The organism is Rhizobium pantanalense, assembly GCF_030182525.1.
Lineage (GTDB): Bacteria > Pseudomonadota > Alphaproteobacteria > Rhizobiales > Rhizobiaceae > Rhizobium.
The window spans coordinates 847419-1077385 of sequence record NZ_JAQJCH010000001.1; the positions used below are offsets into that span (position 1 = coordinate 847419).

Genomic DNA, 229967 nt, shown 5'->3' on the forward strand with positions numbered 1-229967 from the left:
CGGTTCCGCGGGCGATATCATCACCTGCCGTCCGTTCGACGCCTCGCTCGATCTCTTCAACAAGAAGCATCTTGCCGATCTGACCAAGCTGAAGGGCATGGAAAACTTCTCGGCTGTCGCCAAGGCTGCTTGGTCGACCGATGATGGCAAGTCGACCTTCTGCGTGCCGATGGCTTCGGTCATCCACGGCTTCATCTACAACAAGGACGCTTTCGACAAGCTCGGCCTGAAGGTGCCGACGACGCGGGACGAGTTCTTCGCTGTTCTTGACAAGATCAAGGCTGACGGCACCTACATTCCGATGGCGATGGGCACGAAGGACCTCTGGGAAGCCGCAACCATGGGCTACCAGAACATCGGCCCGAACTACTGGAAAGGTGAGGAAGGCCGCAAGGCTTTGATCGCTGGCAAAGAAAAGCTGACGGACGCTCCGTGGGTCGATCCCTACAAGGAACTGGCCAAATGGAAGCCCTACCTCGGTGATGGCTTCGAAGCGCAGGGCTATGCCGACAGCCAGAACCTCTTCACGCTCGGCAAGGCTGCGATTTATCCGGCCGGCTCCTGGGAAATTGCTCTCTTCAACACGCAGGCGCAATTCAAGATGGGCGCCTTCCCGCCGCCGGTCGCAAAGGCTGGCGACACCGCCTACATCTCCGACCATCCGGATATCGGTGTCGGCCTGAATACGAAGAGCAAGCACCAGGAAGAAGCCAAGAAGTTCCTCGACTGGGTCGCTTCCGACGAGTTTGCAACCATCTATGCCAACTCGCTGCCGGGCTTCTTCAGCCTGAACTCGCATCCGGTGAAGATGAGCGATGCGCTCGCCCAGGAATTCGTTTCCTGGCGTGACAATCACAAGTCGACCGTTCGTTCCACCTATCAGATCCTGTCGCGCGGCACGCCGAACCTGGAAAATGAGACATGGACCGAATCCGCAAACGTGATCAACGGCACGGATACTCCGGAACAGGCTGCCGCGAAACTCCAGAAGGGCCTCGACAGCTGGTACAAGCCGGGCAAGTAAGTATTGCATGACGCGGGCGAGGGGCCTTCCAGGCTCCTCGCCCTTTTCATTATCTTGAGTAATTGGATTGGCGATCATCTCGCCGTTACATTCGACACGCCTGATATCGCTTCCATCTGGCCGGAGAGCCGGGGCAACGGGCGGATTTGAACCTTTGCGCTGCCGTCTCATCAAGCAGCCAAGAAAAACAGGCAGAAAGCCATGAGCGACGCCGCGACATCAGACGCCCTTGAGGTTACGCCGATCAGACGCTCCAAGCGCTGGCACATCCTCGTTTTCCTTTTCCCGGCCTTCGTTGTCTATACCGCGGTCATGATCCTGCCGTTGATCGAGACCTTGCGGCTGTCGCTTTACAACGTCGTCGACAATCAATCTGTCTTCGTCGGCCTGAACAACTTCAAGATCCTGTTCGGTGACGACCGCTGGTCGCATGATTTCTGGAATGCGCTGCGCAACAACCTGATTTTCTTTGCCATCCATATGTGCGTGCAGAATCCGATCGGTGTCGCGCTGGCGGCGCTCCTGTCGCTGCCGAAGCTGCGCTTCGTCGCCTTTTATCGTACGGCCATCTTCCTGCCGACGCTGCTTTCCTTCGTCGTCGTCGGCTTCATATGGAAGCTGATCCTTTCGCCGCTTTGGGGTGTTGCGCCCGAACTTCTGAATGTCATTGGCCTGAAATCGTTCTTCGCCCCGTGGCTCGGCAGGCCGAGCACGGCGCTGATTACCGTCGCGCTTATTTCGGTCTGGCAATATGTCGGCATTCCGATGATGCTGATCTATGCCGCACTGCTGAATATTCCCGAAGAGGTTATCGAGGCGGCCGAATGCGACGGCGTCACTGGCTGGAGTCAGTTCTGGAAGATCAAGCTGCCGCTGGTGCTGCCGGCGATCGGCATCATCTCGATCCTCACCTTCGTCGGCAATTTCAATGCGTTCGACCTAGTTTATACCGTGCAAGGCGCATTGGCGGGGCCGGATGGCTCGACCGATATCCTGGGTACGCTGCTTTATCGCGTTTTCTTCGGCTTCCAGCTGCAGCTCGGCGACCGCTCGATGGGCGCGACGATCGCGACGGTGATGTTCCTCATCATCCTTGCCGGTGTGTCCTTTTATCTTTTCATCGTGCAGCGGCGCATCCGCCGTTACCAGTTCTGAGGAGCGCGACCCATGTCCAAGGCACGCACTTCCACTCTTCGTACCGGCTTCGTACATCTGGCGCTCATCGCCTATACGCTCGTCGCCATCTTTCCGGTGTTCCTGACGGTCATCAATTCGTTCAAGGATCGCGCCTCGATTTTCCGCGCACCCTTGAGCGTCCCGACGCCATCCTCCTTCAGCATGATCGGCTATGACACCGTTCTGAAGCAGGGGGATTTCCTCACCTATTTTCAGAACAGCTTTGTTGTCACGATCGTCTCGATCATCCTGACGCTGCTGTTCGGAGCGATGGCCGCCTTCGCGCTGTCGGAGTATCGCTTCCGTGGCAATACGGTCATGGGGCTTTATCTGGCGATCGGAATCATGATCCCGATCCGTCTCGGCACCGTTGCGATCCTGCAGGGCATGGTGGCCGCCGGCCTGGTCAACACGCTGACGGCGCTGATCCTCGTCTATACGGCACAGGGCCTGCCGCTGGCGATCTTCATCCTGTCCGAGTTCATGCGCACTGTTTCGGATGATTTGAAGAATGCCGGCCGTATCGACGGCCTCAGTGAGTACGCCATCTTCTTCCGCCTCGTCCTGCCGCTGGTTCGTCCGGCGATGGCGACGGTCGCGGTCTTCACCATGATCCCGATCTGGAACGATCTTTGGTTCCCCCTGATCCTGGCACCGAGCGAGGCGACCAAGACGGTGACGCTCGGATCGCAGATCTTCATCGGCCAGTTCGTCACCAACTGGAATGCGGTGTTGGCGGCGCTGACGCTTGCCATCCTGCCGATCCTCATCCTCTACGTTATCTTCTCGCGCCAACTCATTCGCGGCATTACATCTGGAGCAGTCAAGTGAGCCCATCTGAAAAGCCGATCCGCGTTCTCGTTGCCGGCCTTGGCAATATGGGTCGCAGCCATGCGCTGGCCTATCACAATAATCCGGGCTTCGAGATCGTCGGCCTCGTCAACCGCTCCAAGCGGGAGCTGCCCGAGGAGTTGCGGGGATATACGGTCCATCCGGATTTCGAGACCGCATTGAAGGAGCTGAAGCCGGACCTCTGCTCCATCAATACCTATTCCGACAGCCATGCCGATTTCGCCGTCATGGCCTTCGAAGCCGGTTGCCACGTTTTCGTCGAGAAGCCGCTGGCCACGACGGTCGAAGATGCCGAGCGTGTGGTTGCGGCTGCGAAGAAAGCCGGCAAGAAGCTGACGATCGGCTACATCCTGCGCCATCATCCCTCGTGGATGCGGTTGATTGCCGAAGCGCGCAAGCTCGGCGGTCCGTATGTATTCCGCATGAACCTCAATCAGCAATCGAGCGGCCCGACTTGGGCGACGCACAAGGCGCTGATGCAGATGACGTCGCCGATCGTGGATTGCGGCGTGCATTATGTCGACGTCATGTGCCAGATCACCGATGCCAAGCCCGTCGAGGTGCGCGGCATGGGCCTGCGGCTGACGCAGGAGATCAAGCCGGACATGTATAATTACGGCCATCTGCAAGTGATCTTCGAAGATGGTTCCGTCGGCTGGTACGAGGCCGCCTGGGGTCCAATGATCTCGGAGACGGCTTTCTTCGTGAAGGACGTGATGTCGCCCAACGGCTCGGTGTCGATCGCCATGGATCAGAATGCCAAATCCGACGATATCGACATGCACACGAAGACGTCCGTCATCCGGCTGCATAGCGCCGAGACGGGACCCAACGGTCAGTTCATCCGGCCGGATCAGGACCTGCGCATGGATGGCGAACCGGGTCACCAGGAGCTCTGCGACTTCGAGCAGGCTTTCATGCTCAAGGCCATCCGCGAGGATCTCGACCTCAATCGTCATATGACTGATGCCGTTCAATCTCTGCGCATATGCCTCGCTGCCGATGAGAGCGTGCGCACCGGCAAGCCCGTTTATCTATAAGGACAAAAGACTGTGGGATCGCTTCAACTGAAATCCATCCGCAAGGCCTATGGTACGCATGACGTGCTGAAGGGCATCGACCTCGAGGTGAAGGATGGTGAGTTCGTCATCTTCGTCGGTCCTTCCGGCTGCGGCAAGTCGACCCTGCTGCGCAGCATCGCTGGTCTCGAAGATGTGACCTCCGGTGCCGTGCTGATCAACGGCCAGGATGTGACCGTGACACCGCCTGCCAAGCGTGGCATCTCGATGGTCTTCCAGTCCTATGCGCTCTATCCGCATCTGACCGTCAAGGACAATATGGGCCTAGGCCTCAAGCAAGCCGGCACCGCGAAGGCCGAGATCGACAGCCGTGTCGAAAAGGCCTCCGGCATGCTCTCACTTGCGCCCTATCTCGCCCGCCGGCCATCGGAGCTTTCCGGCGGCCAGCGCCAGCGCGTCGCCATCGGCCGCGCCATCGTGCGCGAACCGGAGCTTTTCCTCTTCGACGAGCCGCTGTCGAATCTCGATGCGGCGCTACGTGTGCAGACACGTCTCGAAATCGCCCGGCTGCATCGCAGCCTGAAGGCAACCATGATCTACGTTACCCACGATCAGGTGGAGGCAATGACGCTTGCCGATAAGATCGTCGTGCTCAATGCCGGTGCGATCGAGCAGATCGGCTCGCCGATGGAGCTTTATAACCGTCCGGCCAACACCTTCGTTGCCGGCTTCATCGGCTCGCCGCAGATGAATTTCATCCCGGCCGAGCGCCTCGGCCAAAGTGGCGCCAAGACCATCGGCATACGCCCCGAGCACATCACGCTAGCACGCGATCAGGGTACATGGGCCGCCAAAGTCATCCACGTTGAGCATCTCGGTGCGGACACGATCATCTATCTGGAGTCGGAGACTACCGGTCTTCTCACCGTTCGTCTCTTCGGTGAACACAAATACGAGCCGGACGAGATGGTTTATGCGACGCCGAATGCGAACCAGATGCATCGTTTCGATGTGAATGACAAGGCGATCCGGGTGTAATTCATCTAGATCATTTGTAAAAAGGGCTCCGCTGCGGTGGAGCCCTTTTTATTTGGCTGATTTCATAAGTCCAGTCGTCCGGACGAATTCATGTGGCTGTCATGAAGCTGCGCTATCTCAAGCTCAGTCCACTCCAACAGCGAGAGCATCATGACAAACGCAGAAACGACTTACGCCACCTGGCACAAGGAACCGCAGGGTGACGCCGCAATGGCAGAATCGCATAGCCCTTATTGGCGCCACTTCATCGAGACGGTGCCGGAGCGGGATTTCTCCTCCAAGACTATTCTGGATTTCGGCTGCAATCGCGGTGGCTTTCTGCGGCTGCTTTATGCCATGCGGCCGTTCCGACGCGGTGTCGGCATCGATATCGCTTCGGAGTCGGTGGCTGCTGCCGTCGAAGCCGCAGGCAACATGCCGCTCCAGTTTCATGTCACGACCGACCTAGCGCCCTTTACCGACAGCTTCGACGTGGCCTTCAGCTATGAAGTGATCTATCTGCTGCCGGAGTTGAGAGAGCATGCCGAGGGGATGTTCCGGGCCATGCGCAATGGGGGCGTCTATTACGCTGTGACCGGTTGCCACAATGAAATGCCGCTTTGGCCGAAGTGGCTCGAGCTGATCGGCAACAACAGCAATGCGCCCATGCAGGATCGATCGCCACAGGACTATATAGAAGTCTTCACGGCGGCAGGCTTCGATGTTTCCGTCAGGCGCTTCGGCTATGATGGTTTTGTGCGCGCCACCAAGGATCGGAAATATTATCCGAGCATTCTCGATGCGTTGAGCTATCCCGCCGAATACAAGCTGCTGTTCCGGCTGGAGAAGCGTATCTGATATGGAGACGATCGATCGTAAGGGCGGCAGCGCCCTCTGGCATCAGATCGGCGAGATCCTGGCGGCCGATATTGCCGCCGGGACTTTCGTGCCCGGAGAGAAATTGCCGACCGAGCTTGAACTGATGCAGCGCTTCGGTGTCAGCCGCTTTACCGTGCGTCAGGCACTGGGGCATCTGGAGCAACGCGGACTGGTGCGCGCCGAGCAGGGACGGGGAACCTTCGTTCATAGGGGCGTGCTCGACTATACGCTGTCGAAGCGCACCCGTTTTCACAAGAACCTGATCGAGCAGGGTTTCGAGCCGGGTGGCGAGTTGCTCGTCCATGAGATCGTGCCGGCGACGGAACGCGTTGCCAGCTATCTGAAGCTGGCAGTTGGGGTAATGGTCATCCATCGTCGCGGCGTGATGACGGCCGACGACATTCCGGTCGAATTGGGTGATTCCTATTATCCAGCCGAACGTTTTCCCGATTTCGACAAGGCCAGATTGCAGCATCCGACAATCTCGGCGGCACTCGCCAGCTATGGCGTCACCGACTACGAACGCTTGTCGACGGAGATCGAGGCGCGCATGCCGACGGCCGACGAGGCCCGGATCCTGCGCCAGCCGAAATCAACACCGCTGTTGGTGACGCGCAAGGTGGATGCGGATACCGATGGAGTGCCGATCACCTATTCGGAATCGGTCTGGCCGGCCGAGCGCACCACATTCAATCTCGATCTGCGGTGAGGGTGTCGGAGAGCCCTTGAGGCTCTCGGCGAGCTTGAACTAGCGGTGGGAGAGGATATTGACCACCTTGCCGAAGGGGTCGCGGACATAGAAGCGGCGGACACCCCACGGCTCGTCCGTGAGATCATACAATATGCCGAAGCCCATGGAGGTGGCGCGCTGATAGAGCGTGTCGACATCGTCGACTTCGATGGAAAGATCGGGGACGATGGTGCCCGAACCGCCCTCGCTGGCGACGCTGATCTGCGGCACTGTTGCCGCTTCGGAGGCGAAGGTCAGGATCCAGCCGTGATCCATGACGATGTCGAGGCCGAGCAGGTCGTGGTAGAAAAGACGGGCCGTGGCGGGATCGGCGGCGGGCAGGTTCGGGATGATGCGTAGGACGGTCACTGACGTTTCTCCCTTGTGATGTGGAGGCGAGCTCTAGCCGCGCCTCCACGATGCTGGTTCAGACTGTGACGGCCGGCAGCAGCTTGGCGCGCTCCGCCAGGATGTGGCGGCAGGCGCTGGCGACTTCCCGGCCCTTGATGATGAAATGTTCCTTGAAGAACTGGATGTGCGCTTCCGATTCCTGGAAGTGATGCGGCGTCAGGACTGCCGACAGGATCGGCACGCCGGTATCGAGCTGGACGCGCATCATGGCATCGAGAACCGTATTGGCAACGAACTCATGGCGATAGATGCCGCCGTCGACAACGAAAGCGGTGGCAATGATCGCGGAATAACGGCCGTTACGGGCAAGCGTCTGAGCATGCAGCGGAATTTCAAGCGCCCCGGGTACGTCGAAGATATCGATCGGCGGTGCGCCTTCCGCCGTCTGCCATTCGGCAACGAAGGAATCGACCGAACGATCGACGATATCGGCGTGCCAGCGGGCCCGAATGATCGCAATGCGGCTCGGCTGGGTAGAAATCGAAATGGTCATGAATTTTGCCTTTCAAGGGTTGTTGTCAAATATCCCTTGGGCGAACACGCAACATCGCGGCATCCCTCGCGCGGAGGAGGTGCGATCCTGCTTGCTCTCTTCCATCCGGACTATACCGTCGGCTCCGGCATCTCACCGGATCTGCTGACCCTTCCGAAATCCGGAAGGCGCTCGCGGGCTCGAGGGAACTCCCCATACCGCCGGTGGGGAATTGCACCCCGCCCTGAGAACGTCCGGACTATAAATGCTTTCTCTTATGAAAATCAAAGAAAAACGCCGGGCTTCTGACCCGGCGTCCGCGAATAATTTTCCAAAATGACCCTGCGACGCAGGGCGCTTTCTCAATCCTGAATCACGAGCAGATCGGAGGAGGCGAAGCGCAGCGTCACCTTCTCGCCGACGCTCGGAGGCATCATCCCGGGGCTGTTGAACATGTCGAAGGAAATCGTGTTGCCAGCAACGTTCATGCGGGTGCGAATGACCGAACCCAGGAAGTGTGCCGAAGAGACTTCGCCCGTGAGAGCCGTATCGCCTTTAGCCGATTCCGCCAGCGAACCGGCTTCCGGGCGCAGGGCCAGCGATACGGTATCGCCCGGCTTGTAGGCCGTCACTGACTGCTTCAGGGTCACGCCCTGATCGCCGATCATGATGCGGTTGCTGTCGGGATCGACGACCTTGCCTTCGATGAGGTTCAGCGTGCCGACGAAGGAAGCGACGAAGCGGGTTGCCGGCGTGTTGTAAATCTCGAAAGGCGTGCCGATCTGATCGGCGCGACCGGCATTCATGACGACGATGCGATCCGAGATCGACAGGGCTTCTTCTTGGTCGTGGGTCACGAAAACGGTGGTGATGCCGAGCTGCTGCTGGATGGCGCGGATTTCTTCGCGCAGCGAGATGCGGATCTTCGCGTCGAGCGCCGAAAGCGGCTCATCGAGCAGGAGGACCTGCGGCTTGACGGCGATGGCGCGGGCGAGCGCCACGCGCTGCTGCTGGCCCCCGGACATCTGATAGGGATAGCGGCCGGCAAGATGATCGAGCTTGATGAGAGACAGCATCTCCTTGACGCGCTTGTCGATGTCGGGCTTCGCCATGCCGGCGACCTTGAGGCCGAAGGCGACATTGTCGTGCACCGTCATGTTCGGGAACAGTGCATAAGCCTGAAAGACCATGCCGATATTGCGTTGGTTCGGTTTTAACGCTCGCTGATCCTTGCCGTTGATCGACAGGGTGCCGGCGGTCGGCGTTTCGAAACCGGCGATCATGCGCAGCACGGTCGTCTTGCCGCAGCCCGACGGTCCAAGGAAGGAGATGAATTCTCCCTTCTCGATTTGCATATTGAAATCGTGAACGACCTGAACTTCGCCGAATGATTTCTTGATGTGGGTGAGTTCGAGAAAAGCCATGGTGAGAAGCCTTACGCCTTAATCGGAGCGGATTTTGAGAAACGGGAAACGAGCTGCAGCAAGCCCATGCTGAGCCAAGTAACGGCAAGCGCGATGATGGCCAGGGCAGAGGGCTCGTAAGCTCTATTGGCGCCCATGAGCTGCATGTAGGGCCCGAATGCCGGACGGTTGAGCAGCGATGCCATGGTGAATTCGCCCATGACGATCGCAAGGGTGATGAACGCTCCGGAAAGCACACCGCTCATGACATTTGGAAAGATGCATTTGAACATAATGGTTGTCCATTTTGCACCAAGGCTTTCGGCAGCCTCTGTCAGCGTGCCGACATCAATGGTACGCATCGCCGTATCGACCGAACGATACATATAGGGCAGCGACAATACAATGTAGGAGCAGACGAGCAGAATGTTCGTCGTCGAATTATAGCCGGTCAGCGGCAGGATCGACGACGAATTATAGAGCCGCAGATAGCCGAATACGATGACGATGGCCGGAATGACCAGCGGCATCAAGGTGATGAATTCTACGACAGGCCGAAGCTGCGGCAACCGCAACCGCACCCAATAGGCCGTGGGCACAACGAGCAACATGCCGAAGATGATGGTCAGAAGCGCCATCAACATGGAGAAGCCAAAGGCCGTAATGAAGCCGAAATCCGAAAAGACGGAGGCATAGGCGTCGAAGCTGTAAGCGTTGCGCCGCATGCGCAGCGAGAACTCCAGTGTACCGATGAGCGGCACCAGGAAGTAGATGAGGCCGATGGCAACGGCGATCCAGGCGAAGAATTTTTGCAGCTTCATTTCTGCCACCGTTCAGCGCGCATGCGCATCAAGATATAAATGACGTTCGAAATACCGGTGATGACGATCATGCCGAGCGCCAGCGCATAGCCCAGATTGGCATTGTGCAGCACATCGCCGCGGATCTGCGCATAGAGCACGATCGGAACGATATTCAGCGAGCTGCCGGTAAGCGCAATTGCCGTCGCGATGGCGCCGAACGAATTTGCAAACAGTAGCAGCGTCGTGCCAAGCAGGCTCGGCCAGAGGATCGGCAGAGCGACCATCCGCCAATATTGTCCATTGGTTGCGCCGAGAATGGAAGCCGCTTCGTGCCATTCCTTCTTCATGCCGTCGAGCGCAGGTGTAATGATCAGCACCATCAGCGGTATCTGGAAGTACATGTAGGTAATGGTCAGGCCGAAGAAGCTCAGCAGGTTGAAGCCCGTGCCGTAGAGGTTGAAGCCGAAATGAGCGAGCAATATCGTGACCAAACCCTGGCGGCCGAGCGTGGCGATGAACGAGAAGGCCAGCGGCACGCCGGCGAAATTCGATGCGACCCCCGAGAAAGTCAGGAAGGCATGACGGATCCAGGCGGGAAGTCCGCCCAGGACGAGCGCCCAAGCCAGGTAAAAGCCGATGATCGCGCCACCCAGCGCCGAAGCGACCGAGATTTTGATACTGATCCAATAGGCGCTCATGATTGTCGGCGTGAAGAGATCGCCGATATTCTTCAGCGTCAGGCTGCCGTCAGGCGTCAGAAACGCGCCTGCTATCAGATAGATCGTCGGCAAAATCAGAAACAGCAGCGCGAAGATCAGGAAGGGCGCTATGCCTAGCCAATCGACAACCACGCGCTTGTTGATCATCGGAGTGGAACTGACTGTCGATGTTGTGACGATGCTCATGATTGACCCAATCCGCGGCGTCAGAAAAATGGAAAACCTCCCCACCGAGGCGGGGAGGTCATGTCAGGCCGGATTACTGTACGTTCGAACCGACGACAGAATCCCACTTGGTGGTGATGGCGGTCTTGCCGGCATCCTGCTCTTCGAGCGTCGGGAAGACGGCCTTTTCGTAAGCGGCGGCCGGCGGCAGCTTGTCGAGAAGTTCCTGCGGAACCTTCTTGTTCTTCGCCAGGTCGTTGAAGCGGATCGGGTGGCAATAGCCCTTCAGCCAGCCGATCTGGCCTTCATCGGAATAGAGGAACTCCATCCAGAGCTTGGCAGCGTTCGGATGCGGAGCGAAGGCCGAGATCGCCTGGACGTAAACGCCAGCGATAACGCCTGAAGCCGGAACGGTGACGTCAACCGGCGGGTTGCCGTTCAGGCTGTCGCGCCAGGAAAGACCGTTGTAGTCCCATGCGACGACGATCGGCGTTGCGCCCTGCGCCAGCGAAGCGGACTTGCCGATCACCGGAACGAAGTTGCCTGCCTTATTGAGCTTCGCGAAGTAGTCGAGACCGGCGGCGCCGACCTTGGTGGCGTCCTTTTCGCCGGCAGCGAGACCGGCGGCGTAGACGGCCTGAACGGCCTGGTTCGACGTGCGCGGGTCACCGGCGAGCGAAACGGTGTTGGCATATTCCGGCTTCAGGAGGTCAGCCCAGTCCTTCGGCGGGTTCTTCACAACGTCCTTATTGGTGACGAAAGAGAGAACGCCGTAGTAGTCGCCGTACCAATAGCCTTCGGCATCCTTGGCGCTGTCCGGAATGGAATCCCAGGTGGACACCTTGTACGGCTGCAGCAGGCCTTCCTTCTTGGCCGTCGGGCCGAAGGAGAGGCCGACGTCAATCACATCAGGAGCCTGCGGGCCGGTGTTGCCCTTGTTGGCGCGGATTGCTTCGACTTCATCGCCCGAGCCGGCATCCGGATTCAGTTCGTTGACTTCGATGCCGTACTTCGCCTTGAACGCAGCGATCAGGTCGCCATAACCGCACCAATTGTGGGGCAGGGCAATGGTGGTCAGCGTGCCTTCCTTCTTGGCGGCAGCGATGAGATCGGCGCTCGGTTCTGCGGCGGCAATTGCCGTCGAAGCGACGAGCATCGCCGTAGAAATTGTCAGAAGACGATGAATTTTCGAGATCACTGCATTTCCTCCTTTTGGGTTTTCAGTGTCTGGCGTTGCTGTTAATGACGTTACATGAAGGTTGTGTGACGACTTCAAAGCGTTGCGTTTGCTGAAAACGCAGTCGATTTTTGCTTCTAATCGACAAGTATGACAGCCGCTGTATTTCACACTCTTCACGAACCGTTATTTTCTGTTTTCATTCCCCTTCAACTTAGCTTGCGAAACAGCTTGGTTTGTTCGAAAAGACCTTCCAGTGTCTTCATACGCTCGCTTGTCTCGTCCCATGTCGAGCTTTGTACGGCTTCGATCAGGGCTTCGACGATGAAGAGAGTGACAACCGACGAGTCCCATGCGGACGGCGCCTCAATCTGCACGCGAAACGTGTATTTCGCATGCTTGGCGGCGGGCGTTGCCCACTGGTCGGTGAAAACGATGATTTCCGCGCCACGCCGGCGGGCGGCGGCGGCCAGATTGACCATTTCCTGCTCGTAACGCCTGATATCGAATATGACGAGCAGATCACCCGGATTCATGTTCAGGACATATTGCGGCCAGGTGCTTGAATTGGAAGAAAGTAGCGTCGTGTTGGGCCGGATGACCTGCATATGGGTGAAGAAATACTCGGCAAGCGCCCCTGTAATGCGCCCGCCTACGAAATAGAGGCCGCGTTTTCTTTCCGACAGTAGCGCGGCAACGCCATCGAAGGTCGCCACATCGATATCCGACAAGGTCTGTCGCAGGTTGCCCATGATGGCGTCGGCGAAACGATTGAGGATGTGCGTGCCTGGCGCGTTGGACGCCCAGCGATCATGCTTTGTCAGGGGATTGGAGATCGTCGCCTCGACCTCCTGATGAAGATGGGCCTGGAAGTCCGGATAGCCTTTGTATCCGAGTTTCTGCACCATACGCGCGACCGTCGGCGTCGAAACCCGCGCATTCTCGGCGACGGTGGTAATGCTGCCCAACCCGGAAACGGGATAATTGTCGAGCAGGCTCTTGGCGAGCTGCTTTTCGGCGCGCGTCAGCGTATCAAAGCGCGCATTGATTACGTCCGAAACTGTCTTCGACGCATTGTTCACTCGATTTTAGCTCCCCGGGACGGTCTGATGCCGCTTTCCTTGCAGGATATAACAACGCTGTCACATTTCGAGTCAATGTCACAAATGAAGAAATAATTTCAGTTTCCAGTTGACACCGGCGAAAACCTGAAGAATTCTTTTCTTATAAACATTTTGTTAATCGGCAATGGGGCGTCTCCGATGCTCGCGCAGCAAGGTATTTTGACGAAGGCGGACGGCGATTGCGTTGCGGTCGAAAGACCGGACGGAAGCAGTGCGGTTTTGCTCGTCTGCGAGCATGCCTCCCGCGCGCTTCCGGAGCGGTTCGGCGACCTCGGCCTTTCCGTCGAGGCGCTTTCGAGCCATATCGCCTGGGATCCAGGCGCACTCGCAGTTGCAAGAGGAATTTCCGCCGGTTTGAATGCCACCTTGGTTTTTCAGCGCTTCTCCCGGCTGATTTATGATTGCAACAGGCCCCCCGAAAGTGCCGGTGCCATGCCGGAGACGAGCGAGATCTATACGATCCCTGGAAATCAGCACCTGGGCGAGGCGGATAGAAAAGCGCGTACGGAAGGGCTCTACATCCCGTTTCACGATCGCATTCGGGCGCTCTTGAAGGAGCGGGCGGCGCGCGGACAAAAAACCGTGATCGTGACAATCCATAGCTTCACGCCGGTCTATAATGGCAAGCCACGGGCAGTGGAGCTTGGCATTCTGCATGATGAAGACCGTTGGCTGGCCGATCGCATGCTGGATGCAGCAGCTGAGGCGCCGCTCTATCAGACAGAGCGCAATCAGCCTTACGGTCCTCAAGACGGTGTCACCCATACGCTGAAGCTGCATGGGCTCGCCAATGGTTTGCATAACGTAATGATCGAGGTCCGCAACGACCTCATTCGAGACGACGTCGGCCAAGGGGTCATGGCCGATTATCTGACGGGGCTTCTCCAGAGCAGTCTGGAAGCCTGAACATAAAAGAAAAAGATCCCGGGGAGCAGTTCAACTGCGATCGGACCGCATGGCGAAATGTCAGCGGTCAATGTGACACATGGTTCTCCGCAATCCCGCGGACGACCGGGCTTTAGGGGGAATGGCATGGCTGATTATACAGAGTCAGACAAGAAGCAGGATGTCCAGATCCTGCATTCCATGGGCTACGCTCAGGAGTTGGAACGGCGGATGAGTTCATTCTCGAATTTCGCCGTGTCCTTCTCGATCATCTGCATTCTATCCGGCGGCATCAATTCGCTGGCTCAAGCGACATCGGGTGCGGGCGGTGCCGCTATCGGCATCGGCTGGCCTGTCGGCTGCTTCATATCGCTCGTCTTCGCTGTGGCGATGGCGCAGATCAGTTCGGCCTATCCGACAGCCGGCGGCCTCTATCACTGGGGCTCGATCCTCGGCAATCGCTTCACCGGCTGGCTGACGGCCTGGTTCAACCTGCTTGGCCTCGTCACGGTCCTCGGCGCCATCAATGTCGGCACCTACTACTTCTTCGTCGGCGCCTTCGGCGGCTACTTCAACATGACCGACACCACTCTGGTGCGCATCGTGTTCCTGGTGGTCATCACGGGCCTGCAGGCGCTGGTCAATCACATGGGTATCGGCTTGACGGCGAAGCTGACCGACTTCTCCGGTTATCTGATCTTCGCAACCTCGATCCTTCTGGCGGCCGTGTGCCTGATCGCTGCGCCGTCCTATGATTTTGCGCGGCTTTTCACCTTCACCAACTATTCCGGTCTGGCGACGATTGCTGCCGACGGCTCGGCAACCGGCGCGCCGGTCTGGCCGCAGGTTTCGACCTTCTGGGTCTTCGCGCTCGGCCTTCTGCTGCCGATCTACACGATCACCGGCTACGATGCCTCGGCCCATACGTCGGAAGAGACTGTGAAGGCTGCTCATTCCGTTCCGCGCGGCATGGTGTCTTCGGTTCTGTGGTCGGCGCTCTTCGGCTACATCATGCTTTGCTCGTTCGTGCTGATGCTGCCGAATATGGACGATGCCGCCAAGCAGGGCTGGAACGTGTTCTTCTGGGCAATGGACGCACAGGTCAATCCCATCGTGAAGGACATTCTCTACCTGCTGATCTTCATCAGCCAGTGGCTGTGTGGTCTCGCAACGGTCACCTCGGTTTCGCGCATGATCTTCGCCTTCTCGCGTGACGGCGGTCTGCCGGGATCCAAGGCCCTGTCTCGGGTCAGCCCGAAATACCGCACGCCCGTTTCGGCGATCTGGACCGGGTCGGTCCTTTCCGTCCTGTTCGTCTGGGGTTCATCGCTGGTATCGATCGGCGATACGCCGGTTTACACCATCGTCGTCTCGTGCACCGTCATCTTCCTGTTCTTCTCCTTCGCGATCCCGATTACGCTCGGTCTTTTCGCATGGGGTACGGCGAAATGGGACAAGATGGGCCCTTGGAACCTCGGGGAAGGGCTGTTCAAGCTGTTTGCCGTGCTGACGATCGTCGCGATGATCATCATCTTCGTTCTCGGCATCCAGCCGCCGAACGACTGGGCGGGCATCATCACCGTCGGCTTTCTGGTTCTGACGGCTATTGTCTGGTTCGGCTTCGAGCGCCGTCGCTTCAAGGGCCCGCCGATCGGCGATGCCATTGCCAAGCGCAAGGCTGAGATCGCGGCAGCGGAAGCGGCCGTCGGCGAGAAGTAAGCGAAGTCCAATCTTTGCAAGCAATGGGGTCGCAGACCTGCGACCCTTTTCACCGGTAGCGACACGGCGGCACGCGCGCGGATTATCCGGCAAGGCGATATCGTTCGGCATGCCGACGTTTCAATTCATTGTTCAGGCGGACCAAATTATGAGCAGCAGCTATACGTTCGACGACCTCAAGCGAGATGTGGCCGAAGGGCACATCGATACGGTTCTGGCATGCCAGGTCGACATGCAGGGCCGGTTGATGGGCAAACGCTTCCAGGCGGAATTCTTCATAGAAAGCGCCTGGAAGGAAACGCATAGCTGCAACTATCTGCAAGCGACGGATATCGAGATGGAAACCGTCTCCGGCTATAAGTCGACGAGTTGGGAGAAGGGCTATGGCGACTATACCATGAAGCCGGACCTTGCCACGCTGCGCCGCATCCCGTGGCTGGAAGGCACGGCACTGGTGCTCTGCGATGTGCTCGACCATCATACGCATGAGGAAGTCGCGCATTCTCCGCGCGCCATCTTGAAGAAGCAGGTGAAACGGTTGGAGGCCATGGGCCTCAAGGCCTACATGGCTTCGGAGCTCGAATTTTTCCTTTTCGACCAGAGCTACGACAGCGCACGCGAAGCCGGCTATCGCAACATGAAGCTCGCCAGTGGCTACAACGAGGACTATCACATCTTCCAGACCACAAAGGAGGAAGAGGTGATGCGGGCGATCCGTATCGGCCTGCAGGGCGCGGGCATACCGGTGGAAAATTCCAAGGGCGAGGCATCCGCCGGTCAGGAGGAAATCAACGTCCGCTACGCCGATGCCCTTGATATGGCCGACCGCCATGCCATCATCAAGAACGGCTGCAAGGAAATTGCCTGGTCGAAGGGCAAGGCAATCACCTTCCTCGCGAAGTGGAATTATGGTGCCGCCGGAAGCTCCTCGCACATCCATCAGTCGCTTTGGAGCCTCGACGGAAAGAGCCCAAAGTTCTTCGAAGAAGGCGGCAAATACGGCATGTCGCCGATGATGAAGCACTATGTTGCCGGGCTTCTGACGCATGCCAGCGAGATCACCTATTTCCTGGCGCCCTATATCAATTCCTACAAGCGCTTCATGGCCGGCACCTTCGCGCCGACCAAGGCGATCTGGAGCAAGGACAATCGTACCGCCGGTTACCGCCTTTGCGGCGAGGATACGAAATCGATCCGCATCGAATGCCGCGTTGGCGGCTCGGACCTCAATCCCTATCTGGCTTTTGCTGCCCTGATCGCTGCTGGCATCGACGGCATCGAAAACAAGCTCGAACTCGAGGCCCCCTTTGTCGGCGATGCCTATGGCGCGCGCGAAGTTCGCGAGATACCGCGCACGCTGCGCGATGCGACGACTGCCTTGACGACGTCGAAGATGCTGCGTGCCGCCTTCGGCGACGATGTCATCGATCACTATATCCGCGCTGCCGAATGGGAGCAGGAGGAATACGATCGTCGGGTGACCGATTGGGAAGTGGCGCGCGGATTCGAAAGAGCGTAAGGCTTTTGCGATCTGCCTCCTGCCCGATTTTCATTTTATGATCGGGCAGGGGCGCTGGGATGTTTTGTCTGTCCGCCGTTTCTCTTTTGAATGCGGCCCTGCTTGCACAACGTCCGGGCAATCAATGGATGACCAAGAAAACAGGAATTCGATCATGACCATGATCACATGCGTCTCCCCGGTGAACGGAGAGGTTTATGCCGAGCGTCCGGCACTGTCGCTGGAAGCTGGCAAGGAAGTCGTCGCACGCGCCCGCAGGGCGCAAAAGGATTGGGCTCGCCGCCCGCTGGAAGATCGTGTTCATCTCGTGCTGAAGGGTGTGGCCCGGCTCAATGAGATGGCCGATGTGGTTGTGCCGGAGCTTGCCTGGCAGATGGGCCGCCCGATCAAGTATGGGGGCGAATATCGCGGCTTCAACGAGCGCTCCAACTATGTCGCGTCGATCGCCGCCGATGCACTGGCACCACTGGTCGTCGAGGACAGCGCCAATTTTGCCCGCCGGATCGAGCGTGAGCCGCATGGCGTGGTCTTTGTCATCGCTCCGTGGAATTATCCCTACATGACCGCGATCAATACGGTCGCGCCGGCGCTGATGGCCGGCAATACAGTCATCCTCAAGCATGCAAGTCAGACGCTGCTGGTTGGCGAGCGGCTCGTCCAAGCCTTCGTGGAGGCCGGCGTTCCCGCCGATGTCTTCCAGAATGTCTTCCTCGATCACGAAACAACCTCGGCGCTGATTGCCGCCGGCAGTTTCAACTTCGTCAATTTCACCGGCTCCGTCGACGGCGGCCGGTCGATCGAGCGTGCGGCCGCCGGCACCTTTACCAGCCTCGGCCTCGAGCTTGGCGGCAAGGATCCGGGCTATGTCATGGAAGACGCCGATCTCGACGCCGCCGTCGACACGCTAATGGATGGAGCGACTTACAATTCCGGCCAGTGCTGCTGTGGTATCGAGCGCATCTACGTGCATGAATCGCTCTACGACAGTTTTGTCGAGAAGTCGGTGGCCTGGGTTTCGAACTATAAGCTCGGCAATCCCCTTGATCCCGACACGTCGCTCGGGCCGATGGCCAACAAGCGCTTCGCCAAGGTCGTGCGCGAACAGATCGCTGATGCGGTTGCCAAGGGCGCCAAGGCGCTGGTCGATCCGAAGCTGTTCCCGGCCGATGATGGCGGCGCCTATCTCGCGCCGCAGATCCTCGTCAATGTCGATCATTCCATGGCGTTCATGCGCGAGGAAACCTTCGGCCCTGCCGTCGGCATCATGAAGGTTAAGAGCGATGCGGAAGCGCTGGAACTGATGAACGACAGCCCCTACGGTCTGACGGCTTCGCTCTGGACCAAGGATGTCGAGCGCGTCTCACGTATCGGCCGCGAAATCGAAACCGGCACGGTCTTCATGAACCGTGCCGATTATCTCGATCCGGCTCTGTGCTGGACCGGCGTCAAGGAAACCGGCCGCGGCGGCTCGCTGTCGATCATCGGTTTCCACAATCTGACGCGCCCGAAATCCTATCATCTGAAGAAAGTAACAGCATGAGCACTATCTCAGCCAATTGGAGCTATCCGAACGCCTTCAAGCTCGGCCGCGGCCGCATCAAGGAGCTCGCGGACGCCTGCAAGAGCCTGGGCATGAAGAAGCCGCTCCTGATCACCGACCGGGGACTTGCCTCGATGGCGATCACGGCGACGGCACTTGATATTCTGGAAGATGCGGGTCTTGGCCGCGCCATCTTCGCTGATGTCGATCCCAATCCGAACGAGAAGAACCTCGAAGCCGGCGTGAAAGCGTTCAAGGACGGCGGCCACGATGGCGTCGTCGCCTTCGGCGGCGGTTCCGGCCTCGATCTCGGCAAATGCGTCGCCTTCATGGTTGGCCAGACGCGCCCGGTCTGGGATTTCGAAGATATCGGTGACTGGTGGACCCGCGCCAACGTCGAAGGCATTGCCCCGATCGTCGCCGTGCCGACGACGGCCGGCACCGGTTCGGAAGTCGGCCGCGCCAGCGTCATCACCAATTCCGCGACGCATGTGAAGAAGATCATCTTCCATCCGAAATTCCTGCCCGGCGTCGTCATTGCCGATCCGGAGCTGACCGTCGGCATGCCCAAGATCATTACCGCCGGCACCGGCATGGACGCCTTTGCCCATTGCCTGGAAGCCTATTCCTCACCCTTCTATCATCCGATGTCGGCCGGTATCGCGCTGGAAGGCATGCGGCTGGTCAAGGAATTCCTGCCGCGCGCCTATCGTGAGGGAACGGATCTCGAAGCCCGGGCCAACATGATGAGTGCTGCCGCCATGGGCGCCGTCGCTTTCCAGAAGGGGCTTGGCGCCATTCACGCGCTCTCGCATCCGATCGGCGCCGTCTACAACACCCATCACGGCATGACCAATGCCGTCGTCATGCCGGCCGTTCTGCGCTTCAACCGCAAGGCCATCGAGGACAAGATTGCCCGAGCCGCCGCCTATCTCGGCATTTCGGGCGGGTTCGACGACTTCTACGACTATGTGCTGCAACTGCGCTCGGAACTCGGCGTGCCGGAAAATCTGTCTGCCATGGGCATCGCGCCCGACCGGATCGACGAGCTCTCCGCCATGGCGATCGAAGATCCGAGTGCAGGCGGCAATCCGGTGCCGATGACGCTCGAAAACACCAAGGCTTTGTTCCGCGACTGCTTCTGATACTGCGCTCAGCTCCCCGATATCTAGGATGAAATTGGCAGCTTATCAGGCCAAACAAAAAAGCCGCCGAGTGTCATCCGGCGGCTTTTTTCATTGAAGCTCTGTCTGGGAATCAATCCACGAATTCGACGACGACGCCAGGCTTGACCATCTTGGCCAGTTCGGTCGCATCCCAATTGGTAAGACGTACGCAGCCATGGCTCTGCGACTTGCCGATCCGCGAGGGATCCGGTGTGCCGTGGATGCCGTAGGTCGGCTTCGAAAGAGCCATCCAGACGGTACCGACCGGGCCGTTCGGGCCGGGCGGTATGTTCAGAACCTTGTCGTTGGCGCCCTGCTGGAAGTTGATTTTCGGATTGTAGGTATAGCCCGGATTGAAGGCGACACGTTCGACCGTGACCGTGCCTGACGGCGAGGGCGTGTCGGCGGAACCGATGCTAGCCGGGTAGGCTGCAATCAGCGTGCCGTTGGCGTCATAGGCGAAAACCTGCTTGCGGCCTTTGTCTGCCAAGATCTTGGCGACCGTTCCCGTCTTGCTGGGACCGGTATTGACGACCTTGATGGTGCTGCCCGGTACGGTGAAATCGACGCCGGGATTGAGTGCCTTCAGGTAGCCCTCATCCATATGAAAGCGTTCCGCTAGCATTTCGGTCGTCGACGTGTAGCCGAGGGAAGGCATCTGGGACTTGGCGGCATAGTCCTCGGGGATCGAGGCGACGTAAGGACCAGCGGCATCGGCAGCGGTGATCGTATAGTTGACGATCGGCATGCCGCCAGACATGCGCAGCTGCTCGAGGATCGCGTCGGTATTGTTCGGGTCAAGCGTCTGGCCGGTCATCTGTTGATAGGCATAGATTGCCTTTGTGACGTTTGCGCCCATTCGTCCGTCGATCGCACCAGGCGAAATACCCTGCCGCGCGAGGAAGACCTCCAGCGCGGTGATCTCCATCTTCGACTTGCCTTTGAGCGTGATGACGGGTTCAGCCGGTGCCGGCTTGTTGACGATGTCAGGCGCGCTCTGCTGCGGATCGATCGACGCATAGTCGCTGCCATTCGGGTTCGCCTGGCCTTGGTCCTTGCCTGGCAAGGGCTGATTGTCGAGCGGCTGGCGCTGGATATCGCTGTCACGCGGAATGCCGCCGGTGATCACGCCACGATCCTGCTGACCGTAACCATTATCGGGAGCGCCGTCGTAATTTCCGTAGCTATCGGTACGATACTGACGATAGTCCTGGTAGTTGCGGTTGTCGGAAAGCTGCGTGTCGCCATAGCGGCTGCCGTTATCAACGTAGCTGTCGCGAGCAGGGGCGCGGGGATAGTAGGTGCTGGCCTTCATCTCCGTGGCGACGACATTGCCATAGGCATCGATCAGAACCCGGCGGCCGCGTCCGTCGCGCGCCATGGAATATCCGCCACCATAAGGATACTGATCAAGGATCCGGCCGTCGGGAGTGACGAGAACCGTGTTGCCGTTGCCGCTGCGATAATATTGCGCCTGCGCGTCCGTGAGCGCGAGCATAGATAGAGCGGCAGTCGTTGCCAGAGCAAAACTCAATTTTACGAACCGGTTCACGTCTGTCGAATCCTCGGGATGGTCGTTCGGCTGACACACACATGGCAATTTTGACGCCAGTATGGAGATTTAGATTATCATGCTGAATAAAATATAAAAATTTATGTGATCAAGGGTTCAAGTTAAGATTTGGTAAGCCAAATAACCGTTTATTTCAGTCGCGCGCCACCTTGGGACAGCACCTGCGCTCGGCGCCGATCAGGGAGGATTTTGGGGATGATGGATTTTTCTGCGGCCAAGGGGCCGAAATTGACGCTAGACGAGGGCTCCGTGCTGGATATCGGCGTCTGCATCGTTGAGGGCAATAATCTCGCGCCCGGAAGTGCCGTTCCCGACGATGGCGATCCGCGTATCAGTCATTCCGTGGAAGGCTTCCTCTTTACCTGCGGGCCGGATCATATCCGCCATCCAGAGCCGATGTCCGACGCCTATGAAGGCAAGCGCTATCCGCTGCACGGTTCCTTCTCGTCTCATCCAGCCAAAATTCTCTGGACCAAATTCGAGAATGGCAACGCGGAATGCCGCGCCGATATCGATGTCATCACAGCCGAACGCCGCACCGCAAGGCTGGAACGTCTTTGGCGGATCGATGGCGCCACGGGCGAGGTTTCACTTGCCGATCGTGTCGTCAATACGAGTACCGAGGCTATGCCGGTCTTTTTGATGTACCATATGAACATCGGCGGCAAATGGTTCGATAGCGGCACGCGCCTTGCCGGACAGATGCTGGAGAACGGCGGCTTTCCCTGGACCTTCGGCGAAGAGGGCGGTGATATCTTCTGCGTGCCGGCGCAAGAAAAGGGCGAGGATTGGGCAGAGATCAGCCTCGGCCCCATCGCGGCCATTGGCGGGAAGACTCTGAGGGTGCGGTTCGGAACGGACACGCTGCCGTTCCTGCAGGTCTGGCGCAATCAGCGCGCGCCTGCGCACGTGCTTGGTATCGAGCCGGTTTCGCATCGCTGGGTCTCGCGGTCCGAACTTGAGGAAGCAGGCGAATTCAATATTCTCCAGCCCGGCGAAGCCCGCAATTTCATGCTCAATTTTGCCTTTGTTTGAGAGTGCGCCGCGGTTGACGCTTGCCCTGCCGCGGCGTAGATCAATGCCACGGTTTTAGAGAGGACATGAACCATGGATATCCGCCCGATCGACGATGAATACTCGGTGTCAGGCCAGATCACCGTAGAGGATCTCGACCAGATCAAGGCTCTGGGGTTCAAGTCCATCGTCTGCCATCGCCCCGATGGCGAAAGCCCGGATCAGACGCCGTTCGGAGTCATCGAAGCCCGCGCCAAGGAACTCGGCCTGGACATCACCCATGTGCCTGTTGGTCCGATGGGCGTGACCGAAGAGGCCGTGCAGGGCATGGTCGATGCGCTGGACGAGTTTCCGCGCCCGATGCTTGGCTATTGCCGCTCGGGCGCACGCTCGACGGCGATCTATCAGAAGACGCATCACATTCGCGGCTGAACGGGTCCTTCCCCGGCCTTTTGATTGAGGGCAGACCATGGGTCATGCCTTGTTTACCTGTCGAAGAACAACATCAGGAGAAAACCATGAGCATCAAGCGCATCGACGTTGGCGCCCGCATGAGCGGCGCTGTCATCCATGGCAACACCGTCTATCTCGCCGGCCAGGTTGGTGAAGGCGAAAGCGTCACCGACCAGTGCAAGTCGGCACTCGCCGAAGTCGACCGCCTGCTCGCTGCAGCCGGTTCCAACAAGTCGAAGATCCTGCAGACGCTCATCTACCTCTCCGACATCTCCTATTTCGCCGAAATGAACGCCGCCTGGGAAGCCTGGGTTGATCCGGCCAACACGCCGGCCCGTGCGACCAGCGAAGCCAAGCTCGCTGCACCGAAGTACAAGGTCGAATTCATCGTGACGGCAGCACTCGACTAAGTCCTGCCATCAGTGATTTTGAAAGGCCGGTGGGCTCGCGCTCATCGGCCTTTTGCTTGCGCGATTTCCGTCAAGGTACGGGAGGGTGTGATTGCTTCCGGATCGAGCGCGATTTCGATGATCGCCGGTTTGCCGCTCGCTCGCGCCCGCTCGAAGGCCGGGCCGAATTCTGCCGTCGCCTTCACGGTTTCGCCGTGGCCGCCATAGGCGCCGGCAAGGGCCGCGAAATCAGGATTGTCGAGTGCCGTGGCGCTGACACGACCTGGATATTCCCGCTCCTGATGCATGCGGATGGTGCCGTACATGCCGTTGTTGATGACCAAGGCGATCAGTGGCAGGCCGTATTGGACGGCGGTCGCGAATTCCTGGCCGTGCATCATGAAACAGCCGTCGCCGGCAAAGCAGATCACTTCGCGCTTGGGAAAGAGTTGTTTCGCGGCAACCGCAGCCGGCAGGCCATAGCCCATCGAGCCGGAGGTGGGTGCCGCCTGCGTGTTGAAACGGCGGAAGCGATGGAAGCGGTGCAGCCAGGTCGCGTAGTTACCGGCACCGTTGGTGAAGATCGCATCATCGGCTGTATTCGCTTCGATCCAATCCATGATGCGGCCCATATGGACGGCGCCGGGGCACTCTTGCGGTGTCTTCGACCAGGCAAGATAGGCAGCGTGCATGCGTTCGGTGCGCTCTGCCCAAGACGTTTCGTGCGGCGGGTCCAAATCCGCGAGAGCCGCAATGAAATCCGTCGGGCTGGCGCAAATTGCCAGAGCCGGGCGATAGACGCGGCCGAGTTCCGAGGGATCGGGATGGATGTGGACAAGCTGCTGGCGCGGGTAGGGGATATCGACAAGCGTGTAGCCGGACGAGGGCATTTCGGAGAGGCGGCCGCCGAGAAGGATCAGCAGATCCGCTTCCCTGATTTCCTTTGCCAGCGCCGGGTTGATGCCGATGCCGACATCACCGGCATAGTTTGGATGCAGATGGTCGAACAGCATCTGCCGGCGGAAGGAGCAGCCAACCGGGAGCTTGAAACGCTCGGCGAATTGTCTGATGCCGGCAACTGCTTCTTCGTTCCAGCGCGTGCCGCCGAGAATGACCATCGGCCGCTGCGCAGCCGCAAGACGCTGGTTAAGCTCTGCAAGCTGGCCGCGGCCCGGATGGGCAGCAACTGGGACGTAGGGCAGTGCTTGCGGCGCTTCGACTTCATCGCGCAGCATGTCTTCGGGGAGGGTCAGCACCACGGGACCGGGGCGACCAGATGTTGCCACAGCGAAGGCGCGGGTGACGAATTCCGGAATGCGGGCGGCATCGTCGATTTCGCCGACCCATTTGGCGAATTCGGTAAAGGCTCTCCGAAACTCCACTTCCTGAAAGGCTTCGCGTTCGCGGGCATCGCGCTGGACCTGACCGATGAACAGGATCATCGGGATCGAATCCTGCCGGGCTATATGAAGGCCGGCAGAAGCGTTTGTGGCGCCGGGGCCGCGGGTGACCATGCAAATGCCGGGTTCGCCGGTCAATCGACCCCAGGCATCCGCCATCATCGCCGCACCACCCTCCTGGCGGCAGACGAGCACTTTGATGTCGCTGTCATGCAGCGCATCGAGCACGGCGAGAAAGCTCTCCCCCGGCACGCAGGATATGCGCTGCACGCCATTGGCCTTCAACGCCTCGACGATGAGTTGCCCGCCCGTTCGCTTCATGTCCCCGCCTTTCCCTCCAGTTCGGCCAATTCAGCCAGAACTTCCTCCTGATGTTCGCCGAGGCGCGGGCTTGGCCGCGTATAGGTTAGCGGCGTTTCCGACAGCACGATTGGCGTGCGCACGCTCGGAATGACGGTGCCGGCGCTATCTTCGAGATCGATCCTCAGGCCCCTCGCCACAATCTGCGGATCGGCGAACATATCCTCGATCGTGTTGATGGCACCGGCCGGAACGGCGTTGGCCTCGCAAGCTTTCAGCAGCTCTGCCTTATTCCACTTCAGCGTCTCCGACGAGATGAAGGCGCGTACCTCGTTGCGGTTGGCGACGCGAGTCTTGTTGGTCGCATAGCGCTCGTCATCGGCATGGGTTTCCACCCCGAGAATGGCGCATAGGCGCCGGAACTGTCCATCATTGCCGACAGCAAGGATGAGATAGCCATCGGCGGTGGGCACGACTTCATAGGGTGAGATATTCGGATGAGAGTTGCCGAGCCGTACGGGCGGCTTGCCGGAGATCAGATAATTCATGTTCTGGTTGGCCAGTACGGCCGATTGCACATCGAGCAGCGCCATGTCGATGAGCTGTCCTGCTCCAGTCTTCAGAGCGTGGATCAGGGCGGCTTCGATCGCGGAAACGGCATAGATGCCGGTGAAGATATCGGCGATCGCAACGCCCGCTTTCATCGGCTGTCCGTCCGGTTCGCCTGTGATCGACATGAAGCCGGACATGCCCTGGACGATATAGTCATAGCCGGCGAGATTGGCATAGGGTCCGGTCTGGCCGAAGCCGGTGATCGAGCAATAGACGATGCGGGGATTGATCTTCTTCAGGCTTTCATAATCCAGCCCATACTTCATCAGGCCGCCGAGCTTGAAATTCTCGATCACCACGTCGGCTATCTTCACCAGGCGGCGCACCAGCTCTTGGCCTTCCTCGGTCTTGAGATCGGCGATTACCGAGCGCTTGCCGCGATTGGCGGCGTGATAATAGGCGGCAGAGAGATTTTCGCCGTCCTTGCCCTCGACGAAGGGTGGCCCCCATTGGCGGGTGTCGTCGCCGCCGTCGGGATTTTCCACCTTGATGACATCGGCGCCGAGATCGGCCAGCATCTGTCCGGCCCAGGGACCGGCCAGCACGCGGGCGAGTTCGATGACGCGAATACCGGACAGCGGAGGTTTCGTGGTCTTTTGTTCTGTCATGTCTGTCCGCTCTCCCGCTTAAGGCGTGAATGCCGTTTCAGATGTATCGGATACCGGTCTGGAAGCAAAGCGCCGCTCGCGCCAGAGAATGTAAAGCCCTGAGCCGATGATGATGAGGATGCCGAGCCACTTGATCGCATCCGGGAAATTGTCGAAGACGAGCCAGCCGAGGATCGTTGCCGAAACGATCTCGAAATACTGCAGCGGCGCAAGCGTCGAGGCTTGTACTGCGCGATAGGCATAGACCGTTAGGATGCCAGAGGCCGCCGCAGTTGCGCCGACGCCGAGCAAATAGAGCATTGCCGTGAGATCCGGAATAACCGGATAAAAGATTACAGATCCCGTCGCCTTGCCGATGCCAAGCAGGATCAGACTGAAGCCTATGCCCCATAGGCCCGTTTGGAACTGCAGAGGCCACGCATCTTCGCTATGTGAGACGACGCGCGTGATCATCACATAAACTGCAACGCAGAGTGCCGTGACAATGGGCAACAGGGCAACGAAACCGACTTCCTGAAAGCTCGGCTGGATGATTAGCATGGCACCAAGAAAGCCGACTGCGCAGGCCGTGTAACGACGCCAGCCAATGGTTTCCTTGAGGAATATACTGCTGAGGATGGTTAGCATCATCGGCTCGACGAAAAAGATGGCAATGGCATCGGCCACTTCCATGACCTGCAACGCGGTCACGAACGAGACCATGGACAGCGTCAAAAGGGCGGCGCGGATCGCGTGCACGCCGCTATGGCGCCACGACCATACGCCCCACTGCCCGCGCAACGCCATCATTGGCAGGGCAAAGAGCGACTGAAAGATGAAGCGTGCAGCGGTGACTTCAGCCGGCGGAATGGTGGTTGCCGCGAGTTTGGAGAAGATATCCATGACCGGCGAGAGGACGACGGATAGAAACATCATCGACAGGCCGAAGGTCAGCTCCGATTGCGGCAATCGGACCGAGGAGCCGCTGGAGGTGTTCATTGCAGGATTTCCTTGAGAATCAGGTACTTGCCGTTACGCTCTTGCACCATTTGGCGAAGTTGGAAATGGCTTCCTCGGCACCGATTTCGTTGATCGTCTCGTGCCGCATGTCGGGATAGATTTCGGTGGTGATACGAGAGAAGCCGGCTTTTTTCAAATGCTTTGCCAGCCAGGAGATCGCTCTCGCATTGTCGGTCGCCGGATCCTTGCCGCCGCCGACGAGATGGATCGGCATGTCGCGCCGGAGACGATTGAGGTGCGCCTTCCGTGGTGCGCGGAAAGTGAGTTCGAACAGGTCCAGCCAGAGTGAGACGGAGGCATCGAAGCCGCAAAGCGGATCGGCGATATATTTCTCCACCTGCTCGGGAATGCGCGAGAGCCAGTCGAAATCGGTGCGGCAGTTGGCGATCGATTTACCCCACGTGCTGAAGGTCAGTCTCGGCAGCGGTCCGCTCGGGACGTCCGATCCCTTGAACATGCGCTCCGTTTTCAGAATGAGTTGGGCGGCGCGGCCGGCAAGGCCCGGATTGAAATTGGAATTCCAGACGGTGACCGCATCGAACTTGCCCGGATGCGTGACGACGGTGTTCAGGCTGATCAATCCGCCCATGGAATGCCCGAACAGGATGATCGGCAGGCCGGGATGGGCACTTGCGGCTAGCTCGCGCACGGCGAGCACGTCGGCGATGACCAATCCCACTCCATCTCTTCGCGCAAAGCGGCCAATCGGCGCATCGTGAGCGATGGTCTCCCCGTGACCGCGATGATCGTGAGCGTAGACATGAAAACCTTGGCCTGCCATCGCATCGGCAAAGGCCTCATATCGGCGAGAATGCTCGGCAAGACCGTGCGATATCAGCAGGATGCCGCGAGCATCGGTTACCGCCGGCAAATGATGATAGGCAAGGGTTGCGCCCGTCGGACTTTTCAGGCGCTTCGTCTCGGCGAACATAGATCCGTTCCTCCCCAGTTGGACGAAAGGTTATCATCCGCCCGATTGCAATGGATAGGTGGTAAAGCTCACAGAAATAAATCTTTCCGCGCGCTGCGATTCAGGATTGCGCCCGCTCGCTCAAACTGCTTATTTGTTCCTATAATGTTCTAGTTGGAGGTACGAATGAAGCAGTGGCTTCGGGTATTTACGGTTGTGCTCGTTTCGGTCGGGGCGGCAGCTAGCGCTATGGCGCAGGAGCATAGCCGTGGACGGACGCGCTTTATCCTGGCGGCAAGCTGGGAGCCGGCATTTTGTCAGACGAACCAGAAGAAGGCGGAATGCCGCAACCAGTCGTCGGACAATCATGACGCGACGAATTTCTCCCTGCATGGTCTCTGGCCGATGCGGCAGGAATATTGCGATGTTTCCGAGGATCTGAAACAGGCGGATCGTGGCCGTGACTGGAAGGACCTGCCCGCGGTCCAGCTTTCGCAAGACGTGAAGGTGAAGCTCGATAAGGCAATGCCGGGCACCCAATCCGGCCTGGAACGGCATGAATGGATCAAGCACGGCACCTGCACGAAGCTGAGTGCGGACCAATATTTCTCCATCGCCGCTGGCTTGATTGCCGAACTCAATACGTCGGCCGTGCGCGATCTCTTCGCCCAGAATATCGGTAAGGAGCTGGATGCCGAGAGCATCAAGGCCGCTTTTGACCAGAGTTTTGGCGAGGGTGCCAACGCGCGCATCAAGATGAGCTGCCGCCGTGTCGGCGATGTCAGGATGATTTCGGAACTGACCATCGGCCTCTCGGAGGATGCAATCGATCCCCAACAGGGCAACGAGCCGCGGCTCGTCAAACTGATCCAAGGTGCCGGCAGCACCGCCTTCGGTTGCGATCGGGGTGTGGTGGACGCGGCCGGCTTCTGAGAAAATGCGGCTTTTCTGACGCGGATAATGCCCTCGGACGAGGTTTCGCCGTTGCCCGAGGGCGGGGTTTCCCCTACATAGCGGCACAAATCGCAACGCTATTCGTCCGTGGAGCAACCCAAGCTATGGCACGTCAGTTCATTTATCATATGGCCGGTCTGAATAAGTCCTATGGCGCCAAGAAAATTCTCGAGAATATCCATCTCTCCTTCTACCCCGACGCCAAGATCGGTATTCTCGGTCCGAACGGCGCAGGTAAATCGACCGTGCTGCGCATCATGGCCGGCCTCGACAAGGAATATACCGGCGAAGCCTGGCTGGCTGAAGGCGCCACCATCGGTTACCTGCCGCAGGAGCCGCAGCTCGATCCCAACAAGACGGTGTTCGAAAACGTCATGGAAGGCGTTGCCAAGAAAACCGAAATCCTCAATCGCTACAACGAATTGATGATGAACTATTCCGACGAGACGGCGGAAGAGGGCGCCAAGCTCCAGGATATCATCGACAGCCAGAACCTCTGGGATCTGGAAAGCCAGGTGGAAATGGCGATGGATGCATTGCGCTGCCCGCCGCGCGATGCCGAAGTCACCAGCCTTTCCGGTGGTGAGCGCCGCCGTATCGCGCTTTGCCGCCTGCTTCTCTCGCAGCCGGACCTGCTGCTGCTCGACGAACCAACCAACCATCTCGATGCCGAGACCATTGCCTGGCTGGAAAAGCACCTGCGCGACTATCCGGGTGCCGTGATGATGATCACCCACGACCGCTACTTCCTCGACAATGTTACCGGCTGGATTCTCGAACTCGACCGTGGCCGCGGCATTCCCTACGAAGGTAACTACTCGGCCTATCTGCAGGCCAAGGCCAAGCGCATGCTTCAGGAAGCCCGCGAAGAAGCTGGCCGCCAGAAGGCGATCAGCCGCGAACAGGAATGGATCGCCTCCAGCCCCAAGGCCCGTCAGGCCAAGTCCAAGGCGCGTATCAACGCTTACGAACAGCTGGTCGATGCTGCCGAAAATCAGCGTCCTGGCGATGCGCAGATCATCATTCCAGTCAGCGAGCGTCTCGGCCAGGTGGTGATCGAGATGGAGGGCATCACCAAGGGTTTCGAAGGTCGCACGCTGATCAACGATCTGTCGATCAAGCTGCCGCCCGGCGGCATCGTCGGCATTATCGGCCCGAACGGCGCCGGCAAGACGACCCTGTTCAAGATGATCACCGGGCAGGAAAAGCCGGATTCCGGCTCGATCCGCATCGGCGAGACCGTGCATCTCAGCTATGTCGACCAGAGCCGCGACGCGCTTGATGGCAACAAGACGGTATGGGAGGAAATCTCCGGTGGCGCCGAAATCATCAAGCTCGGCAAGTTCGACATGAACTCGCGCGCCTATTGCGGCGCCTTTAACTTCAAGGGCGGCGACCAGCAGCAGAAGGTCGGCAGTCTCTCCGGCGGTCAGCGCAATCGCGTGCACCTCGCCAAGATGCTGAAGTCCGGCGGCAACGTGCTTCTGCTCGACGAACCGACCAACGACCTCGATACGGAAACGCTGGGCGCGCTGGAAAGCGCACTCGAAAACTTCGCCGGTTGCGCCATCATCATCAGCCACGACCGCATGTTCCTCGACCGCCTGGCCACGCATATCCTGGCCTTTGAAGGCGAAGGTCATGTCGAATGGTTCGAAGGCAATTTCGAAGATTACGAACAGGACAAGGTCCGCCGCCTCGGCCCCGATGCTCTCAATCCGGGCAGCCAGGCGCACAAGCGCCTGACACGATAAAGTTTGCTGTCTTTCCGTCATGGAGAACCCCGGCAGGTCCGGGGTTTTTCTTTGCCTTAAGCAGGACGCATATATTCCCCCGCCGACAAAAACTAACAGATTTCCGACGCTCTACTGGTCTCTTCGGTGATTAGCTCTTGCGGAGTTCATTCAAATCACATAAAGATATCTTTATATCTTGATTGGGTGTGAAATGACGGATCTGGTTAAACTCGGTTTGGATGACGTAGTAGACGTGCTGAAGGCGGTCGGCGAGCCGACTAGGCTGCGCCTTCTGGCGCTACTGGCGGCCGGCGATCTCACAGTGACCGATCTTACCGAAATTCTCGGTCAGTCGCAGCCTCGCATTTCCCGGCATCTCAAGCTGCTCGGCGAAGCCGGGCTGATCGATCGATACCAGGAAGGTGCCTGGGCTTATTTCCGCCTGAAACAGGAAGGCAAGGCCGTCACGTTGGCGCGCAGCCTGCTGCGCCATACCGCCGAAAAGGATACGGTGCTGTTGCGTGACGGAGAGCGTCTCGCCTCCGTGAAGCGTATTCGCGCCGAGCGTGCCCAAGCCTATTTTAGCCGAAATGCCGCCGAGTGGGATGAGCTGCGGCGTCTCCATGTCGCGGATGAGGATGTCGACAAGGCGCTGATCGATCTCATTGGTCCGCAGCCGATCGACTCCTTCCTCGATCTCGGTACGGGCACGGGCAGGATGCTACAGCTTCTGGCTGGACACTATCGCCGCGCCGTCGGCATCGATGCCAGCCGTGACATGCTGGCGGTCGCCCGCGCCAATCTCGACCGGGCCAATATCACCGCTGCCTCGGTGCGGCATGGCGATATTTTCAACCTGCCGCTCGAGCAGCAGGATTTCGATCTCATTGCCATCCACCAGGTGCTGCACTTCCTTGATCAGCCTGAGGTTGCCATCAATGAAGCCGCGCGAATGCTGCGGCCCGGCGGCCGGCTTGTCATCATCGACCTCGCGCCGCACGGGCTGGAATATCTGCGTGACGAGCATGCGCATCTGCGCCTCGGCTTCTCGCATCAGACCATTTCGGATTGGCTGAAACTGGCGGGGCTGGATGTGGAGCGCGTGCAGGATCTTCATTCGGGGAGGGAAGGCGGCCAGGCGCTGACCGTCACCATCTGGCTGGCGCGCGACCCGCGGTTGCTGATCGCGTCCGACCAGGGCTACCAGTCATCCCCCATTCTTGCCGGGAGAGTTTGACATGTCTTCGAGATCAGAAAGCCGTAGCGACGGTATCCGCATCTCCTTCGAGTTCTTTCCGCCGAAGTCGGAGGAGGCCGAGCAGCAGCTGTGGAACACCGTTGAGGAGCTCAGCGATTGGGACACTGAGTTCGTTTCAGTCACGTATGGGGCAGGCGGTTCGACCAAAGCGCCGACGCTTTCCGCCGTGCGCAAGATGATCCATGAGACGCCGTTCACGACCGCATCGCATCTGACTTGCGTCGGTGCCACGCGTGAGGACACGCATCGGGTGATCGACGAGTTTCTGGCTGCCGGTGTTCGCCGTTTCGTTGCGCTGCGCGGCGATCCGCCGGGTGGTGTCGGCGCGGCCTATCAGCCTCATCCGGGCGGCTATGCCAATGCTGCGGAACTGGTGCAGGCTTTGCGCGAGCGCGGCGATTTCGATATTTCCGTCTCCGCCTATCCTGAAAAGCATCCGGAAAGCCGCGATACGGCAGCCGATATCGATATGCTGAAGCGCAAGGCGGACAATGGTGCCGACCGGGCCCTGACGCAGTTCTTCTTCGATAATGATGCTTTCGAGCGTTATCACGATCGCGTTCGCGCAGCCGGCATCAAGATTCCCGTCGTGCCGGGCATCATGCCGATTCAGAACCTGACGCAACTCAAGCGTTTCGCCGGCGCCTGCGGCACGAATATTCCGACCTGGCTCGACGAGCGTTTTGATGGTTTGGATGAGGATGTCGAGGAGCGCGCCAAGGTTGCCGCTGAAGTTGCCGCCGATCAGATCCAGGATCTGGTGCGCCGTGGTATTCACGAGTTTCATCTCTATACAATGAACCGTTCGGCACTGGTTTCCGCCGTGCTTGAACGGCTGGGCCTTGAGCGCAAGGTGGATGCACGGGCCGGCGCCGCCGCCTAAAGTATGATGTCGCGCGAGCTCATGAAAAAGCGCATGTCCGGCGGGGCATGCGCTTTTCTAATGAAACAGAGGTTTTGTTAGCTTTTCGGAGTTTGGTCGTTTGCGTATTTCGCCGAGCCGTCAGATGAAGAGCATCGTCACGACGAAAGCGAAGGCCGCACCGACCACTAGGACGTTGATGGATCGCGTTAATCCCATGTCTTCCTCCTCAGTCAGCCGTTAAATTTTATGTCGAAAATGTGTTGCTTGGAAAGAACATTCGATGCTGCGACGCGGTATCGAATTCGCGCTGTGATTCATGAGCTTTTGGCAACATTTTGATATTTAACTATAAATGTCGATTGCTGGCTTGATGACGGCCTGTGAATAAATATTAATATGTTGTGACTGTGGACCATCCGAATGGAGCAGGAGATCATGTTTCCCGCGTTCTGGCGTCGCGTTTCATCCATATGAAAAGCCGCCCATCGAGGACGAGCAGACCTGCGGCGATGAGCAGCATGCCGGCGATTTCGGCAGGCCCCATTCGCTCGCCGAGAAAGAGGAAGCCGAGCAATAACGCGCTCGGCGGCACGAGCAGAGTGACGAGGGAGGTGTTGGTGGCACCTGCAAGCTCGATGATGCGAAAATAGAGGATGTAGGCGAAAGCGGTCGATAGCAGCGCCAGGCCGAGAATGGCTGCGATTGCCGTCACAGGTGGAGCGGCGAGCGCCCAAGGCTGGTCGATCACCAGCGCAACTGGCAACATGATGAGCGAGGAGCCTGTCAACTGGCCCGCTGCCACAACCGGCGGCGCGATGCCCTTGAAGCGTTTGGCATAAATCGCCGCGAATCCATAGGAGATTGCCGCCAAGATCGGCAATGAGAGTGCCCAGAAGGGTACCGAGCCGCCGCTGGTAACGCTCGGTCCGAGCAACACGATCGTTCCGAGGAGGCCGGTGAGGCAGCCGATCAGCTTGGCCGATGTCAGGCGCTCATCCGTTGTCAGCTGATTGCCGATCAACACGGTCCACATCGGCGTCGTCGCGTTCAAGATGGATGCAAGTCCGGCGCCCATCTGCGTCTGACCGCAGAAGATCAGCGTGTGCGGTATCGCATTGTTGATTAAGCCCAGCAGCAGAAATTGCGGCCAATGACGGCGCAGGGACTGATAGATATTGAGGCGACCAGCCAGATAGAGATGCAATGCCACGGCCGCCAGCGACAGACGCAGAAAGACGAGCGTAAAGGGCGGCACATGATGAACGGCAATACGGGCGAAGAAGAACGAGCCGCCCCAGATCAATCCGAGCAACAGCAGCAGGCCCCAGGTCGAGGCGCTCATTCGATGTTCGCCAGTCATGGCATCTCTCCTCTTTCGATGCATCTAAACCGGAAGAGTGTAGGCTCTCCACCCGTTTCTTGCTGTTTTGCCCATGGGCCCAAGGAGAGCAGATGCAAAAAAGGCGGCATGGAGCCGCCTTTCGATCGACATATAGGAGAGAAATCAGAGCGCGTTGAGCAGTGCCGTCGTTGCCCAGCCGTCGGCCGGCATACCCAGGCGGAACTGTTCCTTCTGGATGGCGACACGCGTGCCGGAGCCGAGGATGCCATCAATCTTGCCGACATCGTAGCCGCGGGCCACGAGCTTGGTCTGAAGCGCCTTCATGTCGACATCGTTCAGGCCTGGCTCGGGATTGCCCTTGTTATAGGGCGGAGCGCCGGCAAATCGGGTGGCGAAATAGGCGGCCGAGGTCGTGTAGATGAACGACTGGTTCCAGCCGAGATAAGTATTGTAGTTCGGATAGGTCAGGAAGGCGGGCCCCTTGCGACCCTGCGGCAGGATGAGAGCGGCGGGTAGGGAGCCGAAGCTCGTATTGCCGTCGCGGGGGGTGACGCCCAGCTTGAACCAATCGCCCGCAGTCAGCGGGCCGCCGATGCCGGATTTTTCCCAGGGAAGATTGTCCGGAACCGTCACCTCCTGCAGCCAGGGCTGGCCGCGCTGGAAGCCGAGATGCTGGAGGAAACGTGCGGTCGTCAGAATGACGTCAGGTGCGCTGGTCTTCAGGTTGACATGGCCATCGCCGTCACCATCGGTGCCATAAGCGATGATGTCGGGCGGCAGCATCTGCGTCTGGCCGATTTCGCCGGCCCATGCGCCCGTCGTCGTTGCCGGGTCGACATCGCCGCGCTGGACGAGTTCGATCAGTGCGATCAGGCGCGGGCGGAAGAAGTCCGGCCGGCGGCAATCGTGCGAGAGGGTGACCAGCGCGTTGCGGGTGTTGAAATTGCCCTGAACGGCACCAAAATCGGTTTCCATCGCCCAGAAGGCGGTGATGACGCCGGGAGGCACGCCATAGTCCTGTTCGGCCTTGGCGAAGATTTCGGCATATTGCTTCATCTTCTGGCGGCCGATGTCGAGGCGCCCCTGGCTGACGGTGCGCTGAGAGAATTCGAGGAAGGTCTGACGGAAGACGCCCTGGCTGCGGTCCATGGCAAGGACCTTCTGGTCGATCTGGGCGCCGGCGAGCGTCTTGTCGGCGGCTGCAGCATCAGCGCCATCCGCAATCGCCTCGGCCTTTACACCAGCGAGGAATGCGTTGAGATCGCCGCCGCAGGCTACTTTTGGAGTGGCATCGCTGCTCGCGGGCGGCACTGTGGCCGGGGCTGCACTTTGTGCCAATGCCGTACCGGTCATGGCTGAGGCGAGGAGCAACGCAAGAGCGCCGCGTCGAATGGTGTGACGATCCATGAGCGATCCTTCCTAGTGATAGAATAGGGTCGCTTTCACAGAAGATTGTGACATAAGCAAGAGAGAAATGGGCCCAGTATTAAGAATTTCCCTGCTTCTCTACTGCAGCCACCCAGTTTTGCCAGTTCTGCTCGGAGCCGCCGAAAACATTGATGTCCGTCGGGCCTTTGATCCCCGGAATGACACCCGTAGATGTATATTGCCAGAAGGCCCAGTTGCGACCCGCATAAGTCTCTTTCGGGTGCTTGGCAACGGATCGGACCCAGAAGTGATAGTCCTGGAAATAGCCGACTAGATTTTCACGATGGAAGTCGACCGAAGTATAGATGATCGGGCGCTTGCCGTAATAAGCCTGCAGGCGATCCATAAAGCGTTTGATCTCGCTGCGTACCGTTTCAGGAGCCGGTCTGGTCTTGCAGGTCGGGGAGCCGGGGTTCCATTCGACGTCGACGACGGGCGGAAGCGCCATGGCATCCTTCGGCACGTTGCGGATGAACCAATCGGCCTGCTCGTCGGCCGTCGAGCAGAAATAGAAGAAATGATAGGGCGCATGCAGAAGCCCAGCAGCGCTCGCTTCATTCCAATACTCGGTGAAGCGCGGATCGATCCGGTCCTTGCCCTCCGTCGCCTTGATGAAGACGAAGGCGACACCCGAACCCTTGACGGCTTTCCAATCGATATCGCCCTGCCACTTGGAAATATCGATGCCATGGATGGGATGGCGCTGCGGATGATCGCGGCCGAAGTCCTGGGGCTTTGTATCGGCGAATCTGGTCTTGGGAAGGGCCGCCGTCGATAAGGCATCATAGCCCGTCGTGCAACCAGTCAAGGCAAGAGCGAGCGGCAGTAGGCATGCCAGAAGCCGGCGCATAGATATCCTGTTATGGCCCGAGTGATCTTGCTGCCCCAAGACTTGGCTTCCGTAATGTGGTCCCCGAGAATCCGAAAGAGCGGCAGACCATACCGTTGCCAGCTGGTCTTGCCACTTTATTCACCATATCAACGTAAAAAATGCGTTATCTTCAAGCAAATTCTTATGCTTGGCGTCTTCGGAACCGAATTCGCGCTGGAATCTGTCGCCGCTCAGGCGCCGTGCCGGGTCGCTACGGCCCGCCAGGCATAACCACGGCCGATCTTTTCGGTTTTCACCGACATGCCCCGCACTGCAGCCTTCTCTTCGAGCACTGTCAGAATATCGGCGCGGGGAGTGACGTGGAATTTCTTCAGCCAGCCTTTGAGTATGGCACGGAACCAGCCTGGCAACCCTTCCTGCTGGCCGAAATCGACGATGTGTAGCTCACCGCCCGGTGCGACAGCATCGAGCGACGCGTCGATGGCATTTTTCCAGTCGGGGATCATCGACAGCGCGTAGGAAATCATGACGCGGTCAAAGCCGTTGGTGCCGAAATCGGCAGCGGAAAAGGCTGTGGCATCGGCGACACGAAAATCCGGCATCTGTTTCAGGCCGCGGAAATTATTGCGGGCGGAAATCAGCATTTCCTGCGAGATATCGAGACCATAAAGGCGGGCAGAAGGGAAGCGCCGATAGGCGAGCAGCATATTGCGGCCTGTGCCGCAGCCCACTTCCAGGAGCGAGCCACCGACGGGAACATTCAGCTGTTCGATCGTTCGATCGCGGCCGAACAGGTAATATTTGCGGGTCAGGTCATAGATGTGGCGCTGATAGCGGTACATGCCGTCCATCAGCTTGGCGTGGTTGTTCGCGCTGTTTTCTATGCCCGTATCCGCCTGGCTCACGCTTTTTTTCCGTAGATGTGGAAGCCGCCATAGATGGCCGAACGGTCACGAGTGTTAAGTTCCTGTGAGCGCTCCTCGAAATAGACCCACTGATCACGGATCGCGGGAGAGAGGCGGCCCTCGATGATGCTCTTTTCGGCAGCCGTGCGGAAGATTACGCGGGCGCCTTCGCGCGCCGTACGGGTGATCTCCGCCCAAAGGCCGTTGAGCTGCTCGTCGGTCATCCAGTCCTGCGCATCGAGCAGGACATAGCGATCGCGCGAGGCAGCCGGCTTCGAAGCGAGAAGCTCGGTGAAATTGGCGTGATGGACGCTCACACGATCGGCATTGGCGCGGATCGCCGCATAGTGTTCCGGCTTGAGATAGGTGGGCAGAGGCCCCTGGTGCTGGGCAGCGTAGCGCCGAGAGAATGCCTGCCAGGCAAAGTAATTGTCGCGCATCGGGAAATGACAGGCGAGCTTTTCGAGCCGATGTTTCAGCACGGCGGAAATGGAATCGTCGCTCGCGAGACTCGCAAGTTCGTCATATTGCTGCGGCGGGATGCCGAGGCCGAAGAGCGAACTCTTGCGGCCAAGCAGCCAGCGGACCGCCGGCTTGTCGAAGATCGGAGCGATCTCCTCTTCAAAGAACTGACGCTGCTCGCGCATCGTGCGGGCTTCCGTCATCTTGTCGAGGCGGACGCCGTGCAGGCGTGCCAGTATATGGGCAGCGCCGATGAACCGACCGAGAAGGCCGGTCTTGTAGATGTTGCGGTTGAAGACCGTGATGCGGCGGCGGCCATAAAGATCGCGACCATCCCAGTAGTCAGCCGTTGCCGTGTCGAGGCGCGGCGCGATGAACTGGTCGTAGGCCTGGCTATTGGCCGCAATGTCGGGGGTCCCGAAGAAGCGCACCAGGTCGGCATGACCGGGAAGCAGGCGGAAGGCCGCGAGCTTCAGCTTGTTCAGTGCGATGTGGTGGCGATTGAGATCGACGACATCGATGGATGCCGGATTTTGCGAGAGGTAGGCGAGCATGTTGCAGCCGCCTGAACCGATGGTGACGATGCGATGATGCGCCTGCAGCTCCATCGCCTCCATATCGATATCCGGATCTTCCCAGATCTGCGGATAGACAAGGCCGGAAAACAACATGCCGAACAAGCGCTCGGAGAGACCCGCTTTGGACAATGCCTTGTGCTGCAGCAGAGCGTCCTTGAGTTTCCGGTTCTTTTGGAGACCGGCATCCGGGGCGAATTCCGTCATCTGAGTCTTGTCACCGATTTGTGAAGTTCAGGGCGTGTAACCCGGCAATGCTACAGTCTGATGACGCGGGCTGTTGGCAGATCCGGTGGAGAAGCATCCTTGCACATATTTAAGGAGCTCTAACCATCATAGGTCTTTCATCTTGCTGCGTTTCCTGATTGTCTCCGCCTACCTTTCTGGAGAATATGTGACATGCGTTTGATATCGAGAGTGATCGGGGCTCTTATTGTTCTGCTGCTGATCATTGTCGCCGGCGGGGCCGTCTGGCTCTCTCTTTATCCGCCGGAATTGCTGAAGGTCGGTGATGGCTACGCGGCAAAGATCGTCTGCTCCAATACGTTCGTGGCCAAACGGGACCCGGATAAGGTGATGGAGGAGGATGTGCAGGCTCCCGGCAATCCGGCATTGAAGCTCATTCGCGTCTATGTCGACCGGGACGAGGGGGTCGTCACGGCCCGCTTCCTTGGGCTGTTTGCGCCGAACCGTGCGCTCTATCGCGGGGCGCTCGGTTGCGCGCTGGTGCCGGACGGTGATCTGCAGGCGGCCCGCAGCGCTGTCTTCCTCAACAAGGTCAAGGCGCCGAAGAACGATGCTGTGTGGCCGGATGGGGATACGGTAAACCTCGGTCAGGACGGCGAGGGGACGAAACTTGCCAACATCGTATCGAATTCGGATCTCGCCGGGCCTGCCATGCGCGCGATCGTTGTCGTCAAAGACGGGCGCATCGTCGCTGAAACTTATGGCGATGGCTTCAGCAAGGCAACGCCGCTGATCGGCTGGTCGATGACCAAGACGGTCAATGCCGCCATCATCGGCCGACTCATGCTGGCCGGGCGCATGTCCTTTGACGATCAAAATCTTCTGCCGCAATGGAGCGCTGACTCACGCAAGGACATCAAGCTCAGCGATCTTCTTGCCATGGAAAGCGGGCTTGCGTTCAACGAATCCTATGGCACCGTATCGGATGTAACGCGCATGCTCTATCTCGACGCGGACGTGACCAGCATAGCAGCCAACGCGCATCAGTTGGCAGCGCCGGGTGAGCGTTTCAGCTATTCCAGCGGTACAGCAGCGCTGCTTTCGCGCCTCTGGATGAACCGGCTGCCCAATCTGAGCGCTGCCATCTCCTATCCGCGCGAGGCACTTTTCGGGCCGCTTGGCATGTATAGCGCCGTTTTCGAGGCCGATGAGCGCGGCACCTTCGTCGGCAGCTCCTATCTCTATGCCAATGCCCGGGACTGGGCGCGCTTTGGTCTCTTTCTGCTGCAGGATGGGGTATGGAATGGGCACCGCCTGCTGCCGGAAGGCTTTGTCGGCGCCATGCGCACGCCGACGAATGCTTCCGAGGGCGTTTATTCGCAGGTTCAGGCCTGGCTTGCAGGCCCCGGCGGCTCCAACGCGCAATTCGGCCTGCCTGCGGATACCTTCTGGATGACCGGCCACGACGGTCAAACGATCGCAATCGTCCCGTCGGCCAATCTCGTTGTCGTCCGGATGGGGTTGACGCCGACCTGGGCATATTATCGACCGCAAATCTTGGTGAAGCGGATCATGGATACAATAAAGCCGGCCACGAACTAGGCCGGCTTCTCATAAGGTTCTGGTAAAATCAATAATTGCCGTTAGCGACGTCCGTCAGGCCTTTGCGCTTGGCGTCGTAATAATAGCCGCGGGCATAAAGCTGGACGGCGTTGGCTTCTTTGTTCTGAGCCTTGCTGTCCGCCGTCATCCAGGCACCGCGTAGATATTTGGCGGCATATTTGATGTTGGTTTCGGCATCAAGGAGGCCGGATGCCGGGCCTTCGTAGCCCATGGACTTAGCCGTATTGTACTTGATCTGCATCAGGCCGAAGTATCCGGCGCGGTTATAGGCTTTCGGATTGTAGCGGCTTTCACGGTGAACGACGCGATGGATCAGGGATTCCGGAATTTCATAGATCTTGGCATATTTCTGAATGAGCTTCGTTACGTAGCTCTTTTCCGCAGCCGGGACGTCGGAATCGTAATTTGGAGTGTTGGTGGTGGTCATGACAGCGGGAACGACCGTCGGGCCGCTGCTGTCGAAATTGAAGTCATAATGCATGCGGTTGTCCGCATAGCGCGGAATGCCGATCTGGGCGGGCGTGGCGAAGGCGACCTCTGCCTGTGCCGTCGAATCCGGACGCGGCGTCGGGACGGCAACCTGAATGGCCGCTACATCCGATGTCATCGGAATGGTCGGCTCGCTCTGAGCCACGGAGGCGGAAACCGGCGTGAGGGCGGCATCGCCTGGACGTGCCGGATTGGGCATGGGGATCGCAACCACGGAAGGCACCAGGGGCACGTCGGATGCTGCATAAGCCGCTGCGGCTGACGTGCCGCCGGCGGGCGCGCCCGTTGCTGCAGCGATTGCGGCGGTTCCCTGATTGGCAGCATTCGCCACAGGCGCGCCGAAGCGTCCCTGTGCGGCATCCATCTGTTGCTGGCTTACCGTTGCTGCTGCCACGTTTGCAGTGCCCGGAGCAAGTCGGCCGGACTTTGCCATTGCCATTTGTTGCGGCTGCTGCGGGCCGATGAAGCCCGGTGCTGCTGCGACCATTGCGGCGCCTGCGGGTGCAGCTGCGCCAGTTGCGGTCAGGGTCGTATTCGGATGCGGCACGTTGGCGTGTGCCGACGGGAGTTCTGCCTGAGACGTCTGCTGCTGCTGAGTGCTTGCGCACCCGGCGAGAGCGCCGCACATCACTGCCGATAAGGCAACGCTGCGCTTCAGGCTGGGAAATCCGATCGTTACCATTCTGTCACTTTCGAAAAAACCAAACCTAATTTCGATGCAATTCGGCCACAGGACCGCCAAATTCGGTCACAGGATCGATAAAATTATGAATCCCCATTAACCTATCCGTGATCGCCTCGCAACCCTGCACCGGCTTAGGCGGCCATCCGGCGGTATCCGGCGGTCACCGCGCCAGCTGCAATCAACAGGGTTCCGCCCGTTCTGTTAACGGCGCGCTGCACGCTTGCCTTGCGAATGAAGCCGCGCGCTAGGTCGGCGACGAACACGTAAATGAGTGAGTTCAGCGCCGCCAAAGTGAGGAAAGTTGCCTCCAGAATAAGCGTTTGCTGAAGAAATGGCTTCGACATGTCGAGAAATTGTGGAACGAATGCAATGAAAAAGACGATGCTCTTCGGGTTGAGAGCTGTTACAACATATGCGTGTAAGAGAATTTTTAACGGTTTTTCCTCTGGGAGATTGTCATTGTCGCCCAGAGGACCCGTCACAATCGGGGCTCTCCAGAGCTTGATTCCGAGGAAAACGAGGTAGGCTGCGCCGATCAGCTTAAGAATCGTGAATAGTGTCGCTGATGTGGCGAGGAGAGCGCCGAGACCCGCTAGCGATGCGGTCATTGCGGTGAAATCGCCAAGCGTCACGCCCGTCACCGTTGCCAGGGCCGTCTTGCGGCCGTGGCCGAGCGCATAGGATATGACAAGGAGAATGGTCGGACCCGGTATGGCCAGCATGATGCAGGACGCGGCGGCGAAAGCGAGCCAGGTTTCGATGGACATAGAATCCTCCTCTATTCCTCTTCCGCCGTCAGCAAAGACATTGGATTTGCGATCCGTCAATCCGCCTGATTGTCAATCAGGCGGATTGACCACCGATTAAGCCGATTGATCGCAGATCGGTCAGGCTTGTGAGTATTTCTGCCCGATATGGTCCATGACTTCGGCGAACCAGGGAGCGGAGATATCGAAGGCTTTGCCGCCCTTGATGCGCGGGAATTCGATGACCCGCAGCTTACCGCCCTGACCTTCATCATGCCCCGTGACGCCGGACACCTTATTGAGGGCACTTTCCACCGCGAGGTCGACCATGCCCTGAATCAGGCGCAGATCCTCGCCGTTTGCGGGGGCGGAGCGTGCGAAATAGCCCGACTTCTGTACCATGGAGCGTTCGGCGCCGATGATCGCTGCGAACTGCTTCTGGAACCAGCCGCCGACATTGATCGTATCGATCTTTACGTGGCCGAAAGCGTCGCGCTTGACGGTTTCCCCGGAGGCTTCCCGTTCGGCAACGATGGCGTCGAGGCCGGCACCTTCCGATACGAAGAGCGTCACCTGGCCGGTCTTCTCCATGATATTGCGCAGGCGTTCGCCTTCCACTTCGATATCGAATGCCATTTCCGGCAGATACAGGCCGTCGATGCCCTTCATCTCGGCGTTCATCATGAAGCCTTCTACATATTCGTTCGTGCTGCTCTTCTGGATATAGGCGCGCGCGGTTGCCGCCGTCAGCCATCCACAGTGGCGGCCCATCACTTCATGAATGACGAGCGTTTTCGGTGCTGCGGTCTGTTCGTTGCTGACATTGTCGAAGAAGTGAGCGCCGACTTCGGCGGCCGTCCAGGCCCCGAGGGACTGGCGGATCGGCACGATGTCGTTATCAACAGTCTTCGGCAGGCCGACGACGGTCAGATCATAGCCGTTGGCGCCCAGATAGGCAGCAAGATCGGCAGCCGTCGTATTGGTGTCGTCGCCGCCGATCGTATGAAGGATGGTCACGCCGTCGGACGCCAGTCGCTCGGCTGCGACGCGCAGCGGGTTTTCGCCTTCCTTGACCAGGCCGCGCTTGACGCAGTCTGCGATGTTGGTGAGCTTGACGCGGCTGTTGCCGATCGGCGAGCCGCCATAGCGATGCAGCAGATAGGCGCGCTCGCGCATGGTCTCGGTCACCTCGATGCTGTCACCCAGCAGAACCCCCTGATAGCCGGAACGATAGGCGATGATGTCGAGATCGGGCGCCACATCGCTATAGCGCTGGATCAGCCCGCCAACGGCAGACGAAAGGCAGGGCGCCAATCCACCGGCAGTGAGCATTGCGACTTTCTGTTTGGCCATGGGGATCCTCCTTGCAGACAAGCTGCTTCATTTCAATGGTTGCGGTGGAATGGATGCGACAGGCAGGCAAGGGTGTAAAGTAAAGAATTTAAGAAAGCGGCGGTTTGTTTCGTCTTCAAAACCCGGGCGAGGCGATTGGATGATAGTTCGCATTTGCAGCATCATTACCAAATTGTGAAAAGTGTTTTCGGGCTTGCGACGAATGGACTGCTTGCAATGGCAACCATTATTTGATCAAGGTGTTCTACTGTTTCAGTAGGATATAGAGACCGGCATGTCGTTCTGGGAAAAATTGCTGAATGCTATCGGTAGCACTGCCGGCAATGCCCTGTCGGCGGTGGTCGAGGCTATTCGCACCGTCTTTGAAGGCGATCCGGAGACGCGCCGTAAGGTGGCATTTTCCGTCGCCATAATCGCTCTTTCCGCCAAAATGGCGAAAGCAGACGGTGTGGTGACGGAAAACGAGGTCAACGCGTTCCGCGAGATCTTTGAATTTCCTCCCGATCAGGCGAAAAACGTCGCCCGCCTTTATAATCTGGCGCGCCAGGACGTGGCCGGTTACGAAGCTTATGCGGAGCGGCTGTCCTCCCTTTGCGAGACCTGCACGAAGAATTGCCCGGTACTGGAAGACGTACTCGATGGTCTTTTCCATATCGCCAAGGCAGATGGCCTGATCCATGAGAAGGAAATGGATTTCCTTCAGCATGTGGCCGAAATCTTTCATATGAGTGAAGAGCGGTTCGAGCAGATCATGGCCCGCCATGTGAATGTTGGCGGCCGCGATCCCTACAAGGTGCTCGGCGTCTCGCGCCAGGACGATTTCCCGACGATCCGCCGTCGCTATCATGGCCTCGTCTACGAGAACCATCCGGATCGCCTCGTGTCGCGTGGGGTGCCGGAAGAGTTCCATGTCATCGCCAATGAGCGCATGGCGGCTCTGAATGCGGCTTATGCCGAGATCGAGAAAGAACGCCGCGCAGCATGAGTGCATTCAAGGCCGATTTCGCTCGCGCCCATGTGCAACCTTCGCCGAACCATGGCGAGAGGCGGGATGGGCGTCGGCCTGACATCGTCCTTTTGCATTATACCGGCATGGGGACCGCCGAAGGAGCTTTGGACTGGCTCTGTCGTCCGGAGAGTCAGGTGTCGAGCCACTATTTCGTCTTCGAGGACGGGCGGATCATGCAGCTTGTTCCCGAGGAGCGCCGAGCGTGGCATGCGGGTAAGAGCTCGTGGCATGGTGAGACCGATATCAATTCATCGTCGATCGGCATCGAGATCGCCAATGCCGGTCATCCGGGCGGACTTCCTGAATTCCCCGATGCGCAGATCGAAGCGGTGATCGAACTGTGTCGTGATTGCGGCCAACGCTGGGCAATCGCGCCTGAACGGGTGCTTGGACACTCCGATGTTGCCCCTGTGCGTAAGGTCGATCCGGGTGAGAAATTCCCCTGGGCGCGGCTGGCCGCGGCCGGTGTCGGGCATTGGGTTGAGCCGGCTTCGATCACCGGCGGTCGCTTCTTCCAGAAGGGCGATGTCGGTCAGCCGATAGAGGCCTTGCAGTCGATGCTTTCGCTCTATGGCTATAGCACTGAAATAAATGGCGAATTCTCGGAAAAACTGAAGGGCGATGTCGAAGCCTTCCAGCGCCATTTTCGGCAGGAGCGCGTGGACGGCATTGCCGACTTTTCGACGATCGATACGCTTCATCGTCTGCTAGCCGCGCTGCCGCGCTATTCCTGAATTCGTTCCATCCTGTCATCGGTGTTTATAGCCGGCTATAGATGCGAAAACGCGTAACACCCTGCTGCGCCACAGCTTTTCCCTATTATCTCCGCATTGCATTGGTCTAACGACGCTCGCTGAACGGCGGTCGCGCCGTCTAGGTTTGTGTGTCGCGCGACCGTAGACGACTAATGGGGACTGTGCATTCCGGCGGCTCTTTTTGCCTCCAGCCGGACGTGATGGCTTGCGCTATCCGCGGTCCCGCCCCTGGAGACAAAAGACTACATGAAAAATTTGATTGTTGCGGCTGTGGCATGCGTGGGCGTGCTGCTGGCGGGATATGATTCTGCCTCTGCAGGCGAGCGCCATGTGAAGCAGAAAACGGTTTCTCTCAAGATCGTCAGCCGCACCACCGGCTTTCCGGTTCCCAATGTTCCCGCCGAATTGCGCGACGCCGAGACCTCCTTCGCACGACAAAATCGCTATTCCGCGCTGATTGCCAAATATGCCAAGCAGAACGGCGTTGCAGTTGAACTCGCCACTGCCGTCATTCAGATCGAAAGCAATTTCAATCCGAAAACTCGTGGAAGTGCAGGCGAAATCGGCTTGATGCAGATCAAGCCGGCGACCGCCAAGCTGATGGGCTATACCGGCCGCAGCAAGGGTCTCTACGATCCCGAAACGAACATCAAGTTCGGCATGAAATATCTTGCCATGGCGCAGGATCTCGGCGGCGGACCGACCTGCAACACCATCCTCAAATACAATGCCGGCCACGGCGCCACGCGCATGAACCCGATCTCGAAGCGTTATTGCGGTAAGGTGCTTGCCCTTCTGGACTGACATTCACGCTGGGATTTCGGGTAGGGCGGAATCGTTTTCCGTGCTATCGAAATCGCGACTGTGGATGAGGGTTACAGTATGGCAGTGGATTTCAGGTTCATCGTCGTTGGCCGGGGCATGATGGGGGCAGCCGCTGCCCGTCACCTGGCGAACCAAACGGACGGCGTTGCCGTCATCGGGCCGGATGAACCTGAAGATCGCGCCAGCCATCAGGGCGTATTCGGCAGTCATTACGACGAAGGCCGCATCACCCGCACGATTGACCCGGACACGGACTGGGCCCGTCTCGCAAACCGTTCGATCGGCCGTTATGCGGATATCGAACGGGATAGCGGCATTCAATTCTATGCCCCCGTCGGCTGCCTTGTTGTCGGGCCGGAGCGGGGCGGTGAAATAGCTTATGTCGGTGATGTCGTAGAAGCGGCCAGGCGGCTCGGCGTGCGAACCGATATCCTCGATGATGCCGAACTCAAGGCGAAGTTTCCCTTCTTCTCCTTCGCATCGGGAAGCGAAGGGGTCTTCGAACCGCACGGGGCCGGCCATATCAGCCCGCGCCGGCTGGTCAAGGCACAATCCCTGCTGGCGGAAAAGGCAGGCGCGCGCGTGATCAAGCAGACGGCGCTGTCGATCCGCGACGAGGGCGGCCTAGCTGTTGTGACGACCGCCGAGGGCGAGACATTCCGCGCCGAAAAAATATTGCTCGCTGCCGGCGGTTTCTCCATTGCCGAGAATCTCTTGCCGCGACCTGTTGAGATGAAGGTTTATGGCCGCACGGTCACTTTCTTCGAGGTGAGCGAGGCGGAAGCCCAAGCCCTTTCCGGCATGCCATCGCTGATATCGAAGGCGGCTGATGATGTGGACAGCATCTATATGCTGCCGCCGATCCGCTATCCGGACGGCAAATATTACATGAAGATTGGTGGCGATCCCGATGATCTGCAATTCAAGACCGAAGCGGAACTGCGCGCCTGGTTCCGCACCGCCGGCCGCGACAAGGCTCGCGAGCATCTGGTGCGAATATTCCATGAGCTCGTTCCAGGAGTGAGGCTGCCACCGGCTTTCACCAATTCCTGTGCCGTCTCCTATTCGCCAACGGGCTATCCCATGATCGGCTATACCTCTTCGTCCCGTGTTGCTGTTCTGACAGGTGGCTGCGGTACAGCCGCCAAGAGTTCCGATGAAATCGGACGGCTCGGGGCGGAACTGCTGCTTACAGGCCGAATCAAGGACGAAGGCTACAGCACGGATTTCTCAGCGCATTTCCGCAACTGACATCCGCTCTTCACAAACCAGCATATTTCGGTGGCAATTGCGGACGGTCTCGGTTAATGAGCCTGTGCCAGTTGGCCGGGCAGCCGCGCTTCATCAATGCCGAAAGGCGATGGGGTGAGGAAAGTCCGGGCTCCACGGAAACACGGTGCCGGATAACGTCCGGCGGGGGCAACCTCAGGGAAAGTGCCACAGAAAGCAAACCGCCCGATCTCCGGATCGGGTAAGGGTGAAAGGGTGGGGTAAGAGCCCACCGCGTCTCTGGCAACAGCGACGGCACGGAAAACCCCACCGGGAGCAAAACCGAATAGGGATGACACGGAGTGCGCAAGCGCTCCAGCCTGTTTCCGGGCCGGTCATCCGGGTGGGTTGCACGAGGCGTCGCGCAAGCGGCGTCCCAGATGAATGGCTGCCACGTTCCGGCCTTGGCCGGAGCCATACAGAACCCGGCTTACAGGCCAACTGGCAAATCATCGCGCTACTTCGGGCGGCGCGTCCAAGGCAACCGCCAAATAATTTTTGAAGCTGCCGAATGCCCTGCATTTCAAGGTTTTCAGCCCTCGATAGGCGAGGGTTTTAGCTTGTTAAAACAATCTGTTTCGGGACGTATCCTGAAGCCGATCCTAACCTTTCGTTAAACTTAACGTCTTATGAATATTCAGGCTGCGGCCACGTCTGACGTGGCTTCATCCCATTGACGCCCATATGGTCCCATGGTATCCCAAAAGAACACTGCACAAGGGCAAATCAGAGCCCACTTATCGCAAAGCCATGATTGCTCCCGTTCTGGGAGTGTTGAAGGGGTGTCGGCTCTTTCGGCCTGCGAAGCTGTGTCCGATTTTGGCTGTGCCTGTAAGCGAGTAGCGGCTTGCGGGTCATGGGGGACGGGTGTTTCGCGTCATGAACCGCTTCCTGTCAAATGCGACCAACCGGATCGATTCCAAGGGGCGGGTTTCCGTGCCGGCGGCGTTTCGTTCTGTGTTGGCCGAACGCAATATCCAGGAGCTGTACTGCTTTCAGGATTTTGTGTTTCCGGCGATCAGCGTCGGCGGTCTCGATCTGCTCGATCGCTTCGAGCGGCAGATTGCTGCGGACGATCCATTTTCGCCGGCGGCGAACCAGATGTCGCTCCTCATTCACGGGGGCGGGGTCTTCATGAGGCTCGATGCGGAAGGGCGGCTGATGGTCACGGATTTCATTCGCGACTTCACCGGGATCGCAAGCGAGGTAACTTTCGTCGGTCGGGCGGATCATTTTCAATTGTGGCGACCGGAGGCCTTTCTGGCCTTGCAGTCGCAGGCACGAGAGGAGCGCAGGCTGGCGGGCAGGCGCTCGGAATAGAGCGGGGAAACGGAATGGCGGCGAATTCAGGCGGAGGTTCTTCTGATGCCGGTGGCGGACCGGTTCGTCACATTCCGGTTCTTCTTCCCGAGGTGTTGGAGGCGCTGGCTCCGGCGCCTGGCAAGGTCATCCTCGATGGAACGTTCGGGGCTGGCGGCTATACCTCAGCCATCCTCAATGCCGGCGCCAATGTGATCGCGCTCGATCGCGATCCGACAGCGATTGCTGCGGGGCAGGTGCTCGTTTCCGCCCACGCCGGCCACCTGAAACTTATTCAATCACAGTTTTCTCATCTAGCTGATCATGCGCCCGACGGCGGCCTTGATGGTGTCGTGCTCGATATCGGCGTTTCCTCCATGCAGCTCGACGAGGCCGGGCGCGGTTTCTCCTTCAACAAGAACGGCCCGCTCGACATGCGCATGTCGGCAAGTGGTGTCTCGGCCGCCGATGTCGTCAACCGTGCAAAGCTTGCCGATCTCATTCGTATCTTCGTGTTTCTGGGCGAGGAAAAGCAGGCGCCGCGCATCGCTCATGCGATCGAGAAGCGGCGCGCGGAAGCTCCTTTCGTGACCACTCGCGATCTGGCCGGGTTGATCGAGGTCGTGACGCCGCGAAAGGCGAAGGACAAGATTCATCCAGCGACGCGGGTCTTTCAGGCCCTGCGGATTTTCGTCAATGACGAGCTCGGTGAGCTGGCTCAGGCGTTGTTTGCCGCCGAGCGCGCCCTCAAGCCGGGCGGGCGCCTCGTCGTCGTGACCTTCCATTCGCTGGAGGATCGCATCGTCAAGAAGTTCTTTGCCGACCGCTCGGGTCGTGCCGCCGGATCGCGTCACATGCCGATCGTGAACGAACGGCCTGCCACCTTCGAGCCCGTCGGCAAGTCGATGATTTCTGCGAGCGATGCCGAGGCGGAAGCCAATCCACGCGCTCGTTCGGCCAAGTTGCGTGCGGGGGTTCGCACCTTGGCTCCGGCAGGGGCGGTAGATCTTTCGATCTTCGATCTGCCCAGTCTCGCCAGTCTTGGAAAGCTTGGGGGCTAAAATGCTGAAGACTTTTGACATCGTGCTGATCGGCGTCATGACGGCCATGGCCAGCGTGACCTATACGATCAAGCATCGTGCCGAGCTGAAGCTGGAAGAGGTTCATCGTCTCGAATCCGAAATCAAGCTTGAGAGGGATACGATCGATCTCCTCAAGGCGGATTGGGCGCTGGTTTCTCAGCCGAACCGGCTCGAACGCCTCGTCAACACCTATAACAGCGAACTTCAGCTCCAGCCGACGCTCTCGACGGCGATCGTTCAGCCGAGTGAATTGCCGATGTTGCGCTCGCAGCTTCCGCCGCCGAGTGTAACGGCCTCCAACGATCCGAAGAGCGGCAAGGCAGGCGGTGCCAAGAGCGGCGCGTCGATGGCTTCAAGCAATGGCGATACGACGGATGCGCAGATCAGGAAGGCCATCGCCGATGTTGCCGCGGCTCCGGCGCCGCGACCGAAACCGCCTGCTCTTGCCAAGCGCAAGAAGCAGGATGTTGACAACATGGCAACGGGATCGGTGAGGGATTAATGTCTTTTCTTTCGCGCATCATGGTCCTGAAGAGCAAGGCCCATTTCTCCACTGACGGCAATAATCGCCCGAGCGACGGCTTTTCTCGTTCGAGCTTTGAGGGTGCGCGCAAGCGCAAGTCCAATCAGGCAAAGAGCCGCGTCGTCCTTTTGGTCGCAAGCTTCGTCGCCGTCTATTGCGTGATCGGCGGCCGGCTTGTCCAATTCGCCATGACATTGCCTGAGATGACGTCAAGCATTCTGCCGCCGGATCGTCTGATGGCCTCGCGGCCTGATATCGTCGACCGCAATGGCGCCCTGCTGGCAACCGACATCCGCACGGTCTCACTGTTTGCCGAGCCGAACAAGATCATCGACGCGGACGAAGCCGTCGAGGAATTGCGCAAGGTTCTGCCGGACCTTGATACCAAATCCACCTACAAGAAGCTTTCGGCGAAATCCTCGCACTTTGCTTGGCTCCGTCGGCAGCTGACGCCGAAGCAGCAGAACCAGATTTTGGCGCTCGGCATTCCCGGCATCGGCTTCCGTCCGGAGAAGCGCCGCTTCTATCCGGGCGGCACGACCGCTCCCCACATTCTCGGCTATGTCAACATCGACAATCGCGGCGTTGCGGGCATGGAGAAATATATCGACGACCAGGGGCTCGCCGATCTGGCGGCCGCCGGCATGACCAACGATCAGCCGCTGCAGCCGGTGAAGCTTTCCATCGATCTGCGCGTACAGGGCATCGTTCGCGATGCGGTCGTCAACGCCGTCAAGAATTTCCAGGCCAAGGGTGCAGGTGCCGCAGTCCTCGACGTCCACACCGGCGAAGTTCTCGGTATGGCCTCGGCTCCGGACTTCGATCCGAACTATCCGAACGAGGGTGCCACGGAAGGCTGGCTCAACCGCATGACGAACGGCACGTTCGAAATGGGGTCGACCTTTAAGACCTTCACCATGGCAATGGCGCTGGATGATGGCAAGGTGACATTGCGTGATGCCTTCGATGCCACTAATCCGATCCGCATCGGTGGCTTTACCATCAAGGATTTCCACGGTCAGCGTCGCGTTTTGACGGTTCCCGAAATCTTCCAGTATTCCTCGAACATCGGCACGGCCAAGATCGCCGATCTTGTCGGCATCGAGGGCCATAAGGAGTTCCTCACCCGGATCGGCCTGCTCACGAAGATGCAGACCGAATTACCCGAGGTGAAGATGCCGTCGCAGCCACGCGTCTGGAAGAAGATCAATTCGATCACGATCTCCTTCGGTCACGGCGTCTCGACGACGCCCTTGCAGACAGCTGTCGCGGGAGCAGCACTCGTCAACGGCGGCAAGCTGATCGAGCCGACCTTCCTGCCGCGCACGCGCGACCAGGCCGACGCCATCGCCAAGATGGTCGTCAAGAAGAGCACCAGCGATGACGTGCGCTTCCTGCTCGAGTTCAACGGCACCCGGGGCTCGGGTCGTAATGCCCGCGTTCCTGGCTACAATGTCGGCAGCAAGACCGGCACGGCCGATAAGGTGGTCAACGGCCGGTATTCCAATACGCTGAACTTCAATACCTTCATGGCCGTGTTTCCGATCGACAATCCGCAATACATCGTCATGACATTCATCGATGAGCCCAAGAGCGGCGAGCGCGGCGGCGGGACGATTTCGGCCTTCACGGCCTTGCCGATCGCCCGCGACATCGTCGCTCGCGCGGCGCCAATTCTCGGGGTACAGCCCAGTTTTGGAAAAGATGACTCGGCCTTGCTGGCGTCTTATTAAGCGTGAAAGAATACACACGTCGATTCGCGAGGGGCGGACTGATCGAGAAGGCGAAAAGTATATTCGATGAACTTGCGGGATATTACCGGAAATGAGTTTCCGGAACTCAACACACATATTGGCGGAGCGCTTGGCGATCTCGAGATAAGCGGGATCTCCGCCGACAGCCGTAAGGTGGCGCCAGGCATGGCCTTTGTCGCCGTTGCCGGCACGAAGGCGGATGGAGCAAGTTTCATCGCCGATGCCGTTTCGCGCGGCGCTTCCGTTATAGTTGCGGGTCATGTGGCCGATGCCGGTAACGTGCCGCTGCTGCAGGTTGGGGAGCCGCGCCGGTTTCTCGCTGTCGCCGCTTCCCGTTTTTACGGACGCCAGCCGGAAACCATGGTGGCGGTGACGGGTACAGCCGGCAAGACTTCGGTTGCTTCCTTTACGCGCCAGAGCTGGGCCTATGCCGGCCATCCGGCCGCCATGATCGGCACGACGGGCGTCGTTTCGCCGACCCGCAACGAATATGGCGCGCTGACGACGCCCGATCCGGTGTCGCTACACAAGTTGCTGGCCGAACTGGCGAACGAGGGCGTTACGCATGCGGCCATGGAAGCATCCAGCCATGGCCTCGACCAATTCAGGCTTGATGGCGTGAAGCTTGCTGCCGCTGCCTTCACCAATCTCGGCCGTGATCACATGGATTACCATCCGACGGTGGAGGACTATATGGCCGCCAAGATGCGGCTGTTCCGCGATTTGCTGCCGAAGGGTTCACCGGCTGTCATCTTCGCAGACGATACCTGGTCTCCCCAGGCAATCGAAGCAGCGCGCGATGCCGGGCAGGATGTTCGTACCGTCGGCCGTAAAGGTGATTTCCTGACGCTGAAGCGCGTCGAGCACTTCCGCCATAAGCAAATTGCCGAAGTGCATGTCGGCGACGACATCTTCGAAGTTCACATTCCGCTTGCCGGAGATTTCCAGATCGCCAATGCACTTGTCGCTGCGGGTCTCGCGATTTCGACGGGCGTTACCGCACCGGTCGCCATCGCGGCACTCGAAAAGCTTGTCGGCGCATCGGGCCGCCTGGAGCTTGTCGGTCATACGCATGACGGCGCGCTCGCCTATGTCGACTATGCCCACAAGCCGGATGCCCTGGAAAACGTCCTGAATTCGGTGCGGCCGTTTACGACGGGCCGGGTCATTGTCGTCTTCGGCTGTGGCGGCGACCGCGATCGCGGCAAGCGTCCGATCATGGGCGAGATCGCCTGCCGCCTGGCCGATGTCGTCATTGTCACCGATGACAACCCGCGCTCTGAGGATCCGGCGACGATCCGCTCGGAGATCATGGCGGCTGCCGCTTGCGCGACGGAGATCGGCGATCGCGCCGAAGCGATCCGCAAGGCTGTCGGCCTGCTGAAATCCGGCGATACACTGATCGTTGCCGGCAAGGGGCATGAGGAAGGTCAGACGATCGGCAGTGTCACGCTGCCATTCTCCGATCATGCCGAATTGCGCAAAGCATTGGAGGATTTGAAGTCTTGAGCTGGCTATGGACAACTGAGGATCTGATCGCTGCAATCTCGGGCCGCTTTGTCGGATCGCTGCCTGAGGGCATTACGGGCATTTCCATAGACAGTCGTTCCATCCAGCCGGGCGAGGCCTTTTTTGCCATCAAAGGCGATCGCGTCGACGGCCATGACTATGCCAATATCGCTATGGCGAACGGCGCCGCTTTCATCGTGATCAGCGAGGCACGGCTGCCGGCGATGGGCAGCCTGACAGTACCGAAGGTGATCGTCGATGACGTCTTGGCGGCGCTTGCGCGGCTCGGTGTTGCCGCCCGCAAGCGCACGCAGGCGAAAATCATCGCCGTCACCGGTTCGGTCGGCAAGACGACGACCAAGGAGATGCTGCGCCGCGCGCTGACGCCTTCGGGTAAGGTGCATGCCTCCGTTGCTTCCTTCAACAATCATTGGGGCGTGCCGCTGACATTGGCCCGCATGCCGGAAGATACCGATTTCGGCGTTTTTGAGATTGGGATGAACCATCCCGAAGAAATCAGGCCGCTCGTCAAGATGGTGCAACCGCATGTCGCGATCATCACCACGATCGCGCCGGCCCATCTCGGGAATTTCAACAGCATCACCGAGATTGCGGCCGCAAAGGCGGAGATATTCGACGGTGTCGTGCCGGGCGGTCATGCCATCCTTAATCACGACAACGATCAGTTCGAGATGCTGGAGAAGGCTGCCATGGCGGCCGGCATCGAGCATATCCATAGCTTTGGCCAGCATGCGAAGGCCGATGTTCGCCTCGCCGAATTCAATGCTTCGGAAGAGAATTCGACGCTTTGGCTGACGATCGGCGGCGAGACTATGGAAGTGGCGCTTGGCGCACCGGGCCGTCATATCGCGGAAAACGCGCTTGCCGTGCTGGGCGCCGTCATGCTCGTGGAGGCCGATCTGGATCGGGCGGTCGATGCGCTGGCCGACCTGCAGCCAGAAAAGGGCAGGGGCCAACGCCATAAGCGTGCGATCGGCAACGGCTACTTCACGCTGATCGACGAAAGCTACAACGCCAATCCTGCCTCCATGCGCGCGGCTATCGCGCTGCTGGCGACGACATCGCCGCATGCGGGACCAGGCGGACGGCTGGGCAGGCGGATCGCCATGCTCGGCGACATGTTGGAAATGGGGGATTATGCCCAGCGCGTGCATGCCAACCTCGCGGGGCCGCTGCTTGCGGCTGGCATCGAGCATGTCTGGCTGGCTGGTCCGGAGATGGCTGCTTTGAGGGATGAGCTGCCGGAAAGTGTTCATGTCGAATATCACGAGACGACTGAGGAGCTCTCGGAATTCGCGCTCAATTCTGTCGCCCCCGGCGATGTCTTGATGGTGAAATCGTCGCTGGGAATGGGGTTCGGAAAGATCGTTGCGGGCTTGCTTGACAAATTTCCCGCATTTTCCGACACGAGCCCCCAAACCCATCAGGGGCTTTAGAAAGGGCTCTTATGCTGATCTGGCTTGCCGAACTGTCGGACCATATTCATTTTTTCAGTACACACTTCAGATTCCTCAATCTGTTCAGATACATCACGTTCCGTACCGGCGGTGCCCTGTTCACGTCAGCGTTGATCGTTTTTCTCTTCGGGCCGCGAATCATCTCCTCCCTGCGCGTGCGTCAGGGCAAAGGGCAGCCGATCCGCGCCGATGGTCCGCAGACCCATTTCAAGAAGGCCGGCACCCCGACCATGGGTGGCCTGATGATCCTGGCCGGCATCGTCGTCTCCTCGCTGCTGTGGGCTGATCTTGCCAATGTCTATGTCGTCGCTACCTTGCTCGTGACGCTCGGCTTCGGCGCGATCGGCTTCTATGACGATTATCTGAAGGTCACGAAGCAAAGCGACAAGGGCTTTTCCGGCCGCGCCCGCCTCGGCATCGAATTCGTGATTGCCGCGATTGCCGTCTATTTCATGATGACGACGGCGCTGTCCTCCGGCCCAGCCGGTTCCACTTTCGGCTCGTCGGTCGCCTTCCCCTTCTTCAAGAGCCTACTGCTCAATCTCGGCATGTTCTTTGTGCTGTTCGGCGCCTTCGTCATCGTTGCCGCCGGTAACGCCGTTAACCTGACGGACGGCCTGGATGGGCTGGCGATCGTGCCTGTGATGATTGCCGCGGCCTCCTTCGGCATCATCGCCTACCTCGCCGGCAACTTTGTCTTTGCCGACTATCTCGCGATCAATTTCGTGCCCGGAACGGGCGAACTGGCCGTGGTCCTCGGCGCGGTCATCGGCGCTGGTCTCGGCTTCCTCTGGTTCAACGCGCCGCCCGCGGCAATCTTCATGGGCGATACCGGTTCGCTGGCTCTCGGCGGCATGATCGGCTCCGTTGCCGTCGCCACCAAGCACGAGATCGTCATGGCGATCATCGGCGGTCTCTTCGTGCTCGAGGCGCTTTCCGTCATCATTCAGGTCGGCTTCTTCAAGATGACGAAGCGCCGCGTGTTCCTGATGGCGCCCATCCACCATCACTTTGAAAAGAAGGGCTGGACGGAGAGCCAGGTCGTCGTGCGTTTCTGGATCGTCGCCGTCATCCTGGCGATGATTGGCCTTTCCACCCTGAAGCTGCGGTGAGGCCTCGATGATATCAGTCTCCACGCTGAACGGAAGGAAGGTCGCTCTCTTCGGCCTTGGCGGCTCCGGCTTTGCCACGGCGCGCGCGCTCGTTGCCGGAGGCGCCGATGTGACGGCTTGGGACGACAATCCGGATAGCGTGGCGAAGGCTGCTGCGGAAGGGATCGCGGTCGCCGATCTGAGGACGATCGACTGGAACGGCCTATCGGTTTTCGTTTTGTCGCCCGGCGTGCCGCTGACGCACCCGAAGCCGCACTGGACCGTCGATCTTGCCCATGCCGCCGGTGTTGAGATTGTCGGTGATGTCGAGCTTTTCGTGAGGGAGCGGCGGGCGCATGCGCCGGATTGCCCGTTCATCGCCATTACCGGAACGAACGGCAAATCGACGACGACGGCGCTGATCGCCCATATCCTGCAATCGAGCGGGCGTGACACGCAGCTCGGCGGCAATATCGGTACGGCGGTGCTGACGCTCGATCCGCCGAAGTCCGGACGTTTCTACGTCGTCGAGTGCTCCTCCTATCAGATCGATCTGGCGCCGACGCTCAACCCGTCCGCCGGCATTCTGCTGAACCTGACGCCCGATCATCTCGATCGCCATGGCACGATGCAGCACTATGCTGACATCAAGGAGCGGCTTGTCGCGGGCAGTGATGTCGCAGTCGTCGGCGTCGACGACAGCTATTCCTCCCTGATCGCCGACCGTATCGAGCGAGCCGGCGGCAAGGTCACGCGAATTTCGCGCCGGCATGCGCTGGCGGATGGTCTCTATGCCGAGGGCAGCCGCATCCTGAATGCATCGAACGGTGCGGCAAGCGAGATTGCCGATCTTGACGGTATCCAGACCTTGCGCGGCGGCCATAACGCACAGAACGCAGCCGCAGCAATTGCCGCCTGCCTCGCCGTCGGCGTTTCCGCCGAGGAGATCCGGGCCGGACTAAAATCCTTCCCCGGCCTCAAGCATCGCATGCAGCCTGTGGGAAAGCGCGGCCGGGTTGTCTTCGTCAACGATTCCAAGGCGACCAATGCGGATGCGGCCGCGCCTGCGCTTTCGAGCTACGAAAATATCTACTGGATCGCGGGCGGTCTGCCGAAGGAGGGTGGCATCACCAGTCTGGCGCCGCTCTTTCCGCGTATCGCCAAGGCCTATCTGATCGGTGAGGCGGCACCCGCCTTTGCGGCGACGCTCGGCGATCAGGTTCCTTACGAGATTTCCGGCACGCTGGAACGCGCCGTGGCACATGCTGCCGCGGACGCGGATAGGGATGAACGGGAGTCCGCGGCGGTGATGCTGTCACCGGCTTGCGCAAGCTTCGATCAGTATAAGAATTTCGAGGTCAGAGGCGACGCCTTCGTCAGCTATGTCGCTGCGATCGATGGCGTCACCATGCTGATCGGTTCAGCAACTGGAGGCAAATGATATGGTAAGCCGCGTTGAACGTGGGGCCTTGGCCGAATGGTTCTGGACCATCGACCGCGTGTTTCTCGCCCTTTTCATCCTCTTGATCGGCATCGGCTTCATGCTGTCCTTCGCGGCTTCGCCAGCGGTGGCGGAGCGTATCGGGCTTGAGCCGTTCCACTTCGTCAAGCGCCACGCCCTGTTCCTCATTCCGGCGATCGCGGCGATGATCGGCATTTCCTTCATGACGCCCAGGCAGGTGCGAAGGACCGCCGTCATCCTGCTGATCGTGTCGCTGGCGATGATGCTTTTCGCGCTTTTCTTCGGCATCGAGGTCAAGGGCTCGCGGCGCTGGGTGAATATCGCGGCCTTGTCGATCCAGCCTTCGGAATTCATGAAGCCGGCTTTCGTCGTCGTATGCGCCTGGCTGTTTTCCGAACATGCGCGCCAGCCGGAGATTCCCGGCAATCTCTTCGCCATCATCCTCTTTGGCATCGTCGTCGCCTTGCTCGTTGCGCAACCTGACCTTGGCCAGACGATCCTGACGACCGCCGTCTGGGGCGGCATGTTCTTCATGGCCGGCATGCCCTGGCTGTGGATCATCGTGCTCGGTGGTCTCGGCGCGGGCGGTTTCGTCACCGCTTATTATGTCTTCGATCACGTGGCGCAACGCGTGAACAAGTTCCTGACGGGCGAGGGCGATACGTTCCAGGTCGACACCGCCAAGGAAGCGATCGTCCATGGCAACTGGTTCGGCGTCGGTCCTGGCGAGGGCATCGTCAAGCGTATCATTCCGGACGCCCATACCGACTTCATCTTCTCGGTGGCGGCCGAAGAGTTCGGCGCCATCTTCTGCATCGTGCTCGTGCTGATCTTCGCCTTCCTCGTGCTGCGTGGCCTGTCGCATGCCTACAAGGAGAAGAACGACTTCAACCGTTTTGCCGTCGCCGGTCTGGTGCTGCAGATCGGCATTCAGTCGATCATCAACATTGGCGTGAACCTGCAGCTACTGCCGGCCAAGGGCATGACGCTGCCGCTGATCTCCTACGGCGGTTCGTCGATGACCGCGATCTGCGTGACGGCGGGCTTCATTCTAGCGCTGACGCGTCACAGGCCGGAAAAGCGTGCGCAGGATCGGACCATGTTCCGCGTGACGCACGGTTTGCCGGCGGAGTGATCGTCTTGGGACTACCGGCCATCTGCTCCTCATATCTCCTGTCTGCTCTTCATTCTCCGGTCGCTTTTCCCGAAGCGCCGGTCTATGAGGGTGGCTTGGCCCGCGCCGATGACGCGGTCGGGGCGGCTTCCTATATTAGGGAGATGCCCCGAGTAGTGGGGTATTCGCGGGAGCGAAAATCATGAGTAAAGGCATTGTCCTTCTTGCCGCCGGCGGTACCGGCGGTCACGTATTTCCGGCCGAAGCATTGGCCTATAAGCTGAAGGAGCGCGGCTATTCCGTGCACCTCGTCACCGACAGCCGTGCCGAACGCTATGCCGGCAAATTCCCGGCCGACGAGATCCATGTCGTGCCCTCGGCAACCATCGGCTCGAAGAACCCATTAAAGGTTGCGCAGGCCCTCTGGACGCTATGGACCGGCATGCGTGCAGCGCGCAAGCTGATCCAGCGTATCAAGCCCGTCTGCGTCGTCGGCTTCGGCGGCTATCCCACGGTTCCGCCGCTTCTGGCGGCGACGCGCATGGGCGTGCCGTCCATGCTGCACGAGCAGAATGCCGTCATGGGTCGCGCCAACAAGATGCTGGCGACACGCGTGCGTGCGATTGCCGGCGGCTTCCTCACGGAAAACGGCGCGTTTGCCGAGAAGACGGTGACCACGGGCAATCCCGTGCGCCCGGCCGTCATCGAAGCAGCAAAACGCCCCTATGTGCCATCTGGTCCGGAAGATCCGTTCAACCTTGTCGTCTTCGGCGGCAGCCAGGGGGCGCAGTATTTCTCCAAGGCCGTTCCCACGGCGATCAGCTTGCTTGAGGAGCCGCTACGAAAGCGCCTGCGGATCACCCAGCAGGTGCGCCCCGAGGATATGGAGACGGTCAACAGCTGCACGAGAAAGCTTGATATGGGCGCCGATGTCGCGCCGTTCTTCAACGATATGGCGGAGCGCATCGGCGCTGCGCATCTGGTTCTCTGCCGCTCCGGTGCCTCCACGGTCTCCGAGCTTGCGGTTATCGGGCGGCCTGCGATCCTGGTTCCTTATCCGCATGCGCTCGATCACGATCAGGCGGCCAATGCGGCTGCACTGGCGGCAACCGGCGGCGTCAAGGTCATCGTGCAGTCGGAACTGACGCCGGAGAAACTTTCCACCATCCTGCGCGGCGCCATGACCATGCCGGAAAAGCTCGCAAAGATGGCTGCATCAGCCAAGCAGGCGGGCAAGCCGGATGCGGCAAATTTGCTTGCCGACATGGTTGAGGCTATTGCCGCGGGACGTTCAATTCAGCAATTCAAGGGGGCAGGCGCATGAAGCTGCCGAAGGCAATCGGCCTTGTGCATTTTATCGGTATAGGTGGCATCGGGATGAGCGGCATTGCCGAGGTTCTGCATAATCTCGGCCATCGCGTGCAGGGTTCCGATCAGTCGGAAAGCGCCAACGTGCAGCGGCTGCGCGATAAGGGTATTCCGGTCCATATCGGTCATAAGGCTGAAAACCTCGGCGATGCCGAAGTCGTCGTTGTCTCCACCGCCATCAAGAAGAGCAATCCCGAGCTCGTCGCCGCACGTGAAAAGCTGCTGCCGGTCGTGCGCCGTGCCGAAATGCTGGCCGAGTTGATGCGCTTCCGCAGCGCCATTGCGATCGGCGGCACGCATGGTAAGACCACAACGACATCGCTCGTGGCGACGCTGCTCGAAGCCGGCGGCCTTGATCCTACTGTCATCAACGGCGGCATCATCAATGCCTATGGCACCAATGCGCGCATGGGTGAGGGCGAGTGGATGGTGGTCGAGGCCGATGAATCGGACGGCACCTTCCTGAAGTTGCCGGCAGACGTCGCCGTTGTCACCAATATCGATCCCGAGCACCTCGATCATTACGGCAATTTCGATGCCGTGCGTGCCGCTTTCCGACAATTCGTGGAGAATGTGCCGTTCTATGGCTTCGGCGTCATGTGCATCGACCATCCGGAAGTGCAGTCGCTGGTCGGGCGCATCGAGGACCGCAAGGTCATCACCTATGGCGAGAATCCGCAAGCCGATGTGCGTTTCTCGAATGTGCGGATCGATGGTACGCGTTCGCTGTTCGATATCGAAATTCGCAGGCGGCGCACCGGTAAGGTGATCCAGATCAAGGATCTCGTCATGCCGATGCCCGGCCGCCACAATATTTCCAATGCGACGGCTGCCGTTGCCGTTGCCAACCGGCTCGGGATTTCCAGCGAAGCGATCGCCAAGGGGCTCGCATCCTTCGGTGGCGTCAAGCGCCGTTTCACGCTGACCGGCGAATGGAACGGGGTCAAGGTTTTCGACGATTACGGTCACCATCCCGTTGAAATCAAAGCTGTGCTGAAGGCCGCGCGCGAAGCCTGCAAGGGCCGCATCATTGCCGTTCATCAGCCGCACCGCTATACGCGCCTTTCGAGCCTCTTCGAGGAATTCGCAGCCTGCTTCAACGATGCCGACAGCATCTTCCTGGCGCCGGTCTATGCCGCTGGTGAAGAGCCGATCGAGGGCGTGGATTCGCAAACGCTGGTTTCCCGCATCAAAGCTGGTGGTCATCGTGATGCACGCTATCTGCCCTCACAGGAAGATCTTGCCGCAATGGTTGCAGAGATTGCGCAGCCTGGTGATTTTGTGGTTCTGTTGGGGGCTGGTAGCATCACATATTGGGCAGCATCATTGCCAAAGGAATTGGAAGGCCTCTCGGGTAAGTCCGCATGAAACAGGTAGATGGGGAAAAGCTTCTGGCGTCGCTTGGCGACGGTGTAAAGGACATCAGGGGACGGCTGACGCCGGACGCGCCGATGGATCGTGTGACGTGGTTCCGCGCTGGCGGGCTGGCGGAACTGATGTTCCAGCCGCATGACACGGACGATCTCATCGCCTTCCTGAAGATCCTGCCGGAAGATGTGCCGCTGACGGTCGTCGGCGTGGGTTCGAACATATTGGTGCGCGACGGCGGCATTCCGGGCGTCGTCCTTAGGCTTTCGGCCAAGGGCTTCGGTTCTGTCGAACTTGCCGGCGAGAACCGCATCCTGGCCGGTGCGATCTGCCCTGACAAGCACGTCGCAGCCATGGCAATGGATAACAGCATCGGCGGTTTCCATTTTTATTATGGCATTCCCGGGAGCATCGGTGGTGCTGCGCGGATGAATGCGGGCGCCAATGGTGCCGAAACCCGTGAGCGCGTCATCGAAGTGCATGCGGTCGACCGCAAGGGTGAGAAGCATGTCCTGACCAATGCCGAGATGGGGTACAGCTACCGCCATTCCGATGCATCTGAAGATCTGATCTTCACGCATGTCCTTTTCGAAGGTTATCCGGAGGATCGTGCCAAGATTCGCACCGAGATGGATGCAGTGCGCGCTCATCGTGAAACGGTGCAGCCGGTACGCGAGAAGACCGGTGGTTCAACCTTCAAGAATCCGGATGGTTTCTCCGCATGGAAGCTGATCGACGAGGCGGGTTGCCGTGGTCTGGTTATCGGTGGCGCCCAGATGTCGTCGCTGCATTGCAACTTCATGATCAACATGGAGCAGGCGACGGGCTACGATCTGGAATATCTCGGCGAGCAGGTGCGCCGCGAGGTTTTCGAAAAGTCCGGCATCAAGCTGGAGTGGGAAATCAAGCGCCTCGGGAACTTCATGCCGGGCCGGGAAGTCCGCCCGTTCCAGGGTGTGACCACGGAGTAGGTTCCCACTGCAATCGGTGTCATCTTCATAAAATGATTCAACAAAAAGGCCGGGTTTTCACCCGGCCTTTTCAATTGGTTATGCCTGTTCTCTCAGACTTCGTCGTTGCCCGAGAGCAGGATGCCGATTAGCGAGAGTACCGCTGCGCCGGCGAGGTAGTAGCCGACATAGACGAGGCCATAATTGGTCGCGAGCGATGTGGCGATGTAGGGTGCCAGGGACGCGCCGACGATGCCGCCGAGATTGAAGGTCATCGAAGCGCCGGTATAGCGCACCGTGGTCGGGAAGGGTGCAGCCAGAGCTGCGCCGATCGGGCCATAGGTAAAGCCCATGAGGGCAAGACCGATGATCGAGCAGGCGAAAGCGCCGGCAAGGCCGGCCGTCAGCAGCGACGAGTAGAACAGGCCGAAGACGAGGATGCCGATCGTCGTTAGGATAAGAACCAGACGGCGCGAATAGCGGTCCGACAACAGGCCCGAGACCGGGATCATCAGGCCGAAGAAGACGACGCCGACGAGCTGAACGACGAGGAACTGGCCCTGGGAGTAGCCGAGGCCGGCCGGAAGCGGACCATTGCCCGGGGGGCGGGTGCCCCAGCTCAGGGTGAATGCCGTCATCAGATAGAACAGCACGAACGTCGCCACCGCGATGATGGTGCCGAGAATCAGGCTGCGGAAGTGCGAGCGGAAGATGACGGCGATCGGAACGGAAACTCGCTCTTCCTTCTCGATGGCGCGCTGGAACTCCGGCGTTTCGGTGATCTTCAGGCGGACATACAGACCAACGGCGACCAGCACGATGCTGATCAGGAAGGGAACGCGCCAGCCGTAGTTGAGGAAATCCGCATCCGCCATGCTCTCGCGCAGAATGAGGAAAAGACCTGCCGAAAGGATGAAGCCGATGGGTGCGCCAAGCTGCGGGAACATGGCATACCAGCTGCGCTTGCCTTCCGGTGCATTTTCCGTCGCCAGCAAGACAGCGCCGCCCCATTCGCCGCCGAGGCCAAGACCCTGGCCGAGGCGGCAAAGCGCCAGCAGAATCGGTGCGAGGACGCCGATCGACTCATAGGTCGGCAGCATACCGATCACTACCGTCGAGAGCCCCATGGTCATCAGAGCCGCAACCAGTGTCGCCTTACGGCCGATCCTGTCCCCGAAATGACCGAAGATCATCGCGCCGATCGGGCGCGCGAAGAAGGCGATGGAGAAGGTCGCGAAGGACTGCAGGGTAGCGGACGTCGGATCGCTTGCCGGGAAGAACAGCTTCGGGAAGACGATCACCGCCGCCGTTGCATAAACATAGAAATCGAAAAATTCGATCGTTGTGCCGATGAGGCTCGCGATCAGAACACGTGCCGGGGAATTCGCAACAGCATTGTTCGATGACGAGGGGGTCGGCGATAAAGGAGATATCGCGTCAGTCATGTTCCCACCATTTCAGAGGATGCTAAGGCGCGCTTAGCGGATAAAAATTGTCCTTAGCGTAATTTTTGTTCAACGCAAACGTTAACTGCGCAAGAAATCAGCGGTTGCGTGCTATTATTTTGCCGTAATTGTTGATTCGTGAGCAATCAGGCGGGCGTTTGTTGTTGGAGAGGCGTGCTCCGGCGAGTCCTTACCGGAATCTTTTTCACCAATGGCCGATTCTCGCTTGGATTGCGGGCTGAGGAGAAGGGTTTCATGCAGAAAAAACTCATCGCTGAGTTTCTTGGGACGTTTTGGCTCGTATTCGGCGGCTGCGGCAGTGCGATCTTCGCAGCAGCCTTTCCGAGCCTCGGTATCGGTTTTCTAGGTGTTGCCTTTGCGTTCGGTCTGACTGTGCTGACCATGGCTTTTGCCGTCGGCGGCATATCAGGAGGGCACTTCAATCCGGCCGTCTCGGTCGGCCTGACGGTGGCTGGCCGCTTTCCCGGCGGGCAGCTCATTCCCTATATTATCGCGCAGGTCATCGGCGCCATTGTCGCCGCGGCCGTGCTCTATCTGATCGCAAGCGGCAAGGCTGATTTCCAGCTCGGTGGCTTTGCGGCGAACGGCTATGGGGAACATTCTCCCGGCGGCTATTCCACGGTGTCGGCATTGGTGGCCGAGATCGTGCTGACGCTGTTCTTCCTGGTCGTGATTCTGGGTTCGACGAGCAGCAAGGTGCCGGCCGGCTTCGCGCCGATCGCCATCGGCCTGGCGCTGACGCTGATCCATCTGATCTCGATTCCGATTACCAACACGTCGGTCAATCCGGCCCGTTCGACGGGGCAAGCCCTATTCGTCGGCGGTTGGGCTCTGCAACAGCTTTGGCTGTTCTGGGTCGCACCCATCGTCGGCGGAGCGTTGGGCGGACTCGTCTGGAAACTGGTCGACGACAGCGAATGATCTCGGCCTCAATTTAATGGCTACAGCCCCGCATCGAGCGCTCGATGCGGGGCTTATTGTTTAAAAAAATCTAAATGTAGTGATTTCAAAAGTAGCAACTCCATGATTCCAATGGCAGAATTCTTTAAGTCGGTTTGATTCGAAGCATTCGGCCATCACCAGGGCGGCGGAAAGTTAACGAAAGTAAACGCTTCATTAACCTTAATGTCGTTCTAATCGGCCTATTGAAAACGGGGCGAGAATCGCGGTTAGGCGAGGCCCTGCAAACGCAAAGTAGAGACCGTGAAGTCGGGGGTATTAATGGGTGGCAAGCATGTGGCTGTCCTTTTGGGCGGATTTTCCTCGGAGAGGCCTGTCAGCCTTTCCTCGGGAAAGGCATGTGCCGATGCCCTCGAAGCGGAAGGCTTCCAGGTTACCCGTGTCGATGTCGATCATGATGTCGCGAGCCGCTTGGCTGAGCTGAAGCCGGATGTCGTCTTCAATGCGCTGCATGGTCCCTTCGGCGAAGACGGCACCATTCAGGGCATTCTGGAATATCTGCAGATTCCCTATACACATTCCGGCGTGCTTGCCTCTGCTCTTGCGATGGACAAGTCGCGCGCGAAGACGGTGGCTGCCGCCGCAGGTATCCCGGTGGCCAGCTCGATCGTCATGGATCGTTTCGCCATTGTCGGCGAACACCCGATGAAGCCGCCCTATGTCGTCAAGCCGGTGCGCGAGGGATCGAGCTTCGGTGTCGTGATCGTCAAGGAGGATCAGGCGCATCCGCCGCAGATCGTTACTTCTGCCGAATGGCGCTATGGCGATGAGGTTCTGGTTGAGCGTTATATCTACGGGCGTGAGCTGACATGTGGTGTCATGGACGGCAAGGTTCTCGGCGTCACCGAGATCGTGCCGCTCGGTCACAGCTTCTATGATTACGACGCCAAGTACGCCAAGGGTGGTTCAAAACATGTCTTGCCAGCGGAAATTTCACCGAATCTTTACCAAAAGATACAAACATTATCGTTAAGGGCACATGAAGCTATCGGCTGCCGCGGCGTTAGTCGATCTGACTTCCGTTTTGACGATCGCTTTTCCAAAGAGGGCGAACTTGTCTGGTTGGAGATCAATACCCAGCCCGGCATGACTCCTACCTCCCTGGTGCCTGAAATGGCCGCTCATGCCGGCTACTCTTTTGGTGAATTTCTCCGGTGGATGGTGGAGGACGCGTCTTGTTTGCGCTGACGGTCAAAAATATGAGACGGTCCCGTCATCGCGTCCCGCTCGCCATCGACGACGTCGAGGACGCATTCGTCCTGCCGCGTCCGCTGCGTCGCGCCGTTCGCTTCCTGGTCAGTCTCGGTTCGGGTCGCATTAACATCCCCGCTCACACGGGAACTGTCTCGACCCTTGTTCTCCTTGCTGCGACCGGGCTTTATGGCATGTCGGTCGGCGGTCATACCCAGGCGGTCGCGGAAGCGACGACTTCTGCCGCTGGTTTTGCGATCGAGGATGTAAAGGTCTCCGGCAATGACGAGACCTCGGAAATCGAGATCCTGCAGCTGCTTGGCCTCGACGGTACGACGTCGCTTGTTGCCCTTAATGCCGATGCGGCCCGCCAGAAGATCGCCAACCTGCCCTGGGTTCAGAATGTCGAGGTTCGCAAGGTCTATCCGCGGACTGTCGAGGTGAAGCTCAAGGAACGCAAGGCCTATGCCATCTGGCAGCATGGTTCCGAGCTTTCTCTGATCCAGAAGGACGGCAGCGTGATTGCGCCGCTGCGCGACAACAAGTTTGCAAAACTACCGCTCTTCGTCGGGCGTGATGCCGAAACCGCAGCCGCCTCCATCGACGACCAATTTGCCAAGTGGCCCGATGTTCGCAGCCATGTGAAGGCTTTCGTACGTGTCGCCGGTCGCCGCTGGGATCTTTATCTGGATAACGGCGTGATCATCAAATTGCCGGAAGACAACATCGATGATGCGCTCGCGCGGCTGACCAAACTCGACAGGGATCAAAATCTTTTGCAGCGCGATATCGCTGCCGTCGATCTCCGTATCGATGATCGTACCGCCATCGAGTTAACCCCGGATGCCGCAGTTCGTCGCCAGGCCGCAGTCGATGCAAGAAACAAGGCTTTGAAGAAAGCAGGTCAGGATACATGAGCTTATTCGGTTCGTCCCATTTCGGCCTGCCTCGGTTGAAGCCGCTCTCTTCGAAGCGGTCTCATATCGTCTCGGTCCTCGACATCGGCTCGACGAAGGTCGTCTGCATGATCGGGCGGCTGACGCCGCGCGAGGAGAGTCAGGTTCTTCCGAACCGCACGCACAATATCGAGATCATCGGTATCGGCCATCAGCGCTCACGCGGAATCAAGACCGGTGTGATCGCCGATCTCGACGCCCTGGAAGGTGTCGTCCGGCTTGCCGTCGATGCCGCCGAGCGCATGGCCGGCCTGACGGTCGACAGCCTGATCGTCAATGTTTCCGCCGGCCGTCTCGGCAGCGATATTTACACCGCGACCATCGATCTCGGCGGTCAGGAAGTCGAAGCCAACGATCTCAAAAAGGTTCTGGCCGCAGCCTGCCAGCAGTCGATCCGTCAGGAGCGTGCCGTGCTGCACTCGCTGGCGACGGGCTACTCCCTTGATGGCGAGCGCGGCATTCGCGATCCGCTGGCCATGTTCGGTGACGCTCTCGGTGTCGACATGCATGTGGTTACGGCCGAGCGTGCGGCGCTTCGCAACTTGGAGCTCTGCATCAACCGTGCGCATCTCTCGGTCGAAGGCATGGTGGCGACGCCTTACGCCAGCGGTCTTGCAGCTCTAGTCGACGATGAAGTCGAGCTTGGCTGCGCTGCGATCGACATGGGTGGCGGCACGACGACGATTTCGGTCTTTGCCGAGGGCAAGCTCGTGCACACCGATGCCGTCAGCCTTGGCGGCCATCACGTCACCACAGACCTTGCCCGCGGTCTTTCGACCCGCATCGAGGATGCGGAGCGACTGAAGGTCGTTCATGCTTCCGCTCTCGCGAATTCTTCGGAAGAGCGTGAACTGATTTCCATCCCGCCGATCGGCGAAGACGAGCGTGACCAGCCGACACAGGTGCCGAAGGCGCTGGTGTCGCGCATCGTCAAGGCTCGCATCGAGGAAACCCTCGAGCTCATTCGCGATCGCATCCAGCGTTCGGGCTTCAGCCCGATCGTCGGCAAGCGCGTCGTCCTGACCGGCGGCGCCAGCCAGCTGACCGGTCTGCCCGATGTGGCGCGCTGGGTACTTGCGCGCAATGTCCGCATCGGTCGTCCGATGGGCGTCTCCGGTTTGCCGACGGCAGCCAAGGGGCCGGCTTTTTCGACGGCTGTGGGACTGATGATCTATCCGCAGGTCGCAGACATGGAAACACATGCGCCGAGCAGCGGTCTGCTCTCGTCGTTTGGAGGTAACAACAGCCGGATCGGCCGCGTCGGCCAATGGCTGAAAGAGAGTTTTTGAGTGCCTGATCCCGGAAATCCATTCCGGGGCAAGCGTCAGGCAAGTGAAATCGAGTGAATTGGCCGGCGTGGCGATGCGGCCATAAAGAGAAGGAACGGGTACAATGACTATCAAGCTGCATAAGCCAGATATCACCGAGCTTAAGCCGCGAATCACCGTGTTCGGTGTCGGTGGCGGTGGCGGCAATGCCGTCAACAACATGATCACGGCAGGCCTGCAGGGCGTCGATTTCGTCGTCGCCAACACGGATGCCCAGGCGCTGACCATGACGAAGGCGGAGCGGATCATCCAGCTCGGCGTCAACGTCACGGAAGGTCTCGGCGCCGGCTCGCAGCCGGAAGTCGGCCGTGCAGCTGCCGAAGAGTGCATCGATGAAATCATCGATCACCTGAACGGTACGCATATGTGCTTCGTCACCGCCGGCATGGGCGGCGGTACGGGTACGGGTGCCGCTCCGGTCGTCGCACAGGCCGCTCGCAACAAGGGCATCCTGACCGTCGGCGTCGTTACCAAGCCGTTCCACTTCGAAGGCGGCCGCCGTATGCGTCTCGCCGAGATGGGCATCCAGGAACTGCAGAAGTCGGTCGACACGCTGATCGTCATTCCGAACCAGAATCTGTTCCGCATCGCCAACGACAAGACGACTTTCGCCGACGCGTTCTCGATGGCCGACCAGGTTCTCTATTCGGGCGTTGCCTGCATCACCGACCTGATGGTGAAGGAAGGTCTCATCAACCTCGACTTCGCCGATGTCCGTTCGGTCATGCGTGAAATGGGCCGCGCCATGATGGGTACCGGCGAGGCTTCCGGCCAGGGCCGCGCAATGCAGGCTGCTGAAGCTGCCATTGCCAACCCGCTGCTCGACGAAACCTCGATGAAGGGCGCACAGGGCCTGCTGATCTCGATCACCGGCGGCCGTGACCTGACCCTATTCGAAGTCGACGAAGCTGCAACCCGCATCCGCGAAGAAGTCGATCCCGACGCCAATATCATCCTGGGTGCCACTTTCGACGAATCGCTTGAGGGCATCATCCGCGTTTCCGTCGTCGCAACCGGCATCGACCGCGCGATGAACGAGGCTTCTGACAGGGGCATGGAATTCCGCCCCGCCGCAAAGCCTGCTATGCGTCCTTCCGCGGCCGCCGCTCCGGCAGCGGCCGCAGTTCAGCCTGCCCACGTCTCGCAGGCCCAAACCGCACAGGCTGCCGCTCCGGCTCCTCGTACCGTGGATCCGGTTGCCCAGACCATTCGTGCAGCAGAGGCCGATCTGGAGCGCGAACTGGAATTCCAGATGAGCCGGCAGGCTCAGGTGCCGCAGCAGCCGGTTATGCAGCAGGCCGCTGCGCCGGAAGACAACTTCCGTCCGCAGAGCCGCATCTTCGCAGCAGCCCCGGAAGCCCAGCCGGTCCGTCAGGCTCCGGTTCAGCCGCAGCCTCAGCAGCAGGCGCCGGTCATGCATCAGCAGCCGGTCATCCGCCAGGCTCCCGAGCAGGTTCGCATGCCGAAGGTCGAGGATTTCCCACCGGTCGTTAAGGCCGAGATGGAACACCGCGCCCAACCGGCGGCCGCCCAGGCGACCGAAGAGCGTGGCCCGATGGGCCTGCTGAAGCGAATCACCAATTCGCTCGGCCGCCGCGAGGAAGATCCGGCTTTTGATGACATGATGGCTCCGACGAACAACGCCGCTCCGCAGCAGCGTCGTGCGCCGTCGCCGGAAGCAAGCCTCTATGCTCCGCGCCGTGGCAATCTCGACGATCATGGCCGCCAGGCTCCGCAGGCACGCATGGCAAGCCATGAGGACGATCAGCTCGAGATTCCGGCCTTCCTGCGCCGCCAGTCGAACTGACCCGCAACAGGTAGCCCTTTAATAGGTTGCTAACCATATTGGAGAAATCCGGGGCCGAAAGGCTCCGGATTTTCTCATTTTATAACGATTGTCTTATTTAAAATTATCCAACGAATTCAATTGGCTGCTTTCGTAACAAAACGAAAGAAACAGTGATTTGGAATGCGATGCCCTGGCGCGTATGTAGATATCAAGCAAGCCCGCTGAATCACATTCGGAGACGAATGTATGTGAGGTGCGTGGCATAGTTAACAGACTGAACCGGCGATAAGGGTAAGCGTCCGAAGATGACCGCCCGGCCTGGATCAGATAGACGAAGGCAGAATTAAATGGCAATTGGATTGCTTGGTTTTCAGACCACCATTGCAAACCCTGTGACACTTTCCGGTATTGGCGTTCATTCCGGTGCCAATGTGTCGATCACCTTCTACCCCGCCGAAGCCGGCACCGGCGTCGTTTTCCAGCGCCTGCATGACAATGGCGATGTGACCGAACTGCGCGCCGTTTCCTCGCAGGTCGGCAATACGGATCTCTGCACGGTTCTCGGTTTTTCTCCGGCGCGCTCCGTCGCGACGGTCGAGCACGTCATGGCGGCGATCTATGCGATCGGCCTCGATAACGTCGTCGTCGAGGTGTCCGGCGCGGAAATACCGATCATGGATGGCAGTTCTTATCCCTTCATCGAGGCGATCGAGCAGGCGGGTGTCGTTTCGCTCGGTGTCAAGCGTCGATACATCCGCGTCATCAAGCCGGTGCGGATCGAAGCCGGTGGTTCCTGGTGCGAGTTCCGCCCTTATGACGGCACGCGCTTCGAAGTCGAGATCGACTTCGAGTGCCCGCTAATCGGCCGCCAGAAGTGGGAAGGCGATCTGACCGCCGAGACCTTCAAGACGGAACTGTCGCGCGCGCGTACTTTCGGCTTCATGCGCGATGTCGAGCCCCTCTGGGCCTCGGGCCATGCGCTGGGTTCGTCGCTGGAAAATTCGGTCGTCATTTCGGACGACAATACCGTCATCAACGTCGAAGGCCTGCGTTATCCCAAGGACGAGTTCGTTCGCCACAAGACGCTCGATGCCGTTGGCGATCTGGCTCTCGCCGGCGCACAATTCATTGGTTGCTACCGCTCCTATCGCGGCGGCCATCGCATGAATGCGAATGCCCTGAAGGCATTGCTCAGCGACGCTTCTGCTTATGAGGTCGTTGAAACCTCGGCACCTCGCCAGCGCGGTCACGGCCGTGAGTTCATTGCGGTCAATGCGCCTGAATTCGCTCCTTGGTCGGCGTGATTTTTTCGGGATCGAAATGAGACAAAGCTGCCGCTCTGATGAAGGGCGGCTCTTTTTTTGACGGACGACTCATCAGGTTTGTCTTCGGTCGCGAAGCGGCGGCAGGATGGTGCGGGCCGATATGAGAAATCCCTGTCAAAACAGTGATTAAAGGCTGCGGATATGCGGTCTTTGCCACAAAAATGCGTTAATGCACCATCAATGCGTTGCCCTGATGGTGCTTTTGCGGCTAGAAACGCCAGCGAGAGAACGCCGTCTCCGCAACGACGGCTATGGGACAGTCATCCGATGGGTTTTGCAAGGTCTGAACGCATGAATATCACAGCACGGGCTTTGCTCGTATCGCTCCTTCTGGCCGGTACCGGTGCGGTGGTGACGGGGTGTAATACGAAAAAGGATATCGACATCACCAAGCTCGGTGTCGAGACCGATCCGCCGGAGATGCTCTACAATCAGGGCCTTGCCAACATCAAGGCCGGCAACATGACGGAGGCCGGCAGGAAGTTTGATGCCATCAACCAGCAGCAGCCCTTCTCCGAGTGGGCACGCAAGGCATTGGTGATGAGCACCTTCGTGAAGTATCGCACGGGTCGCTATGATGAGGCGGTACAGACCGGCAATACCTATCTCAAGCAATATCCCGGCTCGGAAGATGCCGACTATGTGCAGTATCTGGTCGGTTCGTCCTATGCCAAGCAGATCGTCGACGTGACGCAGGACCAGCGTGCGGCACAGCAGACGATCGAGGCAATGACCAAGCTCGTCAATACCTATCCAAAGTCGCAATATGTCAGCGACGCTCAGGAAAAGATCCGCTTTGCCCGCGACCAGCTCGCCGGCAAGGAAATGCAGATCGGCCGTTATTATCTGGAGCGCAAGGATTACCTGGCTGCCATCTCCCGCTTCCGCGTGGTGGTGGAGCAGTATCCGACGACGAACCAGATCGAAGAAGCCCTGGCGCGACTCGTCGAAGCTTATTATGCGATGGGCATCGTACCCGAAGCGCAAACGGCAGCTGCCGTTCTCGGCCACAACTATCCGGACAGCCGCTGGTATAAGGATTCCTATCAGCTGCTGCAGAAGGGCGGCGTGGAGCCCAGCGAAAATTCGGGTTCCTGGATTTCCAGAGCGGGCAAGAAACTTCTTCTTGGGACGTGAGATTGAGCGCAGATGCTGATCCAGCTTTCGATCCGCGATATCGTTTTGATCGAGCGGCTGGATCTTGCCTTCGAGTCCGGACTTTCGGTGTTGACCGGCGAGACGGGTGCGGGCAAATCCATCCTGCTTGACAGTCTGTCGCTGGCCCTTGGCGGGCGCGGCGATGGCGGGCTTGTGCGCCATGGCGAGGATCGCGGCCAGGTGACTGCGGTTTTCGACGTCGGTACACAGCATCCGGCCCGCAAGCTCCTGCGCGAAAATGGCATCAACGATGACGGCGATCTGATTTTCCGCCGTGTGCAGTCCGCTGATGGCCGGACCAAGGCCTTTGTCAACGACCAGGCGCTCAGCGTGCAGCTCATGCGCCAGATCGGCCAGCTTCTCGTCGAAATTCACGGTCAGCACGACGATCGAGCGCTCGTCGATACCGACGCGCACCGTACCTTGCTGGATGCCTTTGCCGGCCTCGCCGAAGAGGCGCAGGAGGTCGGCAGGCTGCACAAAATCTGGCGCGATACCGAGCGCACCTTGAAGAAGCATCGCGAGCAGGTCGAGAAGGCAGCGCGTGAAGCGGACTATCTCCGCGCCTCCGTCGAGGAGCTGGAGAAGCTCTCGCCACAGGATGGTGAGGAGGATGAGCTGGCTGAGAAGCGCTCGCGGATGATGAAGGCCGAGCGCATCGCCGGCGATATCGCTGAGGCTTCCGAATTCCTCAATGGCAACGCATCGCCCGTGCCGCATATCGCATCGCTGGTGCGCCGATTGGAGCGCAAGAGCCACGAAGCGCCGGGTTTGCTCGAAGATACCGTGGCGCTGCTCGATGCCGCTCTCGATCAGCTGTCCAACGCACAGATGGAAGTGGAGGCAGCACTCCGCAAAACGGAATATGATCCGCGCGAACTTGAGCGTGTCGAAGAGCGCCTCTTCGCGTTGCGGGGTGCCTCGCGTAAATATTCCGTACCGGTTACGGAACTGCCGGCCCTGGCCGCGCGCATGATTTCGGATCTCGCCGATCTCGACGCTGGCGAAGAGCGGCTGGCGCGCCTTGCTGCCGAGCTTTCCGCCGCCAAGGCGGATTACGACGTCGCCGCGCGCAGTCTGTCGGAGAAGCGCCGCCATGCGGGTGAAACGCTTGCAGCGGCCGTTATGACCGAGCTGCCGGCCCTGAAGCTCGAGCGTGCGCGTTTCATGGTGGAGATATCAAGCGATCCGGAGGCCGGGACGGCCGACGGTATCGACGTTGTCGAATTTCACGTGCAGACCAACCCTGGCACGCGGCCGGGACCGATCACGAAGGTCGCCTCCGGTGGCGAGCTGTCGCGCTTCCTTCTGGCATTGAAGGTTGCGCTTGCCGACCGCGGCTCGGCGCCGACCCTTGTCTTCGACGAGATCGACACTGGCGTGGGCGGCGCGGTGGCCGATGCGATCGGCCAGCGGCTGAAGCGCCTTTCCGATCGCGTGCAGGTGCTGTCGGTCACCCACGCGCCACAGGTTGCGGCGCGTGCTGCAACGCATCTGCTGATCTCCAAGGGACCGGTTGCGGACGGCTCGGAAAAGATTTCCACACGCGTCGCCACCATGGAAGCGAAGGATCGCACCGAGGAAATCGCCCGCATGCTCGCCGGTGCTTCGGTAACCGAAGAGGCGAGGGCGGCCGCCAAGCGCTTGCTGGCCGGTAACGGGTGATATCTCCTGCGATGTTGTCGGAGGCAGATGCCGGCAACGGCTTGCTCGTAGCGGACATCTTGCTTCGGTTTTTCGACGCTCTTGCGTCATACATCCTTCATCGTCCCCGGTTAGGCAGGCCCAGAATCCGGAGACTGTCAATGCACTCAACCGCACAGCCCAATCGCCCAAAAATCGCAGAAACCGTCATCCACCCGACGGCGAACGTAAGGGATTCGAGCATCGGCAGATGCTGTGAGATTTTGGCGGACACATCTCTGCACACTGCCGAACTCGGAGATTTCTCTTACCTGGGACCGCGCTGCATTGTCGGCGACGCAACGATTGGAAAGTTCTGCGCCATTGCGGCAGAGGTCAGAATTGGCGCTCCCAATCATCCGATGGACCGCCCGTCCATGCATCGCTTCACCTATTGTCCGGAATATTACGCGGAGGGCGCCGTGCGGGACCACGCCTTTTTCGATCGGCGAAAGGAAGATCGCGCTGTCATTGGCAACGATGTCTGGATTGGTCATGGCGTGATTGTTTTGCCAGGCGTAAAGGTTGGAGACGGCGCCGTGCTTGCAGCAGGCGCGGTCGTCAGCAAAGATGTCCAACCATATACTGTCGTCGGTGGTATTCCCGCCAAGTTCATTCGAGAGCGCTTCACGCGAATCATCGCAGAAAGACTGACGTCCATCGCCTGGTGGGATTGGCCTTTCGAAACCATCATGGAGCGGCTTGCCGATTTTCAGTCAAGCGACATCGAAGCCTTTTGCGAGCGCTGGTCCTGATCCAGGTCTGACGACTTGGGTGGTCGGCGTTGGCCGGCTCATCTTCAAAATCGGACGGTAGGCTGTGAATGAGTTCGGCCGCCGCCCGAACTTCTGAGCGACATGCATCAGAGCCGGCATTTGGGATCGATCATGTCCTCCGCGGAGCCACGGGATTTGTGGGCCTCGTTTATTCTCGCCAGAATATAGAAACCATGCTGCCCGTCGGGCAATGCAGCGCCAAAGACGCCGACCACGACGTTTTCCATATTTGAACGGGCACCATCGACACCATCTGCGACGAGCTGCAGCGGGTTCAAATTCGAAAGGTCATCGGCCGTATGGAAAGTTGCCCACCAACCAGCTCTGGTCTTCAAGTCCGTAAACCGGCCACTTTCAATTTCTGTCGCATGGCTTTTCAACAAAGCCCTAAAGCGAGGCGTCTCGCACCCCATGTGGATATGAAGTCGATCTTGTGTGCGCCAACTGGCGGCGTTTATCGCCAGGGCAAAATTCTGTCTCGAAACCTTCGTTGTGCGCGGATCGATTGCTGATAGCTCTTTCCACGCTTCCTCAAAATAGTTCGGCGCTCCCGTGGCCAGAAGGCGTGGGTCTTCGATGCCGGGGACGTCGGCGAGCGGTGCAAGAATGGTGCGCTCTTTGTCAGCCGGCTCGCGAAGAACAACATACGAAGACAATGGATCCTGCGACTGGACTATCTTGAGGCACGGATATGGCGACCCTGTCAGGGTGGAGTTGATCTCACAAGCTCTGACGACCAGCCCCAAAGCGGAGCGGCTGACGAATGAGCTCATGATCAAGACTGCAATAACGAGGAAAATAGAGAGAACGGTAAGACGGTGCTTCATGCGTGATTTCGAATTTCTGCCGATGATCCAATCATTTCCAGAGATGTGGTTCTCATAATATAGCCTACCTTAAATCCCCTGCGATAGACGCGGAAGAGCCGCTGCCCCAGGAATTGGATAGAGAATTCCACCGGGGCTATCTGGACGCCGATACCTCCCGCATCTGTAACACCAAGGACGACAGATCATGGCGTAAAGTTGTCGTGAGCAGCGCTGCCACCTTTATCGGCCCGGCAATTGAATTGCAGATTTTTCCTTTGTTTTTACGTGTTCCGAGCTGAAAACCGCTTCGCACTTTTCGGGGAAGTGCTCTAAAACATCTTCGAAATCGGGGAGTGTAGATTCATGAGCACCGAACAGAAGCCCGTCGAGGATTTGACCGAGGAGGAAGCGGCCGCGGCGCTTGCCTATCTGGCTGCAGAGATCGCGCGCAATGACGCGCTTTATCATGGCAAGGATGCGCCGGAGATTTCGGATGCCGAGTATGATGCGCTGAAGCGACGCAACGACGCGATCGAGGCGCGGTTTCCTGCATTGATTCGCGCCGACAGCCCGTCGCGGCGTGTCGGCGCCGCGCCATCTGAGACGTTTGCTCCCGTGGTCCATGCAAGGCCGATGCTCTCGCTCGACAACACGTTCTCACAGGAGGATGTCGAGGATTTCGTCGCCAGCGTCTATCGTTTCCTCGGTCGCCTGCCGGACAATTCGATTGCCTTTACAGCCGAGCCGAAGATCGACGGCCTTTCCATGTCGATCCGTTACGAGAATGGCCGCATGGTCAGCGCCGCGACGCGCGGCGACGGCACGACAGGTGAGAACGTCACCGCCAATATCAGGACCATCAAGGAAATCCCTCAGACTTTGCCGGCAGGCGCTCCCTCCGTCGTCGAAGTGCGCGGCGAGGTCTATATGGCCAAGAGCGACTTTCTGACGCTCAACGCGCAGATGGAGGCCGAGGGCAAGCAGACCTACGTCAATCCCCGTAATACGGCGGCAGGATCGCTGCGTCAGCTCGACGCGAAGGTGACGGCCAGCCGCAAGCTGAAATTCTTTGCCTATGCCTGGGGCGAGATGTCCGACATGCCGGCGGATACACAATACGGTATGGTGCAGACCTTCAAATCCTGGGGCTTTCCGGTCAATCCGCTGATGGAGCGGCTGAGCTCGGTCGCCGACATTCTCGGCCATTACGAGGAGATCGGCCTGCAGCGGCCGGATCTCGATTATGATATCGACGGTGTCGTCTACAAGGTCGACAGCCTGGAACTGCAGGCTCGTCTTGGTTTCCGCTCGCGCTCGCCGCGCTGGGCGACCGCGCATAAATTCCCGGCGGAGCAGGCCTTCACGCGTCTGGTCGGGATCGATATCCAGGTCGGCCGCACCGGCGCGCTGACGCCGGTCGCGCGATTGGAGCCGATCACGGTCGGCGGCGTCGTCGTGACCAATGCGACCCTTCATAATGCCGACTACATCAAGGGTATCGGCAACAAGGGCGAGCCGATCCGCGATGGCCGTGATATCCGCGTCGGCGATATTGTGATCGTGCAGCGGGCTGGCGACGTTATCCCGCAGATCGTCGATGTTGTCCTGGAGAAGCGGGAGGCGTCGAGCGCGCCCTACGAGTTCCCCAAAGTCTGCCCGGTCTGTGGCAGCCATGCTGTGCGCGATATCAATGAGAAGACCGGCAAGGTCGATGCGGTCACTCGCTGCACCGGCGGCTTTATCTGCCGCGCGCAGGCGACCGAGCATCTCAAGCATTTCGTCTCGCGCAATGCCTTCGACATCGAAGGGCTCGGCTCCAAGCAGATCGATTTCTTCTTCGAGAGCGAGGATCCCGCGCTTCAGATCAGGACCGCGCCTGATATTTTCACGCTGGAAAAGCGTCAGCAGGCGTCGCTTGCGAAGCTGGAGAATATCGATGGCTTCGGCAAGGTCAGCGTCGGCAAGCTTTATGCCGCGATCAACGAGCGACGACAGATCGCCTTGCATCGCTTCATCTTCGCGCTCGGTATTCGCCATGTCGGCGAGACGACGGCCAAGCTGCTTGCGCGCTCCTACGGCACCTACGAAGCTTTCGAAACGGCGATGAAGGAAGCCGCGCCGCTTATCGGCGATGCGTGGAACGACCTCAACAATATCGAGGGTATCGGCGAGGTGGTGGCGCGCGCCATTGTCGAATTCTACAAGGAGCCGCGCAATATCGAAGTTATCGCGAAGCTCCTGGAGGAGGTGCAGCCGCAGGAGGCCGAGCAGCCGGTGACCTCAGGCAGCCCCGTCGCCGGCAAGACGGTTGTCTTTACCGGTTCACTGGAAAAGTTCACCCGCGACGAGGCCAAGGCGAAGGCGGAGAGCCTGGGAGCCAAGGTTTCCGGCTCGGTCTCAAAGAAGACCGATATAGTCGTGGCGGGACCGGGCGCCGGCTCCAAGCTCGACAAGGCGCGAGAGTTCAATGTCCAGGTCATGACCGAGGACGAGTGGCTGGATTTGATCGGTTGATGATGTCCGGCGGCGGAATCATGTCCCGCCGCCGCGTGATTGCTTAGAATCTCAGCCGCGCCATCGTGAACGCATCCACGTATTCGCCATTGCGGAAACCGAAGGCGCGTAGACGCCCCTCGGTTTCGAACCCGAATTTCTCGTAGAGGCCGATCGCCCGCGCATTGTCGACATAGACGGTCAGTTCCAGACGCCTGATCGCCAACCAGTTGTCGGCGGTATCGATGAGGGCGCCCAATAGCGCGGAACCGATGCCGCAGCCGGTGAAATCGTCGTGCACGCCCATGCCAATGCCAGCGCTGTGAGCCCGCCGGCCGGCAAGGCGGTTCATGCCGGCATTGCCGACGACCTTTCCGTCCACCTCCGCGACGAGGCGGGTGGCGTTGGGATCGTGCTTGTCCAGCCATCGTTGCGTGTCTTCGACACTTTGAAACGGCAGTCGAAGCGTGCCGGCGCGGAAACCCGGGAGATTGGCGATGGTCGCTATTGCCTCGGCATCGGAGGGACGTGCTGCGCGAATTTCGACTGAGCCAGCCTTTTTGGGGCGTCGCTCGTCTGGTTCTTGCTGTTCGGAATTCATAGGCTCTCCTTGATATTGATGAGGAGAGCAAGGAGGCTTCAACCCTGCTCGCCTCGGCAGGGTTGAGATGGATCGCGGTCAGCTCAGCGCAACACGGCTTCCACTCGCCCTGCAAGGGGAGAGATGGTGTGAAGGTGCATCACTGTGGTGCGGTTTGCGATCATGGGCGCATGATCTGACGCGACGCGGACGTTGTCAATCGTTCCCTGCCTAAATCCCTAAACGAACCGCCGCCGCCCCACGGCGCGATGGGGTTGTTTCGCTTCACATATTACTTGACAGGCAACCATTTGGTTGCCTATAAATAAAGAAAGGCAACTAAATGGTTTCATGTCCGTGGATGATGATGCAGTCTTCAAGGCGTTGGCGGATCCCAGCCGGCGGCAATTGCTCGATAGGCTCCATGAGCGCAATGGACAGACCCTGAACGCGCTCTGCGAGGATCTGGACATGAGCCGCCAGGCGGTCGCCAAGCATCTTGCCATTCTGGAGGAGGCCAATCTGATCTCCACGGAAAAGCATGGACGCGAGAAGCTGCATTTCATCAACGCTGTTCCGATAAACGGCATCGCCGAACGCTGGATCAACAAGTTCGAACGCCGGCATCTGAATGCGCTTTCGGCCTTGAAGAAAGTGCTGGAGGACGGCGGTGGTTCGTGAGCGCAACAAGCGATAAAATTCAAACAAGGAGAAATGGCATGACTGGAAGCAAATTCGTCTACGTCACCTTCATCCGCACTACGCCGGAAAAGCTCTGGTCGGCGCTGACCACGCCGGAATTCATCAAGCAATACTGGTTCGATATGGTTCACGACACCGAGTGGAAGGTTGGGTCGCCATGGAAAATGCTCTTTCCGGATGGCCGGGTTGCCGATGCAGGAGAGATTGCCGAGTTCGATCCGCCACGGCGGCTCGCGATCAACTGGCGCAATGAGTGGCGCCCGGATCTGAAGGCCGAAGGCTGGTCGCGTTGCGTGATGGAACTGGAGCCGGCGGACGGTGTCGTGAAGCTAACCGTTGCCCACACGATCGAGGTTGAAAACTCCAAGCTTATCGAGGCGGTTTCCGGTGGCTGGCCAAAAATCCTGTCCAACCTCAAGTCGCTGCTGGAAACCGGAACGGTCGCAATCAGCCAGAAGTGAGATGACGTGCAGCCTGCGTGGGTTCGGGCGCCGTTGTTTCGGCGGCGTCCATTGTGTGGATCGCTGCCGGATCGACCGTGAAGCGTTACGCGCGGATATAAGGCGGCCCATCTTGCATCGCTCATGGACCATCTTACCTTAGCCAAGCCGCTCTTGCTCCCGGCGGCTGTTGTTGGAGGATGTTCGATGCGTTCACCCAAATTCTTCGCCGCCATTGCCGCGTCTTTTCTGGTCGCGGCGCCCGTTTCTGCGTCAGCCGAGGTCATCGGCAAGGTCGGTGTGGACTGGACAGGCAATGATATTCTGGTCGATGCCGTGCCGGACCCCGAAGTCTCAGGCATCACGTGCCATGTAACCTATTTCGATCGCAGCGTGATCGACCGGCTGCGCAAGGGCAACTGGTTCGAAGATCCTTCCAATAATTCCATCGCCTGCCGTCAAACCGGTCCGATCGAGATCGGCGATATCAACCTGTCTCAGAGCGGTGAGGAGGTATTTCGCGCCGGGCTGTCGCTCATCTGGAAGAAGCTGGTCGTCACCCGCATTTACGACAAGAAGAATGACACGCTCGTCTATCTTATCCATTCCCGGCAGCTGACGGATGGCTCCGCCAAGATGGCCATTTCGACGATCCCCTTGTTTGGCCAGCAGGTTACTTGGAAGAATGGCAAGCCGAAATGACGGTATTTGCATACCTCAGAAACAACCCGCAGAAGGATAATACCAAAAAAAGTCATACTCTTGGGTTGTCGAAGTCCTTCTAGTTGCTTTCGGTTTGCACCTTTTTGATGCAATTTCGAAGGTGAACAGGGAGGCGACTCTCGCCCCTGTTCACGGCCTGCAAGACCGTGTGATTGGCTACACCCCTGCCAAAACCGGTCGTATAAAAAGCGATCGCCCTGGAGCCGAGCTCCAGGGCGATCTTCTTTGGGTAAGCTAACTTATTGAAATCAGGCTGCCTGTGCCAACTGATCCGCAATGACCGTATCGAGGTTGAGGAAGCAGACCATGGTCTTTTCCAATGCCACGATGCCACGGCAGAAGGCGCGCTGTGCTTCGGGGATGATTTCCGGAGCCGGCTGCAGATCTTCACTTTTGATCGACATCATATCCGAGACCTGTTCGACCAGTAGGCCGACGAGCTTGCCGGCAATATCCGTAACGATGATTGCGGAACGCTCCGAAGGTTCCGTCATCTTCATGCCGAGGCGGCAGGCCATGTCGATGACCGGGATCACGGCGCCGCGCAGGTTGATGAGGCCGAGCACGTAGGGCGGCGTATGCGGCATCGGCGTCACTGGAGCCCAGCCGCGGATTTCGCGGATGGCCATGATGTCGATGCAGAATTCCTGATCGCCAAGGTGAAAGGAGACGATTTCCAGATAGGTGCCCGATTGCTTGATGGCGTTCGTCATATTCGAGAACTTCCCGTTTGGCATCGCCGCGCAAGCGACGCTCGCGATTGAAAAGAGAGATCGGCTGGAGCGGCTTGGGCAGCGGCAGCGTCCGGTGCTTCGGCGAAAGATACGCCTGGCGTTCCGGCGGGCGTCATGCCCTTCTGGAATAAAGAGGTTTGCCGCGCCTTCGGGCGGCGAGTGAGGCCGAATTCGACCTTTGCTGCAGATGTTGGCGCGGACTGGTTAGGATTGGTTTAACATAAACCCAGATTTTGCCTCACCCGCCCAAGAAGAGCGGCGAAATGGAGTGATCAAGGCTTGGAAAACCCTGGAACCGCATACTGCGACGATTTCGGTCTCCTCTGAACATCTTCTTGAATTGCGTCCTCTACTTCGAGCCGTTACATCGGCTAGGAGGTCGATTGCACCGCACATTCGGCGTGATCGTCCGTATTGGTGAGGAATAGTATTCATGAGAAGCGTGCGGATTGCAGTTTGGGTGGCCGTGTTGATCGTGGCCGGACTATTGGGCTGGTTTAGCTTTGGCGGCGGCAAATCGCCGGAAGTTGCGGCATCCGGACCTTATGGTGTGCCCTTTACCCTCGTTTCGCAGAGCGGCCAGCCGATCAGCGATCAGGCGTTTCGCGGCAAGCCGTCGGCCGTTTTCTTCGGCTATACCCATTGTCCCGATGTCTGCCCCACGACGCTGTTCGAGCTGAACGCCTGGCTGCAGAAGGTCGACCCTGATGGGAGCAAGCTCAATGCCTATTTCGTGACTGTTGATCCCGAGCGCGATACGCCCGCCATCATGGACCAATATGTCTCCAACGTATCGAAGCGCATCACCGGAATTTCCGGAGATCCCGCCAAGGTGATGGATATGGTCAAGGGCTTCCGTGTCTATGCCAAGAAAGTGCCGGTCGACGACAAGCAGCCGAACGGCGACTACACGATGGACCACACCGCTTCCGTCTTCCTGCTGGATTCGCAGGGCCGCTTTGCCGGAACCATTGCTTATGAAGAAGATCCGGAGGTGGCGGTGAAGAAGCTGGAGAACCTGGTCAAGAAGGGATAGGACCTGCATGGGCGAGGGGATTGGCGGACAGGGAAAATCCAGATCCATCCTGATCGCAGGAGCCGGGCCGGTCGGTCTTACCGCCGCTCTCGAGCTCGCCCGTCGCGGCTTCTCGCCGCGTATCGTCGATGACTGTATTGGTCCGACGCCGCTGCAGGAAAGCCGGGCGCTCGGCGTCAATGCCCGCACACTGACGCTGCTGTCTCCTTCCGGCGTTGCGGAGCGCATCGTCGCCGACGCGCAGCCGATAGAGCAGTTTCGGGCCCGCTCGGACAGAAAGATTCTGATCCATCTGGAAACGAACCAGGTCGAAGGCCGCTTCAGCGCCATTCGCGCCCTGCCGCAGGGCAGTACCGAACGCCTGTTGATGGAAGCGCTCTCGGCCTATGGCATCTCGCCCGAATGGCAGACGACAGTGATTGCGGAGGCCATATCGGACCCTCAAAGGCCGGAGCTCACGCTGCGTCGAGCTGATGGCGCGTCGGAAACGGTGCGGCCGGACATATTGATCGGTGCCGACGGCGCCCATTCGGCGGTGCGCAAGGCATTAGGTGCTGGCTTCCCGGGTGAGGCGCTGGAGGCTTACTTTTATCTTGCTGATTTTCGCTATGCGAAACCGGTCGATACGCATTTTGCCGAAATCTCGCTCTTCGATCCCGGCATGGTCGGGCGCTTGCCTGTCACGGCCGATATCATTCGCTACATTTCGACGCTGGAGAATTTCGAAAGCCGCATCGTTCATCCAGCCGCCATTGCCGAAAAGACCTGGGCTTCGCAGTTTCGTATTCACTTCCGGCATGTCGAACCCATGGCCAAGGGCAATGTCTTTCTTGCCGGCGATGCCGCCCATATTCATTCGCCGGCAGGCGCGCGCGGCATGAATCTCGGCATCGAAGATGCCTGCTGGCTCGCCTGGCTCATTGCGGAAGGCCGCGAACAGGAGTATTCGGCCTTGAGAATTCCCGCCGTGAAGCAAGTGTTGAAGCAGACCTATAGCCTGACACGATTGGTGACGATGCAGAACCCGCTGGCAGTTGCGACGCGAAATTTCCTTGCGCCGTTGTTGCTACGCTTCGGCCCTTTTCGCCGGCAATTGCTTCGGAGTGTGGCTGGCTACGATACGCCGAAACCGCCTTGGATCGACTGGGCCGAATAAGAACGAGAAAGAGCGACGAGTTGAGTGAAATCCGCCTTTATGTGACGACGACCGAGAAGAAGGCCGGGCAGGTCCTGGACCTGATGACGCCAGTGTTCGAAGACGAAGAATTGCCGATCGCAACGACGGAGATCGACGAGAAGAACGATGTCTGGGAAGCGTCGATCTATCTCTACGCCGCAGATGAGGATGAGGTTCGCGGCCGTTTCGAAGCGCTTCTGAAGCCTGCCTTCGCCGATCTCGCCATTCAAAAGGAAGTGCTTCCCGATATCGACTGGATCGCCAAGTCGCTGGAAGGGTTGAAGCCTGTGCGTGCCGGCCGTTTCCTCGTGCATGGTTCGCATGATCGCGACAAGGTCGGCCCCAGCGACATCGCCATCGAAATCGAAGCCGGGCAGGCCTTCGGCACTGGTCACCATGGGACGACCGCGGGCTGCCTGGAGACGATCGAGAAGGTTGTTACGAGCCGCCGTGTGCGCAACGCGCTCGATCTCGGTACGGGCAGCGGCGTACTGGCGATCGCCGTCCGCAAGCTGCGCAACATTCCGGTTCTGGCAACCGACATCGATCCGATTGCCGTTCGCGTTGCGAAGGAAAATGTCCGCAGCAACGGCATCGCCTCGGGTGTCACGCTGGAGACCGCACCAGGATTCCATTCCACGGCCTTTTCCCGTCATGGACCGTTCGACCTGATCATCGCCAATATTCTGGCGCGTCCGCTCATCAAGATGGCGCCGCAGCTTGTGGCGCATCTGGCACCGGGCGGTTCGGTCATTCTGTCGGGTATTCTTGCCGAGCAGCGCTGGAAAGTTCTGGCTGCCTATAATGGCGCACACCTGCGGCACGTGCGCACGATCTGGCGCAACGGCTGGGTCACCATCCATCTCGACCGGCCTTGAGCCGGTCACGTCCCGCATCAACAATCGCGGAAATAAAAAAGGCGGTGCCGAAGCACCGCCTTCAGATCGGTTTTCACCGATCTTGCCCGCGAGCGTGTGGAGGAGGAATGCTCAAGCGGGCTCTAGGCGTTCTGATCATAATCCGAGGGAGGAGGAGAACCGGATTGCGATCGACTTGGAACGCGTAGATCGTAAACTTGTTAGCGGCGGCCGCCGCGGCTGGCGCCGATTGCCTTTGCGGTTTCAACTTCGAGCTGACGAAGCGAGCCGACGGAATGGCGTACGGTGCGACGCTCGCCAGCCAGCGCCGGGCTAACATATGCGGAGCGAGAGATAGGCATTGTCTTAAGTCCTTGGTTTGAGCTGGTTCTTCGTGAACCTCGTTTGATGCGGCGGATATAGCGACTCGCTCGTTGTCGTGGCAGGGGGGGAGCTTCATGGGAGCTATGCGTGAGATGCATGCTTTGTGCCGTGAAGTTGTCATATTCGGGCTGCGTGCTCACGAATTGGGCGGATTCGTTAACGGCCCGAGATGGGATAAACTGCTCTCATGGGATGTGATGTGCCTGTAATCGCGCATATCGTCTCAGGGATCGAAAATCACGTCGCACTTCTGATCGTGATGCTCTAACATACTGGCAATATTCAGTTTCACGGATTCTCCACTACTACCGGATCAGCTCATGTTTCAGTCTTTCGACGTCACTTCCACCCCGCAATTCGGTCGCGAGCGTGTTGCCGGTTTGCGTGCTGCCTTCGGCGATCTCGGCATTGACGGCTTCCTCGTGCCGCGGGCTGACGAGTATCAAGGCGAGTACGTGCCCAAATGCTCGGAGCGTCTCGCATGGCTCACGGGCTTCACGGGATCGGCAGGTGTTGCACTTATCACACACTCCCAGGCCGTGGTTTTCGTGGATGGCCGTTATGTGACTCAGCTTGCCGAACAGGTGGACCGCAGCGTCTTTACCGGCGGCGATCTGGTGAACGAGCCGCCGCATGTCTGGTTGCCGCGTCACGCGAAGAAAGGTTTCCGGCTCGGCATCGATCCATGGCTTCATACGGGTGCCGAGGTACGCCGACTGGAAAAAGCCTTGGTGGAGATCGATGGCAAGCTAGTCTTCCTCCCGCATAATCCGCTCGACAAGCTCTGGACCGACCGCCCGCCCGAGCCGCTGGGCAACGTTATCATTCAGGATATCGCTCAGGCCGGTGTCCTCGCCAAGGACAAGCTTGCGACGATTGCAAGCGGCCTCAAGGAAAAGAATCTCAAGGCGGCGCTGATTACCGATCCGTCTTCGGTCGCCTGGATCTTCAACATTCGCGGCAGCGACGTGCCGCATACTCCGCATCCCCTGGCACGCGCCATCATCTATGCTGAAGGCGAGGCGGCGCTCTTCCTCGACAAGCGCAAGACCAAGGTGGAGGCCGAAGCCTATCTCACGCAGATCTGCAAGCAGCTGCCGCCTTCCGAACTTACCAAGCGTCTGGCCGCTGCAGCTGCGAATGGCGGGCGAATCCTGGTCGATCCGGATCTTGCCTCCTATGCCTTGACCGATCTCATCCGTCGAGAGGGTGGGGAAGTTGTGGAGGGTAATGATCCTGCCAAGCTGCCGCGCGCTTGCAAGAATGCTGCCGAAATCAATGGGTCGGCGGCGGCGCACCTGCAGGACGGCGCCGCCATGGTCGAGTTCCTTTACTGGCTGGAGACGAGCAAGCCGGGAACGGTGACGGAAATCGCCGCTGCAGAACGGCTGGAAGCCTGCCGCGCCCGCGTCGGCGAAAGCATGCAGAACCCGCTCAAGGACATCTCCTTTGATACGATCTCTGGTGCCGGCGAGCACGCGGCAATCATGCATTACCGCGTGACGACGGCGAGTGACCGGCTGATCCAGGCAGGCGAGCTGTTCCTCATCGATTCAGGCGCGCAATATATCAACGGTACGACCGACATCACCCGCACCGTTGGCATCGGTGCCGTTTCCGAAGAGCAGAAGCGCCTCTTCACGTTGGTATTGAAGGGAATGATCGCCATCAGCACCGCGCGTTTTCCGAAGGGTACTCGCGGCTGCGATCTCGATCCGCTGGCGCGCATCGCGCTCTGGAAGGAGGGCGTCGATTTCGCGCATGGCACCGGCCACGGCGTTGGCTCCTATTTGTCCGTGCATGAGGGGCCGCAGCGCATTGCGCGGCTCGCGGTGCAGGAGCTGCTTCCCGGCATGATCCTTTCCAACGAACCCGGCTACTATCGTCCGGGTCATTTCGGCATCCGCATCGAAAACCTGATCTATATCCGCGATCCGGAGGAGATCGAGGGGGGTGACATGCCTATGCTGGGCTTCGAGACTTTGACCTTCTGCCCGATCGATCGCAGCCTGGTACTTGTCGAGCTGCTGACACATGAAGAGCTAAACTGGTTGAACCAGTATCACGCCCGGACGCGCGAAGCGCTGATGCCGCTGATCCATGATCATGACGTACGGGCGTGGCTGGAAAACGCCACGCTCGAGCTTAGCCATTGAGAAATAAGGGCCTCATCCCATCTCGAAATCGGGATGGGCTCCGTCTCAAGCGCCTATGGAATGGCGCCACGCCATGACGACCACCCATCCTGCGACCAGCATATAGGTCGAAGGATAGCGCAGTCCGACGAGAAGGGCGGCAAGCATCGCCACCTTCGTATCCCAGCCACCGACGAAGAAGGCGGGGGCGACAAGGGTCGTGAGTACGGCGGCGGGTACGGCATTCAGCGCCGCCTCGACGCGTGGCGGAATGCGGGTCATCTTAACGATCAGGATATAGCCGCCGATGCGCGTCAGGAAGGTCACCACGGCCGCAGCCGCAATCAGCAGGACCATATGCGAATTGAAATCGAACATGGTCAGACCTCGTGGCTTTCGTGCGCGATATCAGGCTTGCGATTCGCTTTGACCGGCGGCAGCATTGCGGCAAGCGCGACGCCCGCTAAGGCGCCAATGCTGACATGCCAGGGCGAGCCGACATAGCGATGGGCGATGGCCGATGCCATGGCACTGACCGCCACGACAGGCAGGAAGTTGTCGCGCGTGCGAAAGCCCATGACGATGCCGAGGAAATAGACCGGCAGCAGAATATCGAGGCCGATGGCTTTGGGATCACCGATGAAACTGCCGAGAAGACCGCCGATCAGGCTCACCACCACCCAGGGAACATAGATCACCACGGCAAAGCCGATATACCAGGCGAAAGTCAACGGCTTGCCGCTTTCATGGCGCTTGATCGTCTCGGCGAATTGCGGATCGACCAGGAGGAAAAAAGTGAAGAACTTCTCCACAGCGGAAAAGTGTCTGATATAGCGAGCGATCGCTGCCGAATAGAGCACATGGCGGAAGTTCACGGCGAGGATCGACAGCACGATGAGCCAAGCCTGAACATTGTGGCCGAAGAGATCGATCCCGACCATCTGGCTGGCGCCTGCATAAACTGTGCCGCTCATCAGGGTCAGTTCGCCAAGGGACATGCCCTGATCGCGCGCTAGCGCACCGAAGAGGGCGCCGAAGGGCGCTGCAGCGAGGCTGACGGGAATGCCGCCCTTCAAGCCTTCAAGAAATTCCGCGCGACTCATGGTCCGCTTTGTCCTTTGTGGAAAATCCGGCGCTTTCGCCCGGATGTCGTGTCGAGGGCGCACATTCCGCATGGAAACAACGATGGTTGCACCCTTGCGCATTTGCTGTCGCGCTGTTCAATGGCCGGAGGTGTAAGCCGTGCCTTTGGAGCCAGCAATTGAATTTCCTTGATGGATCAATTGATTTCCTTGATCCAGCGCTTGGAGCTCACTCGCAAAATGGGAGATGGAAAGATGAAGAAGATCACCTTTACGAAGGAGGAGAAGGCAGCGATGGTTGCGCGCCTTCAGAGCTATTTCGCCGATGAGCTGGACCAGACGCTCGGCACCTTGCCCGCTGAATTCCTGCTCGACTTCTTCACCGCCGAGATCGGCCCTTATTACTACAATCAGGGCCTGCGGGATGCCCATGCGGCATTGATGAGCAAGATGGAGGATTTCGGCGAAGCGATCTATCTGCTGGAGAAAGAGCCCGCCAAGAGCTGATGGTGCCTCACTTTTTCGGCTGGAATGTGTGCTCCAGGGCCGGAAACGTGCGAGCCTTCACCTCTTCGGCATAGGCTTCCGCGGCTTTCGAGATCATGGGCGCCAGCTCCGCAAAGTGCTTGACGAAACGCGGCTTGAAATCGTTGAACAGGCCGAGCATGTCGTCGGAAACTAGGATCTGTCCATCGCAGGCGGCAGATGCGCCGATGCCGATGGTGGGAATGGCAACGGCGGCGGTGATCTCGCGGGCGAGCGGTTCGACCGTGCCTTCGATGACCATCGCGAAGGCGCCGGCCTCCGAGATCGCCTTGGCGTCGCGGCGGATTTTGTCGGCCTCCTTGTCCGAGCGGCCGAGAGAGCGGTAGCCGCCGGTCGTATTCACTTGCTGCGGCATCAGTCCGACATGGCCGAAGACCGGAATACCGCGAGAGGTCAGGAACGCCACGGTCTCGGCCATTTCCTCACCGCCCTCGAGCTTCACGCCATCGCAGCCGGTTTCCTTCAGGATGCGCGCCGCATTGCGGAAGGCTTGCTCCTTCGACTCCTGATAGGAGGCGAAGGGCATGTCGACAATGATGCAGGCATGTTTTGCGCCACGCATGACCGCTTGGCCGTGGGCGATCATCATATCCAGCGTGACGCCGACAGTCGTTTCCATGCCGTAGAGCACCATGCCAAGGGAGTCACCCACCAGAAGCAGGTCGCAATGCGGATCGAGCAGGCGGGCAATCGGCGTCGTATAGGCCGTCAAGCTTACGATGGGACGGGTGCCCTTCATCGCTTCGATGGCTGCCGGCGTCGTGCGCCTGGTGTGTCCGACGGTGCTCATCTCAAGCGATCCCTTCGTTGGCGGATTTGCCGATGACGCGGTTGTCGAGCAGGCGGGTGGTGCCGATGCGAACGAACAAGGCGATGAGGATCGGCTGCCCTTGCAGTTTGGTCAGCGGCTCCAGCGTTTCAGGATGACGAACGGCGGCGACTTCCACGGTCGCGAGCGGCTCCTTTTCGACGAAGGCGCGAAGCGCCTCTTCGAGTGCTGCTGGATCATCGGCGCCGAGATCGTAAAGCCTTGCAGCTTCCTTCAATGCTCCGGGGACAATAACAGCGGCGGCACGCTCTTCTTTTGACAGATAGACATTGCGCGAGGAGAGGGCCAGGCCATCCGCATCGCGTACGGTCGGCACCGGTACGACCCGGACAGGCTGGGCCAGATCCTCGACCATGCGGCGGATGATCGTGACCTGTTGATAGTCCTTCTCGCCGAAATAGGCGCTGTCCGGCTGGACAATATTGAAAAGTTTGGTGACGACGGTGGCAACACCGGCGAAATGGCCCGGGCGAACGGCGCCCTCCAGCTCCGCCCCGAGCTTCGGCACGTCAACCACCGTTTGCATCGGACGCGGATACATGTCCGTGACGCCGGGTGCGAAGAGAAAATCGACGCCGGCATCGCGCAACATGGCGCTGTCGCGTTCGAGATCGCGCGGATATTTCGCCAGATCCTCATTGGCGCCGAACTGCAGTGGATTGACGAAAATGGAGGTGACGACGAGGTCGTTCTCGGCCTTGGCGCGGGAGACCAGTTCCATATGGCCCGCGTGCAGGTAACCCATGGTCGGCACCAGGCCGATTTTTCTGCCGGCTTTGCGTTGCACGTCGAGTCGCTCGCGCAGAGCGGCTATCGTGTGAACGATCTCCATCGTGGCACTCCTCCGCAAGCAACGCTGTTTCCGCATTGCCTGTTTCCATCCCTCAAAATTGCCGGGACTTCTAACGTGTGCAGTGCAAAAAGGCAATTCGCCAACGCCACCGGGGAGGGTTTCGCCTTCAGCCTGCGAGGTCGTAACCCCTGGCGCAGCACCGGCGAGGATGGTTTGCTCGCCGCTGCCGTACTCCAAACGAAATCGCTCTCCCAAGCGGTACTCGAGAGAGCGAAAACGAGATGGCATTGTCTTTTGTAAGAGCTAGACCGAGCGCATCAATCCGCCATCGACCTTGAGATTCTGACCGGTGATGTAGCCGGCGCCATCTGAGGCGAGGAAGGCGACGGTGGCGGCGATTTCGGCGCTGGTGCCGTAGCGCCTCATGGGCACGCTGCCGCGGCGTTCTTCTGTCGCCGGCAGGCTGTCGATCCAGCCGGGCAGGACGTTGTTCATCCGCACATTATCGGCTGCATAGGTGTCGGCAAAGATCTTCGTATAGGAGGCGAGACCAGCCCGGAATACCGCCGAGGTCGGGAACATTGGCGATGGTTCGAAGGCCCAGGCGGTGGAAATGTTGACGATGGCGCCGGACTTCTGCTTCTGCATGATGGGCGCGACGAGGCGGACCGGGCGAATGACGTTCATCAGATAGACGTCCAGGCCGGTGTGCCATTGCTCGTCGGTGATGTCGAGGATCGGAGCGCGGGGACCGTGGCCGGCGCTATTGACCAGCACATCGATGCGCCCCCATTTTTCCATCGTCGCATCGACTAGGCGCTTGAGATCGTCATTGGACTGGTTGGAACCGGTAACGCCGATGCCGCCAAGCTCCTGAGCCAACGCCTCACCCTTTCCGGAGGAGGAGAGGATGGAGACACGGAATCCATCGGCCGCAAGCCGTCTGGCACTTTCGGCGCCCATGCCGCTGCCGCCCGCAGTGATAACAGCCACCTTTTCTATCGACATCTGTGCTTCCTTCCTCATTGGCGACGCCAGGATCGATTGCCCTGAATCTGTCGATGAAATATCATCTTCTTCGCACGAGGGCCAAGCAGCTAAATTCTTGTGTGTCAGTAGAAAAACTACCGGCGAGAGGTAAGACGGAAATAGTCGGCATGATGTCATGACGATGCCGGCATTTTTGGCCATGGTTTCAATGTCGGTGCCGCTTCGTCCTCTGAGATTAGCGCTTTCCTCAATCTTTTGCTGTTAGCTGCCGCCATGGCAAAGATCGTGGCATTGGCTGCATATTTCTATCAGGCGGCGGTGGCTTTCGGGCTGCTGATCGCGGTGGCACATCTGCTGGCTCCGGCGGACTATGCGGCCTATTCGCTGTTCATCTCAATCAGCCAGTTTGCGGCGATCCTCTGCTTCGAATGGGTTCGTTTTGCCTGCAGTCGATTCTATCCGGGGCAGGGGCCAGGGAGCGAGGCACTGGAGCGCAAGGCGCTGACGGTGGAATTCGCGGCTTGCTCGGCAATCTGCCTGATCGCCGCTTCCGTCTCGATCTTCTTTTCCGTCTCGGCAGAGATTGCCATGCTTGGCGGCCTGGTTGCGATCTTCCAGGGTGGCAGCGACCTGCATCTTACCATGCTGCGCTTTCGTCAGGAGTTTCGCGTCTTTTCGCGGCTGCAGGGTTCGCGTGCGACGATTCTGGCAATCGGTACGCTTGCGGGCGCCGCCGTTGCTCCGACTTTCACATGGACCGTCGCCGGTCTGATGGCCGGCTATCTTGCATATGGGCTCCTTGCCGCATTTCTGACGCGCAACGGTCTTCATGAGGCGGCTTCGTTCGAAAAAGCACTGGTACGCAAGCACTTCGTCTATGGCAGCGTTGCCGCGAGTGCCTCCGTTATCGGCATGCTGACGCCGCTGGGATTGAAATCCATCCTTACGGTCATGTTGGGGGCAGGCGGCGCGGCCGGCGCACTTCTGGCGCTTGATCTGCTGCAGAGGCCCTTCGTCCTGATCGTCTCTGCGCTGCAGGCCATTCAATATCCCGATGTCGTCACGACCTATGATCGCGATGGGCGGACGCCTGCCTTTGCCAAGCAGCTCGGAGAATATTATTCGCTGCTGACCGGTCTGACGCTGATGACCGCCGCCGGCATTTTCGCGCTATTGCAGCCGGTCGGGCAATTGGTCATCGCCGTCGGTTTGCGCAAGGAGTTTCTTGCCGTCGCCCCCTTTGTCATCGGCCTTGCGACATGCCGCGCGCTGACGGCCAACATGATGCCCACCCCGGCGCATCTGCAGCATCGGCTATTGACGATCTTCCTGCTCGCGGCGCTGGATTGCATGCTGCTGAATGCGGGCACGCTTATCGGCGGCTATCTCGGTTCCTTCGGCGACGCTGCCCTCATGGCTGGCGGCATGATCGGTGCGCTATGCGCCATGACGATCGGCGTCAAGGTGATGATGTCTCTTGCCTTCGATTTCGTCTGGCCGCCAGTCGTTCTGTCGGCTATCGGGCTGGCCCTGCCGGTGCTGGCAACGGCCGGTTTTGGCTATTCGCTCTGGATATCTGTGGCTGTCGGCGTCGTCGGGGGCGCATTATTCTGCCTGCTCGGCCTCTACAGCTACTTCGTCACGATGTTCCGGCCGCAGTCCCGGTCCTGAAATCTCTTAGAGATCTTCCAGAATGGACAGGACGCGATCTGCGCTGCCATCCCAGGAGAAGCGCGTAACGTTCTCATGGCCGCGTCGGCGCAGATCCTGGCGTAACGCCTCGTCCGTCACGATCCTCCGCATGGTGGAGACAAGTTCGTCCTGTCGGAAGGGATCGAAGTAGAGCGCGGCATCACCCGACGCCTCACGCACGGCAGGAATATCGGCAGCAAGTACCGGGCAGCCCTGGGTCATTGCTTCCAATGGGGGAATGCCGAACCCTTCATAGAGGCTCGGGAAAACGAAAGCCGTGGCATGGCGCTCCAAGGCGGCGATTTCCGCGTCGATGAGCCGGCCGGGAAAGAGCAGGCTGCCGGCGGATTGCTGGCTGTCCGATTTGAACACGGTCGGTGCGGAGCCACCCACGACGACGAGCTTCTGACTGGTATCCTTGAGCGCCTCGAAAGCGCGGATGGCGAAATCGAGGTTCTTATTCGGTTTCATCGTTCCGACGAGCAGGAAGAAGCCGTTCGTCTTCAGGCCAAGCCGCTGCATGACGGCTTCTTCCGGTTCGATGGCGGCATAGTGATCGACGGCATTGTAGACGACGTCGATACTACTCGATGGCACCCGGAAGACGGAGGCGAGCTCCTGCCGTGAGAATTCCGAGACGGTGCCGATCCTGGCGGTGCGCGTCAACACGGTCCCGAGCGCGCCGTGCAGCAGCCGATAGCTGCGCTTGAAGGATTGCGGATGGCGGAAGATCGTTACATCATGAATGACGACGGCCTGACGGCGATGCAGAAGCGGGCCGCTGCCGCCGAAGCCGATGAGCCGGCTGCCGCGCGAGCGTGAAAGCAGCGCTGTTTGCTCCCAAAGATGGCCGGGGCCGGAACCGAAACTGTCAACGTCTATGGCGGAAAGTTTGATATCGACAGGCGTATTGCGCGGCACGGCCAGACGCCAGCGCACTCCTTTCAGGGAGGCGGGCAGCGCGCCCGAGGAGATCTTGCGGTCGAGTGCCAGGGTCAATTCGCGCGCAAAGCGCTGCACACCGGACAGAGGCTGGCCGAGAAAACGCCCGTTGATGACAATCGACTGCACGCAAGAGATCCCGATATCTTACTGACAGGGAATAGCTTGCACCATTTTATTTAGAGAAGGTTTAGCTTGGTTGGCGCGATTTTAGGCAAGCGCGTCCTTGCTGCTGGTAATGGCCACGCCGCGAGCTCGCATCTCGTCGATTGCCGATTTGACGCCGGCGGGATCGATGCCTCGGCCTGCATCTTCGATGAAGCGGATTGTGACGCCGGGCAGCATTTCAACGGCATCGAGCGCCGAGAACTTGACGCAATAATCGGTTGCCAGCCCGCAAAGGTCGAGTTCGGTGACGCCTTTGTTGCGCAGATAGGCGGCCAGCCCGGTGAGGGCAGCCTGATCGTTGTCTCGGAAGGCGGAATAGCTGTCGACGGCGGGATTCTGGCCCTTTTGCTGGATGAAATCGACGGCGTCCATATGGAGATCCGGGTGAAACTCGGCATCTTTGCTATTCTGGACACAATGATCGGGCCACATCATCTGCGGCTTGCCTGACAGTGTGCCGATTTCAAAAGGTTTCTTGCCTGGATGAGCGGAAGCGAAGCTGCCGTGACCGGCCGGATGCCAGTCCTGCGAAGCGACGATGAGATCGTATTGGCCGCTGTCGATGAGCTTATTGGCGACAGGCACCACCTGATCTCCGTCCGGCACGGGAAGGTTACCGCCTGGGCAGAAGCCGTTCTGGATGTCGATGAGCAGCAGCGCTTTCATGAGACCTGTCCTTCCGTTTTGTTGCGCTGCACGATGCCAAGCGGCGCGCTTCGGATCAAGCCCTTTGCGCCCCGCCGATGAAGGCGGCGAGGCGCGATGGTTTGTAAAGGTCTATGCCGGCTTGTGGCCCTTGAGGCCATAGAAGGCAATGTAGACGTAGCAGATGATCGGCATCAGGAAGGCGAGGTGAATGCCGATCGTATCGGCAAGGCCGCCCTGGATAACAGGCAGGATTGCGCCGCCGACGATGGCAAGGCAAAGGATGCCGGAGCCCTGGCTCGTATATTTGCCGAGACCGTGCAGCGCGAGGCTGAAGATCGTCGGAAACATGATCGAATTGAAGAGGCCGATCGCCAGCACGGACCACATGGCGACGTGGCCTGTCGTCAGCACCGTCACCAGCAGCAGCACGATGGCGACCGCGGCGTTGAACGCAAGCGCCTTGCCATCATCGATATGGCGCATGATTGCCGAGCCGACGAAGCGTCCGACCATGGCGCCGCCCCAGAAATAGGAGACGTAGTGAGCGGCATCGGACTCGGAGAGATGGGCGATATCGGGCTGGCTCAGGAAGTTCACCAGGAAGCTGCCGACGCTGACTTCCGCACCGACATAAACAAAGATACCGACAGCGCCGAGCACGAGATGGCGGTACTGCCAGGCGGAGCCGCCGCCGCGCATCGGCTCGATGGTCTCCTCATCCTCGACTTCCGGAAGTTTCAGCGCCGCAAAGACGGTCGCGAGCACCAGGAAAGCGGCTGCAAGAAGCAAATAGGGGAACTTGACCGCGCCGGCTTCGGCAAGCCGCATGGCGTCGAGCTGTTCCGGCGTAGCGTTGGTGGCTGCAACAGTCGCGGCAGACAGGATCAACATTGCGCCGAAGTAGGGGGCAATCGTCGTGCCGAGGGAGTTGAAGGCCTGCGTCAGGTTCAGGCGGCTCGCGGCGGTATCCGGCGGTCCCAATACGGTGACATAGGGGTTGGCGGCGACCTGCAGAATCGTGATGCCGGTGGCGAGCACGAACAGCGCGCCCAAGAAAAGGGCGTAGACGCGATAGGTGGCGGCAGGAATAAAAAGGGCGCAGCCGACAGCCGCGATCGCAAGGCCGACGACGATGCCCCATTTATAGGTGATGCGCTTCACGAGCGTGCCGGCAGGCAGCGATATGATGGAGTATGCACCGAAAAAGCAAAGCTGGATCAGCATTGCCTGGGTATAATTGAGCTGAAAGACGCTTTTCAGGTGCGGGACCAGAATGTCGTTCAGGCAGGTGATGAAGCCCCACATGAAAAAGAGTGAGGTGAGTGCGATAAGCGCGAATTGGTAATTGCCCTGGCCTTGGTGTGCGGATGCACGCGCGCTGGTGGGCGCAGAGCTTGTTGCTGAGCCAGCCACTTTTTTATCCTCGGTTTTTGTTGTTACCAGGCTTCGAGATTCGAGCCGGACGAAAAGCCCGAACGGGCCGAAAGAAGAACTGGCGGCGGCTTGCCGAGACACCCGCGGGAAACGCAGAATCCCGAAGCCGCTTCAATCGATATAATCGATTGGATTATCATTGGTAGCTTGCTAGGCATGCGGATTCTGCAATGCTGCAATGCAATCGCTTGCAAAGGCGGAATGTCTAGCCATGCTTTTTAGCTTTTGGGTTCGCCTTCGATCGGGGCAAGCTGCCGATGTCAGTCGAGGCTGTGCAAATAGCCAAGAACGGCGCGTTTCACGCGCAGAGCCAGCTGGTTTTTATCCTTGTCGCCATGCTCTCCGGCGGCATCGACCATTCCCTTGATGATGGCGACCACGTCGCGGCTGGCCACCTCGATATCGTCCTGCGGCGGCAAATCCGGCCGCAGCAAAGTTGCGCGCGTGAGCTCGAAGAATCGCCTTTTGATCGTTTCGGTGGCGGCATCGAGCGGCAGCCGCGCTTCCTCGAAATCGAGCAAGCGGGCCAGCGCCGGCCGGCGAAGCTGCTGCTCGACGCAGGGGAGGATGAGCGCCGACAAGGCCTCGCTGCCGGTGGGCTTGTCGGCGGCAATTTCCGCCTCTGCGACGAGGCGCGAAGTCTCGCGGAGGATCAAGGCTCCGATCAACGCATCCTTACGCGGAAAATACTGATAGAGCGAGCCGACACTGACGCCGGCCTTCTCTGCGACGGCATTGGTGGAGAAGGCCTCATGGCCGCGCTCCTCCAAAATGCGAGCTGCAGCCTCCACGACCGCCTCGACTGTTGCGAGCGAACGGGCTTGTCTTGGCGCTTTTCTCGGCGCGGCACGGCTATGGAGCGGGCTTTCGGACATGTTCCTGGAATGCGAGTAGCAAAAAGCGAATTATCGCTCATATTACCGTTCGCGACCCAACGAAACAAGCGTTTCAGCGACATGCCGGGATTGCGTCCCCAGGCATGGTCGACAGCGCGTGTGCGAACGACAAGGAGATTGACGCATGTCCAACGAAATTAGAACGGCGATCGTAACCGGCGCATCCAAGGGCATTGGCGCCGCCATAGCAAAGCAGCTTGCCGCCGACGGCTTTCAGACCGTCGTCAACTACGCATCGAGCGCCGAAGAGGCCGCGGATGTTGTTGCCGGCATTACGATGGCGGGCGGCCGCGCGCTTGCAGTCCGCGCCGATGTCTCCGATGCCCAAGCCGTGACGGCATTGTTCGATCGCACCGAAGCGGAGTTCGGAACGGTCGACGTGCTTGTTAACAATGCAGGGATCAGCAAATTCTCGCCACTGGCCGAGGTTTCGGATGAGGATTTTCGGCAGCAGGTTGCCGTCAATCTGACAGGGACCTTCAACGGGATGCGAGAAGGGGCGAGGCGGGTGCGCGATGGCGGCCGCATCATCAATCTCTCTACGAGCATTATCGGTCACTATTCCCCCGGCAACGGCGTTTACGCGGCGACCAAAGCGGCAGTGGAGGCGATGACCCATATCCTTGCCAAGGAACTCGGTCCGCGCGGCGTCACCGTCAATGCGGTCGCGCCGGGGCCGATCGCGACCGAATTGCTGTTCAAGGGAAGGTCCGAGGCGCTGATCCAGCGGCTGATAAACGATATTCCGCTCGGGCGCCTCGGGCTGCCTGAGGATATCGCCCAGATCGTATCGTTTCTGGCCGGGCCGCAGAGCGGCTGGGTCAATGGTCAGATCATCAGGGCAAATGGCGGGCGTAACTGAGATCATGGGTGAGGGCGCATAAGCCTTTGCGGCTTGTGCATGGATCCTCGGGTCAAGCCTGAGGATGACGGAGCGTGGAGGAGGGCGGAGGCCACACAATCAGCTCCCTTATTTTTGTGGTTTGCACTGATGGGCACCCTCTGGTCCCAAACCAGATAGCCGACCCGCGCCCCTCACACTCTCTCCACAAACCCATCCAGCACGCGCTTCTGCCCGGCGCGGTCGAATTCGATCGTTAGCTTGTTGCCCTCGATCTCCGACACATTGCCGTTGCCGAACTTGATGTGGAAGACGCGGTCGCCGATGGCGAATTTGGAGGGTTCGGTGGAGGTGGATTTGGCCACCAGTTCGCCGTCGATGGTGCGCACTTTCGGGCCGCTTTCGCCATAGCCGATGCGTTCGACGGCGTGGCCGGAACGGCTGCCCCAGTTGTCACGGGTCGCATCGTTGCGGTTGGCCTGCGCGCGCTTCCAGCCGGGCGTGGAATAGGTGTTGGCGAAGGGATCGGCCTTGTCGAAGCGGGACTGGCCGTAGCCGCCGCGGCCATATCCGCCATAGGATTGCTCGACTTCGGCGACCTGAACATGCGTTTCCGGCAGTTCATCGAGGAAGCGGGAGGGGATTGTGGATTGCCAGAGGCCGTGGATGCGGCGGTTGGAGACGAACCAGATGTGGCAGCGGCGCTTGGCGCGCGTGATGCCGACATAAGCGAGGCGGCGCTCTTCCTCCAGCCCGGCGCGACCGCTTTCGTCGAGCGAGCGCTGATGCGGAAACAGGCCTTCCTCCCAGCCAGGCAGGAACACGGTGTCGAATTCCAGACCCTTGGCGGAGTGCAGCGTCATGATGGAGACGGCGTCGAGATTTTCGTTCTGCTCGGCATCCATGACGAGGGCGACGTGTTCGAGGAAGCCGCGCATGGATTCGAAACTATCCATGGAGCGGATGAGTTCTTTCAGGTTTTCCAGGCGCCCCGGCGCTTCCGCCGATTTGTCGTTCTTCCACATGTCCGTATAGCCGGACTCTTCGAGGATCTGCTCGGCAAGCTCGGTATGCGGCGTGTTTTCGAGCAGGCCCTGCCAGCGGCGGAAGGATTGCACGACGTCGAACAGCGCCTTGCGCGCCTTCGGCTTCATCTCGTCAGTCTCGATGATATCGGCCGCGGCCGCCAGCATCGGAATATCGCGCACGCGGGCGTAATCGTGCAGGGCGCGGACTGTGGTGTCCCCGAGACCTCGCTTCGGCGTGTTGATGATGCGCTCGAAGGCGAGATCGTCGGCCGGCTGGCAGACCAGGCGGAAATAGGCCATGGCATCGCGGATTTCGAGGCGCTCGTAGAAGCGAGGGCCGCCGACGACGCGATAGTTCAGGCCGAGCGTGACGAAACGGTCTTCGAACTCGCGCATCTGGAAGGAGGCGCGCACGAGGATGGCGATGTCGTTGAGATTGTGCTTGTTGCGCTGTAGCTGCTCGATCTCTTCGCCGATGGCGCGCGCTTCCTCCTCGGAATCCCAGGAGGCATGCACCTGCACTTTGATGTCGTCGGGGTCGGAGCGATCGGTGAACAGAGTCTTGCCGAGCCGGCCCTCATTATGGGCGATCAGATGCGCGGCCGCCCCAAGAATATGCTCGGTGGAGCGATAGTTGCGCTCGAGCTTGATGACCTTGGCGCCCGGAAAATCCTTCTCGAAGCGCAGGATATTGTCCACCTCCGCGCCGCGCCAGCCATAGATCGACTGGTCGTCGTCACCGACGCAGCAGACATTCTGCGGCTCGCCCTTCTGCCGCTGCGCTAGCAGGCGTAGCCACATATATTGCGCCGTGTTGGTATCCTGATACTCGTCGACGAGGATGTAGCGAAAGCGCTGGTGATAATCCTTGAGAATATCGGGATTCTGTCGGAACATATTGATCGGATGCAGCAAAAGATCGCCGAAGTCGCAGGCGTTCAGCGTCTTCAAGCGGTTCTGATAGGCGGCATAGAGTTCGCGGCCCTTGCCGTTGGCAAAGGCGCGGGCGTCACCCTCCGGAATATCGGCGGGGCTGAGGCCCTTGTTCTTCCATGTATCGATCATGCCGGCAAATTGCTTGGCGGGCCAGCGCTTGTCGTCGAGCCCTTCAGCCTGGATCAGCTGCTTGATCAGGCGGATGACATCGTCCGTGTCGAGAATGGTGAAGCTGGAGGTGAGGCCGACCAGCTCGGCGTGACGTCGCAACAGCTTCACACCGATCGAGTGGAAGGTGCCGAGCCAAGGCATGCCTTCGACCGCGCCGCCGACCAGCAGCGCGATACGCTCCTTCATCTCGCGTGCTGCCTTGTTGGTGAAGGTCACGGCGAGAATCTGGCTGGGGAAGGCGCGGTTGGTGGACAGGATATGAGCGATGCGTGTCGTGAGCACGCGCGTCTTGCCGGTGCCGGCGCCGGCAAGCACCAGTACGGGGCCGTCGAGCGTTTCGACTGCTTCCGCCTGTTCGGCATTGAGGCCTGAGAGATAATCGGGGCGGCGGCCGCTGTCGCGTGCTGCCATGGCGCGGGCCGCAATGCCGCCGCCAATGCTGCCGGCAGCCGGCGCGGAACGGCGTGGCGCGATGTGCTCCGGCTCCTCGTCAAAGAAGGGAATATCGTCATGTCCAATGGTCATGCCGCCCAATGTAATGATTCTACCCCGAAAGGCAAAAGAAACGGGCCGAAACTAGAACAAAAAGTGCACATTCACAGGGCACAAGGCTTGATCGACGGCTGCTTTTCGCATCGGAACGGATCGTCTGAGAGGCCGGTGTCGTTGTCTGCGGAAAGATTACAACTTTGTCATAATCTGTGGCGAAACTTGCGGGATATGCTCAAAACCACGATATTGCAGCAAATCGGGCACAATCTTGCGTTATGGAGCCGTCCGAGCCGAAATTGACCCCCGGTTAAGTGCGCTGGGTGGATGAGGGGTCACAAAACCAACGACGCGATTTCATCGCCTCTGACACAACGAGCCGGAGACGTGCATGACCGCCTGGAAGCAGCTTTCCTTGTCTTTTCTTTTGCTGGCAGCCGGCATCGCCGCTGTCCTGGCCTTCGTGCCGAGTGCGGCGGGCCTGCTGCAGAAGGTCGGGGTTCCCGAGACCATTGTGGCCTGGATTGCTCCGCGCGATGGCGCGGCGGACGGAAAGGCGGAGACGAAGGCAAGCTCCGGGGGACGGCGCGGTCAGAACATACCGCTTGTCGTCACTGAGCCTGTAGTCAGCGGTGTCGTCAACGACCGCCTGAGCGCGATCGGTACCGGCGACGCCATCCGCTCGGTCGTCGTCATGCCGCAAGCAGCGGGTACGATCCGGGAAATTCTCATCAAGTCAGGCGACCGGGTGAAGCAGGGGCAGGTGCTGGCGCGTCTCGATGACGACGAGCAGATCATCGCTCGCGGTCAGGCGCAAGTGGCGCTGAAGAGCGCTGTCGAAAAATCCCAGCTCTACCGCAATATCAAGTCCACAGTCTCGCGCATGGATGTTTTCGATGCCGAGATCGTGGAGCAGGGTGCAAAGCTTGCACTGCAATCGGCCGAGCTAGCGCTGAAGCGCCGCGATGTGGTTGCACCGATCGACGGGATCGTCGGTATCGTGCCTGTGGTCGTCGGCGACAATGTGACGACAACGACCAATATCGTGATGCTGGACGACCGCTCGGAAATCCTGGTGGATTACTGGGTGCCGGAGCGCTTCGCCAACACCGTCAAGGTCGATCAGCCGGTGGAAGCAACGTCGGTGGCATTGCCGGGGCGTGTATTTTCGGGCGTTGTCGAGGCAGTCGACAATCGTGTTGATGGCGCGAGCCGGACGCTGCGCGTGCGCGCCCGCATCGATAATGCCTCCGATGTTCTGCGCGCCGGCATGTCCTTCAATGTCGGCATGCGCTTTGCCGGCGAATCCTATCCCTCCGTCGATCCGCTCGCCGTCCAATGGGATGGGGCGGGTGCGCATGTCTGGCGCGTCGTTGACGGCAAGTCCTCGAAGGTGCGCGTCAGCATCGTGCAGCGCAATCCGGATGCGGTGCTGGTCCGCGGCGATCTCCGCAATGGCGATCTCATCGTCATCGAAGGATTGCAGCGCGTAACCGAAGGCGGCGAGGTTCGCTTTGCCCGCGATATCGCTCAGGCCAAGGAGGTCATCACCCAATGATGACCGATGGCGACGATATGACGGATGCTGGCCCGGCGGCGCCCAAGCAATCCTTTACCGCACTCTTCGTGCGCCGGCCGATCCTGGCGCTGGTCTTCAACACGCTGATGGTCGTCGCCGGTCTTGCCGCCTATTTCGGCGTCGAAGTGAGAGAACTGCCCGATGTCGACCGTCCGGTCGTGACCGTCAGGACCGTATTCGATGGCGCATCGCCGCAGACGGTGGATCAGGAGCTGACGAAGATCATCGAAGGGGCGGTTGCTCGCGTCAGCGGCCTGAAGTCGGTCTCCTCCAGCTCATCCTTCGGTCAGAGCCGGGTAACGCTGGAATTTTCCGACGCGACCGATCTTTCGGTTGCCGCCAATGATGTCCGCGACGCCATCGGTCGCATCACCGAACAATTGCCCGATCAGGCGGATGCGCCTCAGATCGTCAAGGCGGATTCGGATTCGCAGCCGATCATGCGGCTTGCCGTCACCTCGAGCACCATGACGATGGACGACCTGACGCAGCTCGTCGACAAGGAGATTACCGACCGGCTGGCCTCGGTTGAAGGCGTCGCCGATGTCGAGCTCTATGGAGATCAGGAGAAGATCTTCCGCATCGACGTCGATCAGGCAGCTCTTGCGAGCCGAGGCCTCACCATCGGCGACCTGACGACGGCGCTTGCGACCGCAGCACTCGATGTACCGGCCGGATCGCTGAAGAGTGCGCGGCAGGATATCGTCGTGCGCGCCACGGCGGCGCTACAGACGCCGGAGGATTTTTCCCGGCTGATCATCAAGAACCGCGTGCGGCTTTCCGATGTCGCCACCGTGACGCTCGGACCGAGGGACGGCACGACCGCGCTGCGCTCGAACGGTGTGCAGGGCGTTGGCCTCGGCATCATCCGTCAGGCGCAGTCGAATACCTTGAATATTTCCGAAGGCGTGAAGGCCGTCGTTGCGCAGCTGTCTAAATCGCTGCCCGAGGGTACGCGCATCGTCATCACCAGCGATGATGCCCTATTCATTCAGGGAGCGATCCACGAGGTCGTGCTGGCGCTCGTCCTGTCGGCACTGATCGTCACCGCAGTCATCTATCTCTTCCTGCGCGACTGGCGGGCAACGCTGATCCCGGTCGTCACCATGCCAGTAGCGCTGATCGGCACGCTTGCCGCGCTCTATATGGTGGGATTCTCCGTCAATATCCTGACGCTGCTGGCGATCGTGCTTGCGACCGGCCTCGTGGTCGACGACGCCATCGTCGTGCTCGAAAATATCGTGCGTCGTCGGGCCGAGAAGATCGGGCCGCGTGCTGCCGCCGTGCTGGGCACGCGTGAGGTCTTTTTCGCGGTCATCGCGACGACGGCGACGCTTGCCGCCGTCTTCATTCCACTGTCCTTCCTGCCGGGGCAGGTGGGCGGCCTGTTCCGCGAATTCGGCTTCGTGCTTGCCTTCTCTGTGGGCCTTTCATCGATCGTGGCGCTGACGCTATGCCCCATGCTTGCCTCGCGCATGCTGACCAAGGAGATGCGCGAGGAGCATGGCGCGCTCGGGCGTTTCGGCGAGCTTTTCTCCAGTGTCTATTGTCGTACCCTCAAGGCCTGTCTCAATGCGCCTTTCGTCGTCATCGTCTTCTGTGCCGTGTTTTCGGCTGCAGCCGTCTTGGCGTTCGTAAACGTCAAGAGCGAGCTGACGCCGAGCGAGGATCGGGCGATGGTCATGTTGCGTCTCACCACGCCGCAAGGCGCAGGCCTAGATTATACCAAGGATCAATTGCAGCGCGTCGAAGAGCGGCTGCAGCCGCTGATGGACAGCGGCGATATACGAAATATCTACGCGATTTCAGGCATGAACAGCCAGAAGAACAGCGGCTTCATGGTGCTGACGCTGGCGCCTTGGAGTGAGCGTCATCGTACGCAGCAGGATATCGTCACCGATATCAACAAAGCCATGGCAGGCGTGCCGGCTCTTCGTGGCAATGTCATCCAAGCCAACAGCCTGCGCATCCGTGGCGCAGGCAGCGGCGTGCAGATGGCGCTCATCGGCAACAATCACGAAGCGCTGACCGAAGCAGCCCTGAAACTCGTGCAAGAACTCGACAAGACCGGCCAATTCGATACGCCGCGGCTGAACAACGAGCCGACACAGGCTCAGGTCTCCGTCACCATCGATCGTGAGCGCGCTTCCGATCTCGGGGTCGACATTTCAGGTCTTTCAGTGGCCTTGCAGTCGTTGCTTGAGGGCCGCTCCGTCGTCGACGTATTTGTCGCCGGCGAATCCTATCCGGTGCTTTTGACGTCGACGATGCGACCGATCGACGATCCTACGGACCTCGAAAATGTCTTCCTCAAGACCGGCGACGGCAAGATCGTGCCGATGTCGGTCATTGCGTCGTTGAAGGAGAATGCGGTTGCGCCGCAGCTGACCCGCGAGCAGCAGCTGGCCTCGGTTGCGATCACGGCCGGGCTCAAGAACGGCATGTCGCTCGGGCAGGCGGTCGAGGAAGTCACGCGGATCGCAGCGCCGCTCCTGCCGCCTGGTTCGCGGCTGATGGCGCTCGCCGAAGCGGCGACACTGGAGGAAAATTCCAGCGGCATGGCCCTGACTTTCGGTTTTGCCATTGTCATCATCTTCCTGGTGCTCGCCGCGCAGTTCGAAAGCGTGCTGTCGTCGATCATCATCATGTCCACGGTGCCGCTCGGCCTTGCCTGTGCCGTCTTTGCGCTCGTCATCACCGGATCGAGCCTCAACATCTACAGCCAGATCGGCCTAGTGCTGCTTGTCGGTGTCATGGCCAAGAACGGCATCCTCATCGTCGAGTTCGCCAATCAGCTTCGCGACAAGGGAGAAAGCGTGCGCGCGGCGATCGAAAAGGCCTGCGCACTGCGTCTGCGCCCGGTTATGATGACAATGATCGCGACCATCCTTGGCGGCGTGCCGCTTGTCTTTGCCGAGGGGGCCGGCGCAGAAGCGCGCGTCGCGCTCGGCTGGGTCATTGTCGGCGGCCTTGGGTTTGCGACCCTGGTCACGCTTTACATCACACCCATCGCCTATCTGCTGATCGCCCGCTTTGCGAAGCCGCAGACGCATGAGGAACAGCGCCTGCATGACGAGATGTCGGATGCGGCACTGCGCGCGAAGCTCACCAATCTTCGCGCGGCCGAGTAGGTCGGAACGAGCAGGTTACCCCCGTTGCAGGCGTTGCGCTTATTTATGGTAAATCAGGTGTATCGTTTAGCGCTTTTTTAAGCATGTTTGCTAATCATGTCGGTATGTAACCGCTGGAGCGCAGGCGTTGTTTTGCCTCGTTCCCCGTTCGCCGACACGCTCGGCCCGCGCGCATGAGCGCCCGCGGCAAGGTTCCGATGTCTCCTTGTGTTTGTTGCGTATTGTTGCGTCCGGAGTTCATGTGCCGTGAGTATTTTTTCGACCTTCATCAGGGTCAGTCCCTCCGTGAATACAGCACTGGAAGTGCTGAGGGACACCCAGACCAAACTGGGTAACGCCGAACGACAGATGTCGTCGGGCCTGCGGGTTCAGACGGCCAGAGACAATGCCACATACTGGAAAATCTCGACTTTGACGCATACCGACATCGGCGCGATTTCGTCGGTTCAGGATGCGTTAGGTCTCGCCGCCTCGACCGTCAGCACCGCTTCCACGGGTGTCAGCAGCGCGATCGATGTCGTCACCGAGATCAGGACGAAGCTCGTCGGTGCCTATGAGACCAGCGTCGACAAAACGACACTCAACGACGAGATCACCCAGCTCAAGCAGCAGTTGCGCAGCGTCGGGGAATCGGCGACCTTCAACGGCGTCAACTGGACCGTGCTGCAAGACGGCGCGGACCCGACTGACCCCCATGAGATTCCAGGCTCCCTTATCCGGGGCACCGATGGCACCGTAAGGATCGGCATGCTGAGCTATGCAGGCGTCAGCTCGACGACGGGGCCGATCACCTCGGCCGATGCGCGTTATCTGATCGACGATCAGGCGAGCGGCACCGGCGGATATGGCGTGCTGACGTCGACATCTTTCGCCACCGAAGCCGGCGCCGCAAAGAATTATGTGCTGATCAGCAGCAAGAACGGCAATACAAGCGGCCAAGTAGAGATCTCGCTCGATGCGAATACGACACGGGGCGCCATTGTCGACATGGTCAATACCGTGACTGGAATGCTGAACCAGCTCAAAACGATCGGATCCGCCTTCGGCTCCCTCGAAGCGCGTATCAATCTCCAGACCGAGTTCGCCAGAAATCTCAATGATTCGCTGACCAGCGGGGTCGGCAAACTCGTGGATGCCGATATGGAACAGCAGTCGAGCAAGGTTCTGGCGCTGCAGGCCCAGCAACAACTCGGGCTGCAATCTCTGTCGATTGCCAATGCGAGCTACAATACGGTTCTGCAACTCTTCCAGAACCATTGATTGCAGCGAACGGCTGAAATTGACGGGGCTGGTGGGTGGATGGCGCCGCACGTCCCCATGCGCCGGCTTCGGCAAAAGCCTTGCTGACGCTCTATGCACAGGGGACAAGGGGCTGGATAAGATTTCTCTTCATGATATTGCCGCAATGCTTCATATCTGCTGCGGCCATCGAACCGGAGAGCGACGATTCTATGATCAAGAAAATTGCCATTCTTGCCCTAGCGGCAGCCTTTTTGAACGCATGCACCACCACCGACCCCTATACGGGTGAGCAGAAGGTATCGAATACCGCAGGCGGTGCGGCGATCGGTGCCGGTGTCGGTGCCGTTGCCGGTCTTCTGATCGGTCATTCGCCGGCCTCGCGCCGCAATGCCGCGTTGATCGGCGCAGGCGTCGGTGCGCTTGCGGGTGCGGGCATCGGCAATTACATGGACCAGCAGGAATCCGAACTGCGTGCGCAGCTGCAGGGCACCGGCGTTTCGGTGACCCGCGTCGGCGACCGCATCATCCTCAACATGCCGTCGGCAATCACCTTCGACATCGACCAGGATGCGATCAAGCCGGAATTCTTCCCGACGCTCAATTCCGTCGCGATCGTGCTGCGCAAGTTCAACCGCACGCTGATCGACGTCAATGGCCATACGGATTCGACCGGCAGCCTGCAGCATAACCAGGATCTGTCCGAGCGCCGCGCCGGATCGGTTGCCTCCTACCTCGGCAGCCAGGGCATCGATCAGCGCCGCATGTCGGCCATCGGCTTCGGTCCGTCGCAGCCGGTCGCAACCAATGCCACCGAGGCCGGCCGCGCGCAGAACCGTCGGGTCGAGATCCAGATCGCACCGATCACGCAGAACGGTTAAGCCTTTCTGGACAAAAACGGCCGGGTCTCGCGATCCGGCCATTTTCTTTGCGCGTCCGATCACGCATGCATGCTCGCGCCCTTGGTGATCTTGTCGACGATTTTCTTGTCGGCGCGCAAGGCGATGCCGACGACCTTGGCATCTTCCGGCGCGAATTCGGAAAAGACGGCGCGGTTGGCCGCGTCATGGCCGGTTGAAAACATTTCCTCTATGAAGATGGAAGACGTGACGCCTCGCTCCAGCGAGCGGCGGTGGATGGCGGCAATGCTCTCCTTGTCAGCCGAGAGCACGATGATGGGCTGGATCGATAAAGCGTTGTAGACGTTGCCGGTGCGATCGCGATAGGCTTCTCCGATGATATCGGGATTTTGCCCGGCTATGCCTGTCGACAGGAAGGCCGTTACATTCAGCTTTTGCCAGGATTGAAGGTCGCTTCGCAAAACGATCGCGATTTTGGTATCGAACATCGATGGTCACTTTCATGCAGTCTGGAAATGGGACATTGCACGAGGATGTAGCCGGACAGATCTTCGAGGGTCTTGAACGTTTGTGCGTGACGCCGGAGAGCAATCGCATCCTGTCTGCGCCTGCCTATCCGGGCATCGAACGCATCCAGGCGCAGTTTCGCGGCGATGCCTTCGAGCTGCACCGGCATGATACCTATGCGCTTGGCGTCACCATGCGCGGCGTGCAGACGTTCCGTTATCGCGGCGAACAGCGCTACAGCCTGCCAGGGCGGGTGATCATTCTTCATCCGGACGAACTGCATGACGGCGGAGCCGCGACTGAGGACGGCCTCGTGTACCGGATGCTGTATCTGGAACCATCGGTGCTGTTTCAATGCCTTGAGGCGGCGCGTGTCGGCCTCCCTTTCGTCGATGACCCCGTGGTGGAAGACAATCGTCTCGCCGGCTTGTTACTGGCGGCGCTCGGCGAACTCGATCGCGAGCTGGATGAGCTCTTCGTCGACGATTTCGTCTCGCGGCTCACCGATGGACTTGCCCGGCATGCCCGTTTGCCGCAACGGCCCTTGGGCAGCATTGCGTGGGGGCAGGTGAAGGCTGCGCGGGACTATCTCGAGGCGCATGTCACGCGGGGCGTGCGCTCGCGAGAACTGGAACGCATCACCGGTCTCGATCGCTTTGCGCTTGCGCGGCATTTCCGCGCCGCCTTCGCAACAAGCCCGCACCGGTTCCTGCTGATGCGCCGGCTGCAGCAGGCAAAGGCGATGATTGGCGCGGGGGAGCCGATCGCGGAGGTAGCCGCGGCAACCGGATTTGCCGATCAGAGCCATCTGACCCGGCATTTCAAAAAGGCGTTCGGCATTGCTCCAGGTGCCTGGAACACTATGGTTCAGAGAGCCGGTTAGCGGGGCCTGCCGGCTCTCAATGGATGCCGAGGAACTGCTTGAGCTCCGGCGTTTGCGGATTGGCAAAGACCTCGCCGGGCGGTCCGATTTCGTGCACGCGGCCCTGGTGCATGAAGACCACGCGTGAGCAGACGTCACGCGCGAATTTCATCTCATGGGTGACCATCAGCAGCGTCATGCCTTCGCCGGCCAGTTCGCGCACGACGGCGAGAACTTCCGCCACCAGCTCCGGGTCCAGCGCGGAGGTGATTTCATCGCAGAGAAGCGCGATCGGCTGCATGGCGAGGGCTCTTGCGATGGCGACGCGCTGCTGCTGGCCGCCGGAAAGTTCATCCGGATAGGCGTCGAATTTGTGCCCGAGGCCGACGCGATCGAGCATTCGCCGCGCCATCGCCTCGGCTTCGGCCCTGGCGGTCTTCTTGACGACCATCTGCGAGAGCATGACGTTGCGTCCTGCGCTCAGATGCGGGAAGAGATTGAATTGCTGGAAGATCATGCCGACCTTCAGCCGGAGCGCCTTCAGATGGAGGTCATCGGGCAGAAGCTGTGCGCCTGCGACGGAGATCGAGCCGTCATTGATCGTTTCCAGCCCGTTGATGCAGCGCAGCAGCGTCGACTTTCCCGAACCGCTCTTGCCGATGATGGCGATGACCTCACCGGGCTCGACATCGAGGTTGATGCCTTTGAGGACCTCGTTGGCGCCGAAGCTCTTGCGGACTTCAGTGATTTCGATGAGCGACATTGAGCTTCCTCTCCAGGATCTGACTGCTTTTCGACAGCGGCCAGCACAGGGCGAAATAGATGAGTGCGACAAAGCCGTAGACGGTGAATGGCTGGAAGGTCGCGTTGGTGATGACGGTGCCGGCCTTCGACAGCTCGACGAAGCCGATGATGGAGGTCAGGGCCGTGCCCTTGACGACCTGTACGGAGAAGCCGACGGTCGGCGGCACGGCGATGCGCAGCGCCTGGGGCAGGATGACGTAGCGCATCTGCTGCAGATAACCCATGCCGAGACTTGCCGAAGCCTCCCATTGGCCTTTGGCCACGGCTTCGACGCAACCACGCCAGATTTCGGTCAGGAAGGCAGCCGACCAGAGGGTGAGTGCGACGCCGGCGGCGAGCCAGGCCGGCACGTCGATCCCGAAAAGCCCGAGACCAAAGAAAGCCAGGAAGAGCTGCATCAGCAGCGGCGTGCCCTGGAACAGCTCGACGAAATATCTGACCGCGATGCGGCCGGCCCTGGCCTTGCCGATCCGCAGGAACACGAGGATCGCGCCAACGATGGCGCCCCCCGCAAAGGAGACGAGCGACAGCAATATCGTCCAGCGTGCGGCCAGAAGCAGGCCGCGCAGGATATCCCATGTGGTGAACTGGATCATTGGCGGACCCTGCGTGGAAAGATCATCTTGCCCACGACTGCGAGTACCTGTCGAAGCAGGATCGCCAGCGCGAGGTAGATCGCCGTGGATACGAAATAGGCTTCGAAGGCGCGGAACGAGCGCGACTGGATGAAGTTTGCCGCGAAGGTCAGATCCTCGGCGGCGATCTGCGAGACGACAGAGGAGCCGAGCATGACGATGACGACTTGCGATGACAGTGCCGGCCAGATGCGCTGCAGGGACGGAACGAGGACGACATGCCGGAAGGTTTCGAACCGGGTCATGGCAAGGCTGGCGCCCGCTTCGAACTGACCGCGCGGCGTTGCCTGTATGCCGGCGCGGATGATCTCGCAGCTATAGGCGCCAAGATTGATGACCATGGCGAGATTGGCGGCGGTCATCTCGTTCATCTGCACGCCGATACCGGGCAGGCCGAAGAAAATAAAGAAAAGCTGGATCAGAAACGGCGTGTTGCGGATCAGCTCGACGTAAGCCGCGACGAAGGGTTTCAGCCAGCGTGGGCCGAGCGCGCGCGCCCAGGCGCAGGCAATTCCGAGGAGAATGCCAAGCACAGCGCCGATAAGGGTCAGCTCCACCGTGACGAGAACGCCCTTGATCAGCGTAGGATAGTATTCGGCAAGCCAGCCGAAATCGAAATGATATCGCATGGGAGAAAGCCCTGCTTGGACCGATCCCGCTGCCGAATGACGGCAGGATCGGCCCTGCGTTGATCAGAAGCCGGCCGGCAGGTCGGCGCCCAGCCATTTCTGCGACATCTTGTTCAGCGTCCCGTCCGCCTTGGCGGCGGCAATGATCTCGTCGACTTTCTTCTGCAGCGCCGGCTCGCTCTTGTTCAGGCCGATGAAGCAGGGTGAGTTGGTGATGAGGAATTTCATCTCGGGCTTCTTCGGCGGGTTCTTGGCGAGAATGGCCGCCGCGACGACATTGCCGGTCGCGACCAGCTGAACCTGTCCGGACAGGAAGGCGGAGATGGTGCCGTTATTGTCCTCGTAGCGCTTGATCGTCGCGTCCTGCGGCGCGACCTTGGTCAGCGCCAGATCCTCGATCGCGCCGCGGGTGACGCCGATCGTCTTGCCGGAAAGGTCTTCCGCCTTTGTTGCCGGGACATCGCCAGGGCCGAAGACGCCGTTGAAGAAAGGCGCATAGGCTTCGGAGAAATCGATGACCTTTTCACGATCCGGATTCTTGCCGAGGCTTGAGATCACCAGATCGACCTTATTCGTCTGCAAATAGGGAATGCGGTTGGCGCTGGTGACGGGAACGAGCTCCGTTTTCACGCCGAGTTTTTCGCCGATCAGATTGGCCATATCGATGTCATAGCCCATGGGCGCCATGTCCGTGCCGACGCTGCCAAAGGGCGGGAAGTCCTGTGGAACGGCGACGCGGAGTGTGCCGCGGGAGGCTATATCGCTCAGAGCATCCGCCCGAGCTGCGTCGGGGGCGGAAATTGACCCCATCGCCAGCATCGCAATTCCGAGTGCCATGAGCATTTGTCTGCGCTTCATCGAATGTCCTTCCAATCGTGGCTATGTGAAAGCTGAAAGGCGATAGGCAAGACATATGCCAGTCGACGGAAAACTGCGCCGCGGTGTTATGATCTGGATGAAAGTGGATGCTCGGTGATCGTCGAGGCGGTGGGCTGATTAAAATATAGGCAAAATTCTGCCGCGATGCTTTTTCCTACCAACCGATTGTCGTACCTTTGATCAATCGCACAAAACTTGAACTTATGCGCGATAGCGGTTCACTTTCATCACTGGACAGCGCCGCCCCAAATGCCCCATAGAACCGAGATGGGTTAACACCCTGGACGACCGCGATGGGAGATTCGGACTATGGTTTTGGCTGATGCAAAGGCGGGAACACGCAACGAGGCCGGCATATCCGCCGTTCTCGGCATTCTGAAGCAGGCCTTTGGCGAGCGTTTCCAGACCGGCGAAAGTTTTCGTGCGCAGCACGCCCATACCACCACCTATATCCCATCGCAGCTGCCGGACGGCGTGGTCTTTGCCGAAACGAGCGAGGACGTGCGGACTGTCGTGAAGGCATGTGCCGAACACAAGGTTCCGGTCATTCCCTTTGGCACTGGGTCTTCGCTGGAGGGGCAGGTGAATGCGCCACAGGGCGGCATTTCCATCGATTTCAGCCGCATGAACCGCATTCTCGAAGTCAATGCCGAGGATCTGGATTGCACGGTCGAGCCCGGCGTCACCCGCGAGCAGCTTAATACCTATCTGCGCGATACCGGCCTGTTCTTTCCCATCGATCCCGGTGCCAATGCTTCGATCGGCGGCATGGCATCGACGCGCGCATCGGGCACCAATGCCGTGCGCTACGGCACGATGAAGGACAATGTGCTGTCCGTGACCGTGGTGACCGCCAATGGCGAGGAAATCCGCACCGCACGCCGCGCCAAGAAATCGTCGGCCGGTTACGATCTGACACGGCTTTTCGTCGGCGCCGAAGGCACGCTCGGCGTGCTGACCTCGATCACCCTGCGCCTTCAGGGCATTCCCCAGAAGATCGCCGGCGGCGCCTGCGCTTTTCCGGATATCAAGGCGGCGTGCGATGCGGTCATCATGACCATCCAGATGGGCGTGCCCGTGGCGCGCATCGAACTGCTCGATGCCATGCAGATGCGGGCCTGCAACCGTTATTCCGGCCTGAGCTACGACGAGAAGCCGACGCTTTTTCTGGAATTTCATGGCACCGACGAGACTGTTGAGCTGCAGTCGGCGCAATTTGCCGAGATCGCGGCTGAATGCGGTGGCGGCGAATTCCTTTGGACCAGCAATGCGGAAGAGCGCAACAAGCTCTGGAAAGCCCGTCATGACGCCTATTGGGCCTGCCGGGCGCTGGCGCCGGAGCTGGCTGCGCTATCGACGGATGTCTGCGTGCCGATCTCGCGGCTTGCCGAATGCGTCGCGGAAACCCAGGCCGATATCGAGGCGCATGGCCTGTTGGCACCCATCGTCGGCCATGCCGGCGATGGTAATTTCCATGTGCTCGTCCTGTTCGACGACAAGACGCCGGAGGGTATCGCCGTCGTCGAGGAATTCGTCGCGCGCCTCAACGCGCGTGCGCTCGCCATGGATGGCACATGTACCGGCGAGCACGGCATAGGGCAGGGGAAGATGGCATTTCTGGAGCAGGAACTCGGCGATGCGGTCGATCTGATGCGTCAGATCAAGGATTCGCTCGATCCGGATGGCATTTTCAATCCAGGGAAGATATTCCGCAGGCACTGAAAGATGGAATATTTTCATGATCTTGGCTTGCTACAGGCGCGAATGGCGCTAGGCTGCATTCGCACTTTTCCGGTTTTTGCCATGAAAAGCCACTGACATGCGCTAGATGGGGCATATCTCCTGAAAAGAGCTGCTGTGACAGGCTGAGATCGGGTAGAACCATGCATTGCGCTCTGACAAGCGACGCCTGCATATGTTGGGAATGAAGATTGGAGACGATACGCGTTGTTAGGTAGGGTCCTGGTTTTTCTGGGTGGATTGCTCGTGGTGGTGCTGTTCGTGGCGCTGCTCGCTCCGCTCTTCATAGACTGGACCGATTTTCGCAAGAACTTCGAGGATCAGGCGAGCCGCATCATCGGCAAGAAGGTGACCGTTCACGGCACGGTCGATGCCCGCCTTCTGCCGTTCCCGTCGGTGACGCTGCACGATGTCCGTGTCGGCCAGGAGGCTGATGGCACGCCGCTGGTGCAGGTCGCCGAATTCTCAATGGATGCGGAACTTGCGCCTTTCCTTTCCGGCGAAGCGCTGATCTTCGATATGCGGGTGTCCAAGCCCAAGGTACGGCTGCGGCTGCTGAAGGACGGCACGCTTGACTGGATGCGCGGCAGCCAGCCGGAAATTCCCGCAAAGTCCGTTGTGCTCGAAAGCGTTCACGTCGAAGACGGCGACATTCTCTTCATAGACGAGCAGACGGGGAGGACCCGGCATGTCACCGGCCTGAACGCCCAGATGTCGGCCAGATCGCTTGCCGGTCCTTGGCGTATCGAGGGTGATGCGGCACTCGACAACGAGCATGGCAATTTCACGGTTTCCAGCAGCCAGCCTGATGACAACGGCGTCCTGCGAGTCCGCACCCGGCTGATGCCGGATCGTCATCCGCTGAATGTCGATCTCGACGGCGAATTGAAACTCGTCAACAGCAAGCCCGATTACATGGGCTCCTTCACAGCTGGGGTAAACGACAAGCAGGCGCGTGATTCCGCCGATCAGAAGGCGCAGCCCCGCATCAAGGGCCGTTTCGAACTCACGAATGATCGCATTCGCGTTCCCGAATACCGTCTCGAAGTCGGCGCCGATGACGATCCCTATATCGTCACCGGCGAGGCGACGCTGGATACGGGTTCCAAGCCGGAATTCCTGCTGACGGCCGATGGCCAGCAGATTGACGTCAATCGTCTCGGCAACAACAAGGGCACCAACGGCAAGACCAACCGCAACCCGGCGATCTCCGCGCGTCAGCGCCTGAACAATCTGATTGCGATCGCGGCTGAAATCCCGGTGCCGCAAGTCCCCGGCAAGGCGACCTTCCGCCTGCCGGCGATCGTGGCGGGCGACACGACCATACGCGATGTACAGCTCGATCTCGAACCGGCGGGAACGGGATGGAAGATCGATCATGCGATCGGCACGATGCCCGGTCGCACGCAGGTCGAAGCGCGCGGCAATCTAATGCTGCGGGGCGAGCCGAACTTCATCGGCAATCTGGTTGTCGCATCCAATCAGCCCTCGGGATTGGCGTCGTGGCTTGTAGGGTCGGTCGATCCGGCGATACGCCAGCTGCGTCAGGCCGGCTTCTCCGCCGATGTCAGCCTGAAGCATGACGAACAGCGCTTCGAAAATCTTGAGATTGCAATCGGTTCGGCCACGCTGAAAGGCCGCGTTGATCGCCAGAGCGGGACGGACAAAATCCCGGCAAAGCTTGCCGTCGATCTAACCGGCGATACTTTCGACTTAGACGCGCTGAGGGCGCTGACCGGGCTCTTCACCGGCCAGGATAGCGGAGAATCCCTCTTCGGCCACCGGATCACGGCGCATCTGCAGGCCGGAAAATTCATGGCATTCGGCGTGCCGGCCGATAATGTCGATACGTCCTTCTCCGTTGCCGACGGCGCTCTGACGATCGATAAGCTTTCGGTGCGCAATGTCGCCGGCGCCGAAATCACCGCAACCGGCCGCGCTGACGGCACGCCTTCCGACTACAAGGGATCGGGCGAGATCACCTTCAAGGCCGCCGATCCCGGGCCGTTCTTCGAAATGCTGCGCCAGCATCTGCCGCACCATCCCGTCATGGACCGGCTGGTGCGCAATGCTGCCTGGTATGGAAATACGGCTCTTCGCGGGGCGGTGACGCTCGGCGGGGATCAGGACAATGCGCTGACGGTGACGCTTGCCGGCGTTTCCAACGGCAGTCGCGTCAATTTCGATTATCGTATGTCGGATCTTTCGGCGTTCACGGGCAAGGGCACCACGACACTCGAGGGAACGCTGGAAAATTCGGTGACGTCGATCCTGTTCGGCCAGGCGGGTCTCGATCCGTTGCCTGTTGAGGCCGATGCCAATGGTCGTCTGACGCTGAAAGTGTCTGCAAGCGGTACCGATCCGGCCGATGCCGCACTGACATTTGCGACCGACAAGACGTCGTTTACCGCAAACGGCAAGGTGGATGTGCGTCCTGCCACCTTCCTCAACGGCAACATAGCGTTGTCGCTCGAAAGCGCTGACATCGATCCCTATTTCGTGATGAACGGCATCGGCATTCCGCAGATGGGCGCCGGTTTGCCGGTGAAGTTCCAGGCCAATGCCGCCCTAAACCCGGACAAGATCGTGTTTTCGGACATGAAGGGGCTGTTTGCCGACAATAACATGTCCGGCACGCTGACCGTCGATCGGAAGGCGCCGAATCTCAAGGCATCGGGCGAACTGTCGCTCGACAAGGCGGATCTCGACTGGCTGGCGGAAGCTATCTACGGGCCGATGAGCGATCCGAAGACGGGCATTCTGAACCAGGATAAACTCGGTCTGCCTGCCTTCACCGGAATGGATATCGGCGTCAAGCTTTCCGCAAAGCAGGTTTGGCCCGGCATATTCGGTCCCATTTCGAATTTCACCGCCAATGCGACCTACAAGGGCGAAGAATTGCGACTTAACGATCTGACGGGCGGCTGGAATGGCGGCACGCTGACCGGCAGCGCGATGTTCGCCAATTCCGACGGTACCGGTCTGCTGCAGACGAAGCTTAGCCTTGCCAACGGTGATCTTGCTGCTGTCGCATGGCAGCGCGACGGTGCGCCGCTTGCCACCGGCCGCTTCGGCCTTGCGATGAATGCCGAAGCGAGCGGCAAGAGCATTGCCGACCTTGCGGCCAATGCCAGCGGTTCGGGTGAAATGAAGCTCAGCGAGACGCATGTACGTGGCCTCAATCTTTCCGTCATGCCGCCGCTGCTTGCGGCGACGGATCAGATTCAAGGCGATATCACCGCCGCCAAGGTGCTGCCGATCGTGCAGACGCTGCTCAACAACGGCGAAGCGGTCCTTCCGGCGACCAGCATCCCTTTCAACATTTCCGCCGGCGTGGTGCGGGCGACCAATATTGCTGCCAGCAACGATCTGGCAAAGCTTTCGGGCAATGCCGAAATCAGCCTGCCGGATGAGCGTATGCGCGGCTCTCTCGGCATCGATTTCAACGCCGGCGCAGAAGCGCAGAGCGGGGCGGAACCGGCGCTGCGCCTCGATTTCGCCGGACCGCTGGACTCACCCGGCCGGACAATGGACGTGACGGACGTGACCAGCTTCCTGTCGGTTCGGGCATTCGAGCGCGAGCGCCGGCGTGTCGAGCGCCTGCAGGCCAATGTGCTTGAAAAGCAGCGGCTGCGGCGCGAGGTGGCGCTGTACAAGTATGTTGCAGGCGTGCGCGAGGCTCAGCGCCAGCGCGATGCCGCCGTCGAGCAGCAGCGCCGTGCGGAAGAAGAACGGCTGCGCGATCTGGCCCGGCAGGCGGCTGCGCAAAAGCAGGAGGAGGAAGAGGCGCGTGCCAAGCAGGCAGCCGAGGAGGCAGCCAAGGCCAAGGCGGCGGCCGACGCGCGAGCCAAGGCCGAAACGCAGCATCCGCCTGCGCCGCAAACGACGGCACCGTTGAACTTCAATGAATTGCCGGGAGTTGCCCAGTAGGGCGGCCAAATTGCAAATCGATCTATGTCGAGCGGCAGATGCGCGCTCACGACATTGTCGCCAGTTTCCCGCAACCGTTCAGTTGCGATCCTTCAGCCATCTGAGGACATAGAGGCGAAGTGCCGAGGAGAGGTTGCTGCCTGCTTCGCGCCCGTCATCGATCTCGGAGATCAACGCTGCGAGCGACGTACCGCGCGCGCTGGCGATCGCCTTCAGTTCTGTCCAGAAGGCATCTTCAAGGGAAAAGCTTGTGCGATGGCCATGAAGCGTCGCGGAATGTTTACGGATCATCAGCGGATCGATCAAAAATCGGAAATGGCGGGATATTTCTGAAAGTGATTCAAAATGGGGAAGTAAGCAACTGATTTCTGAAGTTTTTTATCTGGGAGTCTAAACTAGTCTTCGGTCGTCTTGGTTTCGATTCGGCCGGCCTCGTGCGTCTTCGCGGCCTTTTCGTTAAGCGTCGTCGTCAGCTTCTTCTCAGCCTTGGTTCGCCCGAAGGCGATGCGGTTTTGCTCCGCCTGCTTTTCCTTGTCCGAGCGGGCCTGCTTTTTGCGAAACTGGCGCAGATTGACGATTTCGGCGCTCATCGATCTCTTCCGTTACCGATATGAAAAGGGAAGCGAATGCTTCCCCTCCAATGCCTATTGCTTCTTGCGGAATGCGTCGAGGGAGACGACCGATCCCGGCTTCTTTTCCTCGCCCTCCTTGGCTGCGGCCGCCGGCGCTTCCTCGCCTTCGACCGGCACCGGATAGGCGGTGATCTCGCTTGAGGAGGTTTCCTCTTCCTCGTCAGCCAGCGGCACGTCGAACTCCAGCTCGAAATTCACAGATGGGTCATAGAAGCCGCGGATGGCGTTGAAGGGGACGACCAGTTTTTCCGGAACGTCGGAGAAGGAAAGGCCGATCTCGAACTGGCTTTCGCTGATCTTCAGATCCCAGAACTGGTGCTGGATGACGATGGTCATCTGCTCGGGATACTTCGCCTTCAGGTGCTGCGAAATGCGCACGCCCGGAGCGCCAGTCAGAAAAGTGATGAAGAAATGGTGGTCACCGGGCAGGCGGCCTGTAGCGCCGACCTCGGTCAGCACCTTGCGGATCACTCCACGCAGGGCGTCCTGTGCCAAAATGTCGTAGCGGATATGATCCTGCCCCATGCTTTCCTGTCTTTCGTTGGCCATGTTTTTTATAGGCTTATGCCACGCTGAACGCCGCCGGAAAAGCCCTATGCGCGAGTCACCGCATGTCGATCTATAATATAGCACTGGAGAAGAAGGTGAAGGCTTCTGTTGCCAGGTGCCTTCGAACCCCGCCTAAGAGTGCGACCCCTTAGGACTTTATTTGAAGTGTCACACCGCGATTAAGCAGCGAGACGAGCTTCCGCATAGTTGTCGTTTGCAACTACAATTTTAGCCCGATAACGGCGGTACAATGCCGAGCGAAAAGTCGATCTTTACACCCTTGTCGATCCTGTTTCGCCCCCATCAAAAGCCGGTCTGTCGCCAGTCTTGCCGGCCGGTTTTTGGTGGAGGCGCCGGGTACCGCCCCCGGGTCCAATAGGTTTATTACACCGCTCATTTATCGCCATAGCCGGCCCGAAGACCGGCAAGGCTGATATAGTGTTTTCCGCAGGCGAAGGGAAGGGCAATTGTCATAATTACGTCGCGGAAACATCGGTTTGTCCGCGAAGTTCGGAGATTTACCTGAATTACGTTTCCCTGCGGTTGGTTTCCCAGCGGCTTGTCATTAGAATTGCGAAAAAGGAATCGGTAGGCCGCTGTTGGGCAGCCTTGCGGCCGGAAATTCAAGCGATTTCGGAGCGGAAGATGGCTCGTCACCCAGAGTATCAATATCTCGACCTGATGGCGCATCTGCTCGAGCACGGCGATCGCCGCATCGATCGCACCGGCGTCGGCACCTTAAGCGGTCTCGGCGCGATGTTGCGTTTCGATCTTTCGAAGGGGCAGATCCCGATCTTCACCACCAAGCGTGTCTACTGGAAGCTCGCCGTCAAGGAGATGCTCTGGTTCCTGACCGGTGACACCAATATCCGCAATCTGCTGAAGGAAAATGTGCGGATCTGGACCGACTGGCCGCTCGCCAAATATCGCAAGATCACGGGCGAAGAGATCGATCAGGTCGCTTTTGAAAAGCGCATTCTGGAAGACGAGGCTTTTGCTCTGCAATGGGGCGATCTCGGCCCGGTCTACGGCAAGCAGTGGCGGCAATGGCGCGATGCAGAGGGCCGGGTGCATGACCAACTCGCTGCTGTCATCAAGGATCTCAAGACCAATCCCAGCAGCCGCCGGATGATTTTCCATGCCTGGAATGTCGGAGAACTTGCCGACATGGCGCTGCATCCCTGCCACATGGTCTATCAGTTCCACGTATCGAACATCTCTGCCGAAGGGGGCAAGCGGCCGCGTCTCAGTCTGATGGTTTTCCAGCGCTCATGCGATCTGTTCCTCGGCAATCCATTCAACATCTGTCAACAGGCGGTTTTGCTCGCCATGGTCGCGCAGCAGGTCGATATGGATATGGGCGAGCTGGTCTGGTCGGGTGGTGACGTCCACCTCTATCTCAACCATCTGGATGCGATCCGCGAGCAGCTCAGCCGTGAGCCGAAGCCGTTCCCGACCTTGCGCCTACTACGCCGACCCGACAGCATCGACGATTATCGCATCGCGGATTTCGAGGTTCTGGGGTACGAGCCGCATGCGGCGATCGCCGCCGAAGTCGCGGTTTAGGCGTTTCGGCCGGCAACGCCGGCGAGAATGAGTTTCGCCACCGTGATCGGCATGATCCCCATGCCTGCAGGTTATGGTTTGGGATCGGGATCGACGCGTTCGTCCAGCAGCAGCTGCAGGAAGGCGAGATCCAGCCACCGCCCGAACTTCGTGCCGACCTGCGGGAGGAGGCCGACCTGCTGGAAGCCGAGTTTTTCGTGCAGCCGTATGGAGGCGACATTGCCGGCCTCGATGCCTGCGACCATCGCATGTTTGCCGATCGCCCGGGCTCGCCCGATGAGCTCGATCATCAGCGCCTTGCCGATGCCGCCGCGATATTGATCGTTTCGGACATAGACCGAATGCTCGACCGTGTGGCGATAACCGTCGAATGCGCGCCAGTCGCCGAAGGAGGCATAGCCGACCACTTCTCCATGATCATCGATCGCTACCAGCACGGGGTAACCGAGCTTATGCCGATCCTGCAGCCATCGTTTGCGATTGGCGATGTCGACCTGCGTCTCGTTCCAGATCGCGGTGGTATTGGCGACGGCGTCGTTATAGATCGCGGTTATTCCCGCGAGATCCTCGTCTCTCGCATCGCGAATTTGCATCGGCGGCTCCGTAGGGCATCCACTAAATCGGATAGATGTCTTTGTTACTCTATCTTGTCATACATCGATTTCCATATCTGTCCACTATATTATTATATATATCCGACGGATAAAACGCACCGCGCTATGAGGTTCCTGAGAGATCAGGTTTTCGGATTTGCAGGGCGCTAATTGCCAGCCTTCCGGAAGTCCACTATAGTAAAACGCATGTCTCACCTTGATAATATCGACAGGCGCATAGGCGCACGCATTCGCATCGAACGGGAAAGCCGCGGCTGGTCGCTGACGGAGCTGGCGGACCGTTCTACGGTATCCCGTGCCATGATCCACAAGATCGAGCGCGGCGAAAGCAGCCCGACGGCGACGCTGCTCGGCAAGCTTTCCGGTGCCTTCAGCCTGAGCATGTCAGCCCTGATGGCGCGTGCGGAGATGCAGCAGGGCCGGTTTCTCCGAAAGGAAGAGCAGCCCGTCTGGGTCGATCCGCAAACGGGCTATGAGCGCCGGCACGTTTCCCCGAAGTCGGACCTGCCGCTCGATCTCGTCCGCATCGAGTTGCCTGCCGGCGCGGAGGTTCCGATGCCCGCATCGGCTTATACCTTCATGCGGCAGCTCATCTGGGTGCTGGAGGGACGGCTGACCTTTCTCGAGGGAGAGACGAGGCACTCGATGTCCGTGGGCGATTGCCTCGAGCTCGGTCCGCCGACGGATTGCGTCTTCAAGAATGAAAGCGGAGAGCCCTGCATCTATGCCGTCCTCGTGTTTCGCAACGCTTGACGGCCGGCGCTAAACTTACCGTGACCGCAAGGCATTGCGCTCGTCCGGCCGAACGATAGGCGATATGCTGCCGTCTTCCTCGATCGGAGAAGGAGATTGGCCGTGGAGATCGCAGTCATCGGAGCCGGCGCCATGGGAAGTGCCATTGGCCGGCGTTTGGTCGAAAAGGGGGCGAGGGTGCTCACCTATCTCGAAGGGCGTTCGGCTTCGACCATCGAGCGGGCGAAAGCAGCCGGCATGGAGCCGGTCGGATTGGACGCCATCGCGGCGTCGTCTCTCATTCTTTCCATCGTTCCGCCTGCGGAGGCGATTGCCGTCGCCGAGCAGATTGCCGGCGAAATGCGGCGAAGCGGCCGTAAGGCAACATTCCTTGACTGCAATGCGATCTCGCCGAAGACCATGGCGGAGATTGCGGCGATCTTCGGCGGCGACTGCGGCGTGGTTCTCGACGGCTCCATCATCGGCGGTCCGCCGAAGCCCGGCCAGAAGGGACCGAAACTCTATGTGAGCGGCGATACGGCGAACGACAGCGGCGTGCTGGTCGAATACGGACTGCAGGTCCGCAGCATCGATGGGGCGATCGGCGCGGCCTCCGCACTGAAGATGTGCTACGCGGGCATCAACAAGGGCGTGACGGGCCTCGGCGCCGCCATGCTGCTTGCCGCCATCCGTTCAGGGGCAGATGCTGCCCTGAAACGTGAACTTCAGGAAAGCCTGCCGGACCTCGACGCGAAATTTGTCCACGGCATTCCGGACATGTATCCGAAAGCCTATCGCTGGGTCGCGGAGATGGATGAGATTTCCGAATTCCTCGGCGAGGATGATCCAGCTGCCTTGATCTTCAAAGGCATGGCCGGGCTCTATCGGAAGATGGCCAAGGATCGGGAAAATGGAGGCATTTTGGCCGGCCAGCTCGATAAATTGAATAGTGGCGCCTGATACCAGGCCGTGGCAGGTACGTTCCATCTGCCGTTGCGGCCATGATGATATAAACTCGTCGGACCGACTCGCACTGGCGTCGGTGAGGCAGACTGAGGGAGACGCATGACCCAGCCGATCAAGACCATCGTCGTTGCCGTATCGCGCAACGGCATCATCGGGCGCGAAGGCGATATGCCCTGGCGACTGTCGTCCGATCTCAAGCGCTTCAAGGGGATGACGCTCGGCAAACCCGTAATCATGGGTCGCAAGACGTTCCAGTCGATCGGCAAGCCGCTGCCGGGCCGACCGAATGTCGTCATTACCCGGGATACCGATTTTACAGCCGAGGGAATAACGGTGGCGCACTCGCTCGATGAAGCGATTTCGGTTGCGTCGCGTCTGGCGAACGAGAGCAATGTCGACGAAATCTGCATCCTCGGCGGTGGCGAAATCTATCGGCAGGCGATCGGTCTGGCAGACCGGCTGCTGATCACCCATGTCGAGGCGGACGTAGAGGGCGACACATCCTTTCCAAAGATCGATCCCGGGATCTGGCAGGCGGATAGCGAGCTTGCCGTTCCGGCTGGAGAAAAGGACACTTATCCGACGCGTTTCGTTCGCTATTTCAGACGAAAAGCATAAGAGCTGCCCCCAAAAAAGCAAATATTTTCCAATGAATCCGACGAACTTCCTGAAGTCGCGTTGAAAGCAGGTGCTTCGATACCTATAACGGGAAACAATCGCTGCGGTCTGCGGAGTTCGAGCCATGAATCCCGCAATTTCCGGCGCGATATCGGGAGTCAACAAACAAAGAGGTTTTGATGCCTTGGAGCAATCAGAATGGCGGCGGCGGTGGCCCATGGGGCGGCGGTGGCGGCGGAAATAATCAGGGACCTTGGGGGCAGGGACCGAACCGGCCGCGGGGCAGCGGTAACGGAGGGCCTCCGGACCTGGAGGATATCATTCGCCGCGGTCAGGACCGATTGAAAGGTTTCGTTCCCGGTGGCTTCAATGCAGGCGTCGTGCTCATCATCATCGGAGTGATTGCCGTTTTCTGGCTGATCCAGTGCATCTATACCGTGCAGCCGGACGAGCGCGGCGTTGAGCTGCGCTTCGGCAAGCCGCGCGAGGAAGTCTCCATGCCCGGCCTGCATTTCCATATCTGGCCGATGGACCGCATCGAATTCGTGAAGGTCACAGAACAGCAGCGCAATATTGGCGGCCGCTCCTCGGCCGGTTCGAATGCTGGTCTAATGCTGACGGGTGATCAGAACATCGTCAACGTGCAGTTCTCGATCCTCTATACCGTGACCAACCCGCAATCCTACCTGTTCAATCTCGAGACCCCCGACGAGACTTTGCAGCAGGTTGCGGAGAGCGCCATGCGCGAGGTCGTTGGCCGCCGTCCGGCTCAGGACATCTATCGCGACAAGCGTCAGGAAATCGCGACCGAGGTCAGAGGCATCATCCAGGATACGATGGATCGCTATGGCTCCGGTATCTCCATCAACGCCGTTCCGATCGAGGATGTCTCGCCGCCGCGCGAAGTGGCCGATGCATTTGAAGAAGTGCAGCGTGCGGAGCAGAACGAAGACCAGCAGGTGGAAGAGGCCAATCAATACGCCAACCAGAAGCTCGGTCAGGCCCGCGGTCGCGCGGCTCAGATTCGCGAAGAAGCGGCTGCCTACAAGGACCGTATCGTGAAGGAAGCTCAGGGTGAAGCGCAGCGCTTCATCTCGATCTACGACGAATACGTCAAGGCGCCCGAGGTCACGCGCAAGCGTCTGTTCCTGGAAACCATGGAGTCCGTCATCGGCAATTCCAACAGCATCATCATCGACGACAAGCAGGGCGTCGTGCCTTACCTGCCGCTGAACGAAATCGGCAAGCAGTCCACGACGCAGGCAGGCAAGCCCGCCGCTGCAACTCAGCCGGAGGCCAAATAATGACATCCAGCCGTTTGCCAGCCATTCTTATCGCGCTCGCGGTAGTGCTGCTGCTTATTTATTCGTCGGTGTTCGTGGTCAATGCCCGTGAACAGGCGATCGTTCTGCGCTTCGGCCAGATTCGCGACGTGAAGACGGAGCCGGGCATCTACTTCAAGCTGCCTTTCGCCTTCATGGATGCCGATCGTGTCCAGTATGTGCAGCAGCAGGAACTCCGCTTCGATCTGGACAACATCCGTGTCCAGGTCTCTGGCGGCAAGTTCTATGAAGTCGATGCCTTCGTGGTCTACAAGATCATGGATGCGCGCAAGTTCCGCGAGACCGTCTCGGGTGATCGCGATGCGGCTGAATCGCGGCTCAGGACCCGCCTCGACGCTGCTCTGCGCCGTGTCTATGGTCTGCGTGGTTTCGAAGCGGCGCTTTCCAACGAACGTGCTGCAATGATGACGGAAGTGCGCAACGATCTGCATCGCGATGCGGAAACACTCGGCCTCAACATTGAGGACGTCCGTATACGCCGCACAGACCTGTCTCAGGAAGTGTCGCAGAACACTTACGACCGCATGAAGGCTGAGCGTCTGGCGGAAGCCGAGCTGATCCGCGCGCGCGGTAACGAAGAGGGCCAGCGCCGCCGGGCGGTCGCTGACCGTCAAGTCGTCGAGATCGTTGCCGATGCGCAGAAGGATTCGGAAGTGCTGCGTGGTGAAGGCGAAGCTGAACGCAACGGCATCTTCGCGGATGCCTCGAAGCGCGATCCGAACTTCTACGAGTTCTATCGCTCAATGGCCGCCTATAACAAGGCGCTTGCCTCGGGTGGCAAGACGCTTGTCCTGCCGCCGAACCAGTCGGACTTCTTCAAGTATTTTGACAGTCCTCAGGGGTCTGCGCCCAATTCGGGCGCGCCGGCACTCGCGAATCCGACGCCGCCTGAGAACTGAGGCGTCATTACACTGAAACGAAAGGGCTGCTTCAGGGCGGCCCTTTTCTTTATGACGGATTGCATCGCCTTTCGCCTGCAAGCATCGGCGGCGGGGAGCTTCGGGGATTTCTCAAAAAGGTGATTTCACGCTTCATCATTCCGCCTTATGTTGATGCTTATACAAGTTTTCCCTTTCTTTATGAGGATGCCTGATGGCTTCGACCAATCGCCTGCCTTTCAGCCGTTCGTTTGCCTTGCTCGCAAGCATTGCACTGATTGCCGGCCCCGTTGCGGGCGTCACCGAACAGGCTTATGCGCAGACGCAGAACAGCGGTGCAGCCGCAGGTGCCCAGCCGCCGGCCGCGACCAACAATCAGACACCGCCGGCAGCATCTCCCACGATCACGGCGAATCCGGCCATGAATGCCGGCCCGGCATCGGTTGCCGATCTCGCTTCCGGCTTGCTCGATGCGGTCGTCAATATTTCCACATCCCAGAAGGTCAAGGATGAGGGAAATGGGCCGGCGACGCCGAAGGTGCCGGACAATTCGCCCTATCAGGATGAATTCAACGATTTCTTCAATAACAAGAAAGACGACGACAGCAATCGCAAGGTGAGCTCACTCGGCTCCGGCTTCGTCATCGATCCCTCAGGCTATATTGTCACCAACAATCACGTCATCGAAGGGGCCGACGATATCGAGGCGATCTTCCCGAACGGCACGAAGCTGAAGGCCAAGCTGATCGGAACGGATACGAAGACCGACCTTTCGGTCCTCAAGGTCGAGCCGAAGCATCCCCTCACGGCTGTCAAATTCGGCGATTCCTCCAAAATGCGGATCGGCGACTGGGTGATGGCGATCGGCAACCCCTTCGGCCTCGGCGGCTCGGTGACCATCGGCATCGTTTCGGCGCGCGGCCGCAACATCAACGCCGGCCCCTACGACAATTTCATCCAGACCGATGCGGCGATCAACAAGGGCAACTCCGGCGGTCCGCTCTTCAACATGAAGGGTGAGGTGATCGGCATCAACACGGCCATCATCTCCCCAAGCGGCGGCTCGATCGGTATCGGTTTTGCCGTCCCGTCGGAGCTGGCGGAGGGCGTTGTCAATCAGCTCCGTGACTTCGGCGAGACGCGCCGCGGCTGGCTTGGCGTGCGCATTCAGCCTGTCACGGACGACGTCGCCAATAGCCTCGGTCTTTCAGAAGCCAAGGGCGCCCTCGTGGCAGGTGTCATCAAGGGCGGCCCTGTCGATAACGGCTCGATCAAAGCGGGCGATGTTATCTTGAAGTTCGACGGCAAGGATGTGGACGAGATGCGCGATCTGCCGCGTGTCGTCGCCGAAAGCCCCGTCGGCAAGGAAGTCGATGTCGTCATCTATCGCGACGGCAAGCAGCAAACCGTCAAAGTGACGCTCGGCCGGCTGGAGGACAGCGATCAGGCGGCTGCCGCAAGCACCGACAAGAACAAGAAGCCGCAGCTTGCGCCTGACGACAAGGGCAACAGCGACGGCGTCATCAATCCTGACCAGGGAGACGATGGTGACGATGACGGCATGGATGGACAGGATCAGGGCGGCGACCCGCAGCAATCGCCGCAGGCTCAGCCGCCAGTTCAGGCGACCTCGAATATTCTTGGAATGAAGCTCTCGACGCTGACTGCCGAAAACCGCAAGAGCTTCGGCATCGCCGACAGTGTCGATGGCGTCGTCATCACCGAAGTGGCACCAGGCTCGGCCGCCGCGGAGAAGGGGCTGAAGCCTGGCGACGTCGTCGTTGAGGTTGCACAGGAATTCGTTCAGACTCCTAGTGCTGCTTCGGACAAGGTGGCATCACTGAAGCGGGAAGGCCGCCGCAATGCGCAGATGATGATTGCGTCTCCGAACGGTGACTTGCGTTTCATCGCCGTCGCGCTGGAGTAGAATTCAGCTCCCGGCTTGCTCCGTCTGTTGCGCCCGCCACTCGGCGGCGCTCAGGCGATAGACCGCGTGATGCTTCAGGTGCGGATGCGTCTCCGGAATTTGCGGATGGTCGAAATCCAAGGCCGGATAAGGATGCATGCCGATCTTGCGCATCACTGCGAGGGCGCGGCCGTTGTCATGGACGGCAACCGAGAGGATCTCGCGGAGATTCAGGACGGTGAAAGCGTGACGCACAAGAGCTATGCCGGCCTCGGTTGCGTAGCCCTTGCCCCAATGGCGCGCTGATATCCGCCAGCCGATTTCCACTGCATCGCGGGGCAAATGCGGCTCGAGCTGCACTCTCGACAGGCTGCAGAATCCGACTGCAGTGCCATCACCTTTCAAGACCATGGTGAGAAGTTCGAAGCCGGGTTCCGGCGTTACGTTCCGGATCATGGAAAAGATGGTGTCGGCATCTTCGCGGCTGCGGGCAAAGGGGAAGAATTCGAGAACGGCTGGGTCGGAGCTGAGTTCATAAAACAACCCGCGATCCTCTTCCGCGCAGGGGCGCAGGATCAGCCGAGCCGTTTCGATCGGGGTCATTGCCGGGAGCGCCACTGAGCTGCCGTCAGGCGATAGAGGACGTGGTGCTGCAGATGAGGATGGGTATCGGGCACATGGGGATGGTTGAAATCGCCGCCCTCGACGCGATGCATGCCGATCCCCTCCATGACAGCGGTCGACCTGACATTGTCATGCACGGCGAAGGAAACGATCTCGTCAAGGCCGTGCCTTTCGAAGCCGTGAGCAAGAAGCGCCCGCGCCGCCTCGGTGACCAATCCCTTGCCCCAGTGCCGCGCCACCAGCCGCCAGCCGATCTCGACGGTTCCGATTGCGACGAACGGCTCCAGATGATCGGTGCGCACCAGTCCGCAATAGCCGATTGCCTCGCCGCTGGTCTTGAGCTCCAGCACATAGAGACCGAGCCCGGTTTCCGTGATCATCGACTGGACGCGATCGAAGAAGGCGTCTGCTTCCGCACGATTGCGGCGGAACGGGAAGAACTCCATGACCGCCTCGTCGGAATTGATCTCCAAGGCCAGGTCGCGATCCCCTTCGCGCCAATTGCGGATGATGAGGCGTTCGGTTTCGGTAATGATCATCTGCGGTCCCCGAGCTCGGCGATTTGCGCTGCTCTATGGTTTGACGAAGTCCGTCTTGCGGTAGCCCTGGATATAGAGCAGGGCGGTCAAGTCACCGTGGTCGATGCGCATCCTGGCCTGTGCTGAAACCGTCGGCTTGGCGTGAAGTGCCACGCCGGAGCCGGCAAGCTGCAGCATGCCGAGGTCATTGGCGCCGTCGCCGACGGCTATGGCGTCATCGGCGGAGATACCGAGCTTTTCGGCGATGTCATTCAGCGCGTCCACCTTGGCCTGCTTACCGAGGATGGGTTCTTCGACGAGGCCGGTCAGGAGACCCTTTTCTTCCAGCAGGACATTTGCCCGATTCTCGTCGAAGCCGAGGGTGGCGCCGATCTTGCTGGTGAAGACGGTGAAGCCGCCGGAAACAAGGGCAGCGTAATAGCCTTTCGCCTTCATGGTGGCGATCAGCTCGGGGCCGCCTGGCGTCAGCGTGATGCGCTTGGCGATGACCTCATCGACAACTGAAAGCGGCAGTCCCTTCAAGAGCGCGACACGCTCGCGCAGCGCCGGCTCGAAGGCGATTTCCCCATTCATGGCGCGGGCGGTGATATCGGCAACCTTCTCCTTGAGGCCGACTTCGGCGGCGAGTTCGTCGATGCATTCCTGGCCGATCATGGTGGAATCCATGTCGGCAATCAGCAATTTCTTGCGGCGGGTTTCGGCCTGCTGGATGACGAGGTCGATCGGCGCGCTGCCGATCGCTGCCAATATATTGGCCTCGGCTGCCTGGATATCGGTGCCGTCGCGGAGCGCGATATCGCAGGCAATACCGTCGGCCAGCCAATAGAGCCCGGACGCCTTGACAGCATCAGCCGCCTGTTCTGCCATGGCTGGAACGAGAACGGGGTTTGACGGATTGGCAATAAGCGTGGCAACGAAGGCCATGAGCAGAAATCCTATGAGCAATATCGACGCGATCCTGATAACCGGGCCGACCGCCAGCGGCAAGTCCGCACTGGCGGTAGAATTGGCCCGTTCGCATGATGGCGTCGTCATCAATGCCGACAGCATGCAGGTCTATGATACCCTCCGCGTGCTGACCGCGCGGCCCTCCGAGGCCGATATGGAGGGCATTCCGCACCATCTCTACGGTCATGTCCCGGCGGGACAGGCTTATTCGACTGGCGTCTGGCTGCGCGAGGCAGGCACCTTGGTCGAGCGCTTGCGCGGCAAGGGCAGAATGCCTGTCTTCGTCGGTGGCACCGGCCTCTATTTCAAGGCGCTGACGGGCGGACTGTCCGACATGCCGGAGATTCCGCTTGGTATACGCAATCGCCTCCGCGGTCGGCTGCTGGCGGAAGGGGCGGAAGTGCTGCATCGTGAGCTTGCGGAGCGCGACGCCGCCGTTGCGGAAACGCTGAACCCGCAGGACGGGCAGCGTATCGTTCGCGCCCTGGAAGTGATTGAAGCGACAGGCCGGTCCATAGCCGATTTTCAAGGCAAGAACGGGCCGATGATCATCAATCCCGACCGTGCGCGAAAGATCGTGGTTCTGCCTGAGCGCGCTATCCTGCACGAACGCATCAACAGCCGTTTCGAGAAAATGCTGGCGATGGGAGCGGAAGACGAGGTGCAGGCCCTGCTGGCACTGGGTCTTCCGCCGGAAATGCCCGTCATGAAGGCAATCGGGGTCGCGCAGATCGCCGCGCTGCTGAAGGGGGAGGTGACACGTGCCGAGGTCATCGAAACCGGATCTGCCGCGACGCGGCAATATGCCAAGCGGCAGATGACCTGGTTCCGCAATCAGATGGACGAGAGCTGGGAGCGTTTGAGCCCGTAGCTCGAGGGTCAGTCCTTGTCGTAAAGGCTGCTGAGTGGCTTTTTCAGAATACTGTCCCGTAGGAACAAGCCGGATTCTCGCCGCAGCGAGGGAGCGGCCTCTCTTGGCGGCACCGTGCGCGTGCCTCCTTCATCGCTGCGGAATTCGCGGCGCAATTCCGCAAGCTTGCTGTCGATCGACGTTTGTGAAGCCGCTGCAGGTTGCGGTGCGGCGGTGCGCGGCAGCATGTCCGGCCGATAAGGTTCGATCGGTTGTTGGCTCGATTCCGCTTGGGGCCGCGTTGGCTGCTCGACTGGCACTTCGTCGAAATCATCCTTGATATCCGTCACGGGCATAGCATTGTAGCTCTGCTGCAGAGGGCTGATATCGGGGCCTGAAATCGAGCGCATGCGGCCGATGATCGTGCGCAAATCGACCGTATCCGGAGAATCCTCGCTGGTTTTCGCGACGCTGCCGCTGGCTTTCGGCAGCAAATGCCGTTCGACCTGGGAAAAGCGCATGCGCATCGGCACTGCGATGGCCTCGCCAAAGGCGATGGCTTCGCCGTTGCCGATCGATGAGAGAAAGCTTGTCGTCGAGATCGAGGAGTTCGGAATGGCCGAACGGATGATTTCCTGATCGCGATCATTGGCGAGACGCATGGCGAAGAGCGTCGAACACTGCGACAGGATCGTTTGATCGAGTTCGCCCGGGCGCTGGGTGATGATGCCGAGCGATACGCCGTATTTGCGGCCTTCCTTGGCGATGCGGGCGATCGCCTGTCGTGTTGGGAGGAAGCCGAGTGTCGGATCGGCGGGGATGTAGCGGTGCGCCTCCTCGCAGACGACGAGCATGTGGATCGCGCCGTCGCTCCAAAGCGCCAGTTCGAAGGCCATGCGGCAAAGGACGGAGGCGACGGAATTGATGACTTCCGAGGGAATGCCGGCGAGCTGGAAGGTACAGATCGGCTTGCCGTCGCCTGGAATTCGGAAGATCTTGGCGATGGTCTCCATGATCGTATCGGTGATCGTATTGTTGGAGAACATGAAGTGATAACGGGGATCGTTGATCGCCGACATGATGCGCATCTTCAGTGAGCGCAGATGCGGCTTTTCTTGACGGCCTTCCAGCCGACCGATGCGTTCGTCTATCAGCGCCAATAGATCGGCCATGCGATAGGGGACCGGTGTGTCTGCAGTCACCGAAGACTTTTCCGTCTGGCGGCGCATCAGGGTGGAATCGCTGCCCCGGAAGGCGCGGCGTGCTTCGGGAATGAGATCGCGCAGAGCGTCGAGCTCCTCGGGGATCGCCGGTCGGCCACGGAAGACGACTTCGCTGAACTCCTCAAGCCGCATCAGCCAGAAGGGCAGGTCGAGCGTATCGGTATCGATGACGACGGCGTGTCGGGGAAAGGCGGCGGCGAATTCATTATGCGGATCGAGGATCAGCACGCGTAGTTTCGGATCGGCGCTGATTGCTTTGTGCAGCAGCAGCGAGACGGCCGTGGATTTGCCGACGCCGGTCGAGCCGACGACCGCAAAATGCTTCGACAGCATTGAGGGAATGTGGATGGCGGCATCGATGCTTTCGTCCTGCGTCAGCTTGCCGATGACACAGCTGCTGCCCTTGCCGGCATCGAAAATGCGCATGAGGTCGGCGGCGCGAATACGGTGCGCGATGGCGCCGAGATAGGGGTAGGCTGATATCCCGCTCGAAAACTCCTCGCGGCCATCGGGGCCGAGGCGAACCTCGCCCAACAGCTCGACCTCGATTCGAAAGAGATTGTCCTGCCCTTCGCCCCAGCCGACGCTTTGCGTATTCATCGAATAGACGAGGGCTGCGACGCGGTTCTTTCCGACACTGATGGAAATCAGCCGACCGACCGACCAGAGTTCGGTCAGGTCCGTGCCGCCGGCCTCGGCCACGGCGGCGATCGTCGCTCTAGAACCGTTACACGCGACGACGCGACCGAGGAAGCGATTTCCCGGTTTCAGTTTGTCGCGGCGATCGAGATCTCCAGCGTTGCCTGATGTCTGCAGGTCGTTATTCAGCAAACAGTTACCCCAATCATTAGTCGCTGGAGCATAGAGACGGTGGCTTAATAAAACCCTGTCGTCCACCCACGCTTTTTATAGGGTTTCCGCGGGGCCGCGATTTTTTATTGCTTCACGCGTTGACGCTTCGAAATTTTCTGTCTATCACTTCGCCCCATGAAAAACTCGATCGTTCTTATCGTGGTGGGAAGGCGCATGGGCAGGATGGTGTAACCATCCGGCGACAGCCACCCATGCGCTAGATGACAGGCTCCCGAAGGGGCCTTTTTTTATGCCCGAAATCGAGATTTCATCTTTCCAAACCTCCAGCAGACAGCGGAACAAACGTATGACCGGCACAGATAATCAGGCGAGCGGCAATCGAATGACAGGCGCGGAGATCGTGTTGCAGGCGCTCAGAGACAACGGCGTCGAGCACATCTTCGGTTATCCGGGCGGCGCTGTGCTTCCGATCTACGACGAGATCTTCCAGCAGGACGACATCAAGCACATTCTCGTCCGCCACGAGCAGGGCGCTGGTCATGCGGCCGAAGGCTATGCCCGCTCCACCGGTAAGGTCGGCGTCATGCTGGTAACCTCCGGCCCTGGCGCAACCAATGCGGTTACGCCGCTGCAGGATGCATTGATGGATTCCATACCGCTCGTTTGTCTCAGCGGTCAGGTCCCGACCACGCTGATCGGCTCCGACGCCTTCCAGGAGTGCGATACGGTAGGCATCACGCGTCCTTGCACCAAGCACAACTGGCTGGTCAAGGACGTCAATGAGCTGGCAGCGGTCATTCATGAAGCCTTCCGCATCGCCCAGTCGGGCCGTCCGGGTCCTGTCGTCGTCGATATCCCGAAGGACATTCAGTTTGCGACCGGCACCTACACGCCGCCGGAAGCGCATCACGTCCAGAAGAGCTATCAGCCGAAGATGCAGGGCGATCTCAACAAGATCACGCAGGCGATCGAGCTGATGAAAAATGCCCGTCGCCCCGTCATCTATTCCGGTGGCGGCGTCGTCAATTCCGGTCCGGAAGCCTCCAAGCTGCTGCGCGAGCTGGTCGAGCTGACCGACTTCCCGATCACGTCGACGCTGATGGGCCTCGGCGCCTATCCGGCTTCCGGCAAGAACTGGCTCGGTATGCTCGGCATGCATGGTTCCTACGAGGCCAACATGGCGATGCATGATTGCGACGTCATGGTCTGCATCGGTGCACGTTTCGACGACCGCATTACCGGCCGCCTGAATGCTTTCTCGCCGAATTCGAAGAAGATCCACATCGATATCGATCCGTCCTCGATCAACAAGAACGTCCGGGTCGATGTCGGCATCCTCGGCGATGTCGGCAATGTTTTGGAAGATATGGTTCGCCTGTGGCGTGCGCTGCCGCAGAAGCCGGCCGCGGAGCGTTTGGGCGATTGGTGGGCTGACGTTGCCCGCTGGCGCGCGCGCAACTCGTTCGCTTACAAGCCGAGCGACGATGTCATCATGCCGCAATATGCGATCCAGCGCCTCTATGAGCTGACCAAGCATTGCGATACCTACATCACCACCGAAGTCGGTCAGCATCAGATGTGGGCGGCGCAGTTCTACGGTTTTGAACAGCCGAACCGCTGGATGACCTCGGGCGGTCTCGGAACCATGGGCTATGGCCTGCCGGCGGCACTCGGCGTTCAGATCGCCCATCCGGAGAGCCTGGTCATCGATATTGCCGGCGATGCCTCGATCCAGATGTGCATTCAGGAAATGTCGGCTGCCATTCAGCACAATGCACCGATCAAGATCTTCATCCTGAACAATCAATATATGGGCATGGTTCGCCAGTGGCAGCAGCTGCTGCACGGCAATCGTCTCTCCAATTCCTACACGGAAGCGATGCCGGATTTCGTCAAGCTTGCGGAAGCCTATGGCGCTGTCGGGCTGCGTTGCGAGAAGCCGGGCGATCTCGATGCCGCCATCCAGGAAATGATCAACGTCAAAAAGCCGGTCATTTTCGATTGCCGCGTCGCCAATCTTGCCAACTGCTTCCCGATGATCCCCTCGGGCAAGGCACATAATGAAATGCTGCTGCCAGACGAAGCGACCGACGAAGCGGTTGCCAACGCCATCGACGCCAAGGGTCGCCAGCTGGTCTGATCGACAGATGGGGTGCGGCAAGAGCTGCGCCCCGAACGATCTCGCTGCCATGCCGAACAAGAACCGAGGAAACGGAACAAGGATAATGAACGCACACCTTCAACCCACGGGCTCCGCCTATTTCATTTCGCCGGAAACCGCGGCGGTCGAGAGCCACACGCTTTCGGTGCTCGTCGACAACGAGCCCGGCGTTCTCGCCCGCGTCATCGGCCTCTTCTCCGGCCGTGGCTACAACATCGAAAGCCTGACGGTTTCGGAGACGGAGCATCAGGCGCATCTCTCGCGCATTACCATCGTGACCCGCGGCACGCCGCAGGTGCTGGAGCAGATCAAGGCGCAGCTCGAGCGCATCGTCCCCGTTCACCGCGTCGTCGATCTGACGGTGCGCGCCCGCGAACTCGGCCAGGAGCGGCCGATCGAGCGCGAAGTGGCGCTGCTGAAGGTGACCGGAAGCGGCGAAACCCGCGCCGAGACGCTGCGGCTCGCCGACGCCTTCCATGCCAAGGTCGTGGATGCGACCGTCGAGCACTTCATTCTCGAGATCACCGGCAAGTCCTCGAAAATCGATCAGTTCATCGCTATCATCAAGCCGCTCGGCCTCATCGAAGTCTGCCGCACCGGCATTGCTGCGATGAACCGTGGCTCACAGGGGATGTAGGGGCCTGCGGATTTAAGGGGGCATCGCATATGAGGCAAATCGGAGCTGCAAATTCCTTCTCCCCTTGGGGAGAAAGTGGCCCGAAGGGTCGGATGAGGGGGGCTTTCCGATTTGAATTTGCGAATTTTCGTGCTCCTGGCAGACACCCCCTCATCCGCCTGACGGCACCTTCTCCCCGTGGGGAGAAGGGGAAACGCGGCAAAAATGGCTGATATCGGCGAAAAGCCGTGGCATCCGCCAGCTGGCACGCGGCTTGGTGCGGCGCCTTTCGTACGAAGTGATTTTCCCTGGCTCGGACATTATTTCGGCTCGCAGAAGCTTGCTTCGATCCTTTCTCCTGGAATAGGCGGTGTGGTGTCCTGGGGTGGCCGTGCGCCGGCGAAGATGGCGGCCAGGATTGCGCGGTTTCGCGGATTGCGTCAGTGGCACCTGGAGGACGGTTTTCTGCGATCGATGGGGCTCGGCAAGTCCGGCGCTATTCCGCTGTCCATCGTTATCGACGATCTTGGTCTGCCCGTCGATGCAAACAGCCCGTCGCGGCTCGAGCGGCTGATAGAGGGCGCGGGAGAGGCGGGGGAGCTCGGCCGCGCCATTCGCGAGCAGATCGTTCTCAACAAGCTCTCGAAGTATAATCATCTCCCTCATCGGTCGCCTCGCATCGAGCGGTCGGTAAAGCGTCGCATTCTGCTTGTCGATCAGGTCGTTGGCGACGTTTCCGTCGGCAGGGCGCTCGGCTCAAAAACCTCCTTCGAAAAGATGCTTGCCGATGCGCTGGCAAGTGATGCCCAATGCCTCATCCGTACCCATCCAGATGTCATGGCCGGTCTTCGTAAGGGATATCTTACGAACGGCACGTCGAAAGGCGATGCAATCTTAGTCGGTGACGAGGTGTCGGTGGCGTCGATCCTTGACGTCGTGGATGAGGTCTGGACGGTTTCCAGTCAGTTTGGCTTTGATGCGCTGCTGCGCGGCATCCCGGTTCGCTGCTATGCCGCGCCCTTCTATGCCGGCTGGGGCGTGACCGAGGATCATTTCGGCGTTTACACCAAGGCAGCGCTTGCCGGGCGCCGAACGAAGCGAAGGACAGTCGATCAGATCGCCGCCACCGTCTTTTCGCTCTATCCGACTTATCGCGATCCGGCCGACTGGCGCGAGATCGACGTCTTCAGGGCTATCGAGCTGATCGTCGCGCAGCAGAAGGCGGCCGAGTGAACCTACAGCATGTCTAGCGACTTCTTTCGCGACGGCGGCGGGAAGGCGGCATCGAGCACGGCCCAATCCTCATCGGTAATATCGATATCGACAGAGTCACGGTTTTCCTCGATGCGCTGCGCGTTCGAGGATTTCGGGATGGATATAACGCCATCGCGCTCCAGCAGAAAGGCGAGGGCAATCTGGGCCGGGGTCGCCTGATAGGTCTTGGCGACGCGGATCAGCTCGGGATGGTGGAGCAGGCGGCCTTGCTCGATCGGGGAATAGGCCATGATCGGAATGCTGCACTCCTGGCACCAGGGCAGCAGATCGTATTCGATGCCGCGCCGGGAGAGATTGTAGAGCACCTGATTGGCCGCGACATTGCCGCCGTTCGGCACGGAAAGCAGGTCGTTCATATCCGCGACATCGAAATTCGACACACCCCAGGCTTCGATCTTGCCCGCAGCCTTCAGGCCTTCGAAAGCTTCCACCGTCTCCTCAAGCGGGTAGCTTCCCCGCCAGTGCAGTAGATAGAGATCAAGGCGATCGGTATTCAGGCGCTTCAGGCTGCGTTCACAGGCTTCGACTGCGCCTTTGCGGCTGGCATTGGCGGGATAGACCTTGCTGACCAGGAAGACCTCATCGCGCCGCCCTTCGATCGCCTTGCCGACCACTTCTTCGGAACCGCCATCGGCATACATTTCCGCCGTGTCGATCAGTGTCATGCCGAGATCAAGGCCGGTTTTCAGGCTCGCGATTTCGTCCCTGGCAGTCGCGGCGCTCTCGCCCATATTCCACGTTCCCTGGCCAAGCGCCGGAACCTGGATGCCCGAGGGAAGGGTGACGGTTGGGATGGGCTCGCGCATGGTCATTCCTCATTGCAGAAAACCGAAGGATAGGAGCATTCAACCGGATTTCAATCGACATCCGTCATGTCACCGTGACAATCACCCTATGGCTTTCGTATGGCCGCCGAACTAATGTCGCACGACCATGCAGGGTCGCATTTTTGCGCGCATGACGAAGGATTTCGGATGCCGTCTTGTCACGATACGGTGTCCTGGGAGGCATCATGGCGCTGGATACATTTCTGGCTCTTCTACTTTTTGCATTCACGACCTCGATCACGCCCGGACCGAACAACATGATGTTGTTTACCTCCGGTGTGAACTTCGGTTTCCGGCGCACTATTCCACACATGCTCGGCATCGGTGTCGGCTTTTTTGTGCTGCTGATTGCAGTGGGATTGGGATTGGGGGCGCTTCTGCACACGGTGCCCCTGCTTTATACCGCGCTTAAATTCGCCGGCGGGGCCTATCTCGTCTGGATTGCCTGGAAGATCGGTACCTCGCGCCGCCTGAGCGAGGCGGAAAACGATGCAAAGCCGATGAGTTTCATCAGCGCTGCTGCATTCCAATGGGTCAATCCCAAGGCGTGGGTGATGGCTGTCACCGCCATGGCCACTTATACCAACGAGGAGCTCTATCTCTTCACGGTCCTCCTTGTTGGGTTCGCGTTTGCCGCTGTGAATGTGCCGAGCGTATCGACGTGGGCCGGCTTCGGCTCCGTCCTGCGCGATTGGCTCTCCGATCCTGTCCGGCTGAAATGGTTCAACATAACCATGGCCGTTCTGCTGGTGCTCAGTCTCTGGCCGATGTTAAAGTAGGCGCAAAGAGACAGGAGACGGCCATGTCCCACGACCACTCGCATGATGACGACGATCATCACGATCACCATCACCACGACAACCACTATTCGGACATGCAGGCGCGGGTGAAGGCACTCGAAACGCTGCTGACGGAAAAGGGGTTGATCGATCCGGCGGCGATCGACCGCATCGTCGAGACATATGAGACGAAAGTCGGGCCGCGTAACGGGGCGCAGGTGGTGGCGAAAGCCTGGAGCGATCCAGATTTCGCCGACTGGCTACGGCGCGATGCTACAGCGGCGATCGCAAGCCTCGGCTTTACCGGCAGACAGGGCGAGCACATGCGCGCGGTGTTCAATACGCCGGAAACGCATAATCTGATCGTCTGCACGCTCTGCTCCTGCTATCCTTGGGCCGTGCTCGGGCTGCCGCCGGTCTGGTATAAGGCGCCCGCCTACCGCTCGCGTGCGGTGATCGACCCACGCGGCGTGCTCGCCGAATTCGGTCTGACACTGCCACAGGAGACGAAGATCCGCGTATGGGATTCGACGGCGGAACTTCGCTATCTGGTGATCCCCGAGCGGCCGGCTGGTTCCGAAGGCATGGACGAGGCGGCGCTGGCGGATCTCGTCAGCCGTGACGCGATGATCGGCACGGCGGTCGCCAAGACACCTGAGGCTGCGCTATGAACGGCCCCCATGATCTCGGCGGCCAGATGGGCTTCGGCCCCGTAGCGCCGGAACAGAACGAGCCCATTTTCCATGCCGAATGGGAAAAGCGCGCGCTCGGCATCACGCTCTCCTGCGGTGCCTTTGGCGCCTGGAGCATTGATGAAAGCCGGCATGCGCGCGAAAACATTCCGCCGGCCGATTATCTCGCTGCCAGTTATTATGAGGTTTGGACCCGCGCCGTCGACGTGCTGCTGGAGCGACACGGCTTTGCCACCGCCGAGGAACTGCGAAGCGGCCACTCGATCGAACAGGGCAAGGTGCCGAAGCGGATTTTGAAGGCTGACATGGTCGATGGCGTCTTGGCCAAGGGCGGCCCCTGCGATCGGCCGCTCGATACTGCGCCGCTCTTTGCCGTCGGCGATCATGTGCGGACTAGGAACTTCAATCCGACCGGTCATACCAGATTGCCACGCTATGCCCGCGCAAAGACGGGTGTCATCGAAGCGGTGCAGGGCTCTTTCGTCTTCCCCGACGACAATGCCCACGGCCGCGGCGAAAATCCGCAATGGGTCTATACGGTGGTTTTCGACGGTGCAGAGATCTGGGGCGAGGGAGCCGATCCCTCGTTGGCTGTCTCCATCGACGCTTGGGAGAGCTATCTTGAGCGTGTGTGAGGTCCCATCGCCTCTGGCGCAATCGCCCGGATTGCCGAAGTCAGCCGATGGTGAGCCAGTCTTTCCAGAACCCTGGGCGGCAGAGGCTTTTGCGATGACCATTCACCTGTATGAGAAGGGCCTGTTTGCCTGGAGCGAATGGGCGGAGCGCCTGTCCGGCGAGCTGCACAAGCCGGCCCGCGCGCCTGACGGCAGCGATTATTTCGACTGCTGGGTGGCTGCTTTGTCAGGGCTGCTGGTCGCGAAGGGCATTGCCGATGCCGATGCGATCCTGGCCCTGCAGCAAAGCTGGCAGCGTGCGGCGGAGGCCACGCCGCACGGAAAGCCGATCGCGCTTGAAAACGATCCTCAATACACGACATAAGCGCGTGGCGGTGGCGACGGCTTTTTACCGCTTGCTTCCATCAACCGAATCCTGCCAAGTCGAACCATGCAATTCGCGCCGCAACAAGATGAAGCGCTCAAGGCCGTTGCAAACTGGCTGAAAGAGGGGCGCTCGCCATTGTTCCGTCTGTTCGGCTATGCCGGCACGGGCAAGACGACGCTTGCGCGGCATTTCGCCGAGCATGTGGATGGCGAAGTGCTGTTTGCGGCCTTTACCGGCAAGGCGGCGCAGGTGTTGCGCTCGCGCGGCGCCTCGAACGCCAAGACCATTCATTCGCTGATCTACCGGCCGCGCGGCGAAGAGGCTGTTGAGGACGAAGAGACGGGCAAGACGTCGATCGCGCCAATGTTCACTATTAACCGTCAGAGCCCGGTCGCAAAGGCCGCGCTGATCATCGTCGACGAATGCTCGATGGTGGACGAGGCGCTCGGCAAGGATCTGATGAGTTTTGGCACGCCTATTCTGGTGCTCGGCGATCCCGGCCAGCTCCCGCCGGTTTCGGGCGGCGGTTTTTTCACGAACGAGGAGCCGGATTATCTGCTGACGGATATTCATCGTCAGGCGCGCGACAATCCGATCATCCAGCTCGCCATGCAGGTGCGCGAGGGCAAGGAAATCATGCATGGCGACTATGGCACCGCGCAGGTGATCTCGAAGAACGAGGTTACGCAGCCGTTGGTGCTGGAGGCCGATCAGGTGCTCGTCGGTACCAACAGGACGCGGCGCCGCTACAATCAGCGTCTGCGTGAGCTCAAGGGTTTTACGGCCGATTATCCGCAATCCGGCGACAAGCTCGTCTGTCTGCGCAATGATCCCGCCAAAGGGTTGCTCAACGGCTCGCTCTGGCAGGTGATGACCTCTTCCCGGGAAACGACGAAGCCGGGCATCAATCTTCTGGTGCGGCCGGAAGATGACGACATGGATCGTGGGGCGGCGAAGATCAAGCTGCTGAAGCAAGCCTTCGAGGATGTCGAGGGCGAGATTCCGTGGTCGACCCGCAAGCGCTATGACGAATTCGATTACGGCTATGCTCTGACGGTGCATAAGGCCCAGGGCTCGCAGTGGAACAATGTGGTGCTATTCGATGAGAGCTGGGCGTTTCGCGATACGCGGGAGCGTTGGCTCTATACGGCGATCACCCGCGCCGCCGAGACGTTGACGATCGTCCGATAGGGCGCCGCTTGCGGTAACAAATATCTGCAAAAGGACGTTGCTGCCGATGCCTCACCGCATGATGATGCCGCTTTGCCGTGCCCATCAAAGTTTTGCATGGGTCGATGTCGGAATCTCGTTGGTTTTGCTGGCCATAATGGCATAGAACGGCGCTATCATCCGCTTTGAAAATCAGGGATTTCGATCATGCCCGCCAAGCTTTCCGTGAACCTCAACGCCATCGCGATGCTGCGCAACCGGCGTGATCTTCCCTGGCCGAGCGTCACGGGTTTGGGCCGTGTCGCGCTGGCGGCCGGTGCAAGCGGTCTGACCGTTCATCCGCGTCCCGATCAGCGGCATGTCCGCTTTTCCGACCTGCCCGATATCCGTGCGCTGATCGATGACGAGTTTCCGAAGGCGGAGTTCAATATCGAGGGCTATCCGAGCGATGAGTTCTTCGATCTCTGTGCTTCTGCCGAGCCTGAGCAGGTGACGCTCGTGCCCGATGATCCCACTCAGGCGACATCGGACCATGGCTGGGATTTTCGTAAGAACCGAGATCTGCTGGCCAATGTCGTCGCCAAGTACAAGACGCTCGGCTGCCGCGTGTCGCTGTTTGCCGATGGCGACGGCGATGCGGAGGCGGTGAAGATCGCCAGGGAAGTGGGCGCCGACCGCATCGAACTTTACACCGGCCCCTATGGCGGCTGCTATGCTGATCCGCAGAAGGCTGCCATCATCCTCGAAGCGCTCGGCAAGACCGCCGATGCAGCCTTTGCCAACGGCCTCGACGTCAATGCCGGTCACGACCTGACGGTCGCCAACCTGCCGGCGCTGCTCAAGCGCATTCCGAAGCTCGCGGAGACCTCGATCGGCCATGGGCTGACGGCGGATGCGCTGGAATATGGAATGGCTGAAACGGTGCGCCGATTCCGCCGGGCGTGTGGGCAGGTGGTTTGAGGGAAACGGTTCCAGGGCTAGTCAGGCATGCTTGTTCTTGCCGTGCCTTCTGGCCTAGCCCCTCATCCTAACTTTCTCCCCGCAAGCGGAGAGAAGGGACGACAGAGCAAAACGGCGACTGTGTCACTCAGTCGAAGTTGGTGAGCTACGCATGAAACTCCCTCTCCCCGCTTGCGGGGAGAGGGCTGGGGTGAGAGGCCAGGCACAAGGGTGCGGTAAACGAAGCCTCACCTGACCTCTTCCGAAGCTCAGCCGGCCAACGCAGCCTTGTGTTCCTCGAAGAAGCTGCGGAGCGTTTGCGGCTCCTTGCCGGTCAGCTTGTTGAAGTCGTTGGTCAGGATATCGAATTTGCCGGCGCGGGTATTGGCTTCGGAGGAGACGAGCATGTCCACCACGAACTTCGGTAGCCCGGCGCCAGTAAGGCCGGCGGCAAGCTGTTCGTCATTGACCTGCACGACTTCGAGCGGACGGCCGGTGATCCTGCTGACGACGCTTGCGACATCTTCAATGGTGACCGCAGTCGAGCCCGTCAGCGTGTAGGTGGCGCTGTCCGTTGTGTCGGATGCCAGTGCTGCGGCGATGGCGAGCGCGCAATCTTCGCGACTGATGTTGCTGACCCGGCCGCCGCCGGTTGCCGTGTACCATTTACCGGTTTCGAGGTTGTGCGGCAGGCCCATCAGGTAGTTGTCGAAATACCAGGCGTCGCGCAGGATCGTATAGCCGATGCCGCTTGCCTTGATGGCGTTTTCCGTGCCGAGGTGATCGGGCGCGAAGCTGACGAGCGAGCCTTCCGGCGCCGGCATGGAGGTGTAGAGAATGTGCTTCACACCGGCCTTCTTGGCAGCTTCGACAGCAGCCGTGTGCTGTTTCAGGCGCAGGCCGGGTACGGCGAGCGCATCGGTGCTGATGATCAGCAGGCGATCGACACCCGCGAAGGCGGCGGGCAGGCCGGCGGCATCATCGAAATCGGCCTTTCGGGTGACGACGCCCTTGGCGGCGAGGTCGGCAAGCTTTTCTGGACTGCGCGTGGCGGCGATGATGCGGCCGGGAGCGATCTTGTGTGTCTCCAATAGGTGATGAATGACGCGCTGGCCAAGCTGACCGGCGGCACCGGTGACGAGAAGAGTGCTGCTCATGTTTTTTCCCTTGTTGGACCGCCGCAAATTCGCGGCGGTTTGTCGCTCTCAAAAAGAGACTAGCACTAGAATAGGAATTGACTTCGCGGTGTAAAGGAGGCAGTTTTTGGGCTCCAAGTTACCAAAAGGGAACCGGCATGGCAGCCAGCGCCGTCGTCAATCTGCGCAGCGAGGATCCGCCGTTGCGCGACTTCGATCTCAGCAAACTCGATTTCAGCAATTGTCCGGTGCGGGACCTGATATCGCAGATCGGCGGAAAATGGTCGGTGCTGCTGCTGGAAACATTGGCTAAACGGCCGTATCGTTTCGGTGAGTTGCGCCGCTTAGTGCCCGATATCTCCCAACGCATGCTGACACAAACGCTGCGCGACCTCCAGCGCGACGGCTATGTCGATCGTGAGGTCTTTCCCACCAAGCCGCCGAGCGTCGAATACCGCATGACCCATCTCGGCTACTCGCTTTACGAGCCGCTGGCGCTGCTTCTGAACTGGGCCGAGGCCAATCATGGGGCCGTCAAGGCTGCGAGAGCCCGTTTCGATCAATCGCCGGACTGAGCCCTATCGTGAAGCCCTTGAAGATCGCCATCGTCGGCGCCGGACCTGCCGGTCTTACCGCCTCTCTCTTTCTCACTCGCGCTGGCCACACGACCGATATCATCGAGCGGTTCGACAGCCCGGCTCCCGTCGGCTCGGCGCTGATGCTGCAGCCGACCGGACTGACCGTGCTGGAGTCGCTCGGGCTCGGTCCCGCAATCCATGCCGCTGGCAATCGCATCGATCGCCTGTTCGGCACGGAGACCACTCGCGGCCGCATCGTCCTCGATGTGCGCTACAATGCATTGCCGGGCGGGCGCTATGGACTTGGCGTTCATCGTGCGGCGCTGTTTGATACGCTTTACGATGAAGTCTCTGCACGGCGACATCCGATCCATACCGGTCAGTGTGTTATCGGTGTGATGGAGGAGGGCAGTGAAAGCTATCTCTCTGTCGAAGGTGGCGAGCGCCTTGGGCCTTACGATCTTGTCATCGACGCCAGTGGTGCGCGTTCGGAACTGGTCGCAGCCTCGCCCGTCGCGCCGCATGCCCGCAACCTCGTCTACGGCGCCTTCTGGGCGACGCTCGACTGCCCGGACGGATTGGTGGATCAGGCGGCGCTGACACAGCGCTATGACAAGGCCAGCGTGATGATCGGCGTCTTGCCGATCGGCAGCAGAAGGCCGGATTTGCCGAAGCAGGCGGCTCTGTTCTGGAGCCTGAAAGTCGCGGACGCCGATGAGGTGCGCAGGCGTGGACTCGAGCGCTGGAAGCAGACGATCCGCGGCTATTGGCCTGAATGCGAGCCCTTACTGGAGCAGATATCTGACTGGGATCAGTTGACGCTGGCGCGTTATGCCCATCGTACTGTGATGACGCCCTATAGCGGGCGGACTGTCTTCGTCGGCGATGCGGCCCATTCCACCAGCCCGCAGCTCGGGCAGGGTGCCAACATGGCGTTGCTCGATGTCGCGGCTCTGGCGCATGCGCTTGCAGGGCATGAAACCATCGAAGCCGCTCTTTCAGCCTATGCCAAGGCGCGGCGGAGGCATGTGCGGCTGTTCCAGCTGCTGTCTGCGGCCTTTACGCCTTTCTATCAATCGGACTCTGCAGGATTGGCCTGGATCCGGGACCGGCTGGTTGCCACCATCGCCAAGGTGCCTCCCGCGCCTCAGATCCTGGCGGGCATTGTTTCCGGCACGCTGGTCGATCCGTTCCACGGCGCAGGCTTGCGGGAATGTGACTGGCTGCGGCTGGCTCTACCGCAGCTATCGTAATCAGTTCTTGCGCTCGAGCCTTTCCGCATTTCTTCGAATAGCGAAATGCTCTATCCCTTTATTTCCAAGCAATTCCGGACGGAAAACCGCTACGCACTTTTCCTGGAATTGCTCTCGGTCAGGAAGGCAAGCAGCGCAATGATCGGGAAGGCGACGCCGATCCAGGAGGCCATGTTCCAGCCGCCGGTGGCATAGGCCCAGCCGCCAAGCGCCGAGCCGAGGGCACCGCCGGCGAAGAAGGTCGCCATATAGAGGCCGTTGAGGCGGCTGCGATGTTCGGCGCTGAGCGCGAAGATGGCGCGTTGACCAAGCACGAGATTCGTCTGGACGCCGAAGTCGAGCATGATGCCTGACAGCGTCAGCGTGATCAGCGCCAGCAACGAGCCGCTGCCGGAAAAATGGCCGATAAGGAAGGCGATGATGGCGAGCACCAGGGCGAAGGCGGTCGCAAGCTTCGTCCAGCCGCGATCGGCGACGCGTCCGGCAATCGGCGAGGCGACGGCACCAGCGGCGCCGGCAAGCGCAAAAAGGGCGATGCCGTTTTGCGTCAGGCCGAAGGCCGGGCTTGCCAGCAGCAGCGGCGTCGTCGTCCAGAAGAGACTGAAGGCGCCGAACATGCAGGCCTGATACAGTGCCCGCCGCTGCAGGACCGGTGTGCGAAGCGCGAGGTGGCCCATGGAGGACAGCAGCTGCCCATAATGCAGTTTCGTATGGGGCACGCGGGTCGGCAGAACGAGGCGCAGGATGACGATCAGCCCGATCATGACGCCGGCTGAGATAATATAGACCGCGTGCCAGGACAGAAGCTCGGACAGGAAGCTCGCAGCCGGGCGGGCCAGCATGATGCCGACGAGCAGACCGCTCATGACATTGCCGACGACAGCGCCGCGGCTGGCGTCCGGCGCCATATGGGCGGCGAAGGGGACAAGAACCTGCACTGCGACAGACGCAAGGCCGATGCAGAGCGAGGCGAGCAGGAACAGCGACGGCGAGGAGGCAAAAGCGGCGCCTATGAGCGCGATAGCGGATAGCGCTACCAGCGTCAGCACCAGCTTGCGGTTCTCAAGAAGGTCGCCGAGCGGCACGATCAGCAGGAGGCCGAGGCCGTAGCCGATCTGTGTCAGCGTGACGATGAGGCCCGTTGCGGCGGGGGTGAAGCCGAGCGACTGGCTGATCGGTCCGGCGAGCGGCTGGCCATAATAGAGATTGGCAGCCACCAGTCCGCAGGCGGCGGCAAACATGAATGTGAGAAGCGGCGAAATGGTCTTTTCGGGGAGCGGCGTGCTCTCCCGTCTGGCAGCGGCAGTTGCAGGCATGTCTCGTCCTCAATAGGGGCGGGGTTATGTTCCCCGAAATCTCAGTGAAAATCAGTTCAGCAGTTTCATGGCCGTCTCGGCGACGGCGAGCATCTGTTCGCTCTTGCGGCCGGTCTTGCCGATCACGCGCATGCCCTTCGTCAGGGCCAGCAGGGCGCAGGCGGTACTTTCCGGATCGACATGCTTCGGCACGGAGCCATCCTCTTGCCCGAGACGGATCAGATTGAGGATGCGTCTTTCGTCGAAATCGAAGGCGACGCCGACGCGACCTGCGACCTCTTCGTCGAAAAGTGCAAGCTCCGTCGCGCTTCCGACGACAAGGCAGCCGCGGCGGCCGATCTCCCCGCACGAGGCCTCCGCGAAGAACGTCACCAAGGCACGAAGTTTTTCACGAGCATTCGGAGCTTCCGCAAGCGTCTCGTCGATGAGCTGCTGACGGACTTGGCGATACCGGCTGAACGCGGCGAGGAAGACGCCGCGCTTGTCGCCGAAAGCCTTGTAGACGCTACCGGCTGTCAGGCCCATGGCCTCAGTCAATTCGCTGATCGAGGCGGCATAATAGCCGCGCTCCGAAAAAACGCGGAGTGCTTCATCGAGCGCGGAATCCATGTCGAATTCACGCGGGCGTCCACGAAACTTCGGTGCGATGTCGAGAGTGTCTGTCGTCATGTCATTCTTTTAGGAAATGATCGTTTCCAAATCAAGCGAATTTTTGCGACGCAGCAAGAATCGGAAGAATAGTGACTGCGACCGGTCTCGCTACTCGTGGAAAAACGCCATGTGGATCGCGTCTTTATAGCGGCCGTCTATGCGGACTGAATTGCGAGCGAGGCCCTCGCGGACGAAGCCGACTTTTTCGTAGAGCGCTATGGCCTTGTTGTTGTCGGCATGCACGCTGAGTTCGACGCGTTCTATTCCTGCATCACGCGCGGCTCGCAGCGTAGCTTCGATCAAGCGACGTCCCAACCCCCGGCCGCGATAGGTGGGGATGATGCCCATACCGAGCTTGCCGGCGTGGGCGTGGGAGGGAAAGTCATGACGGCTGATGTCGCACCAGCCGACAACTTTCTTATCGTCTAAGGCGACGAATTGCGGATTGCCTTTTTTGATCATGCCAAGCACGAAAATGCGTGTTTCTTCCAACGGAAAGGCTTCGAGCAGCGACAGATATTCCCGCTCACGCGCGACCGCATCGAGCGCCTTGTGAAAACCTTCGATATGCTCGGCTGATATGGGTTCTATCCGGATTTCGGTGGTCATGGAAAGCAGCTCGATGCAAATTGAGAGTGCATCGAGGATATGGTTCAACTAATCGCCTGTCTATCCGCCTATCTCCCCAATAGCCTGTATCCTCGACCGGGTTGGCTTTGGGCAACCCCTCATGCGCGGGCAGTCAGCTGTTCGAAAACCAGCTCCAAGGCTTGGCCCAGACGGTAAGAAAAGCCGGCCGCGCGAAGCACGGCTCGGCAGGTTTGCCAATGTTGGTCCACACGCGCATTTTTGGCGCGTACGGCCTCAGTTCATGACACTGACCTGGTTCGCCGTGAGAAGTTTCCTGTCGGCAAACGAACCGATCGAAATGTTAAACGGGTTCATCGCCGTTGTGGCTGGTGTAGAAACTGATCCCATTGCCATCAGGATCCTGTAGCGAGAAATAATGATGGCCGTATAGCTCTCCGTCCGCGATGGCTGATGGTGAATATCCCTTATCGATCAGGCTTACCCTATAGCGTTCCAGATCCGCTTTGGCGTGGCCTGCGATCATCAGATCTAATTTTTCGCCGCTAAAATCTGGCCTCTGGCCATTGTGGCTGTTTTGCAAAGTCGCGACCTGATCATCGTCCTTTTGAAACAGTAGCAAATGCGTACCACCGCGCATTTCAACGACCGCCAATCCGGGAAATGTGCCGAACGGGCGTAGGCCTAGCCCAATATAAAATTGATAGCTTGCCTCGGTATTCTCCACTTTCATAACAAAGTGACCGAGCGCTGCGGCGGGTAAATGATTTTCCATTTTAGGTCCTTTCATCGAGTCCTAAAGGTTAGCTGGGAAGGAATCTTGCAGCACGGGTACTGTCGTGCTAATCCGACCAAATAGTCGGAAATTAATTAAGACTGGCCAGTCGGAAATAATATGCGACTGATCAGTCGGAAAATCAAGAGGTTGTTATGGCCCGGAAAAAAGAAATCGAAAGAGACAGGATTTTGGACGCGGCCGAAGCTGTCATTCTCGATTCCAACGGCCGAAATCTAACGCTTGATGCGGTCGCAGAGCGGGCTGGCATCAGCAAAGGCGGGCTCGTCTACAGCTTTGCTACGAAGGATGAATTGATATACGCGGCGCTAGAACGGGAAGTCACTCGCTTCCAGAAGGCGGTGCGTCAGCGCGTGGGCGACGGGTCCACTGGTCCTATCGAATTGGTCCTCGCGCATATTGAGGAGGCCTTTAACGAGGATGATGCCTCGACCCGAATGGCGGCCTTCCTTGTAACTGCGCTAGTTCATGCTCCGGGCATGCTCGAGCCTGTGCGGCGCCTTTACCGCACACTGCTCGATCCGCTGCGATCGAAATCGAGGGAGTTTGCCGAAGTCCGTCAGGCATTGTTGGCCGTTGAAGGTATCTTTCTGCTCCGGGGACTCGGATTTGTGGAGGTTTCCTCAGACGAGTTCAAATCCGTCTTGATCCACGCGCGCAACGTCGTCCTTGCGGCGTTGGATGGGCAGAGCCGCCAATCATCACAGCATTAGATCGCAGAGGTGGATGAAGGCTGAGAGTGGCAGCTGGGAATCTCGGGCTCTAGGAAGCAGGCTCGGGATAAAGATCGAGTTCCCAGGTCTGACCGTTCAATTCCGGGCCGAACATGCGATGTCTTTCCTCCGCCGCAAGCCTGAAGCCTGCCTTGACATAGATCGCCCGGGCCGTATCAAGAATGTCATTGGTCCAGAGCGAGAGCGTTCTGTAGCCGGCGTCGCGCGAGAAACGGATGCATTCATCGACCAGCAGCTTGCCGAGGCCGAGACCGCGTGCGGTCTTGTCGACATAGAGCAGTCTCAGCTTCGCGATGTCATCACCGCCGTCGGTAATCATGACGGAGCCCACGTTTAGGCCGCTTCGCTCGGCAATCCAGCATCGGTCCTTCTGCGGATTGAAATTCGACAGGAATTTACCGGCGACTTCGGCCACCAATCCCTCGAAGCGGTCGTCCCAGCCGAATTCTTCGGTGTAAAAACGTGCCTGGCTTTGTACGATCCAACCGATATCGCCGGGCTGATGATTGCGAATGACGGCGGGCGCTACGGTTCGATCAGGGCCAAGTGTTTCCTGTATCGCCTGCATCGCCGCGACGACGCGTTCCGGTTCGCCGATCGCGAGCTTTTCGAAATAGCCGGCGATCTGCGCGCGTGAGCGGCGGACGAATTCCTCGAACTGCGCCTGTCCCTTCTCGGTGACTTTTATGACCTGGCTGCGCGCATCATTCGCGTCCGGTGTCGTTTCGACCAGCCCATCCTCGCGGAAGCGCTTGACGATACGGCTGAGATAGGCGGGGTCGAGATGGAGGTCACGCGTCAGCGCCGAGGCGGCAACACCACCGCGGAAGCCGACTTCGAACAGCACGCGCACATCCGTCAGCGTGTAGGGGCTGTCGAGATAGGCCTTATTCAGAACGCCAAGAAAATTCGTGTAGAAGCGATTGAAGTCGCGGACGGCATCGATGGTGGTGAACTCGGCAGCGGGGGGCATGGCATCGTCTCCTCATTATAGAAGACGATGTCCATTGTTTATTGGACTCAGTCAAGTAAATTGATTGCGATCAGGCAGCGCAGCTTTTGCCGACCTTTTCATTCACAAGCGCGAAGTCCACAGCCGCTTCGGCGTGGATCGTCGTGGTATCGAAACCCGGCAGGATCAGCGCCTTCGGATCGAGGATGAGGCAGATCTCGGTGCAGCCAAGAATGACGCTGTCGGCGCCTTCCGCCTTGGCGCGCTCAATGATCGCGTTCAGCTTCCGGCGCGACTCGTCCTTGATGACGCCGGCGCAGAGTTCGTTGAAGATGATATCGTGCGTGACGGTACGATCCTCGGAACCCGGGACCATGATGGAGACGCCGTTTTCTGCCATGCGCTCGGCATAGAAGCCGTGTTCCATCGTGTAGCGCGTGGCGAGCAGCAGCGGCTTGACGCGGCCCGCAGCCTTCAGTGCAGCGGCGGTTTCGTCGATGATGTGGATGAGAGGCGCGGAAATGCGCTCGGCAACCTGAGGCGCGATCAGGTGCATGGTGTTGGTGCAGATGAGCACGCATTCGGCGCCGGCCGACTGCAGGCGCTGCGCGGCATCGCCGAGACGGTCGGCGGCATCGTTCCAGCGGCCGGCCTTCTGCAGCGCGACGATTTCTTCGAAATTGACGGAGTACATCACCAGTTCGGCGGAGGAGAGGCCGCCGAGGCGCTCGCGGACCATTTCGTTGATCAGGCGGTAATAGACTGCCGAACTCTCGAAACTCATACCGCCGATCAGGCCAATGGTGCGCATAGTGCTGTTCTCCGCTCGTGGATTTTGAATGGAGGAATAGTGCGGTGATTCAGCCGCCGCGTGTTTGCATTTTTTGAAGCCTATCAGAGTTTTGATGCAATAGTTTGTGTATTTTTAGATTTATGTGCAAAATAAAGGCGCGTGAAGATGGATTGCTGCATATGCTGGATGAACGTGATCGAAAGATTCTCGAATTTTTGCAGGCGGATGCAGGCATATCCGTGACCGAGCTCGCCGATCGTGTCGCCTTGTCGGTTTCGGCCTGTTCGCGCCGCATCCAGCGGCTTGAGGAAAGCGGGCACATTGCCCGGCGCATCGTTGTACTCGACCGCGAGAAGATGGGAGTGCCGACCACCGTCTATGCCCTCATCAAAACGGCGCATCATGCCGACGAGTGGATCGAATCCTTCCGCAAGGTTATCGGCGACATCCCCGAGATCGTAGAAGCGCATCGGCTTACCGGGAATTACGACTATATACTCAAGATCGTGCTGCCGCGTGTCGAGCACTATGACGTCATCTATAAAATGCTCGTGCGCAAGGTCGAACTGTTTGACGTTTCCGCATCGATCTCGATGGAGGAACTGAAAAGCGGCTCGTCCGTTCCAGTGGGATACGCAAGGTAGGCACAATGGCGCGTGACAGTCGCAGGGGTGCCATGCAGAAAAGATAGTTGCTGCTTATCCTTCTCAACCCTACGTTTTTCGCGAACGTAGCCATGAGGTGTTGCCATGAAGGATCATCACATTGTCGTCGTCGGAGGCGGCTTTGGCGGATTGCAGCTCGTCAACGATCTGAAAGGTGCTCCCGTCCGCATCACGCTGATCGATCGGCGCAATCACCATCTGTTCCAGCCGCTTCTCTATCAGGTCGCGACCACTCTGCTTGCAACCTCCGAGATTGCCTGGCCGATCCGCAGCTTCTTCCGGGATCGGCCAGAAGTGACAACCTTGCTGGCGGAAGTCGTCGGCGTCGATAGTGATGCGTGTGAGGTCCTTTTGAAGGACGGGCAGAAAATCGGTTACGATACGCTGGTGCTGGCGACGGGTGCGACCCATGCTTACTTCGGTCATGATGAATGGGAGCCCGTGGCGCCCGGTCTGAAGACACTGGAGGATGCGACGACCATCCGTCGCCGCGTGCTGCTGGCCTTCGAGCAGGCGGAGCTTGAAACCGATCCAGCTGCCCGCGAAGCGTTGCTGACCTTCGTGATCGTCGGCGCGGGTCCTACAGGCGTCGAGCTCGCCGGTATCATCTCCGAGCTGGCAAGGACGACGCTGCCAAAGGAATTCCGCAATATCGATACCCGCAAGGCAAGGATCATCCTTGTCGAGGCCGGGCCGCGGGTATTGGCAGCCTTTGCCGAAGACCTTTCCGACTATGCTCGCAGGGAGCTGGAGACGCTGGGCGTCGAACTCCGCTTCGGCAAGCCGGTCACTTCCTGCAGCGCTGAGGGGGTGACGATCGGCGACAGCTTCGTGCCGTGCCGCACCATCGTCTGGGCGGCCGGCGTCGAGGCGTCGCCGGCGGCGAAATGGCTCGGCATTCCCGCCGACCGCGCCGGCCGCGCCATAGTCGACAAGGAGCTGAGGGCGCCGGGCAAAGACGATATCTTCATCATCGGCGATACGGCGCTGGTCTTGCGCGAAGATGGCAGTCCGGTGCCGGGCATCGCTCCGGCAGCCAAGCAGCAGGGAGACTATGTTGCCAAGGTGATCAGGGCGAAACTGGCGGGTAAGCCGATGCCGGGGCCGTTCCGCTACAGGCATCAGGGCAGCCTGGCGACCATCGGCAAGAGTGCCGCTATCATCGATTTCGGCTGGCTGAAACTCAAGGGGTGGATCGCCTGGTGGGTATGGGGCCTTGCCCATATCTATTTCCTGATCGGCGTTCGCTGGCGCATCGCGGTCGCCTGGAGTTGGCTGTGGATCTATGTCAGCCGGCAGCACAGTGCCCGGCTGATCACGCAGCGGGAAAGCATGCGCCAAGAATAAGAAAGGGCGGCGTCCGGATCGGACGCCGCCCTTTTCGGCTTATGCCAGCGAGGCGATGTCGATCACGAAGCGGTAGCGGACGTCGCTCTTCAGCACGCGCTCATAGGCTTCGTTGATGTCCTGGATGTTGATCTTCTCGATCTCGGCGACGATGTTGTGCTCGCCGCAGAAGTCGAGCATTTCCTGGGTTTCCTTGATCGAGCCGATCATGGAGCCGGAAAGGCTGCGGCGGCCGGGGATCAGCGAGAAGGCATGGACCGGAACCGCGTGCTCGGGAACGCCGACCAGCACCATGCTGCCATCATATTTCAGAAGATTCAGATAGGCGTTCCAATCGATCGCTGTACCAACCGTATTGATGATCAGGTCGAAGGTGCCGGCGAGCTTCGTGAAGGTCTCGGCGTCGCTGGTGGCATAGTAGTCCTTTGCGCCGAGCTTGAAGCCGTCTTCCTTCTTCGACAGCGTTTGGCTGAGAACTGTCACGTCGGCGCCCATGGCGTGGGCCAGCTTCACGCCCATGTGGCCGAGGCCGCCCATGCCGACAATCGCGACCTTCTTGCTCGGTCCAGCTTTCCAGTGGCGCAGCGGCGAAAAGAGCGTAATGCCGGCGCACAGCAGCGGTGCGCCCGAATCGAGCGGGATGTTTTCGGGGAAGGAGAGGACATAGCCTTCCTTGACGACGATCGAGTCGGAGTAGCCGCCATAGGTTGGCGTCTCGCCATCGGCTTCCACGTCGTTGTAGGTCTGGACCAAGCCCGGCATGTAGTGCTCGTAATCCAGGTCGCGCGTGGCGCAGGTCGTGCAGGAATTGACGAAGCAGCCGACGCCAACGCGGTCGCCGACCTTGAACTTCGTAACCTCGGAACCGACGGCGGTCACGATGCCTGCAACTTCGTGGCCGGGCACCATCGGATATTTCGAGCCGCCCCATTCGTTGCGGGCCTGGTGAATGTCGGAATGGCAGACGCCGCAATATTTGACGGAGATGACAACATCGTCCGCGTTCGGGTCGCGCCGCTCGAAAGTGAAAGGCGTGAGCGGCTTGGACGCGTCGGTAGCGGCATAACCCTTTGCGATAGGCATGGGAGATTTCCTTATCTTTTCGGATGGGTTGGGAGTGGAATTTGGAGTGGCCCACCATGCATCAGGACCGGGCCGGAGCGTTAGAGCGATCCTGCAAGCTTTATGTACGATCCTGCGAATCTAAATGTTCGGCAGGTCTTTCGCGATCGAACGGTGTTACCTAGATAGACATCGATATCTGGTCGAAAACAGTTGGTTGCGCATGACACTGCCTTTCAATCCCAATCAGGAACTCGCATCGATCGTTGCACGTTTCGCTCCGAGCGACGGCGAACACCGCACGCCGATAGACAATCTTAATCTCTATCGGCAGTCGGCCGCGACCGTGTGGCAGCATGGGGCCTACCGGCCCTGTTTTGCAATCGTGGTCCAGGGACGCAAGAACCTGACAATCGGCGCCGAGACCTACAATTACGGGGTCGGCGAGTATATTTTGACTGCCCTCGACCTGCCGGTGTCGACGCAGGTTACCAATGTCGGCAGCGATACGCCTTATCTTTGCTTCGGCATGGCGCTCGACAGCGAACGCTTGAAGGAGCTGCTGTCGCGCGTCAGCATTCCGCGTCAGGCACTGACTGCCGAGCCTGTGCGCGGAATTGCGGTCAATGCCGCCTCGCCGGAACTGCTCGATGCCTCGCTGCGCCTGCTTCGATTGCTTGATCGGCCCGAAGATATTCCGGCCATGGCACCTTTGATCGAGCAGGAAATCCTCTATCGCCTGCTGACCGGCCCGAACGGACCTCGTTTGCTGCAGATAGCCATGGCAGAGAGCCAGACCAACCGAGTGGCGCGTGCCGTCGCGTGGCTCCGCAACAACTATACGCAGCCGTTGCGCATCGAAGAACTCGCCGAGCGTGTCGGCATGAGCGTTTCCTCGCTGCATCACCATTTCAAGACTGTTACGGCCCTGTCGCCGATGCAGTATCAAAAGCAGCTTCGGCTCCATGAGGCGCGGCGGCTGATGATCGTCGAGCGGCTCGACGTGGGATCGGCAGGTCATCGTGTCGGCTATCAAAGTCCGTCGCAGTTCAGCCGGGAATATAGCCGCCTTTACGGCTTGCCGCCGCTGAAGGATGTCGAGGCGATGCGCAATAGCGTGGTCGCGGCCGAGTAGGTGATGTTTCCGACCAATCATTTGCGTCAAGCTCTCTTGATCGGCTGACCGGCTCGTGGCAGCTGCCACCGTTTAGCAGCCTGACACGCACTCTCTTTTTAACGCAGTGCAGCAACGAATTCCGCTTGACGACTGCATTGGTGTCCTGCATAAAGCGCCACGAACCGTACCGTACGGTACGCATTTGGGAGTGGCCATCGTGCTGAGCGAAGTAGGACAGTCGAGCGAGTTTTCGCCGCGCCAGAACGCGGTTCTGGAACAGGCGCTGCGTCTGCTCGTCGACGGCGGCGAGAAGGCGCTGACGACCTCTGGCGTCGCGCGCGCCGCCAATTGCTCCAAGGAAAGTCTTTACAAGTGGTTCGGTGACCGCGACGGCCTGCTGTCTGCGATGATCACCTATCAGGCCAGCAAGGTGCGTACGTTCGAACGCAATGGCGAACGGCTGAATCCGGCGAGCCTGCATGATCATCTCGTCATATTCGCGCGTGATCTGCTCGAGGTTCTGGCTGGCGACGTTTCTCTCGCCTTGAACCGCCTGGCGATCGGTCAGTCGAACCGCGACGGCTCGAAGCTTGGCAAGCTACTTCTGGAGCGCGGGCGCCGGCAGATCGACCGCCGTGCCATCGGTCTCATCGATGCCGGCAAGCGCGCGGGGTTGCTGCGCTTTGCCGATGCGGACGAGGCATATCACACGCTTTATGGGCTCATCGTCTCCGATCTGCATGTGCGCATGCTGCTCGGTGAGCCCGGTTTGAAGGATACGAGCCGTCAGGCTGAGAAAGCGGTCACCGCTTTCCTCCGGCTTTACGGCACGGAAAAAGTATTGGCGGAAGCAGCAGCGGCCGTCTGACAATTTAAAATCTGCACCCAGACAAGCAAAGGGAAGGACAAACAATGCGCGTCTATTACGATCGTGATGCCGATCTCAACCTCATCAAGTCGAAGAAGGTCGCCGTCATCGGCTACGGTTCCCAGGGCCGCGCGCACGCGCTGAACCTGAAGGACAGCGGCGCACAGAACGTTGTGATCGCGCTCAAGGCCGGTTCTCCGACTGTCAAGAAGGCCGAAGCCGACGGCTTCAAGGTCATGACCGTTGCCGAAGCTGCCGCCTGGGCCGACCTGATGATGATGGCGACCCCGGACGAGCTGCAGGCCGACATCTACAAGTCCGAAATCGCTCCGAACATCCGTGACGGCGCAGCGATTGCTTTCGCCCACGGCCTCAACGTTCACTTCGGCCTCATCGAGCCGAAGGCTTCGGTCGATGTCGTCATGATCGCTCCGAAGGGTCCGGGCCACACGGTTCGTGGCGAATACCAGAAGGGCGGCGGCGTTCCCTGCCTCGTTGCCGTTCATCAGAACGCTTCCGGCAACGCGCTTGAACTCGCGCTCTCCTACGCTTGCGGCGTCGGCGGCGGCCGTTCGGGCATCATCGAAACCAACTTCCGCGAAGAGTGCGAAACCGACCTCTTCGGCGAACAGGTCGTTCTCTGCGGCGGTCTCGTCGAGCTCATCCGCGCCGGCTTCGAAACGTTGGTCGAGGCTGGCTACGCTCCGGAAATGGCATACTTCGAGTGCCTGCACGAAGTGAAGCTGATCGTCGACCTGATCTATGAAGGCGGCATCGCCAACATGAATTACTCGATCTCGAACACGGCCGAGTGGGGCGAATACGTCACCGGTCCGCGCATCATCACCGAAGAAACCAAGGCTGAGATGAAGCGTGTCCTCAAGGACATCCAGACCGGCAAGTTCACCTCCGAGTGGATGCAGGAATACCGTTCGGGCGCAGCCCGCTTCAAGGGCATCCGCCGCAACAACGACAGCCATCAGATCGAAGAAGTCGGCGCCAAGCTGCGCGGCATGATGCCGTGGATCGGCAAGAACAAGCTGGTCGACAAGTCGGTCAACTAAGCTTTCGGCGAGAGCCGGATTGGAGGGCCGGGGTGAAAGCTCCGGCCTTTCTATTTGCGAGCCTTGACGTAGAGCCATCTTGTCGGCTCGCCATCGAAGCCGCTACCATCGGCTTCGGTCATGGTGATGTTCTTCCATCCGCCAGCGCTCAACATATCCCGAAGCCATGAGGTCGACGGATAGTTATAATAGCGTCCGAACTTGTCGTGCCCCTCTGCTTCACCCGCCTTGAAGCTGGCGTGAAAGATGCCGCCCGTTTTCAGGGCGCGCAGAATGCGATCGAAGACATTCGGCAGGACGGATCTTGGAACATGCAGGAGGCTGGCCTCCGCCCATATGCCGTCGAAGATTTCGGTCTCATCCAGGGCTTCGAAGCGCATGACTCGAACGGGCTTGCCAAGAAGCTTTTCCGCCTCTCTCGCAAGTTCGGCGGAGCCATCCGTGGGCGTAACGGCGAAGCCGCGCGAGAGCATGTAGCCAGCATCCTGGCCACCGCCGCAACCCAGTTCGAGGATGGTTGCGCCTGCGGGCAGGGCGGCCAGAAAGGCATCCAGCCTCTGGCGCGGCAGCCGGCGTTCGCGCGCTGCGTAGATGGCGGCGTTGTCGGTATAGAAGGACGAAGTCGGGTCGGTGCTCATGCTGACTGTCACTCGTTTTTTCATTCGAGACACCACTGCTAGCAGGAAAGACTGACAATATCTGTCACCATGACAAACAAAATAGGTCAGCATTATTGACTTATCTTTTGTTGCGTGATCTTGTGGCATAAAGACCAAAAATTACGAGGAAGCCCCATGTTGAATTGGGAAAATATCTTTGCGACGCGCTCGAGCCGCATGCGCGCCTCCGAAATCCGCGAGCTGCTGAAACTCTTGGAGCGGCCGGATATCATCTCTTTCGCCGGCGGCATTCCCGATCCCGCATTGTTTCCGGATGCCGAATTCAAGCAGGCCTATGCCGATATCTTTTCCGGCCCGACGGTGAATGCAGCGCTGCAATATTCGGTCAGCGAAGGCTACAAGCCACTGCGCGAATGGCTTGTTGGCCAGATGGGCGCGCTCGGCATTCCCTGTGAGCTGGAAAATGTCTTCATCGTTTCCGGTTCGCAGCAGGGGCTCGATTATCTCGGCAAGCTCTTCCTGTCGCCGAAGGATACGGCGCTTGTGACAGCGCCGACCTATCTTGGCGCGTTGCAGGCTTTCAACGCCTATGAGCCGACTTATGATCAACTGACGCCGAACGGCAATCGCACGCCGGATTCCTATCGCGCTGCGGCTTCGCAGGCGGGTGGCCGGGTGAAGTTCGCCTATCTCTCGGCCGACTTCGCCAACCCGACGGGCGAGACGGTCGATCTGGCCGGCCGCAAGAAGCTGCTCGATCTTGCCGAAGAGCTGGATATCGCTGTCATCGAAGACGCCGCCTATCAGTCTCTGCGCTATGATGGCGAGCCGGTCGCGCCGATCCTGGCTCTGGAAATCGGGCGCAAGGGCAGCATCAACGACACGCGCACGATCTATTGCGGCAGCTTTTCCAAGACGCTAGCGCCCGGCCTTCGCGTCGGCTTCATCGTCGCTAATGCGCCAGTCATCCGCAAGCTCGTCTTGATGAAGCAGGCGGCCGACCTGCATTCCTCGACCATCAACCAGATCGCGATCCATCAGGTCGCCGAGCGCGGTTTTGATGCGCAGGTTGCCAAGGTCCGCAAGACCTATAGCCACCGCCGCGACTGCATGCTGGCGGCGCTTGCGAAATACATGCCTGACGGCACGAGCTGGACGAAGCCACAAGGCGGCATGTTCGTCTGGATCACCCTGCCGAAGGGCATGGATGGCGCCAAGCTGCTTGCACGGTCTCTCGAAACGGCGAAGGTCGCCTTCGTGCCCGGTCAGGCGTTCTTCGCCGACGGTTCTGGCGCGAACACCTTCCGTGTCAGCTTCTCCTGTGCCAATGACGAGATGATCGAAGAAGGCATCTCGCGCCTCGGTAAGCTGATTGCAGGCGAGATCGGAGCGATGGCGGCTTAAACCGCCACTCCCGTTTTTTACTTCGCCAGATGTGGGCCGATCAGCGCCAGATCGGCCTCGCTCAGCCGATCGCTGGCCGTATTGCGCTGGTGCCAATAGGGATACATCAAGGGCTGCAGGCTGACGTCGTCGAGCCGCTTGCGCTCCTCGTCCGTCAGCTTCAGTTCGGCACTTGCGAGGTTATCCTTGAACTGGGCTTCGGTGCGGCCGCCGATGATGATGGAGGTCACGCCCTTGCGGCCGATGAGCCAGGCAAGCGCCACCTGAGCGGCCGAAACGCCGCGACCGTCGGCGATTTCCACCAACGTATCGACGATATTCCACAGGCGGTTTTCATCGCGGATCGGCGGTTCCGTCCAGCCGGCGAATTGGCGCGTACCTTCCGGCGTCGCTTGATTGCGGCGATGCTTGCCGGAGAGCAGGCCACCGGCAATCGGACTCCAGACGAGAATACCAAGGCCTTGGTCGATACTAACAGGTATCAGCTCGTTTTCCGCGTCGCGTGCTTCGAGCGTGTAATGGATCTGCTGGCTGACGAAGCGTTCACGCTTGTCGCGCTCGCTGACGCCGAGCGCCTTCATGATGTGCCAGCCGGAAAAGTTCGAGCAGCCGATATAGCGGACCTTGCCCTGGCGAACCAAGGTGTCGAGCGCTTCCATCGTCTCTTCCAGCGGCGTCTGTCCGTCCCACTCATGCAGCTGGTAGAGATCGATCACATCGGTCTTCATGCGCTTCAGGCTCGCCTCGCAGGCCTGGATGAGATGCTGGCGGGACGAGCCGGCATCGTTGACGCCCGGCCCCATCGGGAAGCGCGCCTTGGTGGCGATGAGCACGCCGTTCTTGCGCGGGCCACCGATGATCTCGCCGAGAATCTCCTCTGACGCGCCTTGCGAATAGACATCGGCGGTATCGAGCAGATTGACGCCGGCATCCACACACATGTCGACAAGCTTCTTTGCTTCTTTGACGCTGAGATCGCCGACGGTTTTCGCCCAGCCGACTCCGCCGAAAGTCATGGTGCCCATGGTGATGGTAGAAACTTTGAGGCCGGAGCGGCCAAGCAGGCGATATTCCATCGATCTGTCCTCCTCGATCCCGTCTGAAATACGTGCGTCAAGAAATAGCGCCAGAGAAGAATGGTCAAGATTCAATCATCATACGAACGGCAAATCTATTCAAATTCAACTGTCACAATCATGTTAAGCCCTGCGTCTAGACAACCTCCTACAACCTAGTCGAGGACGTTTTCATGAAGACCTTTGTTTCCGCCTTTGCCGGCCTGTTGGCCATTGCCCTTTTCTCCGGCAGCGCCAATGCTGCCGATCTCGTCCTCTATACCAGCCAGCCCAATGCCGATGCGCAGGCGACTGTCGATGGCTTCATGGCCGCCAATCCTGGCATCAAGGTCGATTGGGTTCGTGACGGCACGCCCCAGATCATAGCCAAGCTGCAGGCCGAAATGCAGGCCGGCGCTCCGGTTGCCGATGTCCTGCTGATCGCCGATACGGTGACGCTGGAGCGCCTGAAGGAAGCCGGCAAGCTGCTTGCCTACAAGTCGCCGGAAGCCGCGAACTACGACCCGTCGCTTTATGATGCCGACGGTTATTACTATTCGACCAAGCTGATCACGACCGGCATCGTCTACAACACCGCGGCCCCGATGAAGCCGGCAAGCTGGCAGGATCTGGTCAAGCCCGAAGCCAAGGGTCTTGTCGCCATGCCGAGCCCGCTTGCCTCGGGCGCCGCTCTCATTCACGCGCAGACGCTCGCTGGCGTCGGCAGCCTCGGCTGGGATTACTACAAGAACCTTGCCGACAACGGTGCGATCGCCTCGGGCGGTAATGGTGCCGTGCTCAAGTCGGTTGCTTCCGGCGAGAAGGCCTATGGCATGATCGTCGACTACATGCCGATCCGTGAAAAGGCCAAGGGCGCCCCGCTTGAGTTCGTCTTCCCGAAGGAAGGCGTTTCCGCCGTAACGGAACCGGTGGGCATTCTCGCGGGCACGCAGCATGCCGATGCTGCCAAGAAGTTCGTCGATTATGTATTGTCTGAAAAGGGTCAGGAAGGGTTCCTGAAGCTCGGCTATATCCCGGCCCGCAACGGCACGCCGCTGCCGGAAGGTTTTCCGGCACGTGACAGCATCAAGGTTTTGCCGTTGAATGCCGCCGATGCTCTCAAGAACACGGATCAGGACCTGAAGACCTTCTCCACCTATTTCAAGTCGAAGTAATCCGACCCGGATCTGGAATGTACTCATATGTGCGTAGAGGAAACAGCCAGCCGGCCTGGCTGTTTCCTTTTGTTGTTGCCGTCGTGCTTTTGCTCAGCGTCCTGCCGCTGGCGCGGCTGGCGCTTGCCGGCATGGAGGCGCTGCTGAGAGGCGGCACCTATGAGCTCATTACCGATCCGGCTCTTTGGCGCTCGGCCTGGTACACGATCGAAACGGCCGTGCTCGGCACCATCGTTTCCGTCTTGCTCGGTTGCCTTTTCGCATTCCTGCTGACTTTGACGGATCTGCCGGGCAGGCGGATGCTCGGCTTCCTCTTCGTGCTGCCGATGATGATCCCGCCGCAGGTGACGGCGCTCGCCTGGGTGCAGATGTCCGGGCCATCGAGCCCCTTGCTGAAAGCGCTGCATATCGCGCCGCCGCTCGGCTCCCCGCAGCCACTCTACTCGGTCGGCGGCATCGCGCTGCTTTATGGCGTTCAGCATGCACCGCTGGTTTATCTGGCGCTGCGTACCGGTCTGATGGCGCTGCCGCGCGATGGGGTCGAGGCTGCAAGGCTTTCCGGCGCGTCCGGTCTGCGTGTCTTCCGCGATATCATCCTGCCCTTATCACTGCCCGGTGTCGTTGCAGGCGCTGCGATTGCCTTCGTCTCGTCCATCGGCAATTTCGGCATTCCGGCGATTCTCGGCATTCCCGCCTCGATCTATACCTTGTCGACCCTGATCTTCACGAAGTTCTCCAGTTTCGGACCGAGGACATTCGGCGATATCGCCGTGCTCTCGTCGATGATCGCCGTCATTGCCGTTGCCGGTCTTGCCGTGCAGGGCAGGGCCTTGAAAGGGCGTGACTACCGCGTTATCGGCATTTCGGGCGCGACGGCCGCATTTTCGCTTGGCCGCTGGTGCCTTCTGGTGTTGTCGGTGCTCTATGCCATCCTGTTCGTCATGCTCGTCGCTCCCTTTCTGGCTCTGCTCGCAGGCGCGCTAGTACCGGCATACGGGGTGCCGCTCGCCTTCAAGACGGCGTCGCTCAACGCGTTTACGGAAATTCTGTTTCGGCAGAGCATAACGCGCACCGCCTTTTCCAATTCGCTGTTTCTGGCGGGCACGACGGCACTTGGTCTCCTACTGGTGACAGTGCTTTCAGCCTATGCACTGACGCGGCGCAAGGACGCGCTCAGCCGCATCGTCAGCGGCATGATCGAGATCCCCTATGCGCTTCCAGGCATCATCATCGCCGTCTGCTTCATTCTGGTATTCGCAGCACCCTTGCCGATCCTCAACGTCACGCTTTACGGAACGATCTGGATCATCCTGCTTGCCTATTTCTCCGCCTATTTCGCCGTCAGCCTGAAGCCGGTCATGAGCGCCTTCCTGCAGCTCGATCCGGCACTGGAGGAGGCGGCGCGACTTTCCGGAGCCGGCTTCTTCCGCCGCTTGATCGATATCATCGTGCCGCTGATCGCGCCGGCGGCGGGCGCATCGGTGATCCTTGTCTTCCTCATCGCCTGCAACGAGCTAACCGTTTCGGCGCTGCTCTGGTCGGCCGGCACGCAGACGCTCGGCGTCGTTATCTACAATCTCGACGACGGCGGCAGCGCCGATCTTGCCTCGGCCATGTCGGTCATCGTCATCGCCATGGTCGTCGTCATGATGGTGCTTCTGGAAATCATGGCCAAGCGCCTGCCGAAGGGAGTGGTGCCTTGGCGAAGCTGATCCTCAATCATGTCAGCAAGGATTTCGGCACGGGCGGCCGCGCTGCCGTCAATGCGTTGTCGCTCGATGTCCGTGAAGGCGGCTTCCTGGCGCTGCTCGGTCCCTCGGGCTGCGGCAAGACGACCGTGCTTCGAATGATCGCCGGTTTCGAGCAGCCAACCGATGGCTCCATTCATCTCGGCGAACGGCTGCTTGCGGACGCAGTGAATATGCTGCCGCCGGAGCGGCGCAACATGGCGATGGTGTTCCAATCCTATGCGCTCTGGCCGCATATGAACGTCGCTGACAATGTCGGTTATCCGCTGAAGGTACGCGGCATCTCCGGCGAGCGCTACCGCGAGAAGGTGCGCGAGGCCTTGGCGACGGTGCGCCTTGGCGATTATGCGGAACGCCGACCCGCGGATCTCTCCGGCGGTCAGAGGCAACGTGTGGCGCTGGCTCGCTGCCTGGTGACATCGCCAGATGTTGTGCTGCTGGACGAGCCGCTCGCCAACCTCGACCGCCATTTGAAAAAGGAGATGGAGGAGACCTTTCGCGAATTCCACCAGCGCTCCGGCGCCACCATGGTCTATGTCACGCACGACCAGAGCGAGGCGATGGCGCTTGCGACCGACGTCGCCGTCATGTCCGAAGGGCGGCTGCTGCAGGTGGCGCCGCCGGCGGAAATCTATGCGCGCCCCGAAGGCAAAATGGTCGGCGGGCTTGTCGGGCAGGGGGCTATTCTATCGTTGCCCTTTCCCGACGCCGGGCCACGCCGCATCGACTGGCCGTGCTTCCGAGGCATCTGGGACAATCAGGCAGGCCGCTCGACGAGCGCGGATATCCTTGTGCGCCCCGAGGATGTGGTTGCCGATACGCAAGGCATTTCCTGCAAGGTCGATTCCGTTCTCTATGAGGGTGAGCGCTATGCGCTGAGGCTGTCGATGCCGGATGGACAGGTGCTGCGCGCCTATAGCCGCGAGGCTGTTGCCGTGGGCGATGATTATCGGGTCGTGATCCGCTCCGCCTGGCGGCTTTGATCGGTAGGGGACAAGATGGTTGTTCCCCGTCGCCTCCTATGCTTGATTTGCTCGACGTCACGAAGGGGAGTCGCGCATGTCCGATCATAGCTTTCCGATTTTCGATCTCGGCGCTTTCGAAGCCGCCGATCATGACGAGAAGAAGCGGCTCGGTGCGGAGGTGGATCGGATATGCCGCTCGACCGGCTTTCTGGCAATTGCCAACCACGGTGTCGCGGATGCCGTGATCGCCGAAGTCTGGAAGAAGACGCAGACTTTTTTCGATCTACCGCCTGAGATGAAGCAGAAGGCGAAAACGCTCTATCCCGGTTACCCCTACGGCTATCTCGGCCCGGGCACTGAGGCGCTTGCAAAATCGCGGAACGTGGACACGCCGCCGGATCTGAAGGAGAGCTTCAATGGCGGCCCGCTTTCCATTCCTGCGGGTATGAGCGATCCGGACGCGCTCGGCTTCTGCTATGCCGCCACCATCTGGCCGGAACGGCCTGATGGATTCGTGGAGGCGTGGAAGGCTTATTATCGGGCGATGGAGGATCTGGCGGCGCGCATCATGCGCGTATTTGCCATCGCTCTCGGCCTCGATGAACATTTCTTCGATCCTCACGTCGATGCGCCGATCAGTGCGCTGAGGGCGCTGAATTATCCCGAACAGCATGTGCCACCGCAGCCGGGCCAGCTTCGCGCCGGCGCGCATACCGATTACGGCAGCCTGACGATCCTCCTGCCGCAGCCCGGCTCGAAAGGACTAGAGATCATCGCTCCTGATGGCAACTGGACGCCGGTGCCCCCGGTGGAGGGGGCTTTCGTTATCAACATCGGCGACCTGATGGCGCTCTGGACCAACGATCGCTGGGTGTCCACGGTGCATCGTGTCGTCAATCCGCCGCCGGAAGAGGGCGGCATGCAGCGCCGCCAGTCTCTGGCCTTCTTCCACCAGCCGAACTGGTTTGCCGAAATCGCCTGCCTGCCGTCGTGCCTGAAGGAAGGCGAGGAGCCGAAATATGCTCCCGTTCTTTCCGGCCCGTATCTGATGGGCAAGTTCAAATCGACGGTAACAGCCAAAGCCGGATGATGCGAGCATAATAAGCCGGCTCACATTTTTCTTAAACTGGAATGCTTCATGTCCCTGCGTCTTGCGACCTTCAATGTCGAAAACCTTCTGACCCGTTTCGATTACACCGGTTTTCGCAACCAGTTGCGCCAGGATCGCGTTCTGCAGCTCTTCGATGTCCGTAATGAAGAGATCTATCAGCAGCTGGAAGCGGCGCGCGTGATTGCGGCGACCGACGACACTAGGCAGATGACGGCGCTGGCGATCGCAGACGCCGATGCCGACATCATCTGCCTGCAGGAGGTCGACAATATGGCGGCGCTGCAGGCCTTCGAATACGGGTACCTCTACCGCATGGTCGGCAACGGCTATCGCCAGAAATTCCTGATCGAAGGCAATGACAGCCGCGGCATCGATGTCGCGGTGATGATGCGCGAGGAGACGCACGACGGCCAGCCGATCGTCCTGAACGATATCAAGAGTCACGCCATGGTGACCTATGGCAATTTCGGCCTTTTCAATGACGAGCTTGCGGAGCAAGGCCTTCATTTGGAGGACAAGATCTTCAAGCGCGATTGCCTGGAGCTGCATCTCCATATCGGTGGCGTGCCGTTCTCGCTCTATGTCATCCATCTGAAATCGATGGGACCGGCACGTGAAGGCGTGGATGGACGTCATGCGACCATGGCGATCCGCCGGGCCGAGACGATGGCGGTTCGGCGCATCATCGAAGATCGTTTCGGCGCCGGCCACACGGCGACGAAGAACTTCGCCATCTGTGGCGATATGAACGACTATCAGGAATGGATCGATGTCATCGGCACACGCCGCACCGGCTATCGCTTCGAACCGCGCAGCGAGGAGAAGGGGAGCGCACTCGATGTCTTCAGCCATGATGGTTTTGCGGAGAACGTCGTGCGGCGGCGCGACGAGCTTGACCGCTGGACGCTTTACCACGCCCGCGGACCGCAGGAGCAGCGGCTTTGCCAGCTCGATTATATCTGGCTTTCTCCGGCGCTGGCACGCGCCAATGCAACGCGTATGCCCGATATCATCCGCTCGGGCCAGCCTTTCCGCACTGTTTTCCCACCGGGGCAGGAGGTGGAGCGCTATCCGCGCGTCGGCTGGGATAGGCCGAAGGCCTCCGACCATTGCCCCGTCGTCATGACATTGGATTTGATATGACCCTCTCAGAACAGAACGACATGGCCGGCTGGCCGCCGCAAAGTACCGTGTTCCCCATCTCCAGCATCGACCTTACGGTGTTTCCCGGCGAACATCCGTTTCACATGCGCGAGCAGGAGGCGGCGCGGGAAAATTGGGCAAGGGAAATTGCCGCCAATCCATCACTCTATGACGGTCGCATGATCTTTCAGCACAGGCTGTCGCTTACGGGCGGTGCGGTGAAGGGGGAGGCCTATGTAACACCCTTCTCGACATTTCTCTTGTGGCGAAAGCAGCGGCAGCCGGGAGCGTTTCACCTTTTTGCCTTTCCCGTCATCGTATCGTCGGACGGAGCGATCATCGCGATACGCATGGCCGCCCATACCGCAAATCCTGGTCAGGTCTATTGCGCCTCGGGATCGATGGATGAGAACGATATCGTCGACGGGCATGCCGACGTCGAAGGCAATATGCGGCGTGAGGTGTTGGAGGAGACTGGTCTCGATCTACGTGATGCCACTCCGGTATCCGGATATCACGCAATGCATATAAGGCGCTCGATCACGCTTCTTCGTGTCTTCCGTTTTCCATGGACGGCCGAGGAGATGCTTCGGCGGATCGAGGCGCATATGCTCGTTTCCGAAGAGGACGAGGTCGATGGCGTGGTCGCTATTCGATCGGCCGACCCAACGGCGCATCCCTATAATATTGCGATGCTTCCGATTCTCGCCTGGTTCTTCGACAGCGACAAATAGCTTGGGCTTGCGCTGGAGTCGCTTGCCGTTATGAATATTCAAGTCTGGAAGCATGGATGGAGGCCGGATTGGCACGCAGCTACAGTGTCTATGATGTGTTCACCGACAGCAAACTGGCGGGCAATCCGCTCGCGATCATCTTCGATGCCGAGGGGTTGAGCGACGAGGCGATGCAGGCGATCGCCCGGGAGATGAACCTTTCGGAGACCGTATTCGTGCTGCCGTCGCAAAATCTCGCGCATACGGCGAGCCTGCGAATATTCACGCCTGGTCGCGAACTGCCTTTTGCCGGGCATCCGACCGTCGGCACGGCGATCGCCTTGGCGGAGAAGGCTCATGCCAATCATGGCGGGGATCTCGATCTCGTTTCCGTCCTCGACGAGCGCGTCGGGCCGGTGCGCTGCGCCATCAAGCTGAGACAGAACAAGACGAGCTTTGCGGAATTCGATCTGCCGAAAAAGTCGCAGGAGATTCTTCTGCCGCTCGACAGGGCCGATATCGCCAATGCGCTCAGCCTGAAGATCACCGAAATCGGCTTCGAAAACCATGTTCCCTCCATCTGGAGTGCCGGTGTGCCGTTCCTTCTGGTGCCGGTGCATGATGTCGGCGCGGCGGAAAGGCTGGAATTCGATTTGCAGCTCTGGGAAAAGACGGTGCCTTTCGTCGACGGCGCGCTTGCCTCAGCCTTCATTTATTGTCGTGGCGGCGTCAATCACGTTGCCAAATTCCACGCGCGCATGTTCCCGGTGGGAATGGGTATCGTCGAGGATCCGGCGACGGGAGCCGCAGTAGCGGCGCTGTCCGGTGCGATCAATCAGTTCGACGCCCTGCCGGATGGACATCATCCGGTCATCATAGAGCAGGGCATCGAGATGGGGCGGCCGTCGCTGATTCATCTTCACCTGGACATCGATGGCGGCCTGATCGCCAATGCCCGCATCGGCGGCCAAGCGGTGCGTGTTGCGTCAGGAATTCTTGAGCTTTGATTTTATTGCGTTTTTGGCCACCTCTGAAATTTTTTTGACAAAAAAACAAAGAAAATTCGTCTGGCCGCTGGACAATCAAACCGATCCTATTTATATGCCCGATCACGCCGCCAGCAAGCGGTACGGGTGATTAGCTCAGTTGGTAGAGCAGCTGACTCTTAATCAGCGGGTCGTAGGTTCGAGCCCTACATCACCCACCAAAAACTCCTTGAAATCGTTAGGCAATTTGCAACGTGCTGAGGGTTTTCGGCTGTCAAGGCTGTCGGTCAATCGGAGAGCCTGCCCAGCAGAAGGCCGGTAAATAGACCGAGTAGCGCCGTCACGATCAGGACCGAACTCGTGGCTGTCGGATTTTCCCTTGCGGCCTGCACCACGTTCCGGCCCTCGGAGCGGGCATTGTCCGCGATGCTTGCAACTTTTCCTCTTGCCGAAGAAAGAGCCTCGTCGGCACGATCCGAGGCGCTGTCGATGCGCCTTGCCAATTCGGTGGAGAGCTTATCGATCTGGCTGCGGAGCTCGTTGATCTGAGCGTTGATATCCTTGTCCAGCGAGACGTCGGCCATGGTGTTCTCCTTGATAGGGGGAGTGCCTTTAGAAACGAACAGAGGCTTGCTTTGGTTCCCGCCCATCGTGGATTGGTGTCTGGATGCCGGAGTCTGCTAAACGGGAATGGAATTGATGATCCGCTGCCGGAAGAGAAGGCCCGGTTCAGTGCAGATGCAACAGAAATGCCGTTGGCGCGGTTACCGACATCGTGAAGAGAAATAGGGATAGCCCGTATTTCAACCTTCTCATGCGACGTGTCTTTACGCCCTCCCAGTCGTAACTCATAAGTATATCCTCTTTGCTTCATGTCTTATCGATGTCGAGAAATATCCCAGGAATTGTTTGCGCGAAGCTTGTGGAACATTTTTCCTAAATCGATGAATAGACGTGTCGGATTACACAATCCAACGCTGCAATCTTAGCCTAGATTTTTGCAAGTATAATCATGAAACCTCACTCTCAAAGCAAAAGGACTTTGATCCGGCTCCTTTGGGATGTCTTGTTAGATCGCTGCTTTTTGGTTTGACGATTACGAAGATGAAGAGCTTGAGTTGGGGCTGCAAAAGCGGCTCTTCGATCGTTATATCGGGATGATCGCGATCGGAGATTGCATGCGAACTGCAACATCGGAAATTCCGGCGGAAGCCCGAGCGGCTTTGGCAATTGCCAAGGAAGTTTTCAGCGACCACCTGCGGGCCGTCTATCTGCACGGATCGGCGGTCGCGGGCGGATTGCGTCCGCAAAGCGATGTGGATGTTTTGGCAATCATCGATCTCCCGATGACCGATTTCATGCGCAAACGCCTGCTTGCTCGTCTGCTGGCGGCTTCGGGTCGTCACCCAGTCCGGGCTGGTGCATCACGCTGCATCGAGCTCATGGTGTTTCTAAAGGATCATCTTTCAGCACCACCTTTTCCGGGATGTAGCGAGTTTGTCTATGGTGAATGGTTGCGCGACGGCTTCGAGGCCGGCGCAATCCCTGAGCCTCTCTGTGATCCGGACATCACGCTCGTCCTAGCTCAGGCGCGGCAGCAGGCTCTAACGTTATTTGGTCCGCCTCTTGATGATCTTCTTGTTGAAATTCCGCCTGGAGACGTACGGCGCGCTATACGGGAGGCGCTGCCGGCCTTGCTTACCAATCTGCATGGAGATGAGCGGAATGTCCTGCTGACACTCGCGCGTATGTGGAGAACGGCGGCGACTGGGGAATTCGTCAGCAAGGATCTCGCCGCCGAATGGGTCATGCCGCGCTTGTCCGAACACGTAGCCCGAACGACCATGCAGCTCGCTCGCGATGCCTATTTGGGGGAAATACAGGATGATTGGAGGGTTCGACGGGAGGAGGCTAGCCACGCGGCGACCTGTCTGCATCGGCAGATCCTGTCGTTGCTATAGGCGACTGCCCATATGAGCCGACCACGTCGGACTGATGGCTTTGCCAGCTGGTTCAGCTGCGCGCTTCAAGTCACGTCAGAGATGTTCGCCTGACGGCAATGGCCATCGCTTTCGACCGTATGCGGTCAGTGCTTCTTATGAACGCCTTCCATGACGCTAAATACAAAGATCGCAGCCAGAATGAGCATCAACGTATAGTCGAACGCGGTGAGCAGACGAAATAGTTCCATGATGTTTCTCCTCCCACAGAGAACACGAACCAGAACAACCGCTAGTATGTTCCTCGAACGGATGTATGCCAAGTTTTTTACATCTTGCGGTGCAAAAACAATATTGTGCGCGGCACAAATAACCACTTGTTTGCAAAGGCATATCAGCACTGTATTGACTGCCGTTGGTTGCAGAGAAGAGGGGCACGCGCTGCAATCGTGTTGTCAACAAATTTTATAGAGTATATCTCTATCTCAATGATAATTGCTGTTGCCGACGGATGTAGAATTCGCGTGGCGATCGATCTGGAGGAAGTTGGCTATTGACCATCGGCTCGGACCACCAGGCGCTTGATCTGCCTGTTATCGTCATAGTTGGCGGCGGCGTTTCCGGGACGGCGGTTGCCTTCCATTTGCTACAGAATCAGCCGGCGCGGGGCTCTCAGCTCTTTATATTCGAGCCAAGGGAGCGTTTAGGAGCAGGGCTTGCCTACGACACGCAAGATCCTGCCCACCGCATCAATGTACCGGCGGGGAAAATGAGTCTGCTGCCCGACGACATCGAACATTTTCAGCGCTGGCTGCTGGAGAATGACGCGCTTGTCAATGATGATGCGGCGGTCGCCGTGAATGGCGGTTTTTTTCCGCGACGCTCCGTTTTTGGCAAATATGTCAATTGCATGATCCGTCCTTTCGTCGAGAACGGGCGGCTCCTCCATATCAGGCAAAGTGTCGAGCGTATTCAGAGAACGGGCGACCGCTGGACAGTCACCGGTACTGATGGACAGCGTGTGGATGCCGATATTCTGGTTATCGCCACCAGCCATCCGTCTCCCTTGCCGCCACAAGTTCTGCAGGATGCGCTTGCCGATCACCCGCGCTTCATTTCCGATCCGACGCGACCGGATGCGCTTGCCGCCATTCGCGCCGACGATCGCGTTCTGATCGTCGGCAACGGTTTGACCTCGGCCGACGTCATTGCTTCGCTTGAGCTCAGGGGGCACAAGGGGCCGGTTACCGCCATATCCCGACGCGGTCTGCGCTCGCGCGGCCATGCGGCGGTCAAGCAGGAACCTTTCGGCGATTTCGCCACGCAGCCGTCGAAGACGGCAGTCGAGTTGTTGCGCAGTGTTCGAACCGCCATCCGCAAGGCGCAGGGCGAGGGCCGCAGCTGGCATGCCGTCATCGATCAGGTGAGGGCGCAAGGCGGGCATGTCTGGCATGCGTTGCCGATCGCGGAGCGGCGGCGTCTCGTCCGGCATTTGAGGCCGTTCTGGGATGTGCATCGGTTTCGCGTCGCGCCGCAGGTGGAGGCTGCCAGCGAAGGAGCGCTTGCAAGTGGCCGGCTGGAAATACTGGCGGCTTCGGTCGCGGCGGTCGGCGTTGCCGATGGCGTCATCGACTGCACCCTACGACTCAGCCGTTCAGAGCGATCCCTTGAAAGGCAATTCGATGCGGTCGTGGTTACCACCGGACCAGGGCACCGCGGGATCCTGCAGTCGCAGGGCTGGATCGATGAGCTATCGAAGGCCGGATATCTCGCAATGGATCCAGCACGACTGGGGTTTTCCTGCGATACGCGATCACGGGCGCTTGCCGGCGATGGTACGCTGGTTCCTTCCTTGTTTATCTCTGGACCGCTTGCGCGCGGAACCTTCGGCGAATTGATGGGATTGCCCGAGGTGGTCGAGCATGCCGTTCTGGTGGCCGACCAGGTGGCCGGCGCGATCGACGATTACAGGCGTGGGCACGGGAAGGCATATTTGGACAGCAGTGCCGCCTAAAATCCAAGAAAAGCCGCAAAATCGTTGCTTAGACGATACATTTGCCTAAATTTACTCATATAAACTATACAATTTGTGAGTTACTATCTTGTTCCCAAGAGATTGCGGGGTTACTTCCGCAGTCCCATGCTGACAGGATCGGCCCGTTGAGTCTCTTTCGAGCGATGCCGGGTTTTCAACAATTGACTTTGCAGTAAAGCGGACGGCGATGCTTACGAAAAAAGGAAAATACGGACTGAAGGCGCTGGTGGATCTCGCACGCCTCGGTCCGGGTGAAACCGCGTTCATCAACGATATCGCGTTACGCAACAATATTCCGAAGAAGTTTCTCGATACCATTCTCCTCGAATTGCGAAACGCTGGCGTGTTGCGTTCGAAAAAAGGCCCAGGCGGCGGTTATTCGCTGTCGCGCCCCGCATCGGAAATCCGCATCGGCCATGTCATTCGTACCCTGGACGGCCCGTTGGCGCCTATCCGTTGCGCCAGCCGTACGGCTTATGAAGCCTGCGACGACTGTTCCGATCCGGAACGCTGTCAGGTTCGGCGCTCGATGACCGAGGTGCGTGACGCGATTGCCGAGATTCTCGACAACATGTCGCTGGAGGAATTCGTTGCCGGTGGCGCTGACGCCGATATCCCGGAACGGGAAAACCACCGGGCCTCATATATCGGCTGACCTTGTCGATTCTCCTGCGCCCATCAAGGCAATGAGGTCTTCGATGGCTTTACGCCGTTGAGATGGTAGTTGCCGACGATGTGGTATTTCCGGCGGGCCGGTTCATGCAGGGTGTGAATGCGGGCGTTGCGCCAGTGGCGGTCGAGGTTCAGTCCGATGCGCGCAGACTCCGTGCCCGCAAGCTCGAACAGCGCGTCGGCTGCTTCCATCGCGATATCGGCAGTAATCGTCTGGGCCGCCGCAACGGAAAGTGCGGCGTCGATAACATGATCTTCGGTGAGATTGATCTGTGCGGCATCGATCTTGCCGCCGGCGCGCTCCACCATCGCCGTTGCCGCCTCGATGCGGATGGCAATCTCGCCGATCCTTGTCACGATCAGCGGATCGTTGGCGGCTCGCTCATCCCCGTTGCCTTCCCCTGAGTGAGAGCGGGTCCGCACGAATTCCATCGTCGCCGCCAGCGTGGAGCGGGCAATGCCGAGATTTATGCCGGCGCCGGTGAGTTGGTTCACACTATCGATCACTGTGGGCTCAGCCAGCTTTTCTCGGTGCAGAAGAAGGGCGTCAGCATTGAGATAGACGTTATGCAATATGATCGTGCCGTTTCCGGAGGTGCGCTGACCAAAGCCATCCCAGTCGTCGATGATCTGGATACCCTCAGTATTTCTGGACACGATAGCGGCGATTAGCCCCTTGCGTTTGTCGGTCGTGAATAGCGCAATCCAGTCCGAAAACAGAATGCTGGCGGAAGGCTGGCTCCGTCCGCTGAGGCGGAAGCCGAGCCCGTCCGCTGTCAGATGCCAGGGATGCTGGTCGGTGCCGCTTGCACCGGATTGGGAAAAGATGCCGCCGAAACGATCGCCGATAATGGCGCGGTCGAAAAGGGATGCCCGTTGGTCCTCGCCGCCCCCAATTCTCACCGCTTCCAGCACATGAAAATGCGTTTGCAATATCTGTGCTATGGAAGGGTCGGCCTCGGCAAGGATCGCAACGACCTCGGCGAGAACGCAGTTCGAAATGTCGATACCGCCATGTTCCGAAGGAACGGAAATCCCTAGCAGGCCTGACTGCGACAGGGCGTCGATCTCGTCATAGGGCAGGATGCGATTGATATCACGATCGCTTGCATGTTGAGCGAAGCCGGCGGCGAGCGAACGTGAGATGTCGAGCGCTTCCTCTTCGCTCTGGACGCGATGGGCGGGCGGCCTGACACGTTCGTGCAACTGCGAAACAGTCCCCATTTACCACTCCTCGGCCAGCGCCAAGTCGGTTTCTCAGGCGCAGCAAATCCCTGCGATCTTAATTTCGATAGATGGAGTGCACAACGGATTTTCCTGGCGCATTCATGTTGCGCCCTCGGGCACGATAGGCGCCGACCACGAAAATTTTAAGCGAACGGCCTGATATAATGCGTTGAGGATGGCGGGTTGCGAGCCCTCTTCTCTGCGGCCAACGAATAGCGAAAGCTGCTTCATAAGCTGATCCTAGAGCTTGGAATTGCTTTCCCTTTTTGCCGGTCAACGCAGGTGCCGGATACAAAGGGGGTGTCCGGTCGTCCGCCGTTTCTGTACCGCAGCTTGGTCGACCCTATTCCGTCCGGACAAGAAAGCACTTGCTAGCGGAGCGTTTTCGCGCTTTCATATACGACTAAATAAGTAGACAATGGCAATAATTCTGCTGCCTGATGGCTTTTGACGAAGTAATCATGTGGCGGCTGATTGCAGGCATCTGGTGTTGGATCAGAGTTGGACCTGCCTGTCGCATCTTTCATTTTGGAAGGGTCCTGATTGAAGAAGCGCGACGCGTATTGAGAACGGAAGCGGCTTTCGTGCGTTCTGTCGGCCGCAGTTCCAAGGTTGCCGAGGCCCGGATATCGGCTCTGTGTTTCCGGACCTGTGAAGTCAGCAAGCCCAAGAAAGGCATGATCGACCACCTCTCGCCCCAGGAGTTGATATGACGGTTCAGGGATTCTTTTCCGCCAGGACGAACGCGACGGCGCGGCCTTATGCGATGCCCCGCATTGCCGTGATCGGGCGCGGTTTTTCCGGCATGATGATGGCGATCGCCCTGATGAAGACGGTTCGCTTTCCCTTCCATCTGCAGCTTTTCGATCCTAATTCCACCGTCAGCGGCGGACAGGCGCTCGCCTCCGGACATAGCAGTGAAATTCTCAACAGCCGTGTTCGCGATCTTTCCGTTTCCGCGGGAGATCCTGACGACTTCAATCAATGGCTTTGCGGCAATGCGCCTTTCCGCAGCGCCGTCCCCGCCGCCATACCCGGTTTTTTACAGATCTTCGTGCCGAAGAGCATTTTCAGCGACTACGTCTATCAGCGCTTTTCGGAAGCCTTCTCGTCACGGCGGGATGTGGCGGTGCAGGTCAGCAGCGAGACGGTCTTCGCGCTTCGGCGTGTTCGTGGCGGCCGGTTCGTAGTGGAAAGCGATGGCGCCGCCAATGCGCCTTTCGACATGGTGGTGCTGGCGACAGGCTATGGCATTAGCGATCACGAATTCCAGGCCAGCGATCTCGCGACCGTGCCGACGACGGTGCGGGCGCGTCGTCTCGTGTCGCGACCGCATACGATCCTGCTCGGAAGCGGCCTGCGCGTCGTCGATCGGCTGCTGCAGATGCGCGAGAACGGCTATACGGGACAGATCACCATCGTTTCGCGGCGAGGCTTTCTGCCGCAGAGCCACACGCGCAACAATGCTGACCCGGTTTTCCCTGCCGACGAGATGCCCGGCAAGCTCAGCGAGATCGTTCGCTTCGTCCGCAAGGCTTGCGGCGAGGCGGAGGCGAACGGCCAGAGCTGGCAATCCGTCATGAACGGCTTGCGCAAGCATGCGCGCTCGCTTTGGCGATCCCTGCCGGCGGGGCAGAAGCAGCAGTTCAACCGCCATTTGCGGGCGCTTTACGATAGCCATCGCAATCGGTTGCCCGAGGCGCTGCATGTGCGCCTCAATCAGGAGCTTGCCGAGGGCAATACACTGCTGCGGCGTGGTCATTTTATTCGCCGCACGCCCACCGGGCTGGTTTTGAAGCCGGCTGGTCGGCAGGAGACCGAGCAGCTCTACGCCGACGATGTAATCGACTGTCGGTGCCAGGCGCCGGATCTGAATGCACCCTTGCTGCGTAGCCTCATCGACGCCGGCCTCGCGGTGCCGGACGAGCTTGGCCTCGGTCTCGCCGTGGAGGCGACAGGCTCGCTCGAGGTCAACGGGCGCACGACAGAGGGGCTTTTTGCGATTGGTCCCCTGGGACTTGGAAGTCTCCCCGACATCGATCTGGTACCTGAGATCGTGACGCAAGCCTATGCGGCGGCAGAGAGCGTCGCGGAGCGTTTTCATCCTCAGTGCAAGGCGGTCTGACAGCCCTGCGGTTTCTTTCATTCTTGATCGCGATTGAGCGCCTCCGAACATGCATATCGCAGTTGCGGCTTCGAGCGGAGATAATGGCTTGTCATTTGTTATGTAATAACGTAACAAATGACTATTCAAGCCAAGGCTCCAGGACAAATGAAAGCGCATATGACATCGCCGTTGCCCGCATCCGCTTTCTATGACATGAATACCGCCGATGGTGCTGCTTTCGGATCGATCCGGATGGCGGCTGAAAAGGGAACACGGTGCGGATTACCCATCAGGGGCCAAAACCGTGGCTGCCCCCGCAACTGTAAGCGGAGAGCGCGTTCGCAATATGCCACTGGCGTCAAGCCGGGAAGGCGCGAACGAGTTGTGACCCGCGAGCCAGGAGACCTGCCATCGACGATATCAACCGCAACGGACGGGGTGTTCCGATGGAAAATCAGTGGTTGGGCGAGGGCGCCGCTGCGTCCGCTGGCCCTATCTTGACTGTGCCTCCGGCGAAATCTCCGGGAGGCATCTCATGGATAATACAAAAGAGGCGACGCACCGGATCACCGTGTGCACCAACTGCCGTCATGTCGGCAAACCCTGCCGGCCGGGCCTCGAGCTCTTGAAACATTTGCAGATGGCGATCTCCCAGGCTGGCGCCGCACTCGCGGATGATTTCAGCCTGGAAGGCAGTGTCTGCATGGCGGGCTGCGAACGGCCGTGCACGGTCGCTTTCCAGGCCACGGCGAAGGCGACGTACCTCTTCGGTGACATCGAGGATGCGGGCGATATCGGCGCGCTTGTCTCCTTCGCGAAGCTTTATCGGGATCGCCCCGATGGGCTGACCCGCGAAAACGAACGCCAGAGAGCACTGGCAGGCAAGACCCTCGCACGCATTCCCGCCGCCATCGTTTCAGCCGAACGACAGCTGGTCGTATTGCAATAGGAGCCGGATCATGTCCGAACGAAGCGCGCGACTGCAAGCAGACGGCATCAGCTGGGGTCCCCAGAAGGCAATGCCGATCATCAGCGGCATCACGCTATCAGTCGAGGCCGGCGCCCGGCTTGCGATCATCGGTCCGAACGGAGCCGGCAAGTCGACCTTGCTGCGCTGCCTCTATCGCGGCCTCAAGCCGCAACGAGGTTCGGTGCGTCTCGACGGCATCGATCTTTGGTCTATCGGTCCGCGGGAGGCGGCGCAGCGCATCGCCGTCGTGCCGCAGGAGACGCCAGGTGATTTTCCCTTCAGCGTGCGCGACGTGGTGTTGATGGGCCGTATCCCGCACCGCAAGGGCATGGCACGCTGGAGCGATCGCGACCATGACGTCACGACCAAGGCGCTCGCCCGCCTGGAACTGGAGTCTTTGGCACTGCGGCAATTCGCGTCGCTGTCGGGTGGCGAGAAGCAACGGACGCTGATCGCCCGTGCCTTGGCACAGGAACCGGAGCTCATCATCCTCGACGAACCCACAAATCACCTCGATATCCGACACCAGCTTGAGATTCTTGAGCTACTCAAGGGACTCGGCCCGACGGTCGTTACGACGCTGCACGATATCAATCTCGCTGCTGATTTTGCGACGCAGATCGCCGTAATGGATTGCGGGCGGCTCATGGGCCACGGCGAACCTGCCGAAGTCCTGACTGTGGCGCAGGTCTCGAGCGCTTTCAGGGTTGGTACGCGGCTGCATCGCACCGACGGCGGCCCGCAGCGATTTTCCTTTTCCCTTCGATAATACGATCATTGGAGTTATTCATGTTTTCTCGCATATCCCTGTCTGCGGCGGCCTTGCTTATCGGAAGCCTGTTTGCGGGCACGACATTCGCCGAGCCCGTCACCGTGCGCAGCTGCAATCGCGATGTAACCTTCGACAAAGCGCCGGAGCGGGCCGTTTCCAACGATGTCAACCTGACCGAGATGATGCTGGCGCTGAAGCTGCAGGACCGCATGGTCGGCTATACCGGCATTTCCGGCTGGAAGACGCTGGATGAGAAGCTGCGTGACGGCGTGAAGGAACTGCCGGAGCTGTCGCCGAAATATCCGAGCAAGGAGGTGCTGCTCGGCGCCAATGCGGATTTCTTCTTTGCCGGCTGGAACTACGGCATGAAGGTCGGCGGCGAGGTAACTCCGGAAACGCTCGCACCCTTCGGCATCAAGGTTTATGAGCTGACCGAATCCTGCATCTTCGTCATGCAGAAGAACAAGCCGACCATGGACGACATGTTCGTGGATCTCCTCAATCTCGGCAGGATCTTCCGCGTCGAGGACAAGGCGGAAGCGCTCGTCGCCGGCTATCGCAAGCAGCTTGCCGAGATCCAGGCGAGGATCGGTCATGTCGACAAGCCGACCAGCGTTTTCGTCTATGACTCCGGTGAGGAAAAGCCGTTCACATCGGGGCGTTTCGGCATTCCGACTGCCTTGATCGAGGCTGCCGGCGGCGTCAATGTGATGGACGACGTCGAGAAGAGCTGGACTGAAGTGTCCTGGGAGCCGGTCATCGAGAAGAACCCGGAAGTGATCGTCATCGTCGATTACGGCCAGGTGACCGCCGCCCAGAAGATCGCCTTTCTCAAGGGCAATCCGGCCTTCAAGAATATCGATGCCGTGAGGAATGACCGCTTCGTCGTGCTGCCTTATGTGGAGGCGACACCGGGGCCGCGCAACATCGAGGCCATCGCCACGCTGGCCAAAGCCTTTCATCCGAGCGCCATGTAATCGTCTACAATGCCGATCCGTCCAGTCGATCATGGGGCGGATCTCTTCCTCAAGATTCAAGCATGCGCCTCAATCTCTCCATTCTCATCTCCATGCTCGCCATAGGCTTCATTCTGTCGATCACCGCCGGTGTGTCGCTCGGTTCGGCATCCATTCCGTTCTCCACCGTCTGGTCGATCATCGGCAACAGACTGCACGTTGGTGCCTTTCCGGTCACCTGGTCCAGCGGGCAGGAAAGCATTGTCTGGGACGTCCGTTTCCCGCGTGTCGTTCTGGCGGCGCTCGTCGGGGCGGGGCTTGCCATCACCGGCGCCGTCCTGCAGGCGCTGACGCGAAATCCATTGGCGGACCCGCATCTCCTCGGCGTCTCCTCCGGGGCAGCATTCGGCGCCATTCTGGCGCTGTTGCACACCGGGCTGATCCTCGGCCTGTTGACGGTGCCGTTGTTCGCTTTTGCCGGCGCCTTGCTCGCAACCGCAGCCGTCGGGCTGACGACGCGGCTGACGCGCTCGCAATCGGCCGATCGGCTCGTTCTGTCGGGCGTGGCGGTTGCCTTCGTGTTCACGGCGCTTGGCAACCTCCTGATTTTTCTGGGCGATCCCAGAGCTGCCAACACGGTTGTCTTCTGGATGCTGGGCGGGTTAGGACTGGCACAATGGCAGCATCTTATCTATCCCGCCGGCATCCTGCTGCTCTGCCTCGCCTTGCTTCTCCCGAAGACGAGGGAGCTCAATGCACTTGCGATGGGCGATGAAACGGCCGTCACGCTTGGCATTGCCGTTGCACAGTTTCGCTTGCTATTCTTCGTTATCACGGCGCTGCTGACCGGCGTGATGGTCGCCTTTTCAGGCGCAATCGGTTTCGTCGGGTTGATGGTGCCGCATTTCGTGCGGCTAATCGTGGGCGGCGACAATGTGCGCGTGGTGCCGCTGAGCGCCGCTTTCGGCGCACTGACGTTGATCTGGGCTGATGTCGTCGCGCGCCTGGTGATGGCTCCGGAGGACATGCCGATCGGCGTGGTCACCGGGCTTGCCGGAGGCATCGCCTTCATCCTGATATTACGGAGCGGGCGCGCATAGATCGACCCATTGCCAAGGTGTTTTCGTGGCCTATTTCCGGGCGGGCGATGATCGCGCGACAGGTCGTCGTCAAGATGAGAGCGGGCGATATCCGGTTTTGAGCGAGAGTCCGGACAGGATAAGGGCATGGAATGCCTTCGTGTCGCCTTTCTTTGTCTTACAAGGCGTACGCGTAAAGACTATGGAATTCGCAATCCTACTATAGGATGACTCGGGCCTCCATTTTTGCGGCGATTTCGGTCATCCACTGCCTGCGACTTCATGTGCAACGAGGAGCTCTGCTTGCGCCCGCTGAAATCTCGTCTTTTTCTATTGTCCCTTTTGTTGATGGGATTGGGCGTTTTTACCGCCATCATCCCGCTGGCGGGGGCTGCCCTTGCGCAAGATCAGCAGCCGGTCCAAGCGTCGCAGCAAACGGACCAACAGCCCGGGCAGCTCGCCAATGGGCTGCTGGACGCAGCTGTCACCGACCTTGGCAAAGCGAAGAAGACTTATGCGTCGCTTCAGGACGCGGCGAAACAGGCAACATCGGATGACGAGGCGCTCGTGGCGCTGTCCGGCCAAGTCGACGAGCTCAACCGCACCACAGCTGCTATTTCCGCACGCCTGAAACCCCGTACCACCGAAATCGATGCACGCCTGACTCAACTCGGTGCTGCACCCAAGGAAGGCCAACCGCCTGAGGCTCCGATCGTCACGCAGGAGCGCGACCGGCTCAATGCCGAACGCTCCCAGATCAGCGCGGTCATCCTCGATGCCGATAATCTGACCACGGAGACCAATCGGCTTGCGATGCAGTTCATGGAGATGCGCCGAAGGCTGTTTGCCGAGACGCTATTCAAGCGGACGGAGGTTTCCACGGCGACATTCGACGATGCAGGGGCGGCTCTGGTCGATGAGGGCGTCAAGTTCAGTACCGCCGTGACGAGCTGGATCGGCTTCGTGCTCAAGGCGAAGCTTGCCTCCTTTCTGGCCGCCGTCTGCCTGTCGATCGGCGCTGCGCTGCTATTTCTTTTCGGTGGTTATCGGCTATTCCGCCGCTACTACGTGCAGGATGAGGCCATCGAGAATCCGCCCTATATCAGCCGGCTCTCCGTTGCCTTCTGGTCGACCCTGATCCGCACCCTGTCTCTGGCCGCCTTTCTCGTCACGTCCTTCTTCTTTCTCTCGAATTTCAATGTGCTGCGGCCCGACATCGCGCCGATACTGGCTGCGGTCTTCGGTTTCATTGGCCTCGTCTATTTTGTCGGTCGCCTGAGTAATGCCGTCTTTGCGCCATTCCGGCCGCATTGGCGCTTGGTCAAGCTGTCGAACAAGGGGGCGCATTCGCTGACCTGGTGCCTGCAGGCCATGGCTGTGGTCAACGGACTGGATTACGTTTTCGACCGCATCAGCGAGTCCATGGGATCGCCGGTCGTCGTTACCGTGGCCAAGAGCTTTCTGGCGGCACTGCTGATCGGCCTCATTCTGATTGCGGCATCCTTCGGCTCGCCGATGCTTGCCAAAAACGGCGATCCGGATGCGCCAGGCCGCCATTGGCCGCATGGCATGGCCATCATTCTCCGTGTTCTCGGCATATTGGTGATCTTCATCTCGTTCATCGGCTATGTCGGGCTGGCCCGCTTCATGGCAACGCAGATGATCGTGACGAGCGCCGTCATCGCGACCATGTATCTCGGCTTCCAGCTCGGCAAGGCGGTATCCAAGCAGGGCGTCTTTGCCGAAACGATCATCGGACGCTTTCTGGAAAATCGCCTGAAGCTGCGTGAAGTGGCGCTTGATCAGGCCGGTCTTGCAGCTGGGCTTGCGACCTACGCCGTCGCGCTGCTGACCGGCATTCCGCTGATACTGCTCTCCTGGGGCTTTCACATTCAGGATCTCGAAGTCTTTGCCTACAGGCTCTTTACCGAGATCAAGATCGGCAACATGTCGATCTCGCTGCTCGGCATCTTCGTCGGCATCCTGCTGTTTGCGGGCGGCTATCTGGTCACGCGCTGGTTCCAGCGCTGGCTCGACAGCAATGTCATGGCGCGCGGGCAGGTGGATCTGGGTGTCCGCAACTCGGTGAGAACCGGCATAGGCTATCTGGGTATAGCATTGGCGGCGATCTTTGCCATTTCCGCTGCCGGCATCGATTTGTCCAGCCTGGCACTCGTCGCCAGCGCCCTCTCGGTCGGTATCGGTTTCGGCCTGCAGAATATCGTGTCGAACTTCGTGTCCGGCCTGATCCTTCTGGTCGAGCGGCCTTTCAAGGTCGGCGACTGGATCGTCTCGGGAACATCGGAAGGCATCGTCAAGCGCATCTCGGTGCGCGCGACCGAGATCGAGACCTTCCGCAAGCAGTCGATCATTGTGCCGAATTCCGAGCTTATCAATGCGTCCGTCGGCAACTGGACGCATCGCAACCGGCTCGGCCGCTCGGAAATTCCGGTATCCGTCAGCTATGATGCCGATCCGCGCAAGGTCATGGATATTCTGCTGGAACTGGTGCGCGCGATCCCGAAGGTTCTCAGAAATCCCGAACCGCACGTGGAGTTCCTGCGCTTCGGCCCCTCATCGCTCGATTTCGAGATGCGCTTCTACCTCTCGGATCTTTCCGATGGCATGGAGATCCGCAACAATCTGCGCATCGAAATCCTGGGGCGCTTTAAGGAAGAGGGGATTTCAATTCCCTATCCACATCAGGAGTTGCATATCGTTCGCGACGGCAGACGAGGCAAGCAGTCGGATATCGCAGCCGATGCCTTGGCGGATTTCGCAGACGGGCCAGATGCTGAGGATGACGTAAAAGAAGATTCCACTTTGTCGGCCGAAGGCAAGGGATCGGAAGCGAAGAGCACAGGCCGGCGCCGCGGCAGGACCGCGGCGGAGTGATCCGATTACCGGCAGAGCCCGGTGAAACAGAGCCATGTTGTCGCGGGTGGGAATGATGCCAGTCATCGTTTCCGCCGGTTCCGCTCGGAAGTTCCCGGTTTGCGTTCCTCGAGGGGAGCGTGTCGCGCTTTTTCGGATTGTTTCTCTCGGTCTGGTTTGGGATATCGCGCACGTCGTTGCCGCGAGAACCCTGGCGATAGCGCGTCTGGAAAGCCGCGAATGGGGTAATTTTCTTCACCTCCGGGAAACCAGTCGGCTTAACAAATCCGCAAAGGCTTTGTTCTAAAAAAATACAGAGGGGATCATTTTCAAAAACAGGTTTTCATTATGCCATTTCTGGGTGTTTCGGGGATGCAATACTCCGGCGCGTCTCTTGCCGGCTCGCGCATTCTTCTTGTCGAGGATTCCAATCTCTTTACATCGATGGTCAGGGCCAAGCTGAAGGAGCTCCTGGACATCGACGTCGAGATTTGCCGCAATTTCGAAGAACTGCAGCTCGCCTACGACAAGTCGTCGGAGCCGATCAAGCTGGCGATCTCGAACATGAACCTGCCAGGCGCCGAGAAGGGCGAAGCCCTGGCCTATCTTCTCGATCTCAGCATTCCAACGATCGCCTTCACGGGTACTTTTCTTGAAGGCACGCGCGACGAGCTGATCGCCAAGGATGTGGTGGATTACATTCTCAAGGACAATGTCTTTGCGGTGGATATGCTGGCGGAATCGATCTGCCGTTTTCTGACCAACCATCGTCACCATGTCCTCATCGTCGACGATAGCGCGACGGCGCGCGCTTTGCTGTCCAGCCGGCTGAAACGCTACAATTTCCGCGTCAGTGTTGCGGAGAATGGTGCAAAAGCACTCGAAATCTTGAAGGCCAGCCCAGATGTCGGCCTTATGGTCACGGACTACAATATGCCCGACATGGACGGCTTCGAGCTGACGCGACGCATCCGCGCGACCACCGGCTCCCACGAGTTGCGCATCATCGGCGTCTCGTCATCCAACAACCGGCTGCTTTCCGCCCGCTTTCTCAAGGCGGGGGGCAATGATTTCATTCTGCGGCCATTCATCGATGAGGAGTTCTACTGCCGCGTGAACCAAAATCTCGACACTCTGTTGCAGATTCAGTCAGCTCAACCGACCGGAAAGAGCTCCTAGGCGCGGCAGGTCAGGCAAAACAAGCTCGACAAAAGTGAGGAAAAATCACTTTTTATGTAAATCTCTGCAATCAGCGGTTCCAATTTTTTCACGAATCCTGTTCAGGATACGTGCAAGGCGGTTTGGCAGACCTGCAATTGACTGAATATTCATACACCTGATGGTGTGGGAGGAATTGACGGGAAATGGTACTGCATGTGGGATCCCTCGGCGGCGGCATCAGCCACCGCAATGGCAGCCAGAAAATACTTCTGGTCGAGGATTCGCGCATGTTTTCCGCGGTGCTGTCGCATCGGTTCGAAACCGAACTCGGCCTGGCCGTAACGCATTGCTCTTCCCTGAAAATGCTGAACGAGGTGCTGGCGGGGCCAGATAGCAGCTTCACGATGGCGGTGATCGATCTCAACCTTCCGGATGCTGCTCATGGGGAAGCCCTGGATGTTGCTGTTGCCCATGACATTCCCACCATCGTATTTACGGCATCTTTCGACATGGCGACGCGCAATCGCATCATGGAGCGCAATGTCGTCGACTATGTGCTCAAGGATGGTGAGTTTGCCCTCGACAATCTCGTCTCCTCGGTAAGGCGTGCCATCGCCAACCGGTCGATGCGCGTTCTGGTTGTGGATGATGTACCCTCGGCCCGGAAAATGCTGACGGACTTGCTGCATGCTCAGCAATTCAAGGTCGCCGAGGCCGGCACGGGTATCGAAGCCCTTGCGATGCTTGAGACATTCGACGACATCGAAATCGTCGTCACCGACTACAATATGCCCGACATGAACGGCCATGAACTGACCCGCCGCATCCGCCACCGATATGGCTCGGATCGGATGCGGATTATCGGCATTTCGTCTTCGAACGATCGTTTGCTGTCTGCGACATTCCTGAAGGCGGGTGCCAGCGATTTCATCTATCGGCCCTTCGTTCAGGAAGAGCTGCAATGCCGCATCGCATTGAATGTAGAGACGCTGTCGCAGCTGAAACAACTGCGGGCAGCAGCGGCGAGCGACTATCTGACCGGGCTCTACAACAGGCGCTATTTCTATGATCATGGTCCGCGTCTGGTCAATGAATGCCTGCGTCGCCAGCGTCCAAGCTCGGTTGCCATTCTCGACATCGATCATTTCAAGAATCTAAACGATACCTATGGTCACGAAATTGGTGATCAAGTGCTAAAGGCGGTTGCCGGCAGGCTTCACGGGCTCTTGGAAGGCACCGACAATCTGCTCTCCCGCCTCGGCGGGGAAGAGTTTGCCATTCTGTTTGCGGAAATGAACTCGCGCGCGGCGACCGCGCTATGCGATGAGGTCCGCCTCAGTCTTTCCAGCCTGAAGGTTCATGCCGACGACGAAGAGCTTTCGGTGACTGTTTCCATCGGGGTGGCGGAGATTGCCGGCTACGAGTCCTTCGACAATTACCTCAACGCCGCGGACCAGTTTCTCTATATGGCGAAGCACAATGGCCGAAATCAGGTCTATTCCGATTTCAAGATGGCCCAAGAGGCGGCCCAGTAAGCCGCCTGCCGAATCCGCTCGCTTTGAATTCCATCGCCCTCAGACGACAATACCGGTCCGGTTGGTCGACATGGTCAGCTTGCGCTCGGCGCGCTCCTGCTGTGGCGAGCGATTATAGAGTTCGCGATAACACTTGGAGAAGTGCGAAGCGGAGACGAAGCCGCATGCGACCGCTACTTCAACAACAGGCATGGAGGACTGCACCAGCAGATGCCGGGCACGATCCAGACGAATCTCGAGATAATAACGGGCTGGCGAACGGCCCATTTCCTGGCGGAACAAGCGCTCGATCTGCCGGCGCGAGAGACCGGCATCGTCGGCGATTTCCAGCAGCGACAGCGGCTCGGCGAGGTTGCTTTCCATTAGCTCGATGATCGACAGCACCTTGGAGTTCTGAACGCCGAGGCGCGCGCGTAGAGGCAGGCGTTGGCGGTCGTGCGGGCTGCGGACGCGATCGGTCAGCTGCTGCTCGCAGACGCGATTGACGAGGTTTTCGCCAAAGTCCTGACCGATGAGATTCAGCATCATGTCGAGTGAGGCTGTGCCGCCCGCGCATGTATAGAGATTGCTGTCGACCTCATAGAGATCGGCATAGACTTCCGCCTGCGGGAAGGTTTCCGAGAAGCCCGGCAGGTTCTCCCAGTGGATCGCGCAGCGCTTACCGTTCAGCAATCCTGCCTGGGCAAGCACATGGGCGCCCGTACAGAGGCTGCCGACGGCGACGCCGCGATTATAGGTCTCGCGCAGCCAGGCATTGACAGACTTGTTGTGGAATTCTTCGACATAGATGCCGGAACAGACCAGCACCATATTCGGGCGGTTCTCGCCGCCGAGATAGCGACGCTCGTCGGTGAGGGAGGAATTGACCTCCAGTCCGATGCCGCTGGAAGAATAGACTTTCTGACCGTCCGTCGAGGCAAGCCGCCATGTGTAAGCGGGATAGCCCAGCATACGATTGGCGATCCGCAGCGTCTCGATCGCGGCGGAAAACGGCAGCATGGTGAAATGCGGAACAAGGAAGAAAACCAGGGAACGCGTCTTGATCGGGGTCTTGCTCATGTTGTGAAAATCCATGCTCCAGGGCCGTTACGTATTCCTTGCGTCAAATACGTCGGCCCGATGGTCTATAAGCGACATTGGCATGGATAATCGCGGCCGCAAAGGGATATTTGCGTCTACTCTGAAAAATACGGGTCTAGAGACGGGAAGCGAAGGGGAGGCGAGCGATATGCTCAAGCGGCAAAATATATTTGCGTGTGATTCTCAAGATTAAAGTGCAGTTCGCATCTGGATGCAGAAATGTTCAAAAGGCGACGCTCGCTTGGGTTGAGCGTCGCCTTCAGTCGTTATGCTCTTTCATTATCATCGGGTAGCTTTCGGATTCTTGATTTCGTTTGCGGCCGGCCAGCCCAAGTCCTTGCGCATGTCGTCGGACAGAGATTCGATCTCGCGAAGGGAGCGCCACTGCTGCCAACGATTAGCGAGGCGAGAAAAGAAGGGCATATAGCTGGTGCCGGACGGAAACGGGTTCCGTGCGCCGGTCTGTCTGTAACTGATGGTCGTCATTTTCAGGGTCCTTTCAGTGTCAACCGCTCAAAATGTCACGGGTTTAATATGGGCTCGGTAGATCCATCAATCAAACGAATAGATCTTATAGCTGCCATTAGTATTCTTGAACGAACGCAGCTTGCTGGGCTTTCGCTCAAGCGCCGCCAAGGTGCGATCCGGCGGGAGACCGCGCGCATTGACGTCATCGATCAGATGAGCGGGAAAGCGGGTGGCAATCTCGTCGAGCGTGTGCTGTGCCATGCGCTGAATTTTGCGGAGGCGTAGAAGAGAGAAAAGCCTTGAGGCTTCGTCTGATACCATGCCAGCCATGATCTTACTCCTTCGAGGCTGTCTGCGATGAATTTCCATTAGGTCTAATATGGTGCTTCGTTGACATTCAGACAAATGAAATGATATGGTGCTTAGGATCAGAAAAATTGAAAGGTAATCGATATGACCGTACCGTTCCGCCGGCCCATACCGTTGCTTGACAATGAAGTTCTGCGTACCTTTGTCGCGATTGCTGAAACGGGGAATTTTTCGACCGCGGCTGACGCGGTCTTTCGTACGCCATCAGCTGTTTCCATGCAGATCAAGAAGCTGGAAGAGCAGCTCGGCGTCACGCTGTTCCTGCGCGATGCGCGGTCTGTGAGCCTGACGCAGCATGGAGAGATGCTCCTTTCCTATGCGCGCAATATTCTGGCGCTCTCCAACGAGGCGGTGTCGCGGTTCATCATGCCCGAGCTCAGCGGCGTGGTGCGGCTTGGCGCCCCCGACGATATCGGCGAGCGCCTGCTGCCGACCATCCTGAAAAGCTTTTCGGAAACCTATCCCGGCATCATGGTCGATGTCGTCGTCGATATGAGCATCCAGCTGAAGAAGCGCATCGAGGAGCAACGGCTTGACCTCGCGCTGATCAACTGTGCGACGCGTCCTTTCCCGACGGAAGGCGAGGTGATCTATACGGAGCGTCTCGTCTGGGCCGGCGCCAAGTGCGGCACTGCCTATCGCCGCGATCCGCTGCCGATTTCCATCTGGGAAGAGGGCTGCATTTGGCGGTCAGAGGCCATGGCGCAGCTGGAGCGGCAGAAGCGTGCTTATCGCGTTTCCTATCTCAGCGCCCATACGATGGCGCAGCGTGCCGCGATCGTCTCCGACCTTGCCGTGGCGCCATTCCCACGCTCCTACATCACCGATGATATGGAAATACTCGGGCCGAATGAAGGACTGCCAGAGCTGACGTCCTTCGACATCCGTTTGCTGACGGCATCGCAGATGACCGGACCGATGAAGGCGGTGGCAGACAGCATTCGCCAGGCTTTTGTCGAGATCGGACGCAAAATGGCCGCGTGAACCGCGGTCAACCATCTCTTGGCCAAATTGTTTTCTTACTCGCGGCTGCGGCGACGCCTGCGGCCGCCGCTTTCTCCGCTATCGTCGGAGGTTTGCTTGCGTTCCGGCAATGTCACGACCTTCGAGAGTTCCGGGAAGGCATCGACCTTGTTCGGCAAGGCCATGGCGTAGACGAAATGCTCCTGAAACTTTGATTCAAGTGCCGTCTCTATCTTCTCGATTTTCCTGACCGTTTCCTCGATCTCGCGGCGATGGCCGCGGTTGAGCAGTGCCATGCGCGCGCCCGTGCCGGCGGCGTTGCCAACGGCCTTGACCTTGTCGAGTTCGCAGTCGGGAATGAGCCCAAGCACCATCGCATATTTGGGATCGATGAAAGTGCCGAAGGCGCCGGCAAGGCCGATGCGGTCGACATGATCGATGCCTTGCTTATCCATCAGCAGCTTGACGCCGGCATAAAGCGCGGCTTTGGCGAGCTGGATGGCGCGGATATCGTTCTGTGTCACCGTGATGCGCGGTTCGCCGTCGCGCAGCAGATAGGAGTATGTGCGGCCATTCTGCAGGATGCGCGGCGAGCGTGCAGCCATCGAGCCATCGACGACGCCATCTTCCGAGATGATGCCGGTCAGGAACATTTCGGCGACGACCTCGATGATGGCCGAGCCGCAGATGCCGGTGACGCCGACCTTGGCGGCGGCTTCCTCGAAACCAGGCTCATCCGACCATGGCTCGATGCCGATAACGCGATAGCGCGGCTCCAACGTGATGGGATCGATGCGCACGCGTTCGATCGCTCCTGGGGCAGCGCGCTGACCGCTGGAAATCTCCGCGCCTTCGAAGGCGGGTCCGGTCGGCGAAGAGGCCGCGACGACACGATGGCGGTTGCCGAGGACGATCTCGGCATTCGTACCGATGTCGACCAGCAGCATCATCTCATCCTGGCGGTGCGGCCCTTCGGCGAGTGTCGCGGCAGCAGCATCGGCACCGACATGGCCGGCGATGCAGGGCAGCATGTAGATGCGCGTGCCAGCATTCATCGGCAGGCCTATTTCGGCCGATTTCAGATGCACCGCCCCTGATACGGCAAGCGCAAAGGGTGCGCCACCGAGCTCGGTCGGGTCGATGCCGAGGAACAGGTGGTGCATGATCGGGTTGCCGACGAAGACGGCGTTCAGAATATCCTGGCGCGACACGCCGCCATCGGCGCAGACCTTGTCGATCAAGCCGTTCAAGGCTTCGCGGACGGCGTTGGTCATGGCCTCGCGGCCATCCGGGTTCATCATCACATAGGAGACGCGGCTCATCAGATCCTCGCCGAAGCGGATCTGCGGATTGGAAGCGCCAGCCGAAGCGACAGTCCTGCCTGACAGCAGTGAGGACAGATGCATGGCGATCGTCGTCGAGCCGATATCGCAGGCGATGCCATAGGCTTCGTTCTTCAGGCCGGGATAAAGCGCGATAAGGCGAGGGCGCTCGCTATCCTGATCACGATGAATGGCAGCTGTCACCTTCCATTCGCCCTTGCGCAGGATCGACTGCACCTGCGGAATGAGGTGGAAATCCACTTCGAGATTGTCGTATTTCCAGTCGGCCGCGATTGCTGCCTTGAGGCGATCCAGATCGCCAAGCGGCTTGTGCATGTCGGGTTCCTCGACCTCGACGTAGCACATATGCACGGCCGCATCGCGGGCAATCACGCGCTCGTCGGCCGCTTTTCGCACCACCTGCGCGTTGATAACGGTATCCTGCGGCACGTCGATGACGAGATCGCCCTGGATGAGGGCAGAACAGGAGAGGCGGCGGCCTTCAGGCAGTTCGCGCACCTCGGCATAGCGCCGTTCCTTCGGCCCGATCGGCGAAAGATGGTCATTGGACGAGACGATCTTGTGCTTGGCGAAATTGCCTTCCTGCACCGACACCTGGCAACGCCCGCAGGTGGCACGGCCGCCACAGACGCTTTCGACATAGACGCCGAGCTGACGGGCTGCCTCCAGCACGGTCGTTCCCACGGGGAAGTGGCCGCGCTTGCCGGAGGGCATGAAAAGAACAAGAGGTTTGGCGCTGTCGCTGGCTTCGGCCACGGATCAGCCTTTCTATTTGCTAAGGCGGCGCACGTTCGTGCGAACACGCCTGCTATAGGGTTTTATCGCGGCGTGGGCGACAGCATCGGCGATGCTGCGCTGGCTTGTCGCGCCTGCGGCCGTCAGAGCCGCGAAACCCTGTTGCACCATTGCTGCGTTGACCGCAACGGCGCTTTCCGCCGCCGCCATCATCTTCTCCGAGATCATCCGGTTCATTTCGACCGCGTTCACGCTGCCGGTCAGTGCGTCCATCCACATTTGCTGCAGCCGTATCGCGATCACGACGGGCGCCTGCAGCCAGAGTGTGGCAAGATCGTTGGAGAGGCCGCGACCGGATGACATCTTATTCCCTCGCTGCTCCTGCACCTGCGCGCGCTGCACGACCGCCGCGACGTCCGCCGCCGGCGGCAGGGGCTGCCGTTGCTGCAGCGGCGGTACCGCCTTCTGCCGGCTTGTAGTCGCGATAGGTCATGATCCAGTTGGTGCAATTGGCATCCGTGCCGTTCAGCACGTTGGCGGCGCGCACGGCTTCCATTTCCTGCGGGCGGCAGGGGTTCATAATCGCCGAGGTCATGCCGGCACCAATGACCATCGGGATGAAGCCGGCATTGATGCCGTGGCGATGCGGCAGGCCGAAGGAGATGTTGGAGAGGCCGCAGGTGGTGTTGACCTTGAGTTCATTGCGCAGGCGATGCAGCAGCGCGAAAACCTGACGGCCGGCATCGCCCAACGCCCCGATCGGCATGACGAGCGGATCGACGACGATGTCCTCAGGCTTGATGCCATGATCCATGGCGCGCTCGACGATCTTCTTGGCGACGGCGAAGCGTACGTCCGGGTCCATGGAAATCCCGGTCTCATCGTTCGAGATGGCGACGACGGGCACGTCGTATTTTTTGACCAGCGGCAGGATGGCTTCGAGCTTTTCCTCTTCGCCCGTCACCGAATTGACCAGCGGGCGGCCCTTGGCAACCTTGAGGGCAGCCTCGATCGCCGCCGTGACCGAGCTGTCGATGGAGAGCGGCACGTCGACGAGGCCTTGCACGATCTCCAGCGTCTGCACGAGGAGACCCGGTTCGGTCTCGTTCGGGTTGACCGAAGTGACGCCCGCATTGACGTCGAGCATGGTGGCGCCGGCGGCAACCTGTTCCAGAGCATCCTTGATAACGGTGTCGAAATTGCCTTCGATCATCTCGGCGGCGAGCTTCTTGCGCCCCGTCGGGTTGATGCGCTCGCCGATCACGCAGAAGGGCTGGTCGAAGCCGATGACGATCTCGCGGGTGGCGGAGGCAACGATGGTACGCGTCATATCTGATCCTCTGGTCAGTTGGCCCGATAGCTGGTCTATCGTGCGGTGATCTGGGTTACAAGCCGGCCGGTTCCTCTCCTGGCCCGCCTCTATCTATCGAACTCAATGCGTCTGCGGCGGCGTATGGTGGGCTGCAATTTCCGCCATGGCCTGCTGGTTTTCTTCCCTGCCTTCGCTGATCTGGTGCAGCCGCTCGGCAACCAGGGCGTCGCTGCGGCTTGCTTCACGCTTCCAAGGCTGGCGGCCCTTCAGCACGCCGGAATCATGCACCATCTCGGCGACATATTCTTCCTGGCGGTAGGCCATGACGTGAATGCCGGAAACGCCCTCGATCTCCTTCACCTCGTTGATGATGTCGATGCAGAGCTGCTTGCCTTCCTTCTTCTGATCCTGCGCGCTTTCGATGCGCTTGATGACTTCATCCGGGATATGGACGCCCGGCACGTTCGAGCGCATCCAACGGGCCGTCTTTGCCGAGGCGAGCGGGCCGACGCCGACGAGAATGAAGCATTTTTCGTGGAGGCCGAGATCGCGCACCCTCTTCATGTATTCGCGGAACATCGGCACGTCGTAGCAATACTGGCTCTGGACGAACTGCGCCCCGGCCTCGATCTTCTTTGCCAGCCGATAGGGGCGGAAGTCGTAAGGCGGCGCGAAGGGATTGATGGCGGCGCCGAGAAAGACCTTCGGGGGCGACGTCAGCTTGCGGCCGGAGAGAAATTTCGCGTTGTCGCGCATGATGCGCACGGTTTCAAGCAGCGACATGCAGTCGAGATCGAAGACCGGCTTGGCGCCGGGCTGATCGCCGGCCTGCACGCCGTCACCGGTCAGGCACATGATGTTGCACACACCCATCGCGGCAGCGCCCAGCACGTCGCCCTGGATCGCGATGCGGTTCTTGTCGCGGCAGGCGATCTGCATGATTGGGGCGTAGCCCATCCGGGTCAGCAATGCGCAGATACCGACTGAGGACATATGGCAATTGGCGCCGGAGGCATCGACGGCGTTGATGCCATCGACCCAGCCTTCGAAGATGGCGGCGCGCTCGTAGACGTCTTCGGCATTGGCGCTGTCGGGCGGGTTGAGCTCGGCTGTGACGGCGAATTCGCCGCGGCGAAGCACGCGTTCCAGCCGCCCGAGCGAATAATGGCCGGGCAGGGGATCGAGCGGCAGATGGACGCCAAGCGGGTTTTCATCGATATGCGACATCGCTCAGGCTTCCTTTTTCGCCGCTTCACGGGTTGCGGCGGCCTCCGCCGTGACGCGAAGCCACGACGATGTTTCGCGCAACGACTGGTTCACGGGCTTCTGCACGTTGAGGATCGCGTCCCCGTGAACCATATTCCTCGAACCGTTCCAGGCCTGTACCCAGACGCAGGGCATGTCGGGCTCCACTTCGCAATTGCCGTTGGCGCGCACGCCGCCGCAGGGGCCATTGCGCAGCTGCTTGGGACAGTTCATCGGGCAGGACATTCCTGTCGATGACAGCGCGCACTGGCCGCACATGCGGCAATCGAACAGGAAGCCCTTCACATTGCGTTCGATGAAGGTGATCGGGCGCTCTACGCGGTCATAGCCGAACGCCTTCCACAGTGGATGAAGCAGCAGGAAAGCGTCGGCGAAGCGACGGTAGAACCATTCGAAGAAGCGCGAATGACGGACTGCCCAGAGGCGGACCGTATATTTGCGGCGGGCGCGGCGATTGGGCGAGACGCCGGCCGGCGTGTAGGCGCCGCTGGCTGCCTTTGCGCCTGCTGCGGCATTGCCGGGCTTCTGAACGGCATCAGCCATTATCGCGACCTCCGGATTTCACCAGCGCCACCAGCCGTTCGCGATCATAAGCAGCCTCAAGCTCGCTTGCGGCCTTGTCTGCCTCGGCTTCGAGATCGTCGGATACGGGCACCGGGTCCGCCTTGCGCCATTCGGCAAGATAGTCGTCGGTTTCGGCGGCGCCGGTGCGCATGGCGCACATGTCGATCGCTTCGGTAAAGCGCAGCGAAAGCTCGCGTTTTGCCGTCTGCCTGCCCTTCTTGATGATCACCTGGGCCGGAATGTCCCGCCAGTAGACGACAATGCGATCCGCCATGCACAAAATCTCCTCTTCACGCAAGAATGCACGTCGGCCGATCATCGGACTGCGCTCGCCACGACGCGCCACATGCCGAAAAGCGACGCGACATGAAAAGCTTGTCCGCAAGCGTTCCCAACGGGCATTTTCCTTTGGAATTGTCGGTTCGAACTGTGATTGAATGTTCTTCTGTCGTCCAGCATGTCGGCCCGGGGAAAGAGGAGCTAGACAGAAAAGCGGCGTAGATGTCGTAATCAGACGGTCAGCAATTCACGGGCAAGATCGCCGTACCCGGTGTAGCGATATTCATAGTCCAGCCCGAGATAGGCTGCGGCTTCCTTCGCCTTCGCCTGTAAGGCGGGATCCTCTTCCTGCGAAAGGTAGACCACCTTGCGATAATTGCCGAAGTACATGTCGCGCAGCTCGGGATGACGATCGAGGCCGAGCGGGACGATGACGAAGGCTTCGAACTGGCGGGCGAGGAAGTCCGTCAGGAAAAACGATGTGATGTCATCTTCACGCGCGGCGAAAGCCTCGTTGCCCGTAAAGAAGGAATAACAATGCGGTCCGGAAAGGCGCTCTATTCCCTCGCGCTCGCAAATTCTGTCGATATCGCCGCCGGTGCCGCAATCGGCATAGCCGATGAAGATCTTGTCGAACCCGCGCGAGCGGGCATCGGCGATCGCCTGTTCCAGCGCCGGCGCGATCTTCTGCGGATAGGAATGATAGATTGCGGGCAGACAGTGGAGATCGATGTGGTCGAGCCCATTTATTCTAGAGACCGCCAGTATTTCGCGCGCGATTGCGCCGCACGCGATCACATGAACTTTTTGAGTTGCTGCGCGTTTATCGGGCGGAGGGTTTTTCTCCATATTTTTTTGATCGATGTCCACTCAGAGGGGGTTCCCAATCATGACTGCACCGACACTCACGAAAATTGCCGCGGCCTGCGCCGTTCTTATGGTACTTGCTTCCTGCGCCAATACCATACGCGGTGTGGGCAGAGATACTGCAAACGCGGTCCACGCGACGGAGGACGCCGGTCATACCGTCAAGAAGGCGGCTCAATAATTAATTTGGGATGCCGATGCGCCGGCGACAAGGTTTCGATTGTCGCCGGCTTCAATGCGCGGCAATCAGGCGCCGGCAGCCAGGCTGTTGTGCTTGCGCTTCATGAATTCCTTGGCGGTTTCGACCGCCACGGCGGCGTCGCGGCAATAGGCGTCAGCACCCACGGCCTTGCCGAACTCCTCGTTCAGCGGCGCGCCGCCGACCAGTACGACGTAATCGTCGCGCAGGCCCTTTTCCTTCAACGTATCGATGACGACCTTCATGTAGGGCATCGTCGTGGTGAGCAGCGCCGACATGCCGAGAATATCGGGCTGTTCGCGCTCGATGGCGTCGAGGTAGTTTTCGACTGGGTTATTGATCCCGAGGTCGATGACGTCGAAGCCTGCACCTTCCATCATCATGCCGACAAGGTTCTTACCGATGTCGTGAATGTCGCCCTTTACGGTGCCGATCACCATCTTGCCGAGCTTCGGCGCGCCGGTCTGTGCCAGCAGCGGCCGCAGGATCGCCATGCCTGCCTTCATCGCATTGGCCGAAAGCAGCACTTCCGGAACGAAGAGAATGCCGTCGCGGAAGTCAATGCCGACGATGCGCATGCCTTCGACCAGCGCCTGCGTCAGGACATCGTAAGGCGCCCAGCCGCGTTCGAGAAGGATATTGGTCGCTTCCTCGATTTCTTCCTTCAAGCCGTCATACAGGTCGTCATGCATCTGCTGCACGAGTTCTTCGTCAGAAAGTTCCGAGAGAATGATTTCGTCGTCAGACATGCGCTCCATCCCATTTTCGTGCAGCATCAGAGACTTGTATAAAACACTGCCGTCATTACGGATAGACCGGAAGGCCGCCAAAACTCTTTTTGAATGCGACGTCGCACGGAACAATCGCGACGAACGAAGAACAGTTGATATTGTCAGCCGATGTCTGTCCTATGCTAATTGCTGGCGCATTAAGGAACGTCCGCTTGGCGGAATCGGGTAGCATGGAGCCTGATGGACGCATCTATGCGCAGGAGTGAGGAAACATCATGGACGATATGATTGAGCAACCGGCTGCAGGCAATGATGGCGGCGGACGGCGTTCGCGCAGCGAGGGCAGGGGTGCGGCAGCACGGCGCGCTTCGCGCAGCGGCGGCGGGCCGGGACCTTCGCTCCCCTATATCACCCGTAAGATCGGCGTCTACGAAGTGCTTGACGAAGAGGGCCTGCAGCTCATCGAGCGCAATGCCGACACGGTTCTGGAGGAAATCGGCATCGAATTTCGCGATGACGCGGAAGCTCTGGCGCTCTGGAAGGAAGCCGGTGCCGACGTACGCGGCCAGCGCGTGCATTTTCCGAAGGGACTTTGCCGCGAGCTTCTGAAGACGGCGCCGAAGGAGTTTACCTGGCACGCGCGCAACAGCGCCCGCAACGCTCATGTCGGCGGCAAGGCGACGATCTTCGCTCCGGTCTATGGCCCGCCCTTCGTGCGCGATCTTGAGGGCAACCGCCGCTATGCGACGATCGAGGATTTCCGCAATTTCGTGAAGCTCGCCTATATGGCGCCGTCGATGCATTCGTCGGGTGGCACGGTCTGCGAGCCGGTGGATATCCCGGTCAACAAGCGCCATCTCGATATGGTCTATAGCCATATCAAATATTCCGACAAGCCGTTCATGGGCTCGGTCACGGCACCGGAGCGTGCCGAAGATACGATCGCCATGGCGAAGATCGTGTTCGGCGACGATTTCGTCGAGAATAATTGTGTGACGCTGAACCTCATCAATGCCAACTCGCCGATGGTGTTCGACGAGACCATGCTCGGCGCCTTGAAGGTCTATGCGCGTCACAATCAGGCTTCGGTCGTTTCCCCCTTCATCCTTTCGGGCGCGATGAGCCCGGTGACGGTGGCGGGCACGCTAACGCAGATTCTGGCCGAAGTGTTGGCTGGAGCTTCCTTCACGCAGCTGATCCGCAAGGGCTCGCCGGTGCTGTACGGCACCTTTGCCGCCTCGATCTCGATGCAGTCGGGCGCGCCGACCTTCGGCACGCCGGAGCCATCGCTGGTTTCCTATGGCGCGGCACAGCTTGCCCGCCGTCTCGGCCTGCCGTTCCGTACTGGCGGCTCGCTTTGCGGCTCTAAGATTCCGGATGCGCAGGCGGCGCATGAATCGGCCAATACCTTGAACATGACGCTGCTGGCCGGCACGAATTTCGTGCTGCATGCGGCCGGCTGGCTGGAAGGCGGTCTCGTCTCCTCCTACGAGAAGTTCATGATCGACCAGGATCAGCTCGGCATGATGCAGAAGATGGCCGAAGGCGTTGATCTCTCCGAGAATGGCCAGGCGCTCGATGCCATCCGCGAAGTCGGTCCGGGCAGCCACTATCTCGGCTGCGGTCACACGCAGGCGAATTTCCAGTCGGCCTTCTATCGTTCGCCTCTCGCAGACAACAATTCCTTCGAGCAGTGGGAGATCGAAGGCCAGAAGCGCATCGAGCAGCGCGCCAATGCGCTTTGCCGTTCCTGGCTCGATCATTACGAAGCGCCGCCGCTCGATCCGGCCATCGACGAGGCTCTGCTTGCCTATATCCAGAAGCGCAAGGATTCCATGCCGGACGCTTTCACCTGAAGAGAGCCCGAGGCCGCCAGGGAGCAAGGCGGTGCGACGCGCGTTGCCGACCTCATCCAGAAGGAAGTCTGGCGGCCGCACTATGAATATAAGGGGCCACGGTGAGCCGCGGCCCTGTCATACTCGAACAGCTCCGTGCGGCGCTCGGCGTCCACGGAGTTTTTGTTCGAGGCGTGGTGTCCTTTGGGGAAAGCGAAGGGCCGCTGCTGGCCGATGGCGCGGCGGCGCGAAGCGTAGTCCTGCTCGGCAATATCGGCGGCTCGATCTGGGCACCGTTCTCGCATTGGCGGCAATTGCCCGAGAATGCCGGCCGATCCGACCCGCTCGACGACTGGTCGAAGACAGTCATCGGACCAGTCGCAAGCAGCATGGGGGCCACGGCCTATTTTCCTTCGGACCCTCCTTGGCAGCCCTTCCAGCGATGGGCCATGCAGGCCGAGGGCTTGAAAGCGTCGCCGCTCGGCATCTTGATCCATCCGGACTATGGTCTGTGGCACGGATATCGCGGCGCATTGGGATTTGCCGAAGACTTGAGGGCGGCTCAGACGGCAGCGTCTTCTCCGCATCCATGCGATTCATGTATGGAGAAACCTTGTCTTGCCGCCTGTCCCGTTGGGGCGATAACGGCAGTCGGCTTCGATGTTCCAGGCTGCCGGTCGCATTTGCGCATGCCACAAGGGCAGGCTGGCTGCATGGCCGACGGCTGTCTTGCACGCAATGCCTGCCCGATCGGGGCGGGCTATCGTTATCCCGCCGAACAGCTTGCATTCCATATGGCTGCACTCCAGCTTTAGTTCTCACGCCTTCCTCGTTTCGCCGCATTGCGATGCGTTCTGAAGCCTGTGCTATTCATGTGGGGCTATGCGCTTGATTCGATTGATGGTCATCCTTGCCGCTCTTGCCTTTGCCGCCACCGCATCGGCCGGCGAAGCCTGTCGGAAGGTCCAACATCTCGGGGACGGCTATACGGTCTGCACTTTCGATGCGGTCAGCGACGACATTCAGATTTTCCAGAACGATCGCAGCGGCAAGCCTTATGGCTCTTTCCGTGCCCTGGAAAATGATCTGCGTCAGGATCGCATCTATGTGCGCTTTGCCATGAATGGCGGCATGTATCTCGACGACCAGTCTCCCGTGGGTCTCTTCGTCGAGAACGGACGTGAGGTGAAGGCGATCAACACCAACAAGGGATGGGGCAACTTTCATCTCCTGCCGAACGGGGTCTTCTATCTCGGGTCGGGCAAGGCCGGGATCATGGAGAGCAAAGCCTTCGCCGCTTCCGGCATCAAACCTTTTTACGCAACGCAGTCCGGTCCGATGCTGGTCATCAGCGGCAGGCTCCATCCATCATTTCTAGCCGACAGTCCGAGCTTGAAGACACGAAACGGCGTTGGCGTTACCTCTGACGGCAAGGTCGTCTTCGCCATTTCCGATGGCGCGGTGCGTTTCCACGACTTTGCGACGCTGTTTCGCGACGAGTTGAAATGTCCGAATGCGCTGTTCCTCGATGGCAGCATCTCCAGCGTCGATATCCCGGAACGGCAAAGGCGCGACAGCCTGTTTCCGCTCGGGCCGATCATCGCAGTGACGGAAATGCTGCCGGGTTGATGAGCGCCTGAAACGCGAAGAGCTCCGCATTGCATTGCGGAGCCCTCGACTATAGCCACCAAATCTCAGACGAACTGATCGATATAGGTCATGATGCTGAACAGGCCGTCCTTCGGACCCGGGTTGGCCGGGAAATCCTCGGTGAAGCGGAGATAGGCCCTTGGCTTGCCGCCATAGCTGCCGGTCTGCGGCGCTTCTCTCGAGAGATGCTGCCGGATCGACTGCGGGAGAAGATTGATCGTGGCATCGTCGATGATCGGTTCGATGATGACGGGTTCGCCGTTGAAAGCGATCGCCTCCGTTGCGGCGGTGGAGATGCCCGCCAGCTTACGGATCTGATCATAGGATTCCGGCGGCAACGGCGTTGGCAGGTAGGCCGCCATGCGGTGATACATGATATAGGCTTCGACCCAGTTCTGCGCGTTGACATGCAGGCGCATGGCGACCGCCTGGCGTTGCAGCATGAATTCGGTGATGCGAGGCATCAGCGAGCCGCGATAGTCAGGCGGATAGCGGTTATCGCGCAGCGCCTGCGAGGCGAGGTATTCGAGGCCGCCTCTATAGGTATCCCACTGGAACATGCATTCCTTGTTGCCCTGCTGCAGGCGCGGATCGTCGGAAACGGCGGTCACGCGCGCGAAAGGCTCCGGCATGAACAGCACGTCGGCCTTGTCCAATGCACGGGTCGTATAGAGGAATGCCCAGAAGATGAACGGCGTCGGGCTGGAAATCGACTTCAGAAGAACGTCGCGCCGGATGATCATGAATTCGGGGAAGATGTGACGGTCGAGAATGAATTCCAGCATCGAGCGGAAATCACCCTTCGCGTGACGCGTCGGATAGGAGAGGTGATAGAAGGGTTCCATATCGCCGCCGCCAGGTCGGCCATCGACGAGGAGCCACGGCGCCTGGATCATGCCGATATTCTTGTCGTCCACCATGATGCGAAGATATTCGACGACTTTTTCCGGGATCAGCAAATCGTCGTCGCCGAGGAAAACCGCATAATGGCCGCGGGCTCTCTGCATCGCAAAAGCGTAGTTGCTGATGAAACCGGAATTGCGCGCCCGGCGATAGGCGCTGATTTCCGGATGATGTGAGATCGACTGAATGTAGGCTGCGGTCTCATCCGTCGAACAATCGTCGACAATGACGATTTCGAAAGGGAGGCCCAGCCGGCGAAATTCTTCCAGGTGGAAATTGACGTTCCGCTCGAGCATGAACTGACGGTTATAGGTCGGAACGCAGATCGAAAGGACGGGGACTTGAGCAGAAGACATCGATATTCTCCACGAGGCATCAGCGCGATTCTATGCACGGACTTTGATCCATGAATAAGCCGGATTGCTTTCGCGGGGCTGGAGAGTTTTGAGCGATCCGACTGCGGGGAGCGCTCATGCTCCAGTTCAGTGCAAGTTCCGCTCTCTATGCTCTGGCCAGCGCATCCTGCAATTCCGGCAGGAGGCGATGGCCGTTTTCGAGGTCGCCTCTTCCTCGAAAATGGCCGGATAGCCCGAGGCACGTGGATCGATCGATACCTCCAGGGTTTGGCATCCATGTCAGTATCAGGAGACCCTGTGAGCAAAGTCAGTGTCATCATTCCCGCCTATAAGGCGCAGGAATCCATCGGTGAAACGATTGCCGCGGTTCTGGAAAATCGTGACGTTCTGGAGGTGATCGTCGTCGACGACATGTCTCCCGATGCCACCGCGATGATTGTCGAGCGACATGCTCAGCGCGATCAGCGGGTGCGCTTGCTGCGCAATCCGCAAAATGGCGGGGCAGGATACAGCCGGAATGCCGGCATGGCCGTCGCCCGCGGCGACTATTATTACTTTCTCGACGCCGACGACATGGTAGCGCATCGCTCGATCGATGAAGTCGTGTATCACATGGAAGCCAATGGCTGCGATGTGATGGTGTTTCGTTATCGCTATGTCACCGACAGGAGCGGTCGTCTCGATCCGATGCTGCCGATCGACAATGATGCCTGGCGGGAGCTGGTGGGCGATATCGACATAGGTGTTTTTACGCTCGACCAGTGCGGGCGATTGCTATTCACCGTGAATTTCCCCTGGAACAAGATCGTGAGCGCCAAGCTATGCCGGGAAACGGGTCTCCGCTTCTCGGAGACGCGCGTCCATAACGATATCTATGCTCACTGGCATATCTATCTGCACGCCCGGAAGATCGGCATGATGAATCGTTATCTCATCGGCCACCGCGTCTATCAGGACAGAGTGCAGCTGACCAATGTTTTCACCGAAAAGCGGTTCGAAGTCTTCAAGGCCTTTGCAGAGGTGGAAGCGCTGTTTACGCGCCTGCCGCGGATGAAAGAGGCCTATTACCAGTGGTTCCTTCGCAGCAAGTTCGATTTGCTCGATTGGATCTACCCGCAATTGCCGTTCGATCTCCGGGAGCGTTTCTTCGCGCTGGTTCGGCAATGCTATGAAGAGTATGGCCAGGCTGACTATGAGAACGTGCGCAGGCAGTCGTTCGAGACTGCGGATATCGCGCTCAGGCTGAAGCAGGCCCCACATTTGATACTCGGCAAGACACCAAGATAGCCGGCTGAGATAATCCTCTTCGCCTGCTGTGTTCGCAAAAAAAGAGAGGCGCCGCGGTCACACCGCGGCTTCGTCGCGGCTGTAGATCGCAAAATCCGCCTCGGTCGATTCCTTGAACTTGTACGGGTTCTCCACCAGCTTCAGCAGGCTCCATTGCGGGAACCGGTTTGCGATGTCCGTCGTAAACTTGCGATGCCGGACATGGGACGCGCCACGAATATCCGGGCCGTCGAAATTGGAGGCGTAGATAACCACATAGCGTTGCGGCAGGGAGAAGAGCTGGTCGAGGTAATTGACGTAAATATTGTCGTCAACCAAATGGTAAAGGACGTCGAGCGACAAGGCGCAGTCGTACGCGTCCTCGTGCATTTCCCAGTCAAGCGACTGATCGCCCAGCCAGACGAAATTGTAATTCGGCTTATCTCTATACATCATCATCGTGCGTTCGATGACCGTCTTGGAGACATCGAAGCCGGTATAGCGGTCGAACGAGAAGTATTTCAACTGATTGCCGTCGCCGGAGCCCATCTCCGCGAAGGATTTCAATCCTTTCTTCCGGGCGAGACTATTCAGAAACTGCCCCTTGTACTTGGCGAGCACATCATAAGAGCCGGCACCCGAATTGCCGCCACTGCGATAACGGCCTTCCCAATAGCCGGTGGAGTCAAAGGAAGGGGCAGCTTCCGATCGACGAATCGGCTGTTCCAGCGGCGTAACGGGAGCAAGCCGCTCCACAGATGGTGCCGGGATGGGGTGCGGCTGTGTCGAATAGGGCTGCTGCATCGCCTGCATCGCCACCTCGGCAACCGGCATGGCTTCACGAACCTGCTGCACCGATATGGCCTGCGGAATAGGCGCGGGCTGTGGGGCCTGCTGTGCGGGGGCTGGCCGCTGCGCCAGCCAAAGCGGGACGGGCCGCTTCATATTTGAACCCGCCTGCTGTTCCAGGGATGCCCAATTCAAGGTTTTGGGTGCTTCGGCTACCCGGTCACCCATGACGATATCGAGTTCGCGCAGCTGCTTGGCGAGCGGGAATTTCTCGTGGACATATTGCGTCCATTGTTGGGTCTGACCGGCAATGATCTTTTCGACGGCCTCATCCACCGACGAGAAACGGATTTCGTCGGGCCAGAATTCTTCCGCACCGGGATAATCATGGATCACCGGCAGGGCGCCGACAGCCATGGCTTCGGCGATGTTATAACCAAAGCTCTCGTGCACCGAGGTCGACAGTATCACGCCCTTGTCGGCGAGGAACGCCGGCATGTTGCGCTGCCAGCCATGGAAGAAGACGTTGCGGGTGAGGCCGAGCTTCTCCGTCGTGCGCTTCAGGTACGGCATCATGACGTACTCTTCCTGTTCGCCGGCCACATGCAGCGTGTAGGAAGGATCGCGCTTCACCAGCGAGTGCATGATTTGCAGGAATAGCGGCTGGTTTTTGCGCATGAAGGGCTTGGCGGCCCAGGCGATCTTTTTCTTGTCGAGCGAAGGGATCGGCTTGAACTTGTCGAGATTGAGGCCGTTCCACACGACGTGGGTACGGGTTTTCTGGGTGACCTGAGGCGCCCTGAGTTTCAGGACACGCAGCATGTCATGGGACACCAGAATCAGATCATCGATGGCGCCGAAATCGATACGATCGGGAAAATTCGATTCAACGATCTCGAAGCGATGCCAGCGCGCGATGACACGCTTGCCGCGCCGCTTGATGTTCTGGTTGATCGCGTGGACGAAGAGCTCGTTGCAGAATTCGAACCAGACGATGTCGGCCCATTCCACAGCCGTCTCGATTTCCTTGAAAGTCTTCGGCTGTATGGCCATGACTTCGTAGGTTTTTGACAGATGTTGGAATATGTCGCCGATGAAGCTATCGACTTCGATGATTATGGCCAGCTTTTTCTTCTGATGCATCTTCTGCTACCGTAAAAGAGACGAGTGGTTCTTAGTCTCGACCTGACGGACGACACGACCGACCTTCGTGTCCGCCGAGCACCGACGTTCTTGGCAATATTCTGAACGCGCGATTGCCCCCGCACAGAAATCCCAGTGCTGAGATTATGCCGGCCAACTTTCGCGAGGCTGGATTGCTCGAAATGCGTCGCGGAGGGCAAGCGGCCTTTGATTTCCTGCACAAGCTTCGCAAAAGGAAGGATGGCCACAGTGCCGATCAAACGAGCTCGATCGCGAGCGAATCTCCGGGAGCTACGTCGTCTGACTGCTTTCCTCGGATCGGGCCGTTACCTGGGGTTCGGAATTAGGGGACAGTCCACATGTCATTGGCAGCGAACAGCTTGCATAAGCCCGCCTACGAAGTGCATCCGGCGAGCCAGATACAATGGTCCGATGCGCCGCCGCTGACCCAGGACATGTTGAACGGCACATTCTGGAGCCTCGGCGACGTCAATCGCGGAATGTTTTCTCGCTTCATGGTTTTGGCGCCTGAAGGCATGATCGGCAATTATTTCGATCCGAGCGTCGACTTCTGGCATGTCATGGGTGGTCGGCTTTGCCTGATCGACAGGGATGGACTGCCGTCGGTCATCTTTGATTCCGCCCATATCGAGGGCGGCAATCTTATGGCGCTTGCTGGACGAGGCGTCGTTGGCGGCGTTGATGCGACCTATCTGCTCGTGCCGGCAGATCATCCTCCTCATCCGCTGTTTTCGACACCCGTGGGCGTCGAGCGCAAGGCAAACTTTCTTGTTCAGCCTCAGGAAGGATTGCGGCGTCCCAATCTGGTCGTTGTGCCGGCCGGTTCGAAGTCGCTCCATCCGCGCTGGTTCGAGAAGATCGATGATGCCTCGCGCAACTGGGATCTCTGCATCGGCTATTATGGTGCGGAGACGCCGGAAGTTTCCAATAGCCCCTACGAATATCTGGCGCATCTGCCGAAGACCAAGAAGTTCAGGATCATCTACGACCTCTTCCATCAAGGCAGCCCGCTTTGGAATTACGAGCGAATCTGGCTGCCGGATGACGATCTGCTGTGCGACGGCGAGGACATCAACAGGATGTTCCATCTGTCGCACAAGCATGGTCTGGATCTGGCACAGCCGTCCCTCAAGAAAGGACCAGGCTCTTACCCCAATCATCCTTTGACGGTTCAGCGACCTAACAGTGTCGTGCGTTTCGAAGGCTTCGTCGAAATCATGTGCCCGGTCTTCTCGTTGCGTGCGCTGCAGATCTGCATCGAGTCCATGAAGGATGTCGAATCCGGATACGGCCTCGATCATCTTTGGCCGTCATTCCTCGGGCGGCCGGTGGCACGCATGGCGATTATCGATGCCATCTCCGTCGCTCATACCCGGCCGCTGGGTGCGACCTACAACGTCAATGCAGCGGTGGAAGAACAGGCAGCACTCTTCAGGACGTATCAATATACGCCGCTGAAATATGCTGGCGTCTGGTAAGCGTGCCTGGATTTTTTTCCAGGCGCCGCCGACAGATTCGCGCCGCCGTCATCTTCATATATCCAATTCCGATTGGCACCTTCGATTGCAGCCGCGACCGAGATTTGGTGGTAGCGAGAGTTTTAGAGCATGATTAATTTTTCCAAAGTAGACATTTTGATCGTCGGCGCCGGCTTTTATGGCGCGACGATCGCGGAGCGGGTGGCGAACGAGCTGCAGAAGAATGTGCTTCTAATCGACCGGCGCAGCCATATCGGCGGCAACGCCTATAGCGAGTTCGACGGTGAGACCGGAATTGAGGTTCACCGCTATGGTGCGCATCTCTTCCATACACCGAACGAATTGGTCTGGACCTATCTCAACAGATTTACCGCTTTTACCGACTATAAGCATCGCGTCTATTCGACCTATCGCGATCAGGTCTATTCGATGCCGATCAATCTCGGCACGATCTCGCAGTTCTTCAACCGGCGCCTTTCGCCCGACCAGGCGAGGGCGCTGATTGCGGACCAGGCGGCGGAAATGGCCGGCCGCCATCCGGCCAATCTGGAAGAGAAGGCGATTTCGCTGATTGGCCGGCCCTTGTACGAGGCCTTCATTCGTGGCTATACGGCCAAGCAGTGGCAGACGGATCCGCGCGATCTGCCCGAACATATCATCACGCGCCTGCCGGTCCGATACACTTTCGACAACCGCTACTTCAACGACAAATATGAAGGCCTGCCGGTCGACGGCTATACGGCGATCTTCGAGAGGATGCTGAAGCATCCGAAAATCCAGATCGCCCTCGATGTCGATTTCTTCTCGCTGAAATCCTCGCTGCCGGCTGGTCTGCCGATCGTCTATACGGGCCCGATCGATCGCTACTTCGATTATTCCGAGGGTGAGCTTGGATGGCGGACCATCGACTTCGAGAAGGAGACGCTGAATACCGGCGATTTCCAGGGGATGGCGGTCATGAACTATGCCGACGAAGCGATCCCCTACACCCGTATCCTGGAGTTTCGTCACTTCAATCCAGAACGCAACTATCAGAATGAGAAGACGGTCGTGGTGCGGGAATATTCGCGTTCGGCCAAGCGCGCCGACGAGCCCTATTATCCGATCGACACGCGGCAGGACAAGGAAGTCTTCCTGCGCTACCGCGAGCGCGCCGAGGCGGAGACCAATGTCCATTTCGGCGGGCGGCTCGGCACCTACCGCTATCTAGACATGCACCAGGCGATCGGCGCGGCCTTGAAGGCGTTCGACAGCCGGATTGTTCCGCATTTCACCGAGGGACGCACGATTGGTGGTGAGAAATAGCGGGCGGCGGGCTCGGGCTCACTTTCGGGACGCTTTGAAGGCGCGGCCGAGTGAAAGTCTCTGCGGAAGCAAGTGAATGATGAAAAGAAAGCCCGGCAACCGGGCTTTCTTCTTCCTTAGGATCGTCTGCGGCGTTCGCGAACCGGAGCCGCGCCGCCTTCGTTGGCGGTCTTGTTGCGAAGGGGGCCGATCCGTTCGATGATCGTTTCCAGCGTCGGGCGAGGGCCGGGTACGTAGCTGTCCAGCGCCTCCCGCATGGCGGCGAGATGGCCGCAGGAGGTGCCGCAGCAGCCGCCGATGATCTTGGCGCCGGCATCGCGTGCGAGGCGGGCATAATCGGCCATCAGCGGCGGCGTGCCGGAATAGTGGATTTCGGCACCGCGATATTCCGGAATGCCGCAATTGCCCTTGACGATGACGATTGCGGAAGCGTCCGCCTCGGTCATATCGAGGAGGCTGGAGAGGATGTCGGAAGCGCCGACGCCGCAATTGGCGCCAACGGCCGCCGGGCCAGCGCCGATATCGGTGGCGACGGCATGAATGTCCTTCGGATGCAGGCCCATCATGGTCTTGCCTGCGGTATCGAACGAGCCGGTATAGGTGTAGGGCAGGCCGACCTTGGCGGCGGCTTCTGCTGCAGCCCGGATTTCTTCCGGCGATGACATGGTTTCGATCCAGGCGACATCGGCACCACCGGCCTGCAGGCCTTCCATCTGCTCGACGAACGCGGCGACGGCATCTTCATAGGTCAGGGCGCCGAGCGGCATGAGCAACTCGCCGGTCGGTCCGACGGAGCCGCCGACGATGACCTTGCGGTCGGCCTTGTCGGCAACGGCGCGGGCGATCTCGGCAGCCGTCTTGTTGAGGCTATGCACGCGATCCTGCGCATGATGGAGCTTCAGGCGATGACGGGTGCCGCCGAAGGTGTTGGTGAGGATGATATCGGCGCCGGCATCGACGAAATCCTGATGCAGCTTCGTGATCCGCTCTGGATGCTGTTCGTTCCAGAGCTCGGGAGCTTCACCGGCCTCAAGGCCCATGGCGAAGAGGTTGGTGCCGGTTGCGCCGTCGGCAAGCAGCACGCCCTTTTCGGCGAGAAGATCGGTCAGGGGATTGGTGGCGACGGTCATGGTGCGTCCTCGGATACGTCAGATGTTCGGATATCAAATGCAGATATAAACATTTCTTTATGTGAACACAACGACAAGATGGCTACCCATATGTCGACACGGCAATGGTGGCAGAAAAAAGCGCCCCGGTGAGGGCGCTCTATCGTTTGGGATGAAGATCAGGCGTTAGGCTGCCGCCATCTGTGCCGTCTCGTGCGACGTCGGCGTGACCATGGCGGCGATGATGCTTTGCAGATCGATCATGCCGATAGGCTTGCCACCCGCATCCATGACGACGGCTCCCGTCTGGCCCGCCTCGGTGATCTGCTTGGCGGCGACTTCCAGCGTCATGTCGCCGGGTACGCGTGCGCCGCCCGGCTCGCCGGCAAGCGGCTTCATGATCGTCTGGGCTTGGATGACGCGACCGCGGTTCACCTCCTTCACGAAGGCCGTGATATAGTCGTCGGCCGGCTGCAGCACGATCTCCTGACCAGTGCCCTGCTGCACGACCTTGCCGTCGCGCAGGATCGCGATCTTGTCGCCAAGGCGCAGCGCCTCGTCGAGATCGTGGGTAATGAAGACGACGGTTTTCTTCAGCTCCTTCTGCAGATCGAGCAGAACGGTTTGCATATCCACGCGGATCAACGGATCGAGCGCCGAATAAGCTTCGTCCATCAGAAGGATATCGGCATCGTTCGTCAGTGCGCGGGCAAGTCCGACGCGCTGCTGCATGCCGCCGGAAAGCTGGTTCGGAAAGTGCCTTTCGAAGCCCTTGAGCCCGACGCGCTCGATCCAGTACTGGCCCTTCTTTTCGCTCTCGGAGCGTGGCACGCCCTGGATATCCAGGCCGTAGATCGTGTTCTCGATGACGGTGCGGTGCGGCAGCAGCGCGAATTTCTGGAACACCATCGCCGTTTTGTGGCGGCGGAATTCGCGCAGGTCGTTTTCGCTCATCTTGCAGACATCGACGCCGTCATAGAGCACTTCGCCGACCGTCGGCTCGATCAGCCGGTTGATATGGCGGATCAGCGTCGACTTGCCCGAGCCGGAGAGGCCCATGACGACGGTGATGGCGCCGGCCGGCATGTCGATGTTGATATCCTGCAGGCCGAGCACATGGCCATGTGTTTCATTGAGCTCGGCCTTGCCCAAGCCGTTCTTGACTTGATCGATATAATCGCGTCCGCGAGGGCCGAAAATCTTATACAGGCTTTTGATCTGGATCGCGTGACTAGCCATGGATGACCTCCGAGTGCTTCTGGAGCCGTCTGCCATAGGCTTGGCTCGTACGGTCGAAAATGATGGCAATGGCGACCAGCGCGAAACCGTTGAGGAAGCCGACGGTGAAGAACTGGTTGTTAATCGCCTGCAGCGTGTTCTTGCCGAGACCGCCGACGCCGACCATGGAGGCGACGACGACCATGGCCAGCGACATCATGATGGTCTGATTGATGCCGGCCATGATGGTGGGCAGCGCGAGCGGGATCTGTACGTTGAAGAGTTTCTGGCGGTGCGATGAGCCGAAGGCGTCGGCGGCTTCGAGCACCTCCTTGTCCACAAGACGGATGCCGAGATTGGTCAGGCGGATCATCGGCGGAACGGCGTAGATGACGACGGCGATGAGGCCCGGCACCTTGCCGATACCGAAGATGACGACGACCGGAATGAGATAGACGAAGCTCGGCATGGTCTGCATGACGTCGAGGATCGGATTGACGATCGACTGCAGGCGGTCCGAACGCGCCATCAGGATGCCGATCGGCAGGCCGATGACGATGGCAATGAGCGTACAGACGGTGACCATGGCGAGCGTGACCATCGTGTCGGTCCAGAGGCCGAAGACGCCGATGAGGATCATGGAGATTGCAGTGCCGGCAACAATTTTGAGGTTGCGGCTGGCGGCATAGACGACGAGCATCATAGCGACGAGTATGATGAACCAGGGCGTGTTGGTGAAAACCCATTCGAGATAGTTCAGAAACCATTGCAGCGGCTGCACGATAGCGTCGATGAGATTGCCGTAGGCGCGTACGGACGCCCTGAAACCGTCATCGATGTTCTTGCGTGCGAGACGTATGATCGACTCGTCTATTGCCGGAAAGTTGCAAAGCAAATTCGGCAGGATCGTACACTGGATAGCCATGTATTTCCCCTTCTTAGTCCGGTTCTGTCCCGCTGCGCTCGTGTGGCATTCACATGCGAACAGCACTGCAGCGCTGCGACCGGTTCTTCAGGCTGCCCCTGAATTCTTACAGCATTCGCCGCCGTCAATCTGCACTCGTTGCGACCTTGCGCCATGTCGCTCTGTCGGTATGAGCGTCATACCGATTGCGGCGCGCGAATGTGAAATCGGCGGCAGGCACGCGCCTGCCGCCGACTCTGCAGCATGGATCAGAGCGAAGCCTTGACCTTCGTGGCGACGTCCGGAGCAACCCACTTGGTCCACATGTCGGGGTAAGTCTTGAGGAAGTACTTGGCGCCGTCCTCGTTCGTACCCTGATTGTCGGTCATCCAGGCAAGAACCTTGCCGACGGTGGCGTTATCCCACTTGCGGGTCTTCATGTAGTCCATGGCGATGCCGGCCTTTGCGGCAAAGTCCTTGGTAACGACGGTATAGACATCCGAAACCGGATAGGAGTTCACCTTCGGATTGGCGCAGTCCTGCTGCGACGTGCAGGCATCCCATTCCTTCTTGTCGTGCGGCACGTTGAAGCTCAGACGAACCATGTCGTACTTGCCGAGAATGGCGGTCGGTGCCCAGTAATAGCCGAGCCAGCCGGTCTTCTTTTCGAAGGCATTGGCGATCGAGCCGTCGAGGCCTGCCGCCGAACCGGTATCGACCAGCGTGAATCCGAGCTTTTCAGCGCCGAGGGCCTTATAGAGATTAGCGGTGGAGATCTGGCAGTTCCAGCCGGCCGGGCAATTATATACTGCGCCCTTGGAGGAATCTTCGGGGGCGGGGAAGAGTTCCGGATGCTTCAGCGCGTCCTGAACGGTCTTGATATCGGGATGGGCGTCGGCGAGGAATTTCGGAATCCACCAGCCTTCCACGCCGCCATCGCTCAAGAGCGGTGCCGCCTCGATCAAGCGGCCTTCGGAAACGGCCTTGTCGAGCGCGGTGCGCACCGCGTTGACCCAAAGCTCGGGCGCAACGTCAGGCTGGCCTTTTTCGTCCATGGAGGTAAAGGTCGGCTGCGTGTCGCCGGTCACCAGAGTGACGTTACAGCCATAACCGTTTTGCAGGATGATCTTGTCGACCTGGGCGGCAACGCCTGCCGATGCCCAGTTCATTTCAGCGATGGATACGCTGCCGCAATCTGCGGCCTGCGCCGAGCCAGCCAAAGCATAGGCGCCGAATGCGAAAATGGCTGAAGCGAGAAGCTTCTTCATTGATATCGTCTCCCAATTTTTCGTTACGTTGCGGAAATCGACTCCAAACGCGTTCGATTTCTGTCGATCCCCTGTCAGCGCGGTCTAATTGCAACCGTTCATACGCCGCTGACGACGCCGGTACGGTCCCCTTTGCTGCCGTCGTGCATTTGGTCTTTTTGCGACCGCGGAACTCTGTCGCGGGCGGGCATTCTTTGCATCGACGTTGGGCAGCCTAAGGATTTGAATGAATAAATCAACAGCCCGTCGGCCAATTGCAGTTATCGTGCCTCTTGGAGAAGCTCAAATAAGCGCCTGAATTAGCCTGTTTTCTGCTATTCGTGGCTGCAAAACGATCATTGCGTGGCTTCCACGAAGCTCGCCGTCGAGGCGGAGTTAAATACCGCCCAAATATCGCGTCCCTGAAAGACGTTTTGTATTCCATTTGCGTCGTTTGCGATTTCTCAACACAAAGAGGAAAATTTTCAAAAAATTTTCAGATTCACTCTAATTTAAGCACTTAATAACCCTCCGGTAACGATGTCGGTTTATCAATCGATGCGTGGCGGGGGACATACCGCTGCTTCCCTGGATCAGGTATTGCGTACCGGGGAAAGCGAACCTTGTGGTGTTTGTGCAAGGAAGCCGGCGTTTTTGGCAAACCGCGTCGATCTCCGGATCGCGCGGTTTTCGCGCTTTAGAGGGTGCCTTTATGAGACAGCTTGATCTGCCGCGAAGCGGCAGCCGTTCCGATCCCGATAACGGTCAAAAATAAAGCCGCCGATGCGGTCGCATGGCGGCTTGGCATGTGTCGGGTTGGCGGATTGACGCGCTCTCAGCCGACATTATAGGTGCGGATGAAGCCGATTGTGCCGAAGCGCGTGTCGAGCTGCTGCAGGCGGCTCTCCGGGCGGCGAACCGGAAGCTTGCCATTCCAGGCGATCTGAATGGAATTCTGTCTGTTGAAGATGAAGAGCATTGGGGTATCCTCCGACCCGGACCGGCCGGTTTCGTTGTGTGTTTTCGCGATGGAGATAACCCTCTTCCGCCTAACTCACAATGGATGAAATCGTCATCCAATGTCGCAAACAGAGCATGTTTGAGGGTGGTGCATTTTTGTATCGTGGTCACTCTTTCCGGAAGCCGGAGATCGCGGCAGAATCAAGGCGGAATCTAGCGTTTCAGTGGCTGTAGCGGCATCGAGGTGGTGGGGAATGACAAGAGCGATCATGCTGCAGGGAACCGGCTCCGATGTCGGAAAAACGGTATTGGTCGCAGGACTATGCCGGCTGTTCGCAAACAGGGGTGTAAGGGTGCGCCCATTCAAGCCGCAGAATATGTCGAACAATGCCGCCGTTGCCGAAGATGGCGGCGAGATCGGACGGGCGCAGTGGCTGCAATCGCTGGCGGCGCGGGTGCCCTCATCTGTTCACATGAATCCGGTACTGTTGAAACCACAATCGGAAACCGGCAGCCAGATCATCGTGCAGGGCAAGGTCTGGGGGCATGCCAAGGGCAGAGACTATCAGGCGCTCAAGCCGCAGCTCCTCGGTGCGGTGCTCGAAAGCTTCGCCACAATGCGGGCGGGGACGGATCTCGTCATCGTTGAGGGGGCAGGTTCGCCCGCCGAGATCAATCTGCGGCGCGGCGACATTGCCAATATGGGTTTTGCGACGCGCGCCAATGTCCCGGTCGTGCTGGTCGGCGACATAGATCGCGGCGGCGTGATCGCGTCGCTGGTCGGCACGTACCATATCTTGCCGGAGGAAGACCGGCGGATGATCCGCGGCTATCTCATCAACAAGTTCCGTGGCGATGTCTCGCTTTTTGGCGAGGGCATAGAGGCGATTCGCGGCTTCACGGGCTGGCAATGCCATGGTGTCGTGCCGTGGTTGAAGGCGGCGGCGCGCCTGCCGGCGGAGGATTCGGTCGTGCTGGAGCGGCTTGCCCGCGGCTCGTCCGGTGCTTTGAAGGTAGCCGTACCCGTGTTGTCGCGCATCGCCAATTTTGACGATCTCGATCCGTTGCGGGCCGAGCCGGATGTCGATCTGGTCTTCGTCCGCGCCGGTGAGCGTTTGCCTGCGCATGCGGGGCTTGTGATATTGCCGGGCTCCAAGTCGACGATCGGTGATCTGCTTGATCTGCGCCAACAGGGATGGGACCGCGATATAGCCGCGCATGTGCGCCACGGCGGGCGCGTCATCGGCATTTGCGGCGGCTATCAGATGCTCGGCCATATGGTTCACGATCCGCTCGGTATCGAGGGATCGGTGACTGATACGCCCGGATTGGGCCTTTTGGATATCGAGACGGAAATGGCGCCGGAAAAGACGGTGCGCAACAGTACTGCCATTTCTACGGAATATGAGGTGCCGCTATCGGGCTATGAAATCCATCTTGGCGTGACGCGGGGGCCGGACTGCGAGCGGCCATCGGCCATGATCGACGGGCGGCCCGATGGAGCGATATCGCCGGATGGACGCGTCATGGGCACATATCTGCATGGGCTCTTCGGCAGTGATGCTTACCGGGCAAAGCTGCTGGCAAGCTTCGGCCTTTCCGGCGAGCGCACGAACTATCGCGCCAGCGTCGACGCGGCTCTGGACGAAGTTGCGGCAGAGCTGGAAGCTGTGCTCGATCCCGCCTGGCTTGACAGCCTGGTCAGTTAGAGTTCGCCTGACACTTCCCGGCGGCGGCGGTCGAGCTCTTCGCTGTAGCGGCGCAGCGTATAGCTCTCCGTCAGTAGACCGATGACCTTGCGCTCGATCAAATCGTTGACCACAACGAGCGCTTCGCTCTTGGTCTGCTCAAACATGGCGGCTGCCTGCTTGGCGTTCATCTGCGGCTGCAGGAATTCGTTGCGGAGCCGGATGAAATCGGAAAGACCGTGTTCCTCGTCGTCTTTTTCGATCGGGCTCGCATAGACGTCGGGCACGAGAACCATTCCGGAATATTTCTCGTTCTTGTCGATCAGGATGACGCGCTGGGCCGAGCCGATCGGAAAATTCTTGCGGAATTCTTCGATGCTCATGTCGATACTGCCCGTATGCACGTCGGGGCGCATCATGCGAGCGACCGTGAGATTGCGGATCCAGCCGACGTCATGGGCGCTGCGGATGCTCTCGCCGCGTAGGTGGAAGCGCCATGTGGCGAAGGAGTAGCCGAAGGTCGTGCGCACCACGAGCGACGAGGTGATGACGGCGGCCAGCACCAGGGCGGTGATCGGAAAGTCCCCGGTGATTTCAAGCGCCAGGAAGGTCATGGTCAGCGGGCCGCCGATGATGGCAACAGCAAGCGAGCTCATGCCGACGACGGCATAGACGGCCGGCGTCAGCGTGGCATGATCGAAATAGGGTGCGCAATAGGCGAAGATCTTGCCGAGCAGCGCGCCCATGAACAGCGAGGCGAAGAAGAGGCCGCCTCTGAAGCCGGAGCCGATCGATATTGCGGAGGCGAGCGATTTCAGCAGGAATAGACCCGCCAAGGCGCCCAGCGTCACGTCCGTAGACAGATTGAGATGCAGCGCGCCATGGCCGGCAGACAGGACCTGCGGCGAAATCAACGCCAGTGTTCCGACGACCAGGCCGCCGAGCGCGGGCCGGAACGGCGGCGCGATGGAACTCTTGCGTGCCAATTCTTCGACCCAGGCGACGCCCTGCATGATCAGGATGCCGATACCGGCGCAGAAGGCACCAAGCAGGATGGCTGGAAGATAATCCGCCGGAACGATCGCCCCGAAATGATCGATATCGATGGCAAAATCGTCGCCGGCGAGCAGTCTTGCTATCATGGTTGATATGAGCGCCGAAACGACGACGGGTGTGAGGGTCACGATCGAATAGCTGCCGATAATGAGCTCGAAGGCGTAGAAGGCGCCGGTGAGCGGCGCATTGAATGCTGCGGCAATAGCGCCGGCCGCGCCGCATCCGACGAGCATGCGCAGGTCCGCGCGGCGCATCTGCATCTTATAGCCGAATTTGGAGGCAATGCCGGCCGCGAGCTGTGTGTAACCTGCTTCAAGCCCGACAGACGCGCCGAATCCATTGGAGATCAGGTTCTGCACGGCGACGATGATGCTGTCGGTCAGCGACATGCGACCGCCATGTAGCGCATTGGCCTCGATCGGGTCGACCATCGGTTTCTTGCGCGTGCGCGATAATATGTAGAGCAATATGCCGAGAATGATGCCCCCTGCGATCGGTGCAATGAACAATACGGATTTGTCCTGAATTGCCATCGCCGCCGAACTCAAGCGTTCGTAGTCGGTTATGCCGTAGATGACGCTGTGAAGTTTGCGCGAGATATAGCTCATCGCGGTAACGGCACAGCCGGACGCTATTCCCACCAGGGCGCCGGCAAAAACAAGTCCCAGCTCGCCACGACGCAGCAATGCCCTGAAGCGACCGAGATCGAATAGGACCGAGAAGACGCCGAGACGTCGCGGTTGGAATTTCTGTAGCATTGGAAGCGGACGATACGTTTTTGCTCGAATGTGAGGGCTTACCCTCTATAAACTCCTAACATCAAAGAAATACGGCAAAAAAGCCGCTGATTTCATGCGAATTTTCAACCGATTTCGCAATCAGGATGGCGCAGGTCGCATCCATGCCCTTGATTGACTTGAACTAAGTGAAAGCCTAATCATTGCGGCATAACGAATGGTTCCTGAGCGGCGATCTGCCGCATGGGATGAAAAGGGAATGTGAAGGGGCGGACCCAATCCGGGCGTTCTCATCACAGCCGACCCCGCGACTGTAGAGCGGTCAGGGTCTTTCGTTCGGTTTGAAGCCGATTCTGTCGATAGTTCGCATGGGGCGAACGGGGCGGGGGAGGCTCAAATCGAAAAAGCCACTGGTGTGGCATCATGATCAACCGGGGCTGGACGCCTCTTATTCTACGAATCGTCCGCCTTTTCATGATGCATTGCCGGGAAGGCGAGAAGGATCCGCTGGCGCACGATCGGGGGCGACCGTTTCGGTCCGCCCCCGTCGCGGCGTCTTATCCGCGAGCCAGGAGACCTGCCATGCGTGCCGGGCGCAGAGCCTGTTTTGGGACGCGAGTTCCGCTGCCAGCACGGAGGTTGTCATGGCGCAAGACGAGTTTTCGGCGTATGGGCGCCTGTTTCCCGGTTCCAGCGACGTGCTGCCGACCCTCGCTTTTGCTTGGGAGTGGGCATAACGCATGTCGGCTTCTATTTCCCAAGCGGTCTTCGTCCTTGGCGGCGCGCGTTCCGGCAAATCCAGGTTTGCTGAATCTCTGGTTTCGGACACCGGTCTCGAACGTCACTATGTGGCGACGGGGCAGGCGTGGGACGATGAGATGCGCGAGCGCATCGCCCAACATCGTGCCGATCGCGGCGATCTCTGGCAGACGCATGAGGAGCCGATCGATCTCGTCGGGCAGCTTGCCGCTGTCGACGCGGAGGGGCGGGCGGTGCTTATCGACTGCCTGACGCTCTGGGTGACCAATCTGATGATGGCCGAGCGTGACATGGCGGCGGAATTTGCCGCTCTCACTGCATTTCTACCAACTGCGCGATCAAGGCTCGTTCTCGTCTCCAACGAGGTTGGCCTGGGAATCGTGCCGGAAAATCGCATGGCGCGCGAATTTCGCGACCATGCCGGCCGCCTGCACCAGATGGTCGCTGCGGCAAGTGCCGAAGTTTATTTTATCGCAGCGGGCTTGCCGCTGAAAATGAAGGGCTGATCCATATGAACCAGGAAAAGATTCCCGCCACCGTCATCACCGGCTTCCTGGGAGCCGGCAAGACGACGATGATCCGCAACCTCCTGCAGAATGCCGGTGGCAAGAAGATCGCTCTGATCATCAACGAGTTCGGCGACCTCGGCGTCGACGGCGACGTGCTGAAGGGCTGCGGCGCGGAGAACTGCACCGAGGACGATATCATCGAGCTGACCAATGGCTGCATCTGCTGCACCGTCGCCGACGATTTCATTCCCACCATGACGAAGCTTTTGGAGCGTGATGCGCGCCCGGATCATATCGTCATCGAGACCTCGGGCCTTGCTCTGCCGCAGCCGCTGGTCGCTGCCTTCAACTGGCCCGATATCCGCACCCACGTGACCGTGGACGGCGTCATCACCGTCGTCGACAGCGCCGCCGTTGCCGCCGGCCGCTTTGCCGACGATCACGACGCTGTCGAGGCTGCCCGCGTCGAGGACGACTCGCTGGACCACGAAAGCCCGATCGAGGAACTGTTCGAAGATCAGCTGACCTGTGCCGATCTGATCGTGCTCAACAAGACCGACCTGATCGACGTCGACGGACTCGGCCGTGTGCGCGCCGAGGTCGCCTCGCGCACCGCCCGCAAGCCGACAATCATCGAGGCGAAGAATGGTGACGTGCCCGCTGCCGTCCTGCTCGGCCTCGGCATCGGCACGGAAGACGATATCGTCAACCGCAAATCCCATCATGAACTGGAGCATGAGGACGGCACGCCGCATGACCATGACGAATTCGACAGCTTCGTCGTGGAACTCGGCCCGATTGCCGATCCGGCCGCCTTCGTCGATGCGCTGAAGCGCGTGATTGCGGAGCATGATGTGCTGCGCCTCAAGGGCTTCGTCGATGTCCCCGGCAAGCCCATGCGCCTGCAGCTTCAGGCCGTCGGCAGCCGCATCGATACCTATTTCGATCGCGCCTGGACGCCGGGTGAAGCGCGCGCGACCCGGCTCGTGGTGATCGGCCTGCATGAGATGGACGCGGCGATCGTTCGCAAGGCAATCGAGGCATTGGTCTAATCGATGTCGTGTCTTTGCCGTGCGATACCCCCCGTGTCCATCGGACCTTTCGCGACATCTCCCCCACAAGGGGAGAGATTGGGAACTCGCGACTACGTTTTTGCGAAACGGCTGACTACCGAGGTTTTAGTCGCTTCGGATGGTCGATGGGGTGAGGCATGGCGCCAAATAATCTTCCCCCTTGTGGGGGAGATGTCCCGAAGGGACAGAGGGGGGTATGCCGCCGCATACTCTAAGGTCTGATGCATCTCCTCCTGGCTCAAAAGGGAACGATCAGCGACGGCGAGGAGGCGATCGATCTCGGGCAGTCGCCCGGCGATATCCTCTTTCTGTCGGCTGCCGATACCGAGCTTGCGGCGATTGCCACAGCGCATGGTGAGGGCGATCGTTCCCTTCGGCTTGCAAGCCTGATGAGCCTCAAGCATCCGATGTCCGTCGATACCTATATCGACAGGACGGCGCGGCATGCGAAGCTCATCATCGTGCGGGCGCTGGGAGGGGCGAGTTACTTCCATTATGCGCTGGAGGCGCTGCATGCCTGTGCGGTGCGTCAGGAGGCCCTTATCGCGGTGTTGCCGGGCGATTCGAAGCCCGATCCCGGGCTGACACCATTCTCCAACGTCGCGCTCGACGATCTCAATGCCCTCTGGTCCTATCTGATCGAGGGCGGAGAGACGAATTCGCGGGCGTTTCTTGCCTACGCCGAGGCGATGCTCTCGGGCGCAGAGAAGCCGATGCCAGCAGTGCCCCTGATGAAGGCCGGCATATGGTGGCCGAGCCGCGGCGTGATCGGTGTCGAGGAGTGGCGGAGAGTTTCCAATTTGGGGGTGGTGGTCCCGGAGGGGCTCGAACCTCCGACGGTCGCAATTTCTTTCTACCGCGCCCTCGTACAGAGCGGTGAAACCAGGCCCGTCGAAGCCATGATAGAGGCGCTCATTGCCGAGGGCATGCGGCCGCTGCCGGTCTTTGCCTATAGTCTCAAGGATGCCGTATCCGTCGGCATTCTCGAAAGTGTCTTTACCGAGCTGAAGCCGGGCGTGGTCATCAACGCGACGGGCTTTGCCGTTTCGGCGCCTGGCGCGGATCGCCAGGCGACGGTGCTGGAAACGGGCGATGCCGTCGTTCTGCAGGCCATCTTCTCGGCTTCATCGAAAGAGGCGTGGAAGGCATCCTCGCAGGGGCTTTCGGCGCGCGATCTCGGCATGAACGTGGCGCTGCCCGAGGTCGATGGCCGTGTTCTCGCCCGCGCCGTGTCGTTCAAGGCGGCTGCCCGTTATGACGAGCGGGTCGAGGCCAATATCGTCGCGAGCGAACCGCTCGAGGATCGCATGCGCTATACGGCGCGGCTCGCTGCCAATTGGGCGCGGCTGCGTAATACGCCGCCCGGCGATCGCCGCGTCGCGCTTGTTATGGCGAACTATCCTAATCGCGATGGGCGCCTGGGCAATGGCGTCGGGCTCGATACGCCGGCTGGCACGATCGAAGTGCTGAGGGCAATGAGGGCGGCGGGTTACGGCGTTGCCGATCTGCCTGCCGATGGCGATGCGCTGATGCGGCATCTGGCGGAAGGGCCGACAAATTCGGGGCACGATGGCCGCGTCGTCCGCGAGAGGCTTTCCTTCAGCGACTACAGGGATTTATTCTCGTCGCTTCCCAAACAGATTCAGGATGAAATCATGGCGCGCTGGGGCGAGCCGGCGGCGGACCCTTACGCGATTGGTGACGGCTTTGCCCTGCCGTTCGCCCGCTTCGGCGATGTGCTCGTTGGTATCCAGCCGGCCCGAGGCTACAATATCGATCCGAAGGAGAGCTACCACTCTCCCGATCTCGTGCCGCCGCACGGCTATCTCGCCTTCTATGCCTTCCTTCGCCGTTCCTTCGATGCGCATGCGGTCATCCACATGGGCAAGCACGGTAATCTCGAATGGCTGCCGGGCAAGGCGCTGGCGCTGTCGGAAAGCTGCTATCCGGAAGCCATTCTCGGGCCGCTGCCGAACCTCTATCCCTTCATCGTCAACGATCCCGGCGAGGGCACGCAGGCCAAGCGCCGCACAAGCGCCGTCATCATCGACCACCTGACGCCGCCGCTGACGCGGGCAGAGAGCTATGGTCCGCTGAAAGATCTGGAGGCGCTGGTCGACGAATATTACGAGGCCTCGGGCGGCGATCCGCGCCGCATCCGTCTGCTCCGCAAGCAAATCCTTGATCTCGTCGCCGATATCGGGCTGGATCAGGATGCGGGCATCGCCAAGGGTGAGGGTGAAGACGAGGCCTTGCGCAAGCTTGATGCCTATCTCTGCGACCTCAAGGAAATGCAGATCCGCGACGGGTTGCACATCTTCGGCGTTTCTCCTGCTGGACGGCTGCTGACCGATTTGACGGTGGCGCTGGCAAGGGTGCCGCGCGGAGTGGGCGAGGGTGGCGATCAGAGTTTGCAGCGGGCGATTGCGCGGGATGCGTTCGCGGGCGTGGAGGGTGCGATACCCCCCTCTGTCGCCTTCGCGACATCTCCCCCACAAGGGGGGAGATTGGTTGCTCGCGGCACAACATCGCCTCAAATGACTATCGAACCCGTTGATGCGGTTGGTGATGCATCAGGAGAGACGGACGGCATACTCCCACCAATCTCCCCCCTTGTGGGGGAGATTTCAGCGAAGCTGACAGAGGGGGGTATCTCTCCGAACAAGCCATTCGATCCTTTGGATTGCGACATGGCCGCCGAATGGACTGGGCCGCGCCCCACAATCCTCCAAGATGTCTCGGGAGCCTCCTGGCGCACTCAGGGCGATACTGTCGAGCGCATCGAACTCCTGGCCGCAGAACTCGTGAATGGCGAAACTGCCTGCCCGGAGAACTGGCCCAATACCCGCATGGTTCTTGACGAGATTGCCGCAGAGCTTCAGCCGTCCATCCTCGCCTGCGGCGATGCGGAAATCGCAGCTCTGCTCAAAGGCCTCGACGGCCGCTTCGTTCCGCCCGGCCCCTCCGGCGCACCGACACGTGGCCGGCCGGATGTATTGCCAACGGGGCGGAATTTTTATTCGGTCGACAGCCGTGCGGTTCCGACGCCGGCTGCCTATGAGCTTGGCAAGAAATCGGCCGAATTGCTCATCCGCCGCTATGTTCAGGATCACGGCGAATGGCCCGTTTCCTTCGGCCTGACAGCCTGGGGCACGTCGAACATGCGCACGGGTGGCGACGATATCGCGCAGGCGCTGGCGCTGATCGGCGTCAAGCCCGTCTGGGACATGACCTCGCGCCGCGTCACCGGCTACGAGATCATCCCGCCTGCCATGCTCCGGCGGCCGCGTGTCGATGTCACGTTGCGTATCTCAGGTTTTTTCCGCGACGCCTTTCCCGAGCAGATCGCCTTGTTCGACAAGGCAATCCGTGCCGTCGGCATGCTTGATGAAGATGCTGCGGATAATCCCATTGCGGCGCGCATGCGGGACGAGATCGCGCGGCTCGAAGCCGCCGGCCTCGATACGGTCTCCGCTAGCCGCAGGGCCGGCTATCGCATCTTCGGCTCCAAGCCCGGAGCCTACGGTGCCGGTCTGCAGGCGCTCATCGACGAGAAGGGATGGGAGCGGCGTGCCGATTTGGCCGAGGCCTATCTCGTCTGGGGCAGTTATGCCTATGGTGCCGGCGAAGAAGGAAGAGCCGAACGGGGCGTCTTCGAGGAGCGGTTGCGTTCGATCCAGGCGGTCGTGCAGAACCAGGACAATCGCGAGCACGATTTGCTCGACAGCGACGATTATTATCAGTTCGAGGGCGGCATGGCGGCGGCGGCCGAGCAGCTCGGCGGTGCGCGTCCCTCGATCTACCACAACGATCATTCGAGGCCGGAGAAGCCTGTGATCCGCTCGCTCGAAGAGGAGATCGGCCGTGTGGTGCGCGGGCGCGTCGTCAATCCCAAGTGGATCGAGGGTATCATGCGCCACGGCTACAAGGGCGCCTTCGAGATCGCGGCAACCGTCGACTATCTCTTTGCCTTTGCCGCGACGACGGGTGCTGTGCGCAATCATCATTTCGAGGCCGTCTATCAGGCCTTCGTCGCCGATCAGGGCGTGCGCGATTTCATGGCGGAGAAGAATCCGGCAGCACTTCGGGACATGCGCGAACGTCTGCTTGAGGCGATCGATCGCCAGCTCTGGACGCCGAGAAGCAATTCGGCGCGGTTCGATCTGGAAAGCCTGGATAAGGGTAAGGACGCGGCGGAATGAGTGCGATCGACGAGCTTCTGGTTGGTTTTCGGGATTACGTGCTGTCGCGCAGCGATCTGATGCTGCAGCATTTCGTGGAAGGCTTTGACTGGCCGGCGCAACCGCGCTCGCTTGCGACGCACGGCTTGCCCGTCGTCGATTATCTTCGGAAGCATGATCGGTTGGGGGAGGGTGCAGAAGGCGTGCTGTTCGACAGGCTCTTTCAAGCCGCGAACGAGCTGCATTGGGCCCAGACCTACAGCATCACAGATTTCGGCGCAGACTTTCTGCAGCGATATGGCTGGGTCGAGCTGTTCGGCACGCGCGGCCATTTTGCGAGCGAGGAGATGGCCGGCGGCTTTCTGCTGCTTGGTCCCAATGTGCATTATCCGGACCATCATCACGAGGCGGAGGAGATCTATATCCCCCTGACCGACGGCTCGCTCTGGAGCAAGGACGCGCAGCCATTCCTGCCGCGCTGGTCAGGCGAGATCATCCATCACCCCTCGAATATCCGCCACGCGATGCGCACGGAAGACCAGCCGCTCGTCGCGCTCTATCTTTGGCGTGGTGGCCCGCTGGCACAGAAATCGATCATATCAGGGAGAATGCAATGAGCGACGAATTGGCCGAAACCGGTACGGGCGCGCCGAAGAACGACGATGCCCGCCACGCCGACAAGATGGCCAAGAAGAAGGCCGCGCGCGATAAGATCATGGCGACCAAGACCGACGAGAAGGGTCTGATCATCGTTCACACAGGTAAGGGCAAGGGAAAGTCTTCCTCCGCTTTTGGCATGATCTTCCGCCATATTGCTCATGGAAAGCCGAGTGCCGTCGTGCAGTTCATCAAGGGCGCCATGTGGACCGGTGAGCGCGATCTGATCGAGAAGCATTTCTCCGATCTCTGCCAGTTCCATACCATGGGTGAGGGCTTCACATGGGAGACGCAGGACCGCGCCCGCGATGTGGCGGCGGCCTCGGCCGCATGGGAAAAGGCCAAGGAGCTGATCCGCGACGAGCGCAATTCCATGGTGCTGCTTGATGAGATCAACATCGCGCTTCGTTACGACTATCTCGACATCAACGACGTGCTGGAGTTCCTCAAGAACGAGAAGCCCTACATGACTCATGTGGTTCTGACCGGTCGCAACGCCAAGGAAGAGCTGATCGAGATTGCCGATCTCGTGACTGAGATGGAATTGATCAAGCATCCTTTCCGCTCCGGCATCAAAGGGCAGCCGGGCGTCGAGTTCTGATCGCTTGCGGGCGTTTAGCTGCCCGGCAGCATCGCCTTCAGCGCTTCCGCTGTCTGTGGGTTTGCGGGAAAGAAGGATTCGATCGCTAGTTCCGAGAGCGTGACGTCGACGGGTGTTCCGAAGACTGTCGTGGTCGAGATGAAGGAGAGTTGGCCCGCCTCGGTGACAAGTTCGAGGGGTACGGCAATGCCGGCAAAATCCCGTTCCGCGGCCGTCGATTTCGATGCCACAGGCGCGGGGTAGGCCGACAATTCCTTAAGCAGTTTTGTCAGAACGGGATCGCCGGTTGCCGATATCTGCTGGCGAAGACGCTCCAGCAGATGTGCCCGCCATTCGGAGAGGTTGGCGATCCGAGGCGCCAGGCCATGCGGATGCAGGCTCAATCGCAGAACATTGATCGGTGCCTCGGTCAACGAGGTATCGAGGACACCGGCAAGCAGCGGTGCGACGGCGGCATTGGCGGCGATCAGCGTCCAATGCCGGTCGACGGCCAGAGCCGGGAAGGGCTCATGTCCCTTCAGGAGCATGTCGATGGCGCGGCGTGCCGGCGCAAGCGCCGGATCATCCAGCCTGCGTTCCGCAAAGACCGGTGCAAATCCGGCTGCGAGAAGCATCGGGTTGCGTTCGCGCAAGGGAACGCCGAGCCGTTCGGCGAGATGCATCAGCATCTCGCGGCTTGGAAGCGCCCGCCCGTTCTCGATGAAGCTCAGATGTCGCTGCGATATGTCGGCTTCAAGGGCGAATTCGAGCTGGCTCAGGCGGCGGCGCTGCCGCCATTCGCGCAGATGGTCGCCGAGAGAGCGGGCCGGGTTCATCATGCGGCAACCGGCAGCTGGTCGATAAAGCCGTGAACGGATTTCAGTCGCTCGCCTTCGAGGATGGCGAAATCCGTGCCCTTGATCAGCGGCTCGTCATCGGCCGGACCGAAGCCCCAGGAGAAGCGGAGATTGTCGCCGTGACGATCGCCGTTCGTGATGAGCGAGAAGCGGAAGCCGGGGAAGCGTTCGTGTGCCGCGGTGACGAGTGCGTGAATCTGCTCGCGATTATCGGCGCGCATCATCGGGTCGACATAGCTGCAGTCTTCTGTCCACGCCTCGGCGATGAGCGCACGCCGGCGGTCGGCGTCGGCCTCGTTCCAGATGGCGATATAGCGGTCTGCAATGGTGTTCGCGTCAGGCATCGGTCAACTCCTTTGGATCGCCTGAACCGTTCAGGCAGGGCGATCATCGACGCGTACCGAAGCACTATCAATTACGTCGGAGGTAATCAAAGGCTCGTTCTAGAGGCCGAGCCAGATCCTGACGGGATGGGTGGGATCCGCCAGCAGCTTGATCGCAAAAGCGATGCAGACGATGACGAGCAGCGGCTTGATCAGTTTTGCACCAATGCGCATGGCAAGCCGCGAGCCAAGCTGCGCGCCGAGGAATTGGCCAAGCCCCATCGTCAACCCGACTTTCCAAAGGATGGCGCCGGAGAAGATGAAGACGATCAGGCCGCCGAGATTCGATCCGAAATTGAGCAGCTTCGTATGTGCCGTCGCCTTCAAGAGGCCGAAGCCGGCGAGGGTCACAAAGGCGAGCATCAGGAACGAGCCGGTGCCGGGGCCGAAAGCGCCGTCATAGAAGCCGATCAATGGCACCAGCGTCACACCGAAAAGTCCGGCGCTCATGCGCCGATGCTTTTCGACATCGCCGAGATTGGGTTTCAGGGCGAAATAAAGCGCGATTGCTATCAGCAGGAAGGGCAGGATGATGCGCAGGACCTGGCTCGGCATGATGGTCGCCAGTAACGCTCCAAGCATGCCCCCGATGACTGCCATCAATGCCATGGGAAGCTGTTCGCGAAGCTGCACATGTCCTTGCCGGGCATAGGCGATTGTAGCCGAGGCCGCGCCGCAGATGGATTGCACCTTGTTCGTGCCAAGGGTCTGCAGCGGTGGAATGCCTGCCAACAGCATGGCAGGCACGGTAATCAGCCCACCGCCGCCCGCAATGGAATCGACGAAACCGGCGAAGAACGCGGCGGCAAAGAGCAAAAGCAGGAGTTGAAATGTAATATCTGGCAAGGCGGGAACTCGGAGGCGGGAAATCAGCGGCCTTCTGGCACTTCGCCCGCCGCAAGGCAATTGCTATCAGGACACACCAGGCGAAATTGACGTGTCGAAAGCTGCCCGCTACAGCTGTCATATCGGTCGACGCTGTTGGGAGAGACTATGACGACATATGCCAATTCCACCCACCGTTATCTTCTGGGTCTTGGTTGCGAGCGCGGCACGGACTGGAATGAGGTGCGGATGCTTGCGGAAAGGGCATTCCAGGAGGTCGGGATCGGGAGGGATCAGGTTCTGGCCGTTGTATCAATCGACACGCGCATGGATGAACCAGCCATCCTCGAGACAGCCATGCATTTTCGCCTCCCGGCACGCTTCTTCAAGGCAGCGGAGCTGGAGAGGGAGACACCGAGGCTGAAGAACCCATCCGACATTGTCTTCGCCCATGCCGGTTGCCACGGTGTTGCCGAGGCTGCTGCGCTTGCGGCCGCCGGCCCGGATTCGGAGCTGGTGCTGCCGAAGATCAAGTCCAGCTTCGCCACGGCAGCGATCGCTAGGATCGCTTGAAGAGCGAATTCGCCACGCGAATCTCACAAATGCTCCATAGGGACATCGTCATGGCATTCCGCCACCGGCGGTTCTCGTGTATGCCGATGGGTCAAGCATGATCCGCGACGGGAAGAAATTTCCGGAAGATCAAGCTTATTCAGTATGTTGATAAGGAAAAATCATGCAAAAGGTCATTTATGATACGGATCCGGGCGTCGATGACGCCATGGCGCTTCTCTTCCTGCATCGTCACCCGAATATCGACCTTCTTGGCGTGACGACGGTTTTCGGCAATGCCTCGGTTGATACGACAACCCGCAACGCACTGTTCCTGAAGCGCGAGTGGAATATCCCGTGCCCGGTTGCGCGCGGCGCCAGCGTTACCTTCGATCCATCGCGGCCGGAACGGCCGTGGCCATCGGTCGTTCATGGCCATAATGGCCTCGGCGACATCGACGTGCCTGAGACGATCGATCTGCCGACCGATCCGCGCCCGGCCTATCAATTCATCATCGACACGGTTCGCGCCCATCCGGGTGAGGTGACCCTAGTCGCCGTCGGCCGCATGACCAATCTCGCTTTGGCGCTGAAGCATGATCCCGAGATTGCCAAGCTCGTGAAGGGCGTGGTCATCATGGGGGGCAATTTCTATGTGCCGGGCAATGTTTCTCCCGTCGCTGAAGCCAATATTCACGGTGATCCGGAAGCTGCCGATTTCATCATGACGGCGGCCTGGAAAGTCGTCGTGGTCGGTCTCGACGTGACCTCAGTGACGACCATGAGCCGCGGCTATCTCGCTGATATGGCGAAAGCGGGCGGACCTTCGGTGCAGCTGCTGGCCGATCTGTCGCAGTCCTACATCGATTTCTACAAGCATGCGGTCGAAGACGGCATGATGGTCCACGACAGCTGCGCTTGCGTCTATGTCGTGGCGCCCGAGCTGTTCGACACGATCGAGGGGTCGATCCGCGTGGTATGCGGCGGGATCGCCGATGGTCAGACTATTATCAAACAGGATGGCCGCCGCTTTCCGCCGGGCGATTGGGACAATCTGCCGAGCCAGATCGCCTGCACTGGCATTCGCTCGCAGCAGGTTCTCGACCTGATCCGCGACGTCATTCTGGGCAAGGTGAAGCACTGAGCCCCGTGAAGGGGCGGTTGCGCGCCCCTTCACAATTCGCTGAAGGCCATTCTCCAAAACTTATCAAGAGCCTATTTGGGTGTCCGGATATATCGAGTCCGGGACGCTGTGTGATCGATCGACGTGTTTTTCGTGTCCTGTCGCCGTGGGAAAAGCTCATAGCGTACTGTCGCTCATGTCGGGGAGATGCGTGACGTAATGTCCGCAATGGGAGCGATGTCGAACGGAGATCGCCTTATCCCGTTCTCAACATTGCAATTTCGCCCATCCGGGCATAGGACACATGGGATGAACGATACCGCCTTTTCCAATCTGCCGGCCCTGGAGCCGGGGTCCGTCTGGCTCGTCGGTGCCGGGCCGGGCGATCCGGGGCTTTTGACCCTGCTGGCTGCCAAGGGATTGGCCGAGGCTGACATCATCGTGCATGATGCGCTCGTCAATGAAGATTGCCTCAAACTCGCCCGATCGGGCGCGGTGCTGGAATATGCCGGCAAGCGTGGCGGCAAGCCTTCCGCCAAGCAACGGGACATCTCGCTGCGCCTCGTCGAACTGGCGCGGGCCGGTAAGCGCGTTCTGCGTTTGAAAGGGGGCGATCCCTTTGTTTTCGGGCGCGGCGGCGAGGAAGCGCTGACGCTTGTCCAGCACGGCATTCCCTTCCGTATCGTGCCCGGCATTACGGCTGGGATCGGCGGTTTGGCCTATGCCGGCATTCCCGTCACCCATCGCGACGTCAATCACGCCGTCACCTTCCTCACCGGCCATGATTGGTCCGGTGTTGTGCCAGATGCCATCAATTGGGAGGCCATCGGCAGGGGATCGCCCGTCATCGTCATGTATATGGCGATGAAGCACATCGCCCAGATCAGCGCCAATCTCATTGCCGCCGGCCGTTCGGCGGACGAACCCGTCGCCTTCGTCTGCAATGCGGCGACATCCTCTCAACAAGTTTTGGAGACGACGCTCGGGCGCGCGCCTGTTGATGTCGAAGCTTCCGGTCTCGAGCCGCCGGCTATCGTCGTCGTCGGCGAGGTGGTGAAATTGCGGCCGTCGCTCGATTGGCTGGGCGCGCTTTCCGGCCGCATATTGCTGCCGGCGACTGAAAGCCCGGGGGAAAGCGGACGCAAGGTGTCGGCATGAGCGGCCTTCTGATCGCGGCACCTTCATCAGGCTCCGGCAAGACCACATTTACACTCGGTCTGCTGCGGGCACTGCGAAACAGGAACGTTGCGGTCGCATCCGGCAAGGCCGGGCCGGATTATATCGATCCCGCATTTCACGCCGCGGCGGTCGGATCACCCTGCCTCAATTTCGATCCCTGGGCCATGCGCGCCGAACTCATTTCCGCGAATGCTGCACTTCATCGCGCCGGCGGCCGGATGCTCGTGATCGAAGGGATGATGGGGCTCTTCGACGGTGCTGTCGATGGCACGGGCACGCCCGCCGATCTCGCCGCCTTGCTCGGCCTTTCCGTCGTGCTCGTCGTCGATTGCTCGCGCATGTCACAGTCGGTTGCAGCCATCGTCAGCGGCTTTGCCAATTTTCGAGCCGATATCCGGATTGCCGGTGTCGTTCTCAATCGTGTTGCCAGCGACAGGCATGAGAGAATGCTGCGCCAGGCGTTGGACGCCGTGCGCATGCCTGTTGTTGCGGTTATCCGCAGTGATGCCAGCTTGGCATTGCCGGAGAGGCATCTCGGTCTTGTGCAGGCGGGGGAGCATGGTGCACTGGAGCAGTTTATCGAGGCGGCTGCCGAGGTCGTATCGAAAGCCTGCGATTTCGATCTGCTCTTGCGCGCAGCACACCAGCATCTCGTTCGCACGTCAGCGGCCAATATCGCGCGGCTTATGCCGTTCGGCCAGCGCATTGCCGTGGCGCGGGATGTCGCCTTCGCCTTCTGCTACGAACACATGCTGCTTGGCTGGAAGCGTCGTGGCGCTGAAATATCCTTCTTTTCTCCGCTCGCGGACGAAGCCCCTTCGGCCGATGCCGATGCCGTCTATCTGCCGGGCGGCTATCCGGAATTGCACGCCCATAAACTTGCCGCCGCGTCGCAATTCAGGGCTGCCGCGAAGGCGGCTGCGGCGCGCGGGGTGCGCATCTATGGCGAGTGCGGCGGCTATATGGTGCTCGGCGAGGGGCTTGTCGATGCGGCAGGTGCGCGCCATGAAATGCTGGGCCTCTTGCCCGTCGTTACCAGTTACGAGAAACGACAGCGCCATCTTGGCTATCGGCGTGTGGTGCCGCTTGCCGGCTCCTTCTTCGACAAGCCGATGACGGCGCATGAGTTTCATTATTCGACCATCGTATCGGAGGGTGAGGCGGACCGTCTGTTTGCGGTGAAGGATGCGCTCAACAACGATCTCGGTGCTGCCGGCTTGCAGCGTGGCAATGTTGCCGGCTCCTACATGCATTTGATCGATCTCGCCGGTGACGCCGCATGACCAGCAGGATCATCCATGGAGGCGGCATCACGGCTGCGGCACGCCAATATGGCGGGCGTCCGGAGGAATGGCTGGATCTGTCGACCGGCATCAATCCCAATCCGGTGACATTGCCGGAAATCCCCGTTGCGGCATGGCACCGGTTGCCTGACCAGCATTTGCAGGAGCGGGCGCGGGAAGCGGCAAGGGTCTATTATCGCAGCGGCAATATTCTGCCCTTGCCGGTTCCGGGCACCCAGTCCGTCATTCAACTGCTTCCAAGGCTTGTGACCGGCGGCAGCGTCGCGATCCTCTCACCGACCTATGGCGAATATGCAAGGGCTTTTGCGCTGGCGGGTCTGCAGGTCCGCCAGGTTTCGACGATTGCCGAACTCACCGCCGACGACAGGCTGGTCGTTGCCGTCAATCCCAACAATCCCGACGGGCGGAAGTTGCCCATCGAGCAGTTGCGGGATTTGCACGACAGGCTACGGAGCCAAGGCGGGATCCTTCTTGTCGACGAGGCCTTCGGCGATATGGAGCCGGCGGCGAGCGTGGCGCCTTTTGCCGCCTCGATACCGAATCTTATCATCTTCCGTTCTTTCGGAAAGTTTTTCGGCCTAGCCGGCCTTCGGCTCGGGTTCGTGATTGCCGAGACCGCGATCCTAACCCGTTTCGAGGATTGGCTAGGTCCCTGGGCGGTTTCCGGACCGGCCCTTTCGATTGCTGCCTCCCTGATGGAAAGCGATACGAGCGTCATCCGAAACCGCATTCTTCAGCGGCATTCGGCGCTGGAAGCGGTTCTGCGACGTTCGAAGCTGCATGTAGCGGGAGGCACGGCCTTGTTTGCACTGGTTGCAGACGACCGCGCCGAGGGCATATATACGCATCTCTGCCGTCATCATATTCTCGTCCGCAAGTTCGATTATGCACGCAATTGGCTGCGCTTCGGGCTTGCTCCGGATGAGGAAGCCGATCAAAGACTCGCCGGGGCACTAGAGGACTATTCGACATGACCGCCGACGAACATTTGCTCATTCTGGTCCTTGCCTTACTGCTTGACCGCTTTGTCGGTGATCCCGATTGGCTTTGGCAGCGCTTTCCGCATCCGGTCGTACTGTTCGGCAAGGCGATTTCATCCTTTGATCGCCGTTTCAACGCAAAACACTTGCCGGGTGTTCTTCGCCGCCGCAACGGACTGATGTCGATCGTCGCGCTGCTCATGGGAGCCGTGATCGCCGGCTGGGCCATTCACGGATTTCTCGCCTTCTTCGGCTGGCTCGGCATCTTGGTCGAGGCGGGGCTTGTGGCGGTTTTCATGGCGCAGAAGAGCCTGGCCGATCATGTCGAGCAAGTTTCCCGGGCATTGCGTGCCGACGGTCTGGAAGGTGGGCGTCTCGCCGTGTCGCGCATCGTCGGCC

The 229967-nt window shown here is 59.5% G+C and carries 211 protein-coding genes, 1 tRNA gene, 2 other RNA genes and 3 riboswitches (2 of these 217 cut by a window edge); of the genes, 129 read left to right on the forward strand and 85 right to left on the reverse strand.

All coding sequences use genetic code 11. The features are described 5' to 3' along the window. The 7 genes from PH558_RS04050 to phnF all read left to right on the forward strand — a co-directional run. Window positions 1–1024, forward strand: partial view of an ABC transporter substrate-binding protein gene (locus PH558_RS04050; protein WP_095435321.1) — the 3' portion only. The gene continues 236 nt to the left of window position 1, outside the view; the window shows 1024 of its 1260 coding nt (coding positions 237–1260); its start codon lies beyond the left edge, outside the window; the stop codon is at window positions 1022–1024. A gap of 201 nt (window positions 1025–1225) precedes the next feature. After that, entirely contained in the window at window positions 1226–2179 is a 954-nt protein-coding gene (locus PH558_RS04055) for a carbohydrate ABC transporter permease (RefSeq protein WP_095435320.1), read from the forward strand. Window positions 2180–2191: 12 nt separating this feature from the next. Then, entirely contained in the window at window positions 2192–3031 is an 840-nt protein-coding gene (locus PH558_RS04060; RefSeq protein WP_095435319.1) for a carbohydrate ABC transporter permease, read from the forward strand. Continuing rightward, window positions 3028–4092, forward strand: a complete 1065-nt coding sequence (locus tag PH558_RS04065) for a Gfo/Idh/MocA family protein (protein ID WP_285202318.1) — start codon at window positions 3028–3030, stop codon at window positions 4090–4092. The genes PH558_RS04060 and PH558_RS04065 overlap by 4 nt, the downstream gene beginning before the upstream one ends. Before the next feature lie 12 nt (window positions 4093–4104). Continuing rightward, window positions 4105–5109, forward strand: coding sequence for an ABC transporter ATP-binding protein (locus PH558_RS04070; protein WP_095435317.1), 1005 nt, complete (start codon window positions 4105–4107; stop codon window positions 5107–5109). A gap of 150 nt (window positions 5110–5259) precedes the next feature. Continuing rightward, window positions 5260–5946, forward strand: coding sequence for a class I SAM-dependent methyltransferase (locus PH558_RS04075; RefSeq protein WP_285202320.1), 687 nt, complete (start codon window positions 5260–5262; stop codon window positions 5944–5946). Window position 5947: 1 nt separating this feature from the next. Then, complete coding sequence (gene phnF, locus PH558_RS04080; protein ID WP_285202321.1) at window positions 5948–6676, forward strand: phosphonate metabolism transcriptional regulator PhnF; 729 nt, start codon at window positions 5948–5950, stop codon at window positions 6674–6676. A 39-nt stretch (window positions 6677–6715) separates the two neighbouring features. On the opposite strand, the gene PH558_RS04085 is transcribed toward phnF, so the two are convergent. From PH558_RS04085 to PH558_RS04115, 7 genes are all read right to left on the reverse strand, one after another. After that, the gene (locus PH558_RS04085; RefSeq protein ID WP_285202322.1) at window positions 6716–7066 is read right to left on the reverse strand and encodes a VOC family protein; all 351 of its coding nucleotides are present in this window, start codon (window positions 7064–7066) and stop codon (window positions 6716–6718) included. A 58-nt stretch (window positions 7067–7124) separates the two neighbouring features. Beyond that, the gene (locus PH558_RS04090) at window positions 7125–7601 is read right to left on the reverse strand and encodes a 6,7-dimethyl-8-ribityllumazine synthase (protein WP_285202323.1); all 477 of its coding nucleotides are present in this window, start codon (window positions 7599–7601) and stop codon (window positions 7125–7127) included. Between the two features lie 89 nt (window positions 7602–7690). Beyond that, window positions 7691–7836, reverse strand: a riboswitch (FMN riboswitch). A gap of 106 nt (window positions 7837–7942) precedes the next feature. Further along, complete coding sequence (locus PH558_RS04095) at window positions 7943–9004, reverse strand: ABC transporter ATP-binding protein (protein WP_285202324.1); 1062 nt, start codon at window positions 9002–9004, stop codon at window positions 7943–7945. Window positions 9005–9015: 11 nt separating this feature from the next. Next, complete coding sequence (locus PH558_RS04100) at window positions 9016–9804, reverse strand: ABC transporter permease (protein ID WP_015340397.1); 789 nt, start codon at window positions 9802–9804, stop codon at window positions 9016–9018. Beyond that, entirely contained in the window at window positions 9801–10691 is an 891-nt protein-coding gene (locus tag PH558_RS04105) for an ABC transporter permease (protein ID WP_285202326.1), read from the reverse strand. Before PH558_RS04105 ends, PH558_RS04100 begins: the two co-directional genes overlap by 4 nt. Window positions 10692–10764: 73 nt before the next feature. Further along, a complete protein-coding gene (locus PH558_RS04110) occupies window positions 10765–11868 on the reverse strand; it encodes an ABC transporter substrate-binding protein (RefSeq protein WP_095435309.1) in 1104 nt (367 codons plus the stop codon). Window positions 11869–12056: 188 nt separating this feature from the next. Then, window positions 12057–12929: a MurR/RpiR family transcriptional regulator gene (locus PH558_RS04115; RefSeq protein ID WP_095435308.1), complete on the reverse strand. Its 873-nt coding sequence runs from the start codon at window positions 12927–12929 to the stop codon at window positions 12057–12059. A gap of 180 nt (window positions 12930–13109) precedes the next feature. Here PH558_RS04115 and PH558_RS04120 point away from each other — a divergent pair, with 180 nt between their 5' ends. The 5 genes from PH558_RS04120 (at window position 13110) to PH558_RS04140 (ending at window position 19779) form a co-directional block, all read left to right on the forward strand. After that, window positions 13110–13877, forward strand: a complete 768-nt coding sequence (locus PH558_RS04120) for an N-formylglutamate amidohydrolase (RefSeq protein WP_095435307.1) — start codon at window positions 13110–13112, stop codon at window positions 13875–13877. 126 nt (window positions 13878–14003) lie between these two features. Next, window positions 14004–15575 carry an amino acid permease gene (locus PH558_RS04125; protein WP_095435306.1) on the forward strand — a complete coding sequence of 524 codons (1572 nt, stop codon included), beginning with the start codon at window positions 14004–14006 and terminating at the stop codon, window positions 15573–15575. Window positions 15576–15723: 148 nt separating this feature from the next. Beyond that, complete coding sequence (locus tag PH558_RS04130; protein ID WP_285202331.1) at window positions 15724–17094, forward strand: glutamine synthetase family protein; 1371 nt, start codon at window positions 15724–15726, stop codon at window positions 17092–17094. Between the two features lie 154 nt (window positions 17095–17248). After that, a complete protein-coding gene (locus PH558_RS04135) occupies window positions 17249–18634 on the forward strand; it encodes an aldehyde dehydrogenase family protein (RefSeq protein ID WP_285202332.1) in 1386 nt (461 codons plus the stop codon). Continuing rightward, window positions 18631–19779, forward strand: coding sequence for an iron-containing alcohol dehydrogenase (locus PH558_RS04140; RefSeq protein WP_285202333.1), 1149 nt, complete (start codon window positions 18631–18633; stop codon window positions 19777–19779). Before PH558_RS04135 ends, PH558_RS04140 begins: the two co-directional genes overlap by 4 nt. 112 nt (window positions 19780–19891) lie before the next feature. On the opposite strand, the gene PH558_RS04145 is transcribed toward PH558_RS04140, so the two are convergent. After that, entirely contained in the window at window positions 19892–21352 is a 1461-nt protein-coding gene (locus PH558_RS04145; protein WP_095435303.1) for a L,D-transpeptidase, read from the reverse strand. 216 nt (window positions 21353–21568) lie between these two features. Between PH558_RS04145 and PH558_RS04150 the strand changes: the two genes are divergently transcribed. The 3 genes from PH558_RS04150 (at window position 21569) to PH558_RS04160 (ending at window position 23250) form a co-directional block, all read left to right on the forward strand. Next, on the forward strand, window positions 21569–22408 hold the full coding sequence (locus tag PH558_RS04150; protein WP_285202335.1) for a DUF4432 family protein: 840 nt from the start codon (window positions 21569–21571) through the stop codon (window positions 22406–22408). A 72-nt stretch (window positions 22409–22480) separates the two neighbouring features. After that, window positions 22481–22819 carry a protein tyrosine phosphatase family protein gene (locus PH558_RS04155; protein ID WP_095435301.1) on the forward strand — a complete coding sequence of 113 codons (339 nt, stop codon included), beginning with the start codon at window positions 22481–22483 and terminating at the stop codon, window positions 22817–22819. Window positions 22820–22905: 86 nt separating this feature from the next. Next, on the forward strand, window positions 22906–23250 hold the full coding sequence (locus tag PH558_RS04160; protein ID WP_095435300.1) for a RidA family protein: 345 nt from the start codon (window positions 22906–22908) through the stop codon (window positions 23248–23250). Window positions 23251–23291: 41 nt separating this feature from the next. On the opposite strand, the gene PH558_RS04165 is transcribed toward PH558_RS04160, so the two are convergent. From PH558_RS04165 to PH558_RS04180, 4 genes are read right to left on the reverse strand one after another with little or no spacing between them, the layout of a single operon-like run. Continuing rightward, the gene (locus tag PH558_RS04165) at window positions 23292–24950 is read right to left on the reverse strand and encodes a thiamine pyrophosphate-binding protein (RefSeq protein WP_285202339.1); all 1659 of its coding nucleotides are present in this window, start codon (window positions 24948–24950) and stop codon (window positions 23292–23294) included. Next, window positions 24947–26149 carry a succinate--glutarate CoA-transferase gene (gene caiB, locus PH558_RS04170; protein ID WP_285202340.1) on the reverse strand — a complete coding sequence of 401 codons (1203 nt, stop codon included), beginning with the start codon at window positions 26147–26149 and terminating at the stop codon, window positions 24947–24949. Before caiB ends, PH558_RS04165 begins: the two co-directional genes overlap by 4 nt. A gap of 18 nt (window positions 26150–26167) precedes the next feature. Beyond that, entirely contained in the window at window positions 26168–27127 is a 960-nt protein-coding gene (locus tag PH558_RS04175; RefSeq protein ID WP_285202341.1) for a DMT family transporter, read from the reverse strand. A 19-nt stretch (window positions 27128–27146) separates the two neighbouring features. Further along, on the reverse strand, window positions 27147–28079 hold the full coding sequence (locus tag PH558_RS04180; protein ID WP_285202342.1) for an alpha/beta hydrolase: 933 nt from the start codon (window positions 28077–28079) through the stop codon (window positions 27147–27149). A gap of 165 nt (window positions 28080–28244) precedes the next feature. On the opposite strand from PH558_RS04180, the gene PH558_RS04185 reads away from it, so the two are divergent. The 4 genes from PH558_RS04185 to metF all read left to right on the forward strand — a co-directional run bounded on the left by PH558_RS04185 (window position 28245) and on the right by metF (window position 32889). Beyond that, window positions 28245–28991, forward strand: a complete 747-nt coding sequence (locus PH558_RS04185) for a ribonuclease T2 family protein (RefSeq protein ID WP_285202343.1) — start codon at window positions 28245–28247, stop codon at window positions 28989–28991. A gap of 125 nt (window positions 28992–29116) precedes the next feature. Continuing rightward, entirely contained in the window at window positions 29117–30766 is a 1650-nt protein-coding gene (gene ettA, locus PH558_RS04190; protein ID WP_095435294.1) for an energy-dependent translational throttle protein EttA, read from the forward strand. Between the two features lie 193 nt (window positions 30767–30959). Beyond that, window positions 30960–31985: an ArsR/SmtB family transcription factor gene (locus tag PH558_RS04195; protein WP_095435293.1), complete on the forward strand. Its 1026-nt coding sequence runs from the start codon at window positions 30960–30962 to the stop codon at window positions 31983–31985. Window position 31986: 1 nt separating this feature from the next. Then, window positions 31987–32889 (forward strand): methylenetetrahydrofolate reductase [NAD(P)H], encoded by a 903-nt coding sequence (gene metF, locus PH558_RS04200; protein WP_095435292.1) that lies wholly within the window; start codon window positions 31987–31989, stop codon window positions 32887–32889. Window positions 32890–33304: 415 nt separating this feature from the next. Here the strand turns inward: metF and PH558_RS04205 are convergent, their stop codons facing one another. The 5 genes from PH558_RS04205 to PH558_RS04225 all read right to left on the reverse strand — a co-directional run bounded on the left by PH558_RS04205 (window position 33305) and on the right by PH558_RS04225 (window position 38622). Further along, a complete protein-coding gene (locus PH558_RS04205; RefSeq protein WP_285202347.1) occupies window positions 33305–34231 on the reverse strand; it encodes a DMT family transporter in 927 nt (308 codons plus the stop codon). Window positions 34232–34375: 144 nt separating this feature from the next. Next, window positions 34376–35566, reverse strand: coding sequence for a lytic murein transglycosylase (locus PH558_RS04210; RefSeq protein WP_446740086.1), 1191 nt, complete (start codon window positions 35564–35566; stop codon window positions 34376–34378). Window positions 35567–35699: 133 nt separating this feature from the next. Continuing rightward, entirely contained in the window at window positions 35700–36491 is a 792-nt protein-coding gene (locus PH558_RS04215; RefSeq protein ID WP_113230490.1) for a glycoside hydrolase family 25 protein, read from the reverse strand. Window positions 36492–36703: 212 nt separating this feature from the next. Further along, complete coding sequence (locus PH558_RS04220; RefSeq protein ID WP_483314119.1) at window positions 36704–37378, reverse strand: class I SAM-dependent methyltransferase; 675 nt, start codon at window positions 37376–37378, stop codon at window positions 36704–36706. Then, window positions 37375–38622, reverse strand: coding sequence for a BtaA family protein (locus PH558_RS04225; RefSeq protein WP_285202352.1), 1248 nt, complete (start codon window positions 38620–38622; stop codon window positions 37375–37377). Before PH558_RS04225 ends, PH558_RS04220 begins: the two co-directional genes overlap by 4 nt. Before the next feature lie 192 nt (window positions 38623–38814). Here PH558_RS04225 and PH558_RS04230 point away from each other — a divergent pair, with 192 nt between their 5' ends. Continuing rightward, window positions 38815–40203 carry a serine hydrolase domain-containing protein gene (locus PH558_RS04230; RefSeq protein WP_285202353.1) on the forward strand — a complete coding sequence of 463 codons (1389 nt, stop codon included), beginning with the start codon at window positions 38815–38817 and terminating at the stop codon, window positions 40201–40203. 28 nt (window positions 40204–40231) lie between these two features. Here the strand turns inward: PH558_RS04230 and PH558_RS04235 are convergent, their stop codons facing one another. The 3 genes from PH558_RS04235 to PH558_RS04245 form a co-directional block, all read right to left on the reverse strand. Continuing rightward, entirely contained in the window at window positions 40232–41395 is a 1164-nt protein-coding gene (locus PH558_RS04235; protein WP_095435285.1) for a lytic transglycosylase domain-containing protein, read from the reverse strand. A gap of 134 nt (window positions 41396–41529) precedes the next feature. Continuing rightward, window positions 41530–42165 (reverse strand): LysE family translocator, encoded by a 636-nt coding sequence (locus tag PH558_RS04240; RefSeq protein ID WP_069612548.1) that lies wholly within the window; start codon window positions 42163–42165, stop codon window positions 41530–41532. A 120-nt stretch (window positions 42166–42285) separates the two neighbouring features. Beyond that, window positions 42286–43497 (reverse strand): pyrophosphate--fructose-6-phosphate 1-phosphotransferase, encoded by a 1212-nt coding sequence (locus PH558_RS04245; protein ID WP_285202355.1) that lies wholly within the window; start codon window positions 43495–43497, stop codon window positions 42286–42288. Between the two features lie 274 nt (window positions 43498–43771). Here PH558_RS04245 and PH558_RS04250 point away from each other — a divergent pair, with 274 nt between their 5' ends. From PH558_RS04250 to murB, 17 genes are all read left to right on the forward strand, one after another. Continuing rightward, complete coding sequence (locus PH558_RS04250) at window positions 43772–44482, forward strand: J domain-containing protein (RefSeq protein ID WP_095435282.1); 711 nt, start codon at window positions 43772–43774, stop codon at window positions 44480–44482. After that, window positions 44479–45240 (forward strand): N-acetylmuramoyl-L-alanine amidase, encoded by a 762-nt coding sequence (locus PH558_RS04255; RefSeq protein WP_095435281.1) that lies wholly within the window; start codon window positions 44479–44481, stop codon window positions 45238–45240. Before PH558_RS04250 ends, PH558_RS04255 begins: the two co-directional genes overlap by 4 nt. 267 nt (window positions 45241–45507) lie before the next feature. Next, window positions 45508–46065, forward strand: a complete 558-nt coding sequence (locus PH558_RS04260; RefSeq protein WP_095435280.1) for a lytic transglycosylase domain-containing protein — start codon at window positions 45508–45510, stop codon at window positions 46063–46065. 78 nt (window positions 46066–46143) lie between these two features. Further along, a complete protein-coding gene (locus tag PH558_RS04265) occupies window positions 46144–47337 on the forward strand; it encodes an NAD(P)/FAD-dependent oxidoreductase (protein WP_285202361.1) in 1194 nt (397 codons plus the stop codon). A 67-nt stretch (window positions 47338–47404) separates the two neighbouring features. Further along, window positions 47405–47804: RNase P RNA component class A (gene rnpB, locus PH558_RS04270), an RNA gene on the forward strand. A 430-nt stretch (window positions 47805–48234) separates the two neighbouring features. Further along, on the forward strand, window positions 48235–48675 hold the full coding sequence (gene mraZ / locus PH558_RS04275) for a division/cell wall cluster transcriptional repressor MraZ (RefSeq protein WP_095436305.1): 441 nt from the start codon (window positions 48235–48237) through the stop codon (window positions 48673–48675). 14 nt (window positions 48676–48689) lie between these two features. Continuing rightward, window positions 48690–49715 carry a 16S rRNA (cytosine(1402)-N(4))-methyltransferase RsmH gene (gene rsmH, locus PH558_RS04280; protein ID WP_285202363.1) on the forward strand — a complete coding sequence of 342 codons (1026 nt, stop codon included), beginning with the start codon at window positions 48690–48692 and terminating at the stop codon, window positions 49713–49715. Between the two features lies 1 nt (window position 49716). Beyond that, window positions 49717–50238 (forward strand): cell division protein FtsL, encoded by a 522-nt coding sequence (gene ftsL / locus PH558_RS04285; protein ID WP_285202364.1) that lies wholly within the window; start codon window positions 49717–49719, stop codon window positions 50236–50238. Continuing rightward, entirely contained in the window at window positions 50238–51992 is a 1755-nt protein-coding gene (locus tag PH558_RS04290) for a peptidoglycan D,D-transpeptidase FtsI family protein (RefSeq protein ID WP_285202365.1), read from the forward strand. Before ftsL ends, PH558_RS04290 begins: the two co-directional genes overlap by 1 nt. A 66-nt stretch (window positions 51993–52058) precedes the next feature. Next, a complete protein-coding gene (locus tag PH558_RS04295; RefSeq protein ID WP_285202366.1) occupies window positions 52059–53522 on the forward strand; it encodes a UDP-N-acetylmuramoyl-L-alanyl-D-glutamate--2,6-diaminopimelate ligase in 1464 nt (487 codons plus the stop codon). After that, entirely contained in the window at window positions 53519–54979 is a 1461-nt protein-coding gene (locus PH558_RS04300) for a UDP-N-acetylmuramoylalanyl-D-glutamyl-2,6-diaminopimelate--D-alanyl-D-alanine ligase (RefSeq protein WP_285202367.1), read from the forward strand. Before PH558_RS04295 ends, PH558_RS04300 begins: the two co-directional genes overlap by 4 nt. An 11-nt stretch (window positions 54980–54990) precedes the next feature. After that, window positions 54991–56112 carry a phospho-N-acetylmuramoyl-pentapeptide-transferase gene (gene mraY, locus PH558_RS04305; protein ID WP_285202369.1) on the forward strand — a complete coding sequence of 374 codons (1122 nt, stop codon included), beginning with the start codon at window positions 54991–54993 and terminating at the stop codon, window positions 56110–56112. A 7-nt stretch (window positions 56113–56119) separates the two neighbouring features. Then, entirely contained in the window at window positions 56120–57532 is a 1413-nt protein-coding gene (gene murD / locus PH558_RS04310) for a UDP-N-acetylmuramoyl-L-alanine--D-glutamate ligase (protein WP_285202370.1), read from the forward strand. A 1-nt stretch (window position 57533) separates the two neighbouring features. Beyond that, window positions 57534–58688 (forward strand): putative lipid II flippase FtsW, encoded by a 1155-nt coding sequence (gene ftsW / locus PH558_RS04315; protein ID WP_069612536.1) that lies wholly within the window; start codon window positions 57534–57536, stop codon window positions 58686–58688. Window positions 58689–58869: 181 nt separating this feature from the next. Continuing rightward, window positions 58870–59991, forward strand: a complete 1122-nt coding sequence (gene murG, locus PH558_RS04320; RefSeq protein ID WP_285202372.1) for an undecaprenyldiphospho-muramoylpentapeptide beta-N-acetylglucosaminyltransferase — start codon at window positions 58870–58872, stop codon at window positions 59989–59991. Beyond that, a complete protein-coding gene (gene murC, locus PH558_RS04325; RefSeq protein WP_285202373.1) occupies window positions 59988–61403 on the forward strand; it encodes a UDP-N-acetylmuramate--L-alanine ligase in 1416 nt (471 codons plus the stop codon). The genes murG and murC overlap by 4 nt, the downstream gene beginning before the upstream one ends. Then, window positions 61400–62374, forward strand: a complete 975-nt coding sequence (gene murB / locus PH558_RS04330; protein WP_285202374.1) for a UDP-N-acetylmuramate dehydrogenase — start codon at window positions 61400–61402, stop codon at window positions 62372–62374. The genes murC and murB overlap by 4 nt, the downstream gene beginning before the upstream one ends. A gap of 92 nt (window positions 62375–62466) precedes the next feature. On the opposite strand, the gene PH558_RS04335 is transcribed toward murB, so the two are convergent. After that, window positions 62467–63798 (reverse strand): MFS transporter, encoded by a 1332-nt coding sequence (locus PH558_RS04335; RefSeq protein WP_095435268.1) that lies wholly within the window; start codon window positions 63796–63798, stop codon window positions 62467–62469. A 255-nt stretch (window positions 63799–64053) separates the two neighbouring features. Between PH558_RS04335 and aqpZ the strand changes: the two genes are divergently transcribed. The 9 genes from aqpZ (at window position 64054) to PH558_RS04380 (ending at window position 74964) form a co-directional block, all read left to right on the forward strand. Next, window positions 64054–64740, forward strand: a complete 687-nt coding sequence (gene aqpZ / locus PH558_RS04340) for an aquaporin Z (RefSeq protein ID WP_095435267.1) — start codon at window positions 64054–64056, stop codon at window positions 64738–64740. A gap of 300 nt (window positions 64741–65040) precedes the next feature. After that, window positions 65041–65967 (forward strand): D-alanine--D-alanine ligase, encoded by a 927-nt coding sequence (locus PH558_RS04345; RefSeq protein WP_095435266.1) that lies wholly within the window; start codon window positions 65041–65043, stop codon window positions 65965–65967. Further along, window positions 65955–66887, forward strand: a complete 933-nt coding sequence (locus tag PH558_RS04350) for a cell division protein FtsQ/DivIB (RefSeq protein ID WP_095435265.1) — start codon at window positions 65955–65957, stop codon at window positions 66885–66887. Before PH558_RS04345 ends, PH558_RS04350 begins: the two co-directional genes overlap by 13 nt. After that, window positions 66884–68215: a cell division protein FtsA gene (gene ftsA, locus PH558_RS04355; protein WP_285202382.1), complete on the forward strand. Its 1332-nt coding sequence runs from the start codon at window positions 66884–66886 to the stop codon at window positions 68213–68215. Before PH558_RS04350 ends, ftsA begins: the two co-directional genes overlap by 4 nt. 103 nt (window positions 68216–68318) lie before the next feature. Further along, complete coding sequence (gene ftsZ, locus PH558_RS04360) at window positions 68319–70061, forward strand: cell division protein FtsZ (RefSeq protein ID WP_095435264.1); 1743 nt, start codon at window positions 68319–68321, stop codon at window positions 70059–70061. 329 nt (window positions 70062–70390) lie between these two features. Beyond that, the gene (lpxC, locus tag PH558_RS04365) at window positions 70391–71347 is read left to right on the forward strand and encodes a UDP-3-O-acyl-N-acetylglucosamine deacetylase (RefSeq protein ID WP_285202384.1); all 957 of its coding nucleotides are present in this window, start codon (window positions 70391–70393) and stop codon (window positions 71345–71347) included. 288 nt (window positions 71348–71635) lie between these two features. After that, window positions 71636–72505: an outer membrane protein assembly factor BamD gene (locus PH558_RS04370; RefSeq protein WP_174718598.1), complete on the forward strand. Its 870-nt coding sequence runs from the start codon at window positions 71636–71638 to the stop codon at window positions 72503–72505. 12 nt (window positions 72506–72517) lie between these two features. Further along, window positions 72518–74191, forward strand: coding sequence for a DNA repair protein RecN (gene recN, locus PH558_RS04375; protein ID WP_285202387.1), 1674 nt, complete (start codon window positions 72518–72520; stop codon window positions 74189–74191). A gap of 140 nt (window positions 74192–74331) precedes the next feature. Continuing rightward, window positions 74332–74964: a DapH/DapD/GlmU-related protein gene (locus PH558_RS04380; protein WP_285202733.1), complete on the forward strand. Its 633-nt coding sequence runs from the start codon at window positions 74332–74334 to the stop codon at window positions 74962–74964. Window positions 74965–75071: 107 nt separating this feature from the next. On the opposite strand, the gene PH558_RS04385 is transcribed toward PH558_RS04380, so the two are convergent. Continuing rightward, window positions 75072–75812 (reverse strand): CDP-diacylglycerol diphosphatase, encoded by a 741-nt coding sequence (locus PH558_RS04385; protein ID WP_285202388.1) that lies wholly within the window; start codon window positions 75810–75812, stop codon window positions 75072–75074. Window positions 75813–76157: 345 nt separating this feature from the next. Between PH558_RS04385 and ligA the strand changes: the two genes are divergently transcribed. Next, window positions 76158–78308: an NAD-dependent DNA ligase LigA gene (gene ligA / locus PH558_RS04390; RefSeq protein ID WP_285202390.1), complete on the forward strand. Its 2151-nt coding sequence runs from the start codon at window positions 76158–76160 to the stop codon at window positions 78306–78308. 43 nt (window positions 78309–78351) lie between these two features. Here the strand turns inward: ligA and PH558_RS04395 are convergent, their stop codons facing one another. Continuing rightward, window positions 78352–78888, reverse strand: a complete 537-nt coding sequence (locus tag PH558_RS04395) for a GNAT family N-acetyltransferase (RefSeq protein WP_095435258.1) — start codon at window positions 78886–78888, stop codon at window positions 78352–78354. Between the two features lie 336 nt (window positions 78889–79224). Here PH558_RS04395 and PH558_RS04400 point away from each other — a divergent pair, with 336 nt between their 5' ends. From PH558_RS04400 to PH558_RS04410, 3 genes are all read left to right on the forward strand, one after another. Next, entirely contained in the window at window positions 79225–79548 is a 324-nt protein-coding gene (locus tag PH558_RS04400) for an ArsR/SmtB family transcription factor (protein WP_285202734.1), read from the forward strand. Window positions 79549–79586: 38 nt separating this feature from the next. Then, window positions 79587–80030, forward strand: a complete 444-nt coding sequence (locus PH558_RS04405) for an SRPBCC family protein (RefSeq protein ID WP_285202391.1) — start codon at window positions 79587–79589, stop codon at window positions 80028–80030. 186 nt (window positions 80031–80216) lie between these two features. Continuing rightward, entirely contained in the window at window positions 80217–80711 is a 495-nt protein-coding gene (locus PH558_RS04410; protein WP_113230522.1) for a CreA family protein, read from the forward strand. 269 nt (window positions 80712–80980) lie between these two features. Here the strand turns inward: PH558_RS04410 and PH558_RS04415 are convergent, their stop codons facing one another. Then, entirely contained in the window at window positions 80981–81445 is a 465-nt protein-coding gene (locus PH558_RS04415) for a chemotaxis protein CheW (protein ID WP_069612836.1), read from the reverse strand. A 454-nt stretch (window positions 81446–81899) separates the two neighbouring features. Here PH558_RS04415 and PH558_RS04420 point away from each other — a divergent pair, with 454 nt between their 5' ends. The 3 genes from PH558_RS04420 to PH558_RS04430 are packed head-to-tail and all read left to right on the forward strand — an operon-like array spanning window position 81900 to window position 84557. Then, complete coding sequence (locus tag PH558_RS04420; RefSeq protein WP_285202392.1) at window positions 81900–82502, forward strand: SCO family protein; 603 nt, start codon at window positions 81900–81902, stop codon at window positions 82500–82502. A 7-nt stretch (window positions 82503–82509) separates the two neighbouring features. Then, a complete protein-coding gene (locus PH558_RS04425; RefSeq protein ID WP_285202395.1) occupies window positions 82510–83658 on the forward strand; it encodes an FAD-dependent oxidoreductase in 1149 nt (382 codons plus the stop codon). Window positions 83659–83678: 20 nt separating this feature from the next. Further along, window positions 83679–84557 (forward strand): 50S ribosomal protein L11 methyltransferase, encoded by an 879-nt coding sequence (locus PH558_RS04430; protein WP_285202397.1) that lies wholly within the window; start codon window positions 83679–83681, stop codon window positions 84555–84557. A gap of 200 nt (window positions 84558–84757) precedes the next feature. Here the strand turns inward: PH558_RS04430 and PH558_RS04435 are convergent, their stop codons facing one another. Beyond that, window positions 84758–84898: a hypothetical protein gene (locus PH558_RS04435; protein WP_162711788.1), complete on the reverse strand. Its 141-nt coding sequence runs from the start codon at window positions 84896–84898 to the stop codon at window positions 84758–84760. A 342-nt stretch (window positions 84899–85240) separates the two neighbouring features. Here PH558_RS04435 and PH558_RS04440 point away from each other — a divergent pair, with 342 nt between their 5' ends. Next, window positions 85241–87076, forward strand: a complete 1836-nt coding sequence (locus PH558_RS04440) for an aminopeptidase P family protein (protein WP_285202398.1) — start codon at window positions 85241–85243, stop codon at window positions 87074–87076. A 45-nt stretch (window positions 87077–87121) separates the two neighbouring features. Here PH558_RS04440 and PH558_RS04445 read toward each other — a convergent pair whose 3' ends face one another. Together PH558_RS04445 and PH558_RS04450 are read right to left on the reverse strand one after the other, a co-directional pair. Beyond that, window positions 87122–87433 (reverse strand): AzlD family protein, encoded by a 312-nt coding sequence (locus tag PH558_RS04445; RefSeq protein WP_285202399.1) that lies wholly within the window; start codon window positions 87431–87433, stop codon window positions 87122–87124. Between the two features lie 2 nt (window positions 87434–87435). After that, complete coding sequence (locus tag PH558_RS04450) at window positions 87436–88158, reverse strand: AzlC family ABC transporter permease (protein WP_285202400.1); 723 nt, start codon at window positions 88156–88158, stop codon at window positions 87436–87438. Window positions 88159–88392: 234 nt separating this feature from the next. On the opposite strand from PH558_RS04450, the gene PH558_RS04455 reads away from it, so the two are divergent. Further along, a complete protein-coding gene (locus tag PH558_RS04455; protein ID WP_285202402.1) occupies window positions 88393–88644 on the forward strand; it encodes a DUF2164 domain-containing protein in 252 nt (83 codons plus the stop codon). Between the two features lie 7 nt (window positions 88645–88651). Here PH558_RS04455 and panB read toward each other — a convergent pair whose 3' ends face one another. The 3 genes from panB to PH558_RS04470 form a co-directional block, all read right to left on the reverse strand. Next, a complete protein-coding gene (gene panB / locus PH558_RS04460) occupies window positions 88652–89473 on the reverse strand; it encodes a 3-methyl-2-oxobutanoate hydroxymethyltransferase (RefSeq protein WP_285202404.1) in 822 nt (273 codons plus the stop codon). A 1-nt stretch (window position 89474) separates the two neighbouring features. Next, window positions 89475–90344, reverse strand: a complete 870-nt coding sequence (panC, locus tag PH558_RS04465) for a pantoate--beta-alanine ligase (RefSeq protein WP_285202418.1) — start codon at window positions 90342–90344, stop codon at window positions 89475–89477. Window positions 90345–90608: 264 nt separating this feature from the next. Then, window positions 90609–91313 carry an SDR family oxidoreductase gene (locus PH558_RS04470; protein WP_095435247.1) on the reverse strand — a complete coding sequence of 235 codons (705 nt, stop codon included), beginning with the start codon at window positions 91311–91313 and terminating at the stop codon, window positions 90609–90611. Window positions 91314–91568: 255 nt separating this feature from the next. On the opposite strand from PH558_RS04470, the gene PH558_RS04475 reads away from it, so the two are divergent. Then, window positions 91569–92966 carry a polysaccharide biosynthesis protein gene (locus tag PH558_RS04475; RefSeq protein ID WP_285202430.1) on the forward strand — a complete coding sequence of 466 codons (1398 nt, stop codon included), beginning with the start codon at window positions 91569–91571 and terminating at the stop codon, window positions 92964–92966. 6 nt (window positions 92967–92972) lie between these two features. Here the strand turns inward: PH558_RS04475 and PH558_RS04480 are convergent, their stop codons facing one another. From PH558_RS04480 to PH558_RS04495, 4 genes are all read right to left on the reverse strand, one after another. Beyond that, window positions 92973–94058, reverse strand: a complete 1086-nt coding sequence (locus PH558_RS04480) for a glycosyltransferase family 4 protein (protein WP_285202434.1) — start codon at window positions 94056–94058, stop codon at window positions 92973–92975. 81 nt (window positions 94059–94139) lie between these two features. After that, window positions 94140–94763: a bifunctional nicotinamidase/pyrazinamidase gene (pncA, locus tag PH558_RS04485; RefSeq protein WP_285202435.1), complete on the reverse strand. Its 624-nt coding sequence runs from the start codon at window positions 94761–94763 to the stop codon at window positions 94140–94142. Window positions 94764–94874: 111 nt separating this feature from the next. Next, window positions 94875–96158: a sugar MFS transporter gene (locus PH558_RS04490; protein ID WP_285202436.1), complete on the reverse strand. Its 1284-nt coding sequence runs from the start codon at window positions 96156–96158 to the stop codon at window positions 94875–94877. Between the two features lie 281 nt (window positions 96159–96439). Beyond that, window positions 96440–96970 (reverse strand): TetR/AcrR family transcriptional regulator, encoded by a 531-nt coding sequence (locus PH558_RS04495; RefSeq protein ID WP_285202437.1) that lies wholly within the window; start codon window positions 96968–96970, stop codon window positions 96440–96442. A 229-nt stretch (window positions 96971–97199) separates the two neighbouring features. On the opposite strand from PH558_RS04495, the gene PH558_RS04500 reads away from it, so the two are divergent. After that, window positions 97200–97937 carry an SDR family oxidoreductase gene (locus tag PH558_RS04500; RefSeq protein ID WP_285202438.1) on the forward strand — a complete coding sequence of 246 codons (738 nt, stop codon included), beginning with the start codon at window positions 97200–97202 and terminating at the stop codon, window positions 97935–97937. A 173-nt stretch (window positions 97938–98110) separates the two neighbouring features. On the opposite strand, the gene PH558_RS04505 is transcribed toward PH558_RS04500, so the two are convergent. Further along, on the reverse strand, window positions 98111–100576 hold the full coding sequence (locus PH558_RS04505) for an ATP-dependent helicase (RefSeq protein WP_285202439.1): 2466 nt from the start codon (window positions 100574–100576) through the stop codon (window positions 98111–98113). A 355-nt stretch (window positions 100577–100931) separates the two neighbouring features. On the opposite strand from PH558_RS04505, the gene PH558_RS04510 reads away from it, so the two are divergent. From PH558_RS04510 to PH558_RS04525, 4 genes are all read left to right on the forward strand, one after another. Then, the gene (locus PH558_RS04510; protein WP_285202440.1) at window positions 100932–102098 is read left to right on the forward strand and encodes an efflux RND transporter periplasmic adaptor subunit; all 1167 of its coding nucleotides are present in this window, start codon (window positions 100932–100934) and stop codon (window positions 102096–102098) included. A 17-nt stretch (window positions 102099–102115) separates the two neighbouring features. After that, window positions 102116–105250 (forward strand): efflux RND transporter permease subunit, encoded by a 3135-nt coding sequence (locus PH558_RS04515; protein ID WP_285202735.1) that lies wholly within the window; start codon window positions 102116–102118, stop codon window positions 105248–105250. A gap of 246 nt (window positions 105251–105496) precedes the next feature. After that, window positions 105497–106510: a flagellin N-terminal helical domain-containing protein gene (locus PH558_RS04520; protein WP_285202441.1), complete on the forward strand. Its 1014-nt coding sequence runs from the start codon at window positions 105497–105499 to the stop codon at window positions 106508–106510. 191 nt (window positions 106511–106701) lie between these two features. Beyond that, on the forward strand, window positions 106702–107370 hold the full coding sequence (locus PH558_RS04525; RefSeq protein ID WP_069612829.1) for a YiaD family glycine zipper/OmpA-like lipoprotein: 669 nt from the start codon (window positions 106702–106704) through the stop codon (window positions 107368–107370). 59 nt (window positions 107371–107429) lie between these two features. Here the strand turns inward: PH558_RS04525 and PH558_RS04530 are convergent, their stop codons facing one another. Beyond that, entirely contained in the window at window positions 107430–107837 is a 408-nt protein-coding gene (locus PH558_RS04530; protein ID WP_095435238.1) for a DUF2000 family protein, read from the reverse strand. A 14-nt stretch (window positions 107838–107851) separates the two neighbouring features. On the opposite strand from PH558_RS04530, the gene PH558_RS04535 reads away from it, so the two are divergent. After that, window positions 107852–108739, forward strand: coding sequence for an AraC family transcriptional regulator (locus tag PH558_RS04535; RefSeq protein WP_483314120.1), 888 nt, complete (start codon window positions 107852–107854; stop codon window positions 108737–108739). 16 nt (window positions 108740–108755) lie between these two features. Here PH558_RS04535 and PH558_RS04540 read toward each other — a convergent pair whose 3' ends face one another. The 4 genes from PH558_RS04540 to PH558_RS04555 form a co-directional block, all read right to left on the reverse strand. Continuing rightward, window positions 108756–109481 carry an amino acid ABC transporter ATP-binding protein gene (locus tag PH558_RS04540; RefSeq protein WP_285202442.1) on the reverse strand — a complete coding sequence of 242 codons (726 nt, stop codon included), beginning with the start codon at window positions 109479–109481 and terminating at the stop codon, window positions 108756–108758. Continuing rightward, a complete protein-coding gene (locus PH558_RS04545; protein WP_285202443.1) occupies window positions 109459–110118 on the reverse strand; it encodes an amino acid ABC transporter permease in 660 nt (219 codons plus the stop codon). The genes PH558_RS04540 and PH558_RS04545 overlap by 23 nt, the downstream gene beginning before the upstream one ends. Then, window positions 110115–110786, reverse strand: a complete 672-nt coding sequence (locus PH558_RS04550) for an amino acid ABC transporter permease (protein ID WP_095435235.1) — start codon at window positions 110784–110786, stop codon at window positions 110115–110117. The genes PH558_RS04545 and PH558_RS04550 overlap by 4 nt, the downstream gene beginning before the upstream one ends. Window positions 110787–110849: 63 nt before the next feature. Next, window positions 110850–111629, reverse strand: coding sequence for a transporter substrate-binding domain-containing protein (locus PH558_RS04555; protein ID WP_285202737.1), 780 nt, complete (start codon window positions 111627–111629; stop codon window positions 110850–110852). 345 nt (window positions 111630–111974) lie between these two features. Here PH558_RS04555 and PH558_RS04560 point away from each other — a divergent pair, with 345 nt between their 5' ends. Continuing rightward, window positions 111975–113387: an FAD-binding oxidoreductase gene (locus PH558_RS04560; RefSeq protein ID WP_285202444.1), complete on the forward strand. Its 1413-nt coding sequence runs from the start codon at window positions 111975–111977 to the stop codon at window positions 113385–113387. Window positions 113388–113612: 225 nt separating this feature from the next. Next, the gene (locus PH558_RS04565; protein WP_285202445.1) at window positions 113613–117335 is read left to right on the forward strand and encodes an AsmA family protein; all 3723 of its coding nucleotides are present in this window, start codon (window positions 113613–113615) and stop codon (window positions 117333–117335) included. 78 nt (window positions 117336–117413) lie between these two features. Here the strand turns inward: PH558_RS04565 and PH558_RS04570 are convergent, their stop codons facing one another. The 4 genes from PH558_RS04570 to ssrA form a co-directional block, all read right to left on the reverse strand. Further along, window positions 117414–117626, reverse strand: a complete 213-nt coding sequence (locus PH558_RS04570; protein ID WP_092716493.1) for a ribbon-helix-helix domain-containing protein — start codon at window positions 117624–117626, stop codon at window positions 117414–117416. Between the two features lie 104 nt (window positions 117627–117730). Next, window positions 117731–117925, reverse strand: coding sequence for a DUF4169 family protein (locus PH558_RS04575; protein WP_095435231.1), 195 nt, complete (start codon window positions 117923–117925; stop codon window positions 117731–117733). Between the two features lie 54 nt (window positions 117926–117979). After that, window positions 117980–118492 (reverse strand): SspB family protein, encoded by a 513-nt coding sequence (locus PH558_RS04580; protein WP_095435230.1) that lies wholly within the window; start codon window positions 118490–118492, stop codon window positions 117980–117982. A gap of 118 nt (window positions 118493–118610) precedes the next feature. Then, window positions 118611–118981, reverse strand: a transfer-messenger RNA (tmRNA) gene (ssrA, locus tag PH558_RS04585). Between the two features lie 180 nt (window positions 118982–119161). Between ssrA and PH558_RS04590 the strand changes: the two genes are divergently transcribed. Continuing rightward, entirely contained in the window at window positions 119162–120082 is a 921-nt protein-coding gene (locus PH558_RS04590; protein ID WP_285202446.1) for a thymidylate synthase, read from the forward strand. Between the two features lie 71 nt (window positions 120083–120153). Here the strand turns inward: PH558_RS04590 and PH558_RS04595 are convergent, their stop codons facing one another. Further along, window positions 120154–120675 (reverse strand): GNAT family N-acetyltransferase, encoded by a 522-nt coding sequence (locus PH558_RS04595; protein ID WP_095435228.1) that lies wholly within the window; start codon window positions 120673–120675, stop codon window positions 120154–120156. A gap of 207 nt (window positions 120676–120882) precedes the next feature. On the opposite strand from PH558_RS04595, the gene PH558_RS04600 reads away from it, so the two are divergent. The 6 genes from PH558_RS04600 (at window position 120883) to PH558_RS04625 (ending at window position 127160) form a co-directional block, all read left to right on the forward strand. Next, window positions 120883–121449 carry a helix-turn-helix domain-containing protein gene (locus PH558_RS04600; protein ID WP_095435227.1) on the forward strand — a complete coding sequence of 189 codons (567 nt, stop codon included), beginning with the start codon at window positions 120883–120885 and terminating at the stop codon, window positions 121447–121449. A 102-nt stretch (window positions 121450–121551) separates the two neighbouring features. After that, window positions 121552–122388, forward strand: a complete 837-nt coding sequence (locus PH558_RS04605; protein WP_285202447.1) for an NAD(P)-dependent oxidoreductase — start codon at window positions 121552–121554, stop codon at window positions 122386–122388. A 105-nt stretch (window positions 122389–122493) separates the two neighbouring features. Next, window positions 122494–123012, forward strand: coding sequence for a dihydrofolate reductase (locus PH558_RS04610; RefSeq protein ID WP_285202448.1), 519 nt, complete (start codon window positions 122494–122496; stop codon window positions 123010–123012). Window positions 123013–123191: 179 nt separating this feature from the next. Continuing rightward, window positions 123192–124316, forward strand: a complete 1125-nt coding sequence (gene hflK / locus PH558_RS04615) for an FtsH protease activity modulator HflK (RefSeq protein WP_095435224.1) — start codon at window positions 123192–123194, stop codon at window positions 124314–124316. Continuing rightward, window positions 124316–125254 carry a protease modulator HflC gene (gene hflC / locus PH558_RS04620; RefSeq protein ID WP_095435223.1) on the forward strand — a complete coding sequence of 313 codons (939 nt, stop codon included), beginning with the start codon at window positions 124316–124318 and terminating at the stop codon, window positions 125252–125254. Before hflK ends, hflC begins: the two co-directional genes overlap by 1 nt. A 193-nt stretch (window positions 125255–125447) precedes the next feature. Beyond that, window positions 125448–127160 (forward strand): DegQ family serine endoprotease, encoded by a 1713-nt coding sequence (locus tag PH558_RS04625; protein WP_095435222.1) that lies wholly within the window; start codon window positions 125448–125450, stop codon window positions 127158–127160. 3 nt (window positions 127161–127163) lie between these two features. Here the strand turns inward: PH558_RS04625 and PH558_RS04630 are convergent, their stop codons facing one another. From PH558_RS04630 to serB, 3 genes are read right to left on the reverse strand one after another with little or no spacing between them, the layout of a single operon-like run. Then, window positions 127164–127742: a GNAT family N-acetyltransferase gene (locus PH558_RS04630; RefSeq protein WP_285202449.1), complete on the reverse strand. Its 579-nt coding sequence runs from the start codon at window positions 127740–127742 to the stop codon at window positions 127164–127166. After that, window positions 127739–128302: a GNAT family N-acetyltransferase gene (locus PH558_RS04635; protein ID WP_285202450.1), complete on the reverse strand. Its 564-nt coding sequence runs from the start codon at window positions 128300–128302 to the stop codon at window positions 127739–127741. The genes PH558_RS04630 and PH558_RS04635 overlap by 4 nt, the downstream gene beginning before the upstream one ends. A gap of 33 nt (window positions 128303–128335) precedes the next feature. Then, the gene (gene serB / locus PH558_RS04640) at window positions 128336–129226 is read right to left on the reverse strand and encodes a phosphoserine phosphatase SerB (RefSeq protein WP_285202451.1); all 891 of its coding nucleotides are present in this window, start codon (window positions 129224–129226) and stop codon (window positions 128336–128338) included. Between the two features lie 13 nt (window positions 129227–129239). On the opposite strand from serB, the gene miaA reads away from it, so the two are divergent. After that, complete coding sequence (gene miaA, locus PH558_RS04645; RefSeq protein ID WP_095435218.1) at window positions 129240–130121, forward strand: tRNA (adenosine(37)-N6)-dimethylallyltransferase MiaA; 882 nt, start codon at window positions 129240–129242, stop codon at window positions 130119–130121. 8 nt (window positions 130122–130129) lie between these two features. On the opposite strand, the gene PH558_RS04650 is transcribed toward miaA, so the two are convergent. Further along, complete coding sequence (locus PH558_RS04650; RefSeq protein WP_285202452.1) at window positions 130130–132154, reverse strand: ATP-binding protein; 2025 nt, start codon at window positions 132152–132154, stop codon at window positions 130130–130132. 328 nt (window positions 132155–132482) lie between these two features. On the opposite strand from PH558_RS04650, the gene PH558_RS04655 reads away from it, so the two are divergent. From PH558_RS04655 to PH558_RS04665, 3 genes are all read left to right on the forward strand, one after another. Further along, entirely contained in the window at window positions 132483–134276 is a 1794-nt protein-coding gene (locus PH558_RS04655) for an acetolactate synthase 3 large subunit (RefSeq protein WP_285202453.1), read from the forward strand. An 85-nt stretch (window positions 134277–134361) separates the two neighbouring features. Next, window positions 134362–134934 carry an acetolactate synthase small subunit gene (gene ilvN / locus PH558_RS04660; RefSeq protein ID WP_285202454.1) on the forward strand — a complete coding sequence of 191 codons (573 nt, stop codon included), beginning with the start codon at window positions 134362–134364 and terminating at the stop codon, window positions 134932–134934. Between the two features lie 204 nt (window positions 134935–135138). Further along, window positions 135139–136146: a capsular polysaccharide export protein, LipB/KpsS family gene (locus PH558_RS04665; protein WP_285202455.1), complete on the forward strand. Its 1008-nt coding sequence runs from the start codon at window positions 135139–135141 to the stop codon at window positions 136144–136146. A gap of 2 nt (window positions 136147–136148) precedes the next feature. Here the strand turns inward: PH558_RS04665 and PH558_RS04670 are convergent, their stop codons facing one another. Continuing rightward, window positions 136149–136994: an aldo/keto reductase gene (locus tag PH558_RS04670; protein WP_285202456.1), complete on the reverse strand. Its 846-nt coding sequence runs from the start codon at window positions 136992–136994 to the stop codon at window positions 136149–136151. Between the two features lie 206 nt (window positions 136995–137200). Between PH558_RS04670 and PH558_RS04675 the strand changes: the two genes are divergently transcribed. The 6 genes from PH558_RS04675 to PH558_RS04700 all read left to right on the forward strand — a co-directional run bounded on the left by PH558_RS04675 (window position 137201) and on the right by PH558_RS04700 (window position 141618). Beyond that, on the forward strand, window positions 137201–137794 hold the full coding sequence (locus PH558_RS04675) for a LysE family translocator (protein WP_285202457.1): 594 nt from the start codon (window positions 137201–137203) through the stop codon (window positions 137792–137794). A 23-nt stretch (window positions 137795–137817) separates the two neighbouring features. Further along, complete coding sequence (gene nthA, locus PH558_RS04680) at window positions 137818–138465, forward strand: nitrile hydratase subunit alpha (RefSeq protein ID WP_285202458.1); 648 nt, start codon at window positions 137818–137820, stop codon at window positions 138463–138465. Further along, window positions 138462–139121 carry a nitrile hydratase subunit beta gene (gene nthB / locus PH558_RS04685; protein ID WP_285202459.1) on the forward strand — a complete coding sequence of 220 codons (660 nt, stop codon included), beginning with the start codon at window positions 138462–138464 and terminating at the stop codon, window positions 139119–139121. The genes nthA and nthB overlap by 4 nt, the downstream gene beginning before the upstream one ends. After that, window positions 139108–139485: a nitrile hydratase accessory protein gene (locus PH558_RS04690; RefSeq protein ID WP_285202460.1), complete on the forward strand. Its 378-nt coding sequence runs from the start codon at window positions 139108–139110 to the stop codon at window positions 139483–139485. Before nthB ends, PH558_RS04690 begins: the two co-directional genes overlap by 14 nt. 66 nt (window positions 139486–139551) lie before the next feature. Beyond that, window positions 139552–140679 (forward strand): ATP-dependent DNA helicase, encoded by a 1128-nt coding sequence (locus tag PH558_RS04695; RefSeq protein ID WP_095435208.1) that lies wholly within the window; start codon window positions 139552–139554, stop codon window positions 140677–140679. A 186-nt stretch (window positions 140680–140865) separates the two neighbouring features. Continuing rightward, the gene (locus PH558_RS04700) at window positions 140866–141618 is read left to right on the forward strand and encodes a pyridoxine 5'-phosphate synthase (protein ID WP_285202461.1); all 753 of its coding nucleotides are present in this window, start codon (window positions 140866–140868) and stop codon (window positions 141616–141618) included. 248 nt (window positions 141619–141866) lie between these two features. Here PH558_RS04700 and PH558_RS04705 read toward each other — a convergent pair whose 3' ends face one another. Further along, entirely contained in the window at window positions 141867–142754 is an 888-nt protein-coding gene (locus PH558_RS04705) for an SDR family oxidoreductase (protein WP_095435206.1), read from the reverse strand. A gap of 137 nt (window positions 142755–142891) precedes the next feature. On the opposite strand from PH558_RS04705, the gene PH558_RS04710 reads away from it, so the two are divergent. Then, complete coding sequence (locus PH558_RS04710) at window positions 142892–143308, forward strand: winged helix-turn-helix transcriptional regulator (protein WP_285202462.1); 417 nt, start codon at window positions 142892–142894, stop codon at window positions 143306–143308. A gap of 8 nt (window positions 143309–143316) precedes the next feature. Further along, window positions 143317–144564 (forward strand): FAD-dependent oxidoreductase, encoded by a 1248-nt coding sequence (locus tag PH558_RS04715; protein ID WP_285202463.1) that lies wholly within the window; start codon window positions 143317–143319, stop codon window positions 144562–144564. 89 nt (window positions 144565–144653) lie between these two features. Here PH558_RS04715 and PH558_RS04720 read toward each other — a convergent pair whose 3' ends face one another. The 4 genes from PH558_RS04720 to PH558_RS04735 all read right to left on the reverse strand — a co-directional run bounded on the left by PH558_RS04720 (window position 144654) and on the right by PH558_RS04735 (window position 147894). After that, entirely contained in the window at window positions 144654–145880 is a 1227-nt protein-coding gene (locus PH558_RS04720; RefSeq protein ID WP_285202464.1) for an MFS transporter, read from the reverse strand. 51 nt (window positions 145881–145931) lie between these two features. Beyond that, window positions 145932–146549, reverse strand: coding sequence for a TetR/AcrR family transcriptional regulator (locus PH558_RS04725; RefSeq protein WP_285202465.1), 618 nt, complete (start codon window positions 146547–146549; stop codon window positions 145932–145934). Window positions 146550–146639: 90 nt separating this feature from the next. Then, a complete protein-coding gene (locus tag PH558_RS04730; protein ID WP_285202466.1) occupies window positions 146640–147140 on the reverse strand; it encodes a GNAT family N-acetyltransferase in 501 nt (166 codons plus the stop codon). Window positions 147141–147462: 322 nt separating this feature from the next. Next, a complete protein-coding gene (locus PH558_RS04735; protein WP_285202467.1) occupies window positions 147463–147894 on the reverse strand; it encodes a VOC family protein in 432 nt (143 codons plus the stop codon). A 155-nt stretch (window positions 147895–148049) separates the two neighbouring features. Here PH558_RS04735 and PH558_RS04740 point away from each other — a divergent pair, with 155 nt between their 5' ends. Further along, window positions 148050–148628: a TetR/AcrR family transcriptional regulator gene (locus tag PH558_RS04740; RefSeq protein ID WP_285202468.1), complete on the forward strand. Its 579-nt coding sequence runs from the start codon at window positions 148050–148052 to the stop codon at window positions 148626–148628. A gap of 49 nt (window positions 148629–148677) precedes the next feature. Here the strand turns inward: PH558_RS04740 and PH558_RS04745 are convergent, their stop codons facing one another. Next, window positions 148678–149622, reverse strand: coding sequence for a bifunctional helix-turn-helix transcriptional regulator/GNAT family N-acetyltransferase (locus PH558_RS04745; protein WP_285202469.1), 945 nt, complete (start codon window positions 149620–149622; stop codon window positions 148678–148680). Between the two features lie 70 nt (window positions 149623–149692). Beyond that, the gene (locus PH558_RS04750; protein WP_285202470.1) at window positions 149693–150412 is read right to left on the reverse strand and encodes an aspartate/glutamate racemase family protein; all 720 of its coding nucleotides are present in this window, start codon (window positions 150410–150412) and stop codon (window positions 149693–149695) included. Window positions 150413–150573: 161 nt separating this feature from the next. Here PH558_RS04750 and PH558_RS04755 point away from each other — a divergent pair, with 161 nt between their 5' ends. Together PH558_RS04755 and PH558_RS04760 are read left to right on the forward strand one after the other, a co-directional pair. Further along, entirely contained in the window at window positions 150574–151038 is a 465-nt protein-coding gene (locus tag PH558_RS04755; RefSeq protein WP_095435198.1) for an Lrp/AsnC family transcriptional regulator, read from the forward strand. Between the two features lie 105 nt (window positions 151039–151143). Beyond that, window positions 151144–152406, forward strand: coding sequence for an NAD(P)/FAD-dependent oxidoreductase (locus PH558_RS04760; protein ID WP_285202471.1), 1263 nt, complete (start codon window positions 151144–151146; stop codon window positions 152404–152406). Between the two features lie 39 nt (window positions 152407–152445). Here the strand turns inward: PH558_RS04760 and PH558_RS04765 are convergent, their stop codons facing one another. Then, window positions 152446–153489 carry an NAD(P)-dependent alcohol dehydrogenase gene (locus PH558_RS04765; protein ID WP_285202472.1) on the reverse strand — a complete coding sequence of 348 codons (1044 nt, stop codon included), beginning with the start codon at window positions 153487–153489 and terminating at the stop codon, window positions 152446–152448. Window positions 153490–153691: 202 nt separating this feature from the next. Between PH558_RS04765 and PH558_RS04770 the strand changes: the two genes are divergently transcribed. From PH558_RS04770 to ilvC, 3 genes are all read left to right on the forward strand, one after another. Next, on the forward strand, window positions 153692–154603 hold the full coding sequence (locus PH558_RS04770; protein ID WP_095435195.1) for an AraC family transcriptional regulator: 912 nt from the start codon (window positions 153692–153694) through the stop codon (window positions 154601–154603). A 199-nt stretch (window positions 154604–154802) separates the two neighbouring features. Then, window positions 154803–155453 carry a TetR/AcrR family transcriptional regulator C-terminal domain-containing protein gene (locus PH558_RS04775; RefSeq protein ID WP_095436301.1) on the forward strand — a complete coding sequence of 217 codons (651 nt, stop codon included), beginning with the start codon at window positions 154803–154805 and terminating at the stop codon, window positions 155451–155453. Between the two features lie 44 nt (window positions 155454–155497). Further along, window positions 155498–156517, forward strand: coding sequence for a ketol-acid reductoisomerase (gene ilvC / locus PH558_RS04780; protein ID WP_069612460.1), 1020 nt, complete (start codon window positions 155498–155500; stop codon window positions 156515–156517). Window positions 156518–156567: 50 nt separating this feature from the next. Here the strand turns inward: ilvC and PH558_RS04785 are convergent, their stop codons facing one another. Beyond that, window positions 156568–157155 (reverse strand): class I SAM-dependent methyltransferase, encoded by a 588-nt coding sequence (locus PH558_RS04785; protein WP_095435194.1) that lies wholly within the window; start codon window positions 157153–157155, stop codon window positions 156568–156570. A gap of 156 nt (window positions 157156–157311) precedes the next feature. On the opposite strand from PH558_RS04785, the gene PH558_RS04790 reads away from it, so the two are divergent. Beyond that, complete coding sequence (locus PH558_RS04790) at window positions 157312–158541, forward strand: aminotransferase-like domain-containing protein (protein ID WP_095435193.1); 1230 nt, start codon at window positions 157312–157314, stop codon at window positions 158539–158541. A 17-nt stretch (window positions 158542–158558) separates the two neighbouring features. Here the strand turns inward: PH558_RS04790 and PH558_RS04795 are convergent, their stop codons facing one another. Beyond that, window positions 158559–159617 (reverse strand): aldo/keto reductase, encoded by a 1059-nt coding sequence (locus PH558_RS04795; protein ID WP_285202473.1) that lies wholly within the window; start codon window positions 159615–159617, stop codon window positions 158559–158561. A 173-nt stretch (window positions 159618–159790) separates the two neighbouring features. Between PH558_RS04795 and PH558_RS04800 the strand changes: the two genes are divergently transcribed. From PH558_RS04800 to PH558_RS04835, 8 genes are all read left to right on the forward strand, one after another. Further along, window positions 159791–160771 carry an ABC transporter substrate-binding protein gene (locus PH558_RS04800; RefSeq protein WP_285202474.1) on the forward strand — a complete coding sequence of 327 codons (981 nt, stop codon included), beginning with the start codon at window positions 159791–159793 and terminating at the stop codon, window positions 160769–160771. A gap of 17 nt (window positions 160772–160788) precedes the next feature. Beyond that, on the forward strand, window positions 160789–162483 hold the full coding sequence (locus tag PH558_RS04805; RefSeq protein WP_285202475.1) for an ABC transporter permease: 1695 nt from the start codon (window positions 160789–160791) through the stop codon (window positions 162481–162483). Further along, window positions 162471–163502 carry an ABC transporter ATP-binding protein gene (locus PH558_RS04810; RefSeq protein ID WP_285202476.1) on the forward strand — a complete coding sequence of 344 codons (1032 nt, stop codon included), beginning with the start codon at window positions 162471–162473 and terminating at the stop codon, window positions 163500–163502. Before PH558_RS04805 ends, PH558_RS04810 begins: the two co-directional genes overlap by 13 nt. A gap of 76 nt (window positions 163503–163578) precedes the next feature. After that, entirely contained in the window at window positions 163579–164574 is a 996-nt protein-coding gene (locus PH558_RS04815) for an isopenicillin N synthase family dioxygenase (protein WP_285202477.1), read from the forward strand. 48 nt (window positions 164575–164622) lie between these two features. After that, the gene (locus tag PH558_RS04820) at window positions 164623–165738 is read left to right on the forward strand and encodes an endonuclease/exonuclease/phosphatase family protein (protein WP_285202478.1); all 1116 of its coding nucleotides are present in this window, start codon (window positions 164623–164625) and stop codon (window positions 165736–165738) included. Further along, entirely contained in the window at window positions 165735–166472 is a 738-nt protein-coding gene (locus tag PH558_RS04825; protein WP_095435186.1) for an NUDIX hydrolase, read from the forward strand. Before PH558_RS04820 ends, PH558_RS04825 begins: the two co-directional genes overlap by 4 nt. A 68-nt stretch (window positions 166473–166540) precedes the next feature. Then, the gene (locus PH558_RS04830) at window positions 166541–167458 is read left to right on the forward strand and encodes a PhzF family phenazine biosynthesis protein (protein WP_285202479.1); all 918 of its coding nucleotides are present in this window, start codon (window positions 166541–166543) and stop codon (window positions 167456–167458) included. A 124-nt stretch (window positions 167459–167582) separates the two neighbouring features. After that, window positions 167583–167658: transfer RNA gene (locus tag PH558_RS04835), tRNA-Lys, on the forward strand. Window positions 167659–167724: 66 nt separating this feature from the next. On the opposite strand, the gene PH558_RS04840 is transcribed toward PH558_RS04835, so the two are convergent. Then, window positions 167725–168021, reverse strand: a complete 297-nt coding sequence (locus PH558_RS04840; protein WP_095435184.1) for a hypothetical protein — start codon at window positions 168019–168021, stop codon at window positions 167725–167727. A gap of 594 nt (window positions 168022–168615) precedes the next feature. Between PH558_RS04840 and PH558_RS04845 the strand changes: the two genes are divergently transcribed. The 3 genes from PH558_RS04845 (at window position 168616) to PH558_RS04855 (ending at window position 172067) form a co-directional block, all read left to right on the forward strand. Next, window positions 168616–169398 carry an aminoglycoside adenylyltransferase family protein gene (locus tag PH558_RS04845; protein WP_483314129.1) on the forward strand — a complete coding sequence of 261 codons (783 nt, stop codon included), beginning with the start codon at window positions 168616–168618 and terminating at the stop codon, window positions 169396–169398. Between the two features lie 532 nt (window positions 169399–169930). Beyond that, window positions 169931–171391 (forward strand): FAD/NAD(P)-binding protein, encoded by a 1461-nt coding sequence (locus tag PH558_RS04850; protein ID WP_285202481.1) that lies wholly within the window; start codon window positions 169931–169933, stop codon window positions 171389–171391. Between the two features lie 208 nt (window positions 171392–171599). Then, complete coding sequence (locus PH558_RS04855) at window positions 171600–172067, forward strand: RrF2 family transcriptional regulator (RefSeq protein WP_285202482.1); 468 nt, start codon at window positions 171600–171602, stop codon at window positions 172065–172067. 23 nt (window positions 172068–172090) lie between these two features. Here the strand turns inward: PH558_RS04855 and PH558_RS04860 are convergent, their stop codons facing one another. After that, on the reverse strand, window positions 172091–173308 hold the full coding sequence (locus PH558_RS04860; RefSeq protein WP_285202483.1) for an SfnB family sulfur acquisition oxidoreductase: 1218 nt from the start codon (window positions 173306–173308) through the stop codon (window positions 172091–172093). 374 nt (window positions 173309–173682) lie between these two features. Next, window positions 173683–174000 (reverse strand): hypothetical protein, encoded by a 318-nt coding sequence (locus PH558_RS04865; protein ID WP_146214393.1) that lies wholly within the window; start codon window positions 173998–174000, stop codon window positions 173683–173685. A gap of 20 nt (window positions 174001–174020) precedes the next feature. Between PH558_RS04865 and PH558_RS04870 the strand changes: the two genes are divergently transcribed. The 8 genes from PH558_RS04870 to PH558_RS04905 all read left to right on the forward strand — a co-directional run bounded on the left by PH558_RS04870 (window position 174021) and on the right by PH558_RS04905 (window position 184765). Next, on the forward strand, window positions 174021–175436 hold the full coding sequence (locus PH558_RS04870; protein WP_285202484.1) for an FAD/NAD(P)-binding protein: 1416 nt from the start codon (window positions 174021–174023) through the stop codon (window positions 175434–175436). 192 nt (window positions 175437–175628) lie between these two features. Further along, window positions 175629–175845, forward strand: a riboswitch (cobalamin riboswitch). 108 nt (window positions 175846–175953) lie between these two features. Further along, window positions 175954–176367: a DUF1636 family protein gene (locus PH558_RS04875; RefSeq protein ID WP_285202485.1), complete on the forward strand. Its 414-nt coding sequence runs from the start codon at window positions 175954–175956 to the stop codon at window positions 176365–176367. A gap of 10 nt (window positions 176368–176377) precedes the next feature. Continuing rightward, window positions 176378–177157, forward strand: coding sequence for an ABC transporter ATP-binding protein (locus PH558_RS04880; RefSeq protein ID WP_285202486.1), 780 nt, complete (start codon window positions 176378–176380; stop codon window positions 177155–177157). A 20-nt stretch (window positions 177158–177177) separates the two neighbouring features. Continuing rightward, window positions 177178–178137 carry an ABC transporter substrate-binding protein gene (locus tag PH558_RS04885; protein WP_285202487.1) on the forward strand — a complete coding sequence of 320 codons (960 nt, stop codon included), beginning with the start codon at window positions 177178–177180 and terminating at the stop codon, window positions 178135–178137. A gap of 62 nt (window positions 178138–178199) precedes the next feature. Further along, on the forward strand, window positions 178200–179216 hold the full coding sequence (locus PH558_RS04890; protein WP_095435176.1) for a FecCD family ABC transporter permease: 1017 nt from the start codon (window positions 178200–178202) through the stop codon (window positions 179214–179216). A gap of 282 nt (window positions 179217–179498) precedes the next feature. Next, on the forward strand, window positions 179499–182090 hold the full coding sequence (locus PH558_RS04895) for a mechanosensitive ion channel family protein (protein ID WP_285202488.1): 2592 nt from the start codon (window positions 179499–179501) through the stop codon (window positions 182088–182090). A 327-nt stretch (window positions 182091–182417) separates the two neighbouring features. After that, window positions 182418–183248 (forward strand): response regulator, encoded by an 831-nt coding sequence (locus tag PH558_RS04900; RefSeq protein WP_285202489.1) that lies wholly within the window; start codon window positions 182418–182420, stop codon window positions 183246–183248. Window positions 183249–183433: 185 nt separating this feature from the next. Further along, window positions 183434–184765 carry a diguanylate cyclase gene (locus tag PH558_RS04905; protein WP_285202490.1) on the forward strand — a complete coding sequence of 444 codons (1332 nt, stop codon included), beginning with the start codon at window positions 183434–183436 and terminating at the stop codon, window positions 184763–184765. A 39-nt stretch (window positions 184766–184804) separates the two neighbouring features. Here the strand turns inward: PH558_RS04905 and PH558_RS04910 are convergent, their stop codons facing one another. From PH558_RS04910 to PH558_RS04920, 3 genes are all read right to left on the reverse strand, one after another. Beyond that, window positions 184805–185824 carry a GlxA family transcriptional regulator gene (locus PH558_RS04910; protein WP_348627044.1) on the reverse strand — a complete coding sequence of 340 codons (1020 nt, stop codon included), beginning with the start codon at window positions 185822–185824 and terminating at the stop codon, window positions 184805–184807. Between the two features lie 303 nt (window positions 185825–186127). Beyond that, a complete protein-coding gene (locus PH558_RS04915) occupies window positions 186128–186331 on the reverse strand; it encodes a DUF1127 domain-containing protein (RefSeq protein WP_095435170.1) in 204 nt (67 codons plus the stop codon). Between the two features lie 66 nt (window positions 186332–186397). Further along, on the reverse strand, window positions 186398–186643 hold the full coding sequence (locus PH558_RS04920) for a hypothetical protein (RefSeq protein WP_095435169.1): 246 nt from the start codon (window positions 186641–186643) through the stop codon (window positions 186398–186400). A 123-nt stretch (window positions 186644–186766) separates the two neighbouring features. Between PH558_RS04920 and PH558_RS04925 the strand changes: the two genes are divergently transcribed. Then, the gene (locus tag PH558_RS04925; protein WP_015340229.1) at window positions 186767–187666 is read left to right on the forward strand and encodes a LysR family transcriptional regulator; all 900 of its coding nucleotides are present in this window, start codon (window positions 186767–186769) and stop codon (window positions 187664–187666) included. 35 nt (window positions 187667–187701) lie between these two features. Here the strand turns inward: PH558_RS04925 and PH558_RS04930 are convergent, their stop codons facing one another. The 7 genes from PH558_RS04930 to PH558_RS04960 form a co-directional block, all read right to left on the reverse strand. After that, a complete protein-coding gene (locus PH558_RS04930) occupies window positions 187702–189702 on the reverse strand; it encodes an ASKHA domain-containing protein (protein WP_285202738.1) in 2001 nt (666 codons plus the stop codon). 54 nt (window positions 189703–189756) lie between these two features. Continuing rightward, a complete protein-coding gene (locus PH558_RS04935; protein WP_095435167.1) occupies window positions 189757–190086 on the reverse strand; it encodes a hypothetical protein in 330 nt (109 codons plus the stop codon). Window position 190087: 1 nt separating this feature from the next. Then, window positions 190088–191053, reverse strand: coding sequence for a methyltetrahydrofolate cobalamin methyltransferase (locus PH558_RS04940; protein WP_095435166.1), 966 nt, complete (start codon window positions 191051–191053; stop codon window positions 190088–190090). A 102-nt stretch (window positions 191054–191155) separates the two neighbouring features. Continuing rightward, the gene (locus PH558_RS04945; protein ID WP_285202491.1) at window positions 191156–192262 is read right to left on the reverse strand and encodes a methylenetetrahydrofolate reductase; all 1107 of its coding nucleotides are present in this window, start codon (window positions 192260–192262) and stop codon (window positions 191156–191158) included. 3 nt (window positions 192263–192265) lie between these two features. Next, a complete protein-coding gene (locus PH558_RS04950; protein ID WP_095435164.1) occupies window positions 192266–192844 on the reverse strand; it encodes a methylenetetrahydrofolate reductase C-terminal domain-containing protein in 579 nt (192 codons plus the stop codon). Then, window positions 192837–193139: a virulence factor gene (locus PH558_RS04955; RefSeq protein ID WP_095435163.1), complete on the reverse strand. Its 303-nt coding sequence runs from the start codon at window positions 193137–193139 to the stop codon at window positions 192837–192839. The genes PH558_RS04950 and PH558_RS04955 overlap by 8 nt, the downstream gene beginning before the upstream one ends. Window positions 193140–193375: 236 nt before the next feature. After that, the gene (locus tag PH558_RS04960; protein WP_285202492.1) at window positions 193376–193993 is read right to left on the reverse strand and encodes a DUF1638 domain-containing protein; all 618 of its coding nucleotides are present in this window, start codon (window positions 193991–193993) and stop codon (window positions 193376–193378) included. A 40-nt stretch (window positions 193994–194033) separates the two neighbouring features. On the opposite strand from PH558_RS04960, the gene PH558_RS04965 reads away from it, so the two are divergent. After that, entirely contained in the window at window positions 194034–194192 is a 159-nt protein-coding gene (locus PH558_RS04965) for an entericidin domain-containing protein (protein WP_095435162.1), read from the forward strand. 65 nt (window positions 194193–194257) lie between these two features. On the opposite strand, the gene PH558_RS04970 is transcribed toward PH558_RS04965, so the two are convergent. Further along, window positions 194258–194959, reverse strand: a complete 702-nt coding sequence (locus PH558_RS04970) for a corrinoid protein (RefSeq protein ID WP_069613213.1) — start codon at window positions 194957–194959, stop codon at window positions 194258–194260. A gap of 257 nt (window positions 194960–195216) precedes the next feature. Here PH558_RS04970 and PH558_RS04975 point away from each other — a divergent pair, with 257 nt between their 5' ends. The 3 genes from PH558_RS04975 (at window position 195217) to PH558_RS04985 (ending at window position 198405) form a co-directional block, all read left to right on the forward strand. Further along, complete coding sequence (locus PH558_RS04975; RefSeq protein WP_095435161.1) at window positions 195217–196797, forward strand: trimethylamine methyltransferase family protein; 1581 nt, start codon at window positions 195217–195219, stop codon at window positions 196795–196797. Between the two features lie 101 nt (window positions 196798–196898). Continuing rightward, a complete protein-coding gene (locus PH558_RS04980) occupies window positions 196899–197591 on the forward strand; it encodes a ferredoxin (protein ID WP_285202493.1) in 693 nt (230 codons plus the stop codon). A gap of 85 nt (window positions 197592–197676) precedes the next feature. Beyond that, window positions 197677–198405, forward strand: a complete 729-nt coding sequence (locus PH558_RS04985; RefSeq protein ID WP_285202494.1) for a phosphodiester glycosidase family protein — start codon at window positions 197677–197679, stop codon at window positions 198403–198405. A gap of 65 nt (window positions 198406–198470) precedes the next feature. Here PH558_RS04985 and PH558_RS04990 read toward each other — a convergent pair whose 3' ends face one another. Beyond that, window positions 198471–199685, reverse strand: a complete 1215-nt coding sequence (locus PH558_RS04990; protein ID WP_095435159.1) for a glycosyltransferase family 2 protein — start codon at window positions 199683–199685, stop codon at window positions 198471–198473. 297 nt (window positions 199686–199982) lie between these two features. Between PH558_RS04990 and PH558_RS04995 the strand changes: the two genes are divergently transcribed. Continuing rightward, window positions 199983–200972 (forward strand): glycosyltransferase family 2 protein, encoded by a 990-nt coding sequence (locus PH558_RS04995; protein ID WP_285202495.1) that lies wholly within the window; start codon window positions 199983–199985, stop codon window positions 200970–200972. 57 nt (window positions 200973–201029) lie between these two features. Here PH558_RS04995 and PH558_RS05000 read toward each other — a convergent pair whose 3' ends face one another. Further along, entirely contained in the window at window positions 201030–202883 is a 1854-nt protein-coding gene (locus PH558_RS05000) for a glycosyltransferase (RefSeq protein ID WP_285202496.1), read from the reverse strand. A gap of 359 nt (window positions 202884–203242) precedes the next feature. On the opposite strand from PH558_RS05000, the gene PH558_RS05005 reads away from it, so the two are divergent. Next, complete coding sequence (locus PH558_RS05005; RefSeq protein ID WP_285202497.1) at window positions 203243–204382, forward strand: DUF707 domain-containing protein; 1140 nt, start codon at window positions 203243–203245, stop codon at window positions 204380–204382. Between the two features lie 129 nt (window positions 204383–204511). Then, entirely contained in the window at window positions 204512–205687 is a 1176-nt protein-coding gene (gene glf / locus PH558_RS05010; protein ID WP_285202498.1) for a UDP-galactopyranose mutase, read from the forward strand. 116 nt (window positions 205688–205803) lie between these two features. On the opposite strand, the gene bmt is transcribed toward glf, so the two are convergent. The 5 genes from bmt to PH558_RS05035 all read right to left on the reverse strand — a co-directional run bounded on the left by bmt (window position 205804) and on the right by PH558_RS05035 (window position 211144). Next, the gene (gene bmt, locus PH558_RS05015; protein ID WP_095435154.1) at window positions 205804–206817 is read right to left on the reverse strand and encodes a betaine--homocysteine S-methyltransferase; all 1014 of its coding nucleotides are present in this window, start codon (window positions 206815–206817) and stop codon (window positions 205804–205806) included. A 165-nt stretch (window positions 206818–206982) separates the two neighbouring features. Beyond that, complete coding sequence (locus PH558_RS05020; RefSeq protein ID WP_285202499.1) at window positions 206983–208035, reverse strand: quaternary amine ABC transporter ATP-binding protein; 1053 nt, start codon at window positions 208033–208035, stop codon at window positions 206983–206985. After that, window positions 208028–208939, reverse strand: coding sequence for an ABC transporter permease (locus PH558_RS05025; protein WP_095435152.1), 912 nt, complete (start codon window positions 208937–208939; stop codon window positions 208028–208030). The genes PH558_RS05020 and PH558_RS05025 overlap by 8 nt, the downstream gene beginning before the upstream one ends. 248 nt (window positions 208940–209187) lie before the next feature. After that, window positions 209188–210186, reverse strand: a complete 999-nt coding sequence (locus PH558_RS05030) for an ABC transporter substrate-binding protein (RefSeq protein ID WP_113408072.1) — start codon at window positions 210184–210186, stop codon at window positions 209188–209190. Window positions 210187–211000: 814 nt separating this feature from the next. Continuing rightward, complete coding sequence (locus tag PH558_RS05035) at window positions 211001–211144, reverse strand: hypothetical protein (protein WP_092716115.1); 144 nt, start codon at window positions 211142–211144, stop codon at window positions 211001–211003. 235 nt (window positions 211145–211379) lie between these two features. Here PH558_RS05035 and PH558_RS05040 point away from each other — a divergent pair, with 235 nt between their 5' ends. Then, a complete protein-coding gene (locus PH558_RS05040; RefSeq protein ID WP_285202500.1) occupies window positions 211380–212834 on the forward strand; it encodes a cobyric acid synthase in 1455 nt (484 codons plus the stop codon). Here PH558_RS05040 and PH558_RS05045 read toward each other — a convergent pair. Next, window positions 212831–214627: a chloride channel protein gene (locus PH558_RS05045; RefSeq protein ID WP_095435150.1), complete on the reverse strand. Its 1797-nt coding sequence runs from the start codon at window positions 214625–214627 to the stop codon at window positions 212831–212833. The genes PH558_RS05040 and PH558_RS05045 overlap by 4 nt on opposite strands. Before the next feature lie 180 nt (window positions 214628–214807). Beyond that, window positions 214808–215205, forward strand: a riboswitch (cobalamin riboswitch). A gap of 141 nt (window positions 215206–215346) precedes the next feature. Here PH558_RS05045 and cobU point away from each other — a divergent pair. The 5 genes from cobU to cobO all read left to right on the forward strand — a co-directional run bounded on the left by cobU (window position 215347) and on the right by cobO (window position 222386). Further along, window positions 215347–215871, forward strand: coding sequence for a bifunctional adenosylcobinamide kinase/adenosylcobinamide-phosphate guanylyltransferase (gene cobU / locus PH558_RS05050; RefSeq protein ID WP_113408071.1), 525 nt, complete (start codon window positions 215347–215349; stop codon window positions 215869–215871). A gap of 5 nt (window positions 215872–215876) precedes the next feature. Then, window positions 215877–216926 carry a cobalamin biosynthesis protein CobW gene (cobW, locus tag PH558_RS05055; protein ID WP_285202501.1) on the forward strand — a complete coding sequence of 350 codons (1050 nt, stop codon included), beginning with the start codon at window positions 215877–215879 and terminating at the stop codon, window positions 216924–216926. 242 nt (window positions 216927–217168) lie between these two features. Continuing rightward, window positions 217169–221149 carry a cobaltochelatase subunit CobN gene (gene cobN, locus PH558_RS05060; RefSeq protein WP_285202502.1) on the forward strand — a complete coding sequence of 1327 codons (3981 nt, stop codon included), beginning with the start codon at window positions 217169–217171 and terminating at the stop codon, window positions 221147–221149. Continuing rightward, on the forward strand, window positions 221146–221745 hold the full coding sequence (locus PH558_RS05065) for a dimethylsulfonioproprionate lyase family protein (RefSeq protein WP_285202504.1): 600 nt from the start codon (window positions 221146–221148) through the stop codon (window positions 221743–221745). Before cobN ends, PH558_RS05065 begins: the two co-directional genes overlap by 4 nt. Next, complete coding sequence (cobO, locus tag PH558_RS05070; protein WP_285202505.1) at window positions 221742–222386, forward strand: cob(I)yrinic acid a,c-diamide adenosyltransferase; 645 nt, start codon at window positions 221742–221744, stop codon at window positions 222384–222386. Before PH558_RS05065 ends, cobO begins: the two co-directional genes overlap by 4 nt. 14 nt (window positions 222387–222400) lie before the next feature. Here the strand turns inward: cobO and PH558_RS05075 are convergent, their stop codons facing one another. From PH558_RS05075 to PH558_RS05085, 3 genes are all read right to left on the reverse strand, one after another. Next, the gene (locus PH558_RS05075; protein ID WP_285202506.1) at window positions 222401–223204 is read right to left on the reverse strand and encodes a helix-turn-helix domain-containing protein; all 804 of its coding nucleotides are present in this window, start codon (window positions 223202–223204) and stop codon (window positions 222401–222403) included. After that, entirely contained in the window at window positions 223201–223566 is a 366-nt protein-coding gene (locus PH558_RS05080; RefSeq protein ID WP_285202507.1) for a nuclear transport factor 2 family protein, read from the reverse strand. The genes PH558_RS05075 and PH558_RS05080 overlap by 4 nt, the downstream gene beginning before the upstream one ends. A gap of 99 nt (window positions 223567–223665) precedes the next feature. Beyond that, window positions 223666–224451, reverse strand: a complete 786-nt coding sequence (locus tag PH558_RS05085) for a TSUP family transporter (RefSeq protein WP_285202508.1) — start codon at window positions 224449–224451, stop codon at window positions 223666–223668. Between the two features lie 147 nt (window positions 224452–224598). Between PH558_RS05085 and PH558_RS05090 the strand changes: the two genes are divergently transcribed. The 6 genes from PH558_RS05090 to cbiB all read left to right on the forward strand — a co-directional run. Further along, window positions 224599–225003 carry a cobalamin biosynthesis protein gene (locus PH558_RS05090; RefSeq protein WP_095435141.1) on the forward strand — a complete coding sequence of 135 codons (405 nt, stop codon included), beginning with the start codon at window positions 224599–224601 and terminating at the stop codon, window positions 225001–225003. Between the two features lie 163 nt (window positions 225004–225166). Continuing rightward, window positions 225167–226126: a nucleoside hydrolase gene (locus tag PH558_RS05095; RefSeq protein WP_285202509.1), complete on the forward strand. Its 960-nt coding sequence runs from the start codon at window positions 225167–225169 to the stop codon at window positions 226124–226126. A gap of 288 nt (window positions 226127–226414) precedes the next feature. Further along, on the forward strand, window positions 226415–227263 hold the full coding sequence (cobA, locus tag PH558_RS05100) for a uroporphyrinogen-III C-methyltransferase (protein WP_285202510.1): 849 nt from the start codon (window positions 226415–226417) through the stop codon (window positions 227261–227263). Further along, entirely contained in the window at window positions 227260–228567 is a 1308-nt protein-coding gene (locus PH558_RS05105) for a cobyrinic acid a,c-diamide synthase CobB (protein ID WP_285202511.1), read from the forward strand. Before cobA ends, PH558_RS05105 begins: the two co-directional genes overlap by 4 nt. Further along, on the forward strand, window positions 228564–229562 hold the full coding sequence (gene cobD / locus PH558_RS05110; RefSeq protein ID WP_113408062.1) for a threonine-phosphate decarboxylase CobD: 999 nt from the start codon (window positions 228564–228566) through the stop codon (window positions 229560–229562). Before PH558_RS05105 ends, cobD begins: the two co-directional genes overlap by 4 nt. Next, window positions 229559–229967 carry the beginning of an adenosylcobinamide-phosphate synthase CbiB gene (gene cbiB / locus PH558_RS05115; RefSeq protein ID WP_095435136.1) on the forward strand. It continues 572 nt past the right edge of the window, so only the first 409 of its 981 coding nucleotides appear in the window; it begins with the start codon at window positions 229559–229561; its stop codon lies beyond the right edge, outside the window. Before cobD ends, cbiB begins: the two co-directional genes overlap by 4 nt.

Excerpts from the sequence above, each read along its gene's own strand:
- PH558_RS04055 (WP_095435320.1), top strand. The coding sequence starts at position 1,226 with ATGAGCGACGCCGCGACATCAGACGCCCTTGAGGTTACGCCGATCAGA.
- PH558_RS04060 (WP_095435319.1), top strand. The coding sequence starts at position 2,192 with ATGTCCAAGGCACGCACTTCCACTCTTCGTACCGGCTTCGTACATCTG.
- PH558_RS04075 (WP_285202320.1), top strand. The coding sequence starts at position 5,260 with ATGACAAACGCAGAAACGACTTACGCCACCTGGCACAAGGAACCGCAG.
- phnF (WP_285202321.1), top strand. The coding sequence starts at position 5,948 with ATGGAGACGATCGATCGTAAGGGCGGCAGCGCCCTCTGGCATCAGATC.
- PH558_RS04090 (WP_285202323.1), bottom strand. The coding sequence starts at position 7,601 with ATGACCATTTCGATTTCTACCCAGCCGAGCCGCATTGCGATCATTCGG.
- PH558_RS04095 (WP_285202324.1), bottom strand. The coding sequence starts at position 9,004 with ATGGCTTTTCTCGAACTCACCCACATCAAGAAATCATTCGGCGAAGTT.
- PH558_RS04100 (WP_015340397.1), bottom strand. The coding sequence starts at position 9,804 with ATGAAGCTGCAAAAATTCTTCGCCTGGATCGCCGTTGCCATCGGCCTC.
- PH558_RS04105 (WP_285202326.1), bottom strand. The coding sequence starts at position 10,691 with ATGAGCATCGTCACAACATCGACAGTCAGTTCCACTCCGATGATCAAC.
- PH558_RS04120 (WP_095435307.1), top strand. The coding sequence starts at position 13,110 with ATGCTCGCGCAGCAAGGTATTTTGACGAAGGCGGACGGCGATTGCGTT.
- PH558_RS04125 (WP_095435306.1), top strand. The coding sequence starts at position 14,004 with ATGGCTGATTATACAGAGTCAGACAAGAAGCAGGATGTCCAGATCCTG.
- PH558_RS04130 (WP_285202331.1), top strand. The coding sequence starts at position 15,724 with ATGAGCAGCAGCTATACGTTCGACGACCTCAAGCGAGATGTGGCCGAA.
- PH558_RS04135 (WP_285202332.1), top strand. The coding sequence starts at position 17,249 with ATGACCATGATCACATGCGTCTCCCCGGTGAACGGAGAGGTTTATGCC.
- PH558_RS04140 (WP_285202333.1), top strand. The coding sequence starts at position 18,631 with ATGAGCACTATCTCAGCCAATTGGAGCTATCCGAACGCCTTCAAGCTC.
- PH558_RS04150 (WP_285202335.1), top strand. The coding sequence starts at position 21,569 with ATGATGGATTTTTCTGCGGCCAAGGGGCCGAAATTGACGCTAGACGAG.
- PH558_RS04155 (WP_095435301.1), top strand. The coding sequence starts at position 22,481 with ATGGATATCCGCCCGATCGACGATGAATACTCGGTGTCAGGCCAGATC.
- PH558_RS04160 (WP_095435300.1), top strand. The coding sequence starts at position 22,906 with ATGAGCATCAAGCGCATCGACGTTGGCGCCCGCATGAGCGGCGCTGTC.
- PH558_RS04165 (WP_285202339.1), bottom strand. The coding sequence starts at position 24,950 with ATGAAGCGAACGGGCGGGCAACTCATCGTCGAGGCGTTGAAGGCCAAT.
- caiB (WP_285202340.1), bottom strand. The coding sequence starts at position 26,149 with ATGACAGAACAAAAGACCACGAAACCTCCGCTGTCCGGTATTCGCGTC.
- PH558_RS04175 (WP_285202341.1), bottom strand. The coding sequence starts at position 27,127 with ATGAACACCTCCAGCGGCTCCTCGGTCCGATTGCCGCAATCGGAGCTG.
- PH558_RS04180 (WP_285202342.1), bottom strand. The coding sequence starts at position 28,079 with ATGTTCGCCGAGACGAAGCGCCTGAAAAGTCCGACGGGCGCAACCCTT.
- PH558_RS04185 (WP_285202343.1), top strand. The coding sequence starts at position 28,245 with ATGAAGCAGTGGCTTCGGGTATTTACGGTTGTGCTCGTTTCGGTCGGG.
- ettA (WP_095435294.1), top strand. The coding sequence starts at position 29,117 with ATGGCACGTCAGTTCATTTATCATATGGCCGGTCTGAATAAGTCCTAT.
- PH558_RS04195 (WP_095435293.1), top strand. The coding sequence starts at position 30,960 with ATGACGGATCTGGTTAAACTCGGTTTGGATGACGTAGTAGACGTGCTG.
- metF (WP_095435292.1), top strand. The coding sequence starts at position 31,987 with ATGTCTTCGAGATCAGAAAGCCGTAGCGACGGTATCCGCATCTCCTTC.
- PH558_RS04205 (WP_285202347.1), bottom strand. The coding sequence starts at position 34,231 with ATGACTGGCGAACATCGAATGAGCGCCTCGACCTGGGGCCTGCTGCTG.
- PH558_RS04210 (WP_446740086.1), bottom strand. The coding sequence starts at position 35,566 with ATGACCGGTACGGCATTGGCACAAAGTGCAGCCCCGGCCACAGTGCCG.
- PH558_RS04215 (WP_113230490.1), bottom strand. The coding sequence starts at position 36,491 with ATGCGCCGGCTTCTGGCATGCCTACTGCCGCTCGCTCTTGCCTTGACT.
- PH558_RS04225 (WP_285202352.1), bottom strand. The coding sequence starts at position 38,622 with ATGACGGAATTCGCCCCGGATGCCGGTCTCCAAAAGAACCGGAAACTC.
- PH558_RS04230 (WP_285202353.1), top strand. The coding sequence starts at position 38,815 with ATGCGTTTGATATCGAGAGTGATCGGGGCTCTTATTGTTCTGCTGCTG.
- PH558_RS04235 (WP_095435285.1), bottom strand. The coding sequence starts at position 41,395 with ATGGTAACGATCGGATTTCCCAGCCTGAAGCGCAGCGTTGCCTTATCG.
- PH558_RS04240 (WP_069612548.1), bottom strand. The coding sequence starts at position 42,165 with ATGTCCATCGAAACCTGGCTCGCTTTCGCCGCCGCGTCCTGCATCATG.
- PH558_RS04245 (WP_285202355.1), bottom strand. The coding sequence starts at position 43,497 with ATGGCCAAACAGAAAGTCGCAATGCTCACTGCCGGTGGATTGGCGCCC.
- PH558_RS04250 (WP_095435282.1), top strand. The coding sequence starts at position 43,772 with ATGTCGTTCTGGGAAAAATTGCTGAATGCTATCGGTAGCACTGCCGGC.
- PH558_RS04255 (WP_095435281.1), top strand. The coding sequence starts at position 44,479 with ATGAGTGCATTCAAGGCCGATTTCGCTCGCGCCCATGTGCAACCTTCG.
- PH558_RS04260 (WP_095435280.1), top strand. The coding sequence starts at position 45,508 with ATGAAAAATTTGATTGTTGCGGCTGTGGCATGCGTGGGCGTGCTGCTG.
- PH558_RS04265 (WP_285202361.1), top strand. The coding sequence starts at position 46,144 with ATGGCAGTGGATTTCAGGTTCATCGTCGTTGGCCGGGGCATGATGGGG.
- mraZ (WP_095436305.1), top strand. The coding sequence starts at position 48,235 with ATGAACCGCTTCCTGTCAAATGCGACCAACCGGATCGATTCCAAGGGG.
- rsmH (WP_285202363.1), top strand. The coding sequence starts at position 48,690 with ATGGCGGCGAATTCAGGCGGAGGTTCTTCTGATGCCGGTGGCGGACCG.
- ftsL (WP_285202364.1), top strand. The coding sequence starts at position 49,717 with ATGCTGAAGACTTTTGACATCGTGCTGATCGGCGTCATGACGGCCATG.
- PH558_RS04290 (WP_285202365.1), top strand. The coding sequence starts at position 50,238 with ATGTCTTTTCTTTCGCGCATCATGGTCCTGAAGAGCAAGGCCCATTTC.
- PH558_RS04295 (WP_285202366.1), top strand. The coding sequence starts at position 52,059 with ATGAACTTGCGGGATATTACCGGAAATGAGTTTCCGGAACTCAACACA.
- mraY (WP_285202369.1), top strand. The coding sequence starts at position 54,991 with ATGCTGATCTGGCTTGCCGAACTGTCGGACCATATTCATTTTTTCAGT.
- murD (WP_285202370.1), top strand. The coding sequence starts at position 56,120 with ATGATATCAGTCTCCACGCTGAACGGAAGGAAGGTCGCTCTCTTCGGC.
- ftsW (WP_069612536.1), top strand. The coding sequence starts at position 57,534 with ATGGTAAGCCGCGTTGAACGTGGGGCCTTGGCCGAATGGTTCTGGACC.
- murG (WP_285202372.1), top strand. The coding sequence starts at position 58,870 with ATGAGTAAAGGCATTGTCCTTCTTGCCGCCGGCGGTACCGGCGGTCAC.
- murC (WP_285202373.1), top strand. The coding sequence starts at position 59,988 with ATGAAGCTGCCGAAGGCAATCGGCCTTGTGCATTTTATCGGTATAGGT.
- murB (WP_285202374.1), top strand. The coding sequence starts at position 61,400 with ATGAAACAGGTAGATGGGGAAAAGCTTCTGGCGTCGCTTGGCGACGGT.
- PH558_RS04335 (WP_095435268.1), bottom strand. The coding sequence starts at position 63,798 with ATGACTGACGCGATATCTCCTTTATCGCCGACCCCCTCGTCATCGAAC.
- aqpZ (WP_095435267.1), top strand. The coding sequence starts at position 64,054 with ATGCAGAAAAAACTCATCGCTGAGTTTCTTGGGACGTTTTGGCTCGTA.
- PH558_RS04345 (WP_095435266.1), top strand. The coding sequence starts at position 65,041 with ATGGGTGGCAAGCATGTGGCTGTCCTTTTGGGCGGATTTTCCTCGGAG.
- ftsA (WP_285202382.1), top strand. The coding sequence starts at position 66,884 with ATGAGCTTATTCGGTTCGTCCCATTTCGGCCTGCCTCGGTTGAAGCCG.
- ftsZ (WP_095435264.1), top strand. The coding sequence starts at position 68,319 with ATGACTATCAAGCTGCATAAGCCAGATATCACCGAGCTTAAGCCGCGA.
- lpxC (WP_285202384.1), top strand. The coding sequence starts at position 70,391 with ATGGCAATTGGATTGCTTGGTTTTCAGACCACCATTGCAAACCCTGTG.
- PH558_RS04370 (WP_174718598.1), top strand. The coding sequence starts at position 71,636 with ATGGGTTTTGCAAGGTCTGAACGCATGAATATCACAGCACGGGCTTTG.
- recN (WP_285202387.1), top strand. The coding sequence starts at position 72,518 with ATGCTGATCCAGCTTTCGATCCGCGATATCGTTTTGATCGAGCGGCTG.
- PH558_RS04380 (WP_285202733.1), top strand. The coding sequence starts at position 74,332 with ATGCACTCAACCGCACAGCCCAATCGCCCAAAAATCGCAGAAACCGTC.
- PH558_RS04385 (WP_285202388.1), bottom strand. The coding sequence starts at position 75,812 with ATGAAGCACCGTCTTACCGTTCTCTCTATTTTCCTCGTTATTGCAGTC.
- ligA (WP_285202390.1), top strand. The coding sequence starts at position 76,158 with ATGAGCACCGAACAGAAGCCCGTCGAGGATTTGACCGAGGAGGAAGCG.
- PH558_RS04395 (WP_095435258.1), bottom strand. The coding sequence starts at position 78,888 with ATGAATTCCGAACAGCAAGAACCAGACGAGCGACGCCCCAAAAAGGCT.
- PH558_RS04405 (WP_285202391.1), top strand. The coding sequence starts at position 79,587 with ATGACTGGAAGCAAATTCGTCTACGTCACCTTCATCCGCACTACGCCG.
- PH558_RS04410 (WP_113230522.1), top strand. The coding sequence starts at position 80,217 with ATGCGTTCACCCAAATTCTTCGCCGCCATTGCCGCGTCTTTTCTGGTC.
- PH558_RS04415 (WP_069612836.1), bottom strand. The coding sequence starts at position 81,445 with ATGACGAACGCCATCAAGCAATCGGGCACCTATCTGGAAATCGTCTCC.
- PH558_RS04420 (WP_285202392.1), top strand. The coding sequence starts at position 81,900 with ATGAGAAGCGTGCGGATTGCAGTTTGGGTGGCCGTGTTGATCGTGGCC.
- PH558_RS04425 (WP_285202395.1), top strand. The coding sequence starts at position 82,510 with ATGGGCGAGGGGATTGGCGGACAGGGAAAATCCAGATCCATCCTGATC.
- PH558_RS04435 (WP_162711788.1), bottom strand. The coding sequence starts at position 84,898 with ATGCCTATCTCTCGCTCCGCATATGTTAGCCCGGCGCTGGCTGGCGAG.
- PH558_RS04440 (WP_285202398.1), top strand. The coding sequence starts at position 85,241 with ATGTTTCAGTCTTTCGACGTCACTTCCACCCCGCAATTCGGTCGCGAG.
- PH558_RS04445 (WP_285202399.1), bottom strand. The coding sequence starts at position 87,433 with ATGTTCGATTTCAATTCGCATATGGTCCTGCTGATTGCGGCTGCGGCC.
- PH558_RS04450 (WP_285202400.1), bottom strand. The coding sequence starts at position 88,158 with ATGAGTCGCGCGGAATTTCTTGAAGGCTTGAAGGGCGGCATTCCCGTC.
- PH558_RS04455 (WP_285202402.1), top strand. The coding sequence starts at position 88,393 with ATGAAGAAGATCACCTTTACGAAGGAGGAGAAGGCAGCGATGGTTGCG.
- panB (WP_285202404.1), bottom strand. The coding sequence starts at position 89,473 with ATGAGCACCGTCGGACACACCAGGCGCACGACGCCGGCAGCCATCGAA.
- panC (WP_285202418.1), bottom strand. The coding sequence starts at position 90,344 with ATGGAGATCGTTCACACGATAGCCGCTCTGCGCGAGCGACTCGACGTG.
- PH558_RS04470 (WP_095435247.1), bottom strand. The coding sequence starts at position 91,313 with ATGTCGATAGAAAAGGTGGCTGTTATCACTGCGGGCGGCAGCGGCATG.
- PH558_RS04475 (WP_285202430.1), top strand. The coding sequence starts at position 91,569 with ATGGCAAAGATCGTGGCATTGGCTGCATATTTCTATCAGGCGGCGGTG.
- pncA (WP_285202435.1), bottom strand. The coding sequence starts at position 94,763 with ATGAAAGCGCTGCTGCTCATCGACATCCAGAACGGCTTCTGCCCAGGC.
- PH558_RS04500 (WP_285202438.1), top strand. The coding sequence starts at position 97,200 with ATGTCCAACGAAATTAGAACGGCGATCGTAACCGGCGCATCCAAGGGC.
- PH558_RS04505 (WP_285202439.1), bottom strand. The coding sequence starts at position 100,576 with ATGACCATTGGACATGACGATATTCCCTTCTTTGACGAGGAGCCGGAG.
- PH558_RS04510 (WP_285202440.1), top strand. The coding sequence starts at position 100,932 with ATGACCGCCTGGAAGCAGCTTTCCTTGTCTTTTCTTTTGCTGGCAGCC.
- PH558_RS04515 (WP_285202735.1), top strand. The coding sequence starts at position 102,116 with ATGACGGATGCTGGCCCGGCGGCGCCCAAGCAATCCTTTACCGCACTC.
- PH558_RS04525 (WP_069612829.1), top strand. The coding sequence starts at position 106,702 with ATGATCAAGAAAATTGCCATTCTTGCCCTAGCGGCAGCCTTTTTGAAC.
- PH558_RS04530 (WP_095435238.1), bottom strand. The coding sequence starts at position 107,837 with ATGTTCGATACCAAAATCGCGATCGTTTTGCGAAGCGACCTTCAATCC.
- PH558_RS04535 (WP_483314120.1), top strand. The coding sequence starts at position 107,852 with ATGCAGTCTGGAAATGGGACATTGCACGAGGATGTAGCCGGACAGATC.
- PH558_RS04540 (WP_285202442.1), bottom strand. The coding sequence starts at position 109,481 with ATGTCGCTCATCGAAATCACTGAAGTCCGCAAGAGCTTCGGCGCCAAC.
- PH558_RS04545 (WP_285202443.1), bottom strand. The coding sequence starts at position 110,118 with ATGATCCAGTTCACCACATGGGATATCCTGCGCGGCCTGCTTCTGGCC.
- PH558_RS04550 (WP_095435235.1), bottom strand. The coding sequence starts at position 110,786 with ATGCGATATCATTTCGATTTCGGCTGGCTTGCCGAATACTATCCTACG.
- PH558_RS04555 (WP_285202737.1), bottom strand. The coding sequence starts at position 111,629 with ATGCTCATGGCACTCGGAATTGCGATGCTGGCGATGGGGTCAATTTCC.
- PH558_RS04560 (WP_285202444.1), top strand. The coding sequence starts at position 111,975 with ATGGTTTTGGCTGATGCAAAGGCGGGAACACGCAACGAGGCCGGCATA.
- PH558_RS04570 (WP_092716493.1), bottom strand. The coding sequence starts at position 117,626 with ATGATCCGTAAACATTCCGCGACGCTTCATGGCCATCGCACAAGCTTT.
- PH558_RS04575 (WP_095435231.1), bottom strand. The coding sequence starts at position 117,925 with ATGAGCGCCGAAATCGTCAATCTGCGCCAGTTTCGCAAAAAGCAGGCC.
- PH558_RS04580 (WP_095435230.1), bottom strand. The coding sequence starts at position 118,492 with ATGGGGCAGGATCATATCCGCTACGACATTTTGGCACAGGACGCCCTG.
- PH558_RS04590 (WP_285202446.1), top strand. The coding sequence starts at position 119,162 with ATGGCTCGTCACCCAGAGTATCAATATCTCGACCTGATGGCGCATCTG.
- PH558_RS04595 (WP_095435228.1), bottom strand. The coding sequence starts at position 120,675 with ATGCAAATTCGCGATGCGAGAGACGAGGATCTCGCGGGAATAACCGCG.
- PH558_RS04600 (WP_095435227.1), top strand. The coding sequence starts at position 120,883 with ATGTCTCACCTTGATAATATCGACAGGCGCATAGGCGCACGCATTCGC.
- PH558_RS04610 (WP_285202448.1), top strand. The coding sequence starts at position 122,494 with ATGACCCAGCCGATCAAGACCATCGTCGTTGCCGTATCGCGCAACGGC.
- hflK (WP_095435224.1), top strand. The coding sequence starts at position 123,192 with ATGCCTTGGAGCAATCAGAATGGCGGCGGCGGTGGCCCATGGGGCGGC.
- hflC (WP_095435223.1), top strand. The coding sequence starts at position 124,316 with ATGACATCCAGCCGTTTGCCAGCCATTCTTATCGCGCTCGCGGTAGTG.
- PH558_RS04625 (WP_095435222.1), top strand. The coding sequence starts at position 125,448 with ATGGCTTCGACCAATCGCCTGCCTTTCAGCCGTTCGTTTGCCTTGCTC.
- PH558_RS04630 (WP_285202449.1), bottom strand. The coding sequence starts at position 127,742 with ATGACCCCGATCGAAACGGCTCGGCTGATCCTGCGCCCCTGCGCGGAA.
- PH558_RS04635 (WP_285202450.1), bottom strand. The coding sequence starts at position 128,302 with ATGATCATTACCGAAACCGAACGCCTCATCATCCGCAATTGGCGCGAA.
- serB (WP_285202451.1), bottom strand. The coding sequence starts at position 129,226 with ATGGCCTTCGTTGCCACGCTTATTGCCAATCCGTCAAACCCCGTTCTC.
- miaA (WP_095435218.1), top strand. The coding sequence starts at position 129,240 with ATGAGCAATATCGACGCGATCCTGATAACCGGGCCGACCGCCAGCGGC.
- PH558_RS04655 (WP_285202453.1), top strand. The coding sequence starts at position 132,483 with ATGACCGGCACAGATAATCAGGCGAGCGGCAATCGAATGACAGGCGCG.
- ilvN (WP_285202454.1), top strand. The coding sequence starts at position 134,362 with ATGAACGCACACCTTCAACCCACGGGCTCCGCCTATTTCATTTCGCCG.
- PH558_RS04665 (WP_285202455.1), top strand. The coding sequence starts at position 135,139 with ATGGCTGATATCGGCGAAAAGCCGTGGCATCCGCCAGCTGGCACGCGG.
- PH558_RS04670 (WP_285202456.1), bottom strand. The coding sequence starts at position 136,994 with ATGCGCGAGCCCATCCCAACCGTCACCCTTCCCTCGGGCATCCAGGTT.
- PH558_RS04675 (WP_285202457.1), top strand. The coding sequence starts at position 137,201 with ATGGCGCTGGATACATTTCTGGCTCTTCTACTTTTTGCATTCACGACC.
- nthA (WP_285202458.1), top strand. The coding sequence starts at position 137,818 with ATGTCCCACGACCACTCGCATGATGACGACGATCATCACGATCACCAT.
- nthB (WP_285202459.1), top strand. The coding sequence starts at position 138,462 with ATGAACGGCCCCCATGATCTCGGCGGCCAGATGGGCTTCGGCCCCGTA.
- PH558_RS04695 (WP_095435208.1), top strand. The coding sequence starts at position 139,552 with ATGCAATTCGCGCCGCAACAAGATGAAGCGCTCAAGGCCGTTGCAAAC.
- PH558_RS04700 (WP_285202461.1), top strand. The coding sequence starts at position 140,866 with ATGCCCGCCAAGCTTTCCGTGAACCTCAACGCCATCGCGATGCTGCGC.
- PH558_RS04705 (WP_095435206.1), bottom strand. The coding sequence starts at position 142,754 with ATGAGCAGCACTCTTCTCGTCACCGGTGCCGCCGGTCAGCTTGGCCAG.
- PH558_RS04710 (WP_285202462.1), top strand. The coding sequence starts at position 142,892 with ATGGCAGCCAGCGCCGTCGTCAATCTGCGCAGCGAGGATCCGCCGTTG.
- PH558_RS04720 (WP_285202464.1), bottom strand. The coding sequence starts at position 145,880 with ATGCCTGCAACTGCCGCTGCCAGACGGGAGAGCACGCCGCTCCCCGAA.
- PH558_RS04725 (WP_285202465.1), bottom strand. The coding sequence starts at position 146,549 with ATGACGACAGACACTCTCGACATCGCACCGAAGTTTCGTGGACGCCCG.
- PH558_RS04730 (WP_285202466.1), bottom strand. The coding sequence starts at position 147,140 with ATGACCACCGAAATCCGGATAGAACCCATATCAGCCGAGCATATCGAA.
- PH558_RS04735 (WP_285202467.1), bottom strand. The coding sequence starts at position 147,894 with ATGGAAAATCATTTACCCGCCGCAGCGCTCGGTCACTTTGTTATGAAA.
- PH558_RS04740 (WP_285202468.1), top strand. The coding sequence starts at position 148,050 with ATGGCCCGGAAAAAAGAAATCGAAAGAGACAGGATTTTGGACGCGGCC.
- PH558_RS04745 (WP_285202469.1), bottom strand. The coding sequence starts at position 149,622 with ATGCCCCCCGCTGCCGAGTTCACCACCATCGATGCCGTCCGCGACTTC.
- PH558_RS04750 (WP_285202470.1), bottom strand. The coding sequence starts at position 150,412 with ATGCGCACCATTGGCCTGATCGGCGGTATGAGTTTCGAGAGTTCGGCA.
- PH558_RS04755 (WP_095435198.1), top strand. The coding sequence starts at position 150,574 with ATGCTGGATGAACGTGATCGAAAGATTCTCGAATTTTTGCAGGCGGAT.
- PH558_RS04760 (WP_285202471.1), top strand. The coding sequence starts at position 151,144 with ATGAAGGATCATCACATTGTCGTCGTCGGAGGCGGCTTTGGCGGATTG.
- PH558_RS04765 (WP_285202472.1), bottom strand. The coding sequence starts at position 153,489 with ATGCCTATCGCAAAGGGTTATGCCGCTACCGACGCGTCCAAGCCGCTC.
- PH558_RS04770 (WP_095435195.1), top strand. The coding sequence starts at position 153,692 with ATGACACTGCCTTTCAATCCCAATCAGGAACTCGCATCGATCGTTGCA.
- ilvC (WP_069612460.1), top strand. The coding sequence starts at position 155,498 with ATGCGCGTCTATTACGATCGTGATGCCGATCTCAACCTCATCAAGTCG.
- PH558_RS04785 (WP_095435194.1), bottom strand. The coding sequence starts at position 157,155 with ATGAGCACCGACCCGACTTCGTCCTTCTATACCGACAACGCCGCCATC.
- PH558_RS04790 (WP_095435193.1), top strand. The coding sequence starts at position 157,312 with ATGTTGAATTGGGAAAATATCTTTGCGACGCGCTCGAGCCGCATGCGC.
- PH558_RS04795 (WP_285202473.1), bottom strand. The coding sequence starts at position 159,617 with ATGGAATATCGCCTGCTTGGCCGCTCCGGCCTCAAAGTTTCTACCATC.
- PH558_RS04800 (WP_285202474.1), top strand. The coding sequence starts at position 159,791 with ATGAAGACCTTTGTTTCCGCCTTTGCCGGCCTGTTGGCCATTGCCCTT.
- PH558_RS04805 (WP_285202475.1), top strand. The coding sequence starts at position 160,789 with ATGTACTCATATGTGCGTAGAGGAAACAGCCAGCCGGCCTGGCTGTTT.
- PH558_RS04815 (WP_285202477.1), top strand. The coding sequence starts at position 163,579 with ATGTCCGATCATAGCTTTCCGATTTTCGATCTCGGCGCTTTCGAAGCC.
- PH558_RS04820 (WP_285202478.1), top strand. The coding sequence starts at position 164,623 with ATGTCCCTGCGTCTTGCGACCTTCAATGTCGAAAACCTTCTGACCCGT.
- PH558_RS04825 (WP_095435186.1), top strand. The coding sequence starts at position 165,735 with ATGACCCTCTCAGAACAGAACGACATGGCCGGCTGGCCGCCGCAAAGT.
- PH558_RS04840 (WP_095435184.1), bottom strand. The coding sequence starts at position 168,021 with ATGGCCGACGTCTCGCTGGACAAGGATATCAACGCTCAGATCAACGAG.
- PH558_RS04845 (WP_483314129.1), top strand. The coding sequence starts at position 168,616 with ATGCGAACTGCAACATCGGAAATTCCGGCGGAAGCCCGAGCGGCTTTG.
- PH558_RS04855 (WP_285202482.1), top strand. The coding sequence starts at position 171,600 with ATGCTTACGAAAAAAGGAAAATACGGACTGAAGGCGCTGGTGGATCTC.
- PH558_RS04860 (WP_285202483.1), bottom strand. The coding sequence starts at position 173,308 with ATGGGGACTGTTTCGCAGTTGCACGAACGTGTCAGGCCGCCCGCCCAT.
- PH558_RS04870 (WP_285202484.1), top strand. The coding sequence starts at position 174,021 with ATGACGGTTCAGGGATTCTTTTCCGCCAGGACGAACGCGACGGCGCGG.
- PH558_RS04875 (WP_285202485.1), top strand. The coding sequence starts at position 175,954 with ATGGATAATACAAAAGAGGCGACGCACCGGATCACCGTGTGCACCAAC.
- PH558_RS04880 (WP_285202486.1), top strand. The coding sequence starts at position 176,378 with ATGTCCGAACGAAGCGCGCGACTGCAAGCAGACGGCATCAGCTGGGGT.
- PH558_RS04885 (WP_285202487.1), top strand. The coding sequence starts at position 177,178 with ATGTTTTCTCGCATATCCCTGTCTGCGGCGGCCTTGCTTATCGGAAGC.
- PH558_RS04890 (WP_095435176.1), top strand. The coding sequence starts at position 178,200 with ATGCGCCTCAATCTCTCCATTCTCATCTCCATGCTCGCCATAGGCTTC.
- PH558_RS04900 (WP_285202489.1), top strand. The coding sequence starts at position 182,418 with ATGCCATTTCTGGGTGTTTCGGGGATGCAATACTCCGGCGCGTCTCTT.
- PH558_RS04905 (WP_285202490.1), top strand. The coding sequence starts at position 183,434 with ATGGTACTGCATGTGGGATCCCTCGGCGGCGGCATCAGCCACCGCAAT.
- PH558_RS04910 (WP_348627044.1), bottom strand. The coding sequence starts at position 185,824 with ATGAGCAAGACCCCGATCAAGACGCGTTCCCTGGTTTTCTTCCTTGTT.
- PH558_RS04915 (WP_095435170.1), bottom strand. The coding sequence starts at position 186,331 with ATGACGACCATCAGTTACAGACAGACCGGCGCACGGAACCCGTTTCCG.
- PH558_RS04920 (WP_095435169.1), bottom strand. The coding sequence starts at position 186,643 with ATGGCTGGCATGGTATCAGACGAAGCCTCAAGGCTTTTCTCTCTTCTA.
- PH558_RS04925 (WP_015340229.1), top strand. The coding sequence starts at position 186,767 with ATGACCGTACCGTTCCGCCGGCCCATACCGTTGCTTGACAATGAAGTT.
- PH558_RS04930 (WP_285202738.1), bottom strand. The coding sequence starts at position 189,702 with ATGCCCTCCGGCAAGCGCGGCCACTTCCCCGTGGGAACGACCGTGCTG.
- PH558_RS04935 (WP_095435167.1), bottom strand. The coding sequence starts at position 190,086 with ATGTCATCCGGTCGCGGCCTCTCCAACGATCTTGCCACACTCTGGCTG.
- PH558_RS04940 (WP_095435166.1), bottom strand. The coding sequence starts at position 191,053 with ATGACGCGTACCATCGTTGCCTCCGCCACCCGCGAGATCGTCATCGGC.
- PH558_RS04945 (WP_285202491.1), bottom strand. The coding sequence starts at position 192,262 with ATGTCGCATATCGATGAAAACCCGCTTGGCGTCCATCTGCCGCTCGAT.
- PH558_RS04950 (WP_095435164.1), bottom strand. The coding sequence starts at position 192,844 with ATGGCTGATGCCGTTCAGAAGCCCGGCAATGCCGCAGCAGGCGCAAAG.
- PH558_RS04955 (WP_095435163.1), bottom strand. The coding sequence starts at position 193,139 with ATGGCGGATCGCATTGTCGTCTACTGGCGGGACATTCCGGCCCAGGTG.
- PH558_RS04960 (WP_285202492.1), bottom strand. The coding sequence starts at position 193,993 with ATGGAGAAAAACCCTCCGCCCGATAAACGCGCAGCAACTCAAAAAGTT.
- PH558_RS04965 (WP_095435162.1), top strand. The coding sequence starts at position 194,034 with ATGACTGCACCGACACTCACGAAAATTGCCGCGGCCTGCGCCGTTCTT.
- PH558_RS04970 (WP_069613213.1), bottom strand. The coding sequence starts at position 194,959 with ATGTCTGACGACGAAATCATTCTCTCGGAACTTTCTGACGAAGAACTC.
- PH558_RS04975 (WP_095435161.1), top strand. The coding sequence starts at position 195,217 with ATGGACGATATGATTGAGCAACCGGCTGCAGGCAATGATGGCGGCGGA.
- PH558_RS04985 (WP_285202494.1), top strand. The coding sequence starts at position 197,677 with ATGGTCATCCTTGCCGCTCTTGCCTTTGCCGCCACCGCATCGGCCGGC.
- PH558_RS04990 (WP_095435159.1), bottom strand. The coding sequence starts at position 199,685 with ATGTCTTCTGCTCAAGTCCCCGTCCTTTCGATCTGCGTTCCGACCTAT.
- PH558_RS05000 (WP_285202496.1), bottom strand. The coding sequence starts at position 202,883 with ATGCATCAGAAGAAAAAGCTGGCCATAATCATCGAAGTCGATAGCTTC.
- PH558_RS05005 (WP_285202497.1), top strand. The coding sequence starts at position 203,243 with ATGTCATTGGCAGCGAACAGCTTGCATAAGCCCGCCTACGAAGTGCAT.
- glf (WP_285202498.1), top strand. The coding sequence starts at position 204,512 with ATGATTAATTTTTCCAAAGTAGACATTTTGATCGTCGGCGCCGGCTTT.
- bmt (WP_095435154.1), bottom strand. The coding sequence starts at position 206,817 with ATGACCGTCGCCACCAATCCCCTGACCGATCTTCTCGCCGAAAAGGGC.
- PH558_RS05020 (WP_285202499.1), bottom strand. The coding sequence starts at position 208,035 with ATGGCTAGTCACGCGATCCAGATCAAAAGCCTGTATAAGATTTTCGGC.
- PH558_RS05025 (WP_095435152.1), bottom strand. The coding sequence starts at position 208,939 with ATGGCTATCCAGTGTACGATCCTGCCGAATTTGCTTTGCAACTTTCCG.
- PH558_RS05030 (WP_113408072.1), bottom strand. The coding sequence starts at position 210,186 with ATGAAGAAGCTTCTCGCTTCAGCCATTTTCGCATTCGGCGCCTATGCT.
- PH558_RS05035 (WP_092716115.1), bottom strand. The coding sequence starts at position 211,144 with ATGCTCTTCATCTTCAACAGACAGAATTCCATTCAGATCGCCTGGAAT.
- PH558_RS05040 (WP_285202500.1), top strand. The coding sequence starts at position 211,380 with ATGACAAGAGCGATCATGCTGCAGGGAACCGGCTCCGATGTCGGAAAA.
- PH558_RS05045 (WP_095435150.1), bottom strand. The coding sequence starts at position 214,627 with ATGCTACAGAAATTCCAACCGCGACGTCTCGGCGTCTTCTCGGTCCTA.
- cobU (WP_113408071.1), top strand. The coding sequence starts at position 215,347 with ATGTCGGCTTCTATTTCCCAAGCGGTCTTCGTCCTTGGCGGCGCGCGT.
- cobW (WP_285202501.1), top strand. The coding sequence starts at position 215,877 with ATGAACCAGGAAAAGATTCCCGCCACCGTCATCACCGGCTTCCTGGGA.
- cobN (WP_285202502.1), top strand. The coding sequence starts at position 217,169 with ATGCATCTCCTCCTGGCTCAAAAGGGAACGATCAGCGACGGCGAGGAG.
- PH558_RS05065 (WP_285202504.1), top strand. The coding sequence starts at position 221,146 with ATGAGTGCGATCGACGAGCTTCTGGTTGGTTTTCGGGATTACGTGCTG.
- cobO (WP_285202505.1), top strand. The coding sequence starts at position 221,742 with ATGAGCGACGAATTGGCCGAAACCGGTACGGGCGCGCCGAAGAACGAC.
- PH558_RS05075 (WP_285202506.1), bottom strand. The coding sequence starts at position 223,204 with ATGATGAACCCGGCCCGCTCTCTCGGCGACCATCTGCGCGAATGGCGG.
- PH558_RS05080 (WP_285202507.1), bottom strand. The coding sequence starts at position 223,566 with ATGCCTGACGCGAACACCATTGCAGACCGCTATATCGCCATCTGGAAC.
- PH558_RS05090 (WP_095435141.1), top strand. The coding sequence starts at position 224,599 with ATGACGACATATGCCAATTCCACCCACCGTTATCTTCTGGGTCTTGGT.
- PH558_RS05095 (WP_285202509.1), top strand. The coding sequence starts at position 225,167 with ATGCAAAAGGTCATTTATGATACGGATCCGGGCGTCGATGACGCCATG.
- cobA (WP_285202510.1), top strand. The coding sequence starts at position 226,415 with ATGAACGATACCGCCTTTTCCAATCTGCCGGCCCTGGAGCCGGGGTCC.
- PH558_RS05105 (WP_285202511.1), top strand. The coding sequence starts at position 227,260 with ATGAGCGGCCTTCTGATCGCGGCACCTTCATCAGGCTCCGGCAAGACC.
- cobD (WP_113408062.1), top strand. The coding sequence starts at position 228,564 with ATGACCAGCAGGATCATCCATGGAGGCGGCATCACGGCTGCGGCACGC.